Consider the following 228,905-nt stretch of genomic DNA (forward strand, 5'->3'; position numbering starts at 1 on the left):
GAAGCGGTAGAAGGCGATCAGCACACAGGAGTGCAGGGCGGTGAGCTTGGCGGCGTCCACGACGTGGTCGAGCCACTCGCCGGCCGCGCTGCCGCCGCCGCGCAGCCGGGCGAGCTGCCCGTCGGCGGAGTCGAAGGCGAAGCCCACGGCGAGGGCGGCCCACACCGCGATCCCCAGCCCCCACGAGGGGGCGGACAGCGCGACGGCCGCCACGGCGGCGAAGCTGAAGGCGGCACTGACCAGCGTCACCTGGTTCGGGGTGAGCCCCAGCGCGTACGAACCGGCGGCCAGGTACCGCCCGGCCGGCCGGTTGACGAACCGGGAGTAGAGGGACACCCCCTTCGCCGACTTCTGCGCCCCGCGCAGTTCCCGCAGCGCGGTCGTGACTCTGCCCATGCAAGGACCCCCTCCGAGACGATGTCGAACACATCATCGCAGCACGAACGGGAGAGCTGGTTCCGGATGTCGGATACGTCCCGAACCGGCGGCGGGGCCAGGGGCGTCGCTCAGCTCACCACCCTCAGCAGCAGGACCGAGCGCGCCGGTACCGTCAGGGTCCGACCGCCGTGGTGCCGGGTCCGGGGAGGGTCGGACTGGGCCTCCAGGGACGTGTCCAGGACGACCTCGTACACCTCCGCCCAGGGCGCCCCCGGCAAGGCCCATGCCACCGGCCGGTCCCCGGTGTGCAGCAGCGCGAGGAAGCTGTCGTCCGTCACCTGCCGCCCCCGTTCGTCGCGGCCCGGGATGTCCCGCCCCGACAGGTACATCCCCAGCGAGGAGGCCGGCGCGTACCAGTCGCGCTCGGTCATCTCCGCGCCCGCCGGCGTGAACCAGGCCAGGTCCCGCAGCCCGTCGGCACCCTGTGACCGCCCGGAGAAGAACGCCCTCCGCCGCAGCACCGGATGGGCGTGGCGCAGCGCGATCAGCCGGGAGGCCAGGGCGAACAGCGACCGCCAGGCCGGATCCTCCAGCAGCGACCAGTCCACCCAGCCCGTCTCGTTGTCCTGGCAGTACGCGTTGTTGTTGCCGCCCTGGGTCCGGCCGAACTCGTCCCCGGCCACCAGCATCGGCACGCCCGTGGACAGCAGCAGCGTGGTGAGCAGGTTGCGCAGCTGGCGACGGCGCAGCACGCCGATCCGGGGATCGTCGCTCTCGCCCTCCGCCCCGCAGTTCCACGACCGGTTGTCATGGGTGCCGTCCCGGTTCGCCTCCCCGTTCGCCTCGTTGTGCTTGCGCTCGTAACTCACCAGGTCGCGCAGGGTGAAACCGTCGTGCGCGGTCACGAAGTTCACCGAGGCGTACGGCCGCCGCCCGCCCCACGCGTACAGGTCGCTGGAGCCCGACAGCCGGTAGCCGAGATCCCGTACGTCGGGCAGCGCGCCCCGCCAGAAGTCCCGTACGGCGTCGCGGTAACGGTCGTTCCACTCCGTCCACAGCGGCGGGAACGCCCCCACCTGGTAGCCGCCCGAGCCCACGTCCCACGGCTCGGCGATGAGCTTCACCCGCCGCAGCACCGGGTCCTGGGCGATCACCGCGAGGAACGGCGACAGCATGTCCACGTCGTGCATCGACCGGGCCAGCGCCGCCGCCAGGTCGAAGCGGAAGCCGTCCACCCCCATCTCCGTGACCCAGTAGCGCAGCGAGTCGGTGATCAGCCGCAGTACGTGCGGGCGCCCCGCGTGCAGGGTGTTCCCGCAGCCCGTGTAGTCGGAGTACCGCCGCTGGTCGGACTGGAGCCGGTAGTAGCCCCGGTTGTCGATCCCGCGCAGCGACAGCGTGGGACCCAGCTCGCCCGCCTCCGCCGTGTGGTTGTAGACCACGTCGAGGATGACCTCGATCCCGGCCGCGTGCAGGGCGCGGACCATCCGCTTGAACTCCCCGACCTGCTGCCCGGCCGTACCGCTCGCCGAGTACGCCGCGTGCGGGGCGAAGTAGCCGATCGAGTTGTAGCCCCAGTAGTTGCGCAGCCCCCGGCGCAGCAGATGGTCCTCGTGCGCGAACTGGTGCACCGGCAGCAGCTCGACCGCCGTCACGCCCAGCCCCGTCAGGTGCTCGATCGCCGCCGGGTGGGCCAGGCCCGCGTACGTGCCGCGCAGCTCCTCGGGAACACCCGGATGGCGCATCGTGAAGCCGCGCACGTGCAGCTCGTAGATCACCGAATCGGCCCACGGGGTCTTCGGCCGGACGTCGTCCGCCCAGTCGTCGTCGTCGTGGACGACCACGCCCTTCGGGACGAACGGCGCGGAGTCCCGGTCGTCGCGCACGGTGTCCGCGATGTACTGCTGCGGCCAGTCCCGGACGTGCGCGTACACCTCCGGGGGCAGCGTGAAGTCCCCGTCCACGGCCCGCGCGTACGGGTCGAGGAGCAGCTTCGCCGGGTTGTAGCGGGCGCCCGTCCAGGGATCCCAGCGGCCGTGCACCCGGAACCCGTACCGCTGCCCGGGGCGCACGCCCGGCACGAACCCGTGCCAGATCTCGTGCGTGTGCTCCGTCAGGGTGCAGCGGGTCTCGGCGCCGGCCTCGTCGAACAGGCACACCTCCACCGCCTCCGCGCCCTGCGCCCACAGGGCGAAGTTGGTGCCCGCGGTCCCGTCCGGACCGTGATGGAACCGGGCCCCCAGCGGATGCGAGGACCCCGGCCACACCGGCGCTCCCGGGCGCCCGTGTGCCCGTATCACCTGGCCCCTGACCTGGCCGTTCGGCCGCTCCTTCAGTCGCCCTTCGATCTGCGGTACGGGCGCGGCCCGGCCGCTCCGCACCGCTTCCGCGGCATTGCTGACGGCTTCCACCGCCTCCTGCTCGGCTGCGCTCGACACTGCCCGCCTCCACGGCTCCTGGGTACCGGCGGGGGTAGGGGAGAGTGCGGCCCCGGCGTCCCGGCCTGGGCCCGCCCCCGTCTGGTCCTTCACACTGTTCTGCCCGGACAGATCTGCCCGGAACGTGGCCCGCGCCCACGTTTCCCCCGCAGCGCCCGGTCGTTGGAGGGATCGTGACACTTCTGACGAGGCGGGCAGGGGCGGGTCTGGCCGCCGTGGCGGCATGGGCGGGCCTGCTGGGCGGCCTGTCCGGATGCACCCAGGACGGCAAGGCCCCGGTCGAGATCCAGCTGCCCGGCAAGCCCCGCTCGCCGGACGAGGCCATCCGCATCACCCCCGACGACAACGCCAAAGAGGTCCCTGCGGACGGACGGCTGTCGGTCTCCGTGCCGGAGGGCCGCCTGGAGCGGGTCGTCGTCACCAAGGTGGAGGACGCGCAGCGGGAAGAGGTCCCCGGAGCCATCGCCGACGACGGGCTCAGCTGGAGCCCCGACCCCGAGTCGGGACGGCTCGCGCTCGCGGCCAAGTACACCGTGGACGCCGTCGCCCTCGACGGCCACGACCGCCGCCAGGCCCGCCACACCACCTTCACCACCTACGTTCCCGAGGAGCGGTTCATCGGCTACTTCAAGCCCGAGAACCGCTCGACCGTCGGCACCGGGATGATCGTCTCCTTCCGGTTCAGCCAGGCGATCGAGCGCCGCGCCGAAGTGGAACGGGCCATCTCGGTCACCTCCGACCCGGGCGTCCAGGTCGTCGGACACTGGTTCGGACGGGAACGGCTCGACTTCCGGCCCAAGGAGTACTGGAAGCCGGGCACCAAGGTCACCGTGAAGATGGACCTGCGCGACATCGAGGGCGCGCCCGGCGCATACGGCATCCAGGACAAGACCGTCGGCTTCACGGTGGGCCGCTCCCAGATCTCCACCGTGGACGCGGCCGCGCACACCATGGAGGTCCGCCGGGACGGGCAGCTGGTGTCGACCGTGCCGATCAGCGCCGGCGCGCCCAAGACGACCACGTACAACGGCAAGATGGTGGTGATGGAGATGTTCGACGTCACCCGCATGAACGGCCAGACCGTGGGCTTCGGCGGCGAGTACGACATCCCCGACGTCCCGCACGCCATGCGGCTCACCGCTTCCGGAACCTTCCTGCACGGGAACTACTGGTCCAGCCCCGACACCTTCGGCAGCACCAACGTGAGCCACGGCTGCGTGGGTCTGCGCGACGACAAGGGCGGCGGCTCCGACACCCCGGCCGGCTGGTTCTTCGACCGGACCCTCGTCGGGGACGTGGTGCAGGTCGTCAACTCGCAGGACAAGACGGTCGCCCCGGACAACGGACTGGGCGGCTGGAACATGTCCTGGACGGACTGGGTCGCCGGCTCCGCCATCGCCTGAACACCGGCGGCCGTCCCGCCCGGGAGAGTGATCACTGTGATCGAAATGCCGTAGCGCAGAGTGTCCCCGCCGCGTGCCGCCGAAGCCTGCCCCCAGCCTGTCAGGGCACATCAGGGCAGCAGGCAACGGACGGAGCGTCATGTCAGCAAGGAACTGGACCCTCGGGCTCGCGATCGGAGCCGTACTGGCCTCCGCCGCGCCCGCGGCCTTCGCGGAGGGTCCCGGTGGCGACCGCCCGGCGGCGGTCGCCAGAGCCCCGCTCCCCGGCGGGCTGGGGCCCTGCGTCCCGGGACGCTGCCCCGACCCGTTCCCGCCCATCGGCACGGACGGCGTCCCACAGGGGCGGGACAACGGCATCAACATCTTCGCGGGCGGCGACTTCCGGGTCCGCGGCCGGGCCTCCGAGGCCGAGGGCCGGCTCGTCGTCCTCGGCGACTTCGACCAGGACAAGCAGGCGGGCGGGGACAGCCGCTACAACGTCGGCATCGTCGGCGCCGGATCCCGGGTGCCCCCGCCCGCCGGCGCCGACTTCCTCACCACCGGCGGCGCGGTCACCGTCGCGCCGGGCGAACGCCTCCTCGCCGACGGCGGTGCGGTCCGCCACGCGGGCCCCCTCACGGGCACGGTGTCCGGCCGCCTGGTCCCGGACCCGGGCGCCGTCACCCCGTACGCCGGGCTGCGCGACCGGCTCAGTGCCGCCAGCCAGTGCTACGCACGGGTCGACGGGCAGCCGCGCCGGGCCACCGGCACCGCCGTCAACAGCGGCTACGAGACGCTCTTCACCGGCGACGGCACCTCCCCGCTCCAGGTGTTCAACGTCGACGCGGACCTCGTCGGCAACGGGGGCGGCCAGCAGGGCATCCGGTTCACCCGCATCCCGGACACCGCCACCGTGCTGGTGAACGTCCTGGGCGCCACCCGCACGATCAACACCTACAGCGGCGGCATCCAGGACACCGACCCGCTCAACGCCTACCGCGACCGGCTGCTGTGGAACTTCCCGGACGCCACCACCGTGAACCTGACGGGCGGCGGCCAGTTCCAGGGCAGCTTCCTCATGGGGCAGCAGTCCTCGGAGACCACCGTCACCCTGCCCGGCATCAACGGGCGCTTCTTCACCACGGGTTCCGTGACCCACGGCAGCGGCACGACCGGCGGCGGCGGTCAGGAGTTCCACGCCTACCCCTTCAACGGCGACCTGCCCGAGTGCGCCGGCCCGGCCCCGGTGACCGGCGCGGTCTCGGTGCTCAAGCGGGACGCGGACACGGGCGCGGCGCTGCAGGGGGCGCGGTTCGAACTGTGGCGGGAGACGAACGGGAGGGCGGGCCTGCAGGACACCGCTCCGGGCGCCGACACCCTCGTCGCCGAATGCACGACGCCGGCCTCCGGCATCTGCGAGCGGACCGCTGAACCCGGCACGTACTACTGGCGCGAGACCCGTGCACCGCTCGGATACGACCTGGACGACACCGTCCACGAACTGACCCTCACGGCCGGGAACGCAGCGGACGGAGTCCGGTACGAGGCGGACAACCGGCGCACCCCCGAACCGCCGGACGCCGCCCGCGTGGTGCTGCGCAAGACCGACCGGGCCACCGGCCGCCCACTGGCGGGCGCGCGGTTCGAGCTCTGGCGGGAGAGCAACGGTTCCACCGGCCTCCAGACGGACCAGCCCGGCGGCGACACCCGTCTCGACGGGGCCTGCGTGACCGACACCCAGGGCACCTGCACGGTGGAGCTCCCGATCGGGCACACGTACTACTGGCGGGAGACCGCCGCTCCCGTCGGGTACGAGACCCCGGCCGACCCGGTCACCCGGTTCGACCTGGACCGGGGTGACGTGGTGGACGGCATCGCCGTCGACGTCGCGAACGCCCCGGTGAGCGAGGCGTACGAGGGCACGATCCGGGTCGTGAAGCAGGACGCCAGGACCAGGCGGCCGCTGCGCGGAGCGGTCTTCGAGCTGTGGCAGGAGACCAACAACACCCCGGGTCTGCAGACGCGCGGCATCAACGCCGACCGCCGGGCCGCCCCGGGCTGCACCACCGACCGGGCCGGCGTCTGCGACTTCGGCCCGCTCCCCGAGGGCTGGTACTACCTGGTCGAGACGGCGGTCCCCGCGGGCTACGTGCTGCCCGCCGACCGGGTCACCGGCCCGCTGCGCCTCGACATCGGCACCCCGGACCAGCGCATCGTCGTCACGCTGCGGAACAAGCCGGTCGACCACGGCGGCAAGGACGACCACGGCAAGGGCGACCACGGGAAGGACAAGCACCCCAAGCAACCGAAGCACCCGAAGGGCGGCCACGGGAAGGGCAAGCAGCCGAAGCACCCCCAGCACGCCAAGCACCCGAAGCACTCCAAGGGCCCCCGGGCCTGACCCCGCGGCGGCCGCTCCCTCGGGACCGGCCCGATCACCGATCACCTGCGGTTCCCCGGCCACGGGGCGGCCGCCGCGGCACCTCTCCGGGCAGTTGGGACGGAACGGTGACAAGACCGTGGCTCATTGTGATTCCTCCGTGTGATTACCTGTCGGCAAGCGCGCGACTGTCCGCGCGCGGGGGACATGGGGAGAACACGAGTGAACGTGCAGCCGATACGCGGCCGCGCCCGCACCGGCCTGCCGGCCCTGCTGCTGGGGGCGGCCCTGCTGTTCACCACCGCGTGCGGTGGCGGTGGCGGCGGTAACAGCAGCGGCAGCGGTGGCGACAACGCCGGGGGTGGCGGCAAGACCGGTACCGAGGCCTCCAAGGCGGTCGTCAGCATCAAGCCCGACGACGGGGCCAAGGAGGTCGCGACCAGCGGCGTCCTGAAGATATCGAGCACGGGCGGCAAGCTCAGCACGGTGACCGTGGCGGACACCAAGGGCAACGCGGTCGAAGGCAAGATCGCCGCCGACGGCGCGAGCTGGGAGCCGGCCCGTCACCTGGCCTCCGCCACCGAGTACAAGGTGCACGCGGTCGCCAAGGACGAGGCCGGCCGGGAGTCCGCCAAGGACACCACCTTCACCACCCTCACCCCGACCAACACCTTCGTCGGCCACTACACGCCCGAGGACGGCTCCACCGTCGGCGTGGGCATGCCGGTCTCGATCAACTTCACCCGGGGGATCACCAACCTCGAAGCCGTCGAGAAGGCCATCACGGTCACGGCCGAGCCGGCCGTCCAGATCGAGGGCCACTGGTTCGGCAACGACCGCCTCGACTTCCGCCCCGAGAACTACTGGGCCGCGGGCACCAAGGTCACCGTGAAGCTCGCCCTCGACGGCGTCGAAGGCCGCCCCGGCGTCTACGGCAAGCAGACCCGTACGGTCACCTTCACCGTCGGCCGGTCCCAGGTCTCCACGGTCGACGCGGCCGCGCACACGATGCAGGTCGTCCGCGACGGCCAGGTCCTCAAGGACGTCCCGATCACCGCGGGCGCCCCGTCGACCACGACCTACAACGGCCAGATGGTCATCAGCGAGAAGTACAAGGTCACGCGGATGAACGGCGCGACCGTCGGCTTCGGCGGCGAGTACGACATCTCCGACGTCCCGCACGCCATGCGCCTGTCGCAGTCGGGCACCTTCGTGCACGGCAACTACTGGGCCTCCGCGGGCACCTTCGGTTCGACGAACGTCAGCCACGGCTGCGTCGGGCTCAAGGACGTCCGCGGCGCGGGGGACTCCAAGCAGCCCGCGGCCTGGTTCTTCGACGAGTCGCTGATCGGTGACGTGGTCGTCGTGAAGAACTCGAAGGACAAGCAGATCGCCCCGGACAACGGACTCAACGGCTGGAACATGCCGTGGGCGGAGTGGATCAAGTAGTACGCCGCCCGCGCGGTGCGCGTGGCCCGGTGCTGTGACCCACGGCACCGGGCCACCTCACGTTAACCGGCGCTAACCTGACCCGTATGACCATCTCTCTCGAAGTCTCCGAAGGCGTCGGCACCATCCGCCTGGACCGGCCGCCCATGAACGCCCTGGACATCGCCACCCAGGACCGGCTGCGCGAGCTCGCGGTGGAGGCGACCGACCGGGCCGACGTCCGCGCGGTCGTCCTCTACGGCGGCGAGAAGGTGTTCGCGGCGGGCGCGGACATCAAGGAGATGCAGACGATGGACCACGCGGCCATGGTCGCCCGGTCCCGTGCGCTCCAGGACGCCTTCACCGCCGTCGCCCGGATCCCCAAGCCGGTCGTCGCGGCCATCACCGGCTACGCGCTGGGCGGCGGGTGCGAACTCGCACTGTGCGCCGACTACCGGATCGCCGCCGACAACGCCAAGCTCGGCCAGCCCGAGATCCTGCTCGGCCTGATCCCGGGCGCGGGCGGCACCCAGCGGCTGTCCCGGCTGGTCGGACCGTCCAAGGCCAAGGACCTGATCTTCACCGGCCGCATGGTCAAGGCCGACGAGGCGTTGACCCTCGGCCTGGTCGACCGGGTGGTGCCCGCCGCCGAGGTGTACGAGCAGGCGCACACCTGGGCCGCCAAGCTGGCACAGGGTCCGGCGATCGCGCTGCGTGCCGCCAAGGAGTGCGTGGACGCGGGCCTGGAGGCCGACATCGACACGGGTCTCACCATCGAACGCAACTGGTTCGCGGGCCTGTTCGCGACGGAGGACCGTGAGCGCGGGATGCGCAGCTTCGTCGAAGAGGGCCCGGGCAAGGCGAAGTTCGTCTGAGCCGGGACCGCGGCCGCCGACCCCGGTCCTCCCTGTGGGTGGATTAGCCAGGCCTTAAGGCAGCCTTAAGGGGAATGGGTGATCCACTCGCCGTGAGCATTTCCGTGCGCCGTGTCGCCGCAGGTCAAGGCCGACGTGGAGGCCCTCCGGTTGCCTTGCGCATATGACAGGACACCCCCTTGGAGTTGTTGAATCCGGGGGGTGTTTTCCTGTGGAACGGCCCGGGAGCGCGGGTCGGCCGTCCATGATGGGTGCATGGCGGGCCTGGAGGGTGTGGAACAGCCGCGGCAGCGCGGCGGCGCTTCGTCGGTACGGCTCACGGCGGCTGTTGAGGACGAACAAGGCCTCAAAGCGCTGGAGTTGTACGGAAATCCGGCCGAGGCCGAAGTGACGCTGCCGTCCATGCCGGAGTCGGCGAGCATCGCGCGCCGGCTCACCCAGTGCGTGGTGGTCCGCCTCTGGGGCCTTTCGCCGCAGATCGCCGAGCACGCCGTCCTGCTGGTCTCGGAGCTCGTGGGCAACGCGGTCCGGCACACCGGGGCCCGTTCCTTCGGCTTACGCATGCTGCGGCGCCGCGGCTGGATCCGGGTGGAGGTGCGCGACCCCTCGCGCGGACTGCCCTGCCTGATGCCGGTCCACGAGATGGACACCACCGGCCGGGGCCTCTTCCTCGTCGACAAGCTGTCCGACCGCTGGGGCGCGGACCTGCTGCCGCGCGGGAAGACCACCTGGTTCGAGATGCGGGTCGCCGACCGGCAGAACGCCTGAAGCCCCCGTCCGCCGAGTGGGGCGATGTGGGGGCTCCATGGGTGCGCCGAGGATCTGAGGGGGTGTGATCCTCGGCGTGGTGACTTCGCTCGGGTCAATGGGAAGTCGCGGTTCCGACTATGGCAGACGAGGGCCGGAACATCAAAAGTCCCTACTTGGACATAAGTGGGCAAATAGTAAGACTTTCTAGCTAAATCCTAGGTGAGGTGGGCCACTCACCTCGCAATCCATGAATAACTATCGACTGCTCTGTGTAAATCGTTGATCACATAGCGACCCGGCCACCCGGTCGGCCCCTTCTGGCGGCCATCCCGAATTGGGTCAATCGTTATCTTCTGGGTCATCCACCCCTTAAATGGGCAGGTGCTCTCACAACCAGGCCGCCGCGCGGCCCTGCGCACGGCCGCTCTCGGGGCGGCCGGTGCCGTCGCGGCCGGCCTCACCGCCGCCTGCGGACCGGGCCGGCCCGCCGCCGCGTCCTCCGGCCCGCCGCCCGGCCCGGCCCGGCCGGCCCGCCCGGCACAGGCGGCCCCCGCCGCCGCCCCCCGCCGGTTCGCCGGGCAGCCCGTCGAGATCGCCCACGGCCCGCGCGACCGCCCGCGCGTCGCCCTCACCTTCCACGGCAACGGGGACCCCGCCATCGCCCGGGCGGTGCTGGCCGCGGCCGAGAAAGGGGGCGCACGGGTCACCGTCCTCGCGATCGGATCCTGGCTGGACGCGCACCCGGAGCTGGCCCGGCGCGTCCTCGACGGCGGTCACGAACTCGGCAACCACACCCAGCGCCACCTCGCGATCAACGGGATGCCCGAGGCGGAGGCCTACGCCGAGATCACTGGCTGCGCCCAGCGCCTCAAGCGGCTCACCGGCTCCATCGGCACCTGGTTCCGCCCCTCCCAGACGCAGTACGCGACCCCCCTCGTCCAGAAACTGGCCCAGCGGGCGGGCTACCCGCACGTCCTCTCGTACGACGTGGACTCCCTCGACTTCACCTCGCCCGGCGCCGCGGCCGTCATCCGCACCGTCATCGGGACGATCCGGCCCGGATCCGTGGTGAGCCTGCACTTCGGCTACGCGGACACGGTCGACGCGATGCCTCCCCTCCTCGAAGAACTCGCGCGCCGCGAACTGCGCGCGGTGACCACCACGGAGCTGCTCACCCCATGACGACCACCCGCCTTCCCCGCACTGCCGGCGTGCTCCTGGCAGGTATGGTCCTCGCCGCCCTGGCCGGCTGCGGATCAGCCGGCAAGGAACCTGCCGAGGCGCTCGGTACCAAGGGCCCGGCCAAGCCCGTCAAGGCCGCGCCGGCCGCCCCGCCCGGTCTGCCCGGCATGCCGCCGCTCCTCGACCCGAACGACGTCTACGCGGCGGACCGGCCGAACAAGCTCTCCCCCGTGGTCAAGGACTTCCCGTCCCGCGTCTACGTGCCGAACACCAACTCCAACACGGTGTCCGTCATCGACCCGGCCACCTACCGGGTCATCGACACCATCCCGGTCGGGGTCCAGCCCCAGCACGTGGTCCCTTCCTGGGACCTGAAGACCCTGTGGGTCAACAACAACCGCGGTCACACCCTCACCCCGATCAACCCGGCCACCGGCGAGGCCGGAAAGCCCGTGGAGGTGCACGACCCGTACAACCTGTACTTCACGCCGAACGGCAAGTACGCCATCGTCATGGCCTCCATGGACAAGGAGCTGGTCTTCCGCGACCCGCACACCATGGACCGGGTCAAGACGGTGCCCGTGACCTGCTACGGGGTCAACCACGCGGACTTCTCGGCCGACGGCCGCTACTTCATCGTGAGCTGCGAGTTCTCCGGAGAACTCCTCAAGGTCGACACCGAGCGCATGGAGGTCGTCGGCCAGCAGAAGCTGCCGTTCGAGGGCGCGATGCCGCAGGACGTCAAGGTCTCCCCGGACGGCAAGACCTTCTACGTCGCGGACATGATGGCGCACGGCATGTGGGTGCTGAGCGGCGACACCTTCGAGACCCCCAAACTGCTGCCCACCGGGAAGGGCTGCCACGGCCTCTACGTGAGCCGCGACTCCAAGGAGATGTACGTCTCCAACCGGGGTGAGGGCACCATCTCGGTCTTCGACTTCCCCGCGAACAAGCTCACCAAGAAATGGACGCTGCCGGACGGCGGCAGCCCCGACATGGGCGGGGTCTCCGCCGACGGCAAGGTGCTGTGGCTGTCGGGCCGCTACAACTCCGAGGTCTACGCACTCGACACGCAGACCGGCAAGCAGCTCGCCCGGATCCCGGTGGGCGGCGGCCCGCACGGACTCGCCGTGTACCCGCAGCCCGGCCGGTACTCCCTCGGCCACACCGGCATCTTCCGCTAGGCCGGACGCGGCGGTGCCCCGGCAGCCCGCACGGCTGCCGGGACCCGGGGCGGGGGCCGACGGGGGAGGCCGCTACCCTGGGCCGGTCAACACGGCATCAAGAAGGAGTGGACCCAGTGGCGGACATCGAGAGCGCACGGACGACGTTCGGCAAGTTCGACGTGAACGGTGACGGCTTCGTCACGGCCGACGAGTTCAAGGCGGCCATGGCGGCCATGGGCGACCCGTTCGTCACCGGCCCCGTCGCCGACGCCGTGATCGCCGCCAAGGACGCGAACGGCGACGGCCTGCTGAGCTTCGACGAGTTCTGGGCCTCCCTGAACAAGTAGTCCCTCCGCCGCCGCCCCGCCCCGGACCACCGGAGCGGGGCGGCGCCGTGCGTTCCGCTCCGGGCGCCAGGAGCCGGGAACCCGGCGCCGCGCGTCAGGCCTGCGGCCCGGACATGTCCTCCACCTCGCCCAGGGCCTCCTCCAGCCAGTGCAGCCAGAAGGTCTCCAGGGCGATCCCGCCGTGCAGCACGAGCCGCCGCAGCCGGTCCTCCACGGCGTCCCGCTCCGGCGGGAAGTCCTTCTCCTCGATGGCCTCGTACTGTGCGAGCTGGCGCCGGTGCAGCTCCAGATGGCGCCGCAGCTCGGGACCGAGCCCCTGCGGCCCCACGACACCCGCCGCACGGATCCGCAGCAGCAGCGGGTCGCGCACCGGCTTGGGGTCCTGGCTCTCGGCGACCCACCGGGCCAGCTCCGCGCCGCCGGCGGGCAGCACCTCGTACTCCTTCTTCTGCCCGCGCACGGGAACCCCGCTCGGGAGCTCCCGGATCAGCCCGGACTCCTCCAGCCGCCCCAGCTCGCGGTAGATCTGCTGGTGCGTCGCCGACCAGAAGTACCCGATCGACTTGTCGAACCGCCGGGTCAGCTCCAGCCCGGACGAGGGCTTCTCCAGCAGGGCGGTCAGGATGGCGTGCGGCAGGGACATGGCGCCATCCTAGGTTTGCGGCGGCGCCGGCCCCGACGCCGCCTCCGTACGGCCGCCTCGTACGGCCTGCCCCGGACGGGCGAGGCCCGCTGGCGGCGGAGGCCCGCCGTGGCGACGCTGGGGGTGTGGCTGCCGCATACGACTACTCGGACCTGACCGCCCTCTACGTGAACTGCACGCTCAAACGCTCACCCGAGACCAGCAACACCGAGGGCCTGATCGACAAGAGCCGCAGGGTCATGGAGGCGGCCGGCACCCGGACCTCCCTCATCCGCGCCGTCGACCACGACATCGCGACCGGGGTCTGGCCCGACATGACCGAACACGGCTGGGAGAGCGACCAGTGGCCGGTCCTCTACAGCCAGATCATGGACGCCGACATCCTCGTCCTGTGCGGCCCCATCTGGCTCGGCGACAACAGCTCCGTGATGAAGCAGGTCATCGAGCGGCTCTACGCCTGCTCCTCGGTGCTGAACGAGCGCGGCCAGTACGCCTACTACGGGCGGGTCGGCGGCGCACTGATCACCGGCAACGAGGACGGCGTCAAGCACTGCGCCATGAACGTCCTCTACAGCCTCCAGCACCTCGGCTACGCGATTCCGCCGCAGGCCGACGCGGGCTGGATCGGCGAGGCCGGCCCCGGACCCTCCTACCTGGACCCCGGATCGGGCGGCCCCGAGAACGACTTCACCAACCGCAACACCACCTTCATGTCCTGGAACCTCATGCACCTGGCCGCGCTGCTCAAGCGCTCGGGCGGCATTCCGCCGCACGGCAACCAGCGCTCGCAGTGGGACGCGGGATGCCGCTTCGACTTCCCCAACCCGGAGCACCGCTGAGCCCGCGCCCCGTCCGACCCGAGGAGGAGACCGGTGGAGCAACTGCTGAGGGTCCAGAACTTCACCGTCTCGCGCGACGGGTTCGGCGCCGGCGAGGACCAGAGCCTGGAGCGGCCGTTCGGCCACGCCGACCCCGGCGAGATGTTCGCCTGGGCCGGAGCCACCGCGAGCTGGCCCAACCGGACCGACCCGGGAGGCAGCAGGGGGCTCGACGACTACTTCACCCGGGACTTCGCGCACAACATCGGCGCCGAGATCATGGGCCGCAACAAGTTCGGACCCCAGCGCGGGCCCTGGGCCGACCACGACTGGCGCGGCTGGTGGGGCGAGGAGCCCCCGTTCCACACCCCCGTGTTCGTCATGACCCACCACACGCGTCCCTCGTTCACGCTCTCCGACACCACCTTCCACTTCGTCGACGCCGACCCGGCCACGGCCTTGCAGCGGGCGCGGGAAGCCGCGCGGGGCAGGGACGTACGGCTGGGCGGCGGGGCCACCACCATCCGTGAGTTCCTCGACGCCGACCTCGTCGACACCCTGCACGTGGCGGTCTCGCCGGTGGAGCTCGGATCCGGCGTCAGGCTCTGGGAATCCCCCGAGGAGCTGCTCGACCGGTTCCACCTCGACGTCGTGCCCAGTGCGAGCGGTGTGACGCACCACCTGTTCTGGCGCAGATGACGGCGTGGCCCGGGGCGCGTGCGCCCCGGGCCACGTGTCCGGCACCGGTTCAGTGCGCGATGTCCACGACGAACCGCTCCGGTGAGTGCAGCGGGAACGCGCGGTAGTACGGCAGGGTGTCGAAGGCGGCGCCGAAGGTCACGTACCCCTCGTAGTCGCCGGTCAGGGCGATGCCCTTGAGCTTGCCGAGATTCGTCTTCTGCAGCTTGGGGCCCTGGTAGACGTTCTGTCCCGCGTCGTTGTGCGCGGCGGCGGGGTGGAGGCGGATCTCCAGGAAGTACTTCCCGGGCAGCGGTACCGGCTTCCCGGACCCGTCGTACACCAGCTGCGGGACGGGAGTGACGGTGACCGCGGGCGCGGAGCCCTGGAGGTCGACGACGATGCGGTCGTAGGTGGGGTGCCCGGCCCAGCGGGCGTTGACGACGAGCGGGGTCTGGGCCTGGGCCCTGGTGGTGGTGAGGGTGGAGGCCGAGGCAGGGGCGGCGAAGGAGAGGCAGGCGGCGAGCAGGGCGCCGGTCGCCAGGGCCACGGACTGCCGGAGACGGACGTGGATCATGTTGTCCCCTCGATTCTCGAGAGACGGGGACGGGTGGCACAGCTGAGGACGCCGTCTCGGACACCATGGTTCCGCTTCGGCTCCGTTTTCGGTTCCGGTCCCTTTTCCTGTTCGGGTTCAGGTTCCGGTTCCGGACGAGGAGGGGCCCGGCGCACGCGCCGGGCCCCTCTCGTGTCACGCGGTGGGCGTCAGCACTCGATGACGTTGACCGCGAGGCCGCCGCGGGCGGTCTCCTTGTACTTGACCTTCATGTCGGCGCCGGTCTCCTTCATGGTCTTGATGACCTTGTCGAGGGAGACCTTGTGGCTGCCGTCGCCGCGCATCGCCATCCGGGCCGCCGTGACGGCCTTGACCGCCGCCATGCCGTTGCGCTCGATGCAGGGGATCTGCACCAGACCGCCGACCGGGTCGCAGGTCAGGCCGAGGTTGTGCTCCATGCCGATCTCGGCCGCGTTCTCGACCTGCTCCGGGGTGCCGCCGAGGACCTCGGCGAGGGCGCCGGCCGCCATCGAGCAGGCGGAGCCCACCTCGCCCTGGCAGCCGACCTCGGCGCCGGAGATCGAGGCGTTCTCCTTGAACAGCATGCCGATCGCGCCCGCGGCGAGGAGGAAGCGGACCACGCCGTCCTCGTCCGCGCCCGGTACGAAGTTCATGTAGTAGTGGAGCACGGCGGGCAGGACGCCGGCGGCGCCGTTGGTCGGCGCGGTCACCACCCGGCCGCCGGCCGCGTTCTCCTCGTTGACCGCCATCGCGTAGATCGTCGCCCACTCGCTGCGGTGCAGCATCGGGTCGCCCTCGGTACGCAGCTGGCGCGCGGTGGCGGCGGCACGCCGCTTGACGCGCAGACCGCCCGGGAGGATGCCCTCACGGGACATGCCGCGCGAGACGCAGGACTGCATGACGCGCCAGATCTCCAGGAGGCCCTCGCGGATCTCCTCCTCCGTGCGCCAGGCCTTCTCGTTCTCCAGCATCAGCGAGGAGATCGACAGGCCGGTCTCGTTCGCGAGGCGCAGCATCTCGTCGCCGGAGCGGAAGGGGTACTTGAGCACCGTGTCGTCGAGCTTGATCCGGTCCTGGCCGACCGCGTCCTCGTCGACGACGAAGCCGCCGCCGACCGAGTAGTAGGTCTTCTCCAGCAGCGGGGTGCCGGCGGCGTCGTACGCGAAGAGGGTCATGCCGTTCGCGTGGTACGGCAGGGACCGGCGGCGGTGCAGGATCAGCTGGTTCGGCTCGTCGAAGGCGATCTCGTGGACATCGCCTATCTCCGCGCCCAGCAGCCGCAGCCGGCCGCTCTTGCGGATCCGCTCGACCTCGTCGTCGGCGGTCTCGACGTTCACGGTGCGGGGGGAGTGGCCCTCCAGGCCGAGCAGCACCGCCTTGGGGGTGCCGTGACCGTGACCGGTCGCGCCGAGGGATCCGAAGAGCTCGGCCCGGACGGAGGTGGTCTGCGCCAGCACGCCGTCCTTCTTCAGCCGTGTCACGAACATGCGCGCGGCCCGCATCGGACCGACCGTGTGGGAGGAGGAGGGACCGATACCGATGGAGAAGAGGTCGAAGACGGAAATGGCCACGGTGGCGGACTCCCGGGTCATCCCCGCGGTGGCGGGGAACGGACCGTCCAGTCGCTCTCGCAGCGTAGCGAGGCGGCCGACGGAGGGTGCGGACTTTGCAGGGATACCGGGCAAAGATCACCTCGTGGGCGCCCTTGCCCGGTTCATCAGCGTACGTCAGTTCGTGGGGGGCCCGGTTACGCCGGCCTGTACGGCGTCTTGCGCGGCCCGACGTCGAGGACCGTGCCCGGGCCATGGAAAAGGCCCGGCCCTGTGCGAAACAAGGCCGGGCCCGCCCAAGCCGTTGCCCTAGAGCGTCGGGTACAGCGGGAACTTCGCGGCGAGCGCGGAGACGCGGGCCTTCAGGGCCTCGCTGTCGTACGCGGGCTTCAGCGCCTGCGCGATGATCTCGGCGACCTCGGTGAAGGCCTCCGCGTCGAAACCGCGGGTGGCCAGCGCCGGCGTACCGATCCGCAGACCCGAGGTGACCATCGGCGGCCGCGGGTCGTTCGGGATGGCGTTGCGGTTGACCGTGATGCCGACCTCGTGGAGGCGGTCCTCGGCCTGCTGGCCGTCCAGCTCCGAGTTGCGCAGGTCGACCAGGACCAGGTGCACGTCGGTGCCACCGGTGAGGACGTCCACGCCCACGGCCTTGACGTCGTCCTGGACCAGGCGGGCGGCGAGGATCTTCGCACCCTCCAGGGTGCGCTCCTGGCGCTCCTTGAACTCGGGCGAGGCCGCGACCTTGAAGGAGACGGCCTTGGCCGCGATCACGTGCTCCAGCGGGCCGCCCTGCTGACCCGGGAAGACCGCGGAGTTGATCTTCTTGGCCAGTTCCTGCGTCGACAGGATGACACCGCCGCGCGGACCGCCGAGGGTCTTGTGCGTGGTGGTGGTGACGACGTGGGCGTGCGGCACCGGGTTCGGGTGCAGACCCGCGGCGACCAGGCCGGCGAAGTGCGCCATGTCGACCATCAGGTACGCGCCGACCTCGTCCGCGATGCGGCGGAAGGCGGCGAAGTCCAGCTGGCGCGGGTAGGCGGACCAGCCGGCGACGATCAGCTGCGGCTTGGACTCCTTGGCGAGGCGCTCGACCTCGGCCATGTCGACCTCACCGGTCTCGTCGACGTGGTACGGGACCACGTTGTAGAGCTTGCCGGAGAAGTTGATCTTCATGCCGTGGGTCAGGTGACCGCCGTGGGCCAGGTTCAGGCCCATGATCGTGTCGCCCGGCTTCAGCAGCGCGAACATCGCGGCGGCGTTGGCCTGCGCACCGGAGTGCGGCTGGACGTTCGCGGCCTCGGCGCCGAACAGCGCCTTGATCCGGTCGATCGCGATCTGCTCGACGACGTCGACGTGCTCGCAGCCACCGTAGTAGCGGCGGCCCGGGTAGCCCTCGGCGTACTTGTTGGTCAGGACCGAACCCTGGGCCTCCATGACGGCGGCCGGAGCGAAGTTCTCCGACGCGATCATTTCCAGGGTGGACTGCTGGCGCACGAGTTCGGCGTCGACGGCGGCGGCGACGTCCGGGTCGAGCTCGTGGAGGGGCGTGTTCAGCACAGACATCTTGATCCCTGGGGTGTCAGTTGTCGGAGTGGGTGAGCGCCGCGTACTCGCCGGCCGAGAGCACGTCCTTCGGCTCCTCGGAGAGACGCACCTTGAACAGCCAGCCACCCTCGAACGGGGCGGTGTTCACCAGCGCCGGGTCGTCCACGACGTCCTGGTTGGCCTCGACGATCTCGCCGGAGACCGGGGAGTAGAGGTCGGAGACCGACTTGGTCGACTCCAGCTCGCCACAGGTCTCGCCCTCGGTCACGGTGTCGCCGACCGCGGGGAGCTGGGCGTAGACGACGTCACCGAGCGCGTTGGCCGCGAACTCCGTGATGCCGACCGTCGCGACGCCGTCCACGACGTCGGACAGCCACTCGTGCTCCTTGGTGTAACGCAGATTCTCGGGGGTGCTCATGACCTGATTCTCCTGGATGCGGGGGAGTGGATACGAACTGCGGTCTTGGGTACTGAGACGGCGCCGTACGGGTTCCCGGACGGCGGACGCGGTGCGTGGGGCTACTTCTGCCGCTTGTAGAACGGCAGCGCCACGACCTCGTACGGCTCATGCGTACCGCGAATGTCGACGCCGACGCCGGACGTGCCGGGCGCGGCGTGCGCCGCGTCCACGTACGCCATCGCGATCGGCCGGCCGAGCGTCGGGGACGGGGCGCCGGAGGTGACCTCGCCGATGACCTGGCCGTCGGCGACGACCGGGAACCCGGCGCGCGGGACGCGGCGGCCCTCGGCGATCAGACCGACCAGCTTGCGCGGCGGGTTCGTGGCGGCGCGCTCGGCGGCGGCCTCCAGCGCGGCGCGGCCGACGAAGTCGCCCTCCTTCTCGAACTTCACGACCCGGCCCAGGCCCGCGTCGAACGGGGTGAGGGAGGTGGTCAGCTCGTGCCCGTACAGCGGCATGCCCGCTTCCAGGCGCAGGGTGTCGCGGCAGGACAGACCGGCCGGGACCAGGCCGACGCCCTCGCCCGCCTTGGTCAGCGCCTGCCACAGCTCCACGGCGTGCTCGGGGGCGACGAACAGCTCGAAGCCGTCCTCGCCCGTGTAACCGGTGCGCGCGATCAGCGCGGGGACGCCCGCGACGGTGCCCGGCAGGCCCGCGTAGTACTTCAGGCCGTCCAGGTCGGCGTCGGTCAGGGACGCCAGGATGCCGGGGGACTCCGGGCCCTGCACCGCGATCAGCGCGTACGCGTCGCGGTCGTCGCGGACCTCGGTGTCGAAGCCGGCGGCACGCTCGGTCAGCGCGTCCAGGACGACCTGGGCGTTGGAGGCGTTGGCGACGACCATGTACTCGGTCTCGCCGAGGCGGTAGACGATCAGGTCGTCGACGATCCCGCCGTCCTCCTGACAGATGTGCGTGTAGCGGGCGCGGCCCACACCGACCGTGGAGATGTTGCCGACCAGCGCGTAGTCCAGGGCCTTGACGGCCTCCGGGCCGGTCAGCGTGATCTCGCCCATGTGGGACAGGTCGAAGAGACCGGCCTTGGTGCGTACGGCGTTGTGCTCGTCGCGCTCGCTGGCGTACCGCAGCGGCATGTCCCAGCCCGCGAAATCGGTCATGGTCGCACCGAGCGAACGGTGCAGCGCATCGAGGGCGGTCAGGCGGGGGGCAGTGCTCATGGGTGTGGCTCCCGGGTCCCAGGGCATCGACATGACATGACGAGGACGTTCCTCCCCATCTGTCATCGGAACCTGAGAGGTTCGCCGAGAGTTCCGCCGATCAGCAGATCGCCGGGTCTTCTCCTCGACTTGCACCTTGGGTGGAGCTGCGCAGCAGCTCGCTTTTCAGATCTGCCTCATCCACGCGGTACGGGGCCTGAGAGATTCAAGGGAGGTTCTTGCTCCTTCGGCGCCCGTGCACGGCCTTGCGGCGTGCCGGGACTCTCCCGCGCGGATTCAAGCGGCCGGTATGCAGTTGGTCCAGATGGCGCACATCATTGCACGCCATGCCCGAGATCGGGCGGCGGGGTCCGAAAGTTCGTACGGCCCTCCGAAGAGCCCGACCGGAACCGGGGCCGCCGGATTACCGTCTCTTTACACTCAGTGGGCAAGGGTCCCGGTGACCCGATTCGGGGGAGGCGAACACTGTGCGGAGATTCGGAGTGGTGACGACGACGGGAACCGTGGAGGCGGTGCCGGCGCAGCGCGGCGCGCGCGGGCGGGCGGCCGACGCCGGGCTCGGCCTCGTACGCGACCTGCGCGGACCGGCCGTGCGCGCTCCGCACCGGCTCGGCTTCGCCGCCGGGGACATCGTCGTGGTGTCCGGCCTGCCCGGCGGCGGCAAGAGCACCCTGATCAAGCGGGCGGCCGCCGAGGGCGCAGCCGTGGACTCCCAGGACACCCGTGAGCGGTGGGAGCGCCTCATGCCCGCGGCGCTGCCGTACGCGGTGTACCGGCCGCTGGTGCGCGCCGCGCACTACTGGGGGCTGTGGCGGATCCTGCGCTCCGGGGCCTCCGTGGTCGTCCACGACTGCGGTACGCAGGCCTGGGTACGCGGCCTGCTCGCGGCCGCCGCACGCCGCCGGGGCCGGGCCCTGCACCTGCTCCTGCTGGACAGCAGCCCCGAGGAGGCCCTCTCCGGTCAGGCCGCGCGGGGCCGCCGCGTCTCCGCCTACGCCTTCGCCCGCCACCGGGGGGCGGTGGGCCGGCTGCTCCGCGAGGCGGAAGCGGGCCGGCCGCCCGCCGGCTGCGCCTCGGCGACCCTGCTGGACCGTGCTTCCGCCGCGACGGTGACCCGCATCGCCTTCCACTCCTGACCCGCCGGGCGCGGCGCCGCTCCCGGGCCCTTCCCGGCGCCGGGCGAACCCCGGCGCCGCGGCCGCGCCCGGGGCCGGTACCCTGCGGGGCGACACGCGGCGGGATCACGGAGGCACGGGACATGCAGGGCAGCGGCTGGCCGGGGAATGAGCTGGAGCAGGTGCTCGGGGCGGCGCTCGGGCAGCCGGACGCCGGGGGGCGGATCCTGGAGGTCCTCGGGCGCAGCCGGGTATGGGTGCCCCTGCCGGGCGGGGGCGGCCCGACGACGGCCGGCCTCGACCTGCCCACCATGGACATCGGCGGGGCGGCGTACGTCCCCGTCTACAGCTCCGAGGCCCAGTTCCTCGCCTGCGTCGGCCCCGGCATGGACTTCGCCGTGGCCCCCGCCGTCGAGTTCGCCCGCGGCCTGCCCCCGCAGCTCGGCATCGCCCTCAATCCCGAGGGCGCCGTCGGCGTACCGCTCCCGCCGTCCGCCGTCGCGGAGCTCTGCCGCAGCGGCCGGACCGCGCTCGACGGACCGGCCACCGGCGGGCGGGTCCGGCTCTTCGAGCCCGACTGGCAGGAGGATCCGGTGGAATTCCTGGCCGCCGCCACCGAGGAGTTCCGGGCCACCGGGGTGGTCGCCGCCGCGCACCGCTGCCTCGCCAGCGTCGAGGGCGGGGAGCCCCAGCTGTTCGTCGGTGTCCGCCTGGTGGGATGGGACTCCGGCACGCAGAACGCGCCGATGGAGGCCCTCGGACGGGCCCTGACCCGTGTCCCGCCGCCGTGGCCGGTGCAGTTGATCCTCCTGGACGCGGTGCAGGACCCGGTCACGGACTGGATTCGTGAGCGCGTACGCCCCTTCTACCTGCCGTAGGGCCGCTTAAGCTGGTTACATCTCCTGGCCGCACGCGCGATGCCGGTTCGGAGGACACGCGTGGAGCGACGGGCGGACGAAGAGGGGTTCCGGGTGAGTGCGTCAGGCACGGCCGCGGCCGGGCAGGTCGAGCACATGATGCGCCAGGTGACTCCCGGGCGCTATGAGAGTTACGAGTCGCTCCTGCACGCCCTCTCCGAGGGCCGGCTGTGGATGCTGCTCTGGCAGGGGCAGCCGGGCTCCCCGGACGCCCAGTACGGCGGCATGGAGGTCGAGAGCCTCGGCTACGCGCCCTGCGTCACCTCCCCCCAGGAGCTGGCCGCCAGCGGCTGGAACCGGGGCTACGAGGTGGTGACCGGGCGGGACATCGCCCGCGCGCTGTACCCGGACCGCTGGGGCCTGTGGCTCAACCCCCACGCCCAGGGCGGCGGCCTCGGCGTGCCCTGGGCCGACCTGCGCCGGATCGCCACCGGCCTGGACCGGATGCCGGCGGGGCCGCTGCGCCTGTCCGAGCCCGCCATCGAGCTCCCGCAGTTCTACGGTCTGCTGACCCAGCACGCGCACCGCACCCCGGCCGTGCGGTCGCTGCGCCGCGCGTGGGTGCAGCCCGCGCTCGGCTCCCCGTACCTCGCGATCGGGCTCGACCTGTACGACGCCTCCGCGCCCGCGCTGGAATCCGTACGGGAGATGATGCGGCAGTCGGTCGGGGTGGTCCCCGAAGGCGTGCCGGTGTGCACGGTCGCGCTCGGGGACGAGCACGACCCCGTCGCCATGTGGCTGCGCGCGCAGACCCGCCCCTTCTACGACCGCGAAGGCCAGGCGCCGACGTACTGACGCGGCATCCGGATACCGAGACATCCTTCTCGAAGGCCGCACCGATCCCATCGGTGCGGCCTTCGGCATATCCGGTGAATACACCCAAGATCCATGCACGAAAGGGCAGTTGGGTCTGATGTCCGTTCCGTGCAGAACGGGCGGTGTTTCACCGCTCAACAGATCCCGGGGTTCGGATAACGGAAGGTGTAGGCGTAGATCACGGTTGCGCATCACATCACCGGGGGGTCTGGCGGGCGCTCGAGAGGGCGTTGAAGACTCCACCCCACCGAAGGCCGGGCCAACCGGGTCCGCCACAAGGAACAGCTCGTCAGGCTGACTTCGGACTCGCCCTACCACCCAGGCCGACGCAGCCGCCGGCACCGCACCACCAGTGCCACCGAAGTGAACCAAGCCGCTCCGGCGGCGGCCAGGGCCGGCGACCGTCGGCCGAGAGGGGTCCCCACCACGATGACGGCTTCACCCACAGCGCCCAGTGAGCCGGTGCTCACTCAGCCCGACGGGACATCCGGCGGGGCGACGCAGAAGCGGATCGAGGGACGCTCGCTCGGCCGCATCGCGTGGATCAGGCTCAAGCGCGACAAGGTGGCGATGGCCGGCGGCATCGTCGTGCTGCTGCTGGTGGTCCTGGCCGTGCTCTCGCAGCCGATCCAGTGGATGTTCGGGCTGGACCCGGACGCCCTGCACCAGGACCTCATCGACCCCTCCCTGGCCACCCCCGTCGGCTCCTTCGGCGGCATCAGCTGGGACCACCCGCTGGGCGTGGAGCCGAAGTTCGGCCGCGACATCGCCACCCGCATCCTGGAAGGCTCCTGGGTCTCCCTGCTGGTCGCCTTCGGGTCGACCGTGGTCTCGGTGTTCATCGGCTCCGTGCTGGGCGTCATCGCCGGGTACTACGGAGGCTGGGCCGACACGGTGATCAGCCGCATGATGGACACCTTCCTCGCCTTCCCGCTGCTGCTCTTCGCGATCTCCATCTCGGCCGCCCTCCAGGGCGGGGCCTTCGGCCTCGAAGGGCTTCCGCTGCACATCAGCGTGCTGATCTTCGTGATCGGCTTCTTCAGCTGGCCCTACATCGGACGCATCGTGCGCGGCCAGACCCTGTCGCTGCGCGAGCGGGAGTTCGTCGACGCGGCCCGCAGCCTCGGAGCCCGCGGCCCCTTCATCGTCTTCCGCGAGCTGCTGCCGAACCTGATGGCGCCGATCCTCGTCTACTCCACGCTGCTCATCCCGACCAACATCCTCTTCGAAGCCTCCCTGAGCTTCCTCGGCGTGGGTATCCAGCCGCCGCAGGCCTCATGGGGCGGAATGCTCAGCTCCGCCGTGGCCTACTACAAGGTCGACCCGATGTTCATGGTCGTCCCGGGCATGGCGATCTTCGTCACCGTGCTCGCCTTCAACCTCCTCGGCGACGGATTGCGCGACGCCCTGGATCCCAAGAGCTCGCGCTGACCCTCCCGTTCCTCGGGCATCCGGCCGAGGCTCCGCCAGTACCCACCATCACTCCGAATCAGGGGGCATCACTCCGCCATGAGAAGCAGGTCGAGAACAGCCGCGGTGCTCGCCGCCGCCATCACCGTAGCCCTCACCGCCTCCGCGTGCAGTGGTGGTGACAAGACCGGCGGCGACGACAAGTCGGCCGGCGCCAACGCCGCCGTCAAGGCCATGGTCAACGTCTCGGACAAGAAGGGCGGGACGCTCGTCTACGAGGCGTCCGACACCCCCGACTCCTTCGACCCCGGCAACACGTACTACGGCTTCGTCTTCAACTTCAGCCGCCTGTACGCCCGTCCGCTCACCACCTTCGCGCCCGCCCCGGGCGCCGAGGGCAACAAGGTGGTCCCGGACCTCGCCGAGAGCCTCGGCGTGCCGAGCGACGGCGGTGCGACCTGGACGTACAAGCTGCGCAAGGGCGTCAAGTACAGCGACGGCTCCCTGGTCACCTCCAAGGACGTCAAGTACGCCGTCGAGCGCAGCAACTTCGCGCGTGACGTGAACTCCAACGGCCCGAACTACCTCGCGCAGTACCTCAAGAACAACGAGACCCCGTACGAGGGCCCGTACAAGGACAAGTCCGACACCGGGCTGCAGTCCATCGAGACCCCCGACGACCAGACGATCATCTTCAAGCTGAAGCAGCCCTTCGCCGAGTTCGACTACCTGCTGGCGAACCCGCAGTCGGCTCCCGTGCCCAAGGCCAAGGACAACGGCGCGGACTATGTGAAGAACATCGTCTCCTCGGGCTCGTACATGTTCGAGAGCTACGAGCACGACAAGCAGGCCGTCCTGGTCCGCAACCCCAACTGGGACGCCTCCACGGACCCGCTGCGCAAGCAGCTCCCGGAGAAGATCGTCGTCAAGCTGAAGGTCAACCAGGAGACGATCGACTCCAACCTGAAGGCCGGCAACACGCACGTCGACATCGTCGGCAACGGTGTGGCCCAGCAGACCCAGACCGAGCTGCTGACCTCGAAGGACCCCAACACCGACAACGCCGAGGGTGGTCGCCTGGTCTACATGGCGATGAACACCAAGGTGGCCCCCTTCGACAACGTGGAGTGCCGCAAGGCGGTCCAGTACGCGATCGACAAGGTGTCGGTGCAGACCGCCTTCGGCGGCCCCATCCGCGGCGCCATCGCCAGCACCGTCCTGCCGACCGACATCCCCGGTCACATCGACTTCAACACCTACAAGACCCCCGAGGACAAGGGCGACGAGGCCAAGGCCAAGGCCGCGCTGACCGCCTGCGGCCAGCCGAACGGCTTCGAGACCACCATCACCGCGCGCAACGACCGCGCCGGCGAGGTCGACATGGCCACGGCCATCCAGGCGTCCCTGAAGAAGATCGGGATCACGGTCAAGATCCAGCAGTTCCCGGCCGGCAAGTACTTCAGTGACTACGCGGGTGTCCCGCAGTTCACGGAGGACAACAAGATCGGCCTCATGATGATGCAGTGGGGCGCCGACTGGCCGAGCGGCTTCGGCTTCCTCCAGCAGGTCGTCCACGGTGACGCGATCAGCAAGACGGGCAACACCAACCTGTCGCAGCTGAACGACCCCGAGATCAACAAGATGCTGAACGACAACATCGCCAACACCGACTCCGCGGCCCGCGAGAAGGTCTACGGCGAGATCGACAAGAAGGTCATGGACCAGGCCGTCATCGTGCCCCTGACCTACTTCAAGGTCCTGCACTACCGCTCGCCCAAGCTCACCAACGTGGTCTCCAACCCGGCGTGGAGCGGTCAGTACGACTACCTCAACATCGGCCTGAAGTAACCCCGGACGTCAAGTCCTCAGGCAGTTCGACCCTCTCAGCCAGATCTGCCAGAACCGTGGAAGGCAGGTGAAGGCAGCAGTGCGCGCCGGTCCGTCCCGCGCCCCCGACCGGGGTGCGGGGCGGACCGGCGGACGCCGAAGCCGACCCCCGTGTTTGTGTACATCGTCCGGCGGCTGTTCGCCGCGGTGTTCCTGCTGCTCGTAGTCAGCGCGATCACCTTCGCGATCTTCTTCCTGCTGCCCCGGCTGGCCGGCGGCACGGCCGACTCGTTGGCCACGCAGTACGTGGGCAAGAACCCCTCGCCCGAGTCCATCGCCGCGGTCAAGAAGAACCTCGGCTTCGACGAGCCCCTGTACGCCCAGTACTGGGAGTTCCTGCGGGGCATCTTCGCGGGCCGCGAGTTCAACTACGGCCCCGACCCCTCGCAGTGCAGCGCACCCTGCCTCGGCTACTCCTTCAAGGACCACGTCGAGGTCTGGCCCGACATCGTCAACCGGCTGCCCATCACCGCCTCCCTCACCCTGGGAGCGGCCGTCATCTGGCTGATCACCGGTGTCACCACGGGCGTGGTCTCGGCCCTGCGCCCGGGCTCGCTCTTCGACCGGCTCGCGATGGGCGTGGCCCTCGCCGGCGTCTCGCTGCCGATGTTCTTCACCGGCACGCTCTCGCTGGCCGTCTTCGTCTTCAACTGGCCCGTGTTCACCAATGTGTACGTGGACTTCGCCGAGGATCCGGCCGCCTGGTTCCAGGGGCTGGTCCTGCCCTGGAGCACACTGGCCTTCCTCTACTCCGCGCTCTACGCCCGGCTCACCCGGGCCGGAATGCTGGAGACCATGAGCGAGGACTACATCCGCACCGCGCGCGCCAAGGGCCTGCGCGAGCGGGTGGTCGTCACCCGCCACGGTCTGCGCTCCGCGCTGACCCCGATCGTGACCATCTTCGGCATGGACTTCGGGCTGCTCCTCGGCGGCGCCATCGTCACCGAGACGGTCTTCTCGTACCACGGCATCGGTGAGTACGCGTACCACGCCATCGCGGTGAACGACCTGCCGAAGATCCTCGGGGTGACCCTCTTCGCCGGAGCCTTCATCGTGCTGTGCAACCTGGTGGTCGACCTCGTGTACGCCATCATCGACCCGAGGGTGAGGCTGTCGTGACCGATCCGACTCCGAAGGGGAACGAGGCCGCCGCGGCCGCCGCCGACCCGGCCGGGCACACCGCCGCCGGCCCGGCCCTCGTGGTGGAACCGGCGGGCGACCGCCCCTCCGAGGCCTTCCTCGACGTACGGGACCTCAAGGTCCACTTCCCCACCGACGACGGCCTCGTCAAGTCGGTCGACGGGCTCTCCTTCCAGCTGGAGAAGGGCCGGACCCTCGGCATCGTGGGTGAGTCCGGCTCCGGCAAGTCGGTCACCTCGCTGGCCGTCATGGGCCTGCACCGGGTGGGCAACGCCAGCCGCTCCAAAGTCGAGATGTCCGGCGAGATCTGGCTCGGCGGCCGGGAACTGCTCTCCGCCGATCCCGAGGAGGTGCGCCGGCTGCGCGGCCGCGACATGGCGATGATCTTCCAGGACCCGCTGAGCGCGCTGCACCCGTACTACACGATCGGCTCCCAGATCGTGGAGGCGTACCGCGTCCACAACGACGTGGACAAGAAGACGGCGCGCAAGCGGGCCGTCGAGATGCTGGACCGGGTGGGCATCCCCGAGCCGGGCAAGCGCGTCGACGACTACCCGCACCAGTTCTCCGGCGGCATGCGCCAGCGCGCGATGATCGCCATGTCGCTGGTCAACAACCCCGACCTGCTGATCGCGGACGAGCCGACCACGGCGCTGGACGTCACGGTGCAGGCGCAGATCCTGGACCTGATCCGTGATCTGCAGAAGGAGTTCGGCTCCGCCGTCATCATGATCACGCACGACCTCGGCGTCGTCGCGGAGATGGCCGACGAGATCCTCGTGATGTACGGCGGCCGGTGCGTCGAGCGGGGCACCGCCGAGAAGGTCTTCTACGAGCCCCGCCACCCGTACACCTGGGGCCTGCTGGGTTCGATGCCGCGCATCGACCGGGAACAGACCGAGCGCCTCATCCCGGTCAAGGGCTCCCCGCCCAGCCTCATCAACATCCCCGACGGCTGTGCCTTCAACCCGCGCTGCCCGTACGCCGACGTGCCCAAGGGCAACGTGACGCGGACGGTGCGGCCCGAGCTCACCCAGGACGACAGCCGTCACTGGTCCGCCTGCCACATGCCGCAGGAAGAGCGGACCCGGATCTGGACCGAAGAGATTGCGCCGAAGCTGTGACCGAGACGCCTGACACGAAGAAGCCGGAGACGGTGGTCATTCCCGCGCAGGCCACGGAGTCCCCCGAGGCCGAGGTCCTGCTCAAGGTCACCGGCCTGGAGAAGCACTTCCCGATCACCAAGGGGCTGATCCGGCGCCAGGTGGGCGCGGTCAAGGCCGTCGACGGCCTCGACTTCGACGTCCGGCGCGGGGAGACCCTCGGCATCGTCGGGGAGTCCGGCTGCGGGAAGTCGACCATGGGCCGGCTGATCACCCGGCTGCTGGAGCCGACCGGCGGGTCCATCGAGTTCGAGGGCAAGGACATCACGCACCTCGGGGTGTCGGGCATGCGCCCGCTGCGCCGCGACGTGCAGATGATCTTCCAGGACCCGTACGGCTCGCTGAATCCCCGCCACACGGTGGGCACCATCGTCAGCGCGCCGTTCAAGCTCCAGAAGGTCAGCCCGGAGGGCGGGCTCAAGGCGGAGGTCCAGCGGCTGCTCTCGCTCGTGGGCCTCAACCCCGAGCACTACAACCGCTACCCGCACGAGTTCTCCGGCGGCCAGCGCCAGCGCATCGGCATCGCGCGGGCCCTGGCGCTGAAGCCGAAGCTGGTGGTCGCGGACGAGCCCGTCTCGGCGCTGGACGTGTCGATCCAGGCCCAGGTGGTGAACCTGCTGGACGACCTCCAGGACGAGCTCGGCCTCACCTACGTGATCATCGCGCACGACCTGTCGGTCATCCGGCACGTCTCGGACCGCATCGCGGTGATGTACCTCGGCAAGATGGTCGAGCTGGCCGACAACAAGTCGCTGTACGGGGCGCCCATGCACCCGTACACCACCGCCCTGATGTCGGCCGTGCCGGTGCCCGACCCGAGGCGGCGCGGGGCCAAGAGCGGCCGCATCCTGCTCAAGGGCGACGTCCCGTCGCCGATCTCGCCGCCGAGCGGCTGCCGCTTCCACACCCGGTGCTGGAAGGCGACGCAGATCTGCGCGACGCAGGAACCGCCGCTGCTGGCGCTGAAGCCGGGCCACCAGGTGGCCTGCCACCACCCGGAGAACGCCCCCGACCAGGCACCGGGCGACAAGCCCCTGCCGGGCGCGGCGGACGCGGTGGCCAAGGTCACGGAGTAACCGCTGCGGCGGCCACGGCCCTGCCCGGTGATCCGGGCAGGGCCGCACGCGTTCAGCCCCGCCGGCCTTTGAGGCGCCGGGTCCGGGGCGGCGCCCCGGCAGTGGCGCCGCACGGCACCACAGTCCGCTGCCGGCAGCGCGCAGCCTGCGGGCCGCGGCAGGTGCCCCTTCACCCGGCGGGAGCCGAGCGGCACACCCGGTCTCGGCGGAGCCCCGCATTCCGTCGAGCCCGCCGCAGGCGACAATGGCCCGGTGCTCCACGATCTCTTCCCGCCCGGGATCCAGCATGCCCTGGACCTCGCCGGCATCTTCGTCTTCGCCACCGCGGGCGCCCTGCTCGCCGTCCGCAAGAACTTCGACGTCTTCGGCATCGCCGTCCTCGCGCTCGTCACGGCCCTGGGCGGCGGTCTCTTCCGGGACCTCGTCATCGGCGCCGTGCCGCCCGCAGCCTTCGGCGAGCTCAGCTTCTTCGTGACCCCGCTGGTCGCGGCCGCGATCGTCTACTTCCTGCACCCCGAGGTACAGCGGATCAACCGCGCCATCAACGTCTTCGACGCGGCCGGCCTCGGACTGTTCTGCGTGACGGGTACGACCAAGGCCTACGAGTACGGCCTCGGCCTGACCGCTTCCGCGGCGCTCGGCGTGATGACGGCCGTCGGCGGCGGCGTCGTGCGTGACGTCCTGGTCAACGAGGTGCCCTCGCTGCTGCGCGACCGTGAGATGTACGCCGTCCCCGCGCTGGTCGGTGCCTCGATGGTGGCCGTCTTCATCAGCCTGCACGCCCTGAACGGCATCACCACCGGCCTCGCGATCGTCACCACCTTCGTTCTGCGTCTCCTCGCCATGCGCTACCACTGGCGGGCACCGCTGGCCTGGAACAGGCGTTCGTCCGTGGCCGAAGAGCCGTAACCAAAGAAAGCTACCGCTTAGTAGCAAGCCGGTGTACCGTCGTTCGCATGTCACACGCAGCTGCCAAGGCATCCATCGGCGACAGTGAGTTCGACCGCGACACCGCCATCACCGCACGCGCGGGCGAGCCCGGGGTCTACGACGCGGAACTCTCCGCCGGCTGGACGATCATCGCCGCCGTGAACGGCGGCTACCTGCTGGCCCTGGTCGGCCGGGCCCTGTCGGCGGCCCTCCCGCACCCGGACCCGTTCACCGTCTCCGCGCACTACCTGACCTCCTCCGTGCCCGGCCCCGCCGTGATCCGCACCCAGGTCGTCCGCGTCGGGCGCACCCTCTCCACCGGCCAGGCCTCGCTGTTCCAGTACGACGAGAGCGGCGCCGAGATCGAGCGCATCCGCGTCCTCGCCTCCTACGGCGACCTCGCGGCCCTGCCGGACGACGTACGCACCGTCGCCGTGCCGCCCGCCATCCCCGCCTACGAGGACTGCATCGGCCCCGAGGCCGGCCCCGCGCCGATCCCCGGCAGCTCCGCCATCGTGGACCGGCTCCGGCTCCGGCTGGACCCGGCGACCGCCGGATGGGCCGTCGGAGCGCCCTCCGGCAAGGGCGAGATGCGGGCCTGGTTCGAGCTGGCCGACGGCCGCGACGCCGACCCGCTCTCCATGCTCCTGGCCGTCGACGCGCTGCCGCCGACCGCCTTCGACCTGGGCCTGGTGGCCTGGACCCCGACGGTGGAACTCACCACCCACGTCCGCCGCCGCCCGGCCCCCGGCCCGCTCCGGGTCTCCATCACCACCCGCAACCTCGCCGGCGGCTTCCTGGAGGAGGACGCCGAGGTCTGGGACTCCTCGGACCACCTGGTCGCGCAGTCCCGCCAACTGGCCCGCGCCCTGCGCCCGGCCTGACGCCGGCCCGGCCGGCGAGGCACCCCCCGCAGGGCGCCCTGCCGGCCGTCACGGGGCACCGCGGCGCGAGCGGCCACCGGCGGGCTCGTAGAATCGGGGGATCATGGCCTACCTCGACCACGCCGCCACCACCCCGATGCTGCCGGAGGCCGCCGCGGCGATGACCGCGCAGTTCGCCGCCACGGGGAACGCCTCCTCCCTGCACGCCGCGGGCCGCCGGGCCCGCCGTACCGTGGAGGAGGCCCGCGAGGCCTTCGCCGAGGCGGTCGGCGCCCGCCCCAGCGAGGTGGTCTTCACCGCCGGCGGCACGGAGGCCGACAACCTCGCCGTCAAGGGCCTCTACTGGGCCCGGCGCGACGCCGACCCCGCCCGGACCCGGGTCATCGCCAGCCCGGTCGAGCACCACGCCGTGCTCGACGCCGTGCACTGGCTCGCCGAGCACGAGGGCGCGCAGGTCGACTACCTGCCCGTGGACCGCTACGGGCGGGTCCACGCCGACGCCTTCCGCGAAGCCGTCGAGCGCAACCCCGACGACGTGGCCCTGGCCACCGTCATGTGGGCCAACAACGAGATCGGCACCGTCATGCCGGTCCACGAACTGGCCGCCGTCGCCCGCGCGTACGGGATCCCGCTGCACTCCGACGCCGTCCAGGCCCTCGGTCAGCTCGACGTCCACTTCGGTGACAGCGGCCTCGCGGCCATGACCGTCAGCGGCCACAAGGTCGGCGGCCCCTACGGCATCGGCGCACTGCTGCTCGGCCGCGACCAGAGCCCCGTACCCGTCCTGCACGGCGGCGGCCAGGAGCGGCACGTCCGCTCCGGCACCCTCGACGTGCCGGCGATCGCCGCTTTCGCCGTGGCCGCGGTCCTCGCCGTCGAACGGCGTGAGCGGTTCGCCACCGAGATCGGCGCCCTGCGCGACGAGCTGGTCGCCGCCGTCCGGGCGGCCGTGCCCGACGCCGTTCTCGGGGGAGACCCCGACGAGCGGCTCCCCGCCAACGCCCACTTCAGCTTCCCCGGCTGCGAGGGCGACTCGCTGCTGCTCCTGCTGGACGCACAGGGCATCGAATGCTCCACCGGCTCCGCCTGCACCGCCGGCGTGGCCCAGCCCAGCCACGTCCTGCTGGCCGCCGGCACCGACCCGCAGCTGGCCCGCGGCACCCTGCGGTTCTCCCTCGGCCACACCTCCACCAGGGAGGACGTCGCGGCCCTGGCCGCCGCCATCGGCCCGGCGGTCGAGCGCGCCCGCACGGCGGGCCTCAGCTAGGGCCGTCCAGGGCCGCCCGGACCAGGCCGATGTAGCGGTTCCAGTCCCAGTGGCGGCCGGGGTCGGTGTGGTCGGCGCCCGGGACCTCGGAGTGGCCGACGATGTGCTTACGGTCCGCCGGTATGCCGTACCGGCGGCAGACGTCGGCCGCCAGCCGGGCCGAAGCCGCGTACATCGCGTCCGTGAAGTCCTGCGGACGGTCCACGAAACCCACGTGCTCGATGCCCACACTGCGCTCGTTCATCGAGCGGCTGCCCGAGTGGAAGGCCACGTCCAGCTCGCGCACCATCTGCTCGACGTGCCCGTCCCCGCGCACTATGTAGTGCGCCGACGCCTTGTGCCACGGGTTCCTGAAGGCGTCCACCGAGGACGCGAAGCCGCCCTGCGTGACATGCACGACGATCCGGTCCACCCGGTAGTCGGCCGGGCGGTCCGCCTTGCGCCAGTTCGCCGGCGAAGCCGACGTCCAGCTCGCGCCCGCGTGGTCGAGCTCGCCCTCCTTGCGCGGCTTGTCCACACCCGGGATCAGCCACCAGGCACGGCCGATCTCCTCCCGGCCGGCCACCGCGGCCACCGCGAAGACCCCGAGCCCGCCGAAGAGCACGGCCCTGCGGGTCCGCCCCGGCGCCTTCTTCCCCTTGTTCCCCTGCTCGACGATGTGATCCACCCCCCGTACACCGACAACGCGCTGTGACCCCGCCCGGTTCCCCCGTACTCTGGACGGTGCTATGACTGAGAACCTCCCGCGCACCGCCCGTCCCCTTCGCGTCCTGGCCGCCATGTCCGGGGGCGTGGACTCCGCCGTCGCCGCCGCCCGCGCGGTCGAAGCCGGGCACGACGTGACCGGCGTCCACCTCGCGCTCTCCGCGAACCCCCAGTCCTTCCGGACCGGCGCCCGCGGCTGCTGCACCATCGAGGACTCCCGCGACGCCCGCCGGGCCGCGGACGTCATCGGCATCCCGTTCTACGTCTGGGACCTCGCCGAGCGCTTCCGCGAGGACGTCGTCGAGGACTTCATCTCCGAGTACGAGGCCGGGCGCACCCCGAACCCGTGCCTGCGCTGCAACGAGAAGATCAAGTTCGCGGCGCTGCTCGACAAGGCCCTCGCGCTCGGCTTCGACGCCGTCTGCACCGGGCACTACGCGACCGTCGTGCTCAACGGGGACGGCTCCCGCGAGCTGCACCGCGCCTCCGACATGGCCAAGGACCAGTCGTACGTCCTAGGCGTCCTCGACGAGAAGCAGCTCGCCCACGCCCTCTTCCCGCTCGGCGACACCCTCACCACCAAGGAAGAGATCCGCGCCGAGGCCGAGGAGCGGGGGCTGGCCGTCGCGAAGAAGCCCGACAGCCACGACATCTGCTTCATCGCCGACGGCGACACCCAGGGCTTCCTCGCGAACCGCCTCGGCAAGGCCGAGGGCGACATCGTCGACGAGGCGACCGGCGAGAAGGTCGGCACCCACGACGGCGCCTTCGGCTTCACCATCGGCCAGCGCAAGGGCCTGCGCATCGGCCACCCGGCCCCCGACGGCAAGCCGCGCTACGTCCTCGACATCTCCCCGGTGAACAACACCGTCACCGTCGGCCCCGTCGAGGCCCTCGACGTCACCGCCCTCACCGCGATCCGTCCCCGCTGGTGCGGAGCCGTGGCCGCCGCCCCCGGCACCTACACCGCCCAGCTGCGCGCCCACGGCGGCGAGACCGAGGTCTTCGCCGAGGTCGTGGACGGCGAGCTGCGCGTCTCCTTCACCGAGCCGGTCCGGGGCGTGGCCCCCGGCCAGGCGATCGTGCTCTACGACGGCACCCGCGTGGTCGGCTCGGCCACCATCGCCACGACGACGCGGGCCGCCGCCACCGTCTGAGCAGTACCCCGCGAGCACGGCACGACACCGCGGCCCGTCCCCCGGGCGGGCCGCGGTGTCATGCCGTCCGGATCAGACGGCCGGGTACCAGACGGTCCCGCTGCCGCCGTGCCGGGCGAGGGTGCTCGCGATGATCTCGCCCTCCCGGAAGTAGCGCGGGTGCTGCTGGAGGAAGCCGGGGAAGGAGTCCAGGGACGTCGCGTCACAGACCCCGTCGGTCCTGATGCAGTGGCGCTGGACCGGGACACCGGGGAACACCTCCGGCCCGGTGCCGGGGGAGTACGCCACGAACGGGACGAGGACCCCCTGGGGGACCAGGCGCCAGAAACCGGTTCCGGGCTGCATCGGGTCGGAGTAGAGCATGCCGTCGACCCGGTCGCGCGGCACCTCGGTGCCGTTGCCGGCGATCGTCTGGAGCAACAGGTCGGCGACCCAGGCGCCCTGGGAGTAGCCGGCGATCGTGAAGGTCGCGGACGGGTCGGCCCGGTAGGCGTTCTCCAGAGCGGCCCTGGCGTTCCAGTAGCCCTGGTTGACGCTGTCGCCGAAGCTCGGCGCGAAGGGGGCCGGCTGTTCGTTGTGGCTGCCGACGAACGGGCCGCCGCTGGCGACGTAGCAGACCGGAATCGCGATGCCCCCGTCCAGATGCCGGTTCGCGGCGTCGAAGCTCGTGGTGCAGCCGGGGGCGTCCGCGGCCGCCCCCGTACCGCCGATCTGGATGTAGTAGTGGTTCGCCGGAGCGGCGTGCGCGGTGCTCGGCGCGGCCACGGCCCCGGCGAGCAGGAGGACCGTCGACGCGACGACGGACTTGAGGCGGCGGGCGAACCTGCGCGGCTTCCTGGTGGACATACGAGTCGACTCCCCTTGGGTCAAGGCGGGCACCGCGTCGGGTGCGGCGGCCGGCACTCATCGTGGTGTTCGCGCTGGTCGGGGGACCATGCCCGCAACCGGCCATATGTGGCCGGTCGGCGGTACCCCGTGGTTTGACCGGGATCCGGGAGGACATCGGACCCAAGTGGCAGGGTCGTCGTCGAGGGGGAAGGGCGGGCAAGTGGGCAGCCGGTTCGGTGCGTTGCTCCGCGGGTTGCGGCACGAGGCGGGGATGACGCAGGAGCAGTTGGCCGAGCGGTCCCGGCTCGGGGTCCGCACCATCCACCGGCTGGAGACCGGCAAACCCACCGACGCGCGGATGGGAACGGTGAGGCAGGTCGCGCACGCGCTGGCCGACGAGCTGAAGCGCGACCGGGACGCGCTCTGGACGGACCTGCTGGCAGCCCACCGCGGCAACGGAGCCGCCGCCGGGCAGGACCCGCGCGCCGCCGCTCCCGCTCCCGCTCCGGCGCCGCAGCAGAAGGAGACGGCGGAGGAGGAAGCGGCCGAGCTGGCGGCGGCCGAGGGGGCGGCGGCGCTTGAACGGGCGCCCGAACCGGACCGTCCGGACCGTCCGGTGCCGCACCGCACCCTGCCGACGTCCCGGGGCACCCTGGCCGAGGCCGCCGGGTCGCTCGCCCACGACGTCTACGGCCGCTGCATCCGCGAGGAGGAACAGCGCCGCGTCCACGACCCGTTCCCGCTGCCCGTGCGCTGGCGCTCGGCCCCCGCCGACCTGATGGACCACTGGGACAACATCCGCGGCACCCCGCCCGGGGCCGCCCTCGGCCCGCTGTCCCTGGACGGCGGCCTCACGGACATCGCCGACGTCTACCGGCGCGTCCGCTCCGGGCGGCTGGTGGTGCTCGGCCGGGCCGGCTCCGGCAAGACCGTCCTCGTCCTGCGGTTCGTCCTCGACCACCTCGCGGCGCGCTCCGACGCCGAACCCGTGCCCGTGGTCTTCAGCATGGGATCGTGGGACCCGACCGGCACCGCCCTGCGCGACTGGCTGATCGCCCGCCTGCTGCGCGACCACCCGAACCTCGGCGCGCTCGCCCCCGGCGGTTCGACCCTCGCCGCCGCCCTGGTGGACGCCGGATGGATCCTGCCGGTCCTGGACGGATTCGACGAGATGGCCACCGGGCTGCTCGGCGTCGCCCTGCGCGAACTCAACGCGAGCTCCCTGCCGCTGCTGCTGACCAGCCGCACCGAGCAGTTCACCGAGGCCGTCGGGGTGGAGGTGCTCCGCCGGACCGCGGGCATCGAGCTGCTGGACCTGGACGCCGACGACCTGGTCCACTACCTGCCCCGCACCGCTCGCCCGGGCGCGCCGGCCGGCGGGGCGGGCCCGGAGCGCCGCGACGGCCCGGGCGGCCGGGCCGCCACCGGGTGGGACCCCGTCCTGGAGCGGCTGCGCACCGGCCCGGGCGACGGGCCGGGCACCCGGCTCAGGGCCGTGCTGAGCACCCCGCTGATGGTCCTGCTCGCCCGGACCGCCTACAGCGACACCCCGGCCCAGGATCCGGCGGAGCTGCTGGACGAGGCCCGCTTCCCGACCCCCGAGGCCATCGAGGAGCATCTGCTGGCCGGGTTCGTACCGAGCGTCTACCGGTCCCTGCCCGTGGCCGTCCCGGGTGCCCGACGCGGGCGCGGACCGCGTACATGGGACCCGTACCGCGCCCGGCGCTACCTGGGCCACCTCGCCGACCACCTGGACCGGCCCGGGCGCCGCGCGGGCCAGGACCTCGCGTGGTGGCAGCTGCGCGACTCGCTGCCGCCGTCCTCGCGGATCCTGGCCGTCGTCCTCGCCTGCTCCCTGGTCACCGCCGTCGCCGACTGGCTCGTCTTCCCGGCCAAGAACCTGGCCGCGGGCCGCGGCGCCGCGTTCGCCCTGGGTACGGGCCTGCTGGACGCGCTGCTGTTCGGCCCCGCCGTCGGCCTCGCCTTCGGGCTGGTCCACGGGCTCATGGCCGTGCTCGGGATCCGGGCGTTCGAGCCGTCCCGGGTGCGGATGCGGCTGCCCGGCCGCCGCGGACGGGGCGCCGGACCGACCTCCCGCAGGTTCGCCACCCTGGTCCCGGCCGGACTCCTGGGCGGCCTCGTGATGGGCCTCGGGTGCGGGATCGCCTTCACCGTGGGCGCGCGGCTGACCTACGGCGGGGTGCTGCTCAACGCCGCGGTGATCGAGGCGACGGCGGTCAACTGCCTCATGTACGGGCTCACGTTCGCCCTGGCGGGCGGCCTCGTACTCGGGCTGGTGGCCGCCCTGGAGACCCCCATCGACCTCGGCCGTGCCGCCACCCCGACGGACCTGCTGGCCGTCAACCGCAGCATCGTCGTGCGCCAGGCGCTCTTCCTCGCGCCGATGCTGACCCTGGTGATCGCCTTCGGCGGCCGGCTCATGACCGAGCTGCTCCAGGGTGTCGTCGGCCCCCTGACCTGGCCGATGGCCGACGGGCTCGCGCTCGGCGCCGTGGGCGGGGTGGCCGGTGCGCTCTCCTACGCCCTGGCGTTCACCGCCTGGGGCCAGTGGGTGCTCCTGGCCCGGATCTGGCTGCCCCTGACCGGCCGCCTCCCCTGGGCGACGGTCGCCTTCCTGGAGGACGCCTACCGGCGGGGCGTCCTGCGCCAGGTCGGGGCCGTCTACCAGTTCCGCCACGCCCGCCTCCAGCGCCACCTGCGCGGCGGGCGCACCGGCGGAAGGGTCACCCGCCCGGTGCACCCCACGTCGTCCCGGGACGGTGGTTCGCGCCCGTGATCGTCGCCCAGCACAGTCCGCAGGAGATCATGTCGTCGTCCTCGTCGAAGCCGAGGTCCGCGGGCTGACCCGGTACCGACCTGGCCACCGCGAAGTCGATCGGCGTCTCCATGGAGCACCGCTGGTCGGTCTTGGTCGGCCAGAACGCGTCGTCGCCCAGCGGGGTCGGACGCGGGCGGAAACGGCCGCCGGCCCGGACGAGCGCGTCGACCATCTCGTACATGTGTCGCTGCGAATGCTCCATGGCGGGAGTCTGTACCGACGGGCCGGGGCGAGGGCGCGCGGGGTGGCCCGACGGACGCGGACGCCCGCCCCGCCCGCGGTCCCCGGTCGTCGGGCCGGGGCGGCGGGCGGAACGCGGCGGGCACGGCGCCGGGACGGGTCCGCGGCGTCCCGTTCTCAGGCGACCGTCAGGACGATCTTGCCGGTGGTGCGGCCCTGCTCGCCGATCTCGTGGGCCTTCGCGGCCTGCTCCAGCGGCAGCACCGTGTCGACCAGCGGCTTCAGCAGACCCTGCTCGACGAGCGCCGCGATCTCCCGCAGGCCGCCCAGGTCCGGCTCCACCAGGACCCAGGAGGCGTGCACGCCCTGCGGGTCGGCCGGCAGGGAGTCGGGGCCGGGCAGGGTCACGAGGTGGCCGCCGGCCTTGAGGACCTTCAGCGAGCGGAGCGTGTAGTCCCCGCCGATGGCGTCGATCACGACGTCCACGTCGGCGACGGCGTCCTCGAAGTCGGTGGTGCGGTAGTCGATCACCTCGTCGGCGCCGAGCTCGCGCAGCAGCGCGTGCTTGCCCGCGCTCGCCGTGCCGATCACGTACGCGCCGCGCGCCTTGGCGATCTGCACCGCCAGGTGGCCCACCCCGCCGGCCGCCGCGTGCACCAGCACCCGCTGCCCGGCGCCGACCCCGGCCGTGTCCACCAGGGCCTGCCAGGCGGTCAGCGCGGCCAGCGGCAGCGCCGCGGCCCCCACGTGGTCCAGCGCGGCCGGCTTGGGGGCGAAGTGCCGGGCGGGGGCGGTCACGTACTCGGCGTAGCCGCCCGCCTGCCGCGGGAAGTGCGGCATGCCGTACACCTCGTCACCGGGCGAGTGGAGCGTCACGCCGGGGCCGACCGCCTCGACGGTGCCGGAGACGTCCCAGCCGACGATCGGGTGCTCGCCCCAGGCGATGAGCGCACCGCTGTCCCGGGTCTTCCAGTCGACCGGGTTGACGCCGGCCGCGTGGACCCGGACGAGGACCTCGCCCAGTCCGGGCTCGGGCCGGTCGATCTCCCGCTCGACCAGGTTCTCCGGGCCGCCCCACTCGTTCACGACGATCGCGCGCATTTCTGTCCGCCTCATTCCATCCGCAGGTGTCGGGATCCGGGTCGTTTCCCGGCGACGTGTCCCAGATTCGGGCAGGGCACCCCCCGGCGGTGTTGGCCGTTTGGCCACTATGTGACAGGATCTGGCCATGAGCGAGATGTGGCAGGACACCGAACGCACGGCCCGCCCCGGGAGCGGCACGGGCGGACGCCACCTCGTCGCGGTGCTCGCCCTGCCGGGCTTCCCCCCGTTCGAGCTGGGCATTCCCTCCCGGGTCTTCGGCGCCGCGGTGGGCGAGGCCGGCGAGGACCTCTACGAGGTCGTCGTCTGCACCGCCGACGGAGCCCCCGTGCTCAGCGACTCCGGCTTCACCCTCCAGCCCGCCGCCGGCCCCGAGGCCCTCGCCGCAGCCGACACGGTGATCGTCCCGCCCACCCACGCCATGCCGGAGCTGGCCCTCGGCGGGCCGCTGCCGCCCGCGGTCGCCGGGGCCATCGCCCGCATCCGTCCCGGCACCCGCCTCGTGTCGATCTGCACCGGGTCCTACGTGCTCGCCGCCGCCGGCCTGCTCGACGACCGGCCGGCGACCACCCACTGGAACCTCGCCCGGGAGTTCCGCCGCGCCTACCCGAGGGTGCGCATCGACGAGGACGTGCTCTTCGTCGACGACGGCGACGTCCTGACCTCGGCCGGCGTCTCCGCCGGGGTCGACCTGTGCCTGCACATGATCCGCCGCGACCACGGCGTCGCCGTCACCAACCGGGCCGCGCGCATGTGCGTCGTGCCGCCCTGGCGCGACGGCGGCCAGGCCCAGTACATCGACCGCCCCGTTCCCGAGCCGACCGTCGCCACCACCACCGCCACCCGCGCCTGGGCCCTGGAGCGCCTCGCCGAACCGGTCACCCTGGCCGAACTGGCCGCGCACGCCCGGATGAGCCTGCGCACCTTCACCCGCCGGTTCCGCGACGAGGTCGGCATGACGCCGGTCCAGTGGCTCACCGCACAACGCCTCGAACTGGCCCGGCACCTGCTGGAGTCCAGCGATCTCCCGGTCGACCTGGTGGCCCACCGGGCCGGCTTCGGTTCGGCGAACTCCCTGCGCCAGCACATGCGTTCCACGCTCGGTGTCTCCCCGATCGCCTACCGGCGCACCTTCCAGCCCGCACCGGCATGACCTGCGGGGTAATCGCCACCGGGCCCACACCCTGGCAGGATCGGATCAACGGCCCGCACCGGCGGGCCGGTTCACAGGGTTCACAGGGTTCACAGGGGGAGCAGACCATGACCGCGTACGCCATCGCCCACATCCGTCCCGAGACCATGAACGAGGACATCCTCCGGTACATCGAGACGATGCAGTCGACCCTGGACCCCTTCGGCGGGCGCTTCCTCGTCCACGGCACGGAGGTCGAGGTCCTGGAGGGCCCCTTCCCCGGCACGATCGTCATGATCGGTTTCCCGGACATCGAGAGCGCCCGCGCCTGGTACGCCTCCGACGCCTACCAGGCCATCCTCCCGCTGCGCACCGACCACATGGCCGGCGAGGTCGTCCTCGTCGAGGGCGTCCAGGCCGGCTACGACGCCTCGAAGACGGCCGCCGCCCTGCGCGCCCAAGCCGGCCTCTGATGGGCAACCGCGCCACCTTCGTGATCGCGGGCGCCGAGGGGTACGAGTGCCGGGGCTCCTCGTTCGGCGCCGTCGGCCTCGACCTCGACCTGCTCGGCGGCCCGGACGCGGTCCTGCCCTTCGTCCTCGGTCACCGGGTCGAGGAGGGCCCCTGGTACGACGACGACATGTGCGAAGCGGGCGCCCTGATCGACCCCTCCCGCCGACTGCTCCTGGTCTTCGCCCAGGAAGGCCCGTCGGTGGCCATGCGCACCCGCGCCGCCTGGTGGCGGCTGCTCGGGCCCGCCTGGCCCGGATGGGAGCTCCGCTGGATGTACGACGGCCAGAGCGGCCTGCGCACCCACGTCGGCCTGGACCCGGGACACGTACGCGACACCCTGTACCCCGGCCCCGCCCTGGAGGCCGACGACGAGGAGCTGGCCGACCCCGACCCGATGGCCGCCGTCGTCACGGTCGGATCCGGCCGCTGCCACGTCCTCGCCCACATCGACGACCATCCCGTGGCCGAGGGCCCGGCCCTCCTCGACCGGCTCGCGGCCGCCCCCGGCCACGCCGCGTACGCGGGGCGCGCCGAAGCCGGCGTCCACGTCGACCCCGTGGCCCGCACGGTCGGCTGGTGGCTGACCGGGATCGTGCCGCACGCCGGACGCATGGCCGCCCGCTGGCCCGGCTGGACCGTGGAGTTCTGGGCCGACCGCTGGAGCGAGCACGCCCGGCGGGCACCCGGCCTGTTCGTTCCGCCCGCCGCCGACCCGGCGGCCGCGCTGGACGCCGTACGCGACGAGGCGCTGGAGCGCTGGGCCGAGCCGCGCGAGGACCGGCGGGCACAGCTCGCGGCCGCGCACCCGCGCATGGTCATCGGCACCGGCTTCCCGCCCGCCGTCACCGCGCGGAGGGCGGCCCTGGCCCGGGAGGTCGTCCGACGGTCCCGGCGGGCCGCCGCAGCCGGCTGACCTCCCGGCGCGCGGACGGGACGCCCTCACCGGAGCCCGGGCGGGTCGCGGGGCGACGTGCGGGCCCGGATCGAGGCGGCGTACCGGCAGGCTGCCGTCGGCACCTGACCTCGGCCTTCGGCCCCCGCGCCCGCCCGGGGGTGCGAGCATGGGCGGTATGGCTACTCACTTGATCACCGGTGCCGGCTCCGGCATCGGCGCCGCCGTCGCGGCCCGGCTGCACGCCCGCGGCGACGACCTCGTCCTCCTCGCCCGGGACGCCGGCCGGGCCCGCGAGCTCGTCGGCCGCTACCCCGGCGCCACGTCCCTCGTGGGCGACCTCGCCGACCCCGACCGGCTGTCGTGGGCGTTCTCCAAGCAGGCCCTCCCGGAGCGGATCGACTCCCTGCTGCACATCGCCGGGATCGTCGACCTCGGGCCGGTCGGCGAGCTCCGGCCCAAGACCTGGCACCAGCAGCTCAACGTGAACCTGATCGCCCCCGCCGAGGTCACCCGGCTGCTGCTGCCCACCCTGCGCGCCTCCAAGGCCACCGTCGTGTTCGTGAACTCGGGCGCCGGCCTCACCGCCCACCCCGACTGGAGCGCGTACGCCGCCTCCAAGCACGGGCTCAAGGCGCTCGCCGACTCGCTGCGCGGCGAGGAGCGGGCCAACGGCATCCGCGTCACCTCCGTCTACCCGGGCCGCACCGCCAGCCCCATGCAGGCCAAGGTGCACTCGCAGGAGGGCAAGGAGTACGACCCGGCCGCCTGGATCGACCCCGAGTCCGTGGCGACCACGATCGTCATGGCCGTGGACCTGCCACGCGACGCCGAGGTCAACGACCTGAGCGTCCGGCCGGGCCGATGAGCGCCGGCGCCACCGGCGTCGGATCGCTGCCCGGCGGAGACGCCCGCGAGGCCGCGAAGACCGTCACCGGCTCCTTCGAGGAGTTCCCCTACCTCGCCGAGCTGCCCGCCCGCGGACCCGGCGCCGACATGATCGGCCGGTCCCTCGGGCTGCTGGTCGACATGTACGCCCACGTCGAGCCCAGCGGCTGGCGGATCAGCGACCGCCCGGGACGGGACACGAAGCGGGCCCGCTCCTGGCTGGGCGAGGACCTGGACGCGCTGGAGGAGTTCACCCAGGGGTACGCGGGGAAGCTCAAGGTCCAGGCCGTCGGGCCGTGGACGCTGGCCGCCGCGCTGGAACTGCACGGCGGCGAGGCCATGCTCCAGGACGCCGGAGCCTGCCGGGACCTGGCCGGATCGCTCGCCGAGGGCCTGCGCGAGCACCTGGCCGACGTGCGCAAACGCGTTCCGGGGGCGGAGGTCGTGCTGCAGCTCGACGAGCCCTCCCTGACGGCCGTACTGCTCGGCCGGGTCCGCTCGGCGAGCGGCTACCGCACCTACCGCGCCGTCGACCGGCAGGTGGTCGAGGGCGCGCTGCGCGACCTGTTCGCCGTCCACGAAGGGGAGGTCGTGGTGCACTCCTGCGCACCCGAGGTCCCCTTCGGCCTGCTCCGCAGGGCCGGCGCCACGGGGGTGTCGTTCGATTTCTCGCTGCTCACCGAGCGCGAGGACGACGCCATCGGGGAGGCGGTCGAAGGCGGCACGAAACTCTTCGCCGGAGTGGTGCCCGGCACGGACGCCCCGTTGTCGGACCCGGGCGGTAGCGTCATGGGTGTCAGGAAGCTTTGGCGCAGGCTGGGGCTGGCCCCGGGGACTCTGGCGGAGTCCGTCGTGGTCACCCCGTCGTGCGGTCTGGCGGGCGCTTCGCCCGCCTACGCCCGCGCGGTGCAGGCGCATTGCGTCAGGGCGGCGAGGTCGCTCGCCGACAACCCTGAGTGACGGTCGAGGACGGGCCACGGGAGGACACGGCATGGCAGCCGAACAGCAGGACACGGCAGTACCGGCGGCGGTGCGTGAGCAGCACCAGCTGCTGGCCGAGCAGGTCGAGGAGCACCGCTTCCGGTACTACGTGAACGACCAGCCGGTCGTCAGCGACGCCGAGTTCGACCAGCTGCTGCGCTCGCTGGAGGCGCTGGAGGAGCAGTACCCGGAGCTCCGTACGCCCGACTCGCCCACGCAGAAGGTGGCCGGGGCGTACGAGACGGACTTCGCCTCCGTCGAGCACCGGGAGCGGATGCTCTCCCTCGACAACGCCTTCGACGACGAGGAACTGTCCGCCTGGGCCGAGCGGGTGGCGCGGGACGTGAACACCTCGGACTACCACTACCTGTGCGAGCTCAAGGTGGACGGCCTCGCCGTCAACCTCACCTACGAGAACGGCCGTCTCACCCGGGCGGCCACCCGCGGCGACGGCCGCACCGGTGAGGACATCACGCCCAACGTCCGCACCATCGCCGAGATCCCGGACCGGCTGAAGGGCGACCGGATCCCGGCCCTGGTCGAGATCCGCGGCGAGGTCTACTTCCCGATGGAGAAGTTCGAGGAGCTCAACGCCCGGCTGGTGGAGGCGGAGGGCAAGCCCTTCGCCAACCCGCGCAACGCGGCGGCCGGTTCGCTGCGGCAGAAGGACCCCAAGGTCACGGCGAGCCGCCCGCTGCACATGGTCGTGCACGGCATCGGCGCCCGCGAGGGCTTCGAGATCGAGCGCCAGTCGCAGGCGTACGAGCTGCTGCACGAGTGGGGCCTGCCCACCGCGCAGCACAACAAGGTGGTCGCCACGCTCGCCGAGGTCCGTGACTTCATCCGGGACTTCGGCGTGAACCGGCACTCCGTGGAGCACGAGATCGACGGCGTGGTCGTCAAGCTCGACGAGATCGCCCTCCAGGGCCGGCTCGGCTCCACCGCGCGCGCCCCGCGCTGGGCGATCGCCTGGAAGTACGCGCCCGAAGAGGTCAACACCAAGCTGATCGACATCAAGGTCGGCGTCGGCCGCACCGGCCGGGTGACCCCGTACGCGCAGGTGGAGCCGGTGACGGTGGCGGGCTCCGAGGTGGAGTTCGCGACCCTGCACAACCAGGAGGTCGTCAAGGCCAAGGGGGTCCTCATCGGGGACACCGTCGTCCTGCGCAAGGCGGGCGACGTCATCCCCGAGATCCTCGGCCCGGTGGTGGACCTGCGCGACGGCAGCGAGCGGGAGTTCGTGATGCCGGCGCTCTGCCCCGCCTGCGGGGCGGAGCTGCGGCCCATGAAGGAGGGGGACATCGACGTCCGGTGCCCCAATGCCCGCAGCTGTCCGGCGCAGTTGCGCGAGCGGGTCGCCTATCTGGCCGGCCGGCAGTCCCTGGACATCGAGAACTTCGGCATGGTCGCGGCGGCCGCGCTGACCGGCCCGCTGGAGCCGGCCGAGCCGCCGCTGCTGGACGAGGGCGATCTCTTCGGCCTGACCATCGAGCAGCTGCTGCCCATCAAGGCGTACGTCCTCGACCCGGACAGCGGGCTGCCCAAGCGGGACCCGAAGACGGGCGAGGAGAAGATCGTCACGGTCTTCGCCAACCAGAAGGGCGAGCCGAAGAAGAACGCCCTGGCCATGCTGGAGCACATCGCCGCCGCCAAGGAGCGCCCGCTCGCCCGCATCATCAACGGCCTGTCGATCCGTCATGTCGGACCGGTCGCCGCCGAGGCCCTCGCGCGCGAGTTCCGGTCGATCGAGCGCATCGAGCAGGCCACCGAGGAGGAGCTGACCGCCACCGACGGCGTCGGCGCGATCATCGCCGCCTCGCTCAAGGAGTGGTTCGCCGTCGACTGGCACCAGGAGATCCTGCGCAAGTGGCGGGAGGCCGGGGTGCGGATGGAGGAGGAAGGTTCCGCCGAGGAGGAGGGGCCGCGGCCGCTGGAGGGGCTGACCGTCGTCGTCACCGGCACTTTGCAGAGCCACACGCGGGACGGCGCGAAGGAGGCCCTGCAGAGCCGCGGCGCCAAGGTCACCGGCTCCGTCTCGAAGAAGACCTCCTTCGTCGTGGTCGGGGACAACCCCGGCTCGAAGTACGACAAGGCGATGCAGCTGAAACTCGCCGTCCTCGACGACGCCGGGTTCGCCGTGCTGCTGGAGCAGGGTCCGGACGCGGCGCGGGCGGTCGCGCTCCCGGTGGACGGCGAGGGCGGAGCGCAGTAGTGGCGACCGGGCGAATCGCCGAGGGGGAGTAGCGAAGGCGAACGGATGCGTGGCGTGCGGCCGTACGGGCGGGCGCACGCCAGGCGCGGCGAAGGGTGGTAAACGGCCGGTACAAGGCTGGTCGCAGGGCGGTGAGCTGTCGGATCATCGGACGGGTGACAGGGGGGTCCCGGTCCAAACTCACCCGTTCGGCGGATACCGTACTGATGAGGATGGCTGGGTCGCATTCGGGCAACCACTGCCGACCGCTGCCCCTGGGAGCCTCGCGCGTCCTACTGTTGAGGGGTGCGCCTGTCGTGCACGGCCGCAGGATGCGATTCGGCCGTGGTGGCATGACATCGGGGCCATCGCGTGACATCGGCATCGCCGGCTGTGAGAGGTACGGGCATGAAACCCACCGAAAGCGCCGACCCGTCACCTGAATTCGGCGGGGAACTCCCGTCCATGCGGGCGGGCAGGGCGGGCAGGCCCGGGGTCCTGGGTGCCAGGCCTCCGGAGACCCGACCGGTCCACACCGCTGCGGGCGGGCAGGAGCGGCGCGGTGTGCTGCCCTTCCTCGTCGTGGGCCTCGCCGTCACGGTGCTCACCATCGGCATCGTCTCCGCGCTGAGCGGCCGTCATGCCCTGTTCCCCGGCGGGCCGGTCGGCTGGGCGCTGGCCCTCCTCACCGGCATCATCGTCGGCCACCTCGTCGCCCTCGGCCGCGACCGCTGGTGGGGCGGCACCGGATCGGGCGCCGCGCTCACCCTCGGCGTGCTCATCCTCTACGGATGGGTCCCCGCCGGACTGGTCTCGCTGGCCGTGGTCTCCCTGGTCGGGGCCGCGCGCCGGCACCGCTGGCGGCAGGGGCTGCTGCACGGTTCCGTGGACATCCTCGGCATCGGAGCCGGCGCCCTCGTACTCGCCGCGTTCGGCGAGGTGCCCTCCGTCGAGACCCCCTGGCCCCCGACCTCGTGGGGGCTGGAGGCGATCCCCGAGATCGTCCTCGTCGCCGTCGCCTACCTGCTCGCCACCCGGTTCCTGCTCTGGGTCGCGCTGGCCCCGCGCGGTGACGGCCTGCCCACCGTCGCCCGCACCGCCCTGCTCCGGCAGGCCTTAGTCGCGGTGGCACTGCTCGGCATCGCCCCCCTGATCTGCGTCGTCGCCGTCAGCCTGCCGGTGCTGCTGCCGCTGTTCGCCGTACCGCTGATCGCCTTGGACTCCACCCTGTGGATCGCCCGGGCGCGCGCCGAGGAACAGCTGCGGGACCCGCTGACCGGGCTGCCCAACCGGCAGTGGCTGCTGGAGCGGGCGTGGTCCGCCCTGGACGAGGCCGAACGTTCCGGCACGCGGGCCGCCCTCGTGCTCATCGACCTGGACCGCTTCCGGGCGGTCAACGACACCCTGGGACACCTGGCGGGCGACCGGCTGCTGCTCCAGATCGCCGAGCGGCTGCGCCAGGCGCTGCCCGAGGACGCCGAGGCCGCGCGCCTCGGCGGCGACGAGTTCGCGGTCCTGCTCCCCTTCGCGGACTCCACCACCAGCGCCCAGCGCATCGCCCGCAACCTGGTCGCGGAGCTCAGCTCCCCCCTCGACCTGGACGGCCTCACGCTCGTCCTGGAGGCCAGCGCGGGCCTCGCCGTCTTCCCCGACCACGCGCTCGACGCGGAGGGCCTGCTGCGGCGCGCGGACGTGGCGATGTACCAGGCGAAGCGCGACCGGACGGGCGTCGAGGTGTACGAGTCCAAGCGGGACAGCAACACCCCCGACCGCCTGGGCCTGCTCGGCGACCTCCGCAGAGCCCTCGACGCCGGCGAAGTGGAACTCCACTACCAGCCGAAGGTCCGCTTCGACGGCCAGGTCGCCGGGTTGGAAGCCCTGGTGCGCTGGGTGCACCCGGAACGCGGCAGGGTGTCCCCGGACGAGTTCATCGCGATCGCCGAGACCTCCGGGCTGATGCCGCACCTGACGGAGTACGTACTGGAGACGGCCCTCGCCCAGGTGGCGCGGTGGCGGGCCCAGGGCCTCAAGGTCCCGGTGGCGGTCAACGTGTCGCCCCGCGACGTCCACACCCCGGGTTTCGCGGGCGCGGTCGCCGCCCGACTGGCCCGCCACGGGGTCCCGGCGAGCGGGCTGCAGCTGGAGATAACGGAACACGTCCTGCTGGAGGACCCCCAGCGGGCGGCCGACACCATGGCCGGGCTCACCGGCCACGGCGTGAAGATGTCCCTGGACGACTTCGGCACCGGCTACTCCTCGCTCGTCCACCTGCGCCGCCTGCCGGTCAGCGAGCTGAAGATCGACCGCTCGTTCGTCGGCCGGCTGGCGGTCGACACGCAGGACGCGGAGATCGTCCGCTGCACGGTGGACCTCGCGCACTCGCTGGGCCTGCTGGTCGTGGCGGAGGGCGTCGAGGACGACGAGACCTGGGAGCGGCTGCGGGACCTGGGCTGCGACGCCGTCCAGGGCTGGCTCGTCGCCGCCGCCATGCCGCCGCAGGAGGCCACCGCCTGGCTGCTGGCCCGCGGCGAGCGCGGCTGGCGCCGCCCGGCGGACATCACGGCCGAGCTGGCCGCGGCCGAGGCCGACGCGGTCTGACCGGCGCCGGCCGGGTCGGGCGCGGCGCCGCTGCCGGGGCTCCGCCCCAGACCCCGGGCCTCGAACGCCGGCACCACCAGCCCCGCCGGCGTTCGAGGCGCGGGGTTCGGGGCGGAGCCCCGGATCTTCGAGCCCCGCCGGCGTCGGAGGCGCGGGTCCGGGCGGCGCCGACGGCTCCGAGCAGCTGCCCGGGCCAAACCGTTTCGCAGGCCGGCCGCCGCGCCCCATAGGATTGGGTCCGAAACGAAACATCCACCCACCCCCAGAGGATCGCTGCATGCCTGGCATTACGCGCGAGGAGGTCGTCCACCTCGCTCGGCTGGCGCGCCTTGAGCTGTCCAGCAACGAGCTGGATCACTTCGCCGGACAGCTCGGCGACATCATCGGCGCGGTCGCCCGCGTCTCCGAGGTCGCCGACCAAGACGTCCCGCCGACCTCCCACCCGCTGCCGCTGACGAACGTCATGCGCGCGGACGAGGTCCGTCCGTCGCTCACCCCCGAGCAGGCGCTCTCCGGTGCTCCCGCCCAGGAGCAGCAGCGTTTCAAGGTGCCGCAGATCCTGGGGGAGGACTAACAACCATGGTCGACATCATCAAGCTCACGGCCGCCCAGACCGCCGAGAAGATCGCCTCCGGCGAGCTCACGGCCGTCGAGGTGACCGAGGCCCACCTGGCCCGCATCGACGCCACCGACGAGAAGGTCAACGCCTTCCTGCACGTGGACCGCGAGGGTGCGCTCGCCCAGGCCCGCGCCGTCGACGCCAAGCGCGCGGCCGGCGAGAAGCTCGGCCCGCTGGCCGGCGTGCCCCTCGCCCTCAAGGACATCTTCACCACCGTCGGGGTCCCGACCACCGTCGGTTCGAAGATCCTCGAAGGCTGGATCCCGCCCTACGACGCCACCCTGACGCGCAAGCTGAAGGAAGCCGGCGTCGTCATCCTCGGCAAGACCAACATGGACGAGTTCGCCATGGGGTCCTCCACCGAGAACAGCGCCTACGGCCCCACCGGCAACCCCTGGGACCTCACCCGGATCCCCGGCGGCTCCGGCGGCGGCTCCGCGGCGGCCCTCGCCGCCTTCCAGGCCCCGCTCGCGATCGGCACGGACACCGGCGGCTCCATCCGCCAGCCCGCCGCCGTCACCGGCACGGTCGGCGTGAAGCCCACGTACGGCGGTGTCTCCCGCTACGGCATGGTCGCCTTCTCCTCCTCCCTCGACCAGGGCGGGCCCTGCGCCCGTACGGTCCTGGACGCGGCCCTCCTGCACGAGGTCATCGCCGGGCACGACCCGCTCGACTCCACCTCCATCGACGCCCCGGTCCCGCCGGTCGTCGAGGCCGCCCGCAACGGCTCCGTCGCCGGGATGCGCGTCGGTGTGGTCAAGCAGTTCGCCGGCGAGGGCTACCAGGCCGGTGTCGTCCAGCGCTTCAACGAGTCGGTGGAGCTCCTCAAGGAGCTCGGCGCCGAGATCGTCGAGCTGGACTGCCCGTCCTTCGACCTCGCGATGGCCGCGTACTACCTGATCGCGCCGTCCGAGTGCTCCTCCAACCTGGCCCGCTTCGACGCCATGCGCTACGGCCTGCGCGTCGGCGACGACGGCACGAAGTCCGCCGAGGACGTCACCGCCCTGACCCGCGAGGCCGGCTTCGGCGACGAGGTCAAGCGCCGCATCATCCTCGGCACCTACGCGCTCAGCTCCGGCTACTACGACGCGTACTACGGCTCGGCCCAGAAGGTCCGCACGCTCATCACGCAGGACTTCGAGAAGTCCTTCGAGAAGGTCGACGTGATCGTCTCCCCGACGACCCCGACCACCGCCTTCCCCATCGGCGAGCGCACCGACGACCCGCTCGCCATGTACCTCGCGGACCTGTGCACCATCCCGACCAACCTGGCCGGCAACTCCGCCATGTCGCTCCCCTGCGGCCTGGCACCGGAGGACGGTCTCCCGGTCGGGCTCCAGATCATCGCCCCGGCGATGAAGGACGACCGGCTCTACAAGGTCGGTGCCGCCGTGGAGGCGGCCTTCGTCGCGCGCTGGGGTCACCCGCTGCTTGAGGAGGCACCGTCGCTGTGAGCACCAGTGCACTGACCAAGGCCAAGGGCTTCAAGAAGTCCAAGACCGGCACGTACCTGTCGATCGGCACCACCGCCTTCGGCGCCATCAGCGTGATCAAGCAGGTCAAGAAGGCCCGCAGCGAGCACGACGTGCTGAAGCTGGTCGACGCCGCCGTGTCCGCCGCCGCCATCGTCACCGGCCTCGCGATCCTGTACCGCGAGCTGAAGCGCCTGGGCGACGACGACGTCCTGCTGGGCTGAGAGGGAAAGTTTCACCGTGACCACCTTCACCGAACTGCTCTCGTACGAGGACGCTCTCGCCTCGTACGACCCCGTCATGGGCCTTGAGGTCCATGTCGAGCTCGGCACCAAGACCAAGATGTTCTGCGGCTGCTCCACCGAGCTGGGCGCCGAGCCCAACTCGCAGACCTGCCCGACCTGCCTCGGTCTGCCCGGCTCGCTGCCGGTCGTCAACGCCATCGGCGTCGAGTCGGCCATCAAGATCGGTCTCGCGCTGAACTGCGAGATCGCCGAGTGGTGCCGCTTCGCCCGGAAGAACTACTTCTATCCGGACATGCCGAAGAACTTCCAGACCTCCCAGTACGACGAGCCCATCGCCTTCAACGGCTTCCTGGACGTCCAGCTGGAGGACGGCGAGATCTTCCGCGTGGAGATCGAGCGCGCCCACATGGAGGAGGACACCGGCAAGTCGCTGCACGTCGGCGGCGCCACCGGCCGTATCCACGGCGCGTCCCACTCCCTGCTGGACTACAACCGGGCCGGCATCCCGCTCATCGAGATCGTCACCAAGCCCATCGAGGGCGCGGGCGAGCGGGCCCCCGAGGTCGCCAAGGCGTACGTCGCGGAGCTGCGCGAGGTCATCAAGGCGCTCGGCGTCTCCGAGGCCCGCATGGACAAGGGCCAGATGCGCTGCGACGTGAACCTGTCGCTGCGTCCGACCCCGGAGTCCGAGTTCGGCACGCGTTCGGAGACCAAGAACGTCAACTCCCTGCGTTCCGTGGAGCGCGCGGCCCGCTTCGAGATCCAGCGCCACGCGGCGGTGCTCTCGTCGGGCGGCTCGATCGTGCAGGAGACCCGGCACTTCCACGAGGAGGACGGCTCCACCACCGCCGGCCGCATCAAGGACAACGCCGAGGACTACCGGTACTTCCCGGAGCCCGACCTGGTCCCCGTCGCCCCGTCCCGCGAGTGGGTCGAGGAGCTGCGCGGCGGTCTGCCCGAGATGCCGCGCGTGCGCCGCAACCGGCTCCGCGAGGAGTGGGACGTCACCGAGCACGACATGCAGTCGATCCTCAACGCGGGTGCGGTGGACTCCATCGTCGCCACGATCGAGGCCGGTGCCGACTCGACGGCCGCGCGCAAGTGGTGGATGGGCGAGCTGGCCCGCAACGCCAACGAGCAGGGCGTCGTCGTCGACGAGCTGCCGATCACCCCGGCCCAGGTGGCCCGGGTCGCGGCCCTGGTCGCCGACGGTTCGCTCAACGACAAGCTGGCCCGCAAGGTCCTCGAAGGCGTCCTCGCCGGCGAGGGCACCCCGGACGAGGTCGTCGAGAAGCGCGGCCTGAAGGTCGTCTCCGACGAGGGCGCGCTCGGCGCGGCCGTGGACGAGGCCATCGCGGGCAACGCGGCCATCGCGGACAAGATCCGCGGCGGCAAGATCGCCGCGGTGGGCGCCCTGGTCGGAGCGGTCATGAAGACCACCCGTGGCCAGGCCGACGCGGCGCGCGTCAAGGAGCTCATCCTGGAGCGCCTGGGCGTCTCCGAGTAAGCCTCCTTTCGTACGACGGCCCCGCACCGGACTTCCCGGTGCGGGGCCGTCGTCGTTCAGACCGGGTGCGGGGTGACCGCGCACGGCGGGCGCGCGGTCCGCGGCCCCCGTGAGCGGACCGCTCTGGCGTCAGCGCGTCAGCTGCGGCCCGGCGATGACCACCTTGCCGACGTCGCAGCCGGCCTCCACCTTGAGCCGCAGGCGCAGGGCGCCGTTGACCTCCACTCTCTTGGTGATCGGATTGCCCAGCGTGACCAGCTCGGAGAAGGCGGCGGGCTGGCCGTCGAGCGCGATGGTGACCCGGCCCTTCTCATGGCTGGAGCCGTCGTCGATCCCGGCCGTGAAGTCCAGGTACTTCCACTCACGGTTGAGGTCGAACTCCGCGATCGCGTCGCCGTTGCAGCCCAGGTCGGCGATGAACGCGGCGCCGTACTGCTTGGTGTTGATCTTCGCTGCCCCGACGACGAAGTCACCCAGTCCGTCGACGGCGCTCATGACGGTCAGATCGGCGGCGTTGACGCCCGGAGCGACGCCCCCGGGAGGCTTGGAGGCCGTGCCGGTGGGCTGGGTCAGGGGCGCGTCGGCGCCGGTCCCGGACGGGCCGGGGGACGCGGAGGCGGACGGGGTCGGCAGGTCGGGGGCGGCGGAGCTCGCCGCCCCGGCCGGCTTGTCGCTCCCGGCCGCCCGGTCCGGCCCCTGGTCCTTGTCCTTCAGCAGCTGTACGCCGGCCACCGCGAGCGCGGCGAGGACGAGCACCCCGGCCACCGAGCCCACGACCAGGCCGGTCCGCCGCTTCTTCTTCGGGACTACGGGCCCGGGGGCGGGAGCCGGGGCGGGTGCCGGGTTCAGGTTGTACGTCGGCCCGTACCCGGCGGGCACCGCCGACGGCTCCGGCTGCGGGGCGGGAGCGGTGACGGGAGCGGTGGCAGGTCCCGTCGTGGCGGCTTCGAGCGGCTGGACCGGCGGCGCGGCCGGGGCGTACCCGGGCGGCGGCGCCGTCACCGGCGCTCCCGTGGGCGGCGGCGTGACCGGCTGCGGCGGGACCGCCGGCGGCGCGGCGACCTGCGGCGCGGCCACCTGCGGCGCGACCACCGGCGGTGGCGGTGCGGCCGGCCGGGGCGGAGCCTCCTGGGCGGCGCGCTGCGAGGTGGCCGTGGTCGTGGACACCACCGCGTGGCGGATGTCCTTCATCCAGCCGGCCAGGAGCACCGGCCGCTTCCCCGGGTCGGCCGAGCAGATCGCGGTGATGCGCGCCCGCTGCTCGGCGTCCAGCACGGCGATCTGCGGCAGCGCGGCCAGCGCCTGCGCCAGCTGCTCCGGTGTGGCGGGCGGGGACTCCCCGCTGAGCAGGAAGTACGCGATGGCCCCGAAGGCGTACCGGTCCGTGCCCGGGGTCCGCTTGCCGTCGAAGACCTCGGGCGCCGCGTAGCCCGGGGTGAACCAGACCTCGGCCGTCTGGTGGTCGGCGGTCAGCTTGCTGAGGCCGAAGTCCACCAGGGTCGCCTGCCCGTAGGCGTCGACCATCACGTTGCCGGGGGACAGGTCGCCGTGGACGACCTGGCGCCCGGACGGGGTGGCCTTCCCCGAGTGCAGCCAGTCCAGTACGTCGGCCAGCTGCTCCAGCGTGCGCATCACCTCGCGCCGCTCGGCAGCCGTGGCCAGCGTGCGTTCGGCCCGCCAGTCGCGCAGGTCGAGCCCGTCGACGTGGTTCATGACGAGGACGAGCGCCCGTCCGGTCAGGGTCGAGGACTCCCCGGGCCGGTGGATCGGCGGTCCCTCGAAGTGCTCGCGCACGCCCACGACACCGGGTCGGTGGACGAACCGCAGCAGCTCGGCCTGTTCGTTCCACTTCTGGCTGATCCGGTCGAAGACGTCCGGGGTGATGGTCGTCTTGGAGTCGAGCACTTTGACGACCACGGGTTCGGATCCGCCGGCGAGTTCGATCTCGGCGAGATAGAGCACGGCCTCCCCGCCGCGCCCGATCGAGCGGAGCAGGCGGTACCGGTCGGCTGCCGCGTCCGGACCGATGTGCAGGTTCTGACTGGTCAATGTCCCCCACCTCAAGCTGCTTTGAGAGGTCATCAGCTTCCAGCGGGGAGACGGGCGGGGTCAATGGGAATGGGGAATCCCCGTCGGGGTTCACCCTCCCTCCCGCCGGCGGAGAGCACCGGTGCTCCCGGACGTACCACCGGGCGCCCGGCTCCCGGAACCGCCCGAGGGGCGGCTGCCGTTCGCCGGGCGCCCGGTCGAAGAGGCGGTTCCGGTCAGCCCGCCGCCGGTGCGGCCCCCGGAGCGGTGAAGAAGGCCAGCCGGGCCGGCTTGGCCGGGAGGTAGACCTCGGGCAGGTCGATCTCCGGGAGCACGACCTCCGGCCCGAGGACGAAGCCGGTGCGTTCCATGCGGGCGATGGCCTTGGCGTTGCGGGCGTCCGGTTCCACGACGACGCGGCGCGCGGTGCCGTCCGAGAACACGAACCCGATGAAGGCGGTTATCAGGGCGCCGGTGAAGCCGTGTTCGGCCTCGCCCGCGGTCGGGCCGATCAGCAGGTGCACGCCCACGTCCCCGGGCTGGACGTCGTAGCACTCGCTGACCCGGTCCTCGGCGCAGTCGTACGTCTGGAACAGCGCGACCTGATCGCCGTCGCGGCTCACCATGAAGGCGTGGTGGGTGGTGCGGCGGTCGACGTCCTCGTAGATCTCCTGGACCAGTTCGCGGCTGGCCTCGCCCATGCCCCAGAAGCGGGCCCGCTCCTGCGTGACCCAGCTGTGGATCAGCGCGGAGTCGGCCGCCGGGTCGACGGGGGTGATGGTGACGGTGCCGAAGCCCTCGACGACCTGGGTGTGCACGGGCTGTCTGGCGGAGATGGCGGAGGTCATTCCGATTCCTTGGTGAGCTGGGACCAGTCGGTGACGACGGGGACGAGTTCGCATTGTGCCCACAGGGGCAACTGGTCGCGGTGGTGGGGCGAGCCGGTGACGCCGTCCGCGCCCAGCGGGACCGCCCACAGGCTGTCCTCGCGGCGGGCGAGGTCCCAGACGTAACGGGCCGCCGATGCACGGGCGGTGAGGTCGGTGAAGCCGGGAACGGTGGAGGTGGCGTTCACGCAGTCGTGGTCGCCGCCGAGTCCGGGCCACTCCGTGGCCTCCAGGTCGGGCACGGCCTGCCACGGGGTGAGGCGGTGGACCTCCGACCAGGGCGTGTCGGGGGTGCCGGCCGAGGCCGTCTCCTCCAGGGCGGCGCGGACGTGCACCGCCCGGTCGAGGCCGGGGACGAGGGAGGTGGTGAGCAGGCCTTCGAGGGCGTAGCCGATCTTCGGGACCAGGTATAGCCAGGGGTGGAACACGGCCGGGCCGGGGGGCGTCCCCCACAGGCCCTCGAAGACGGGGTCGGCGGCGAAGCGGCGTACGGTCGCGCTGCGGAACGCCGAGAAGACGGTGGCGTCGGTGCTGTCGGCCGCCATGTGCCGGTCCCATGCCAGCAGCCGGGTGCGCAGGGCCTGCGCGGCCGGCGTCAGGTCCTCGAAGCCCGGCAGCAGCGCGAGCAGGGGCGCGGCCGAGGCCAGGTGCGTGTCCCGGTGTACGTCGGCCATCGCCTTCGGGGACCAGTCGGCGGAGCCGCTGAGCAGCTCACGGATGCGGTTGGCGCGGTGCGGGGGCGCGAACTCCACGCCGAGGGGGGAGGCGATCCCGCGCGCGTTGGCCATCACGGCGAAGCCCTGCACCGGTTCCGCGGGGGTCGGGGCCCAGCCCTGCCAGGCGTGCTGCGGGTCCCAGGCGGGCACGGGGCGCAGCCGGTTGGTGCGGTGGCGCAGCGGTACGGCGCCCGCGACGCGGTGCAGCAGGCCGCCCGCGGTGTCGGCGGCGTGGACGACGTTGACCGGCTCGGCCCAGCGGTCGAAGGCGCGGTCGATGTCGGCGACGGTGCGGGCGCGCAGCAGTGCGGGGAGGGCGGCGAAGCCGAGGTCCAGGCGGACCCGCGGCGGGTAGCGCAGGGAGAGGGTCTGGGCGCTGCCGTCGGCGTGCGCCCCGGCGTCGGGGTGGGCACCGGGGTCGCCGTCCGCGTGGACGATCACGGGACCGCGGGGGGTCTCCAGGATCTCCACCTCGACGTCGTCGGCGCCGGACACCGTGATGGTCTCGGTGTGACGGGAGACGGGTTCCCAGGCGCCGTCCGCGCCGAGGGCCTCCACGGCGCCGCCGTCACCGCGGCGCAACTGCTCGACGTACAGGTCCTGGTAGTCGGACATGGCGTTGGTGATCGCCCAGGCGGCGGTTCCGGTGTGTCCGAAGTGGCCGAGGCCGGGGACGCCGGGCACGGCGAGGCCCAGCACGTCGTATTCGGGGCAGGCCAGACGTATCTGCTGGTAGACGCCCGGGTCCTCGATGAAGCGGTGCGGGTCGCCCGCGATGATCGCCGAGCCGGTGGTGGTGCGGTCGCCCGGCACCAGCCAGCCGTTGCTGCCGGCCGTGCCGGGGCCGTCGGTGGCGAAGAGGGTGACCGCGTCGTCGCCGAGGGCGCGGGCCACGCGCTCGCGCCACAGCTTGGTGGCGAAACCGGCGAACAGGATGTGCGTGGCGATCCAGATGGCCAGCGGTACCCACGGTTCCCAGGGGGTGGGGGTCAGGCCCGTGCGCGCGAAGCGTTCGTCACGGGCGGCGCCGGCGGCGAGCCCGTCGTTGACGCCGTCCACGTACGCGCGCACCCAGGCGGCGGTGCCGGGGTCGTCGGCCTCCATGGCCTCGAAGCAGCGGCGGGCCGTGTCGGCCAGCCGGGACTGGCGGGCGAAGCGGTCCCAGGTGACGGCGTCCGCACCGAGGAAGGAGGCGCTGGAGCCCTCGGAGCGGTGCCGTTCGACCTCCAGCTGCCAGGCGCGGTCGAAGGCGGTGACGCGGCCCTGGGCGTGGACGAGCCGGAGTTCGTCGGATGCGCGCAGGTGGGGAATGCCCCACTGGTCGCGGAAGACACCGTAGGATTCCGGGGTCTCCACGGGTGTCTCCGCGGGCGTGCCCAGGGAGGGCTCGTCCCGGTTCGTTCCGGACGGCCGGGCGTCGCCGCCCGCGCTGCTGGCACTGCTCACACTGCTCACACTCTTCCCCGACGTGCGTTTAGGTTAGGCTGACCTAACTATAGGGGTGCCAGGGGAGGGGTTGGACATGGCTGTCGGCAAGGGCTGGGAGGGCGTGGTCCTCAAGCTCATGCGGGGCAAGGACTTCACGTTCACGGTCACGGGAGCGGAAGACCTGACGGAGAACTACCGCCGCGTGAGCTTCACGGACGGCGGGCTGCTCGCGGCCGCCGGTGAGTCGCTGCACCCGACGATGTGGGTACGCGTCTGGTTCCAGGGCGCGGGCAAGCCGCACCAGCGGGCGTACACGCTGGTGGACCCGGATCCGCAAGCGGGCACGTTCAGCTTCGAGTTCGCCCTGCACGACGGGGTCGCCAGCGCCTGGGCGCGCGGTGCCAAGCCGGGTGACACGGTCGAGGCCACCGTCCAGGGCACCGGATTCACGGCCCCCGAGCCGGCTCCGGAACGCCTGCTCGTCATCGGGGACTCCGCGTCCCTCCCGGCGATCAACTCGCTGCTGGACACGTATCCCGAGACCCCGGCGACCATCTGGTTCGAGACGCAGCACGACTCGGACGAGCGGCTGCCGATGCGGGTGGAGCCGGGCCGGCACGACATCCGCCGGGTGCGGCGGGACGGTACGGCCCTGGCCGACCGGGTGCGTGCCGAGCTGCCCGAGCTGGCCGGGAACCCGGAGGCGGCGTACGTCTGGCTCGCCTGCGACACGGTGACGACGCGCGCGCTGACGGCGTACCTGCGCAAGGAACTCGCGCTGCCCAAGCAGCGGGTGAACGCGCTGGGCTACTGGCGGCCGGTGGCCTGAGCGGCCTGAGGCGAGCCGAGATCCGCGACCCGAGACCCGCGACCCTCGACCCGGGGCGGCCGGTTCGCTGCCTGCTGCCTGCTGCTCCCCGGCCGGCCCGTCCGGCACCGGTGGTGCGGACGGGCCGCCGAGGTGGCCGGGCCGCGGAAGTGCTCGGGCCGGCTACTGGGCGGACACCTTGCAGGCGCTCACCGCGGTCCCGTTGGTCACACCGCCCTTGGTCAGCCCGCTCACGCACTGCTCCTGCTCACCGGAGTATCCGGCGGAGCACGCCGAGCGGACGGATTCCGGGGCCTCGCCGCCCCGCAGCTCCCGTTCGACCTGGTTGATGCAGGCCGAGACGTCCGCGTGGGCGGCGGGAGCCGTGAAGGCCGCGCCACCGAGTACGAGGGTCAGGCCGCTGAGGACACCTGCGATACGGGTCGACGTGCGCATGGGACGCACCTGCTCTCCGGGATCATCGCGCGCCCCCGGCACCCGCAGGCGCCGGATCCACGCGGGAAGTGCGCCGAGCGTCCGTGGCCGGACTACGGCCAGCAGGGCCCGGGTCCCCGGCCCGGACCGGCTCGGCAGGGATACCCCTCCTCCGTCCGACGCTAGAGCAGCCCCCTGCCGCACGCACCCGCAGGAACCTTTCCCCCGGTCAGGCGCCGGTGGTGCCGTCGATCCCCTCGCGGAGGAAGTCGGCGTGGCCGTTGTGGCGGGCGTACTCGTGGATGAGGTGGAGCATCACCAGACGCAGCGAGGCCTCCTCCTTCCAGCTCGGCACGTACGCCGTCACGTCCAGGGACTCGGCCGCGGCCTCGATCCGGCGGGCGTGCGCAACCTCCGCCTGCCAGGCGGTGAACGCCTCGGCGCGGCTGGAGCCGGAGGCGTCGTAAGCGGCCTGGAAGTCGTGGGTGTCCGACCACAGGTGCGGAAGGTCCTCGCCGTCGACGACGCGGCGGAACCAGTGCCTCTCGACCTCGGCCATGTGCCGGACCAGCCCCAGCAGGGACAGCGTGGACGGGGGCATCGAGGCGAGGCGCAGCTGCTCGTCGGTGAGGTTCTCGCACTTCCAGGCGAGCGTGGCCCGGTGGTAGTCGAGGAAGGTCCGGAGGGTCTCGCGTTCGTCCCCGGTCAGGGGCGGGCTGATGCGTTCCATGGCAGAGATCCTGCCCCGCAATCCAGGACCGGCACAGACCCGGACCCGCCCCGGTCCTACGCGGCGGTGCCGGTCCACACGTAGGGCACCGTCACCCCCAGGACCCCGAATCCCAGCCGCTCCAGGATCGGCCGGCTGTCGTCCGTCGCGTCCACCTGCAGGTAGGTGACACCGAGCTCCGCCGCCAGGCGGGCGCGGTGGGCGACGAGCAGGCGGTAGATGCCCCGGCCGCGCCATTCGGGGAGCGTGCCGCCGCCCCACAGGCCCGCGAAGGCCAGACCCGGCTGCATCTCCATCCGGGCCGCGCTCACCGGGGTGTCGCCCGCCATCGCGAGGACCGCGGCGATCGTCTCCGGCTCCTCACGCAGCCTGCCGAGCAGCTGCTCCCGGACCCGCGGCCGCTCCGTCCCGAAGGCGCCCGCGTGGACCCGCATCATCAGGTCGACACCGGCCTCGTCCGTCACCACCCGCAAGGTGATCCCCTCCGGGGGCTCCACCGGCAGCTTCGCGAGCTCGGACACCAGGCCCACCATCAGCGTCTCGGGCGGCTCCGGCACGAAGCCCGCCGCCCGCAGCCGGTCCCCGAGGTCGGCGGGCCGGTCGTAGTCGTACAGCTTCCACTCGAACTCCGGACAGCCGCGGCCCGCGAAGAACGCCACCTGCGCCGCGATCTCCGCGTCCGCCGTCCCCTCGTCGAGGTCCGACCAGAGCACGCCGTTCCACCCGAGCGCGGGCGCGACGTGCCGTACGACGGCGCCCGCCCGCTCCACGCCCGCCGACGGGGCGTCCGCCCGGGCGCCCTCACGCACCTCGGCGTCGAAATGGGCGCGCACCTTCATCAGTTCATCAAGAGAGATCGTCATGGCCCCCAGATCACCAGTGCCGGGCGCGCGCCACAACTGCATTAGCCTCACCCCGTGAACCACGACTCCACCATCTACACCGGTAAGGCCACCCCCGACGCGGCCGCGGACCGCGGCTGGCTCCTCGGCCACTTCAAGGACCCCTCCGATCCCCGCCACAGCGAGGACGTGGAGATCAAGTGGGGTGTCCACCCGAAGGGCGACGCACGGGAGCGGTGGGCGACCGCCGAGAAGCGCACCGCACTGCTGGTGCTGATCAGCGGACGCTTCCGGCTGGAGTTCCCCGGGCGCACCGTCGTCCTCGCCGAGCAGGGGGACTACGTGCTCTGGGGGCGCGGTGTCGACCACTCCTGGTACGCGGAGGAGGACGCCGTCGTCCTCACCGTCCGCTGGCCCTCGATCCCGGGCTACCGCGTGGACGAGCCCGAAACCCGGCTGGAGGCCGGGTCTCCCGGCTGCCCCGCGCTGTGACGATGCCCACGAAACGGGCCAACGATCACGAAACGCTGAGATCGTGGAGGGTGTAGACCCTCTGCGCCGAGCCCTCCCGGGGTGATCCCCCAGGCCCCTCGGCCGGGCCTTCACGCGTTCATGCGTTCTTTGCGACGGGCTGCCTCCCGGTAAAGATCCGAACCACCAGGGAGCACGTCCGTTGGCTGTAATCGCACGCTGGTGCATGCGCCACCGCCTCCTCACCGTACTCATCTGGCTGTTCGCGCTCGGCGGGACCGCGGCGGCCGCAGTGACCGCCGGGTCGGCGTTCTCCAACGACTACGAGGTCCCCGGCACCGAGTCCGGCAAGGCGAACGCCCTGCTGCGCGAGGCCTTCCACGGCCAGGGCGGCGACACCGACACCATCGTGTGGCGGGCCCCGGACCGGCAGAGCGTGCGCACCCCGGACATCGAGCAGCGCATGACCCGGGCACTGGAAGCCGTCGCCGGTCTCCCCGGTGTCGGATCGGTCGCCGGGCCCTACGGCCCCGCCCCCGAGAGCGCCGCACGGATCAGCCCCGACGGACGCACGGCGTACGCGGTCGTGACCTTCGACCGGCATGCCGACTCCGTACCCAAGGCCCAGGCCGCAGCGGTCGTCGACGCGGCGAAGAACCCCACCACCGAGGCCGGCGGCCTCCAGGTCGAGCTGGGCGGCCGTGCCATCCAGCTCACCGAGGCCCCCACCGCGCATCTCGCCGAGGTCATCGGCGTCGTCGTCGCGGCCCTGGTCCTCTTCCTCGCCTTCGGCTCGCTCGCCGCGAGCCTGCTGCCCATCGCGACCGCCCTGGTCAGCGTGGGCACCGCCTATTTCGGCATCACCCTGCTCGGGCACGCGATGCCGGTCGCCGACTTCGCCCCGATGCTCGGCACCCTCATCGGCCTCGGCGTGGGCATCGACTACGCGCTGTTCATCGTCACCCGGCACCGCAAGGGCCTGGCGCGGGGCAGCACCGTCGAGGAGGCCGCCGCGAACGCCGTCGCCACCACCGGCCGGGCCGTCGTCTTCGCCGGTGCCACCGTCTGCATCGCCCTGCTCGGCATGCTGGTGCTGCGGCTGAACTTCCTGAACGGCGTCGCGATAGCGGCGTCCGTGACCGTGGTCCTGACGGTCGCCGCCTCGGTCACCCTGCTGCCCGCCCTCCTCTCGTACATAGGCATGCGCGCCCTCTCGCGCCGCGAGCGCCGCAAGCTCGCCGCCGAGGGGCCGCGCCCCGAGCAGACCTCCGGCTTCGCGGCTCGCTGGTCCGGTCTCGTCGAGCGGCACCCCAAGCTGCTGGGTGCCCTCGCCACCGTGGTCATGCTGGTGCTGGCCCTGCCCACCCTCTACCTCCATCTGGGCACGTCCGACCAGGGCAACAACCCGGCCACCTCCACCACCCGGCAGGCATACGACCTGCTGGCGGACGGCTTCGGACCCGGCACCAACGGTCCGCTGACCGTCGTCGCCCGGCTGGACGGCGCCGGCGACCGGCTGGCCGCGGACCAGCTGGCGCAGGCACTGCGCACGACCGAGGGCGTGGCCTCCGCCGGCCCCGCCGTGCTCAACCACAGCGGCGACACCGCCGTCCTGACCGTCATACCGGACTCCGCGCCGCAGTCCCGGGCCACGAGCGACCTCGTCGACCGGCTCCGCCAGGACGTCATCCCGGCCGCCGGGCACGGCAACTCCATGGAGGTCCACGTCGGCGGAGTGACGGCCGCCTACGACGACTTCGCCGAGGTCATCATCGGGAAGCTGCCGCTCTTCGTCGGCGTCGTCATCGCCCTCGGCTGCGCGCTCCTCCTGCTGGCCTTCCGGTCCATCGGCATCCCGCTCAAGGCGGCCGCCATGAACGTCGCCGCCGTCGCCTCCTCCTTCGGCGTCGTGGTCGCGATCTTCCAATGGGGCTGGGGCAGCGAGCTCCTGGGCCTGGGCAGCGCAGGCCCCATCGAACCCTTCCTGCCCGTGATCATGGTGTCCGTCCTCTTCGGGCTGTCGATGGACTACCAGGTCTTCCTCGTCAGCCGGATGTACGAGGAGTGGCTGGAGACCGGCGACAACCGGCGGGCCGTGCGCGTGGGCCTCGCCGAGACCAGCCGGGTCATCAACTCGGCGGCCGTCATCATGATCTCCGTCTTCCTGGCGTTCGTGCTCAGCGGCGACCGGATCATCGCGATGTTCGGTATCGCGCTCGCCGCAGCCGTGGCCCTCGACGCCTTCGTGCTGCGCACGCTCCTCGTCCCGGCCCTGATGCACCTGCTCGGCGGAGCCAACTGGTGGCTGCCCGCCTGGCTCGACCGGCGCCTGCCCCGGATCAGCATCGAGCCGCCCGAACACCGCCCCCATGCGAGACTTCCGGAGCAGCGGCCCGCCGCGGACCTCACCACGAGCGAGGACGGCGCCGAGCCCGCCGCCCTCTCCCGGTGATCCGGCCACCCGCACGCCCCGGAGTTCCCGGCTCACATCGAGCGCGGACGCGAGTTCATCAGCCAGTACGCCGGCTTCCCGGACCGGGCCACTGACCTCGATTCCACCCGGGCACTGCTCGCCAGGTACGCGGTGACGGCCCGGGAGGACGGCGCCCGGTCCTCCGGCATCCGGCTCGACGGCACCCTGGTCCTCCACCGCGGGGTCCGCGAGGACACCCAGATCCGGCCGATCCCCTCCCGCGAGTGGGCCGCGAACCGGTCCGCCTGAGCCCGCTCCGGGCCCTGCCCGGGGCCGCCCGTCCGCGGGTTCCACCGCCGGGGGATCCCACCGCGGCCGGGGCCCGGGGATTCTCAGAGAACTCTCAGACAGGACGCCTACGGTGCCCCGCATGGACACCACGAAGACCCCCGCCCCGAACGCCGCCGAGGCGGACACCACCCCGGCCGACCTCGAAAAGGCCGAGACCCCCCAGGCCGCCGGGGCCGAAGCCGACTCCGCGGTCACCGGCGAGGTCGCCGACACCGACCTGGGCGACGAGGCGTTCGCCGAGGACCCGGCCGAGGACGAGGAGCCGAGCCAGGTCGGATCGGCCGCCTTCGCGATCATCGCCGCGGGTCTCGGTGCCATCGCCCTCAGCGGCAGCTGGGTCGCGGGCATCGTGTCCGAGCGAGCCAGCCTCAACGCCCGGCTGGAGCTGACCCAGGCCGCCGACGCCAACGCGCAGATCGCCGCCCAGTTCGCCGACCCCTGGCACACCACCGCGATGGTGAACGGCATCTTCTCCGCCCTCGCCCTGATCATCGCCATCTTCGTGCTGGCCCTTCCCGCCTTCAGCAGCCCCGAGCGCACCCTCCCCACCTGGGTACGCTCCGTCTCCTGGGCGGGCATCGGACTGGGCGCCCTCGGCGTACTGCTCTTCGTCCTCATGTACTTCGACCTCCTCCTCGCCATTCCCAAGGCGGCCGGAGCGGGCGCCTAGGTACTGCCTTAGGGCTTCACGGACTGGTCCGGGGCTTCTCGGCCCCGGACTAAGGCCCCCTCTCGCCGGCAGATGCGGCATGCGACCGATGTGCCGGTACCCCCTGGGGCGCGAATCTTGGATCACACCGAACGAGGTGCCCGAGCAACGCGACCAGGGAGCAGAGATGTACGAGTACGAGATCGCCACCGCCGTCCACAGCGCCGACCTCATCCGTGAAGCGGCCGAGTACCGCACGGCCCGGGCGGCCGGCAGGGCGCACCGCGCCTCCTTGCCGGACCAGGAAGCCCGGAGGCGGGTGAGAACGCTCCGGAGCCGGTTCACCCGCGCCGCGCATTCCGCGCCGCGCACCGTGTGAACCGACACGTGACGAGAAGCGCACCGCCGTCGAGTGCCGCCCGCCAGGACGTCTGTGCGATGCTCGGCGGCGTGGAGACCAGATCTGTCAGCCCGGTGTTCGTCGGCCGAGCCGATGAACTGGCCGTACTCACCGACGCACTGACCCGGGCAGCCGGTCGGGAACCGCAGGCGATGCTCATCGGGGGAGAGGCCGGAGTCGGCAAGACCCGCCTCACCGAGGAGTTCCTCTGCGAGGCGGACCGCCTCGGCGCAGTCGTCGCCGTCGGAGGCTGCGTGGAGATCGGGGCGGAGGGCCTTCCCTTCGCCCCGTTCTCGACGGCCTTGCGCACCCTGCACCGGCTGCTGCCCGGGGAACTGGCCACCGCCGCCGCCGGCCAGGAGGACGAACTCGCCCGCATCCTCCCCGAACTCGGCGACACCCCGCGCGGCCCGCACGACGAGGAGAGCACCGCACGGCTCTTCGAGCTGACGGCCCGGATGCTGGAACGCCTCGCCGCCGACCGCACCGTCGTCCTCGTCCTGGAGGACCTGCACTGGGCGGACACCTCCACCCGGCACCTGCTCTCCTACCTCTTCCGCACCCTCACCAGCGGCCGGCTCGTCATCGTCGCCACCTACCGCGCCGACGACGTGCACCGGCGTCACCCGCTGCGCCCGCTCCTCGCCGAACTCGACCGGCTCCGCACCGTCCGGCGCATCGAACTCTCCCGCTTCAACCGGGCCGAGGTACGCCGCCAGCTCGCCGGCATCCTCGCCGCGCAGCCCGACGAGGACTTCGTGGACTCCGTCTTCGACCGGTCGGACGGCAACGCCTTCTTCGTCGAGGAACTCGTCGCCTCCAAGGAGAGCGGCTGCCGCACCGGACTCACCGAATCCCTGCGCGACCTGCTCCTCGTCCGTGTCGAGGTGCTGCCCGACGACACCCAGCGGCTGGTGCGCATCGTCGCCGAAGGCGGCTCCACCGTGGAGTACCCGCTGCTGCGCGCCGTCGCCGGCCTCACCGAGGACGAGCTGATCGAGGCGCTGCGGGCCGCGGTCGGGGCCAACATCCTGCTCGCCACCCCCGACGGCGACGGCTACCGTTTCCGGCACTCCCTGGTCCGCGAGGCCGTCAGCGACGACCTGCTGCCCGGGGAGCGGGCCCGCGTCAACCGCCGCTACGCCGAGGCCATGGAGGCCGACGGGTCGCTGGTCCGGGCCGAGGAGCGGGTGATCCGGCTGGCCAGCTACTGGTACCACGCGAACGATCCCGCCAAGGCGCTGCCCGCCGTACTGGCCGCCTCCGTGGCGGCCCGCCGTCGGCACGCCTACTCGGAGCAACTGCGCCTGCTGGAGCGGGCCATGGACCTGTGGGACAGCGCTCCGGAGGACGTCCGCGAGGCGCTCCGGCCGGCGGACTACACCGAGGTGTATCCCCCGTGCGGCTGCGACCCGGCCACCACCGCGCTCCAGCGGCTCGACCTGCTGGCCGAGGCCACCGTGGCCGCGCGCTACGGAGGCGAACGCGACCGCGCCCTGAAGATCACGAAGACGGCGTTGCGCCTGCTGGAGGACGACCGCGACCCGCTGCGGGCCGCCTGGTTCTGGACCGAGCGCTCCCGGCTGGTCGCCGGCCTCGGCCGCGGCGACGGCTGGGAGGAGATCGCCAGGGCGCAGGACCTCGTCCGGGGGCTGCCCCCGTCCCAGGTGCACGCCGAGGTCCTGGTCCGGGCCGCGAGCTGGGGCATGCTCCACAAGCCGGGCCCCGGCAACCTCGCCGCCGCCGAACGGGCCGTCGAGTACGCGCGGATGGTCGGGGCCGAGGAGACCGAGCTGGGTGCCCGGATCACCGTCGGAGCTCTGCTCACCGATTCCGGCGACGCTCCGGGCGGTCTCGCCGAGATGCACGCGGTCCGGGAACGGGCCACGGATCTCGGGCTCACCATGCTGGCAGGACGTGCGCATATCAATCTCACCTCTCAGTTGGAAAGCCTGGGCCGGTCCCGCGAAGCCGTGGAACTGGCCGAACAAGGGGCCGAACTGGTGCGTAAATCCCGGCTGATGGACAGCGAGGCCTGGGTCTGCGGGAACAAGGCCGAGAGCCTCTGCAGCCTCGGCCGCTGGGACGAGGCAGCCGAGGCGGCCCGGCGTACCCTGCTCGTCGGCCAGAGCGCCGCCCCGCGCGGCTCGGCCTCCGCGCGTCTGGCCTACCTGGCCCTGGCGCGCGGCGAGTTGGCGGAGGCGGCCCACCAGCTGGCCGCCGCCCACGCCCACTTCGGCAGCCATGAGACCCAGCCCCAGCCCCAGCACCGGATCCCGCTCTACCGTCTCGCGATCGGCGTGGCCGCGGCGGAGGGCCGGATCGCCGACGTCCGCGCCGAGACGTCCGCCGCCACCGCCTACGGATTCCCGCTCGGGCAGCACCGCTACGCCTGGCCGCTGCTCCTCGCGTCCGCCACCGCGGAGGCGGACGCCCGGGGGCTCCCGGCCGCCGAGGCGGGCCGGGACGCGGCACTGGACGTGCTGCGCACCGCCGCCCGCTCCCTCGCCACCCCGGTTCCGGTGTGGACCGCCTATGCCGACTACGTCCGGGCCGAACTGCTCCGGGCGGAGGCGCGCAGCACCCTCGCCGACTGGACCGCCGTCGAGAAGGCCGTCCGCCCGCTGGAGCGGCCGTACCTGCTGGCCAGGGCCTGTCACCGGCTCGCGGAGGCCCAGCTGGCCGCCGGTGACCGGGAGCCTGCGGCCACCCTGCTCCGCGAGGCCTACGCCACCGCCGAGCGGCTCGGCTCACGCACCCTGCGCGAGGACCTGGCCCTGCTGGCCCAGCGCGCCCGCCTCCCGCTGACCGGCGCCGACAGCTCCGCCGCCGTTCCGGTCCCGGAGGCCGACCCGGTGGAGGCGCTCGGGCTGACCAGCCGGGAACGGGACGTGCTGCGCCTGGTGGCGGCCGGCAGCACCAACCGGAAGATCGCCGAGGAGCTCTTCATCTCGCCGAAGACGGCCAGCGTGCACGTGTCGAACATTCTGGCGAAGCTGGGCGTCGCAGGCCGCGGCGAGGCGGCCGCCCTCGCCCACCGGCTGCGTCTGTTCGCCGTGCCCGCCCCGGTCAGCCCCCGGCCGGAGACTGCCCGGCCGGGCGTATGAGCACCTTGCCGGAGTCGAGGTCTATCGGACCCCGTCCCGGATCGTTGTCGTTGACGTCGGTCCGGGACAGCTCCAGCCGCTTCTTCTCCTCGTCCGTGTGCTTGCGTCCCGGGTTGAACAGCTCCTCGATCATGTTGAACACCGTGCCCACCACACCCTCCGTCCCCCTGGGGGACTTGCTGGTCACCGCACCGTCAGGGTCAGGATCCTGTCGTCGCCCGCTTCCGGGGAGCCGCGCCCGTCCGTCTCGCTCGTGACGAGCAGCATGCGGTCCCCACCGAGGGGCACCACCGTCCGCAGCCGCCCGTACTCTCCCTCCAGGAAGGGCTCGGGCTCCGCCACCAGCTCCGTCCCGGCCAGCGGGATCCGCCACAGCCGTTTGCCCTTCAGCCCGGCCATCCATATCGAGCCCTCGGCCCACGCGATCCCGCTCGGCGAGGCCTCGTCGGTCTTCCACACGGCCACCGGATCCCGGAAGCCCGGCTTTCCCGCCTTCCCCTCGGCCTCGGGCCACCCGTAGTTGGCGCCGGGCTCGATCAGATTCAGCTCGTCCCACGTGTTCTGGCCGAACTCGGCCGCCCACAGCCGTTTGTCCTTGTCCCACGCGAGGCCCTGCACGTTGCGGTGCCCGTAGGAGTAGACGACGGAGTCGGCCTCGGGATTTCCGTGCACCGGATCCCCGTCCGGGGTCATCCGCAGGATCTTGCCGCCCAGCGACTTCTTGTCCTGCGCGAGCCCGGTGTCACCGGTCTCACCCGTTCCCGCGTAGAGCATCTTGTCCGGGCCGAAGGCGATCCGGCCGCCGTTGTGGATCAGGCCCTTGGGAATGCCCCGGAACACCGTGTCCGGTGCGCCCAGTTGCTGCCCGGCGGGTCTCTGCTCGTCGTACCTCAGCCGGGCGATGCGGTTGTCGGACTCGGTGGTGAAGTAGACGTACACCAGCCGGTCCGACGCGAAGGTGGGTGACAGCGCGAGGCCCATGAGCCCGCCCTCCCCGCCCGGAGCCACCCCCGGCACCTTGCCGATCTGGGTCACCGCGCCGGAACCCGTCGCGACCCTGCTGATCGTCCCCTTGTCCCGCGAGGCCACCAGCAGGTCCCCGCCCGGCAGCGGGGCCACGCCCCACGGCGACTCCAGCCCCTTGGCCACCTCGCCGGTCACCGTCACGGCTCCCTTCGCCGGCGGGCCGGTGGCCTCCGGTGACGCGGACGGTCTCCCCGACGGCCCCGGCGACCCGGAGCCCGCCGGGGCCGTGCTCGGCGGCGAGCCACCCGGCCCCGTGCCCGGTGCCCCCTCCGGCGAACACCCCGCCGCCAGCAGAGCTCCGCAGCCGACGAGCGCGAGCGCCGCCAGCACACCCCGGCGCCGGCCGCCCGCTTCCTCGGATCCCGTCTGCCCGGGAGAACTTCCGTATCGCATCGCCCTGCTCCCTTCCGGTCCTCCGATCGTGCCCTTCATCCGTCTCAACAGCTCCGGCACACCGCGAAGTTCCACCACTCGTACACCCGATCGAGTGGTTGTCGGGCCCGCCCCCGGAAGGCCCTGGAACCTCCCGGAGCGAACCGGAGCGCACCGGACCCGACCTGACCTGACCGGACCTGACCGGGCCACTGCCCGGTCAGTCCCAGGCTCCCACTTCGACCGGAAGGGCCGCGATCTCGGCCAGGTCCCCGGCCGAGAGCCGGACCCGCGCCGCCCGCGCGTTCTCCGCCGCCCACGGAGCCCGGTCGGCCCCCGGCACGGGCACCACCTGAGGCCCCTGCGCCAGCACCCACGCCAGGGCCACCTGCGCGACCGTGACCTCCGGGCCGTGCCGCCGTGCCACCCGCCGCAGCCCCGCCAGCAGCACCTGGTTCGACGCCATCGCCTCCGCCGTGAACCGCGGATGCCGGGCCCGTACGTCCTCGGGCTCGAACCCCTCACCCGGTGTGAGCGTCCCCGTGAGGAACCCGCTGCCCAGCGGCATCGCCGCCAGGAACCCCACCCCGCGCGCCGCGCACCACGGCAGCAGCTGCCACGCCGCCTGCGGCGACCACACCGACAGCTCCGCCTGCACCGCGCTCACCGGGAACACCTGCTGCAGACGCTCCAGGTGCCGCAGGGTCGTCCGGTACCCCCGGTCCCCGCTCCGTCCGGCCCCGGGACCGGCCCCGGCGCCCAGCGCGCAGAACCCGAGCGCCCGCACCTTGCCCGCGCCCACGAGCTCGGCCATCGCCCCCCAGGTCTCCTCCACGGGCACCTCCGGATCCACCCGGTGCAGCTGGTAGAGGTCTATGACGTCGGTCCGCAGCCGCCGCAGCGACGCGTCGCAGGCCCGCCGCAGGTAGCCGGGCCGCCCGTCGGCGACCACGTGCTGGTCACCCGCCCGCAGCCCCACCTTGGCCGAGACGAACGCCTCGGACCGCCGCTCCCGCAGCACCCGCCCGAGCAGCAGCTCATTGGTGAACGGCCCGTACACGTCGGCCGTGTCCAGCAGGTTCGACCCCAGGTCCAGCGCCGTGTGCACGGCGGCCAGTGACTCCTGCCCCCGCCGCCGCGAAGGCGCGTACGCCCAGCTCATCGGCATACAGCCGAGGCCGATGGCGCCCACCGTCAGCGCCCCCGCCCCGATCGACCTGCGCTCCACCCCTGCGTCCCCCTCCGGTTCCGGCCATCAAACTAACGGCTTGATCCGGATGCCTTGGCATAGCCTCGTGATCATGACTGCAATGACCCCGGATGTCTGGCTCCCGTTCCCCGCCGCGGAGATCGAGGGCCTCCCCGACTCCTTCACGTACCGCCGATGGGACGGCGAGGACGAGTTCCCGGCCGATCCGGCCGACTGCGTCTTCTACGTGACGCCCTACATGAAGTCCCCCGACGTCACCGTGCGCCCGCTGGCGGCGATGCCCGCGGTCCAGGTCGTCCAGACACTGACCGCCGGCATCGACGACGTACTGGGCCGCCTCGGAGACCTGCCCCCCGGCGTACGGCTGTGCAACGCCGCGGGGGTCCACACGGCGAGCACCGCCGAACTCGCCCTCACCCTGACCCTGGCCTCCCTGCGGGGCATCCCCGGCATGGTCCGTGGCCAGGACCGCGAGGAATGGCGTTCCGGGTTCTACGACGCCCTCGCCGACAAGTCGGTTCTGATCATCGGCTACGGATCGATCGGCTCCGCCATCGAGGACCGGCTCGCGGCCTTCGAATGCGGACCGGTCGCACGGGTGGCGCGTACGGCGCGGACCACCGCACGCGGGCCCGTGCACACCCTGGCCGACCTGCCCGGGCTCCTGCCCCGGGCCGACGTGGTGGTCCTCGTGACGCCGCTGACCGACGCCACCCGGGGCCTGGTCGGGGCCGACTTCCTCGGCCGCATGAAGGACGGGGCCCTGCTGGTGAACGTGTCCCGCGGCCCCGTCGTCGACACCAAGTCCCTGCTGGCGGAGGTGGAGTCGGGCCGCCTGCGCGCGGCGCTCGACGTCACCGACCCGGAACCGCTGCCCGCGGGCCACCCGCTCTGGCATGCTCCGAACGTCCTGATCACCCCTCATGTGGGCGGCAGCAGCTCCGCGTTCGAGCCAAGGGCCAAGCGTCTGCTGGCCCGCCAGCTCACCCGGTTCGCCGCCGGTGAGCCCGTGGAGCACACGGTGCTCACCACCGAGTGACGCGTGATGCACACGCTCCGGAGTCACCCGAATGCGCTGGGTGGGCACAACTCCCGGATCGGTAACGGAGAGTAGAGAGACTATGTCCCTGAGTGACGAAAGTGGTGTATCGTCCGGAAGAAGGGGCTGCGCCACGAACGTCTGGCGCTGGGGAGTGATCGGACACTTTGGGGGGCGACGGGCGATGTACGGCCAATGGACGAAGGATCCGATGCGGCACAGCCGCCGGAGGCGACGCTGCCGAGACTGGGCTGCACCGGAACCAGCCGGCGAGGGGGACCGGTGAGCACCCCGGGGGCGGCGCTCCTGAACCGGCCGTCCGTCTCGGGCGGAGGCAAGGGGCTGGCGATGCAGCTGCTCCTCGCGGTGGTCAGCGGCGGTTACGCCGTCGGCGCCGCCCTCAACTGGGGTTCGGAGGAAGTCGCCGAGATCATGGGCGATTTCGGGCTCAGCGCGGCCGGATTACTCGCCGCGATCTCCTGCTACTCCTACGCGAGGGCGATCGACAGCCGCGAACGCCCCGCCTGGCTCCTCTTCGCCTTCTCCTCCCTCATGGGCGCCGGCGGCAACGCGGTCTGGGGCTGGTACGAGGTGATCCTGGGCGAGGAAGTGCCGAAACCCTCGCTCGCCGACTTCGCCTTCCTCTGCTTCGCCCCGCCCGCCATCGTGGGCCTGCTCGTCCTCGCCAAACGCCCGGTCACCCGCGCCGGCTGGGTGTGCCTGGGACTCGACTCCTGGCTCATCGGCGGCTCCCTGCTCACGCTCTCCTGGAGCCTGGCCCTGGCCCACGCGGCGCGGACCGCCCAGTCCGGTGCCCCCGGCAGCGTCCCGCGCGCCGCGCTCTCCCTCGCCTACCCGCTCCTGGACATCGCGCTCGTCTCGATGGTCCTGGTCCTGCACTTCCGGCGCAGCGAGACCAACCGCTCCGCCGTCAACACCGCCATCGCGGCGCTCGCCCTGACCGTGCTCAGCGACGCCCTGTTCACCTCGCCCCTGCTGAGCGCCGAATACCAGTCCGGCCAGCTGCTCGACGCCGGATGGTTCGCGGGCTCGCTGCTCCTCGCGTACGCACCCTGGGGCGCCCGGCGCCTCCACCCGGGCCCGGAGCCGGCCGGGCGCCCCCGCGCCGACCGGGTGCACAGCCGCCCGATCACCGGCTCGCTGCCCGCCCTCACCCCGTACCTCGCCGCCGCCGTGTGCACCCTCGGCATCCTGTACAACGTCGTGGACGGCCGGAAGGTGGACCGGATGGTCGTCTTCACCGGCTGTACGGTCGTGCTCGCCCTCGTCATCCGGCAGGGCATCATGCTCCTCGACAACATCGCGCTGACCCAGGAACTGGCCCAGAAGGAGAACCACTTCCGCTCCCTGGTCCAGGGCTCCAGCGACGTCATCATGATCGCCGCACCCACCGGCACCCTGCGCTACGTCAGCCCCGCGGCCGCCGGGGTCTACGGCCGTGAGGCGGAGGAGCTGGTCGGCACCGAACTCGCCACGCTGATCCACCCCGACGACCTCGGCCGGGTGGTCCACGAGGTACGCCGCTTCCTCGCCGCACCGCCGACCGAGGAGCCCACCACCCGCATCGAGTGCCGCTTCAAATCGGGCGGCGGCGAGTGGCTCAACGTGGAGTCCACCGTCAACCGCCACCAGGGCGGGCTCATCCTCAACAGCCGGGACGTCACCGAGCGGGTCCGGCTCCAGGCCCAGCTGCAGCACAGCGCCGAGCACGATCCGCTGACCGACCTGCCCAACCGGGCCCTGTTCACCCGGCGCGTGCGGCAGGCGCTGACCGGCCGGCGCGCGGGCGACCACAGCACCGCCGTGCTCTTCATCGACCTCGACGGCTTCAAGGCGGTCAACGACACCATCGGCCACCAGGCCGGCGACGAACTCCTCGTCGAAGCCGCGCGCAGGCTCCAGGACTCGGTCCGGGCCGGGGACACCGCGGCCCGCCTCGGCGGCGACGAGTTCGCCGCGCTGATCCTGGGCGACGGCAGCCGCGACCCCGGCGCCCGCGAGTACCAGGTACGTGAGATCGCCGACCGGCTGCGCACCACCCTCTCCCAGCCGTACCGGATCGGCGGCAGCGAGGTCCGGGTCGCCGCGAGCATCGGAGCGGCCTTCGCCGACCCCGGCATCACCCCTTCGGACCTGATGCGCAACGCGGATCTCGCGATGTACCGGGCCAAGGCCGGCGGCAAGAACCGCGTCGAGATGTACGCCCCCCAGATGCAGGCCGAAGTCGTACGCAAGGCCGAGCTGGCCGGCCGGCTGCGCACGGCACTGCACGAGGGCGAGTTCGCCCTGCTGCACCAGCCCGTGGTCTCGCTGGCCACCGGTGAGGTGTCGGCCGTCGCCGCGCAGGCCCGCTGGCGCTCCGCCCAGGGGATCCTTTTCACCCCGGCGGAGTTCCTGCGGGTCGCCGAGTACAGCGAGGGCGGTGCCGGCGGCTCCGGCGCCGCCGGTCACGACGCCTCCCGCACCGCCGAGCTGAGCCGGTGGCTGCTGGAGGAGGCCGTGGAGCAGGCCGCCGACCGGCACCGGGCCGGGCACGACGTACCCGTGGCCGTACGGATGACCGCCCAGCGGCTCCTGGACCGGTCGATGCCGCTCGCCTCCGTCGAGGCCCTGCTGACCCGGCACGGGCTGCCTTCCGGGGCACTGGTGCTGGAGCTCGCCGTATCCGACCCCAGGGTGCCCTTCGACGACCTGGAGCGCCGCCTGGCCGCCCTGCACCGGCTCGGGGTGGGCATCTCCCTGGACGGCTTCGGCAGCGGCTACGCGGCCATCAGCGCCCTGCGCCGGCTCCCCGTGGACATGCTCAAGCTGGACCGCGGCCTGGTGGAGGGGGTGGTCGAGTCCGCCCGGCTGCACAAGATCACCGCAGGTCTCTTGCGGATCGCAAACGACCTGGGCATGCGGTCGGTGGCGGACGGGGTGGACCTGCCCGAGCAGGTCCTGGCACTGCGCGCGATGGGGTGCACGCACGGCCAGGGAATGGCATTTTCCGGCCCGCTCGACGAGTACAGGCTGCGCCGTGCGCTGGTGCGCGGTACGTTCCCAGTACCGGGCGGAGCGGCCCAACCAGCACTGGCCGGCGGTTCCCCCGGGGGCTCCATGGCCATCCGTAGAGGCTCACATAATGAGACGCCCGTCCCACCTACTTGACATCACCCTCCCGCCAGAGGGAGGGTCAGTGCCATGCGCACCCGAATTCTCGTACTTGGAAAGCGCGTCGGCTGAAGCCGGGACCTGCATGTCCCCGCTCAACACCCCCGACGCGCTCCCCTCGCTTGCCTCCTGGCACGAGGGGTTTTTTGTTGCACTGGCACAGAGTCGAATCCGCGTAAAACCCTCAGCTTCGAGAAGAGAATGCCGATGACCGAGCAGGCCACCGGGGCCCACCATCCGCAGCCGCGGCCCCGTTCCGGCGGACAGCAGTCCGCCGCAGTTGAGCACGTCACGGGTGCGCAGTCCCTCATCCGCTCTCTCGAAGAGGTGGGGTGCGACACCGTCTTCGGTATTCCGGGCGGCGCCATCCTCCCCGCGTACGACCCGATGATGGACTCGAAGAAGGTCCGTCACATCCTGGTCCGCCACGAGCAGGGGGCGGGCCACGCCGCCACCGGCTACGCGCAGGCCACCGGCAAGGTCGGCGTCTGTATGGCCACGTCCGGACCGGGCGCCACCAACCTGGTCACCCCGATCGCCGACGCCCACATGGACTCCGTCCCGCTCGTCGCGATCACCGGCCAGGTCTCCTCCAAGGCGATCGGCACCGACGCCTTCCAGGAGGCGGACATCGTCGGCATCACGATGCCGATCACCAAGCACAACTTCCTGGTCACCAAGGCCGAGGACATCCCGCGCACGATCGCCGAGGCGTTCCACATCGCGGCCACCGGCCGTCCCGGCCCGGTCCTGGTCGACATCGCCAAGGACGCCCTGCAGGCCAAGACCACCTTCTCCTGGCCGCCCGCCCAGGACCTCCCCGGTTACCGGCCGGTCACCAAGCCGCACGCCAAGCAGATCCGCGAGGCCGCCAAGCTCATCTGCCAGGCCAAGCGCCCGGTCCTGTACGTCGGCGGCGGCGTCATGAAGTCCGGCGCGACCGCGGAGCTGAAGGTCCTCGCCGAGCTGACCGGCGTCCCCGTCTGCACCACCCTGATGGCGCTGGGCTCCTTCCCCGACAGCCACCCGCTGCACGTCGGCATGCCGGGCATGCACGGCTCCGTCACCGGCGTCACCGCGCTGCAGAAGTCGGACCTGCTGATCGCCCTCGGCACCCGCTTCGACGACCGCGTCACCGGCAAGCTGGACAGCTTCGCCCCCTTCGCCAAGATCATCCACGCGGACATCGACCCCGCCGAGATCGGCAAGAACCGCGCGGTCGACGTCCCGATCGTCGGAGACGCCCGCGAGGTCATCGCCGACCTGATCCAGGCCGTCCAGGCCGAGCACACCGAGGGCAGCGCCGGCGACTACACCGCCTGGTGGAACGATCTCAGCCGCTGGCGCGACACGTACCCGCTGGGTTACGACCTGCCCGCCGACGGCAGCCTCTCCCCGCAGCAGGTCATCGAGCGGATCGGCGCACTCGCCCCGAAGAGCACGATCTTCGCGGCCGGCGTCGGCCAGCACCAGATGTGGGCCTCCCACTTCGTCAAGTACGAGGAGCCCCGCACCTGGCTGAACTCCGGCGGTGCCGGAACCATGGGCTACGCGGTCCCGGCCGCGATGGGTGCCAAGGTCGGCATGCCCGAGCGCACGGTCTGGGCGATCGACGGCGACGGCTGCTTCCAGATGACCAATCAGGAACTGGTCACCTGCGCCCTGAACAACATCCCGATCAAGGTCGCGATCATCAACAACGGCGCGCTCGGGATGGTCCGCCAGTGGCAGACCCTGTTCTACAACCAGCGGTACTCCAACACCGTTCTGCACGCCGACGAGACCGGGCACGACACGGTCGGCTCCCAACTCGGCGAGTCCCTCGCACCCCGCAAGGGCACCCGTGTCCCGGACTTCGTCAAGCTGTCGGAGGCCATGGGCTGCGTGGCGCTGCGCTGTGAGGACCCGGCCGACCTGGACAAGGTCATCGCCGAGGCCAACGCGATCAACGACCGTACCGTCGTGATCGACTTCATCGTCCACGAGGACGCCATGGTGTGGCCGATGGTCGCCGCCGGCACCTCCAACGACGAGGTCATGGCAGCCCGGGGCGTCCGTCCCGACTTCGGCGACAACGAAGACGACTGAGCCGAGAGAGCCGAGAGAGAGAACGCCCCACATGTCCAAGCACACGCTCTCCGTCCTGGTCGAGAACACGCCCGGCATCCTCGCCCGGATCGCCGCCCTGTTCTCCCGCCGCGGGTTCAACATCGACTCCCTCGCGGTCGGGGTCACCGAGCACCCCGACATCTCCCGCATCACCATCGTCGTCAACGTCGAGGACCTCCCGCTGGAGCAGGTGACCAAGCAGCTGAACAAGCTGGTCAACGTGCTCAAGATCGTCGAGCTGGAGTCCCACAACGCCATCGAGCGCGAGCTCGTCCTGGTGAAGGTCCGCGCCGACAACGAGACCCGCTCGCAGATCGTCGAGATCGTCCAGCTGTTCCGCGCCAAGACGGTCGACGTCTCCCCGGAGGCCGTCACCATCGAGGCCACCGGCGGCTCCGACAAGCTCGGCGCGATGCTCAAGATGCTGGAGCCCTTCGGCATCAAGGAGCTCGTCCAGTCCGGAACGATCGCCATAGGGCGTGGCGGCCGGTCCATCACGGACCGCAGTCTGCGCGCGCTCGACCGCAGCGCCTGACCCGCCCCGGCCCGGAGCGGCGGACACGTCGGCCGGGCAGGACACGCTCTGCTCGCATAGCGAGACCGAGAAACTCAGATTCCGTTCCCCGCCGTACGGTGGGAGCAACACCAGCGCACCAAGGAGATATCCCAGTGGCCGAGCTGTTCTACGAGAACGACGCCGACCTGTCCATCATCCAGGGCCGCAAGGTCGCGGTCATCGGTTACGGCAGCCAGGGCCACGCCCACGCGCTGTCGCTCCGTGACTCCGGCGTCGACGTCGTCGTCGGTCTGAAGGAGGGCTCGAAGTCCAAGGCCAAGGCCGAGGAGCAGGGTCTGAAGGTCGTCCCCGTGGCCGAGGCCGCCGCCTGGGCGAACGTCATCATGATCCTCACCCCGGACCCGCTGCAGGCCGAGATCTACGAGGAGTCCATCAAGGAGCACCTCCAGGAGGGTGACGCGCTCTTCTTCGGCCACGGCTTCAACGTCCGCTACGGCTTCATCAAGCCCCCGGCCAACGTGGACGTCGCCCTCGTCGCGCCCAAGGGCCCGGGCCACCTGGTCCGCCGTCAGTACGAGGAGGGCCGCGGCGTTCCGTGCATCGCCGCCGTCGAGCAGGACTTCACCGGTTCCGCCTTCGCGCTCGCGCTCTCGTACGCGGCCGGCATCGGCGGCACCCGCGCCGGCGTCATCAAGACCACCTTCACCGAGGAGACCGAGACCGACCTGTTCGGTGAGCAGGCCGTTCTCTGCGGTGGCGCCTCCGCTCTGGTCAAGGCCGGTTTCGAGACCCTGACCGAGGCCGGCTACCAGCCGGAGATCGCGTACTTCGAGTGCCTGCACGAGCTGAAGCTCATCGTGGACCTCATGTACGAGGGCGGCCTGGAGAAGATGCGCTGGTCGGTCTCCGAGACCGCCGAGTGGGGCGACTACATCACCGGCCCGCGCGTCATCACCGACGCCACCAAGGCCGAGATGAAGAAGGTCCTCGCGGAGATCCAGAGCGGCGAGTTCGCCAACACGTGGATGGCCGAGTACAAGGCCGGTCTGCCGAAGTACAACGAGTACAAGAAGGCCGACGAGGAGCACCTGCTGGAGACCACCGGCAAGAAGCTGCGCAAGCTGATGAGCTGGGTCGACAGCGACGAGAGCTGATCGTGCGGCGGCGGGGCCGGGACACCTGGAGTCCCGGCCCCGCCGCGCGTCACCGGACGGGGATTCCCCACCGGAATCCGGCCCTCCCGGGCGCGGCTTGTCCACCTCGGCCAACCACGGACGGGTGATCCTTCCGTACAGGCGGAAATCCGGACCGTCAGCGCCACTACACTGCTCAACACATACGCGTCAGGCCCACAGTGTCGTGCGTCTTCCACGCGGCTAGCCCCTCCACCGCCTGCGGCCGTCGGGACGGCCGTCCGCACTGGACTTGTGAGGATGACCCACGTGAGCTCGAAACCTGTCGTACTCATCGCCGAAGAGCTGTCGCCCGCCACCGTCGAGGCGCTCGGCCCGGACTTCGAGATCCGGCACTGCAACGGCGCGGACCGCGCCGAGCTGCTGCCCGCGATCGTCGACGTCGACGCGATCCTCGTCCGCTCCGCCACCAAGGTCGACGCCGAGGCCATTGCCGCGGCCAAGAAGCTGCGGGTCGTCGCGCGCGCCGGTGTCGGTCTGGACAACGTCGACGTCTCCGCCGCCACCAAGGCCGGCGTGATGGTCGTCAACGCGCCGACCTCGAACATCGTGACCGCGGCCGAGCTCGCCTGCGGCCTGCTCGTCGCCACCGCCCGCAACATTCCGCAGGCGAACACCGCCCTGAAGAACGGCGAGTGGAAGCGGAACAAGTACACGGGTGTCGAGCTCAGCGAGAAGACCCTCGGCGTCGTCGGCCTCGGCCGCATCGGCGTGCTCGTCGCCCAGCGCATGTCGGCCTTCGGTATGAAGATCGTCGCGTACGACCCCTACGTCCAGCCCGCGCGCGCCGCCCAGATGGGCGTCAAGATGCTGGCGCTGGACGAGCTCCTGGAGGTCGCCGACTTCATCACCGTGCACCTGCCCAAGACCCCCGAGACCCTCGGTCTCATCGGTGACGAGGCCCTGCACAAGGTGAAGCCGTCGGTCCGTATCGTCAACGCGGCCCGCGGCGGGATCGTCGACGAGGCCGCGCTGTACACGGCCATCAAGGAGGGCCGCGTCGCCGGCGCCGGTCTCGACGTGTACGCGAAGGAGCCCTGCACGGACTCCCCGCTGTTCGAGCTCGACCAGGTCGTCTGCACCCCGCACCTCGGCGCGTCCACGGACGAGGCCCAGGAGAAGGCCGGTGTCTCGGTCGCCAAGTCGGTGCGCCTCGCGCTCGCCGGTGAGCTCGTGCCGGACGCGGTCAACGTCCAGGGCGGTGTCATCGCCGAGGACGTCCGTCCGGGCCTGCCGCTCGCCGAGAAGCTCGGCCGCATCTTCACCGCCCTCGCGGGCGAGGTCGCGGTCCGCCTCGACGTCGAGGTCTGCGGCGAGATCACCCAGCACGACGTCAAGGTGCTGGAACTCTCCGCCCTCAAGGGCGTCTTCGAGGACGTCGTCGACGAGACGGTCTCCTACGTCAACGCCCCGCTGTTCGCGCAGGAGCGCGGCGTCGAGGTCCGGCTGACCACCAGCTCGGAGTCCCCGGACCACCGCAACGTGGTGACCGTGCGCGGCACCCTGTCGGACGGTCAGGAGGTCTCGGTCTCCGGCACGCTCGCGGGCCCGAAGCACCTTCAGAAGATCGTCGGCGTCGGCGAGTACGACGTGGACCTGGCGCTCGCCGACCACATGGTCGTGCTGCGCTACACCGACCGCCCCGGCGTGGTGGGTGCCGTCGGCCGCGTCCTCGGCGAGGGCGGTCTGAACATCGCGGGCATGCAGGTCGCCCGGGCCGAGGAGCACGGTGAGGCGCTCGCCGTCCTCACCGTCGACGCTCCGGTTCCCGGCAACGTCCTGGCGGACATCGCCACCGAGATCGGCGCCGCTTCGGCGCGCACGGTCAGCCTCGCCTGAGCCCGTCCGGGTAGTGGCGTGAACGAAGGGCCCGGGGGAGACCCCCGGGCCCTTTCGCGTCGTGCCGGCCGTGTGCCGCGGCGGGCGGTTCAGTTGTACGTCGCCTCCCGGGCCGGGAGGCCGGGAGCGTCGGCGGGCCGCGCCGCGGGCGGGGCGGGGGTTCCGATCCCGCGCATCAGAGCCGCGGCGGCCACGGCCGCCGCGAGCAGCAGTGCCGTACCGCCCCAGGCCGCGTACTGCATCCCGTGGACGAAGGCCTCCCGGGCCAGGGCCAGCACCTGCTCCCCGGCGGGCCCGCCGATGTGGTGGGCGGTGGCGACGGCCCCGCCCAGCGTCTCCCGCACGGCGGGCTCGGCGCCGGCCAGGTCGTCGCGGTAGACCGCGGTCCCCAGGCTGCCGAGGACCGCCATGCCCAGCGCGCCGCCGAACTCCGTTCCGGTCTCCAGCAGGGAGGCGGCCGAACCGGCCTTCTCGGCCGGGGCCGAGGCCAGCGCCATGTCGGAGACCAGGGACATCACGGAGACGATGCCCGAGGCAAGCAGCCCGGCGCCGGCCAGGATCAGCCACAGCGAGTCCGTGTCCACCAGGCTGATCAGGGCGAAGCCGGCCGCGGCGAGGACGAACCCGCCGGCGATGACGTGGGCCCGGTCCGTCTTCTGGGCCAGCGCGGCGGAGAGGGGGGCCGCGGCGCCGATGAAGACCGAGGGGGCCAGACTCCACAGGGCGGCTTCCAGGGTGCCCATCCCGAGCACCAACTGGAGGTACTGGGTGGTGAAGTAGGCCGATCCCATCATGGCGAAGGCGGCGAGGGTGTTCAGGCCGATGCCCGCCCCGAAACCGCGGCCCCGGAAGAGTGCCCGGCTCACCATGGCGTCGTCACGGGTGCGCTGACGCCGGACGAAGGCGTATCCGAAGGCGAGACCGACGGCGAGGCAGCCCAGGTAGAGGGGTGCGAACCCCTCGGCGGCGATCTCCTTGAGTCCGTAGACGACCGGCAGCACGGCGGCCATGGACAGCGGGACGCTCGCCAGGTCGAAACGGCCGGGGGCGGGGTCCTTGGACTCGGGGACCAGGACCGGGACGAGGACCAGCAGGAGCAGCATCGCGGGCACGTTGATGAGGAAGACGGAGCCCCAGTAGAAGTGGTTCAGCATCACCCCGCTGAGCACCGAGCCGAAGGCGATGCCGCCGGTCATGGCCCCGGACCAGATGGCGATGGCCGTACTGCGCTGCCTGTCGTCCTGGAAGAGGTTCCGGACGAGGGCCAGCGTGGAGGGCATCAGGGTCGCGCCGCCGATGCCGAGCAGGACCCGGGCCGCGATGAGCATCTCCGCGCTGGTGGCGCAGCCGGCGCCCACCGAGGCGAGGCCGAAGGCGGTCGCGCCGATCAGCAGCAGTCTGCGGCGGCCGATCCGGTCGCCGAGCGATCCCATCGTGATCAGCAGGCCGGAGAGGGCGAAGGCGTAGCTGTCGAAGATCCAGAGCTGCTGGGTGGAGCTCGGGTCGAGCTGGTCGGTGATGGACGGGATGGCGAAGTAGAGGACGGACACGTCCATCGAGACCAGGAGCAGCGGCAGCAACAGGACGGTGAAGGCGGTCCATTCGCGGCGGCCGGCGAGTCGCGCTGTGGCGGCTGGGTTCGTCATGAGCAGGAATATACATACGTCTTAAACGCCTGTCTATGACGACTGTCTAGAACTGTTGTCTGGGACGCTTGTCTTGCTACCGTGTGGCCATGGGACATCGCGAAGATCTGCTTGAAGGCGCCAAGAAGTGCCTGGTCGAGAAGGGGTTCGTGCGCACGACCGCGCGCGACATCGTCAGCGCCTCGGGGACCAACCTGGCCTCCATCGGCTACCACTACGGCTCGAAGGACGCCCTCCTCACCCAGGCCTTCATCGGCCTGATGGAGGAGTGGGGCGCGGTGTTCCAGGACGGACTCGACGGCGAGGGCGGATCGCTGGAGCGCTTCCGCGCCCTGTGGGAAGGGGTGTTGGCGCAGCACGAGAAGTCGGGGCCGGTCTGGGCGGCCAGCCTGGAGGTGGCGCTCGGCCGGGACCAGCGGCCGGAGTTGAGGTCCATGCTCGCGGCCTCGCAGGCCGAGGGGCGCCGAGGGCTGATCTCGATGCTCACCGGGACCCCGGAGGACCAGCTCGACGAACGGGACGTGCGCACCCTGGGCGGCTTCTACCAGGCGCTGCTGAACGGCCTGATGATCCAGTGGCTCTTCGACCCGGAGTCGGCCGCGACGGCGGAGGAGTTCACCGAGGGCATGCGCCGGGCCGCCGAGGCGATGACCCGCTCGCGGGAGGGCTGACCGGCTCCGGAGCCGCCGCCATCGGGCGCGTCCCTCACCGCCCCCAACCACCCCTGGACCGGGGGGAAGCGGCCGCCCGCGGCGCCGGGAAGGCTCACGTACGAGACCGCCACGACACCGTTCAGGCCAGGCGGGAGGCCTTGAGGGCCATGTGGAGCAGCAGGCGGTCCTCGCCCTCGTCCAGGTCGAGTCCGGTCAGCTGCTCCACCCGGGCCAGGCGGTAGTAGAGGGTCTGGCGGTGGATGCCCAGGACGGCCGCCGCACGGCCCGCCTGGCCCGCGCAGTCCAGGAAGACCTCGGCGGTGCGGGCGAGTTCGCGGTGGGCCGGCGCCAGCAGGGGGCGCGCCGCGGGGTCGTCCACCGGATCGGCGGCGAGCGTGGCCAGCAGCCGGTACGGGCCGATCCCCGACCACTGGGCGACCGGGCCCAGGCGTGGCTGGGCCGCGGCCGCCCGGGCGGCGGCGACGGCCTGCTCCCAGGCGGCGGGCAGGTCCGCGAGGCCCCGTACGGGGTCGGCGACACCGGCGGTGACCCGGTGCGCGGCGGCCGCGGCAGTACCGGTGGCTCCGCTGCCCCCGCCGCCCGGCCCCGTCGGGCTCGCACCCTGCCTGCCGGCGCCGGTTCCGCCCGGGCCGGTTCCGCCCGGGCTCCTTCCGCCCGTGCTCGATGCGCCCGGGCCCTTCCCGGCTGCTCCCGCCGTCTGCGCCGCGCGCGGCAGCAGCCGGGCCACCGCGGCGAGGGCCGGAGCCAGGGCGTCCGTCGAGCGCAGCCGGAGCAGTACCGCCAGAGCCGGTTCGCCGGGGGACTCCCCACCCGGCCCCGCTGCCGCGCCGGGCCCCGCCGCGCCGCCCGGCTCGCCGCCGCCCCGCCGCGGCACGACGCACACGGCCGCCGCGCCCGGAACCGACGCCGGAGCCTCCCCGGGCCACGGAGTCACGCAGACCGCCGCGTGCAGCCCGTCCCCGTCCGGGCCGAGGGCGGCCCGCAGCGCGGCCACCGCCATGTCCTGCTGCCAGCCGCGGCCGGCCGTGAGCACCGCCAGGAACTCCCGCGACAGGTCGGCCCCGGCCCTGGCCTCCTCGGCGAGCAGCACCCCGATGCGCTGGGCCACCTCCATGGCCGCGTCCAGGGCCGCCGGTTCGGGCCCGGGCTTGCCGGGCTCCTGGTCCAGCAGCCACACGTACCCCTGCACGATGCCCCGGTACCGCACCGGCAGGCAGATCCGCCCCCGGAACACCCCGGCGTCGGGAGCCGCCGGGATCCGGACGGGTCCGGTGGCGCGGGCGATGCCGAAGGCCTCGAACCAGGACCGGACGTCCGCCGTGGACTGCCGCGTCAGGATCGAGCGGGTCCGGACCGGGTCCATCGCGAGGTCGTCCTCGCTGTCGTGGGCGCCGAAGGCGATCAGCCGGAAGTCCCGGTTCTCCAGGGTCGCCGGGGCGCCGAGCAGCGCGGAGATCTCGTCCACCAGGTCCTGGTAATCGCCCTTCACGCGGCCATTCTCCCACTCCGGAGCGGACCCTTCAGACAGATGTATGAGATCCGGGACACGGATGCGTGACAGCTGTCGATGGCAGAGGATCGAGGCGATCCTTAGGTTTCACGGTGGTTTCACTTGCGCTTTTCTTCTGCCACCCGTTGGAGGTGCCCCCGTGCTGGGTCCCGTGATCCTCGCCGCTTCGCGCAGCGACAAGATGCGTCGTATCGTCTCCGCCGCCCCGGTGACCAAGCCGGTGGTGAATCGGTTCATCCCCGGCGAGACCGTCGACCAGGTCATCCCGATCGTCGAGGAGCTCACGGACAAGGGCCTTGAGGTCACCCTCGACGTCGTCGGCGAGGACATCACCGAGGTGGAGCAGTCCTACGCCGCCCGGGACGCCTACCTCCAGCTCATCGAACGCCTCGCGGAGCTCGGACTCGGCGAGAAGGCCGAGATGTCCGTCAAGCTGTCGATGTTCGGGCAGGCCCTGGAGGGCGGCCACGAGCTGGCGCTCGCCAACGTCCGCCCGGTCGTCGAGGCCGCCGCCGCCATCGGCACCACCGTCACGCTCGACGCCGAGGACCACACCACCCTCGACTCGATGTTCGCCATCCACGAGGAGCTGCGCCGGGACTTCCCGCAGACCGGCTGCGTGATCCAGGCGTACCTGTTCCGCACGGAGGCCGACGCCCGCCGCCTGGCCGCCGCCGGCAGCCGCGTCCGCATCGTGAAGGGCGCCTACAAGGAGCCCGCCGAGGTCGCGTACCTGGACAAGGCGGAGATCGACAAGGCGTACGTCCGGATCCTGAAGATCCTCATGGACGGCGAGGGCTACCCGATGATCGGGTCGCACGACCCGCGCCTCATCGCCATCGGCCAGGAGCTGGCCCGCAAGGCCGGGCGCAAGCTGGACGAGTACGAGTTCCAGATGCTGTACGGCATCCGCAGCGAGGAGCACCTGCGGCTCGCCGCCGAGGGCCACCGGATGCGCGTCTACACCGCGTACGGGACGGACTGGTACGGCTACTTCATGCGTCGCCTCGCGGAGAAGCCGGCCAACCTGCTCTTCTTCGTCCGCTCGATGATCACCAAGAACTAGGCACCCCACTAGCTCAAGGAGTTACCAGCCCCATGGATGCTGTGACCCAGGTCCCCGCGCCGGTCAACGAGCCGGTCCACTCGTACGCCCCCGGCACCCCGGAGCGCACGCGGCTCGAAGCGCAGCTCAAGCTGCTGTCCGAGAACCCGATCGAACTTCCGATGACGATCAACGGCGTCAAGCGGATGGGCGGCGGCGAGCGTTTCGACGTGGTCCAGCCGCACGACCACAAGTCGGTGCTCGGCACCTACGCCAACGCCACCGAGGCCGACGCGCAGGAGGCCATCGACGCCGCCCTCGCCGCCGCCCCCGCCTGGCGCTCGATGTCCTTCGACGACCGCGCCGCGATCATCCTGCGCGCCGCCGAGCTGCTGTCCGGTCCGTGGCGCGAGAAGCTCGCCGCCTCCACCATGCTGGGCCAGTCGAAGACCGCGCAGCAGGCCGAGATCGACACCCCGTGCGAGCTCGTCGACTTCTGGCGCTTCAACGTCCACTTCGCCCGCCAGATCCTGGCCGAGCAGCCGGTCGCGAACTCCGCCGGCGTGTGGAACCGCAGCGACCACCGCCCGCTCGAAGGCTTCGTCTACGCGATCACGCCGTTCAACTTCACGGCCATCGCGGGCAACCTGCCGACCGCCCCCGCCCTCATGGGCAACGTGGTCCTGTGGAAGCCCTCCCCGACGCAGACCCACTCCGCGATCCTCCTCATGGAGCTCCTGGAGGAGGCCGGCCTGCCCAAGGGCGTCATCAACCTGGTGACCGGCGACGGCATCGCGGTGTCGGAGGTGGCCCTGAACCACCCCGAGCTGGCCGGCATCCACTTCACCGGCTCGACCAAGACCTTCCAGTACCTGTGGAAGACGGTCGGCAACAACATCGAGAAGTACAAGTCCTACCCGCGCCTGGTCGGCGAGACCGGCGGCAAGGACTTCGTCGTCGCGCACCCGTCCGCGGACCGCGCCGTCCTGAAGACCGCCCTGACCCGCGGCTCCTTCGAGTTCCAGGGCCAGAAGTGCTCGGCGTCCTCGCGCGCCTACGTCCCGGCCTCGATCTGGAACGACGGCTTCAAGGAAGCCTTCGCGGCCGAGGTCGACGGGATCACCATGGGTGACGTCCGCGACCTGACCAACTTCATCGGCGCCGTCATCGACGAGCGTTCCTTCGCGAAGAACAAGGCCGCGATCGACCGCGCCATCGCCGACCCGACCTGCGAGATCATCGCCGGTGGCACCTACGACGACGCGGAGGGCTATTTCGTCCGCCCGACCGTCATCGCGTGCACCGACCCGGAGAACGAGGTCTTCACGACCGAGTACTTCGGCCCGATCCTCGCCGTCCACGTCTACGAGGACGCCGAGTTCGACGCGATGCTGGCCCAGATGGAGTCCGTCTCGGCGTACGCCCTGACCGGCTCGATCATCGCCGCCGACCGCTACGCGGCCGCGGACGCGATGGAGAAGCTCCGCTTCGCGGCGGGCAACTTCTACATCAACGACAAGTCCACCGGCGCCGTCGTCGGCCAGCAGCCCTTCGGTGGTGGCCGCGCCTCGGGTACGAACGACAAGGCGGGCGCCGCGTCGAACCTGATGCGCTGGACCTCCACCCGCTCGATCAAGGAGACGCTGGTCGCGCCGACCGACTACGCGTACCCCCACATGGGCTGATCTCCGCCCCGCTGAACCCCGCCCCCGTTCCGGCACCCCCAAGTCCGGAGCGGGGGCGGTATCCATTTCCCCCTCCGGCAACTCCTGCTAGCCTGAGCCCAGTTGTCGTGTACGGCGACACGCTCCAGTACTCGGGCCCGGTTACCCGAGGGAGCCGAGGGCTCTGACGAGTTCCCGTACGGGGTGGGATTTCTGCCAGGAGATACGAGACCTCTCAGCGTCCGTACCGGGACGACGCCCGGGGAGACGTATGTCCAGGCGCACCGACAACCGCCACCGCGTGGCCACCATCTGCCGTGAGGCCACCGGCCTGCCGCACCGCACCTGCCTCGGCTGGGCCGAAGCCGGCCTCATCACCCGCAGCCGGCCCGTCCCCGAGCCCGGGGGCGAGGCGCAGCGCGCCTTCGAGTCACTCCTGGTGGCCGCGCTCGCCGACGGGCTCCGGGAACACGACCGCCGGGACGGGGCCCTGCTCGGCTTCACCGCCGCCGGCCCGGACGGCGCCGGTCTGGCCCTCACCCTGCATCCGGCGATGGCGGACCGGGTCCTGTCCGAGGTGCTGCCGCGCCTCGACGAGCACTACGGCGGACTGCGCGGGGTGCCGGGGCTGCGCATCGCAGCGACGGGCTGCAACTGGGCCCTGACCCAGCTGCGGGACCGGGCGACGGTGACGCTGGTGCACCCCGACCCGGACTGGCGCCCGAAGCTGCCGGAGCACGGTGACGGACTGACACAGCTGTGGCGGCGCCACCGTCATCGCCTGCACCCCGTCGAGGCGGCGGAGCTGAGGGGGCGCGTCGGCACGGGGGGCGATGCCGGCTCGGTCGCGGCGCAGGACTGGCTGAACAGCAGGATGCTGAGGCGTCCCGGGCTGCTGGGCGCCGCCGGAGCCGTGCACGGACCGGCGAACGTCTACACGCACGGCGGCGGGGACGTGGTCGTCGAGTGGTGCTGCGGCGTGGAACGGGACGAACTGGAGCGGCGGCTGCGCCGCAGCGGTCTGGCCGAGCGGCCCGGCCAGATCGCGGAGAGGCTGCGGGACCAGCCGTGGTTCCCCGGTGAGATCGCACTGGGCGGAGCCTTCGTCACCCTGCGGCGCAGGCCTTGCCACGTTTCGTACGCCACGGCGCGGAGGGCGGACGGATGCTGACCGCGGCGATCGTGACGGCGGCCGTGCTCGGGGTCGCCAAGGTGGCGCGGGACTGGCTGATCCTGCGGCAGGTACGCGCCGCCATGGACGCCGGCACCCCGCAGGACCGGGTACGGATCGGGATGCGGCTCGCCGAGGCCCTCGGGGGCGGGCCGTCCGGGCCCGCCCCCGAGCAGCCCGGCGGCGAGGCCGTCACACCTCCACGATGACCTGGTCCAGGGACTTGCGCCGGAGGTCCGGGACCTCGCAGTCGTCCGCCGGGTAGCCCACCGGGATCACGGCGAAGGCCTTTTCGTTCTCCGGGCGGTCCAGGACGTGGCTGAGGAAACGCATGGGGCTGGGGGTGTGGATGAGCGCCGCGAGGCCGGACAGGTGGAGGGCGGACAGGAGCATGCCGACCGCGATGCCGACCGACTCGTCGACGTAGTAGTGCTTGTGCTTGGTGCCGTCCGGCCCGAGCCAGTAGCGCTGCTGGAAGACCACGATCAGCGCCGGGGCGTCCGTGAGGTGGGTCTTCACGGCGTCCGTGCCGATCGGCCGCAGGGCGGCGAGCCACTCGTCGCCCAGCCGGCCGTCGTAGGACAGCTGCTCCTCCTGCTCGGCCGCGGCGCGGATCTGCCGGCGGACTTCCGGGTTCTTGACCAGGACGAAGGTCCATGGCTGCTGGTGCGCTCCGGAGGGGGCGGTCGCGGCGCAGGCGATGGCGTCCCGGACCACCTGCTCGGGCACCGGGTCGGGGGAGAAGTGGCGCACGGTCCGCCGCTCGTCCATCCGGGCCCGCAACTCGGCGGCGCGCGCGAGCGATTCACCGCGCGCCATCCGCTCGGGCCGGTAGGGGACGGGACGGTACGGCTGGCCGTGGATCGGGGTCCACTGCTGGGTACGGGGCGACATGGGGCGAGTCTGCCGAGGCAATGGTCCAGACCGCTAGAGCGGCTTCGGCCGATGGCGGCCGGTGGACGCCCCCCCGGCGTCCGCAATGCGGTCCTTGGTACGGTCGCGGGACGGGCGACCGGCCCCGGTTCCCCCACCCGGTACACCGACTGGCTGGAGCGGCCATGGACACGCTGACCGCGCACACCTCGCAACTGACCGCCGACGAGCTCCGGGCGATCAGATCCCTCCTCGACGACGCCTTCGCGGGGGACTTCGCCGACGAGGACTTCGAGCACGCGCTCGGCGGGATGCACGTCGTGATCGGCATCGACGGCGGGCTCGTCGCCCACGGCAGCGTCGTGCAGCGGCGGGTCGTGCACCGGGGACGCGCCCTGCGCACCGGATACGTCGAGGCCGTGGCCGTACGGCCCGGTCTGCGGCGCCAGGGCCTCGGCGGCCAGGTGATGGCGCGGCTGGAGGAGGTCGTCGCGGGGGCCTACGAGCTCGGTGCGCTCTCGGCGTCCGAGGAGGGGGCCGGGCTCTACCTCGCCCGCGGCTGGTCGGCGTGGCCGGGCCGGGTGGGGGCGCTCTCGCCGGACGGGCCGGTGCGGCTGCCCGAGGAGGAGGGATCCACCTACGTGTGGACACCGCCCGGCGGAGTCCGCCTGGACCCCGCCGCGCCGCTCGACTTCGACTGGCGCAACGGGGACGTCCTCTAGGGCGTCTCCCGGACCGTGCCGACGCCCGGGCCGTCTCTTCCGGATCTTGTCGGGCCCGCGACGCCCGGCACCGCACCCGGCCGCGTTGTCGGGGCCGCCCGGGTACGTCCGGTACACGGGCGCCCCTGCGCCTTGCCGGCCACGGCACCGGACGCCGCCGGCTCGGCCGACAGGATCCGAAAGGGACGGCCTCAGCCCGAGACGCTCGCCGCGCCCGTCTCGATGTGGCCCGTGTAGCGGCGCGACCAGGTGCCGTCGGAGTCGGCCAGGATCGTGAAGTCGTACCAGCCCTTGCTGTAGGCCACGGCGTTGAAGAAGTCCTCGCGCGAGGAGTTCGCCGGGACCGTGTAGGTCCACGGGCCGTCCGTGCGGTAGGCGTTCGAGCGGATGGTGAAGGTGACGGGGGAGCCGGAGGAGTTCTTCATCCTGAAGTAGACCGCCGGCCTGCCGGTGCCCGGCTCGACCGCGAAGCGGGCCGCCACCTCGATGTCCTTGCCCGGCTTCGACGCGTCGCCGATGAAGCGCCGCAGGAAGCGGTTCGGCCCGTGCATCGAGATGTCGTACTTGCCCGAGCCGTGGCCGAGGCCGATGTGGAAGTAGTCGCTGCCGGTGCCGCCCGGGTCGACGGTGTACTGCCAGGCCGTCGTGTCCCGGTACTGGTGCGGGTGGATCGAGAAGTGCGCCGCCCGCTTCGCCTCGGCGCCCTGGTTGGCCATCGAGAACCAGGCCGTGATCTGGCCGGCCGGCCCGAACTCGAAGCGGTCCAGATTGCCGTTCACCTGGTACGGCAGGGCCCGCGCCGGGCGGGTTCCGGGCTCCTGCACGGGGAGGGCGTTGTCCTGCGGCGCCGGGTTGGGGAGCGGGGCGCAGGTCGCCTGTCCGATCACCTTGGCGGTGGACGGGAGGCCCGCGGGGACCCCGTAGACCGGGTGCGCGAAGTCGAAGACACCGGTCAGGTCGCCGACCACCTTGCGGCGCCAGGCGCTGATGTTCGGGCAGGTGGCGGGGGTGCCGAGGGCGGCCGTCCACTTCTCCATGAACCGCAGCACGGAGGTGTGGTCGAAGACCTCCGAGCTCACCCAGCCGCCGCGGGTCCAGGGGGACATCACGATCATCGGGACGCGGAAGCCGAGGCCGACGGGGAGTCCGTCGATGTACTCGCCGGGGGTGCCGGGCGGGGCGACCGGCGGCGGCACGTGGTCGAAGAACCCGTCGTTCTCGTCGTAGTTGAGGAAGAGGACCGTGGAGTCGAACACCTCGGGGTCGGCGGCCAGGGCGCGGTAGACCAGGTCCACGAAATGGGCGCCGTCGCCGGGCGGGGCGTACGGGTGCTCCGAGAAGGCCTCGCTCGCCACGACCCAGGAGACCTGGGGGAGGGTGCCCGCGAGGACGTCCGCGCGGATGGCGGCCGCGATGTCGTCCGGGGTGGAGCCGGTGACCTTCGGGACCGAGCCCATGCCCCGGTCCCACAGCGGGTCGCCGGGGGCGGCGTCCGTGAACCGCTTGAAGTAGGCGAGCCCGTTGTCCCCGTAGTTGTCCTGGGCGTTCTGGTAGACCTTCCAGCTCATGCCGGCCCGCTGGAGGGCCTCTGCGTACGTCTCCCAGGTCAGCCCGGACTCCTCGCCGCCGTCCTTGCTGGTGGCGTCGATCTTGCCGCTCCACAGGAAGGTGCGGTTGGGGCCGGTCGCGCTGAGGGCGGAGCAGAAGTACGCGTCGCAGACCGTGTAGCTGTCGGCGAGGCCGTAGTGGAAAGGGATGTCCCCCCGGTCCAGGTGGCCGAGGGTACGGGCATTGCCGACGCCGGTGACCCAGTTGTCCATCCGGCCCTTGTTCCAGGCGGCGTGCTGCGAGGTCCAGCTGTGCGGGAGGTCTCCGGTGCACTGGGCCAGGGTCGCGCCGTCCGCGCCGCCCGCCGGCGGGGTGGCCGACAGCTTCCACGGGTACTGGCGTCCGCCCCAGTTGGGCTGGTTGAACATGCCCCAGCCGCCCGGGATGTTGCCGGCGGCGCGGTCGCCGAACCCGCGGACGCCCTTCAGCTTCCCGAAGTAGTGGTCGAAGCTCCGGTTCTCCTGCATCAGGATCACCACGTGCTTCACATCGGTGATGGTGCCGGTCGCGGCGGCCGCGGCCGCCGTCGTCGGTGCGACCGCGGGCAGGGTGGCACCCGCCACCAGCCCGGCGCCGATTCCCACGAAACCTCTGCGGCTGATGGGTGTCACTGGCCTCTCGCCTCCAACTCACGTGCCCCGGCGGCACATCGACGGCAAGAGTGGCGGTGCCCGGATCAAAGGTCTACATCCGTGCGGTAAGAAAACGGTGAACATAAGGGTGGCCGGAATCAGCCCCCGACCCGGACCAGCATCTTGCCCAGGTTGTCCCCGCGGAGCATGCCCAGAAAGGCCTCGACGGTCCGGTCAAAGCCCTGGACAACGGTGGTGTCGGTGCCGATCCGGCCGCTGCGCAGATGGGGGACGAGGAAGCCCTCCAACTCGTCCTGCAGATTGGTGTGATTGCGAACCAATACACCTTCCAGGCGCAGGGACTTGTGTACGACCTCGAAGAGGTTGCGGGGCGCGGCCGGCGAGCGGTCCCCGTTGTACATCGAGATCGCGCCCACCCAGGCGACCCGTCCGTGCTCGCGCAGCGCGTCGATCGCCCCTTCCAGGTGGTCCCCGCCGACGTTGTCCACGTACACGTCGATCCCGTCCGGCGCGGCCTGCGCGAGCTGCTCCCCGACCGGCCCGTCGTGGTAGTCGAAGGCCGCGTCGAAGCCGAGCGTGCCCGTGAGGTGGCGGACCTTGGCCGCCGAGCCCGCGCTGCCGATGATCCGCCGGGCGCCCAGCAGCCGGGCGATGTGGCCGGTGGCCGTGCCGACCCCGCCCGCGGCGGCGGAGACGAAGAGGTCCTCGCCGCTGCGCAGGGCGGCCGTCCGGGTCAGGGCCGCGTACGCGGTCAGGCCGGTGCCGCCCAGGATGGAGAGGTAGGCCTCCAGCGGGACCCCCTCGTGGCCCCGCAGCTTGCGCGTGCCGTCCACGCCGAGGGCGACCAGGGCGTGGGTCCGCCAGCCCGCGCGGTGGAAGACCAGGTCGCCCTCGCGCAGCCCCGGGTCGCGGGAGGCGAGCACCCGGCCCACCGAACGGCCCTCCAGCGGGGTGTTCAGCTCGAAGCCGCCCTCACCGCCGTCCATCATGCCCCGGTGGTACGGGTCCACCGAGAGCAGGAGGTTCTCGACGAGCGCGGTGCCGGGCTCGGGCCGCGGGATCGGGGAGGCGGCGCAGGTGAAGTCCCCGGCGGCGGGAAAGCCGGTGGGGCGGGCGATCTGGTGCACGGCGTAAGCGGTGTTCGTGGTCATGGGCACGACGCTAGAAAGGAATGGCCGGCCGGGGCAGAGGGTTGCGTTCATGGAAGCCACACATCCATGAACACCGCTCATAGAACGAGGTGGAAGCGCCCATGGCGGGAAGCACTGCCGACCTGCTGCCCCAGGAACTGCGGATCCTGGTCGCCGTCGCCGACACGGGTGGCTTCTCCGCCGCGGCGGCCACGCTCGGTCTCACCCAGTCGGCCGTCTCCCACTCGGTGCGCGGCAGCGAGGCCAAGGCCGGCGCGGTGCTCTTCGAACGCGGTCGCACCGGGGCCACCCCCACCCCGGCGGGGGAGCGGGCCGTCGCCCTCGCCCGCCGGATCCTGCGGATGTACGAGGCCCTCGGCGCGGAGGTCCGCGGCGCTGCCCGGGGCACGGTGGAGGGGGTGCTGCGGATCGCCGCGTTCCGTAGCGCGGCCCTGCATCTGCTGCCGCCCGCGCTGGAGCGGCTCACGGCGCGGCACCCGGGCATCCGCCCGGAGGTCCGCGTGGTGCGCGAGATCGGCGCCGGTACGGCCGGGGAGGTGCTGGCGGGCCGCGCCGACCTGGGCATCGCCACGCTGGGCGGCCCGCAGGACGTGGCTCCCGGCCTGCTGACCGGGGTGCTCGCGCAGGAGGCGTACCGCCTGGTGCACCCGGCCGGGCACCCGGATCCCAAGAGCCTGCCGCTGATGGACTGGGACGAGAACTGCGGCTCCTACACCCGCTCGTGGTGGCGGGCCCAGGACTGGATCCCGCGGGCGACGGTCAAGGCGGAGGACGACGCGATGGTGCTGACCATGGTCGGCCGCGGGCTCGGCATGGCGATCATGCCCGAGCTGTCCCTGAAGGAGGCGACCGAGGCGGTGGACATCGCCGATCTGGGCCCCGGGGGGCCGGTGAGGCAGGTGGGATACGTCACTACGGCGGAATCGGCCTCAACTCTCGCCGTACGGGCTCTGATCAGGGAACTTCGCTCAGAAACGGGCTGAAACGGACCCTCTGGGAGGGGCTTTCCGGGGGACTGCGCGTCTCAGATAGTAGGAAGCCCGAGTAATTGCCGAGACATACAACGGGACCTGGCCTAGCTTTGTAGAAGCCGAACGTCTCGCCGATCAGGCGAATGGCGGTCGAGAGCGCGCGCCCCTGGCAGGCAACCCCTGCGGCGCACTGCTCCCCGCCTCTTCCGGCGCCTTGAAGGAACCCCTCATCCGTGGCCCCGCCACGCCGTGATCTCAAGGAGTCGATCACCATGACCACGTCCACCGCCACCCGCCGCGTCCGCCACACCTCCGCATCGGCCGACGACCGCAAGAACGCCGCCGCCGCTCTCCAGCGCGCCCTCGACCGCCGTGACAACGGCGGGTCGACCGGCCACTGACCTGCGCGGCCCGAGACGTTCTGCGTTCCCATAGGTCCACATGGTGGACGCAGAATGTCTGAGGGCTGGGACACGGAGTACGGTTCCGTCATGTCGACCAGCATCAATCTCGCAGTGATCCCCGGTGATGGCATCGGCCAGGAAGTCGTGGCTCAGGGACTCAAGGTCCTTACCGCGGTCCTGCCCCAGGATGTGAAGCTGGAGACCAAGCAGTACGACCTCGGCGCCCAGCGCTGGCACCGCACCGGGGAGACCCTCCCGGAGGCGGAGCTCGAAGCCCTCAAGCACCACGACGCGATCCTGCTCGGCGCCATCGGCGACCCGTCGGTCCCGTCCGGCGTCCTGGAGCGCGGTCTGCTGCTGAAGCTCCGCTTCGCCTTCGACCACTTCATCAACCTGCGCCCGTCGAAGCTGTTCCCGAACACGGCCACCCCGCTCGCCGGCCGCCCGGAGATCGACTTCGTCGTGGTCCGCGAGGGCACCGAGGGTCCGTACACCGGCAACGGCGGCAGCCTGCGCACCGGCACCCCCGCCGAGGTGGCCACCGAGGTCAGCATCAACACCGCGTACGGCGTCGAGCGCGTCGTCCGTGACGCGTACGAGCGGGCGAACGCCCGCCCCCGCAAGAAGCTGACGCTGGTCCACAAGAACAACGTCCTCGTGTACGCGGGCCACATGTGGAAGAACATCTTCGACAAGGTCGGCCAGGAGTACCCCGAGGTCACCACCGACTACCTGCACGTCGACGCCGCGACGATCTTCTTCGTCACGCAGCCCGAGCGCTTCGACGTCATCGTCACGGACAACCTCTTCGGTGACATCCTCACCGACCTGGCCGCCGCCGTGACCGGCGGAATCGGCCTCGCCGCCTCCGGGAACATCAACCCGACCGGCGCCTTCCCGTCCATGTTCGAGCCCGTCCACGGCTCGGCCCCGGACATCGCCGGCACCGGCAAGGCCGACCCGACCGCGACGATCCTCTCCGTCGCCCTCCTGCTGCGCCACCTGGGCTACGAGGCCCAGGCCGCCCGCATCGAGGACGCGGTCTCCGCCGACCTGGCGGAACGCGACGGAACCTTCCGCTCCACCGACGCGATCGGCGACGCCCTCGCCGCCCGCGTAGCCGGCTGACCCGGCAGCTCCACCTCAGGAAGCCGCCGGGGCACAATGGGACCCGGCGGCTTCTCCTGCGCGGCCCCGGGTGCCACCATCTCCCCTGGGCCGCTCCCCGCTTCTCCGAAGCCTTCCCGCGCGCGATAATCGAACGCGAGGCCGCGGAATGCGGGGAAGCTCGGACGTCCTAGTACGCCGTGAGCGCGGTCCGCCATACACAACCGGTGAAGGACAAGCACTCATGACGACGCCCACGATCGAGCTCAAGCCCTCCTCGAACCCGCTGTCCGATGCGGAGCGCGAGGCGATCCTGGCCAGCCCCGGCTTCGGCCGCCACTTCACCGACCACATGGTGACGATCAAGTGGACCGAGGGTCGCGGCTGGCACGATGCCGAGCTGGTCCCGTACGCGCCGCTCGCGATCGACCCGGCGAACATGACGCTGCACTACGCGCAGACGATCTTCGAGGGGCTCAAGGCCTACCGCCAGCCCGACGGCACCGTGGCCACCTTCCGCCCCGAGGCCAACGCCGCGCGCTTCCAGTCCTCCGCGCGCCGCATGGCCATGCCGGAGCTGCCGACCGAGCTCTTCATCGACGCCTGCGACGCGCTGATCAAGCAGGACCGCGCCTGGGTGCCGGACTCCGGCGAGGCCTCCCTCTACCTGCGCCCCTTCATGTTCGCCTCCGAGGTCGGCCTCGGCGTCCGCCCGGCGAACGAGTTCCTCTTCATCGTCATCGCCTCGCCCGCCGGCGCGTACTTCCCCGGTGGCGTCAAGCCCGTCTCCGTCTGGCTCTCCGAGGACTACGTCCGCGCGGTCAAGGGCGGCACCGGAGCGGCCAAGACCGGCGGCAACTACGCCGCTTCGCTCGTCGCGCAGGCCCAGGCGGCCTCGCACGGCTGCGACCAGGTGGTCTGGCTCGACGCCGTCGAGCACCGCTGGATCGAGGAGATGGGCGGGATGAACCTGTACTTCGTGTACGGCGACCGCATCGTCACCCCGGAGCTCACCGGCTCGCTCCTGCCCGGCATCACCCGCGACTCGCTCCTCACCATCGCCCGCGACCTCGGTTACACCGCCGAGGAGGGCCGTCTGACCACCGAGGACTGGCAGCGCGACAACGAGAACGGCACCCTCACCGAGGTGTTCGCCTGCGGCACCGCCGCCGTCATCACCCCGGTCGGCTCGGTCAAGTCCGAGCGCGCCAACTGGACCCAGGGCGACGGCGAGCCGGGCCAGGTCACCATGCGCCTGCGCAAGGCCCTGCTGGAACTCCAGACCGGCCACAGCGCCGACACCCACGGCTGGATGCACCCGCTGGGCTAGACCGCGAAACCGTGAAAGCGCCTCCGACCGGCGAGAACGAGGACCGTCGAGTTCCTCGTTCCCGCCCCGTCCGAGGCGCTTTCGCGGTGAAGGGGCCGGTCGGCGGGGCCGGTCACCCGGCCGCAGACACCGCCCCCGCTCAGATCCCGACCGCGTTGGACGCGGGCAGCCAGATCTGCAGCTGGTAGACGAAGTCGCTCCACAGGCCGGTGACGAGGAGCACTCCCACCGCGATGAGGAATCCTCCACCGATCTTGATCACCAGCGAGTAGTGCTGCTTGACCCATCCGAACGCCTTCATCGACCGGCGGAACGCGACGGCCGCGAGGATGAACGGAACGCCCAGGCCCAGGCAGAAGAAGGCCACGAGGAGCGCGCCCCGGCCCGGGCTCTCCTGCCCCATGGACAGGCTCATCACGGCTCCGAGGGTCGGGCCCATGCAAGGCGACCACCCGAGTCCGAACGTGAAGCCGAGAACCGGTGCGCCGAGCAGTCCGGCACCGGGCTTGCGGTGGATCCGGAAGTCGCGCTGTGTGAAACCGGGGAGGAACCCCATGAAGGCGAGCCCGAACAGGATCGTCAGGCTTCCCAGAACGATGTCGAGCGTGTCCTTGTATTCCGAAAGGGTGCTGCCGAAATAACCGAAGAAGGCGCCCTGGCTGACGAATGGGGCCGAGAAACCGAGTACGAAAAGAAGTGCGCCCAGAAGCATCCGGCCACGCTTTTCCTCCCGCGCCTCGGGGTTCAGCGTGGAGGCGGAGAGGCCCGTGACGTAGCCGAGGTAACCGGGGACGAGCGGCAGCACGCACGGGGAGAAGAACGAGATGAGCCCGGCCAGGAGGGCCACCGGCACGGCGGCGATCAACGTGCCGCTCGTCACCACCGAGGTTGTGGATGCCAGGACCACCAGGGCCTCCTTGATCGCGGCCCGGTCGAGGCACGTACGCGGACGGTAGGGCTCCCCAGTGTGGCACGCAGCGTCCGGGCGGCTGAGGCCAGGGTGCGGGGCCGGGCACCGGAAGACCGGCGACGTCACCTGCGATATGTCTTTGTCGGTGTGCCTTTGGACAAAGGGAATAGGCGAGAGATGCGCAGGCCCGGGGAGTGATTGTTTCCCGGTGACGGCGAACGCATTCGCCGGCGGAAATGCCGCCGATGCCGCGCGGTCGTCCGGGTGACACCGGACGGCCGCGCGGCAGGGCCGGGCCCGCGCGGGTAGCGGGACCTCAGGCGTTCGCAGGCTCCTCGGCGGCGGCGGCCGGGACCGGGGCGGGGGAGCGGCGGGTGGTGAGGGCGGCGTACACGAGCCCGCCCGTCAGGCCGGACAGGACGAAGGAGCAGTCCACGCCGCCGGTGAGGGCGAGCAGCGGGCCCTCGTAGAAGGGGGTGGTCACGGCGAGCAGGCCGATGCCCGCGCCGATCGCCCAGGAGGCCGTGGCCGCGACGTTCCAGCCGGAGCGGTACCAGTAGATCCCGCCCACCGAGCGGCGGTTGAAGACCTGGAGCGCGTCGGCGTCGTAGCGCCCCCGGCAGCGCACGTACCCGATGAGGGTGATCACCGCCCACGGGGTGCCGATCGCGGTCAGCACCAGCACGAACGAGGTCATCGCGGACTGTACGTCCCACTCGAAGGAGCCGATGAACACGAAGGCGGTGGCGACTGCCGCGGCCACCAGCGTGGCCGTGGTCCGGGTGGCCCTGGGCACGATGGCGTCGAGGTCGAGACCCATCGAGTAGAGCATCAGCCCGGCGTTGCCGACGGAGCCGGCCGCGGCCGCGGCGAGCAGCGGGACCAGGTACCAGAAGGGCGAGGCGTCGACCAGCGGCCCGGCGTACTCGGCTCCCGCCCGGGCGGCGAGCGCCGTCCAGGTGCCGAACAGCTGAGGGATCAGCAGCCCGAAGAGCAGCCCGAAGCCGGTGGCCCAGAGCACCTTGCGGGAGCTGTGCCGGCGCGGGGAGATGTAGCGGGTGTAGTCGCCGAGCAGGGTGATGAAGGCGACCGGACCGCTGAGCCCGGCGGCGACGGCGGCGAGGATCCAGGTCGGCCAGAAGGAGCCGAGGAGGTACGCGGTGTCCGGCGGGGCCGCGGTGGTGAAGTCCCCGGCGTAGGCGAAGACACCGACGGCCAGCAGCACCACCATGCCGATGGCCAGGATCTTGCTCATGCGCAGCAGCAGCTTGTAGCCGAAGACGGCCGCGACGACGGTACACGCGGCGAGTACGCCGTACATCAGGCCGCGCGTGGCCCCGGTGTCCGGCAGTCCGGTGAGCCGAGAGAGGACCCCCACCATCACGTCGCCGCCGATCCACAGGGTGAGGGCGGTGTAGCCGAGCGAGAGCAGCAGACCCACCACCGAGCCCACGAGCCGCCCGCGTACGCCGAACTGCGCGCCGCTGGAGGTCGAGAGGTTGGTCGCGGTGCGCAGGGAGACGAGCGCCAGCGGCGCGGTGAAGGCGATACCGACGAGCGTGCCGGTCACGATGGCGGTGACCGAGGGCCACAGGCCCAGTCCGAAGGACGGGGGCAGCCAGCCGAAGACGATCACACCGAGGCAGAGGTTGGAGCCGAGCAGGATCGAGATCAGGTCACGGGGACCACTCGTCCGCTCGTCCTCGGGGATGGTGTCGACTCCGCGCTGTTCGATGGGCATGGGGGACTCCCTTGGCAGGGCGGGGGGTGGTTGCGCATTGTTTGAGCGACACTCAATGTGACTCAAGGCCTGCCCCCAGGTCAATGATTCCCACCATCGAGATGAAGAGTTAGAGTGATGCTCTAACCCATCGACTCAAGAGGTGGTGGATCGGCGTGCGGCTGACTCCTGCGGAGCGCGACCGGCTGCTGCTCCGCAGTACCGCGGAGCCGGCCCGGGCGCGGTGGGCCCGTGGCCTGAAACCGGATGTCCCGCAGGCCACCGCCCTGATCGCGGACACGGTCTGCGAGGCGGCGCGCGACGGCAGGCGGCTCACGGAGGCCATCGAGGAGGCCCGCACCGCGCTGGGCCCGGACGACGTCCTGCCGGGGTTCAACTCCCGGGTGGGCGCGGTCGATGTGGACGCGCGCAGCGGACTGGTCTCCCCCGGCGGGGAACCGCTGCGCTCCGAAGCCGCCGCATCGGTCTCCCCCAACCGCCTGTACTTCCTGTAAGCCAGCACAGCCCCGTAAGGATTCGCCTGCCATGACCAAGCCTGTGAACGACGGCTTCCGGATGCCCGCCGAGTGGACGCCCCACGAGCGCACCTGGATGGCCTGGCCCAGCCCCAACCCGACCTTCACCAACGCGCAGGAGCTCGCCGAGGCCCGCCAGGCCTGGGGCGCCGTCGCCCGCGCCGTCCGCGCGTACGAGCCGGTGACCCTCGTGGTCTCGCCCGGCGACGCGGAGAGCGCCCGCGCCGTCGTCGGCGACGACGTCCAACTGGTCGAGCAGGAGCTCGACGACGCCTGGATGCGCGACATCGGCCCCACCTTCGTCACCAACGACGCGGGCCAGCTGGCCGCCGTCGACTGGACCTTCAACGGCTGGGGCGCCCAGGAGTGGGCCCGCTGGGACCATGACTCCAAGATCGCCCGCCATGTCTCGGACGTGATCGGCACCCGCACCTACAGCACCGAGCTCGTCAACGAGGGCGGGGCCATCCACGTCGACGGCGAGGGCACCGTGCTCCTCACCGACACCGTCCAGCTGGGCGAGGGCCGCAACCCCGGCTGGACCCGGCAGCAGGTGGAGGCCGAGATCCACGCCCACCTCGGCACCACCAAGGCGATCTGGCTGCCGTACGGCCTGGCCGGCGACTACGGCACCTACGGCACCCAGGGCCACGTCGACATCGTCGCCGCCTTCGCCCGCCCCGGCGTCGTCATGGTCCACACCCAGCCCGACCCGGCCCACCCGGACCACGAGCGCTGCAAGACCGTCGCGGCCATCCTGCGCGCGTCCACCGACGCCCGGGGGCGGCAGCTGGAGGTCGTGGAGGTCCCGGCGCCGACCGTGCTGGAGGAGGACGGGGAGTGGGTGGACTACTCGTACATCAATCACTACCTGTGCAACGGCGGTGTCGTGCTGTGCGCGTTCGACGACCCGCGCGACGAGGAGGCCGCCGAGATCTTCCGCGGACTGTTCCCCGAGCGGACCGTGACACTCGTTGACGCACGTACGATTTTCGCCGGGGGTGGCGGTATCCACTGCATCACCCAGCAGCAGCCGAAGGTCTGAGCCGCGACGAGCGGCGGCCGAGCGACGAGGAGTGGCCCATGGTGGCGGGTGGAGTGCCGGTACGCGCGGCGCGGAAGAACGCGCCCCCGCGCGAGGACGTACTCGTCGCCGCCATGGCCACGATCGCCGAGCGCGGCCTGGAAGGCCTGACCATGGCCGGACTGGGCCGCGAGGTCGGCATGAGCAGCGGCCACCTCCTCTACTACTTCCGCAGCAAGGACGAGCTCCTGCTGCAGACCCTGGAGTGGAGCGAGGCGGAACTGGGCGGCGAGCGGCGGGCCCTGCTCGCCCGCCGCGGTCCGGTGAGCGAGCGCCTGCAGGCGTACGTGGACCTGTACGTGCCCACGCGCCCCCGCGACCCGCACTGGACGCTGTGGCTGGAGGTCTGGAACCGCTCCCAGAACGCCGGCCCCCAGGAGCGCGACCGGCAGGCGGCCATCGAGGGGGCCTGGCACCGCGACCTGGTCGCCCTGCTCGCCGAGGGCATCTCGCGCGGGGAGTTCCGCCCGGTGGACGCCGAACGCGTGGCCACCCGCGTCCGGGCCCTGCTCGACGGATTCAGCATCCAGCTGGCGGTCGGTCTGCCCACGCTCGACCGGGCGGCCATCCTGGCCCACGTGAGGGAATTCCTGGTGGAGACCCTCTCCCCGCCCCGCTAGGCCGTCTTGCCCGCATGCTGAGACCCTTGTCCATCCACGGCGAGCGGTGTGGCACACTGCCAGCGTGCCTGCTCAGCTCATGATTATCGCCAGCAGCGCGCCGGTCCCCAGTGGCCGCTGAACCGTGGAAGAACTTCGCGGAAGCGGCCACCGTGCCTCGGACCCGCGCGCAGACCTCTCGCTACCCGCGAGAGGTTTTTTCGTTTCCCGGACCATCCCTGCCGGGACCGGACCGCGCGCGATGATGGGGGCAGTGGATGCCGGGCATATCCGGAACCACTCATCCGACAGGAGTCAGATCAGCATGACGACGACACCAGAGGCGGCAACCGTGCTGTCAGAAGGCCTGGACGACAGCTTCCACGTCTTCGACACCACCCTGCGCGACGGCGCCCAGCGCGAGGGCATCAACCTCACCGTCGCCGACAAGCTGACCATCGCCCGGCATCTGGACGACTTCGGAGTGGGCTTCATCGAGGGCGGCTGGCCCGGAGCCAACCCCCGCGACACCGAGTTCTTCTCCCGCGCCCGTGCGGAGATCACCTTCAGGAACGCCCAGCTGGTCGCCTTCGGCGCGACCCGCCGCGCCGGCGGCTCGGCCGCCCAGGACCCGCAGGTGCGGGCCCTGCTGGAATCCGGCGCCCCGGTCATCACGCTCGTCGCCAAGTCCCACGACCGCCACGTCGAACTCGCCCTGCGCACCACCCTCGACGAGAACCTGGAGATGGTCCGCGACACCGTCTCCCACCTGGTCGCCCAGGGCCGCCGCGTCTTCGTCGACTGCGAGCACTTCTTCGACGGGTACCGGGCCAACCCGGAGTACGCCAAGTCCGTCGTCCGCACCGCCCACGAGGCCGGAGCCGACGTGGTCATCCTCTGCGACACCAACGGCGGCATGCTGCCCGCCCAGGTGACCGCGACCGTCGCCACCGTCCTCGCCGACACCGGCGCCCGCCTCGGCATCCACGCCCAGGACGACACCGGCTGCGCCGTCGCCAACACCCTGGCCGCGGTCGACGCGGGCGCCACCCACGTCCAGTGCACGGCGAACGGGTACGGCGAGCGCGTCGGCAACGCCAACCTGTTCCCCGTCGTCGCCGCCCTGGAGATCAAGTACGGGCGCAAGGTGCTCCCCGACGGGGCGCTCGCCGAGATGACCCGGATCTCGCACGCCATCGCCGAGGTCGTGAACCTCACCCCCTCCACGCACCAGCCCTACGTCGGCGTCTCCGCCTTCGCGCACAAGGCGGGCCTGCACGCCTCGGCCATCAAGGTCGACCCGGACCTCTACCAGCACATCGACCCCGAGCGGGTCGGCAACACCATGCGGATGCTGGTCTCCGACATGGCCGGCCGTGCCTCCATCGAGCTCAAGGGCAAGGAGCTCGGCGTCGAGCTGGGCGGGGACCGCGCGCTGATCTCCCGGGTCGTGGAGCGGGTCAAGGAGCGCGAGCTCAAGGGCTACACCTACGAGGCGGCCGACGCCTCCTTCGAGCTGCTGCTGCGCGCCGAGGCCGAGGGCCGCGCCCGCAAGTACTTCCGCATCGAGTCCTGGCGGGCGATCGTCGAGGACCGTCCCGACGGCACCCACGCCAACGAGGCCACGGTCAAGCTGTGGGCCAAGGGCGAGCGGATCGTCGCCACCGCGGAGGGCAACGGCCCGGTCAACGCGCTGGACCGGGCGCTGCGGGTGGCGCTGGAGCGCTTCTACCCACAGCTCGCCAAGTTCGAGCTCGTCGACTACAAGGTCCGCATCCTGGAGGGCACGCACGGCACGGAGTCCACGACCCGCGTTCTGATCGCCACGACCGACGGTGAGCGCGAGTGGTCCACGGTCGGCGTGGCCCCGAACGTCATCGCGGCCTCCTGGCAGGCCCTGGAGGACGCGTTCACCTACGGCCTGCTGCACGCCGGCGTCGAGCCCGCCGAGTAGCCCGCCGGGCGCGCGTCCGCCGGACCCCACCTCGCCGGGCCGCAGCCCGGCGAGGCCCTTATGTCCAGCTCACACGGGAAAGTACCGGTTCCGGTAGCGTCTTGGATATGAAGACCAGGCTGATGTCCATACGCTTCGGCTCGCTGCTGGCCGGTCTGCTGCTGGGACTGTCGGCGACCGCCCTCGTGGCCGCGCCGCAGGCGTCGGCGGCTACCGGGGTCGCGGCCGTGGGGGAGGCCCTCAAACAGGGCCCGGTCTACGTCGCACCCGGGGCCGAGGGGCAGCTGTCCGCCGTCCAGGCGGACGCGCTCGCGAAGAAGATAGAGGACGCCGGGAAGCCGGTGTTCGTGGCCGTGCTGCCGGCCACCGCCGAGTTCCCCGCGGACAAGGTGCTCGGCGCCGTCCGCGCCGAGACCGGTGTCACCGGGCTCTACGCGATCCGGCTGGGCGACGGCTTCAACGCCGGAGCCGACAGGGCGGTCATGCCGAACAACGCCGTACGCAACCTCACCGAGGCCGTGAAGACCGGCGCACCGGTGAACGCGAACACCCAGCTCAACAACTTCGTGGACCAGGCATTGACCCAGGTCAAGGGCAGCGCCCCGGCCTCCTGGGGCACGACCGGAGCGGACCAGGGCGCCCCGGTCGGCGGACTGGTCGCCCTCGGCGCGGTGGCCGTGGTGGGCGGCGGCGGGGCGTACGCGCTGGTCCGCCGGAACCGGAAGAAGAAGGAAGAGGCCAGGCGTGAGGCCGTCGCCCGGCTGGGCGTGGTCGTCGACGAGGACATCACGGCCTTCGGCGAGGAGCTCGAACGGCTCGACTTCCACCCCGGTGAGCCCAGCGCCGACGACGCCATGCGCCAGGACTACGAGCGGGGGCTCGACTCGTACGAGAAGGCCAAGCAGATCATGGCCACGGTCCAGCGCCCCGACGAGGTCAAGGGCGCCACCCAGGCACTGGAGGACGGGCGCTTCGCGCTGGCCACCCTCGACGCGCGCCGGCAGGGCCGGCCGCTTCCCGAGCGCCGCTCGCCCTGCTTCTTCGACCCGCGCCACGGGCCGAGCACCGAGGACGCCACCTGGGCTCCGGCCGGCGGGACGGCCCGTACCGTGCCCGTCTGCACGGCGGACGCCGTGCGGCTGCGCGACGGCCTGGACCCGGCGGTCCGCACGGTCGACACCGAGCGCGGGCCGCGGCCCTACTACGACGCGGGCCCGGCGTACGGTCCCTGGGCCGGCGGATACTTCGGCGGAGGCATCCTGCCCGGCCTGCTGGTGGGAACGATGCTCGGCTCGATGATGTCCAGCCCCGCCTACGCCTCGGACTTCGGCGGCGGAACGGGCGGCGGCTTCGAGGGCGGGGACGTCTCCGGGGCGGACTTCGACCCGTCCGACTTCGGCGGCGGGGACTTCGGTGGCGGAGGGTTCGACGGGGGCGGCGGTTTCGACGGCGGGGGCGGCTTCTAGGTCCCGTCTCTTTCGGATCGTGCGGGCCCGGCAAGATCCGGAGGGGGCGGCCTGGCCGCCCCCGGTTCCGGGCGTCCGCAGGGGACGGGGGAGCCCGTCCGTCAGGCCTGCTTGATGGCCGAGATGTCGAAGGTCAGCTTCACCTTGTCGCTGACCACGACGCCGCCGGTCTCCAGGGCCGCGTTCCACGTCAGGCCCCAGTCGGAGCGCAGGATGTCGGCGCTGCCCTCGAACCCGACGCGCTGGTTGCCGTAGGGGTCGGTGGCCGAGCCGTTGAACTCCAGGTCGATGGAGAGCGGGCGCGTGACGTCCTTGATGGTCAGCTCACCGGTGATGCGGTAGGTGTCCCCGCCGAGCTGACGCGCCTCGGTGGAGCGGAAGGTCATCAGCGGGTAGGTCTCGGCGTCGAAGAAGTCGCCGCTGCGCAGGTGGCCGTCGCGGTCGGCGATGCCGGTGTCGACGGAGGCGATCTTCACGTCGATGGAGGCGGTGGAGCGGGCCGGGTCGGCGCCGTCCAGGTGCAGGGTTCCCTCGTGCTCGGCGAAGGCCCCGCGGACGTTGGTGACCATGGCGTGGCGGACGGTGAAGCCGATGCTGCTGTGCGCGGCGTCGATGACGTAGTCGCCGGTGAGCGCGGCGAGCGCCGGATCCACTTCCAGGGTGGCGACGGCGGCGCCGTCCTGGGTGTTGACGTTCTGGCTGCGGCGGGTGAAGAGACCCATGACGTGCTCCTTGGTGGTTTCCTGCGCGGTCCGAAGATCTGTTGAACTTTCAACGACTTCAACGGGAACGACGCTAGACCCATTCCGTTCAAATTTCAACATCTAGGGAGGGTGTCAGGTCTTTTTGTGAAGGTCCCACAACGGGTGAGTGCCTCGTCTGGCGGAGTCCGTACATCCACTGGGCGTACTGTGCGGGCCGGACAGCGGAAGTCTTCCGAGACTGTGCGGAATGAACGGAGGTTTTTCGTGGCGATCTTCGTAAGGTCGGTACATGACCGTTGTGGACCAGATCCCGAGCGAGCCGACGGACGCCCGTGGGCGCGTGGCCGAGCTGCATTCCCTGCGCGAGCAGGCGCGGCGTGGACCGAGTGAGCGTGCGACCGAGGCCCAGCACGCGAAGGGCAAGCTGACCGCGCGCGAGCGCATCGCGCTGCTTGTGGACGAGGGTTCCTTCAAGGAGGTCGAGCAGTTGCGCCGGCACCGGGCGACCGGGTTCGGCCTGGAGAGCAAGAAGCCCTACACCGATGGTGTGATCACGGGCTGGGGCACGGTCGAGGGCCGGACGGTCTTCGTCTACGCGCACGACTTCCGGATCTTCGGCGGCGCGCTGGGCGAGGCCCACGCCACGAAGATCCACAAGATCATGGACATGGCGATCGCGGCGGGTGCGCCGCTGGTGTCCCTGAACGACGGTGCCGGTGCCCGTATCCAGGAGGGCGTCTCGGCGCTGGCCGGTTACGGCGGGATCTTCCAGCGCAACACGCGGGCCTCGGGTGTCATCCCGCAGATCTCCGTGATGCTGGGCCCGTGCGCGGGCGGCGCCGCCTACTCCCCGGCCCTCACCGACTTCGTGTTCATGGTCCGGGAGACCTCGCAGATGTTCATCACCGGCCCGGACGTGGTCCGCGCGGTGACCGGTGAGGAGATCACCCAGAACGGGCTCGGCGGCGCGGACGTGCACGCCGAGACCTCCGGTGTCGCGCACTTCGCGTACGACGACGAGGAGACCTGCATCTCCGAGGTCCGCTACCTCATCTCGATGCTCCCCTCCAACAACCGCGAGAACCCGCCCGTCCACGAGAACGGCGACCCGGCCGACCGGCGCAGCGAGGTCCTCCTGGACCTGGTCCCCGCCGACGGCAACCGCCCCTACGACATGCTCAAGGTCATCGAGGAGCTCGTCGACGAGGGCGACGTGCTGGAGGTCCACGAGCGGTGGGCCCGCAACATCATCTGCGCGCTGGCCCGGATGGACGGCCAGGTCGTCGGGATCGTCGCCAACCAGCCCGGCCACCTCGCCGGTGTCCTGGACATCGAGGCCTCCGAGAAGGCCGCACGCTTCGTCCAGATGTGCGACGCGTTCAACATCCCGATCATCACCCTGCTCGACGTCCCCGGCTTCCTGCCCGGCGTCGACCAGGAACACGGCGGCATCATCCGCCACGGCGCGAAACTCCTGTACGCGTACTGCAACGCCACCGTCCCGCGGATCAGCCTGATCCTCCGCAAGGCCTACGGTGGCGCGTACATCGTCATGGACTCCCAGTCCATCGGCGCGGACCTCACCTACGCCTGGCCGACCAACGAGATCGCCGTGATGGGCGCCGAGGGCGCGGCCAACGTCATCTTCCGCAAGCAGATCGCCGACGCCGAGGACCCCGAGGCCATGCGCACGCGGATGGTCAAGGAGTACAAGGCCGAACTGATGCACCCGTACTACGCGGCCGAACGCGGCCTCGTCGACGACGTCATCGACCCCGCCGAAACCCGCGAAGTCCTCGTCAGCGCCCTCGCCATGCTCCGCAACAAGCACGCCGACCTGCCGTCCCGCAAGCACGGCAACCCCCCGCAGTAACCGCGAAGGAGACCTGCCACCACATGACCACCGCCACTGACACCCTGCTGCGCGTCGAAAAGGGCAACGCCGCCCCCGAGGAGCTCGCCGCGATCACCGCGATCCTGCTCGCCCGCGCCGCCGCCACGCCCGAGGAGACCCCGGTGCGCGTGCCCGGCCAGGCCGGCTGGCGCCGCCTGGAGCGCACCCCCGGCTTCCGCGCCCCGCACAGCTGGCAGGGCTGAGGTTCCCGAGCCCCGGAAGGCCCCGCACCCGTCCAGGGTGCGGGGCCTTCCGCGTACCCCGGGGCGGGGGCGCCGGACACGCGAAGCCCCGTAGGCCGCTCCTCTCCGGATCCCGCCATGGCGAAGGCCCCCGCGTCGTGTGACACGGGGGCCTGTCGGGTACGGCAGGCTGCTACCGCAGGCGCGCCATGAGCGCGTGCTCGACGAGCGTGATGAGCGCGCTCTTGGCGTCCGCGCGGTGGCGGGCGTCGGTGGTGATGATCGGGGCGTCCGGGCCGATCTGCAGGGCCTCGCGGACTTCCTCCGGCGTGTAGGGCTGGTGCCCGTCGAAGCCGTTGAGGGCGATGACGAACGGCAGGCCGCTGTTCTCGAAGTAGTCGACGGCGGGGAAGCAGTCGGCGAGACGGCGCGTGTCCACGAGGACGACGGCGCCGATGGCGCCGCGGACCAGGTCGTCCCACATGAACCAGAAGCGGTCCTGGCCCGGGGTACCGAAGAGGTACAGGATCAGGTCCTGGTCGAGCGTGATGCGGCCGAAGTCCATGGCGACCGTGGTGGTCGTCTTGTCACCGGTGTGGGTGAGGTCGTCGATCCCGGCCGAGGCGCTGGTCATCACGGCTTCGGTGCGCAGCGGGTTGATCTCGGAGACCGCGCCCACGAACGTGGTCTTGCCCACGCCGAAGCCGCCCGCCACCACGATCTTCGCGGAGGTGGTGGAGCGGGGAGCCGCTCCGCCGTTAGAGCTTGCGAAGTCCACTGAGCACCCTTTCGAGCAGTGTCACGTCTGGCTGGCCACCGGCAGACTCGTCGCCGCCGGGCTGGTGAATGGCGACAAGGCCCGCCTCCGCCAGGTCGGCGACGAGGATGCGGGCGACACCAAGAGGAATGGAGAGAAGTGCCGAGATCTCCGCTACGGATTTGATCTCCTGGCACAGGCGGCAGATCCGCTGGTGCTCGGGCAACTGCCCTTGCAGACGCGCGGGATCCGCCGTGGTACTGACCAGCGCCTCGATGGCGAGCTGGTAGCGCGGCCGAGTCCGGCCGCCGGTCATCGCGTACGGACGCACCAGCGGGTTGTGGGCCTTCGGAGCGGGCTGTCGCGCGGCGCGCGGCGGCTGCTGCTGAGGCATCTGGGGCTGTCCGTACTGCTGCTGCTGGTAGGGGTTCTGCTCCGGCACGGGCCGGCTCGGCGCGGAGGGAAAGTTGAAGCGGTTCTGGTCGTGCCCACCCTGCGGCTGCTGCGCGCCGCCATAAGGATGTCCTCCGGGTGTTGTCACGTTTCCTCCTCCGACTCCAAGTGCGCAGTACTCCCTGTGGAACCGCGCCACCGCACCCTATGGTGCGATGGCGCGAAACGCACTGCCTGTTTGCTAGTTGAGAAGACTTCCCTGCAGTTCGGCGCGCAGGTCCGGGGTGAGGACACTGCCCGCGCGATCCACCAGAAGAGCCATCTCGTAGCCCACGAGGCCGATGTCGCACTCCGGGTGCGCGAGCACCGCGAGGGACGATCCGTCCGAGACGGACATGAGGAAAAGGAATCCCCGGTCCATCTCGACCACCGTCTGGTTGACGGCGCCACCCTCGAAGATGCGCGAGGCACCGGCGGTCAGCGAGGTCAGTCCGGAGGCCACGGCCGCCAGCTGATCGGCGCGGTCGCGCGGAAACCCGTCGGACATCGCCAGAAGAAGGCCGTCGGCGGAGACCACCACCGTGTGGGACACCCCGGGGGTGTTGTCCACGAAGTTGGTGATCAACCAGTTCAGGTTCTGTGCCGCCTGGCTCATCGGGCTCACACTAACGCTCCTGGTCATAGCTGTTACTTGACTGCTCAGAACCCGCGCTGCGTCCCTGCTGGACACCGCGCCGCAGGTTGCTCAACCTGCCGCGGACGTCCTCCGGTGCGCGGGAGACCTGGGGGCCGCCCTGCGGGGTCGTCTCCGCTGCGCCCTCGACCAGGTTGGCCTTGGGCACGCGCCGAGGGAGACCGGACGGGGTGACCCCGCCCGCCTTCGGCTCACGGAGCTTTCCGGCCTGCTGCCAGCGTTCGTCGTTGCGCGAACGCCAGGCGGTGGTGCCTTCAGTTTCCTCCGGCGCCCGCTCCGTTTCGGCGGGCTGCTGCTGACGCGGCGACCGCTGCTCGAAGAGGGAACCGGTGGACTCCGTTTCCTGCTTTCCGGACGGCCACTGCTGCTGGCTGCCGCGTCGCGGCAGGCCCGCTCCGGTCATCGTGTGACCGGTGTCGGCAGCGGCACCCGGACGGTCGAAGCCTACGCGCTCCGCGGCCGGTTCGGGGACGGCCTGGGATTCCGATTCAGTCCCGTAATCCTGCTGGTAGGCAGCCGGATACGTGTTCTGTTCGGGCCATTCGGCCTGTCCCTGCCGGGCATCGAAGCCATTGTCGTAGCTCTGAGCGGCCGGCTGCGGGTCCGGGTAGCCGTCTTCCGTATAACCGTAGTCCTGCTGCGGGTACGCCTCGTAGCCCTGCTGGGCCTGCTGTGCCTCGTAGGAGGTGTCGTAGGCCTGCCCGGACTGCTGCTCGTAGCCCTGGTACTCCTGGTACCCGTGCTCCGGCTGGGGTTCCGGATACTCCTGGGCGGGGTACTCCTGCTGTTCCTGCGGGTAACCCACCTGGGCCGCCAGTGCGGCCCGGCGCTCCTGCTGGCCCAGGGAGCGGCCCACCGGGTCGGCGGCGAGGCCGTCGGAGCCCTGCTGGTCGTACCGCGAGTCGTCGAAGCCGAGCTCGGCGGCGGTACGCAGCGGGGCGGCCTGCTGGGCCTGCTGCTCCGGGATGATCTGGGAGACCGTGAAGTCGTCGTCCGGGATGCCCTCGCCACCGCCACCGTGGGTGATGGCGTCGGGGAGCATGACCAGCGAGGTGGTACCGGCAGCCTCGCCCGAGGGACGCAGCTGGACGCGGATGCTGTGGCGGTCCGCCAGCCGGCCGACCACGAACAGACCCATGCGCTGCGAGATCGCGGCGTCCACGGTCGGCGGGTTGGCCAGCTTGTGGTTGATGTCCGCGAAGTCCTCGGCGGTGAGGCCGATGCCCTTGTCGTGGATCTCGACCATCACGCGGCCGTCGGGCAGACGCGTGGCGTTGACGCGGACCTTGGTCTGCGGCGACGAGAACGTGGTGGCGTTCTCCAGGAGCTCGGCGAGCAGGTGCACGAGGTCGGTCACGGCCTGGCCGTGGATCTCGGCCTCCGAGACCCCGGAGAGCTCGATGCGCTCGTACTGCTCCACCTCGGAGGAGGCGGCACGCAGCACGTCGACGAGCGGGACCGGCTGGTCCCAGCGGCGGCCCGGCTCCTCGCCCGCGAGGATGAGGAGGTTCTCGCCGTTTCGGCGCATACGGGTGGCCAGGTGGTCCAGGCGGAAGAGGTTCTCCAGCTGGTCCGGGTCGGCCTCGTTGTTCTCCAGGTCGGTGATGAGGGTCAGCTGGCCCTCGATCAGCGACTGGTTGCGCATGGAGAGGTTGGTGAAGATCGCGTTGACGTTCCCTCGCAGGAGCGCCTGCTCGGCCGCGAGCCGTACCGCTTCCCGGTGGACCTGGTCGAAGGCGCGGGCGACCTCGCCGATCTCGTCCTGGGAGTCGATGGGGATCGGCAGGACACGGGTGTCCACCTTGCCGGGATCGGTGCGCGAGAGCTGGTCGACGAGCATCGGCAGGCGCTGCTCGGCGATGTCGAAGGCGGCGGTGCGCAGGCGGGCCATCGCGCGGCCCATCTGGCGGGCCATCATGCCGGCCAGGATGAAGGCGGCGAGCAGGGCCACGACCACGATGGCGCCGTTGACGATCGCGTCGGTACGGGCCTCGTCGGAGACCGCGACGGCGTCCTTGACGGCCTTGTCGAGGAGTTCCTTCTCGACCTCGTCGTAACCGTCGAACTTGGCGGTGGCGGCGGCCTGCCAGTACGCGGGGGTCGCCCCGGTCTCGGCGAGCTTCTTCTTGCTCTCGCTGTTGGCGATCGCCTCGGTCATGCCGAGGAGCGCCGAGTCGTTGATCGTGGGCGGGGGCGTGAAGCGGACACCGGCCTGCTCGGCCTGGTGCTTCGCGTCGGCGATCTTGGCGGCGCCCTCTTCGGACTTCTTCGCCATGACCGCCTTGAGGCGGTTCACGTCGTCCTCGGTGCCCGCCGCGACGTATTCGCCGATGGCGATCTCTTCGAGGTAGGCGTACGACGAGAAGGCCACGAGCTGTGCCTTGCGGGTGTTCTCGTCGGCGCTCGGGCGCACCAGCAGGTGCGTACCGACGGCGCGCTGGAGCGAGTTCGCCGCCTTGGCCAGCTGGATCGCGTAGACCATGCGGCCGTACGAGGTCACGTTGCCGGTGCCGAGACCGAGCTCGTTCGCGAACTGCATGAGGTAGTGCTGGACCAGCACATAGCCCTCTTCGGTCGGGATGGGCCCGGCCGTCCTGGGCAGATCCTTCTTGGGGCTTTCGATCGCCGCCTGGTACGCCTTGTCGCGTACGGCGTCCAGCTTGGGCTCCTCCGCGCGGAAGAGGTCCAGGCGTCGCTCCAGGCCGAGGTTCTTCGGCATGTCCAGAACGGCCTTGTCGAACTTCTCCTTGGCCGCGGTGGTGTCCGCGTAGGCCTTGAGAACCTTCGGGTCCTTCGTCTGGCCGTTCAGGAGGGGCTCGGCGGTCAGGTCACGCTCGTTGAGCAGTGCCTGGCTGTAGCCGGAGGCCGCCTGGACGACCGTGGCTATCTTCTCGGCGTCCTTGGCCTCGTTCCAGGTGTCGATGGAGCCCTTCACCTGGAAGCCGCCCATGACCAGGCCCACGAGGGCCGGCACGAGCAGGATGGCGTTCAGACGGGTCGGCACACGCCAGTTGCGGGGCGAGAACCTGCTGCTGCTCCCGCTGCTCGCGGGCGGGTCCACGGGCACGTCGACGGGCGACGCGGCCGCTCGCGGCGGCGGGGTGAAGTTGCCGCGCGCGGGTTCATCCGCGGGGCTTGCGATGCTTCGCCTCACTCGACCAACAACCTCTCGGCGGTGCTACTAGCTAGTTCGTTGAATTCCAGCACGGTTGACGGCCGTGTTCCAAACAGTTGAAATCGGCCGCACCCAGAAGCTTATGCCCTACATAAACCGGACATAAAGAGCGTCCTGCGGCAAAAATAGGGGCAGTTGTGCGCGCAGTGGCACCAGGCGACCGCACCCCGTTGCCGGATGGCTGCAATTCACTGTCGAAACGTTATGAACGACAGGGGCGGGCCGTGTCGTAAGACACAGCCCGCCCCTCCCGCATGACAACTGAAACCGTGTTACTTCAGACGCGCCATGAGCGCGTGCTCGACGAGCGTGATGAGCGCGCTCTTGGCGTCCGCGCGGTGGCGGGCGTCGGTGGTGATGATCGGAGCGCCGGGGCCGATCTGCAGGGCCTCGCGGACTTCCTCCGGCGTGTAGGGCTGGTGCCCCTCGAAGCCGTTGAGGGCCACGACGAACGGCAGGCCGCTGTTCTCGAAGTAGTCCACCGCCGGGAAGCAGTCGGCGAGACGGCGCGTGTCCACCAGCACGATGGCGCCGATGGCGCCGCGGACCAGGTCGTCCCACATGAACCAGAAGCGGTCCTGGCCCGGGGTACCGAAGAGGTACAGGATCAGGTCCTGGTCGAGCGTGATGCGGCCGAAGTCCATGGCGACCGTGGTGGTCGTCTTGTCACCGGTGTGGGTGAGGTCGTCGATCCCGGCCGAGGCGCTGGTCATCACGGCTTCGGTGCGCAGCGGGTTGATCTCCGACACGGCTCCGACGAACGTGGTCTTGCCCACGCCGAAGCCGCCCGCCACCACGATCTTCGCGGAGGTGGTGGAGCGGGGAGCCGCTCCGCTAGATGTTCCGAAGGCCACTGAGCACCCTTTCGAGCAGCGTTACATCTGGCGTGCCGCCGGCCTCTCCATTGCCCGGCTGGTGGATGGCCACCATGCCGGCCTCGGCCAGGTCGGCGACGAGGATCCGCGCGACACCGAGCGGCATCGACAGCAGTGCGGAGACCTCGGCGACCGACTTGACCTCGCGGCACAGCGTGCAGATGCGCTGGTGCTCGGGGAGCAGGCCGGACAGGTGCATCGGATCGGCGGTGGTGCTGACCAGCGCCTCGATGGCGAGCTGGTAGCGGGGCCGGGTCCGGCCGCCGGTCATCGCGTACGGACGCACCAGCGGCTGATCGCCTTCCGAGTACGAGTCTCCGTACGAATCGGAGTAGGCGGGGGGCGGGGTCATTGATCCTCCGGGCTGGACAGCAGTGGTCAGCGTGCCGTCTTACGGGGCGGCCGGTGGGGGGAACGGGATGACGGCCTGGCGGGGGTACTGGATTCCGGGGCGGGGCCCCGATCTCCCGGCCGGTAGTACCGTCCGGCCGGGAGAGTGGGAAGTCAGCCGAGCAGACTTCCCTGCAGTTCGGCGCGCAGGTCCGGGGTGAGGACACTGCCCGCGCGATCCACCAGAAGAGCCATCTCGTAGCCCACGAGGCCGATGTCGCACTCGGGGTGCGCCAGTACGGCCAGCGAGGATCCGTCCGAGACGGACATGAGGAAGAGGAATCCCCGGTCCATCTCGACCACGGTCTGGTTGACGGCGCCGCCCTCGAAGATACGGGAGGCACCGGCGGTCAGCGAGGTCAGTCCGGAGGCCACGGCCGCCAGCTGATCGGCGCGGTCGCGGGGGAATCCTTCGGACATCGCCAGAAGGAGTCCGTCGGCGGAGACCACCACCGTGTGGGACACCCCGGGGGTGTTGTCCACGAAGTTGGTGATCAACCAGTTCAGGTTCTGTGCCGCCTGGCTCATCGAACTCAACTAACGCTCCTGCTGGTAAGTGGGGTCGATGTGGTAACTGCCGGTCGCCGGTCCGTTGTTGCCGGCCTGACGGCCCTGCTGGATACCGCGTCGGAGGTTGGTCAGACGGCCGCGGACGTCGTCCGGCGCCCGCGAGACCTGCGGACCCGCCTGCGCCTCGGCCTGCTGCTGCGCGGTGCCGGCCACGAGGTTCGCCCGCGGGACCCGGCGGGGCAGCCCCGAGGTCGTGATGCCGCCGGCGGCGGGCTGACGTACGCGCTCCGCCTGCCGCATCAGCTCGTCGTTCGGCGAGGACTTCCAGCTGACCGTCGGCATCGCGCCGGTCGCCGTGGCGGCGGGCTCGGCCGCCTGCTCCTGGCCGCGCTGCGGCAGCGGCTGCTGCTGCGGGGCCGCCGGAGCGGGCTGCTGCGACTGCTGGCCCTGCTGGGGGATCGCCGTGCCCGGTCCCTGCGCGGGGGGCTGCTGCCCCTCCTCGCGGAACCAGTTCGACTCCAGGGTGTCGAAGATCGGGCTGCGGGCCTCGCCGGAGCTCTGGGCCGGGGGCAGTGCCTCCGGCCGGTGGGCCTGCGGCAGCCGCGGGGTCTCGGGGCGCGCGGACGGGGCGGGGGCGTACCCGTTGCCGGCCTGCGGAGCCTGAGCCTGGGGCTGCTGCGGGGCGTAGCCGCCGACACCCGGGCCGCCGGGACGCTGGGGCTGGAAGCCCGGGCGCTCGAACTGGCCGGTGGTGGACGGGTTCACGGTGCCCCGCACGTCCGGACGCTCGAACTGTCCGGTCGTGCTGTTGCCGCCGTCCGCCTGGGGCGCCGGGGCGTTGAAGTCCGGGCGGGCGAACTCGGCCGTCGAGCCGGGGCCCGAGAGCTCGTCGTGACCGCGCGCCTGGTCGCTGCCCCAGCTGGTGGTCTGCGGGCCGGGGAGCTCCGCACGGGGAGCGCCACCGCGCGGCGGCAGCTGCGGCCGGGGGCCCTTCGAAGCCGGTGCCGCGGGCGCGGCCGGCTGCTGGGACTGCTGCTGCTGCTGCGGCTGTTGCGGCTGCTGGGGCCGCTCGAAGCCGTTGCCCTGCGGGTATCCGGTCGGACCGGAAGCCGGACGGGCCTGCGGGCCACCGCCGAACCCGGCGCTGGGGACCGGACCACGGGCCGGCAGCGGCGCACCGGAACCGAAGGCACCCTGGCCCTGGCCCGCGGTGGTCGGACCCTGCTGCGGGCGGCCACCGGGAGCACCGGGACCACCCTGCTGCGGGCGACCGCCCTGCGGACCCTGCGGACGCTGGCCGGCGCCGCCGTCGCGACCCGGCAGAGCGGCCCGCTGGCCACCACCGGCGACCTGACCGCGCTGCGGGCCGGAGCCCACGGACGGACGTGCGGCCGGGCCACCCACGGCACCCTGCGCACCGGGACCACCCGGGGCGCCACCGGGGCCGCCCTGACCACCCTGGCCCGGCATCGGAGCCGGCTTCTTGCCGCCCTGGGCGACGTCCACCGGCAGCATGACGAGGGCCGTCGTACCACCCGAGTCGGAGGGGCGCAGCTGGATACGGATGCCGTGTCGCAGGGACAGGCGGCCGACCACGAACAGACCCATGCGGCGGGAGACCGAGACGTCCACGGTCGGCGGCGACGCGAGCCGCTCGTTGATCGCGGCGAGGTCCTCGGGGGAGAGGCCGATACCCGTGTCGTGGATCTCGACGAGCACACGGCCGTCGGGTAGCGCGTGACCGGTGACCTTGACCTTGGTCTGCGGGGAGGAGAACGACGTGGCGTTCTCCAGCAGCTCGGCGAGGACGTGCACGAGGTCGTTGACCACGCGGCCGGCGACATCGGTGCCGGGCACCGAGGCCAGCTCGACACGCTCGTACTGCTCCACCTCGGAGGCGGCGGCACGGAGCACGTCGACCAGCGGGACGGGGCGGGTCCACCGGCGGCCCGGCTCCTCGCCCGCGAGGACGAGGAGGTTTTCGCCGTTACGGCGCATGCGGGTCGCGAGGTGGTCGAGCTTGAAGAGCGAGGACAGCTGGTCCGGGTCGGCCTCGCGCGACTCCAGCTCGGAGATGAGCGAGAGCTGACGCTGGATGAGGCCCTGCGAGCGGCGCGAGAGGTTGGTGAACATCGCGTTGACGTTGCCTCGCAGGAGGGCCTGCTCGGCGGCGAGTCGGACGGCCTCGCGGTGCACGTCGTCGAATGCCGCGGCCACCTGGCCGATCTCGTCGCGGGTGTGCACACCGACCGACTCCACGGACGTGTCCACGTCCTGCGGGTCGGACTCGGAGAGCTGCTTGACGAGCTCGGGCAGGCGGTCCTGGGCGACGCGCGTCGCCGTGTCCTGCAGACGGCGCAGCGAGCGGATCATCGAGCGGGCCATGACGAAGGCGCCGACGAGGGAGACACCGAGGACGAGGAGGATCAGGGCACCGTTGATGATGGCGTCCTGCTGGGCCTCGTTCTTCAGCTCACGGGCCTTCTGCTCCATCTCTTCGAGCAGGGTCAGCTCGATGACCTTCATGGCCTGGAGCTTGGTGCCGTCGGCGTCGTACCAGTCGAGCCAGGAGCGGTTCTTCTCCCGGAGGAACGCGTCCTGGCTGGCCAGCACACGGCGGGCGTAGCCGTCGGCGGTGGAGATCTCGGAGTTGCTGTCGCCCAGACCCGCGAGGAGCTCCTCGGTCCGGCCCTGGTAGACGAGTCCGAAGGTCGTCTTCGCCTGCTGCTCGCCCTTCTGCGCGGAGAGGGCGTACAGCCGGTCGTTCTCCTTCAGCTCACCCTGGCGCTCATTGGTGTCGGGGAGCGAGGCGGCGATGATCGCGCGCTGGATGGAGGCGTACTCCTTGGCGGCCGAGAACGCCGCCAGGGCGCGGGTACGCTTGATCATCTCCGGGTTGGAGGTGGCCTGCGCCATGTCCTGGGAGAGCGAGAGCAGCGAGACGATGACCGCGTTGTACTCACTGACGGTCTGCTGGGCGCCGTTGACGTACGCCCGGGTGCGGATCGTCTCGATGTTGGTGAGCTGACGGCCGATCTGCAGGACGTTGTTGCGGATCGACCTGAGCGTGTCGTCCTTCGCGCCCGTGCTGTCGACCTTGTCGGTGGCGGCGGCGAAGGCCTTCGCGGCGGTGTCGGTCTGCTGGCGGACGACGTCGACACTGCTGGTCGTCTTGCCCCTGGAGAGGGAGAGCGGACCCGCGGAGAGGTCGCGCTCCTCCTGGAGCATGGCGGCCAGGTTGGTGGCCTGTCGCGTCATCGTCGTCAGCAGCTGCATGTGCTCCAGCTGCGCGATGTCGTTGAGCGAGTCGTTGATACGGAAACCACCGAGTGTGGTGGCGGCGACGACCGGCAGGGTCAGCAGCGACACCAGTCGCGTGCTGATGCGCCAGTTCTGCATGGCGAGACGAGAACCGGGCCCACTGGGGGCCTTCGGTATCGCCGCGTCCTGCTCAGCCGGTCCGGCAGGCGCGGCGGGTCCGGCTTTCGCCTTGACCCTGGCCTTCACGGACTTCCCACGGCCCTTCGCCTTCACCGCGGCGGAGGTGTCGGGGCCTGCGCCTTCGACAGCCGGCCCGCGGTTCTGGGCGTGCTGGGGCGAGGAGCCACGGTCGGTCCCGCCGCGCGGCTCCTGCTCCGCCGCAGCGCTGCCATCCCTCTTGAATCGTCCCTGCACTAGCGTCGCAACCTCTGGACCAGGCGTCCCGCCGGGCGACCGGTGGGACGGTGTCGAGTCGTGGGGCACTTGCCGCCCCATGGTGGTCGTCGGTGACCGGCGCGTCTTCCTCTCTTTGCCACCGCGCTCGGCGCGGTGTCGCGCCACCTGCGCGCCGGCTCATTCCCGCGGCGGTCCCGCGAATTCCAGCACAGTGGAGGATCTCCAACAAGGTGCGAGCGTCGGCCCGGAGAGTCGGTTACGGCTTGTGACAGACGGGCTACACGATGTGCGACTGCATTCGGTAGAAACCGGACTTACGCCAACTAAACAACGCGGCTGTCAAGGTGTCCCAGTCGAGATGATCAGGAGCGGAATGGCGCATTCAGTGGCGCAATGTCCGTTTCAGGGGGTGGAGTTGGCTGTCCAATATGCCGGTAATGCCGGGTCAAGGGTGAGCAAACTCACATAGCCGTGGCCATTACTTCCTGGTTCGCCGGGGGATTCAGATGTTTAGCCTTGCCACTTAAAGGGTTGGCGCCAGGGCTGGTGCGTGCGACAACCGACCCCCCGGATCGAACCAGAGGACCCCGAACTCCGATGAAGACGACGACGATGTTCCGCAACATAGCCAACCCCCGCCGCACGACCCTCGCGCACCTCAAGGACGCCGAGGAACTGCAGGCGGCACCGGCCACCCCGGAGCACGCCGTCGAGCTGCCGACGCAGACCGCGAACCCGCGCCGCACCGTCCTGATGAACGTGCCGGTCGCCGCCGCCGCGGAGTAGCCACCCCGTAAAGGAACGTGAAGCGCCGCTGCCCGCCGCGTTAGCCTGGAGTCCGCAGACTCCAGCCAGCGGAAATACAGAGGGGCAGACGCAACAGGTGCGCATCGCCAGGTTCTCGATCGACGGCAACGTCGCGTTCGGCGCGGTCGAGGGCAGCACCGCCCCCGGCGACGAAGCGACGCTCGTGCTCGACATCATCAAGGGCATCCCGTTCGCGGACTTCGAGCTCTCGGGCACGAAGGTGCCGCTGAGCAAGGTCCGGCTGCTGCCGCCCGTGCTCCCGAACAAGGTCGTGGCCATCGGCCGCAACTACGCGGAGCACGCGGCGGAGCTCGGGAACGAGGTTCCGGACGCGCCGATCACCTTCTTCAAGCCGTCCACCTCGGTGGTCGGCCCCGGTGATCCGATCACGTACCCCTCCTTCTCCCAGGACCTCCACCACGAGGCGGAGCTCGCCGTGGTCATCGGCCGCATGTGCCGCGAGGTCCCCAAGGAACGCGTCAAGGACGTCATCCTCGGCTACACCTGCGCCAACGACGTCACCGCGCGCGACGTCCAGCAGCGGGAGAAGCAGTGGGCCCGGGCCAAGGGCTTCGACAGTGCCTGCCCCCTCGGCCCCTGGATCGAGACCGACCTGGACCCGGGCGACCTGACCATCCAGTGCACGGTCAACGGCGAACAACGCCAGCTCGGCCGCACCAGTGACATGGTCCGCTCCATCGAGGAACTGGTCGTCCACATCTCCGAGGCCATGACGCTGCTGCCCGGGGACGTCATCCTCACGGGGACCCCGGCCGGAGTCGGCCCCCTCAACGTCGGCGACGAGGTCGCCGTCACCATCGAAGGCATCGGCACTCTCACCAACAAGGTGATCAAGCGTGGTTAACGGACCTGTCCGCGTACGTTTCTGTCCCTCCCCGACCGGCAACCCCCACGTGGGCCTGGTCCGGACCGCACTCTTCAACTGGGCGTTCGCCCGCCACCACGGCGGCACGTTCGTCTTCCGGATCGAGGACACCGACGCGGCCCGCGACTCCGAGGAGTCCTACGACCAGCTGCTCGCCTCGCTGCGCTGGCTCGGCTTCACCTGGGACGAGGGCCCCGAGGTCGGCGGCCCGCACGCCCCGTACCGCCAGTCCGAGCGCATGGACATCTACGCGGACGTCGCGAAGAAGCTGCTCGACGGCGGTTACGCGTACCACTGCTACTGCTCCACCGAGGAGCTCGACGCGCGCCGTGCGGCCGCCCGCGCCGCCGGCAAGCCCTCCGGCTACGACGGCCACTGCCGCGAGCTCACCCCCGTGCAGGTGGAGGCGTACCAGGGCGAGCACCGCCCGGCGATCGTCCGCTTCCGGATGCCCGACGAGCCGATCACCTTCACCGACCTCGTCCGCGGCGAGCTGACCTTCACCCCGGAGAACGTGCCGGACTTCGGCATCGTCCGGGCCAACGGCGCCCCGCTCTACACGCTGGTCAACCCGGTCGACGACGCGCTGATGGAGATCACGCACGTCCTGCGCGGCGAGGACCTGCTGTCCTCCACCCCCCGCCAGATCGCCCTCTACGCGGCGCTGATCGAGCTGGGCGTCGCCAAGAGCACCCCCGCCTTCGGCCACCTGCCGTACGTGATGGGCGAGGGCAACAAGAAGCTCTCCAAGCGCGACCCCGAGGCCTCGCTCAACCTGTACCGCGAGCGCGGCTTCCTCCCCGAGGGCCTGCTGAACTACCTCTCGCTCCTCGGCTGGTCCTTCTCCAAGGACCAGGACGTCTTCTCGATCGAGGAGATGGTCCAGAAGTTCGACATCGACGGCGTGAACGCCAACCCGGCCCGCTTCGACCTGAAGAAGGCCGAGTCCATCAACGGCGACCACATCCGCCTGCTGGACCCGAAGGCCTTCGCGGACGCCTGCGCCCCGTGGCTGCAGGCCCCGCACGCCAACTGGGCCCCCGAGGACTTCGACGCCGAGGCCTGGGCACGGATCGCCCCGCACGCCCAGACCCGGGTGACCGTCCTGTCGGACATCACGGCCAACGTCGACTTCCTGTTCCTGAAGGAGCCGGTCGAGGACCAGCAGTCCTGGGACAAGGCGATGAAGGGCGAGCCCGCGGCCCTGCTGACCAGCGCCCGCGCCCACCTGGACACGGCCGACTGGAGCGACCCCGAGTCCCTCAAGCAGGCCGTCCTGACCGCCGGTGAGGCCCACGGCCTCAAGCTCGGCAAGGCCCAGGCCCCGGTCCGCGTGGCCGTGACCGGCCGCACGGTCGGCCTCCCGCTCTTCGAGTCCCTGGAGATCCTGGGCAAGGAGCGCTCGCTGGCCCGCATTGACGCGGCGCTGGCCCGGCTCGCCGCGTAGCTCTCGACGTACGTCCCGCAGGGGGCGGTGACCGCAACGGCCGGTCACCGCCCCCTGCGGCGTTGTCAGAGGGGAACCCTAGGCTCCGGGAGAACGATCACCGCTCGCTCCCGCACCCCGGAGGCCCCCGTGCCCATGACCCCGCCCGACTACGCCTGGCACTTCACCCCGGGCTCCGCCTTCGCCTACGAGGACGGCATCACGGGGACCCTCGCCCCGGTCGTCATCGGCGACGTGACCATGCCCACGGGGCGGGTCGTCGCCTGCGACCCCTTCGTCAGCCTCGGGCAGGACGAGGTCGAGCCGTTCAGCGTCGTGGTGGAACCGGGCCGGTACCGGGCGGAAGCCGCGATCGCCACGCTGGTGCGCCCCGGCGTCCCGCAGGGACCCCGCCCGCACACCCGGGTCGCCGCCGCGCGGCTGGTGATCCGCGACACCCCGACCGCGCACTGGGAGATGGTCGTCGAGGAAGGCCAGGACCCCGCCGCCCTCGGCGAGGACGAGTTCTACGGCTACGGCGTGGATGCCGGCACCGGCTGTTTCTACGACGCTGCCGCCGACGGCTCCTTCCCCGGCACCGAGAACGAGGAGGGCGCGGTGTGGGCCGCCATGGAGGGCGCCGGCGAAGGCCCGGACGTCTTCCTGGCGGAGGGACAGGACGGTCACACCCTCGTGGGCTTCACCTCCGGGTGGGGCGACGGCTGCTACCCGACCTGGATCGGGCGTGACGCCGAGGGCCGGGTCACCTGTTTCGTGACGGACTTCCTGGTCGTACCCACGAGGCTGGTGCCCGCGGCGTAGGCTCGGGCGTATGCCGATCCGCGCCGTGCTGTGGGACATCGACGACACTCTTTTCGACTACACGGGGGCCGATGCCGCCGGGCTGGCGCGACAGGTGGAGGCCACGGGCCTGGCCGACCGGTACGGGACCCCCGCGCAGGCGCTCGCGCGGTGGCGGGAGATCACCGACCGGCACTGGGCGCGCTTCGCGGCCGGTGTGGGCACCTTCCAGGGGCAGCGGCAGGAGCGGGTACGGGAGTTCCTGGAGCAGCCCGGCATGACCGCGGACGAGGCCGACGCCTGGTTCGACCAGTACGTGGAGCACTACAAGTGCGGCTGGGCGCTCTTCCCCGACGTGGTGCCCGCCCTCGACGCCCTGGCGGCCGACTACCGGCACGGGGTGCTCTCCAACTCCTCCCTCGCCAACCAGGATCCGAAGCTGCGCGACCTCGGGCTGCGCGAACGCTTCGAGGTGCTGGTCTGCGCCGTCGAACTCGGGATCAGCAAGCCCGAGGCCGGGGCCTTCCTGGCCGCGTGCGAGGCGCTCGGGCTGCCGCCCGGCGAGGTGGCGTACGTGGGGGACCAGCCGGAGATCGACGCCCGGGGAGCGCGCGACGCAGGCCTGACGGCCGTGTGGATCGACCGGGAGGGCGGCCGGGGCCCCGGACCCGACGGCGCGCACCGCATCGAGGCCCTTGACCAGCTCCCGCAGCTGCTGGCCCTGGATACCCGTTTTGGAGCACGGTCAGGCATCCGGTAATGTTCTTTCTGCGCCGCCGGAGCGGGCCGAAAGGCCGGACGGAGGCGCCACCCGAAGAAAAGACCCCGCAAGGGGTTGACTTTTGGTGGGGTATAGTGTAATTGGCAACACGAGGGTTTCTGGTTCCCTTATTCTAGGTTCGAGTCCTGGTACCCCAGCGCAGTGCAGCAGTAACGCAGTGCTTTGCCCCCGTTGTGTAGCGGCCTAGCACGCCGCCCTCTCAAGGCGGTAGCGCCGGTTCGAATCCGGTCGGGGGTACAGATCCTTCCCGCGAGATTTCCTGGGTCGCACCCGGACGTCTCGAAGCAGGATCGCTAGGGCCCCCGTTGTGTAGCGGCCTAGCACGCCGCCCTCTCAAGGCGGTAGCGCCGGTTCGAATCCGGTCGGGGGTACTGTTGGTCTGGTCTAGACCACTTTGGGCTATAGTGTAATTGGCAACACGAGGGTTTCTGGTTCCCTTATTCTAGGTTCGAGTCCTGGTAGCCCAGCGCAGTAACAGCAGCACCAGCTAGCCCCCGTTGTGTAGCGGCCTAGCACGCCGCCCTCTCAAGGCGGTAGCGCCGGTTCGAATCCGGTCGGGGGTACGCATCGAAGAGGCCCTCCGCGTTCATCGCGGAGGGCCTCTTTCGCGTTCGGTGCCGGTGCACCGATGAGTACGGGCCCGAAGGCGCGTGTCAGGACGTGTGCGGCGTCGTACGCGCCCCCGGGCCCGGAGAGCGGGCGGGGGAAGGGGCCCCTGGGGCCCGGAAGGGGTCAGCCGGAGCGGCGCAGCGCCTCCGTGAGCCGTGCGGCCGCGTCGATGACGGCCTGCGCGTGCATCCGGCCCGGGTGGCGGGTCAGCCGCTCGATCGGCCCGGAGACCGACACGGAGGCCACCACGCGGTTCGACGGCCCGCGCACCGGCGCCGAGACGGAGGCCACGCCGGGCTCCCGCTCGCCGATCGACTGAGCCCAGCCGCGGCGCCGTACGCCCGAGAGCGCCGTCGCCGTGAAGCGCGCGCCCTGGAGGCCGCGGTGGAGCCGCTCGGGCTCCTCCCAGGCCATCAGGATCTGCGCGGCCGAACCGGCCTTCATCGGAAGGGTCGAGCCCACCGGGACGGTGTCCCGCAGACCCGACAGCCGCTCCGCGGCCGCCACGCAGATGCGCATGTCTCCCTGACGGCGGTAGAGCTGCGCGCTCTCTCCCGTCACGTCACGGAGGTGGGTGAGTACCGGTCCCGCCGTGGCCAGCAGACGGTCCTCGCCGGCCGCGGCGGCGAGCTCCGCCAGCCGCGGTCCGAGGATGAACCGGCCCTGCATGTCCCTCGCCACCATCCGGTGGTGTTCCAGTGCCACGGCGAGGCGATGTGCCGTGGGTCGTGCGAGCCCTGTCGCCGCGACCAGCCCGGCGAGGGTGGCCGGACCGGACTCCAGTGCGCTCAATACCAGAGCTGCCTTGTCGAGAACGCCGACGCCGCTAGAGTTGTCCATGAAACGATATTCGCGTCTCACACTGTGAAACGCAAGTTCAATTTTTCCAAGAACCAGCGAGTCTGTATGTGCGGGTCCACGAACCACTGGGTCCGAGCCGTCGTCCGGGACGTGGGGTACGGACGGCACGGCGCACGAGATCTCTATGAAGCGCCGGCACAACCGGCCGGCCGGAGGGAAAGCGATGGGTAGGACACTCGCGGAGAAGGTCTGGGACGACCATGTCGTCCGGCGCGCCGAAGGCGAGCCCGACCTCCTCTTCATCGATCTGCACCTGCTGCACGAGGTGACCAGCCCGCAGGCCTTCGAAGGACTGCGTCAGGCCGGCCGCAAGGTCCGACGCCTCGACCTCACCATCGCGACCGAGGACCACAACACCCCCACCATCGACATCGACAAGCCCATCGCCGACCCGGTCTCCCGGGCCCAGCTGGAGACGCTGCGGGCGAACTGCGCCGAGTTCGGTGTGCGCCTGCACTCGCTGGGCGACGTCGAGCAGGGCGTCGTCCACGTCGTGGGACCGCAGCTGGGTCTGACCCAGCCCGGCACCACCGTGGTCTGCGGCGACTCGCACACCTCCACGCACGGCGCCTTCGGTGCGCTGGCCTTCGGCATCGGCACCAGCCAGGTCGAGCACGTGCTGGCCACCCAGACGCTGCCGCTGGCCCGCCCGAAGACGATGGCGATCACCGTCACCGGCGCCCTGGCCGAGGGCGTCACCGCGAAGGACCTGATCCTGGCGATCATCGCGAGGATCGGCACCGGCGGCGGCCAGGGCTACATCCTGGAGTACCGCGGCGAGGCCATCGAGAAGCTGTCGATGGAAGCCCGCATGACCATCTGCAACATGTCGATCGAGGCCGGTGCCCGCGCGGGCATGATCGCCCCCGACCAGACCACCTTCGACTACCTGCAGGGCCGCGACCACGCCCCCGCGGGCAAGGACTGGGACGCGGCGGTCGAGTACTGGAAGACCCTGCGCACGGACGACGACGCGGTCTTCGACGCCGAGGTCGTCATCGACGGCGCCGCGCTGTCCCCCTTCGTCACCTGGGGCACCAACCCGGGCCAGGGCGCGCCGCTGTCGGCCGCGGTCCCCGACCCGGCTTCGTACGAGGACGCTTCGGAGCGCCTGGCCGCCGAAAAGGCCCTGGAGTACATGGGGTTGACCGCCGGACAGCCGCTGCGGGACATCAAGGTCGACACCGTCTTCGTAGGTTCCTGCACCAACGGCCGCATCGAGGACCTGCGTGCGGTCGCCGGCATCGTGGAGGGCCGCAAAGTCGCCGACGGAGTACGGATGCTGGTCGTCCCGGGCTCGGTCCGGGTCGCCCTGCAGGCCGTGGAAGAGGGCCTGGACAAGGTCTTCAAGGAGGCCGGCGCCGAGTGGCGGCACGCGGGCTGTTCGATGTGCCTGGGCATGAACCCCGACCAACTGGCGCCCGGTGAACGCTCCGCGTCCACCTCCAACCGCAACTTCGAGGGCCGACAGGGCAAGGGCGGGCGCACCCACCTGGTCTCCCCGCAGGTGGCCGCCGCCACCGCGGTGCTGGGCCATCTGGCCTCGCCCGCCGACCTGTCCGCCGCCGACGCGACCGCCGGAGTCTGAACCATGGAAGCCTTCACCACCCACACCGGCCGGGCCGTCCCGCTGCGCCGCAGCAACGTCGACACCGACCAGATCATCCCGGCCCACTGGCTGAAGAAGATCACCCGCGACGGGTTCGAGGACGGGCTCTTCGAGGCCTGGCGCAAGGACCCGGAGTTCGTCACGAACCGCCCGGAGCGCGCCGGCGCGACCGTCCTGGTCGCGGGCCCCGACTTCGGTACGGGTTCCTCGCGCGAGCACGCCGTCTGGGCCCTGCAGAACTTCGGCTTCAAGACGGTCATCTCCTCCCGCTTCGCCGACATCTTCCGCGGGAACTCCCTGAAGAACGGCCTGCTGACCGTCGTCCTGCCGCAGGAGACCGTCGAGCAGCTGTGGAAGCTGACGGAGGCCGACCCGACCGCCGAGATCACGGTCGACCTGGTCGACCGCCAGGTGCGAGCGGAAGGCGTCGTCGCGGAGTTCGAGCTCGACGACAACGCCCGCTGGCGTCTGCTGGAGGGCCTGGACGACATCTCGCTCACCCTTCAGAACGAAGCGGACATCGACGCGTACGAAAGCGCCCGACCCACCTTCAAGCCGCGCACGATTCAGGCCTGATTACAGCCTGATCAGCGCTTATTCACCCTTGGGTGATCACGTCGACAACACCGTGCCCCCCGCCCTCCGGCGGGGGGCACAGTCGTTTGTTGAGGCCCCGTGAGGCGACAACTCGCCCCAGATGGCACAATCTGTGCATGGAACGCGACAGTCAACTCGAGCTCTACGAACTCGTCGCGGACCGGCTGAAAGAAGCACACACACGGGTGCGCTCACTGCAAGTCCCGGAGGGCGTAAGGATGGCGCTGTCCCGGAAGCTGTTGGTCGTCACTGCCGCGGCGAAGCATGATCTCGCCGATGCGGCAAGGCGCCTGGACAGGTTGATGAAGGACCTCGACGAGGGTCGATTCCCTGAAGGCGACTGATGCGAAGGAACTCCGTAACGGCCTCCAGCGTTGCGGCACTAGGGTGATTAGCCCGTTTCGTGTTTGATTTGCGGTATATATCCGCCTAACGTGCGAAATAAGCTTGAACACATTCGTTCTGGCGAAGTCTCCGAAGGGGAAGACGTGAACAAGGCGCAGCTCGTAGAAGCGATTGCCGACAAGCTGGGCGGCCGCCAGCAGGCCGCGGACGCTGTCGACGCGGTACTGGACGCGATCGTCCGCGCTACCGTCGCGGGCGACCGGGTCTCGGTCACGGGCTTCGGCTCGTTCGAGAAGGTCGACCGTCCGGCCCGTTACGCCCGCAACCCGCAGACGGGTGAGCGCGTCCGGGTCAAGAAGACCTCCGTGCCCCGCTTCCGTGCCGGCCAGGGCTTCAAAGACCTGGTCAGCGGCACCAAGAAGCTCCCCAAGGGCGGCGAGGTGTCCGTGAAGAAGGCGCCCAAGGGCAGCCTCACGGGCGGAGCGTCCGCGACGGTGAAGAAGGCCGCCGCGAAGAAGGCCACCACTGCCAAGAAGGCCGCGGCAAAGACCACGGTCGCAAAGAAGGTCGTGGCGAAGAAGGCCACGGCGACCGCCAAGAAGGCGGCGGTGAAGAGCACCGCCACGGCGAAGAAGGCCACCGCGGCCGCCAAGAAGACCACCACCACGGCGAAGAAGGCCACGCCCGCCGCGAAGAAGACCACCGCCGCGGCGAAGAAGACCGCGCCGGCGGCCAAGAAGGTCACCGCAGCGACGAAGGCGCCCGCCAAGAAGACGGCGACGCGCAAGGCCACCGCGAAGAAGACCACCGCCCGCAAGAAGTAGGGGCACGCGTCACACAGGCCGGGCCGGCTTTCCCCGTGTGGGGGAGCCGGCCCGCGGTGCGTTCGGCGCGCCGGCGACGGGTCCCCGGCGCCTTCGGGCGTGCCTTCAGAAGGTCTGCAGCGTCACCAGGGTGATCCGCAGGCTCGCGCCCGCGCCGTCCGTCTCGATCCGGACCCGCTGCCCGGGCCGCAGCAGCCGCAGGCCGCCCGCGTCGAAGGCCGGGGCCTCGAAGGGCACCGGAGTGCCGTCGTCCAGCAGCACGCTGCCGCTGCGGGTCTGGGAGTCGTACGTGTACGCGGTCGCCTGCATACGGGCACTGTATCGGGCGGTGTGGCGCCCCACGCCGAGGGCGAGCGCGGTACGCAGATCCGCCGCCGTGTCCACGTCCCGGCGCACGCTGTCGACGTCCGGCAGGGCGATTTCCACCGCCCCCGAGGCGGAATGCCGGGCCCGTGACGGCCCGCCGAAGGAAGGTGCCAATTCCGCGTCCGGCGCGGCGGAAAGAAGTGTCGTCCCGATTCCGGCCGCATCGGCCAGAAATGCCCGTGGAAATACCGAAGCGTTTTCGAGCACGCGTTGCAATTCCAGGGGCCGCAGTGCCGGAAGATCGGCGTTCAGTGCCGCCAGCGCGGCGCCCGGCCGCCCCGACCGCACCGCCCGCGCCCCGTGGTCCAGGGCCGCGTTGAGCCCGGCCGCCGGGACGTCCGGGACGATCCGCGCCCCCAGCCGCGCCAGTTCCGCACCCGCCGCGGCGTCGTCCGTGACGACCACCACATCCGCGACCGCGGCGCAGGCCAGCGCCCCCGCGACGGTGTCCTGGGCGAAGGCCAGGGCGAGGCCCGGACGGGAGGCGCCCACCGACCGCGCGAGACGGCTCTTCGCCAACGCCAGAGGCTTCAGCGGGACCACCAGACTCCAGACGGCGTTCGTGACGGACCCCTTCCCTCCGGTGCGCTCCGGCACGTCCTTCGGCCATGGTCAGGTCACGGCCGGGTCATGTGTCGGCCCATTGTCGCCTCAGCCCGGGCAACCCGGGAGTCCGGCGGGGTGAGCGGGGCGTACGGTGTTCTCGACAGAGACCGGGCGTGGGGTGACACTTGTCCGGCCGACGAGGTGCCCAAGCCGCGCACCGGTCCTAGAGGAAGGTGTCCGAGTGTCCCGCCGCAGAATCGGCTTCTGGTACCGCCTGGCTGCGGTCATCGCAAAACCGCCGCTGGTAGTGCTCTTCAAGCGGGACTGGCAGGGAATGGAGCACATTCCGGCCGAGGGCGGCTTTATCACCGCCGTCAATCACAACTCGTATCTGGACCCGCTCTCGTACGCGCACTTCCAGTACAACACCGGCCGGGTGCCCCGGTTGCTCGCCAAGGCCGCCCTCTTCAAGGTCCCCGTCGTCGGGGCGATCCTGCGCGGCAGCGGACAGATCCCCGTCTACCGGGAGTCCACCAACGCCCTGGACGCGTTCCGGGCCGCCGTGGACGCCATCGAGCGGGGCGAATGCGTGGCCTTCTACCCGGAGGGCACCCTCACCCGCGACCCCGACATGTGGCCGATGGCCGGCAAGACCGGCGCCGCCCGCGTGGCCCTGATCACCAGGGCGCCCGTCATCCCCGTGGCCCAGTGGGGCGCGAACCTCGCGATGCCGCCCTACGCCAAGGAGAACAAGGTCCGGCTCTTCCCGCGCAAGACCCTCCAGGTGCTCGCCGGACCACCGGTGGAACTCTCCGCCTTCTACGACCGCGAACCCACCCCGGAGGTCCTGCGGGAGGCCACCGAGGTCATCATGGCGGCCATCACCGCGCTGCTGGAGGAGGTGCGCGGCGAGACCGCGCCCGAGCAGCCGTACGACCATCGCAACGCCAGGGCGCAGCAGCGGCGCAAGGCCGCAGGGGAGGGCAACAAGTGACACGTCCCGTGAAGGCGACCGTCTTCGGAACAGGCTCCTGGGGCACGGCCTTCGCCATCGTCCTCGCCGACGCCGGCTGCGAGGTGACGCTGTGGGGCCGCCGCCAGGAGGTGGTCGACGCCATCAACACCGGCCGGACCAACCCGGACTACTTCCCCGGCGTCGAACTCCCCGCGAACCTCCGGGCCACCACCGACCCGGCCGAGGCCGCGGCCGGCGCGGACTTCACCGTCCTCGCCATCCCGTCCCAGACCCTGCGCGAGAACCTCGCCGCGTGGACGCCCCTGCTGGCCCCCGACACGGTGCTCGTCTCCCTGATGAAGGGCATCGAACTCGGCAGCGCCAAGCGGATGAGCGAGGTCATCGAGGAGGTGGCCAAGGTCCCCGCCGAGCGCATCGCCGTGGTCACCGGCCCCAACCTGGCCGCCGAGATCGCCGCCCGCCAGCCCGCCGCCTCCGTCGTCGCCTGTGTGGACGAGAGCGTGGCCCAGCGCCTCCAGGCCGCCTGCCACACGCCGTATTTCCGCCCGTACACGAGCACCGACGTCACCGGCTGCGAGCTCGGCGGCGCCGTCAAGAACGTCATCGGCCTCGCCGTCGGCATCGCGGACGGCATGGGCCTGGGCGACAACACCAAGGGCTCGCTCATCACCCGCGGACTCGCCGAAGCGACCCGCCTCGGCGTGGCGCTGGGCGCCGACCCGCTCACCTTCTCCGGCCTCGCGGGCCTCGGCGACCTGGTCGCCACCTGCTCCTCGCCGCTCTCCCGGAACCACACCTTCGGCACCAACCTCGGCCGCGGGATGACCCTGGAGGAGACCATCGCGGTCACCAGGCAGACCGCCGAAGGGGTCAAGTCCTGCCAGTCGGTGGCGGATCTGGCCCGCCGCCACGGGGTGGACATGCCGATCACCGACACGGTGGTGGACATCGTCCACCACGGCAAGCCGACCCTGGTCGCGCTCAAGGACCTGATGGGCCGCAGCGCCAAACCGGAACGTCGCTGACTCCATTCCGCACGTCTGAGCGGGTACTCTCATGCCGATATGAGCAGCGAGAACCTCCCCCAGACCCCTGAGCAGCAGGGCCGCAAGCCCCGCGTGGCCGTCGTGTTCGGCGGCCGCAGCTCGGAACACGCCATCTCGGTCGTCACGGCGGGCGCCGTGCTGCGCTCCATCGACCGCTCCAAGTACGAGGTGCTGCCCATCGGCATCACCACGGACGGCCGATGGGCGCTGACCGCCGACGAGCCCGAGCGGATGGCCATCGCCGACCGCAAGCTCCCGAGTGTCGAGGAGCTCGCCGACTCCGAGGACGGCGCCGTCGTGCTCTCGGTCGACCCGGCCAGCCGCCAGGTCGTCTACACCGAGCCGGGCGCCGTCCCCAAGGCCCTGGGCGAGGTCGACGTCGTCTTCCCCGTACTGCACGGCCCGTACGGCGAGGACGGCACCCTCCAGGGCCTCCTGGAGCTCTCCGGCATCCCGTACGTCGGTTCCGGTGTCCTCGCCTCGGCCGTCGGCCAGGACAAGGACTACATGAAGCGGGTGTTCACCTCCTTCGGGCTGAGCGTCGGCCCGTACGTGACCATCCGGCCCCGCGAGTGGGAGACCGACCGGGACGCCGCCACGGGCAGGATCCTGGACTTCGCCGCCGAACACGGCTGGCCGCTGTTCATCAAGCCCGCCCGGGCCGGCTCCTCCATCGGCATCACCAAGGTCGACGACGCCTCCGGCCTGGACGCCGCGGTCAAGGAAGCCCGGCGCCACGACCCGAAGATCATCGTGGAGGCGCTGCTGCGCGGCCGCGAGATCGAGTGCGGCGTCCTGGAGTTCGAGGACGGGCCGCGCGCGAGCGTCCCGGCCGAGATCCCGCCGGTGTCCAGCCACGACTTCTACGACTTCGAGGCGAAGTACATCGACTCCGCCTCCGGGATCGTGCCCGCCCCGCTCACCCCGGAGCAGACCGCCGAGGTGCAGCGCCTCGCGATCGAGGCCTTCGAGGCCGCGTCCTGCGAAGGGCTGGTGCGCGCCGACTTCTTCCTCACCGAGGACGGCAGCTTCGTCATCAACGAGATCAACACGATGCCGGGCTTCACCCCGATCTCCATGTACCCGCTGATGTGGCAGAAGACGGGCATCGAGTACCCGGAGCTGGTGGACAGCCTGATCCAGGCGGCCCTGCGCCGCTCCACCGGCCTGCGCTGACAGCCGCCCGGAAAACCGACCGCCCGCCGACCGCCTGCGAAGGCGGTCGGCGGGCGGCGGTCTGCCCGGTGCGCGGAGCCCGCGCCCTCAGTACGAGGAGATGCCCTCGGGCACGGTCGCGGTGATGGCCGTGGACAGCCCGACCAGCATCCCCGCGTCCGTGGCATGCTCCTTGTCGACCTGGACCTCGGTGTAGGCCAGCCGCATCCCGGTGGTGAACCGGAACCCCCCGCCGGAACCCTCGTCGAGCTTCTCCAGCAGCCAGGCCACTCCGTTCACGTGGACGCCCTCCTGCTTGGGATCGAGCATCTTGGGGGGTTTGGGGATACCGCACCGCAGTACGATCGCCGAACCACCCCACGCGGCGGTCAGATCGGACTCCGGTTCGGTCCTGGTCCGCGCCAGGCCTGCCACCGTCTCCGGGAGCTCCTTGTGCAGTGCCGCACAGAGTCCCGCGACGGAGGCGGGCGGCGTGGGCGGAGGGTCCACCCGGGCTTCGGATCCGCCCGGGGAGCACGCCGCGGCGGCCAGGACGGCCATCGAGGCGGGCAGGGCGAACAGGGCGCGGACACGCAGTGGCCGGTGGTGGAGGGACATCACCGGCCAAGAGTAGACGGGGGCTACAGATGGACCACCGGGCAGGTCAAGGTGCGGGTGATCCCCTCCACCTGCTGGACCTTGGCGACGACCATGCGTCCGAGGTCGTCCACGGTGTCGGCCTGGGCGCGCACGATCACGTCGTACGGGCCCGTCACGTCTTCGGCCTGGATCACCCCCGGGATCTGGCCGATGGACTCGGCGACGAACGACGCCTTGCCCACTTCGGTCTGGATAAGGATGTACGCCTGTACCACGGAACCTCCAGGGCGGCCACGAGGATCATTTCCCCTAACCTTCGGGTGGGCCCCACACGATTGAACGGGCCGGGGGAAGAAGGGACGCCACGGTACCGCGTCGCCGTGCGCCACGGGGAGACCCGGGGGCCCGGCGCCACGCACAGCGGGGCGTACGGAGAGCAGAAGTTGACGTATCTGTTGACGGTACCCAGAGCTGAGACGGCTCGCGACCGCAAGCGGACTGGGCAAGAAGGGGCACAGCGATGAAGGGCACTGTCGGCGAGCTGGGGGAGTTCGGGCTGATCAGGGAGCTCACCTCACGGCTCACCACCACCCCGGCGGTCCGGCTCGGACCGGGCGACGACGCCGCGGTGGTGTCCGCCCCCGACCGGCGGGTCGTGGCGAGCACCGACATCCTGCTGGAAGGCCGGCACTTCCGGCGCGACTGGTCCACGGCCTACGACGTCGGCCGCAAGGCCGCCGCGCAGAACCTCGCCGACATCGCCGCCATGGGCGCGGTGCCGACCGCGCTGCTCCTCGGCCTCGTCGTCCCCGCCGAACTCCCGGTCACCTGGCCCACGGAGCTCATGGACGGCATCCGCGACGAGTGCCAGGTCGCCGGCGCGGCCGTGGTCGGCGGCGACGTCGTCCGCGGCGACGTCATCACCGTCGCCATCACCGCCCTCGGCGACCTGCGCAACCACGAACCCGTCCTGCGCTCCGGCGCCCAGCCCGGGGACGTCGTCGCCGTCACCGGCTGGCTCGGCTGGTCCGCGGCCGGCTTCGCCGTGCTCTCGCGCGGCTTCCGCTCCCCGCGGGCCTTCGTCGAGGCACACCGGCGCCCCGAGCCGCCGTACCACGCGGGCCCCGCCGCCGCCGGACTCGGCGCCACCGCGATGACCGACGTCAGCGACGGCCTGATCGCCGACCTCGGGCACATCGCCGACGCCAGCAAGGTACGGATCGACCTGCGCTCGGCAGCCGTCGACATCCCGACCCAGATGCACGACATCGGGCAGGCCGTCGGCGTGGACCCGCTGCAGTGGGTCCTCACCGGCGGAGAGGACCACGCGATCGTGGCGACCTTCCCGCCCGACGTGAAGCTCCCCGCCCGCTGGAAGGTCATCGGCGAGGTGCTCAACCGCTCCGCGCTGCCCCAGGTGACCGTCGACGGCGCGCCCTGGACGAGCACCGGCGGCTGGGACCACTTCGGGGCCGACCCGGCCGCCCAGGACGGCACCCTGTGAGCACCGCCCCGCCGCTGTGCCTGACCGTTGCCGGATCCGACTCCGGCGGCGGCGCGGGCATCCAGGCCGACCTCAAGACCATGCTGGCGCTCGGGGTGCACGGCATGAGCGTGGTGACCGCCGTGACGGCACAGAACTCGCTCGGGGTACGGGGAGTCTGGGAACTGCCCGCCGAGGCCGTCACGGCCCAGTACCGGGCCGTCGTGGACGACATCGGGGTCCAGGCGGTGAAGACCGGGATGCTCTCCTCCGCCGCCCTCGTGGAGACGGTGGCCGCGCTGCTTGCGGACACCCGGGCCCCGGCCGTCGTGGACCCCGTCGGGGTCTCCAAGCACGGGGACGCGCTGCTCGCCGCCTCGGCGCTGGACGCCGTACGCAAGGAGCTGCTGCCGCGGGCCACGGTGGCCACCCCCAACCTGGACGAGGTGACCCAGCTCACTGGGGTCGTGGTGGAGACCGAGGACGACATGCGGCGGGCCGCCGACGCGATCCTCGGCCACGGGCCGCGATGGGCGCTGATCAAGGGCGGACACCTCGCGGCGCACGGCCACGAGGCGGTGGACCTGCTCACCGACGGCACCGAGGAGCGGTGGCTGCGCGCCCGGCGTCACGACAACCGGCACACCCACGGCACCGGCTGCACCCTCGCCAGCGCGATCGCGGCGGGCCTGGCCAGGGGACTGACCGTCCCGGAGGCCGTCACGGCGGCCAAGGAGTACGTCACGGGCGCCCTCGCCGCCGGCTTCGCGCTCGGCGGGGGCATCGGCCCGGTGGATCACGCCTGGCAGTGGCGCTGAACCCGCTGCGGCAGCCCGGCCGGCGATCCTCCAGCCGGGCGCCCGGGCAAGGCAAAAGGCCGGTTCACCAGAGGTGAACCGGCCTTTTTGGCAACCGGAAAGGGCTGCGCTACGACGGGAGGCGTCAGCGCGAGACCTTGCCGGCCTTGATGCACGAGGTGCAGGCGTTGAGGCGCTTCGGCGTCCCATTGACCACGGCACGGACGCGCTGGATGTTCGGGTTCCAGCGACGCGAGGTGCGGCGGTGCGAGTGGGAGATGTTGTTGCCGAAGCTCGGCCCCTTGGCGCAAACGTCGCAGTTGGCAGCCACAGGTCACTCCAAGACTTCAGATGCAATTACAGTGAAACCGGCTCACCGGATTCAGAGGTCTGAAGTGGTTTGCCGGGGGAATGGCCCGACTCTCGCCGGGCAACCGGAGCAGCATACAACGACTGCGTCCGTCCAAGAAAACTACCATGACCGCCGCCGCCCCCGCCCCGCGGTCCCGACGCCCGGGCGGTCCTTCGTTACCCTGCGGTGAACCCTGGCCCGCACAAGGAGGAACGCCCGGTGGCGCACGAGCCTCAGCCGCAGCCCCCCGACGAGCTCGACGCCGAAGCGGTGCGCACCTGGAGCTCGCTGGCCCTGGCCGCACTGGGCCGGGCCCGCGAGGACATCGACGCGATCAACGTCTACCCGGTCGCCGACGCCGACACCGGCACCAACCTCTACCTCACCGCGGAATCGGCCGACCGCTGCCTGGCCGGGGCCTTCCCCGAGGTGACCGACGGCACAGGGCGGACCTCCCTGGCCGAGGCCGTACGGGCCTGGGCGCACGGAGCCCTGGTGGGAGCACGCGGGAACTCCGGAACGATCCTGGCGCAGCTGCTGCGCGGAGTGGCCGACGTACTCGGCGACGAGGGCGCCGAGCGGGCGCGGCAGAGCGGACAGGGCGGCTCGGGCGGGCTGCTGGCGAGCGCGCTCACCCGGGCCGCGGAGGAGGCGTACGAGGCCGTCGCGCACCCGGTGGAGGGCACCATGCTCACCGTCGCCGGCGCCGCCGCCCGGGCCGGCGAGGCGGCCGGAGCCGCCGCCGGGACCGCGGCCGAGGTGGCCCGGGCCGCCTACGACGCGGCCCGCGCCGCCCTCGCCGAGACCCCCGGACAGCTCGCCGCCCTCGGCCGGGCCGGGGTGGTCGACGCCGGGGGCTGCGGACTGGTCGCCGTCTTCGGCGCCCTGTGGCAGACGCTGTCCGGCGAGGAGCCGGCCGCCGAACCGGTACGCGGCCGCGCGGTGCCCGTACCGCAGTCACCGGACCCCTGCGCGCAGGAGGAGGACGGGCCCGCGTACGAGGTGATCTACCTCTTGGAGGCCTCCGAGGCGGCCGTCGGCGAACTGCGCGAACGCCTCGACCGGCTCGGCGACTCACTGGTCGTGGTCGGCGGCGACGGACTGTGGAACGTCCACGTCCACGTCGACGACCCCGGCGCGGCCGTGGAGGCCGGAGTCGTGGCCGGACGGCCCTACCGGATACGGATCACCCACTTCGGGGACGAACGCCGCCGGGGGAGGGGCGAGCGCGCCCAGCGGGCCGTGGTCGCCGTCGTGCCCGGCGAGGGCCTGGCCGGGCTCTGCGGGGAGGCCGGGGCGACCACCGTGCTCGTGCGCCCCGGGGAGACGCCGGCCGCCGCCGAACTGCTGGACGCCGTACGCCGCGCGCACGCCCGCGAGGTGGTGCTGCTGCCGGGCGGCGCCGAACTGCGCGCCGCCGCGGCCGCGGCGGCCGAACAGGCCCGCGCCGAGGGCGTACGGGTGGCCGTCATCCCCACCCGTTCCGCGGTCCAGGGCCTCGCCGCCCTCGCCGTGCACGACCCGGAGGGCACCTTCGACGAGGACGTGGTCGCCATGACGGCGGCGGCCGGCGCCACCCGGTACGGGGAACTGGCCGTCGCCGAACGGCAGTCCTTCACCTCGGCCGGCATCTGCCAGGCCGGCGACGTGCTCGGCCTCATCGACGGGGACGTCGCGGTGATCGGCTCCGGCCTGGCCGAGACCGCCGAGGCCGTCCTGGACCGGATGCTGGGCTCCGGCGGCGAACTCGTCACGCTGGTCCTGGGGCCCGACGTCCCGGACGCCGTCGCCGAGCGCCTGGAGGCCCACGTCCAGGCCGGCCATCTCGCCGTGGACACCGTCACCTACCGCGGCGGCCGGTACTCGGCCCCGCTCCTGGTCGGGGTGGAATAGCGGGCTTGTCGGCGCCATGGTGTGCAATGGAACACGTGCCCGCGCTCGACGAAGACCTCAAGAAGACGCTCGGCCCCGCCACCGCCAAGGTGCTGGCCGAGCAGCTCGGCCTGCACACGGCCCTGGATCTGCTCCACCACTATCCCCGGCGGTACGCCGAGCGCGGTGAGCTGACCTCGCTCGCCGAGCTCGCCGACCAGATCGACGAGCACGTGACCGTCGTCGCGCAGGTCGCCGACGCCCGGATCCTGACCTTCAACGGGGGCCGCGGCAAGCGTCTGGAGGTGACCATCACCGACGGCAGCGGCCGCCTCCAGCTGGTCTTCTTCGGCGCCGGCGTCCACAAGCCGCACAAGGACCTGCTGCCCGGCAGCCGCGCGATGTTCGCCGGCAAGGTCTCCAAGTTCAACCACAGGCTCCAGCTCGCCCACCCGGCCTACGAGCCGCTCGGCGGCGACGCCTCCGACCGCGACGCGGCGACCGCCTTCGCCCACCAGCTCATCCCGATCTACCCGGCCTGCGCGAAGCTGGAGTCCTGGAAGATCGCCAAGTGCCTGGACGCGGTGCTGCCCAGCGCCCAGGAGGCCGTGGACCCGCTGCCGCCCGCCCTGCGCGAGGGCCGCGGCCTGGTCCCGCTCACCGAGGCCCTGCTGAAGATCCACCGCCCGGGCACCAAAGCCGACATCGAGGACGCCCGGCAGCGCCTGAAGTGGGACGAGGCCTTCGTCCTCCAGGTCGCCCTGGCCCGCCGCCGCCACGCGGACGCGCAGCTCCCGGCCGTCCCCCGCCGCCCGCTCCCCGGCGGCCTGCTCGACTCCTTCGACGCGAAACTGCCCTTCACCCTCACCCAGGGCCAGCAGACCGTCTCGAAGGAGATCTTCGACGACCTGGCCACCGAACATCCCATGCACCGCCTCCTCCAGGGCGAGGTCGGCTCGGGCAAGACCCTGGTCGCCCTGCGGGCCATGCTCGCCGTCGTGGACAGCGGCGGGCAGGCGGCCATGCTCGCGCCCACCGAGGTGCTCGCCCAGCAGCACCACCGCTCCGTCACCGAGATGATGGGCGAGCTGGCCGAGGGAGGCATGCTCGGCGGCTCCGACCAGGGCACCAAGGTGGTGCTGCTCACCGGGTCGATGGGGATGCCCGCACGCCGGCAGGCCCTGCTCGACCTCGTCACCGGCGAGGCCGGCATCGTGATCGGCACGCACGCGCTGATCGAGGACAAGGTGCAGTTCCACGACCTCGGCCTGGTCGTCGTGGACGAACAGCACCGCTTCGGGGTGGAGCAGCGCGACGCGCTGCGCTCCAAGGGCAAGCAGCCCCCGCACCTGCTGGTGATGACGGCGACCCCGATCCCGCGCACCGTCGCCATGACCGTCTTCGGCGACCTGGAGACCTCCGTCCTCGACCAGCTGCCGGCCGGGCGCTCCCCGATCGCGACGCATGTGGTGCCCTCGAAGGACAAACCGCACTTCCTCTCCCGCGCCTGGGAACGGGTCCGCGAGGAAGTGGAGAAGGGTCACCAGGCCTACGTGGTGTGTCCGCGCATCGGCGACGGCGAGGACGAGCCCAAGAAGAAGAAGGCGGCCGAGGAGGACGGGGACAGACGGCCCCCGCTGGCGGTCCTGGAGATCGCCGAGCAGCTGACGCGCGGCCCGCTCGCCGGTCTGTCGGTGGAGGTGCTGCACGGCCGGATGGACCCCGCCGACAAGGACGACGTCATGCGGCGCTTCGCCGCGGGCGAGGTGAAGGTGCTCGTCGCCACCACCGTCATCGAGGTCGGGGTGAACGTGCCGAATTCCACCGTCATGGTGATCATGGACGCGGACCGGTTCGGCGTCTCCCAGCTCCACCAGCTGCGCGGCCGCGTCGGCCGCGGCTCCGCACCCGGCCTGTGCCTGCTGGTCAGCGAGATGCACGAGGCCAGCCCCGCCCGGGCCCGCCTCGCCGCCGTCGCCGCCACCCTCGACGGCTTCGAGCTCTCCCGGATCGACCTCGAACAGCGCCGGGAAGGCGACGTCCTCGGCCAGGCCCAGTCCGGAGTCCGCTCCTCGCTGCGCATGCTCGCCGTCATCGAGGACGAGGAGGTCATCGCCCAGGCCCGGGAGGAGGCCACCCGCGTCGTCGCCGAGGACCCCGCGCTGGAACACCTGCCGGGCCTGAAGACCGCGCTGGACGCCCTGCTCGACACCGAACGCGAGCAGTACCTGGAGAAGGGCTGAGCGGTACGACCTATCGTTGGAGTGCCGCGGCAGCGCCGGGGCGCGCCCCTGACGTCGTACCGAAGGACCCCAGATGACCCGCGTGATCGCCGGCAGTGCCCGCGGGCGACGGCTGGCCGTGCCCCCCGGCACCGGCACCCGGCCGACCTCGGACCGGATGCGCGAAGGCCTCTTCTCCACCTGGGAGTCGCTGCACGGCGTGGAAGGGGCCCGGGTGCTCGACCTCTACGGCGGCTCCGGCGCCGTCGGCCTGGAGTCCCTCTCCCGGGGCGCCGCCCACACCCTGCTCGTGGAGGCGGACGCCAAGGCCGCCAAGGCGATCCGGGACAACATCCGCACGCTCGGCCTGCCGGGCGCGGAGTTCCGTGCGGGCAAGGCCGAGCAGATCGTGGCGGCCAGGGCCGCCGGGGACCCGTACGACGTCGTCTTCCTGGATCCGCCGTACGCCGTGGACAGCGCCGACCTGCGGGAGATCCTCCTCACACTCCGGTCCAACGGCTGGATCACGGACGATGCGCTCGTCACCGTGGAGCGCAGCACCCGGAGCGGTGCGTTCCCGTGGCCCGAGGGCTTCGAGCCGCTCCGGTCGCGCAAGTACGGCGAGGGCACCCTTTGGTACGGCCGCGCCGCTTTCACCAGCGAAGACTCATGAACGAGGGAGTTCAGTTGCGCCGCGCCGTCTGTCCGGGGTCCTTCGATCCCATCCACAACGGACACCTCGACATCATCGGACGCGCCTCCAGGCTGTACGACGTCGTCCACGTCGCCGTGATGATCAACAAGTCGAAGCAGGGCCTGTTCACCGTCGAGGAGCGGGTCGAGATGATCCGCGAGGCGACGGCCGACTACGGCAACATCCAGGTCGAGGCCTTCCACGGCCTGCTCGTCGACTACTGCAAGCAGCGGGACATCCCGGCCATCGTCAAGGGCCTGCGCGCGGTCAGCGACTTCGACTACGAGCTTCAGATGGCCCAGATGAACCTGGGCCTGTCGGGGGTCGAGACGCTGTTCGTCCCGACCATCCCCACCTACAGCTTCCTGTCCTCCTCGCTGGTCAAGGAGGTCGCGACGTGGGGCGGCGACGTCGCCCACCTGCTGCCGGAGCACGTCCACGCGGCGCTCCTGGAGCGGCTGCGCAACCGCTGACCGACTGACAGGGCGTCAGGCGGTGTCGGGGTCCCGCCCGGTGGCCTTACAGTCGTCCCGTCCGTCTCAGGAACCGCCCGAGGCCGAGAGAGTGCGAGCCCCCATGGACGTGCAGAAGAAGCTCGACGAGATCGTCGCGGCCGTCGGCGGCGCCCGGTCCATGCCCATGTCGGCCTCCTGCGTGATCAACCGCGCCGAGCTGCTCGAACAGCTCGAAGAGGTGCGCCAGGCACTGCCCGGCTCGCTCGCACAGGCCCAGGAGCTCATCGGCGGCCGCGAGCAGATGGTCGAGGAGGCCCGCCGGGAGGCGGAGCGGATCATCGACGCGGCCCACAACCAGCGCGGTTCGCTGATCTCCGACACCGAGATCGCGCGGCGCTCCCAGGCCGAGGCGGACCGGATCCTGGAGGAGGCCCGCCGGGAGGCCGAGGAGATCCGGGCCGAGGCCGACGACTACGTCGACAGCAAGCTCGCGAACTTCGAGGTCGTCCTGAGCAAGACCATCGGATCGGTGGACCGGGGCCGGGAGAAGCTCCTGGGCCGCGGCCCGGGTCTGGACGAGCACGGCTATCCCGACATGGACGCACCCGAGCGCAGCCACGACCCCGAGACGCAGCGGCAGCAGGCGGACGCCTACGTCGACACCAAGCTGGCGACGTTCGAGGCGGTGCTCTCCAAGACCCTGGAGGCCGTGGGCCGCGGCCGCCAGAAGCTCCTCGGCCGGGTTCCGACGGACGACCTGGGTGTGCACATGGCCGCCCAGGAGGCGGTGGGCGGCCAGCAGTCCCGTTCGGCGAGCGACTCGGACTTCCTGGCGGGCCTGGCGGAGCCGGAGGCGCTGCACGCGCAGGCGCCGGTCCCGGCGCAGGCGGAGCCCGTGTACGACTCCTACGGCTACCAGCAGCCGGCCGCCCGTCAGCAGGACGCGTACCCCGCGGCGGGCACCGGTTCCACCGGAGCCGACTACGCCGCGCCCTATGCGGACCCGTACGCGGGCTACCAGCAGCAGCCGGACCCGTACGCCACCGCGGGCGGAGCCGCCGGAGCGGGCTACGCCGGGCATTACGACGCCCAGCAGCCCGACCCCTACGCCGCGTACCAGCCGCAGGCCCAGCAGCCCTCGCTCGACGAGACCAGCCTCTTCGACACGAGCATGATCAACCTGGATCAGCTGCGCCAGTACGAACAGGGACGCTGAACCCGGATTGGGCTCAGAGCGAAGCGCCGGGTATCCTGGCTCTTCGGTCGCGCGTATGCGCCGCCATCTGTGCTGCCCGTACATGCGGAATAGAGCAGCATTCTTCGATCTTCAGCGATCTGTGAAAGCAGGAACGGCCCTGAACACCCGCCTCGACCACCGCAACCCCCTCGTGTTCGACACGCACGAGCTGGGTCGGCGTCCTGGTGCCATGCAGCGGCTGTCCCGCGAGATCGACGCACCGGCGGACCTCGGTCTCGCCGGCGTGATCGGGGTGCCGGAAGGCGCCCCGGTGAAGCTCAGCCTCCGCCTGGAGTCGGTCATGGAAGGGGTGCTTGTCACAGGCACCGTCCGTGCATCGGCGACGGGGGAGTGCGTAAGGTGTCTGGAGGCCGTCGAGCGTGAGCTCAAGGCGGACTTCCAGGAGATGTTCTCGTACCCTGACGCCGACGACCGGGGCCGCAGCAAAGCGGAGCCGGCCGACGACGCCGAGGACGACGAGGACACGCTCTTCCTCGAGGACGGTTTGTTCGACCTCGAACCCGTGCTGCGTGATGCGGTGGTGCTCGCACTGCCGATGCAGCCGGTGTGCCGGGAGGACTGTCTCGGACTGTGCCCCGATTGCGGGCTCAGCCTGAACGACGACCCGGACCACCACCATGACGCCGTCGACATCCGTTGGGCGGCATTGCAAGGACTCGTCGTGACCGATCAGGACGGCGAGAAGGACAACATGAGCGGCACTGCCTCTGACGGAGTTCAGGGCGCCGCCGAGAAGCAGGAGAAGTAGCCGTGGCTGTTCCGAAGCGGAAGATGTCGCGCAGCAACACGCGCCACCGCCGGTCGCAGTGGAAGGCTGCGGTCCCCACCCTGGTTTCGTGCGAGCGTTGCCAGGAGCCGAAGCTCCAGCACATTGCGTGCCCGAGCTGCGGCACCTACAACAAGCGCCAGGTCCTCGAGGTCTGAGCGGCTGGTGAGAGGCGCAATGTCTGAGCTGTCCAACGCTGAGAAGCAGGCAGACAGTAACAACGCGGCCTCGTCCCACACGCTTCTGGAAGGGCGGCTCGGGTATCAACTCGAGTCCGCCCTTCTGGTGCGTGCGCTGACCCACCGCTCGTACGCGTACGAGAACGGCGGTCTGCCCACCAACGAACGCCTGGAGTTCCTCGGGGACTCCGTGCTGGGCCTGGTGGTCACGGACACGCTGTACACGACCCACCCGGATCTCCCCGAAGGCCAGCTGGCCAAGCTTCGGGCCGCGGTGGTCAACTCGCGCGCACTGGCGGAGGTCGGACGCGGCCTCGAACTCGGCTCCTTCATCCGGCTCGGCCGGGGCGAAGAGGGCACGGGAGGCCGGGACAAGGCCTCCATCCTCGCCGACACCCTGGAAGCGGTGATCGGCGCGGTCTACCTCGATCAGGGCCTCGACGCGGCCTCGGAGCTGGTCCACCGGCTCTTCGACCCGCTCATCGAGAAGTCCTCGAACCTCGGGGCCGGCCTGGACTGGAAGACCAGTCTCCAGGAACTCACGGCGGCCGAAGGCCTTGGCGTGCCCGAGTACCTGGTCTCCGAGACCGGTCCGGACCACGAGAAGACCTTCACTGCTGCCGCTCGCGTCGGTGGTGTCTCGTACGGCACCGGCACCGGCCGCAGCAAGAAGGAAGCGGAACAGCAGGCTGCGGAATCCGCCTGGCGCGGGATCCGTGCCGCCGCGGACGAGCGGACCGCGGCGGCTGCCGCCACCGCCGGGGTTCCGGCTTCGGCCGGGACCGGGAACGGCGCGGTGGCGACGCCCGCCGACCCGGCGCCGGAAGCCTGACCCTTCCTTCGGGATGTACCCGCCCGCCCCTGCGACGCAGGGGCGGGCGGCTGCGTTTCCGGGCGGCCGGTACGCTCGCCGGGAGCGTCAGATCCACTCCCACCGGAGGTGCCCCGTGCCCGAGTTGCCCGAAGTCGAAGTCGTGCGGCGGGGACTGGAGCGCTGGGTGGCCGGACGGACCGTCGAGGCCGTCGAGGTCCTGCATCCGCGGGCCGTCCGGCGCCATCCGGGGGGCGGTGCCGACTTCGCGGCACGGCTGCGCGGGGAGACCGTCGGGGTGCCGCAGCGGCGCGGGAAGTACCTGTGGCTGCCGCTGGAGGGCAGGGACCTGTCCGTGCTGGGGCACCTCGGGATGAGCGGGCAGCTGCTCGTGCAGCCCACGGGCGCCCCCGACGAGAAGCACCTGCGGATCCGCGTGCGCTTCGCCGACGACGCCGGGACGGAGCTGCGCTTCGTGGACCAGCGGACCTTCGGCGGTCTCTCGCTGCACGAGGTCGCCGCCGGCAGCACCGAAGGACTGCCCGACGTGATCGCGCACATCGCGCGCGATCCCCTGGACCCGCTGTTCGACGAGGGCGCCTACCACCTCGCGCTGCGCGCCAAGCGGACCACCGTCAAGCGGGCGCTCCTGGACCAGTCCCTGATCAGCGGGGTCGGCAACATCTACGCGGACGAGGCGCTGTGGCGCGCCAGGCTGCACTACGAGCGCCCCACGGCGGGCCTCACGCGCCCGCGGAGCGCGGAGCTCCTCGGCCATGCCCGGGACGTCATGAACGCCGCCCTCGCGGTCGGCGGCACCAGCTTCGACAGCCTGTACGTCAACGTGAACGGGGAGTCGGGCTACTTCGACCGTGCGCTCGACGCCTACGGCCGCGAGGACGAACCCTGCCGGCGCTGCGGTACGCCGATACGGCGGCGGCCGTGGATGAACCGGTCGAGCTACTTCTGCCCGCGGTGTCAGAGGCCGCCGCGCGTGGCGTCGTAGGACTGCCGGGCACCGAGTACGGTCGGCATGTTCCCCTCCAGGCAGTGGATGAGCGCGAGCAGCCGGTCCGCGACCTCGACGCCGAGCGGGGTCAGTTCGTAGTCGACGCGGGGCGGGTTCGTGGGCTGCGCCTCGCGGTTGACTATGCCGTCGCGCTCCAGCGCGTGCAGGGTCTGCGAGAGCATCTTCTCGCTCACGCCCTCCACCCGGCGGCGCAGCTCGTTGAAGCGGCACGGTCCTTCGCGCAGGGCGCCCACGGTGAGGCTGCCCCAGCGGCCGGTGACGTGTTCGAGGGTTTCCCGGGACGGGCAGGCGCGCGCGAAGACGTCGAACGGTTGTTCCGTTCCGGTGGCGTCGGTACAGGCAGGGGTCTCCATGCGGACCAGCGTACCTCCGGGCAGCGCTAACCCGAGGGTTGCGCTTTCTAAAAGTTAGTGGTTCTCTTTCTCTCGTCGCACCACGCCCCGTGCCGCGACGAGAGTGTTCCCGAGGGAGAGATCAGCCTTGTCCGCAAACACGCACACCCCCGTCGTCTCGATCGCCTACCACTCCGGCTACGGCCACACCGCCGTCGTCGCCGAGGCCGTCCGCAGCGGCGCCGTGGACGCCGGAGCCACCGTGCACCTGATCAAGGTCGACGAGATCGACGACGCGCAGTGGGAGCTGCTCGACGCCTCCGACGCGATCGTCTTCGGCTCCCCGACGTACATGGGCACCGCCTCCGGCGCCTTCCACGTCTTCGCCGAGGCTTCCTCGAAGCGCTGGTTCGGCGACGCCTGGCAGGACAAGGTGGCCGCCGGCTTCACGAACTCCGCGTCCAAGAGCGGCGACAAGCTGCACACCCTGCAGTTCTTCCAGATCCTGGCCGCGCAGCACGGCATGAGCTGGATCAACCTGGGTCTGAAGCCGGGCTGGAACTCCAGCACCGCCTCCGAGAACGACCTCAACCGTCTCGGCTTCTTCGCCGGCGCCGCCGCCCAGTCCAACTCCGACGAGGGTGCGGACGCGGTCCACAAGGCCGACATCGCGACCGCCGAGCACCTCGGCCGCCGTGTCACCGAGCAGACCCGCATCGTCATCGCGGGCCGTGCGGCCCTGGCCGCCGCCGCGGTCTGAGCCCTCACGGGCCCCGTCTCAGAAGCCGAAGTCCTGGGTCCACCAGGGGCCGCCGGCCGCGACGTGGACGCCCACGCCCAGGGTGCGGAACTCGCAGTTCAGGATGTTCGCCTTGTGGTCCGGGCTGTTCATCCAGGCCTTCATCACGGCCTCGGCGTCACCCTGCCCGCGGGCTATGTTCTCGCCGCCGAGGCCCGAGATGCCGGCCTTGGCGGCGCGGTCCCAGGGGCTGTTGCCCTCGGGGTCCTCGTGGCCGAAGAAGCCGCGGGTGGCCATGTCCAGGCTGAAGGCCCCGGCCAGCGTCGCGAGCGGCGGATTGGCCCGGACCGGTCCGCACCCGGCCAGCGCGCGCTCCTGGTTCACGAGGTCGACGACGGCCGCCTCCTCGGCGGAGTGCCCGTCCAGGGGCGGGCGGGGTGCGGGCGTGGCCGACTTCGAGGGTGCCGGGGCCGGAGCCCGGGTCGTGGCGGGGGCCGGGGCGGTCGGCGTGACCGGTGCGGCCGCGGTGGTGCGTGAGGACTCCGGGGTCGGAGCCTCGGTGGACGGCGTCTTCGCGGCCGGGGTCTTGGCGGCCGGGGTCGGCGTGGCCGACGGGGAGGGGGAGGAGCTCGGCGGGGCCGACGCCGAGGGCGAGACGCCGGCGGAGCCGCTCGGGGAGGCGGACGCCGACGGGGAGGCCGGAGCCGGGGCCTTCGGGGACGCGCTGCCCGCCCCGGTGCCCGCGGAGGCGCGGCCGGACAGGTTCGCGAGGCCGTTCTGCTGCTGGAGCGCGGTGCCCGGGCCGGTCGAGGCCCCGGCCCCGGCCTCCGTGGTGGGGGCGTCCGTACCGCTGACGCCCACATAGGGGAAGGAGCCGCCGACCGGCACCATGCCGGTGGTGACGGCCGCGGTGCCGAGGGCGACGGCCACCGAGACGCCCAGCAGGCCGGTGCGCAGGGCGGTGCCGCGCTTGCCGCCGCCGTGCGGCGGGGCGGGGAGTCGGTGACGGCCCATCGGAGCGTGCCTTCCTTGCCGGGTCAAGATCATCCCTTACCCACCCAAATGGGTGAGTTCATTGGTGCGCGACTGTACGCCATGGGGCCTGGGGGCGATGTGTCCCGAAAGTGCCCGCCCGGTTAGCGTTCACGCATGAACGAAGACGTCCGTCTGATCGCCTGGGTGCGCGGTCGTGTGCAGGGAGTGGGCTTCCGCTGGTTCACCAGGGAGAACGCACTGGAGATCGGAGGGGTCGTCGGCTTCGCGCTCAACCTCGACGACGGGCGAGTGCAGGTGGTCGCCGAAGGTCAACGTGAGAATTGCCACCGGCTGCTCGACTGGCTGCGCTCTTCCGACACGCCCGGCCGGGTCGACGGAGTGACAGAGATCTGGGGCACACCGCGCGGTGGCTACGACGGTTTCGGGATGCGGTGACCGATCGACTGATCATGCACTCATCACATCTCCGGTCGTCCGCACCCGGTCGGAACTGCGCCTTCGTCGTCGACGCGTTGCCGACGGGGGCGATCCGTGGAAGGCTCGAAGATGAGGATGATCTCCACAGCCCTTGCGGGGACCGGGGTGCCCGCCGATACGGGGCGTGATCGTGTTGACCGTCAAACTTTTTGGTGAGACGCTGGAAGCCCCGCGCACCTGAGCTGTTTGGCAGTGTTGGCAGTAGCAAGCGCAGTGATTGTCAGTCGCTGCCGGACATCCGCGGGTGCGATTCCCTCACGACCCACACCGCTTCGGTCGGTCACTCAGTGTGGAGGACCATCCATCATGGCAAAGGCGCTTCTCGGTTACGTCGGCGGTTCCGACCCGCGACTCCTCGCCGAGATGCGACGGCTTCAGCAGCGCGTCCAGGACCTTGAGTCCGAGCTCGTACGGATTCAGTCCGAAAATGACGCGCTGAACGCGGCCGCCGCTCAGCACGACGGAGACTCGCTGCTCGGCAGCATCGACATCGACGTACCCCAGGCGGAGCCTGCGCTCACCTGACCCGCGCTTCACTCGTCGCTCGATTCCAGCCCCGCATGATCTGCAAGGGACGCTCCGGCGTCCCTTCTTTCTTTCCTCGCCGTCCTCGCCGGCCCCTCCCCCCGACCGCCGTGCCACGGACCGACCACAGGGCCAGGTGGGGGGCCTGATCCCGTTGGCGTCAGTTGTGCCCAGCACCTTCATGGGTGAAACCGAACGCGAAAGGTAGAGTCCGGCGGCGTGCACCTCAAGTCCCTGACCCTGCGTGGCTTCAAATCCTTCGCGTCCGCCACCACCTTGCGCTTCGAGCCCGGAATCACCTGTGTCGTGGGCCCGAACGGCTCCGGCAAGTCCAACGTGGTGGACGCACTGTCCTGGGTCATGGGCGAACAAGGGGCCAAGTCCCTGCGCGGCGGGAAGATGGAAGACGTCATCTTCGCCGGGACCACCGGGCGGCCGCCACTCGGCCGGGCGGAGGTGTCCCTGACGATCGACAACTCCGACGGCGCGCTCCCCATCGACTACGCCGAAGTCACCATCACCCGGATCATGTTCCGCGGCGGCAGCAGCGAGTACCAGATCAACGGTGACACCTGCCGCCTGCTCGACATCCAGGACCTGCTCTCCGACTCCGGCATCGGCCGCGAGATGCACGTCATCGTGGGGCAGGGCCAGCTGGACTCCGTACTGCACGCCGATCCCATGGGCCGCCGCGCCTTCATCGAGGAGGCGGCCGGCGTGCTCAAGCACCGCAAGCGCAAGGAGAAGGCGCTGCGGAAGCTGGACGCGATGCAGGCCAACCTCGCACGCGTCCAGGACCTCGGGGACGAGCTGCGGCGCCAGCTCAAGCCCCTGGGGCGGCAGGCGGCGGTCGCCCGCCGGGCGGCCGTGATCCAGGCGGACCTGCGCGACGCGCGGCTGCGGCTGCTCGCCGACGACCTGGTCGTCCTGCGGCGCGCCCTCGACGCGGAGATCGCGGACGAGGCGGCGCTCAAGGAGCGCAAGGAGGCCGCCGAGGCCCAGCTCGCGGGCGCCGTGCGGCGCGAGGCGGAGCTGGAGGAGGCGGTACGGGAGCTCACGCCGCGGCTCCAGCGGGCCCAGCAGACCTGGTACGAGCTGTCGCAGCTCGCCGAACGCGTCCGGGGGACCGCCTCCCTGGCGGAGGCCCGGGTCAAGAGCGCCTCGGCTCCGGCCGAGGACGAGCGCAGGGGCCGCGATCCGCAGGAGACGGAGCGGGAGGCCGCGCGGATCCGTGAGCAGGAGGCGGAACTGACGGCGGCTCTGGAGGCGGCCTCGCGGGCACTGGAGGACACGGCCGAGCACCGGGCGGAGCTGGAGCGGGCGCTGGCCGAGGAGGAACGCCGGCTGCGGGACGCCGCGCGGGCCATCGCCGACCGGCGCGAGGGGCTGGCCCGGCTGACCGGGAGGCTCGGCGCGGCCCGTTCCCGCGCGGGGGCGGCGCAGGCCGAGATCGACCGGCTCGTCGCGGCACGGGACGGGGCACAGTCCCGGGCCGCCGCCGCGCAGGAGGAGTACGAGGCGCTGGCGGAGGAGGTCGGCGGCCTCGACGACCCCTCGGCCGGCACGGACCACGAGAGCGCGCGGGAACGGCTGGCGCGGGCGGAGGCGGAACTCTCCGCCGCCCGGGAGGAGCTGTCCGGGGCGGAACGCTCCCGGGCGGCCGTCTCAGCGCGCCGGGACGCACTGGCACTGGGGCTGCGCCGCAAGGACGGTACGGGGGCACTGCTCGCGGCGCGGGAGCGGCTGGCCGGGCTCCTGGGACCGGCGGCGCAGCGGCTGACGGTGGCCCCCGGGTACGAGGCCGCCGTGGCGGCCGCACTGGGCTCGGCCGCGGACGCCCTGGCGGTGGCCTCCCCGGGGGCGGCGGCCGAGGCGATCCGCCACCTCCGTGAGGCGGACGCGGGCCGCGCCACCCTGCTGATCACCCCGACGGCACCCGCCCTCCCGGGCCAGGCCTCGGACCCGGACGGCCCGTACACCCTTCCGGCGCAGCCCCCGGGACCGGCCGCTGCCTCCCCGGAGGGGGACGCGGACGCGGATGTGGCCGCCCCGGCCGGCGTGCCGGGGCAGGGCTCGGGAGCCGGGACCGGGGCCGCCCAGGAGCACGGGGGCCGGACCGGCCGGGGTGAGGTGCTCGCGTCAGCGGCCGAACCGGACGGAGCCCTCCCGGGCCGGGCCGCGCCCGCCGGCGTGCCCGGACAGGACTCCGGGATCGCGCTCGCCGCCGCCGGGGGCCGGCCGGGCAGAGGCCCGGCGTCGGAGCCGGACGCGGATGCCGCGGGACGGGTCGAAGGAGCGGGTGTTCCGGCCGGCGTGCCCGCCCGGCACGCCACGGCCGTGGACGGGGCGGGCCCGCCCCTGCCCGCCGCGGCACTCGTGGCCGGGGACGCCGAGGTGCGGCGGGCCGTGGCGTGGGTGCTGCGGGACCACGTCGTGGTCGGGACCCTGGACGAGGCCGAGGCGCTGGTCGCCGAGCGGCCCGACGCGGTCGCCGTGACCCTCGACGGGGACGTGCTCGGGGCGCACCTCGCGCACGGTGGCTCCGCCGGCGCGCCCAGCCTGATCGAGGTGCAGGCGGCCGTCGACGAGGCCGCCGGCGAGCTGGCCCGGCTGAGCACGCGGTGCGAGGAGCTCGCCGGTGCCCGGGCGGCCGCCCAGGAACGCCACCAGGCCGCGGCCGCCCTGGTCGAGGAGCTCGCCGAGCGGCGCCGCGCCGCGGAACAGGCCCGGGCCGGGGTCGCCCAGCAGCTCGGGCGGCTGGCCGGACAGGCGAAGGGCGCGGCCGGCGAGGCCGAACGCAGCGCCGCCGCCGCGGCCCGGGCCCAGGAGGCCCTGGAGCAGGCGCTGTCCGAGGTGGAGGAGTGCGCGGAGCGCCTCGCGACCGCCGAGGAGATGCCGGTGGACGAGGAGCCGGACGGATCCCGGCGGGACCGGCTCGCGGCCGACGGGGCCAACGCCCGGCAGACCGAGATGGAGGCGCGGCTGCAGTCGAGGACCCTTGAGGAACGGGTCAAGGGGCTGGCCGGCCGGGCGGATTCACTCGATCGCGCGGCCCGCGCGGAGCGTGAGGCCCGGATGCGCGCCGAACGGCGCCGGGCCCGGCTGCGTCACGAGGCGGAGGTGGCCCGGGCGGTGGCCGACGGCTCCCGCCAGCTCCTCGCGCATGTGGAGGTGTCCCTCGGCAGGGCCGACGAGGAGCGGGTGGCCGCCGAACGGGCGAAGGGCCTCGCCGAGCGGGAGCTCGGCGAGGCGCGCGACCGCGGCCGGGAGCTGAAGGGGGAGCTGGACAAGCTCACCGATTCGGTCCACCGCGGCGAGGTGCTCGGGGCCGAGCAGCGGCTGCGCGTCGAGGCGCTGGAGGCCAAGGCGCTGGAGGAGTTCGGCATGGCCGCCGCCGGGCTGGTCGCCGAGTACGGCCCCGACCAGCCGGTGCCCCCGTCCCCGGCCGCCGAGGGCGAGGTGCTGCCGGAGGACCCGCAGGACCCGCGCAACCGTCCCGGCCCCTTCGTCCGGGCGCAGCAGGAGAAGCGGCTGAAGGCGGCCGAACGCGCCTACCAGCAGCTCGGCAAGGTCAACCCGCTCGCACTGGAGGAGTTCGCGGCGCTGGAGGAGCGCCACCAGTTCCTCAGCGAGCAGCTGGAGGATCTCCGCAAGACGAGGGCCGATCTCCTTCAAGTCGTGAAGGAGGTCGACCGGCGGGTCGAGCAGGTCTTCACCGAGGCCTACCGCGATACGGCCCGGGAGTTCGAGGGGGTGTTCTCGCGCCTGTTCCCCGGCGGCGAGGGCCGGCTGATTCTCACCGACCCGGACAACATGCTGACCACCGGCGTCGACGTGGAGGCCCGTCCGCCGGGCAAGAAGGTCAAGCGGCTGTCGCTGCTCTCCGGCGGCGAGCGCTCGCTGACCGCCGTGGCGCTGCTGGTGTCCATCTTCAAGGCGCGCCCCAGCCCGTTCTACGTGATGGACGAGGTCGAGGCCGCGCTCGACGACACCAATCTGCAGCGGCTGATCCGGATCATGGAGGAGCTCCAGGAGAGCTCGCAGCTGATCGTCATCACGCACCAGAAGCGGACGATGGAGGTCGCGGACGCGCTCTACGGCGTCTCGATGCAGGGCGACGGGGTCTCCAAAGTGATCAGCCAGCGCCTCCGGTAGGCCGCATCATTCAGATATTGAAGGCAAAGGGCGCCGACGCGTCGAGCGATGGCTCACTCATCAGGTCTTGACTTCAGAAAGTGAAGTCATAGGCTCTGCTCTGGCGTGTTGACGTTCAGGTGGTGGTGCGCAGTTTGCTGTGCGCCACTAGAGGAACACGCGCAACGACGAATCCCCCACACAGCCCGCCGTCGCCGCCGGGCCCAGGAGCGCACCTTGACCAGCACAGCGAACGCACCCGCGTCAGGCGGTGGAAACCCGGCCCAGCCCGACCACCTCGGTCACGTCATCTTCATCACCGCGGCCGCTGCCATGGGCGGTTTCCTCTTCGGCTACGACAGCTCGGTCATCAACGGCGCGGTCGAGGCCATCCGCGACCGCTTCGACGTCGGCTCGGCGGCGCTCGCCCAGGTGATCGCCGCCGCGCTGATCGGCTGCGCCATCGGTGCCGCCACCGCGGGCCGCCTCGCCGACCGGATCGGCCGAATCCGCTGCATGCAGATCGCCTCGATCCTGTTCACCGCGAGCGCCATCGGCTCGGCCCTGCCGTTCGCCCTCTGGGACCTCGCCATGTGGCGCGTCATCGGCGGCTTCGGCATCGGCATGGCTTCCGTCATCGGCCCCGCCTACATCGCCGAGGTCTCCCCGCCCGCCTACCGGGGCCGGCTGGCCTCCTTCCAGCAGGCGGCCATCGTCATCGGCATCGCCGTGTCGCAGCTGGTCAACTGGGGCATCCTCAACCTCGCCGACGGTGACCAGCGCGGTGAGATCGGCGGACTCGAAGCCTGGCAGTGGATGCTCGGCGTGATGGTCGTCCCGGCCGTGCTCTACGGCCTGCTGTCCTTCGCCATCCCGGAATCCCCGCGCTTCCTCGTCTCGGTCGGCCGCACGGACAAGGCCAAGGAGGTCCTGCGCGAGGTGGAGGGCTCCGGCATCGACGCCGACGCCCGCATCCGCGAGATCGACCACTCGATGCGCTCCGAGGTGAAGTCCACCTTCAAGGACCTGCTCGGCGGCCGCTTCGGCTTCCTGCCCATCGTCTGGATCGGCATCGGCCTCTCGGTCTTCCAGCAGCTGGTCGGCATCAACGTGATCTTCTACTACAGCTCCTCGCTGTGGCAGTCGGTCGGGATCGACGCGAGCTCCTCGTTCCTGTACTCCTTCGAGACCTCGGTCGTGAACATCATCGGTACGGTCATCGCGATGATCTTCGTGGACCGGCTCGGCCGCAAGCCGCTCGCCCTCATCGGTTCCGTGGGCATGGCGCTGTCGCTGGGCACGGCGGCCTGGGCGTTCTCGTACAAGACCGGAACCGGCGACGACATCACGCTGCCGCACGCCCAGGGCATCACCGCCCTGGTCGCGGCGAACCTCTTCGTCCTCTTCTTCGCCCTCTCCTGGGGCGTGGTGGTCTGGGTGCTGCTGGGTGAGATGTTCCCCGGCCGCATCCGCGCCGCCGCCCTCGGCGTGGCCGCCTCGGCCCAGTGGATCGCCAACTGGGTCATCACCGTCACGTTCCCGTCGCTGTCCGACTGGAACCTCTCGGGTGCCTACATGATCTACACGTTCTTCGCCCTGCTCTCGATCCCCTTCATCCTCAAATGGGTGCCGGAGACCAAGGGCAAGGCGCTGGAGGAGATGGGGTAACCACCCCCGCCACCACCCCTTCTCCTCGATACTGCCCCGGCTCAGTCCTTGAGCCGGGGCAGTACCTGTTCGCAGAGCAGGTGCAGGCTGCGCCAGCCCTCGTCCAGCGGCATCCCGCCGCACAGCGGGTGCAGGACCAGGTTCCCCGCCTCGCCCGCGGCCCGGCCGTACGCGACCGCCTCGTCCGGGGTGAGGATCCGGTACACGCCCTCCGCGCGCAGCTCCGCCACCGAGCGCGCGGCCGACCGTACGGCGCTGCGGATGTCCTTGGACTGCCAGGACGCGTACATGCCCGCCTCGTGCAGGAAGTGCTCCCCGTACAGGTCCCAGGCCCGGTCCGGGTCCTCCGCGACGTGCAGCAGCGGGGTCTCGGCCGCCGGCATCATGCAGAAGCCCTCCGTGCCGTACTCCGCCAGCCGCGCGGTGTAGTAGGCCTCCAGCTCCGGCAGGTGCGCGCTCGGGAAGAAGGGGAGCCCCAGCCGGGCGGCCCGGCGGGCCGCGGCCTCGGAGCTGCCGCCGACCAGCAGCAGGGGGTGTGGCCGGGTGAACGGCGTCGGGGTGACCCGGACCGTGCGGCCGCGGAACTCGAAGGGCTCGCCGGTCCACGCCTTCAGCAGGGTCTCCAGCAGCTCGTCCTGCAGCCTGCCGCGCCGGCCCCACTCCACGCCGTGCTGCTCGTACTCCTCGGGCCGGTAGCCGATGCCCGCGACCGTCACCAGCCGGCCACCGCTCAGCAGGTCGAGGACGGCGATGTCCTCGGCGACCTTCAGCGGGTCGTACAGCGGGCCGATGATCGCCGAGACGGTGACGGCGATCCGCCGGGTCGCGCCGAAGACCGCGCCCGCGAAGGCGAACGGGGAGGGCAGCCAGTTGTTGCCGGTGCCGTGGTGCTCCTCGGTCTGGACGGTGTCGATCCCGCGGTCGTCCGCGTACCGGGCCATCTCCAGCGCCGCCTTGTACCGGGCGGAGAGGGACTCGGGGGTGCCGTTCGGGTCGACGAGATTGAACCGGGCCACGGTGATGGGCATGGAGAAGTCCCCCTTCGCCGGAGGTGGGTGGGCAGGCGAAGGGGGACGTTAGCTGACGTGACGTCAGTTGGACAGGGATCCGGCGGGCTCGCGCTCCGGGTCCGCGGCGGCCGGCTCCGCCGGCGACCCCGCCGGCGCCGTCCGCGGCAGCACGGCGTACAGCACGCCCGAGGTGACGATGCCCGCCACCCAGCCCAGGCCGTTGCGGCCGATCCAGGTGCCCGCGAACGGTCCGGCGAACCAGTCGACCTCGGTGAACAGCAGCCCCACCAGCAGGGCGAGGGCCCACGCGGTCATCGCCTGCCAGGCGAAGCCGCCCTTGTACCAGTAGGCGCTGGTCCGCGTGGTGTCCAGCAGCGCGGGGCCGTCGTAGGACGTGCGGCGCAGCATGTCCACGCCGAAGACGCCGATCCAGGCGGAGAAGGCCACGGCCAGCAGCGTCAGGAAGGAGATGAACGAGCCGAAGAAGCTGGTGGCGACCACCATCAGCAGGAAACCGAAGACCAGGCTGATGGCCGCGTTGACGCTGACGGCCGCGGCGCGCGGGACCTTGATCCCGAGGGTCTGCGCGGTGAACCCGGCCGAGTACATCGACATCGAGTTGATCAGCAGCATGCCCACGAGGGCGATGAGCAGGTACGGGACCGCGATCCAGGTCGGGAGCAGCTCGCCGATGAACGACACCGGGTCCTGGGCCGTGGCCAGGTCCGGGGTGCCGACGGCCATGACCGCGCCCATCAGGACCATCGGGAGCACGACCACGCCGGCGCCGCCGATCGTCGCGCCGACCATGGCCTTGGAGGAGGCGGTGCGCGGCAGGTAGCGGGTGAAGTCGGGGCCCGAGGGGACCCAGCTGATCCCGCCGGCCGCGATCGTGCCGATCCCCGCGATCATCATCGCGCTGGAGCCGGCCGGCTTGCCGAAGACGGCGGACCAGTCGGTGGTGAACACCAGGTATCCGAGGACGAGGACGCTGAAGGCGCCGAAGAAGTACGTCGACCACGTGGAGCAGACGCGCAGCGCGTTGATGCCCAGACCCGAGACCACGAAGGTGCAGCCCACGAAGAACAGCAGGGTGACGACGATGAGCGGGGTGCTGCTGCGGACCCCGAACAGCAGGTCGAGCACGGTCAGTACGGCGTAGGCGCCGCTGACCGCGTTGATCGTCTCCCAGCCCCAGCGGGCCACCCAGATCAGGGCACCCGGGAACAGGTTGCCCCGCTGCCCGAACACCGCCCGCGAGAGGGCCATGCCGGGGGCGCCGCCGCGCTTGCCCGCGATGGATATCAGGCCGACGATCCCGTACGAGACGACGGGCGCGGCGACCGCGACGACGAGCACCTGCCAGATGTTGAGCTTGTTGAAGATCACCAGACCCGCGCCCATGGTCAGCAGCAGCACGCTGATGTTGGCGGCGACCCAGGTGGGTACGAGCTCGCGGACCCGGCCGGTGCGCTCGCCGTCCGGGACGGGTTCCAGGCCGCGGGTCTCGATCGCGGTTTCGGCTGCACCGTCGGCGGGCTCGGCAGGCATGCGATGGCTCCGTTGGGGAGGTTATGAGGGGAAGTCGTCCATCATCATGGATTGACCGCTAAAACCACAATCGGAGGCTTACGTCCTGGTCCGCGTGCCCGGGTTCCCGGCTCCCGGGCGGCCGTGGCCGATACTGGTGGGGTTATGGACATCCTCATCCTTGCTGTAGTCATCGCCCTGGTCGCGGTCGGTGTGATCAGCGGGCTCGTGGTCAGCAGCCGCAAGAAGAAGCAGCTGCCGCCGCCGGCACCGCCGAGCACGCCGACCATCACTGCCCCGCCTGCCGAACCGCAGGTGGGGGAGGACGCCGTAGAGACGGCGGAAGAGCCGCGCCGCACGATCGAGGAGGTCGGGCTCCCGGAGGCCGAGGCTCCCGCCCCGGCGCCGGCAGCCGAACCCGTGCCCGCGGCCCCGGCCGCGCCCGAGATCGAGGTTCCCGAACCCACCGCCGGGCGCCTGGTCCGGCTGCGCGCCCGCCTGGCCCGGTCGCAGAACTCCCTCGGCAAGGGGCTGCTCACGCTGCTTTCCAGGGAGCACCTCGACGAGGACACCTGGGAGGAGATCGAGGAGACCCTCCTCGTCGCCGACGTCGGTGTGGTGCCGACCCAGGAGCTCGTGGACCGGCTCCGCGAGCGGGTCAAGGTGCTCGGCACCCGGACCCCGGCGGACCTGCGCGCCCTGCTCAAGGAGGAGCTGCTGACCCTGGTCGGCACCGACTTCGACCGCGCCGTGAAGACGGAGAGCGGCGAGGACACCCCCGGCGTGATCATGGTCGTCGGTGTCAACGGCACCGGCAAGACCACCACGACCGGCAAGCTGGCCCGGGTGCTCGTCGCCGACGGCCGCAGCGTGGTGCTCGGCGCGGCCGACACCTTCCGCGCCGCGGCCGCCGACCAGCTCCAGACCTGGGGCGAGCGCGTCGGCGCCCGTACCGTGCGCGGCCCCGAGGGCGGCGACCCGGCCTCGATCGCCTACGACGCGGTCAAGGAGGGCATCGCCGAGGGCGCCGACGTGGTGCTCATCGACACCGCGGGCCGCCTGCACACCAAGACCGGTCTGATGGACGAGCTGGGCAAGGTCAAGCGCGTCGTGGAGAAGCACGGCCCGCTGGACGAGATCCTGCTGGTCCTGGACGCCACCACCGGGCAGAACGGTCTGACCCAGGCCCGTGTCTTCGCCGAGGTCGTGGACATCACCGGCATCGTGCTGACCAAGCTCGACGGCACCGCCAAGGGCGGCATCGTCGTCGCCGTCCAGCGTGAGCTGGGCGTACCGGTCAAGCTCATCGGCCTCGGTGAGGGGCCGGACGACCTGGCCCCCTTCGAGCCGGAGGCGTTCGTGGACGCCCTGATCGGCGACTGACCGCGGTCCCGCACGGACACCGGTGCCCCCGCGTTCCACCGGAACGCGGGGGCACCGTCATGTGCGGGCCAGGAGCGGCGCTACCGGCGCAGGCGGTGGCAGATGTACGCGAGGGTCCCCAGCAGCAGCCTGGCCTGCGGCGGACCGCCCGCGGAGTCGAGCGTGGGCGGCCGCAGCCAGCCGACGTGGCCGAGCCCGGCGCGGTCGGAGGGCGGGGCCGTCACGAAGGCGCCGTGACCGAGGGCCCGCAGGTCGAGGTCGGCGTCGTCCCAGCCCATCCGGTACAGCAGCTGCGGCAGTTCGGCCGCAGCCCCCGGGGCCACGAAGAACTGGGCCCGGCCGTCGGCGGTGACGACGACCGGCCCGAGCGGCAGGCCCATCCGCTCCAGCCGCACCAGGGCGCGCCGCCCGGCCTCCTCGGAGACCTCGATGACGTCGAAGGCGCGGCCCACGGGGAGCAGTACGGCGGCGCCCGGGTACTCGCTCCAGGCCTCGGTGACCTCGTCCAGGGTGGCACCGGCCGGGACCGTGGGCGCGAAGGCCAGGGGATGCGCCCCGGGTTCGCGGCAGGCCGCGACCCCGCAGGAGCAGTCGCGGGCGGGCGCCGCGGCGCGGGCGCCGGGGACCACGTCCCAGCCCCACAGTCCGGTGTACTCCGCCACCGCCGTGCACTCCGAGGTCCGGCCGCGGCGCCGGGTGCCGGAGCGGAACTCCTTGGTGCTGCGGCTGCCGCCGATCGTGAAGCCCATGCCCATGCCCCCTCCAACGGGTCGGACGTGCCGGTGGTTACGGAGCCGGTGCGACGACCTCGGCGGGACCTCCGCCGGCGGCCCCGCCGCGGGGTGCCCCGCCACGCCGCCCGGCGCACGTCCCGCCGCGCGCGCCCCGAACGCACTCCAGTCCAACCGATCCGCTTTCACCTCGGTGTCAAGTGAATCGCGCCTGGCGGGTGGCTAGTTCATTCGAAGGGGTGGCGAATGGTGGCGTTTCTGGAATCGACCTCGCGGCAGGGGTGATCGTAGGATTACTTTCGGTACACGAAACCGAAGGCGGCCCATCCGTGGGTATGCCGGAGGCAATACGTGAAGGACCTGTGAAGGTCCATGGTGGCGCCCGTCGCCCCGGCCAGGGTTTCGTGTGGAAGATGCTGAGCGGATGGGGGCGTTCCAGTGAGCGGCAACGGCGCAAGCGGAACGATCGAGGATGCTGCTGCGCGCAATGACCAGCTGACCTCGTGGTTCGTCCGCAGCGGCTGGTCCAAGGGCGAACTCGCCCGGCAGGTCAACCGCCGGGCGCGCCAGATGGGTGCCCACCACATCAGCACGGACACCTCCCGGGTGCGCCGCTGGCTCGACGGTGAACAGCCCCGCGAACCCGTCCCGCGCATCCTGTCCGAACTGTTCTCCGAGCGCTTCGGCTCCGTCGTCGCCATCGAGCAGCTCGGCCTGCGCACCGCCCACCAGACCCCCTCCGTCTCCGGGGTCGACCTGCCCTGGGCCGGCCCGCAGACCGTCGAACTGCTCGGCGAGTTCTCCCGCAGCGACCTGATGCTGGCGCGCCGGGGCTTCCTCGGGACCTCGCTCGCCCTCTCCGCCGGCCCCGCCCTCATCGAGCCCATGCAGCGCTGGCTCGTCCCGGTACCGGCCGCCGACCCGGGACCGCGAGGGGCGGGGCCGACGGGGGCCCTCGGCGGCCACCGCCCGCCCCGGCTCTCCGAACCGGAACTCGACCTCCTCGACGCCACGACCGTCATGTTCCGCCAGTGGGACGCCCAGTGCGGCGGCGGACTGCGCCGCAAGGCCGTCGTGGGCCAGCTCCACGAGGTCACCGACCTGCTCCAGGAGAGCCACCCGGCGCCGGTCATGAAGCGGCTCTTCAAGGTCGCCGCCGAACTGGCCGAACTCGCCGGCTGGATGAGCTACGACATCGGCCTCCACCCCACCGCGCAGAAGTACTTCGTGCTGGCGCTGCACGCCGCGAAGGAAGCCGGGGACAAGCCGCTCGGTTCGTACATCCTCTCCAACATGAGCCGTCAGATGATCCACCTGGGCCGCCCCGAGGACGCCCTGGAACTCATCCACCTCGCGCAGTACGGCAGCCGCGACTGCGCCGGCCCGCGCACCCAGGCCATGCTGTATGCGATGGAGGCCCGCGCCTACGCCAACATGGGCCAGCCCAGCCGCTGCAAGCGCGCCGTGCGGATGGCCGAGGACACCTTCTCCGACGTCGGCTTCGGGGGCGAGCCCGAACCCGACTGGATCCGCTTCTTCTCCGAGGCCGAGCTGAACGGCGAGAACTCCCACTCGTACCGGGACCTGGCCTACGTGGCCGGGCGCAGCCCCATGTACGCCTCCCTCGCCGAGCCCGTCATGGAACGGGCCGTCGAGCTCTTCGAGAAGGACGAGGAGCACCAGCGCTCCTACGCCCTCAACCTCATCGGCATGGCCACCGTGCACCTGCTCCAGCGCGAGCCCGAGCAGGCCGTGGCCCTCGTCGACCGTGCCCTGGACGTGGCGGGAAAGGTGCGGTCCGAACGGGTGAACACCCGCCTGCGCAAGACCGTCGACACCGCCGCCCGTGAATACGGCGACGTCGCCGAGGTGGTCCGGCTCACCGACCACCTCGCCTCCCGGCTCCCCGAAGCCGCGGAGGCCGTCTGACGGCCCACGCGGCCGTCCCCGACCCCGGCCGCGGCAGTCACCCCGTGAAGCCCGATCAGGCTCCCCCAGCCAGGACATCCGGGTACTGCCGCGGCCGGTCCCCCCTTTGCGCCTGAAACGGCGCCGCTCTCGCGGAGGGGGTTGCTCGTCGTCGTGGTTGCTCAATTGACGGGTGCCGTGTTCATCGCTGCGTAACAGCACAGACCTCTTCGTCACGGCCGCGAAACATCGGGCGGCGCCGCCGGAAACCGGCCTGCGCGAATCTCGGGGTCATTAACCGGCCAGCCTCCCCAGCCCGGCCGGACACCCCCTTTTACGCCGCTCAGGTTTTCACGATCGCCCGCACGCGAACGTACCGACGACGAGGAGACGCCGATGGCATCAGCCATCACGACCCTCGCGGCAGACGCCCCGACGCTGTCTGCCGCGAACACCGGGTTCATGCTCATCTGCTCCGCCCTGGTCATGCTGATGACCCCGGGACTCGCCTTCTTCTACGGAGGCATGGTCCGCGTCAAGAGCAGCCTCAACATGCTGATGATGAGCTTCATCAGCCTCGGGATCGTCACGATCCTGTGGGTCCTCTACGGCTTCAGCCTCGCCTTCGGCACCGACTCCGGCTCCCTCATCGGCTGGAACTCCGACTACGTCGGCCTCAGCGGCATCGGCATCACCGAGCTGTGGGACGGCTACACCATCCCGGTCTACGTCTTCGCCGTCTTCCAGCTGATGTTCGCCGTCATCACCCCGGCCCTGATCAGCGGTGCGCTGGCCGACCGCGTGAAGTTCGGCGCCTGGGTCCTGTTCACCGCCCTGTGGGTCACCGTCGTCTACTTCCCCGTCGCCCACTGGGTCTGGGGCGCCGGCGGCTGGCTCTTCGAGCTCGGCGTCATCGACTTCGCGGGCGGCACCGCCGTCCACATCAACGCCGGCGCCGCCGCCCTCGGCGTGATCCTGGTCATCGGCAAGCGCGTCGGCTTCAAGAAGGACCCGATGCGCCCGCACAGCCTCCCCCTCGTGATGCTCGGCGCCGGTCTCCTGTGGTTCGGCTGGTTCGGCTTCAACGCGGGCTCCTGGCTCGGCAACGACGACGGCGTCGGCGCGGTCATGTTCGTCAACACCCAGGTCGCCACTGCCGCCGCCATGCTCGCCTGGCTCGCCTACGAGAAGCTGCGCCACGGCTCCTTCACCACCCTGGGCGCCGCCTCCGGCGCGGTCGCCGGCCTGGTCGCCATCACCCCCGCAGGCGGTGCCGTCAGCCCGCTCGGCGCGATCGCCGTCGGCGCCATCGCCGGTCTGCTCTGCGCCATGGCGGTCGGCCTCAAGTACAAGTTCGGCTACGACGACTCCCTCGACGTGATCGGCGTCCACCTCGTCGGCGGTGTGGTCGGCTCCCTGCTCGTCGGCCTCTTCGCCACCGGCGGGGTCCAGTCCGACGTGGCCGGCCTCTTCTACGGCGGTGGTCTGGAACAGCTCGGCAAGCAGGCCATCGGAGTGTTCGCCGTCCTCGCCTACTCTCTGGTGGCATCGGCGCTCCTCGCCTTCCTCCTCGACAAGACGATCGGGATGCGGGTGTCCGAGGACGACGAGGTCGCCGGTATCGACCAGGTCGAGCACGCCGAGACGGCCTACGACTTCAGCGGAGCCGGCGGCGGCGCCGCCTCGCGGAGCACCGCTTCCCCCGCCCCCTCCGTGAGCAAGAAGGTTGACGCATGAAGCTGATCACCGCGATCGTCAAGCCCCACAAGCTGGACGAGATCAAGGAAGCCCTCCAGGCCTTCGGAGTGCAGGGACTCACCGTCACCGAGGCCAGCGGCTACGGCCGCCAGCGCGGCCACACCGAGGTCTACCGCGGTGCCGAGTACCAGGTCGACCTCGTCCCCAAGATCCGCATCGAGGTACTGGTCGACGACTCCGACGCCGAGGAACTGATCCGGGTGATCGTGAGCGCGGCGGCCACCGGGAAGATCGGTGACGGCAAGGTGTGGAGCGTCCCCGTGGACTCGGTCGTACGGGTCCGCACCGGCGAGCGCGGCGCCGACGCGCTCTAGGTGACGGGAGCTGCCGGGTGACGAGCGTCGAAGAGAACACGGACCACACGGCCGACTCGGGACCCGGCGGCTACGCCGAGGCCCGGCTGCGACTCCTCCAGGAGGAGTCGCGGTCCGGGCCTTCGCGCCGTTCCGCCCTGGCCGGGCTGACCGACACATGGCTGAACGCGCTGTTCACCACCGCCGTACGGGAGACGGGTGTCCGCGCTGCCACGCTGGTCGCCGTCGGCGGCTACGGGCGCGCCGAACTCTCCCCGCGCAGCGACCTCGACCTGGTGCTGCTGTACGACGGCAAGGCCGATCCGCGGGCTCTGGGCGCGCTGGCCGACCGGCTCTGGTACCCGGTGTGGGACCTCGGGCTCGCCCTCGACCACTCGGTACGCACCCCCGGCGAGGCCCGCAAGACGGCCGCCGAGGACCTGAAGGCGCACCTCGGCCTGCTGGACGCCCGCACCGTCGCCGGTGACGCCGGACTCCTGGCCGGCCTGCGGACCGCCGTACTTGCCGACTGGCGCAACCAGGCGGCCAGAAGGCTCCCGGAGCTGCACACCCTGTGCCGTGAGCGGGCCGAGCGGGCCGGTGAACTGCGCTTCCTGCTCGAACCCGACCTCAAGGAGGCCCGCGGGGGCCTGCGCGACGCCACCGCCCTGCGGGCGGTCGCCGCGTCCTGGCTGGCCGACGCCCCGCGCGAGGGCCTCAGCCAGGCCCGGCGGCGGCTCCTGGACGCCCGGGACGCCCTGCACCTGGTCACCGGCCGGGCCACCGACCGGCTCTCCCTCCAGGAACAGGACCAGGTCGCGGCCCGGCTCGGACTCCTCGACGCGGACGCGCTGCTGCGCGAGGTCTACGAGGCCGCGCGCGTCGTCGCCTACGCCGGCGACGTGACCTGGCGGGAGGTCGGGCGCGTCCTGCGGGCCCGTGCCGCCCGGCCCAGGCTCCGCGGACTGCTGGGCGGCCGGGGCGACCGGGTGCCGCCGCGGGCGCCCCTGGCCGAAGGCGTGGTGGAGTCCGACGGCGAGGCCGTACTGGCCCTGGCCGCGCGCCCCGACCGTGATCCCGTACTCGCCCTGCGGTTCGCCGCGGCCGCCGCGCAGGCGGGACTGCCGGTCTCCCTGCACGCCGTACGCAGACTCGCGGCGCAGGGCAAGCCGCTCCCGGTGCCCTGGCCGGCCGAGGCCCGTGAACAGCTGCTGACCCTGCTGGGGGCGGGGGAGCCGACGGTGGCCGTGTGGGAGGCCCTGGAGGCCGAGGGCCTGATCACCCGGCTGCTCCCGGACTGGGAGCGGGTGCGCTGCCGCCCCCAGCGCAACCCCGTCCACACCTGGACGGTCGACCGGCACCTGATCGAGACGGCGGTGCGGGCCTCCGCCCTCACCCGCCGGGTGGGCCGCCCCGACCTGCTGCTGATGGCCGCGCTCCTGCACGACATCGGCAAGGGCTGGCCGGGGGACCACTCGGTGGCCGGCGAGACCATCGCCCGGGACGTCGCCGCACGGGTGGGATTCGACGCCCGGGACGTCGCCGTGCTCGGGACGCTCGTACGGCACCACCTGCTGCTGATCGACACCGCGACCCGGCGCGACCTGGACGACCCGGCCACCGTCCGCACGGTCGCCGACGCCGTCGGGTCGGTGGGCACGCTGGAGATACTGCACGCCCTGACCGAGGCGGACGCCCGGGCCACCGGTCCGGCGGCGTGGAGCGCATGGCGGGGATCGCTCGTGGCGGACCTCGTCGCGCGGGTCGCCGCCGTACTGCGCGGCACGGCCCCGGTGGCCGGGGAACCGGAGATCCCGACCACCGAACAGGAACGCCTGGCCGTGGAGGCCCTGCGCACCGGGGAGCCGGTCCTGGCGCTCCAGGCCCGCCAGGAGGACGACGCGGTCGGCGTGGACCTCGTCGTCGCCGTCCCCGACCAGCCGGGGGTCCTCCCGGCGGTGGCCGGGGTCCTGGCCCTGCACCGGCTCACCGTACGGGCGGCCGACCTGCGCTCCATGGAGCTCCCGGACCGCCTCGGCGAGGTCCTGGTACTGCGCTGGCGGGTGGCGGCGGAGTACGGCGCGCTGCCGGAGGCGGCCCGGCTCCGCACCGACCTGGTCCGCGCCCTGGACGGCTCGCTGGACGTCCCGGCCAGGCTGGCCGACCGCGAGGCGGCCTATCCGCGGCGGCGCGGGGTGGTCCCGCCGCCGCCCCGGGTCACGGTGGTCCCGGAGGTGTCCTCGCTGGCCACGGTCCTGGAGGTGCGCGCGCCGGACGCGGTGGGTCTGCTGCACTGCATCGGCCGGGCCCTGGAGTCCCGCGGCGTCCGGGTCCGCAGCGCGCACGTCTCCACCCTGGGCGCGAACGCGGTGGACACGCTGTACGTGACCACCCCCGAGGGCAAACCCCTCGACCCGGCGGAGGCGACGGCCCTGGCCGGCCGGTTGGCTGCCGCCCTGGCGTAGCCGGCAACGACGGCGGGGCCGGCTCTTCCGGCCCCGCCGTCGTTTGAGGCGCGGGGTTGGGGCGGAGCCCCGGGAAACGGTGAAAGGGCGGGGCGGCACTCATGCGCACGTGACCCGGATGCTGTGGGGGTCGTTCTACGCGTCGTGATCCCCATGGTCATGGGGATGATCCACCGGGACAGCAAGTCCTGACGATCGGCAAGGCATGCTCCCCGCCGCTGCGGGGATGTGACCTCGCTTGCCGGACCCGGCAGGCGAGGTTCATTCGTTTGCGGGGCCGGATACTCTGGAGGGCGACCGACCGCCCCCGACCCCAAGGACCAACGAGCGCCGTGTTCGATACTCTTTCCGACCGCCTGGCGAATACTTTCAAGGGCCTCCGTGGCAAGGGGCGCCTCAGCGAGCAGGACATCGACGCAGCGGCCCGGGAAATCCGTATCGCGCTCCTCGAGGCCGACGTCGCCCTGCCCGTCGTCCGCTCGTTCATCGCGAACGTCAAGGAACGGGCCCGGGGCGAGGAGGTCAGCAAGGCGCTGAATCCCTCCCAGCAGGTGCTCAAGATCGTCAACGACGAGCTCGTCACCATCCTCGGCGGCGAGACCCGGCGGCTGCGCTTCGCCAAGACCGCCCCCACCGTGATCATGCTGGCCGGTCTCCAGGGTGCCGGTAAGACCACCCTCGCCGGAAAGCTCGGCCTCTGGCTGAAGGGGCAGGGCCACGCGCCGCTGCTCGTCGCCTGTGACCTCCAGCGCCCCAACGCCGTCAACCAGCTGAGCGTCGTCGCCGAGCGCGCCGGCGTGGCCGTGTACGCGCCCCAGCCCGGCAACGGCGTCGGCGACCCGGTCCAGGTCGCGAAGGACTCCGTCGAGTACGCGCGGACCAAGCAGTACGACATCGTCATCGTCGACACCGCCGGCCGCCTCGGCATCGACGCCGAGCTGATGCAGCAGGCCGCGGACATCCGCGACGCCGTCAGCCCCGACGAGATCCTCTTCGTCGTCGACGCCATGATCGGCCAGGACGCGGTCAACACCGCCGAGGCCTTCCGCGACGGCGTCGGCTTCGACGGCGTCGTGCTCTCCAAGCTCGACGGCGACGCCCGGGGCGGTGCCGCGCTCTCCATCGCGCACGTCACCGGCAAGCAGATCATGTTCGCCTCGAACGGCGAGAAGCTCGACGAGTTCGACGCCTTCCACCCGGACCGCATGGCGGGCCGGATCCTCGACATGGGTGACATGCTCACCCTCATCGAGCAGGCCGAGAAGACCTTCTCGCAGGCCGAGGCCGAGAAGATGGCGGCCAAGCTCGCCAAGGGCCCCAAGGAGTTCACGCTCGACGACTTCCTGGCCCAGATGGAGCAGGTCCGCAAGATGGGCTCCATCTCCAAGCTGCTCGGCATGCTGCCCGGCATGGGGCAGATCAAGGACCAGATCAACAACATCGACGAGCGCGACGTCGACCGCACCGCGGCGATCATCAAGTCGATGACCCCGGCCGAGCGCCAGGACCCGACGATCATCAACGGCTCGCGCCGTGCCCGTATCGCCAAGGGCTCCGGCACCGAGGTCAGCGCGGTCAAGTCGCTGGTCGAGCGGTTCTTCGACGCCCGCAAGATGATGTCCCGCATGGCCCAGGGCGGCGGCATGCCGGGGATGCCCGGCATGCCCGGGATGGGTGGCGGCCCCGGCCGGCAGAAGAAGCAGGTCAAGCAGGCCAAGGGCAAGCGCAAGAGCGGCAACCCGATGAAGCGCAAGGAAGAGGAGGCCGCAGCCGCGGCCCGCCGGGAGCAGGGCCCGCAGGCGATCGAGCCCGCGGCCGCCGGCAACCCCTTCGGCCTTCCGGCGGGTGGCCAGGGCGGCGAGGACTTCGACCTCCCGGACGAGTTCAAGAAGTTCATGAAGTAACACCCGCGCAGGTGGGTGAGGAGGGCCCCGGCCGTGTTCGCACGGCCGGGGCCCTCCCGTCTTCTCCGGGGCGACGGCCCGATCCATCCGACGCGCAGAGCCCCTGCGGACTGTCCGCCGCCCCCACCGCCCTCGACGCCGTCGACCACGAGATGCGGCGCATCGTGGACGGGTGCTACCCGGAGGCCTGCCGTCTGCTGCGCGACCACCGGCCGCGGCCGGACCCCCTGGCCCGGGCCCTCCTCGCCGAGCAGACCCCGGACGAGCCGGCCGCCCACGCCGCCGCGGGCATCACGCGGCTGACGAAGGGGCACGGCGCCGGCTGGGGAGCGGCCGCGTCAGTCCACCCGGGCGATCACGTACCGGAAGATGTTCGGCAGCCACACGGCGCCGTCGGATCGCTCGAACGGGTGAAGCGCCTCGGCCAGCTCCTTCTCCGCCAGCACCGAATCGGCCGGTTCGAAGGGCGCGGCGCACGCCGCTCCCGTGGAGCCGCCCGCGCCGGGGTAGAGCCCGGTCGACAACAGCCCGCGGACCGCGCTGTCCACGTCCGCGTACCCGAACGGGCAGAACACCCGCCCGGAACCGTCGGGCCGGAGCCCGGCCCGCTCCACGAGCGCGTCGAGGTCCCGCGGCGCGGGCCCGCCGCCGAGCACCGAGGGCACCGTGCAGCGCTCCGCGGGGCCCCAGCCGGCCAGCACCACCGCCCCGCCGCGGCGGACCGCGGGCAGGGCCGCGGCCAGCGCCGCCGGGGCCGGGGAGAAGGCCAGCAGAGCGTCGTACGGGCGGGACCGCCCCGCCGGCTCCGGCGGGGCCGCCAGGACCTCCAGCAGCCGCTCACGGGCCAGCGCCCGCCGGGCCGGGTCCGCCTCCACACCCGTGGCCACGGCTCCCCGCCCGGCCGCCAGCAGCAGTGGCAGCCCGGCTCCGCAGTCCAGGCCGAGCAGCCGGTCGCCCGGCCCGACCTCCAGCCGGTCGTAGACCGCCTCGTACAGCGGTACAAGCATCCGTTCCTGGATCTCCGCCCAGTCCCGGGCGACGAGCGTCGCCGTCGGCGTCGGTGTCATCGAAAGAGCGCTCCTGATTCCGTGTCGCCCCCTTGCCCCCGTTGCCAGAGAACTCCCCATTCGCCCGCGCGTCCAGAGGAGCGCGGCACCCGATTCACGCATCGTGTGCCGGGCGCCGTACGATTCGCGGCATGGCAAAGGCACCCGTTCTCACCCCGCAGGCGGAGGATTTCCCCCGCTGGTACCAGGATCTGATCAACAAGGCCGAGCTGGCCGACAACGGTCCGGTCCGAGGCACCATGGTCATCCGACCGTACGGCTACGGCCTGTGGGAGCGGATGCAGCAGGAGATGGACGCGCGGATCAAGGACGCGGGCGCCCAGAACGCCTACTTCCCGCTGTTCATCCCGCAGTCGTACCTGACGAAGGAAGCGGAGCACGTCGAGGGCTTCGCCCCCGAGCTCGCGGTCGTCACGCACGGCGGCGGCAAGGAGCTGGAGGAGCCCGTCGTCGTCCGGCCCACGTCCGAGACGATCATCAACGACTACTTCTCCAAGTGGGTCCAGAGCTACCGCGACCTGCCCCTGCTGATCAACCAGTGGGCCAACGTGGTCCGCTGGGAGATGCGCCCGCGCGTGTTCCTCCGTACGAGCGAGTTCCTCTGGCAGGAGGGCCACACCGCCCACGCCACCTACGAGGACGCCCGCGACTACGCGGCCCGCATCCACACGGACGTCTACGGCGACTTCATGACGAACGTGCTCGGCATCGACGTCGTGCTCGGCCGCAAGACCGCCAAGGAGCGCTTCGCCGGCGCCATCAACACCCTCACCCTCGAAGGCATGATGGGCGACGGCAAGGCCCTGCAGCTGGGCACGAGCCACGAGCTCGGCACCAACTTCGCCAAGGCCTTCAACACCCAGTACCTGTCGAAGGAAGGCAAGCAGGAGCTCGTCTGGCAGACCTCGTGGGGCGTTTCGACCCGCATGGTCGGCGGCCTGATCATGTCCCACGGCGACGACAACGGCCTGCGGGTGCCGCCGCGTCTCGCACACGTCCAGGTCGTCGTCATGGCGATCAAGGGCGACGAGGCCGTCGCGAAGGTCCGCGAGCTCGGCGCGCAGCTGAAGGCGGCCGGCATCCGCGTGCAGGTCGACGACCGCGTGGACACCCCCTTCGGCCGCCGCGCCGTGGACTGGGAGCTCAAGGGCGTACCGGTCCGCATCGAGATCGGTCCCCGCGACCTGGAGGCCGGCACCGCGATGCTGGCCCGCCGGATCCCGGGCGGGAAGACCCCCGTGCAGATCGACGCCCTCGCCGACCTGCTGCCCAAGGTGCTGGACGAGGACCAGGCGCAGCTGCTGCGCGAGTCCCGCGAGCGCCGGCTGGCCCGTACCTCCGACGTCGCGACCATCGGGGAGGCCGCCGAGGCCGCCGTCGCCGGTGGCTGGGCGCGGATCCCGTGGGCGGACCTCGGTCCGGAGGGCGAGGCCAAGCTGGCCGAGCAGGCCGTGTCCGTGCGCTGCCTGATCGCCGAGGACGGGTCGGTCCCGGAGGCGGACGACGCCCCCGGTACGCTCGCGATCGTCGCGCGCTCGTACTGACCGGGCCGACCGGCCCCTGTGCCCCGGCGTGCGGCTCGTGCCGCGCGCCGGGGCCGGTTCGTCTCGGCCGGCCGGGGCGAGTTGGTCGACGTTACGTACCGACTCCTCCTGAGATCGGCGCACCCGTCCTCGTCGGGACGCATGAGACTGAACTGACTGGTACGTGCAAAAAATTTGGAATGGCCCGGAATCGGAACACCCGGGCACCTCGGCTCGTTGTCACGACGTGAGCACGACACCACCTGTTCTCGCCGCAGAGCTGGCGCAGGCGTGGGCCGATATTCAGCGGTACCACCCCGAGCTGCCTGACCTTGCCGCGCCCGAGTCCCTGATCGGTGAGTCCTCGTCCGCCTGCGGCGCCGAGCTCTCCTTCGAGCGACTGCTGCACGAGGCAGTCCACGGCATCGCCGCCGCCCGCGGTGTCCGCGACACCTCGCGTGCCGGCCGCTACCACAACCGCAGATTCCTCGCGATCGCCGAGGAGATGGGGCTGGACCACTCCGAGGAGCCGCACGCGAGCAGCGGCTTCTCCCTGGTCACGCTCAATCCGGAGGCGAAGCGCCGCTACCGTCCCACCATCGAGCGGCTGCAGCGTGCGCTGAAGGCGCACACGGCCGCCACCGCGGCCGACACCAAGCGCAGCTTCCGCGGACCGGCCGCCCGGCACGGTTCCTCCGGCGGCGGCGTGCGCGTGAAGGCCGTCTGCGACTGCGGGCGCAACGTCCGGGTGGTCCCTTCCGTGCTGGCTCAGGCGCCGATCGTGTGCGGTGGCTGCATGAAGCCCTTCCGCATCCCCGACGTGGCCATCGCGGCGGCCTCCTGACCGCCTTCCCGTCGCCGCCGGGGCCACCCCCACGGCGGACCGGGCGCCGGGCCATCGCCCCCACCGGGGCGCCTGCCTCCGGCGCGCACGGCCGGCCCGTACCGCCCCCGTGCGGTCGGCTGGCGCCGGACCTGCCCGCCCGGCTGAGCGCGCCGCAGGCGTATGGCACAATGGCTAGCTGTACTCGACAGTCGCATAGGACCCCTCTCTCCTCCGGCTGACGCGTCCATCGGGCACCCGAGTACCGCAACCCCACGTGGCATCTCATGTGCCCAACCACGTCAAGTTCAGGAGACACCACTCCAGTGGCAGTCAAGATCAAGCTCAAGCGCCTCGGCAAGATTCGCCAGCCGCACTACCGCATCGTCGTCGCCGACGCCCGCACCCGCCGGGACGGTCGCGCGATCGAAGAGATCGGTATCTACCACCCGACCTACAACCCGTCGCGCATCGAGGTCAACGCCGAGCGTGCGCAGTACTGGCTGTCCGTCGGCGCCCAGCCCACCGAGGCTGTGCTCGCCATCCTGAAGCTGACCGGTGACTGGCAGGCCCACAAGGGTCTCCCCGCCCCCGCGCCGCTCCTGCAGCCGGCGACGAAGGAGAGCAAGCGTCGCTCCTTCGACGAGTTCGCCAAGGCCCTTGAGGGCATCGGCGAGGGCAAGGGCGAGGCCATCACGCAGAAGGCGAAGAAGGCCGACAAGAAGGCGGACGAGGCCGAGGCCGCCGCCGAGTCGACCGAGGCCTGAGCATGCTCGAGGAGGCTCTTGAGCACCTCGTAAAGGGCATTGTGGACAACCCCGACGAAGTGCAGGTCGCCTCGCGCAACCTGCGCCGCGGGCAGGTGCTCGAGGTCCGGGTTCACCCCGACGACCTCGGCAAGGTGATCGGCCGCAACGGCCGCACCGCACGTGCTCTGCGTACCGTCGTGGGCGCCATCGGCGGCCGGGGGATCCGCGTCGACCTCGTCGACGTGGACCAGGTCCGCTGAGCAGTTGATTCACCGGCACGGGCCGGGGAGGGCGATGGTTGCCCGCCCCGGCCCGTGTCGTTTCTGCCCTCGGGCAGGAGCGACCAATGATGTGAGCAACCACGCCGCAGTAAGGGAAGAGCACAGTGGAGTTGGTAGTCGCGCGGATCGGCCGCGCCCACGGCATCAAGGGTGAGGTCACCGTCGAGGTGCGCACCGACGAGCCGGAGCTGCGACTGAGCCCCGGTGCCGTGCTCAAGACGGAGCCCGCGACGGCGGGACCGCTGACGATCGAGGCGGGCCGCGTGCACAGCGGGCGGCTGCTGCTGCGCTTCGCGGGCGTCAAGGACCGCACCGGAGCCGAGTCTCTGCGCAACATCCTCCTGATCGCCGAGGTGGATCCCTCCGAGCTGCCGGAGGAGGAGGACGAGTACTACGACCACCAGCTGATGGACCTGGACGTGGTGCTGGAGGACGGCACCGAGATCGGCCGGATCACCGAGATCTCCCACCTGCCCTCGCAGGACCTCTTCATCGTCGAGCGGCCGGACGGCTCCGAGGTGATGATCCCCTTCGTGGAGGAGATCGTCGCCGAGATCGACCTGGAGGAGCAGCGCTGCGTCATCACCCCGCCGCCCGGGCTGATCGACGAGCGCGACGCCGTCGTCGTCTCGACGCGGGACGAGGACGCCGCGCAGTCCGGGGACGACGCCTGATGCGGCTCGACGTCGTCACGATCTTCCCCGAGTACCTGGAGCCGCTGGACGTCTCCCTGGTCGGCAAGGCGCGCGCCCGCGGGCAGCTCGACGTACACGTGCACGACCTGCGGGAGTGGACGTACGACCGGCACAACACCGTGGACGACACCCCGTACGGCGGCGGTCCCGGCATGGTCATGAAGACCGAGCCGTGGGGCGAGGCCCTGGACTCGGCGCTGGCCGACGGCTACGAGGCCGGCGCCCACGGTCCCGTCATGGTCGTCCCCACCCCCAGCGGCCGCCCCTTCACCCAGGAGCTGGCCGTCGAACTCTCCGAGCGGCCCTGGCTGATCTTCACGCCGGCCCGGTACGAGGGCATCGACCGCCGGGTCATGGACGAGTACGCCACGCGGATGCCGGTGTACGAGGTCTCCATCGGCGACTACGTCCTGGCGGGCGGCGAGGCGGCCGTACTGGTGGTCACCGAGGCCGTGGCCCGGCTGCTGCCCGGGGTGCTCGGCAACGCCGAGTCCCACCGCGACGACTCCTTCGCGCCGGGCGAGATGGCGAACCTGCTGGAGGGGCCCGTCTACACCAAGCCCCCGGTGTGGCGCGGCCGGGACATCCCCGAGGTGCTGCTCAGCGGGCACCACGGGAAGATCGCCCGGTGGCGCCGGGACGAGGCCTTCCGCCGTACCGCGCAGAACCGCCCCGACCTGATCGAGCGGTGTGAAGCCGCCGGCTTCGACAAGAAGGACCGGGAGATCCTCTCCGTCCTGGGCTGGCAGCCGTCCGCCGACGGCCGATTTTGGCGCAGGGCGCAGGCCGTGGAAGAATAGGCGGCTGCTGTGTGCTCACGGGCGCCCCTGCCACAGGGGGACCGTCGTCCGCCGGGTCGCACAGCTCCCGAATTCTCTACGGAAACCCGCACTGGCGACCTGTGGCGTCATGCGAAGAAAGCAGACGAAGAACATGTCTCACCTGCTCGACGGCGTCAACGCCGCCACGCTCCGCTCGGACGTCCCGGCCTTCCGCCCGGGTGACACGATCAACGTGCACGTCCGCGTGATCGAGGGCAACCGCTCCCGTATCCAGCAGTTCAAGGGCGTAGTCATCCGCCGCCAGGGTGCCGGTGTCTCCGAGACCTTCACCGTGCGCAAGGTGTCCTTCAGCGTCGGTGTGGAGCGTACCTTCCCGGTCCACTCCCCGATCTTCGAGAAGATCGAGCTCGTCACCCGCGGTGACGTCCGCCGCGCCAAGCTGTACTACCTCCGTGAGCTCCGCGGCAAGGCCGCGAAGATCAAGGAGAAGCGCGACCGCTGAGGTAACTCCCGTTGTCCGGAGGCGGCCGGATAGGCTCGCCCTTGATGGACACCGAAGCACCTCACACGCAGCGCGGCCCCTCCTCCCCCTCCGCGGGGGAGGAGCGGCCGCGTTTTGCGTTCTCCCGGACCGGGCGGCGGACGGCCGGAGGGCGACCCCTCACCTGGCGCCGTGCCGGGGTGCTCGGGGTGATCTGCACCGTCTTCCTGCTGCTGTTCAGCAACTTCGTGGTCCAGCCCTTCCTGATCCCGAGCCGTTCCATGGAGCCGACGCTGGAGGTCGGGGACCGGGTGCTGGTCAACAAGCTGGCGTACCGTTTCGGCGACCAGCCGCGGCGCGGGGACGTGGTGGTCTTCGACGGCACGGGCTCCTTCGTGGGGGAACGCCCCGAAGACAATCCGGTCGGCTCCCTGCTGCACGGAGCGGCTTCGGCGCTCGGGCTGGCCGAGCCGTCCGACACCGACTTCGTGAAGCGGGTCGTGGGGGTCGGTGGTGACGACGTGGTGTGCTGCGACGCCGGCGGGCGGGTCGCCGTCAACGGCGTGCCGCTGGAGGAGCCGTACCTCCACCCCGCAGACGCGCCCTCGGCGGTGCCCTTCCGGATCGTCGTACCACTGGGGACCCTCTGGGTCATGGGTGATCATCGCTCCCAGTCCCGGGACTCCCGGGACCACCTGGGGGAGCCGGGCGGGGGGATGGTGCCGGTGGACAAGGTGATCGGGCGGGCCGACTGGATCGGCTGGCCGCTTTCGCGCTGGACGTCCGTGGGCGGCGGCCATGGGTAGCCGCGGTCGGCCCAAGGGCGGACGGGACTGGGATTTCGAGCCCGAGCCCGAGCCGGAGCCCGTGCCGCCCCCGGTCGTGGCTCTCGGCCGGGTGGAGGGCGGCCGGGCCGAACGGCGCCGGACGGCCCGCAAGGTGCGCCGGCGCCGCCGCACGCGCCGGGCCGGCGAGGTGCCGCTGCTGGTGGTCGTGGCGCTGTGCATCGCCCTGCTCCTCAAGACCTTCCTGGTGCAGGCCTTCTTCATCCCGTCGGGCTCGATGGAGCAGACGATCCGGATCGGCGACCGGGTCCTCGTGGACAAGCTGACGCCGTGGTTCGGCTCCGAGATCGAGCGCGGCGACATCGTCGTGTTCAAGGACCCCGGCGGCTGGCTCAAGGGCGAGGCGGCCCGTCCGCCCGAGGACCCGATCGGGGTCAAGCAGATCAAGCAGGCCCTGACCTTCATCGGCCTGCTGCCCAACGAACAGGATCTGATCAAGCGGGTCATCGGCATCGGCGGGGACACCGTCAAGTGCTGCGACGGCCGCGGCCGGGTCACCGTCAACGGATCGCCCCTCGATGAGCCGTACGTGAACCCGGGCAACACGCCTTCGGACATCCCGTTCGAGGTACAGGTTCCGGAGGGCCGGCTCTTCGTGATGGGTGATCACCGGGCGAACTCGTCCGATTCCCGCTTCCACCTCGACGAGGGCTTCCAGGGCACGATCCCCGAGAGCGGGGTGGTCGGGGAGGCCGTCATGATCGCCTGGCCCCGCGGGCACTGGACCCGGCTGGAGCAGCCGGCCACCTTCCGGATGGTCCCCGATCAGGCACGGCGCGAGGGACGCGGCCGGCGGCGGCGCCGTCGGGGCGCGCCGTTCGCATAGTGTGTCCTCGGTCTCCCGCGCCTTAGGGAACTCCCGCTCGTTAAGGGAGGGGAGGGCCCGTGCCGGATTCGGCGCGGGCGGCAATCGCGAGTGAGGAGTGGATGTGGGGGACGTGGCGGTAGGCGCACGGTCCGGACGCGACGAAGGCGAGGAGCGGCCGGACGACGCCGTCGAGCGCGACACCGAGGCGGACGGCGAGGCCTCGGAGCATGCGCACCGGTCCTTCTGGAAGGAGCTGCCGCTCCTCATCGGTATCGCCCTGCTGCTTGCCCTGCTGATCAAGACGTTCCTGCTCCAGGCGTTCTCGATCCCGTCCGCCTCGATGCAGAACACCCTGCAGATGGGCGACCGGGTGCTGGTGGACAAGCTGACCCCGTGGTTCGGCTCCGAGCCGGAGCGCGGCGAGGTCGTCGTCTTCCACGACCCCGCGGACTGGCTGTCGGGGCAGCCCACTCCCGAGCCGAACGTCTTCCAGCAGGTGCTCAGCAAGATCGGCCTGATGCCGGACGCCTCCGAGAAGGACCTGATCAAGCGGGTCATCGCGATCGGCGGGGACACGGTCGAGTGCAAGAAGGGGGGACCGGTCGTCGTCAACGGCAAGGAGCTGGACGAGCCGTACATCTACCCCGGCAACACCCCGTGCGACGACGCCCCGTTCGGCCCGATCACCGTGCCCAAGGGCAAGATCTGGGTCATGGGCGACCACCGGCAGAACTCCGAGGACTCCCGCTACCACCAGCAGGACTCCACCAAGGGCTTCGTCCCTGTGGACAAGGTCGTCGGCCGGGCCGTGGTCGTCGCGTGGCCGCTCACCCGCTGGTCCACCCTCCCCGTGCCGGACACCTTCGACCAGCCGGGCATCGGCAACCAGGCCGCGGCGACCGCGCTCGGTCTCGGGGCCGCCGGACTGGCCCCGGTCGGGCTCGGCCCGACCGCGCTGGGGCTCGTGGGAGCCGTCCCGCTGGTCATGTGGCGCAGGCAGAAGCTGACCCGCGGCCGTACCGACGGGTAGGGTGCCGCCCAGGTCGACGATCCCGAACGGTGGGGGCGCTGCAGTGGGCGGAACACAGGCAATACGCAGTGGCAAGGATGGCCGCGGCGGTCTCGGCAACGTGCTGTCGGGAATCGCCGTGGCCATCGGCTTTGCGCTCTTCCTCGGCGGCTTCGTGTGGGGGGCGGTGGTCTACCGGCCCTACACGGTCCCCACGGACTCGATGACGCCCACCGTGAGGCCCGGGGACCGGGTGCTGGCGCAGCGCATCGACGGCGCCGACGTGCGCCGCGGGGACGTGGTCATCTTCACCGATTCCCAGTGGAGCGATTCCCCGATGGTCAAGCGGGTCGTCGGCATCGGCGGCGACGTGGTGAAGTGCTGCGGCCCGGCCGGCGAGGTGACGGTCAACGGCACCGCGCTGGACGAGCCCTACGCCGACACCACCGGGCCGGCCACGGACCTGGCCATGCCGCCGGGACAGACCGCGCCCGCGGGAACCCCCTTCGAGGTGGCGGTTCCGGAAGGCAACCTCTTCCTGCTGGGCGACCAGCGGTCCGGCTCGCTGGACTCCCGGGCCCACCTGCAGGAGACCGGGCAGGGGAGCGTGCCGCGGTCCGCGGTCAGCGCCCGCGTCGACGCCCTGGCCTGGCCTTCCGTGTCGATGCTGGAGCGGCCGGCCACGTACGCCGCCCTGCCCGGCGGGATCTCGCGGCCCGGGCCGCTGCGCCTCCAGGTGGTGGCGGTGCTGGCCGGGGCCGCCCTGGTGGTGCTGGGGTCCGCGTACGGGCCGGTCGCACGGCTCCTCACGCGCGGGCGGCGGCGGGAGCGGGCCGGTGCCCGCTGACCCGGCCGCCGGGCACGGCCGCCGGAAGGTGTCGCGGGTGATCCTTCTGGACCCCGCGGACCGGATCCTGCTGCTGCACGGCTTCGAACCGGCCGACCCGTCCGACGACTGGTGGTTCACCCCGGGCGGGGGGCTGGAGGGGACGGAGAGCCGGGAGCAGGCCGCACTGCGCGAGCTGGCGGAGGAGACCGGGATCACCGAGGTGGAGCTGGGTCCGGTCCTGTGGCACCGCTACTGCTCCTTCCCCTTCGACGGGCGGCGCTGGGAGCAGGACGAGTGGTATTTCCTCGCCCGTACCACCCAGACCGAGACCGAGATGGGCGGCCTCACCGAGCTGGAGCGGCGCAGCGTCACCGGAGCCAGGTGGTGGACCTCCGAGGAACTTCTCGCGGCCCATGAGACGGTGTACCCGACCAGACTCGCCGAGCTGCTCCGTACGCTGCTCGACGACGGTCCTCCGGGTGAGCCGGTGGTCCTGGCCCCGGAAATCGTCTAGGGGCGCAGGGGCCTGGCGCACAATAGGGGGACGCACGGCTGAAGGGGAACATGCCATGAGTGCCGAGGACCTCGAAAAGTACGAGACCGAGATGGAGCTGAAGCTCTATCGGGAGTACCGCGACGTCGTCGGGCTGTTCAAGTACGTGATCGAGACGGAACGCCGTTTCTACCTCACGAACGACTACGAGATGCAGGTGCATTCGGTCCAGGGGGAGGTGTTCTTCGAGGTTTCCATGGCCGACGCCTGGGTCTGGGACATGTACAGGCCGGCCCGCTTCGTGAAGCAGGTGCGGGTGCTCACCTTCAAGGACGTGAACATCGAGGAGCTCAACAAGAGCGATCTCGAACTGCCCGGCAGCTGAGGGCCGGCACCGTCCGGGCCGCCTCACCCGCAAGGGTGATGCGGTTGTCCACAAAGACCGGACTGTCCACCAAGATCCACAAGGTGGGCGGAGGTGCGGGACCGTCGGTGCCGGAGGTGGTGCCGGATGAACGCGAAGAGCGTGGCACAGCAGGCATTGGGGCGGTACGGCGAGGAGCTCGCGGCCCGGCGGCTGACCGAGGCCGGGATGACCGTGATCGCACGGAACTGGCGGTGCCGCGGCGGCGAGATCGACATCGTCGCCCAGGACGGGGACGCCCTCGTCATGTGCGAGGTCAAGACCCGTCGGGCCGGCGAGTTCGAGCATCCCATGGCCGCCGTACGGCCCGCCAAGGCAGAACGCTTACGCGCCCTCGCCGGGCGCTGGCTCGCCGACCACGGCGGACCACCCCCGGGCGGGGTGCGCATCGACCTCGTCGGGGTCCTGCTCCCGCGGCGCGGCGCGCCCCTGGTGGAACACGTCAGGGGGGTGGCCTGATGGGGTTCGCGCGGGCCTGCTCGGTGGCCCTGGTCGGCGTCGACGGCGTGGTGGTCGAGGTACAGGCCGACCTGGAGCCCGGCGTGGCCGCCTTCACCCTGGTGGGGCTGCCTGACAAGACCCTGGTCGAGAGCCGGGACCGGGTGCGGGCGGCCGTGGTCAACTCGGGGGCGGCCTGGCCGCAGAAGAAGCTCACGGTCGGGCTGAGCCCGGCCTCCGTACCGAAGTCCGGCGCCGGCTTCGACCTGGCCGTCGCGGCGGCCGTGCTCGGCGCGGCCGAGGTGGTGGATCCGGGCGCGATCGCCGACCTGGTCCTGATCGGGGAACTGGGGCTGGACGGCCGGGTGCGTCCGGTCCGCGGGATCCTGCCGGCGGTCCTCGCCGCGGCCGAGGCGGGCTACCGGCAGGTGGTGGTGCCGCAGCAGTGCGCGGCGGAAGCCGCGCTCGTGCCGGACGTCTCGGTCCTCGGCGTACGGAGCCTGCGCCAGCTCATCGCGGTCCTGACCGGCGGGGAGGTCCCCGGGGAGGAACCCTGCGACCCGCCCGGCAGGCCGGACCCGATGCTGGCCGGACTGCTGGTCCCCGGGGCCGGACTGGGCACGGGCCTCGCCCGGGGCCGGCCCGGCCGGGAGGACGGCGCGGACGTCCCCGACCTCGCGGACGTCGCCGGGCAGCACACGGCCCGCCGCGCCCTGGAGGTGGCGGCCGCCGGCGGACACCACCTCTTCCTCAGCGGGCCGCCCGGAGCGGGCAAGACCATGCTGGCCGAGCGGCTGCCCTGGCTCCTGCCCCCGCTCACCCGACAGGATTCCGTGGAGGTCACGGCCGTCCACTCGGTCGCGGGAATCCTCCCGCCCGGCGAGCCGCTGGTCGCCAGAGCGCCCTACTGCGCGCCGCACCATTCGGCGACCATGCAGTCCCTGGTGGGCGGCGGGACCGGGATCCCCAGGCCCGGGGCGGTCTCCCTGGCCCACCGAGGCGTGCTCTTCCTCGACGAGGCCGCGGAGTTCCACAGCCGGGCACTGGACGCCCTGCGCCAGCCCCTGGAATCGGGGCACGTGGTCATCGCCCGCGCCGCCGGAGTGGTAAGGCTGCCCGCCAGGTTCCTGATGGTCCTCGCCGCCAACCCCTGCCCGTGCGGGCGCCACACCCTGCACGGGGCCGGCTGCGAATGCCCGCCTTCGGTGATCCGGCGTTACCAGGCACGGCTGTCCGGGCCGTTGCTCGACCGGGTGGACCTGAGGGTGGAGGTGGAGCCCGTGACCCGCGGCGACCTCCTGGGCCAGGGCGGCCGCGGGGAGTCCACCGCCGTGGTCGCCGACCGGGTGCGTCAGGCCCGGGACCGTGCCGCGGCCCGGTTCGCCGACACGCCGTGGCGGCTCAACTCCGAAGTGCCCGGGCAGGAACTGCGGACCCGGTGGCAGGCCGCACCCGGCGCGCTGGCCCCCGCCGAGCGCGATCTGGAACGGGGGCTGCTCACCGCGCGCGGTCTGGACCGGGTGCTGCGGGTCGCCTGGACCGTGGCCGACCTGCGCGGGCGGGACCGGCCCGAGGCGCTGGACGTGGCCGTGGCGCTGGAGCTGCGGACCGGGATCGCCCGCGGGGCGATGGCGCTTGTGGGGGCCGGGACATGACCGGCGCCGGGGACGCGGAGCTGCTGGCGCGGGCGGCGCTCACCCGGGTGCTCGAACCGGGTGACGCGCACGGCGGGCGATGGCTGCGGGAGTTCGGCGCGGTGCGGCTGATGCGGCTGCTGACCCAGCCCGGGGCGGAGCCGGACACGCCGTCCGGGGTGGGGCCCGAGCGCCTCGCCGGGTACCGCAGACGGGCTGCGCTGGCCGATCCGGAGCGGGACCTCGCGGATGCCGCCGAGGCGGGGGGCCGGTTCGTCCACCCGGGATCGGCGCAGTGGCCGACCCAGCTCGACGACCTCGGCGACGAGAGGCCCGTCGGACTGTGGCTGCGCGGCCGGCCTAACCTCCGTACCTGGGCGCTGCGTTCGGTCTCCGTGGTCGGGGCCCGGGCCTGCACCCCGTACGGCGCGCACTGCATTTCTCTCGGGTGGAACCGTTCGTGTGGTGGCCTTCGAGCACGTGAGAAGGGTGGTGTCGTCCGCGACAGCTGTCGCGGACGACACCACCCTTCGATTCGGCCGAGGGCCCTAAGACAGGGCCGGGAAGTGCTTGAGGAGGAACTGCGCTGCGGCTGTCACCAGCTGCATGCGGATCCTGGCTTCCTGCGCGTCGGACAGTCCTGGATGCGATCCGTTCAGGTGGGAGATGTCCCAGAGGCCCTGGATCAAGGTGCCGCCATCTTTGCCCGGCAGGGGCTGGCCGAGGACGGCGGGCGGCTGTCCGTTGGGGTCATAAAGGCTCTTGATCGCGACACCGCCTTGGTTGGCCCGCCCCGAGCTGGAGTAGCCGGCGTGGTCCACGGCCAGGTTGACGATCAGGCCTTCCAGTGCCGTCCGGAGCTGGCCGTTCGACGAGGCATGGTCTTGCTCCGAGAAGTGCTTCAACGCCAGCCGGTAGTGGCCCAGCGCCTCGGTGTAGCCGCGGGCCGAGAGCTCATGTTCGAGAGCGGTCATCTCCGGGGGCAGGGGAGCCTCATCGGGGTCGAACGGCAGGAGGCGGGCCTTGTATCGGTAGGAGCCGCTGGAAGCAGGCACGACTTCAACGACGAGCTCGTAGCCGTCACTCCGGAGAGACTCTCGGAGGTCAGCGATCCGATCCGGGTCCTGCCCGTAGGGATTGAACTCCGCGATGCAGCGGGCAAAGTCGAGCAGAGCTTCATGAGCTCCCTTGATCTGCTCGCATACCGACATGTCGTCCAGCGATGCGACTTCGCGTGCATCCAGCAGTGCTCCTCTGAGGAGTTCCTGCCTGTTCAACCGCGAGTCGGTGAGCGACGGAGTCACCAGATTCGCCTCCATCAGCAGATCACGGATGTCCGACGTGGGCCATTCCTTCGCGATCTGGATCATGCGGTTGAGTGTTCGATGCGACAGCGTCTTCATGGGCGTCAGTTTCTGAGTCGGAGGGCCCATCGCGCATGTGGGTTTCTCGACGATCATGCGCGGCGGATGTTGTGGACGGCTCTCCGCCCGAAGGGCGGAGAGCCGTCGGGGCTGGTGCGGTCAGTCGGGATGCGGCCTGTTGATGCGGGCCATGAGCTCGCGGTTTGTCGAGCGGGCGGCGTCGAGGTCTTCGTCGCGTTCGGCGAGCTCGCTGCGGAGGTCGATGATCTGCTCTTCCAGCTCGGTGATCCGGCGGTTGAGGGTGTCGATGTCGGCGGGGGCCCCGAGGCCGGAGGCTTCCCAGGCGGCTTGGCCCAGGGATTCGGAGAGGCGCCGTTCGAGTCGGGTGATGTGGGCGGTGAGCCGGCCGTTGCGGGCGGTGAGGTTCGCGACGTCGGCCAGCAGCGACTGGCGGCTGACCTGCGTCCCGGTGGTCACGCCGGGTGGGGGTGCGGCCGCGCGGGTCAGGACGGCCGCGTGCAGGTCGCCGTGGCGGTGGACGAAGCTGCGATGAACGTGGGCGGCCCGGGCGATCGAGGACACGGTGATCTCGGCGCCGTTGGCTGCGAGCTCGTCGAGGGCCTTGAGGACGCGGGCCCGGCGGCGCTCGGAGTCAGCGGCCCGGGCCCTGGCCAGGTGGTCCGGTGACGTGCTCACGCGTCACGCTCCAGCCGGAGGTCCGGCTCGGCCGGGCGGATGCCGGGCATCCCGAGGGAGACCGTTCGGGTCTTGCGCAGGGTCTTGGTGGCCTCCTTGATCTGCTCGCGTTCGTCGTCGGTGAGTCCTTCGAGGTCGGTCTCAACACAACGAATCAGGGTGCGGATGCGTTTGATCTCCTCCTCGGAGGGGGTCGCCTCGGTGCGGGCCCAGGCATCCAGGTCGGTCGAGGCGGCGAGCCGTTCGCGGTCCCGCAGCAGGGTGTCGAGGTAGGTCCGCAGCTCGGGCAAGTACGACGGGTCGGTGCGGAAGTGGTCGCAGCCAACGCAGCGGAACCGGAACGGGCAGCTGTGGCCGCCGGCCTTGACGTTGCTGGGCTCGACGCAGATGCCGTAGGGGACGGAGACCTGCCCGATCCGCAGCCGGGCGTGTTCGTGCTCCAGGAGCTGGCGAGCCTGGGTCCAGACCCGGTTGCCGTGCCGGTCGAACTGGTGGGAGACGAGCTTGTCGACCGCGGAACGGGTGCGTTTCTCCGTCACCCGGTAGTAGCCCTGGGTGGTCTGCAACGACCGATGGCCCATGAGCTCGCGGAGCACGTCGGGCAGGGTTCCGGCGTCCGCGTGCCGCTGAGCGTAGGAGTGCCGGTAGGAGTAGGGCACAACCTCCAGCCCCGGAAACTCGGTGCCGTCGGCCAGCATCAGCGGCGGCATCGCGTTGACCCAGCGGCGGTGAACGTTGCCGATGTGGTTCGTGCGGAAGGTCTCGGTTCCGTCCGCGTTCTGCCGAGGCCGCGGGAAGAGCGCCAGACGGGTCAGTTCCGTGTCGGGGAAGCGGGCCCGGGTGGCCTTCTTCTGCCTCACGATGATCTCGGCCGTGGAGTCGGGGATCGGCAGGCGGCAGCCGATCCGGTTGTTCTTGAAGTCGGTGTAGACGAGTACGGATTTTCCGTGCTCGTCGGTCTCCAGACAGTCCCAGGCGAGGCAGCCGATCTCGTCCGGCCGGCGGCCGGTGTCGATGAGGATCTCGATCGCGTTGCGGATGTCGTCCCCTCCGTCACGGATCTGGTCGAGGGTCGGCAGCCGTTCGCAGAGCTGGCTCAGAATCTCCTTCGGCAGGGCCCGGCCCGGTCCCTCGTCGGAGGGGATGGGCGGCATGTCGTGCCGTCGCAGCGCGAAGTCGTCGGGCAGCGCGGCCAGGATTTGATCGGTCCGGGTCAAGCCCATGTCCCGGATCTCGCGCAGAAACCTGCTGGTCCAGCGGGCGGCCGTCACGCGTCGGTTGGTGCTGATCTCGCCGGTGTGCTCCAGGTGGGCCATGAATTGCAGGAAGGCCTCGATGTCGCGGCGGCCGAGGGCGGATGCATCCATCCCGGCGTCCTCGCGGCTGCGGACCAGGCTCTGGGAGAGGAACCGCAGGCAGAGGATCATCTCGGAGAGACCGTTGGGGATGTTCTTGCCGTAGCGGCGGGGCATGCTGTCGAGAACCCACGCCTTGCAGGCCCGCCGCATCCACTCCTGGAGAAGCGGGGTGAAGTCCAGCTTGCGGTGCTTGCCCATGCCGAAGGCGCCCATGTTCCAGACGTCCTTGATCTGTTCCAGCTCCGGCGTGGAGGCCCCTGCGGCGATCATCTGCCGCATCGACTTGACCACCCCGCTCAGCCTGGTGTTGGGCTTGATGTCGACGTCGTCGAGCTGACCGGCCCGCTGTTCGCGCGCATGCTGAGCAATGCTCCGCAGCTCCATCGGCGAGGTCTTGGACCCGGCGTCCGTGCGGGCCTGAACCGCGAAGAGGAGTTCGGAGACCACCACCGGCGCCAGGCCGCGAAGGCTGACCGTCGTCGACTCCGCCGCGGCGGGTGTCGTGCGGCACCACCTCTCGAAGTCCGCGGTGAGGTCCTCCCTGTTCCGCCACCTCAGCCAGTGAGCACTGCAAAAGGGGTTCGTTCCGCTGATCCGGTCGCGGTGGCAGGAGTCCGCCGAGCACAGCCCGAAGCCGGTCAGAGGCCGCACTCGCGGATCCGCGTAGAACTCCTCCAGCGGCGGGAAGCCCCGCTTCCGGTACTGCTCTCGGTGCCGGGCGCACATCTGCGTGCGGGACGAGGTCCAGGGCCGTCGGCATCCCGGGAGCGAGCAGTGTCCCGAGGTGCCGCTGATGGTTTTCGGCTCAGTGGCCATGAACTCCGCGAGGGGCTTGCCGCTTTTCTTCCAAGTGCTCCGGCAGGCAGAGCAAAGCATCGATTCCGTCTTGCGGGCGGCCGCCCAGCAACCGGGACGTGTGCAGAGATCCAGACCGAGAAGGGAGTGATCCGGTGAAGGCCGTAACACCTGGGACGCCTCATCCCAGTTCAGCATCTCCAGAAACTGCGGGCGGATCAGCTTCCGCAGCAGTTCGGCGTGGGCGGGCAGCAGGTCCTCGGCCGGCGCCGGCACCAGTTGCAGGGCTGTGGTCATCGGTTCCTCCTGGGAGCGAGAGCACCGACCCGCTCGACCGCAGACCGGAGCCGCTGCGGATCGGGGTGCAGGTAGACCTGCGAGCTGGATGGGCTGGCGTGGCCGAGCAGGTCGGCGATCTCGTCCAGGACGGCCCCCGCGTCGGCGGCGTTGCTGGCGAATGCGTGCCGCAGGGCATGGGGGTGAACGCCCTCGTCCAGGCGGGCGCGGCGCGAGAGCCGGTCGAAGAGGTCGTTCAGAGCGCGGGGCGGCATGGGCGCCCCCAGCGGCGGCCGGAACAGGTTGACCAGCACGAAGTCGCTGTCCCGGGCCTCCTGGCAGGTGGCCCGCTCGGTGACGTACTGGTCGTAAGCCTGGACCAGCAGGAAGTCGACGGGGACGGCTCGTGTGCGCTTCGACTTGGCCCAGGCGCCGTTGTCGTTGTCGCGGCGGACGACGTGCAGGTGGGAGCCGGAGATTCGGCAGCCCAGCACGCCGGCGTCCAGGACGAAGTGGATGTCCTCGCGTCGCAGGCCCACGGCCTCGCTGCGGCGAAGCCCGGCCCTGGCCAGCAGCAGGACGATGAACCGGTCGCGGGCCGAGTGGCAGGCCCGCAGCAGGGCCAGGACCTCCTCGTCACTGGCGCGGCCGACCGGCTCGTCCGGCTCGGAGGCCCGGTGCCGGGCCTTGGCGACGTAGCGCAGGCCGTGGCCTTCGCCGCGGGCCTGGGGCGGAAGGTCACGTTCGTCGGCGATCTCGTAGAGCTGGGAGAGGACGAACGCGGGCACCGTGCCCAGCGTCGTGCCGTGCGCGAGGAACTCGCGGACCCCGGCGAGCACCGTGTTGATCCGGCGGGGCCCGCGGACCGGTTCGCTGCCGGCGCGGGCTACCGCCGCGGTGCCGTCACCGGGCGAGTGCCGCAGCCAGAACATGAAGGTCCCCAGTCGGCCCGCCGCCGTCGTCCAGTCCTGCCGAGTACTTCCGCACCACGTCAGGTAGAGGGCGACAGCCCCGGCGTACGTACGGGTCGTCGACTCCGCCTGATCACGGCCGAACCGCACATGCCGCAAGAACTCGTCCGCCGCTGCCACCGGCGCCAGCCGGTCCTCGTCCAGCACGGTCCAGTACCGCTGACCCGAAGGCATACGTACAGGGAAAGGCCGGAGTCTTCCGAAGATCTGATGAGCCACGAGCCCTCAACGACACCCCCGACGTGCCCGACACGGCGACGTGAACCGTTGCGCACAGAACCCCACCTGTGGGTGACACGACAGTGCACGACGCCTCAACGAACCAGAGAGAACATGGCCCAGACCCTGGCCGCCGGACTCGCCGAGCGGGGCTGGGTCGTGGTGTCCGGGGCCGCGTTCGGCATCGACGGCGCCGCCCACCGGGGGGCCCTGGCCTCGGGCGGCGCGACCGCGGCCGTGCTGGCCTGCGGGGTGGACGTCGCCTACCCCCGCGGACACGCCGGGCTGCTCGGCCGGATCGCCGGACAGGGGCTGATCCTCGGGGAGCTGCCGCCGGGCAGCCACCCCACCCCCAGCCGCTTCGTCCTGCGCAACCGGGTCATCGCCGCCCTCACCCGGGGCACGGTCGTCGTCGAGGCCGCGCACCGCAGCGGCTCCCTGGTCACGGCCCGGCGGGCGCAGCGCCTGGGGAGGTTCACGATGGGGGTTCCCGGGCCCGCCACAAGCGGTCTCTCCGCCGGTGTGCACGAACTGCTGCGGGGCGAGGCCGTGGTCGTCACCGACGCGGCCGAGGTGGTCGAGCTGGTCGGGGCCATGGGCGAGCTGGCTCCCGAGCGGCGGGGCCCGGTGCTCGCCCGGGACCTGCTGGACCCGGACACCGCGCGGGTGCTCGAAGCGCTGCCCGCCGGCCGCCCGGCGGACGTGTCCGCGCTGGCACTTGCCTCCGGCACCGGCGTCGATGAAGTCATCGGCAGACTGTACGAACTTCACTCTCTGGGGTTCGTCGAACGGCAGGGCGACGGCTGGCAGTTGAGCAGACAAACGGCTGGAGGAGGCACACAAACCGGAGCCGACCGGCGAGGCGGTCGTTGACCTGGGGTGTTCCGGTGAAAGAGTGAAAGCGATGAGAGACGCGGTCTTCCCGGTGGCGGTCGCCGGGACCGAGCGCCAGGCGCCGGTCCCGGGGCGCCCGCGCGAGTACGGGCGCCTCCCGGCCCCCGCGCCATCCCGTACTCTTCGCGCACCGCGACAATCTCGTCACGCTACGCTCCCAAGGAATCCGGCTCCGGCAAAGGCGAAGCATGCCCCAGCACACCTCAGGGTCCGACCGCGCTGCGGTGCCCCCCGCTGCCCGCGGCAGCGTGCGGTCCACCGCGCCCTCGTCCCTGGAGGTGCTGTGGCGCTCGTACAAGGAATCGGGTGACGAGCGGCTGCGGGAGCAGCTGATCCTGCACTACTCGCCCCTGGTGAAGTACGTGGCCGGCCGCGTCAGCGTGGGCCTGCCGCCCAACGTGGAACAGGCCGACTTCGTCTCCTCCGGCGTCTTCGGGCTGATCGACGCCATCGAGAAGTTCGACATCGACCGGTCGATCAAGTTCGAGACGTACGCGATCACCAGGATCCGCGGCGCGATGATCGACGAGCTGCGGGCGCTGGACTGGATCCCGCGCTCGGTCCGGCAGAAGGCGCGCGCCGTCGAACGGGCCTACGCCACGCTGGAGGCCCAGCTGCGGCGCACCCCGACGGAGAGCGAGGTCGCCGGCGAGATGGGGATCGGTGTGGAGGATCTCCACACCGTCTTCAGCCAGTTGTCGCTGGCCAACGTGGTCGCCCTGGAAGAGCTGCTGCACGTCGGCGGGGAGGGCGGCGACCGCCTCTCGCTGATGGACACCCTGGAGGACACCGCCGCCGACAACCCGGTGGCGGTGGCCGAGGACCGCGAGCTGCGACGCCTGCTGGCACGGGCCATCAACACGCTGCCCGAGCGGGAGAAGACCGTGGTGACCCTCTACTACTACGAGGGCCTCACCCTGGCCGAGATCGGCAACGTCCTCGGCGTCACCGAGAGCCGGGTCAGCCAGATCCACACCAAGTCCGTCCTGCAGTTGCGCGCGAAGTTGGCAGACGTGGGGAGGTGAGCTTGCGCTACCTCCGTAGAGTGGACACGTGCCCAGGATTCGAGCGGCCTCCGTGGCCGAGCACCGGTCGATGCAGCGCGGCGCCCTCTTGGACGCCGCGCGTTCCCTGCTGTCCGAAGGCGGGACGGAGGCGCTGACCTTCCCCGCCCTCGCGGAGCGCACCGGCCTCGCCCGGTCCTCCGTGTACGAGTACTTCCGCTCCCGCGCCGCCGTGGTCGAAGAACTGTGCGCCGTGGACTTCCCCGTGTGGGCCGCCGAGATCGAAGCCGCGATGGAGCAGGCCCCGTCGCCGGAGGAGAAGATCGAGGCCTACGTGCGCAGCCAGTTGGGGCTGGTGGGCGACCGGCGCCACCGCGCGGTCGTGGCCATCTCGGCCAGCGAGCTCGACGCGGGGGCCCGGGAGAAGATCCGCGCGGCCCACGGCGGTCTCGTGGCGATGATCGTCGAGGCGCTGAGCTCCCTGGGACACGCGGAGCCGCGACTGGCGGCCATGCTGCTCCAGGGCGTCGTGGACGCGGCTGTGCGCAGGATCGAGCTGGGTGCGGCGGAGGATCCCGCCGTCGTGACGGAGGCCGCCGTCGCCATGGCCCTGCGGGGCGTCCGGGGCTAGGCCGTCTCTTTCGGATCCTGTCGGCCGGGCCCGCGGCGTCCCCTGCCGTGCCCGGTCGCCGGCTGCGCTTCTCACTCTCCGGCCGGGCCGGGTTCTGCCAGGTGTCCCGCCGGCAGGAGCCGGGGCGTCGGGCGGGGGAGCAGGGTGAGCGGGTTGAGGTACACCTCGCCCGCGAGGAGACCCCAGTGCAGACAGGACGCCGGGCAGTGCGAGCCGTCCGTCAGGACCGCCACCACCTGGCCCGCCACCACCTGCTCGCCCTCTGCCACCAGGGGCCGGACCGGCTCGTAGGTGGTGCGCAGCCCGTTCGGCAGGGCGAGCGACAGCACGCCGCGCCCGACGACGGGCCCGGCGTGATGGACCCGGCCGGCCGCGACCGCCCGGAGCTCCGCGCCCACCGGCGCGGCCAGGTCAACCCCGCGGTGACCTGCCGCGTAGGGCGTCGGCGGAGGGTCCCACCAGCGGGCCACCGACAGCGGGGCGGGCAGCGGCCGGACCACGGGAAAGGCCGGCTGGGTCAGGGCCAGGAGCAGGCTGAGCAGCAAGGTCGTCATGCACCCAGCGTCCCGTGCAGGCCCGGACCGGTGCCCCGGCCTGTGGACGGCCGGGGCACTGTGGACAACGGCGTCACCCGGCATACCACCGGGTCCCGTACACTTCTTGTGGCGATCCGGGTCACCGGGTCGACTTCGCACGCCCCGGCGCCAGGCTGAAACAGCCAGGTGACAGCGTCTCTCGGTCCCTTCATCGGGGCAGGGCGCGGTGGGGCGTCAGGAACCAAACCGAGAAACCAAGGAGATGGCCATGGCCGTCGTCACGATGCGGGAGCTGCTGGAAAGCGGCGTCCACTTCGGTCACCAGACCCGCCGCTGGAACCCGAAGATGAAGCGCTTCATCTTCACGGAGCGCAACGGCATCTACATCATCGACCTGCTGCAGTCGCTGTCGTACATCGACCGCGCCTACGAGTTCGTGAAGGAGACCGTCGCGCACGGTGGCTCCATCATGTTCGTCGGTACCAAGAAGCAGGCCCAGGAGGCCATCGCCGAGCAGGCGACGCGCGTTGGTATGCCGTACGTCAACCAGCGGTGGCTGGGTGGCATGCTCACCAACTTCTCCACCGTCTACAAGCGCCTCCAGCGTCTGAAGGAGCTTGAGGCGATCGACTTCGAGGACGTCGCCGCCTCGGGTCTCACCAAGAAGGAGCTCCTGGTCCTCTCCCGCGAGAAGACCAAGCTGGAGAAGACCCTCGGTGGTATCCGCGAGATGTCGAAGGTCCCCAGCGCCGTCTGGATCGTCGACACCAAGAAGGAGCACATCGCCGTCGGTGAGGCGCGCAAGCTCCACATCCCGGTCGTCGCGATCCTCGACACCAACTGCGACCCCGACGAGGTCGACTACAAGATCCCGGGCAACGACGACGCGATCCGTTCCGTCACCCTGCTCACCCGCGTGATCGCCGACGCCGTCGCCGAGGGCCTCATCGCCCGCTCCGGCGCTGCGACCGGCGACTCGAAGCCGGGCGAGAAGGCCGCCGCCGAGCCGCTCGCCGAGTGGGAGCGCGACCTGCTCGAGGGCGAGAAGAAGGCCGACGACGCCGAGGCCGCCCCGGCCGAGGCCGCCGCCCCGGCCGCCGAGGCTGCCCCGGCCGCCGACGCCGAGCAGGCCTGACCCACTGAGGGCGCCCGGCGTTCACCCGCCGGGCACTCGCAGTACGGACGATGACGGCGGGGGAGCCGCGCCTCAGGCGTGGCGCCTCCGCCGTTCACCCGTAGATCTACGACTTCGAGAGAGAATCACAGACTCATGGCGAACTACACCGCCGCTGACGTCAAGAAGCTCCGCGAGCTCACCGGCGCCGGCATGCTGGACTGCAAGAACGCGCTCGTGGACGCCGACGGTGACGTCGACAAGGCCCAGGAAGCGCTCCGCATCAAGGGTCAGAAGGGCGTCGCCAAGCGCGAGGGCCGTTCTGCCGAGAACGGTGCGGTCGTCTCCCTCATCGCCGACGACAACACCTCCGGTGTCATCGTCGAGCTGAAGTGCGAGACCGACTTCGTCGCCAAGGGCGAGAAGTTCCTGGCCGTCGCCAACCAGCTGGCCGCCCACGTGGCCGCCACCTCCCCGGCCGACATCGAGGCGCTCCTCGCGTCCGAGATCGAGCCCGGCAAGACCGTCACCGCTTTCGTCGACGAGGCCAACGCCAACCTCGGCGAGAAGATCGTCCTGGACCGCTTCGCGCAGTTCACCGACGGTTACGTGACCGCGTACATGCACCGCACGATGCCCGACCTGCCGTTCCAGATCGGCGTCCTGGTCGAGCTCGACAAGGAGAACGCCGAGGTCGCCCGCGGCGTCGCGCAGCACATCGCCGCGTTCGCCCCGCAGTGGCTGTCCGCCGAGGACGTCCCGGCCGAGAAGGTCGAGTCCGAGCGTCGCATCGCCGAAGAGGTCACCCGCGCGGAGGGCAAGCCCGAGGCTGCCATCGCGAAGATCGTCGAGGGTCGCGTCAACGGCTTCTTCAAGGACGCCACGCTGCTCGGCCAGGCGTACGCCCTGGACAACAAGAAGTCCGTCCAGAAGGTCCTGGACGAGGCCGGTGTCACCCTGAAGCGCTTCACCCGCATCAAGGTCGGCATCTGAGTCCGTCCGTACGCGACGGACACCGGACCCCGGTAGGGTCTGAAGCAGTCGTCCGCGCTTGCGCGAGGCGACCGCAGATCTGACGAGGAGGCCATTGCCGTAGAGGGAACCGCAAGGACCCACCGGCAATGGCCTTCTTCGTATGTGCACGAGGAGATCTCCATGAATCAGGGCGTGGACCCCCACACCGCATCCGACGACAAGAGCGACCAGGACAAGAAGGGCCGCCGCTTCATGCTGAAGCTGTCGGGCGAGGCCTTCTCCGGTGGCGGAGGACTGGGCGTCGACCCCGACGTCGTCCACGCCATCGCGCGTGAGATCGCCGCGGTGGTCCGCGACGGCGCGGAGATCGCCGTCGTGATCGGCGGCGGCAACTTCTTCCGCGGTGCCGAACTCCAGCAGCGCGGCATGGACCGGGCCCGGTCCGACTACATGGGCATGCTGGGTACCGTCATGAACTGCCTCGCGCTCCAGGACTTCCTGGAGAAGGAAGGCATCGACTCCCGCGTGCAGACCGCCATCACCATGGGCCAGGTCGCGGAGCCGTACATCCCGCTGCGTGCCGTGCGGCACCTGGAGAAGGGCCGCGTCGTCATCTTCGGCGCCGGCATGGGCATGCCCTACTTCTCCACCGACACCACGGCCGCCCAGCGCGCCCTGGAGATCGACGCCGAGGCCCTGCTCATGGGCAAGAACGGCGTCGACGGGGTCTACGACTCCGACCCGAAGAAGAACCCGGACGCGGTGAAGTTCGACGCGCTGGAGTACAGCGAGGTCCTCTCCCGCGACCTCAAGGTCGCCGACGCCACCGCGATCACGCTCTGCCGCGACAACAAGCTGCCGATCCTCGTTTTCGAGCTCCTCGCCGAGGGCAATATCGCCCGCGCCGTCAAGGGTGAGAAGATCGGCACGCTCGTGAGCGACCAGGAAACCCGGGCCTGAGCAGTCCGCTGCCGGACCGAGCGAGCCGCAGGGGCGGCTCGCCGGCCCCGCCCGCCCGCCTGAACCATCCATATCTGACATGCAGGAGCACGTGGTGACCGAAGAGATCCTCCTCGAGGCCGAGGAGAAGATGGAAAAGGCCGTCGTCGTCGCCAAGGAAGACTTCGCCGCTATTCGCACCGGCCGTGCGCACCCGGCGATGTTCAACAAGATCGTGGCGGAGTACTACGGCGCCATCACGCCCATCAACCAGCTCGCCTCCTTCTCGGTGCCCGAGCCGCGCATGGCGATCGTGACCCCGTTCGACAAGAGCGCCCTGCGCAACATCGAGCAGGCCATCCGCGACTCCGACCTCGGTGTCAACCCGAGCAACGACGGCAGCATCATCCGGGTGACCTTCCCCGAGCTGACGCAGGACCGCCGCAAGGAGTACATCAAGGTCGCGCGTACCAAGGCCGAGGACTCGAAGATCTCGCTCCGCGCCGTCCGCCGCAAGGCCAAGGACGCCCTCGACAAGCTCGTCAAGGACAAGGAGGCCGGCGAGGACGAGGTGCGCCGCGCCGAGAAGGAGCTCGACGACACCACCGCGAAGTACGTCGCGCAGGTGGACGAGCTCCTGAAGCACAAGGAAGCCGAGCTCCTCGAAGTCTGATGAACGACTCTTCCTGGCAGCCGGAGCCGGTTCCGGCGGGTCCCGCATACGATGCGCAGGTGGGCCCGCACACTCGGCCCATGCCCATCGTGCCCGATGCCGCCGGCCGTGACTTCGACGACCGGGAAGCACGCGATCGGGGGGTCGCCGCCGGCCGCGGCCCCCTCTTCCGCGCCGATACGCCGCCGCAGGAGCCCATGCCCAGCCCCCCGCCTCCGCATGCCCAGCAGCCGCAGGACGCCTCGCCCCCGCCGCCGAAGAAGCGCGCGGGCCGGGATCTGCGGGCCGCCATAGGGGTGGGCGTGGGTCTCGGCGCGGTGATCTTCGCCTCGCTGCTGATCGTCAAGGCCGTCTTCGTCGGCGTCATCGTCGTCGCGGTCGTCGTCGGCCTGTGGGAGCTCACCTCCCGGCTGCAGGAGCAGAAGGGCATCAAGGCCCCGCTGGTCCCGCTCGCGGTCGGCGGCGCCGCCATGGTCATCGCCGGATACGTCCGGGGGGCCGAGGGCGCCTGGGTCGCCATGGCCCTGACCGTGCTGGCGGTCCTGGTGTGGCGGATGACCGAACCGCCCGAGGACTACCTCAAGGACGTCACGGCGGGCGCCTTCGCGGCGTTCTACGTGCCCTTCCTCGCCACCTTCGTCGCGATGCTGCTCACCGCCGACGACGGCGCCGAGCGCGTGATCACCTTCCTGCTCCTGACCGTGGTCAGCGACACCGGGGCCTACGCGGTCGGCTGGCGCTTCGGCAAGACCAAGCTCGCCCCGCGCATCAGCCCCGGAAAGACCCGCGAGGGACTGTTCGGCGCGGTGGCCTTCGCGATGGCGGCCGGCGCACTGTGCATGGAGTTCCTGATCGACGGCGGCTCCTGGTGGCAGGGCCTGCTGCTGGGTCTCGCGGTCGCGGTCAGCGCCACCCTGGGTGACCTGGGCGAGTCGATGATCAAGCGGGACCTGGGCATCAAGGACATGGGCACCCTGCTGCCGGGACACGGGGGCATCATGGACCGCCTCGACTCCCTGCTTCCGACGGCCCCCGTGGTGTGGCTGCTGCTGGCGGCCTTCGTGGGCACCGGCTGACCTGCGAAAAGGCGTCGCTGGACGCCGGGCGGTTACTCTTGGAAGGCGCGCTGCTTCTGCGGCGCGCCTTTCGTCTTACAAGGAGTACCTGCCATGGCCCGCCCCGTTCCGGGAGAGCTCACCTTCGTCGCCCCTCGCGGGGCCAAGAAGCCGCCCCGGCACCTCGCCGACATGACCCCGGCCGAGCGCCGTGAGGCGGTCGCCGCGATCGGTGAGAAGCCGTTCCGGGCCAAGCAGCTCTCCCAGCACTACTTCGCCCGGTACGCGCACGACCCGGCCGAGTGGACCGACATCCCGGCCGGCTCGAGGGAGAAGCTCCAGCAGGAGCTGCTGCCGGACCTGATGAGCGTCATCCGGCACATCTCGTGCGACGACGACACCACCCGCAAGACCCTGTGGAAGCTGCACGACGGCACGCTCGTCGAGTCGGTGCTGATGCGCTACCCCGACCGGGTCACCATGTGCATCTCCTCGCAGGCCGGCTGCGGCATGAACTGTCCGTTCTGCGCCACCGGCCAGGCGGGCCTGGACCGTAACCTCTCCACCGCCGAGATCGTGCACCAGATCGTCGACGGCATGCGCGCGCTGCGCGACGGCGAGGTCCCCGGCGGCCCGGCACGGCTGTCGAACATCGTCTTCATGGGCATGGGCGAGCCGCTCGCCAACTACAACCGCGTGGTCGGCGCGATCCGCCGGCTCACCGACCCCGAGCCCGACGGCCTGGGCCTGTCGCAGCGCGGGATCACCGTCTCCACCGTCGGCCTGGTCCCGGCCATGCTGCGGTTCGCCGACGAGGGCTTCAAGTGCCGTCTGGCCGTCTCGCTGCACGCGCCCGACGACGAGCTGCGCGACACCCTCGTCCCCGTGAACACCCGCTGGAACGTCCGTGAGGTGCTCGGCGCGGCCTGGGAGTACGCCGAGAAGTCCGGCCGCCGGATCTCCATCGAGTACGCGCTGATCCGCGACATCAACGACCAGGCCTGGCGCGGTGACCTCCTGGGCAAGCTGCTCAAGGGCAAGCGTGTGCACGTCAACCTGATCCCGCTCAACCCGACGCCGGGCTCCAAGTGGACCGCCTCGCGGCCCGAGGACGAGAAGGCCTTCGTCGAGGCCATCGCCCGGCACGGCGTGCCGGTGACCGTACGGGACACCCGCGGCCAGGAGATCGACGGCGCCTGCGGCCAGCTGGCCGCCTCGGAGCGCTAGGTTCCGCTTCTGTTCGAGGAGATTCGGCCACGGGGTACCCTGTGGCCGAACCAATTTCATATTCCGACAGGGGAGCGCCACAGCGCTGAGAGTGCGGTATCCGTCATCCGCAGACCCTCTGAACCTCGCCCCGGTCATTCGGGGTAGGAAGTTCGGTCACCACTCTTGCTGTTGCGCCCTGCCCGGCGTCCGCTCTCGCAGAGCGCCGGGCAGGGCCGCGTCTTCTCCTGGACATCCCAGGAGGAATTCACCAATGAGCACCACCAAGAAGCTGGCGGGTGTCGCGCTCGCGGCCGCGCTGGGCGTCACCACGCTCAGCGCCTGCGGTGGCGGCGACGCCAACGACAAGACCGCGGGCGCGAGCGACGCCCCGAAGTCCAAGACCGTCACGCTCGTCTCCCACGACTCCTTCAACGTGACCGAATCGGTCCTCAAGGAGTTCGAGCAGCAGAGCGGCTACACGGTCAAGGTGCTGAAGTCCGGGGACGCGGGCGCGGCGCTGAACCAGGAGATCCTCACCAAGGGCTCCCCGCGCGGCGACGTCTTCTTCGGCGTCGACAACACCCTCCTCTCGCGCGCCCTCGACAACGGCATCTTCACCCCGTACGAGGCCAAGGGCCTGGCCGACGTGAAGCCCGAGTACGTGCTCGACAAGGAGCACCGGGTCACCCCGATCGACTCCGGTGACATCTGCGTCAACTACGACAAGGCGTACTTCGCCGAGAAGAAGATCGCCCCGCCGCAGACGCTGGACGACCTGATCAAGCCCGAGTACAAGAACCTGCTGGTCACCGAGAACGCCGCGACCTCCTCTCCCGGCCTCGGCTTCCTGCTCGCCTCCGTCGGCAAGTACGGCGAGGACGGCTGGAAGGACTACTGGAGCAAGCTCAAGGCCAACGGCGTCGAGGTCGTCGACGGCTGGGAGCAGGCCTACAACGAGCGCTTCTCCGGATCCGCGGGCGGCAAGAAGGCCAAGGGCGACCGCCCGCTGGTCGTCTCCTACGCCTCCAGCCCGCCGGTCGAGGTCCTGTACGGCGAGCCGCAGCCGGCCGAGGCCCCCACGGGCGTCTCCACCGGCACCTGCTTCCGCCAGATCGAGTTCGCGGGTCTGCTCAAGGGCGCCAAGAACGAGGAGGGCGGCAAGGCCCTCGTGGACTTCCTGGTCAGCAAGAAGTTCCAGGAGGACATGCCGCTCCAGATGTTCGTGAACCCCGTGACGAAGGACGCCGCCCTGCCGGAGCTGTTCACCAAGCACGGTGTGGTGGTCGAGAAGCCGGAGAACGTGGCTCCCGAGACCATCGCCAAGAACCGTGAGCAGTGGGTCAAGGCATGGACCGCGCTCGTCGTGAAGTAAGCGGTACCAAGGAGCCGGGCGCGGCGCACGGGGACGCCGCGCCGGGCTCCGGCCCCCGGGAGGGGGCGCGGGCGACCGCCGTGCGGCTCGCCCTGATGGCCGTCCCCCTCCTCTTCTTCGGGCTGTTCTTCGCCTACCCCGTCGCCGCGATCGTCGGGCGCGGCCTGAAGACCGACGACGGATGGCAGTTCGGCCGGTTCGCGGAGGTGCTGGCCCGGCCCGACATCGCCGACGTGCTGTGGTTCACCACCTGGCAGGCCTTCGCTTCCACCCTGCTCACCCTGGTCATCGCCCTCCCCGCCGCGTACGTCTTCGCGCGCTTCGAGTTCCCCGGCAAGCAGCTGCTGCGCGCCGTGGTGACCGTGCCCTTCGTGCTGCCGACCGTGGTGGTCGGCACCGCCTTCCTCGCGCTGCTGGGGCGCGGCGGGCTGCTGGACGAACTGGCGGGCGTGCGGCTCGACACCACCGTCTGGGCGATCCTGCTCGCGCACGTCTTCTTCAACTACGCCGTCGTCGTCCGCACGGTCGGCGGGCTGTGGGCCCAGCTGGACCCGCGCCAGGAGGAGGCCGCCCGGGTGCTGGGCGCCGGACGGTTCACCGCGTGGCGGCGGGTGACGCTGCCCGCGCTCGCCCCGGCGGTGGCCGCCGCCGCGCTGATGGTGTTCCTGTTCACCTTCAGCTCCTTCGGCGTCGTGCTGATCCTCGGCGGACCCTCGTACTCCACCCTGGAGGTGGAGGTCTACCGGCAGACCGCGCAGCTGCTGGACCTGCCGACGGCGGCCGTCCTGACGATGGTGCAGTTCGCCGCGATCGGCGCGATCCTCGCCGTGCACGCCTGGACCGTCCGCAAGCGCGAGACCGCGCTGCGGCTGGTCGATCCGGGCCGCACCACGCACCGGCCGCGCGGCTGGGCGCAGCGCACGCTGCTGGGCGGGGTGCTGCTGACCGTCGTGCTGCTGATCGCGGCGCCGCTGGGCGTGCTGGTCGAGCGGTCCTTCGACACCCCCGGCGGCTACGGCCTCGGCTACTACCGGGCCCTGCAGGACGCGGGCGCCGGTGGCGGGACCTTCCTGGTGGCGCCGCTGGAGGCGATCTGGAACTCCCTGCAGTACGCGCTCGCCGCCACCGCGATCGCCCTGCTCGTCGGGGGGCTCGCGGCCGCGGCGCTCACCCGGCGCGGGGGGCGCTTCGTACGCGGCTTCGACGCGCTGCTGATGCTCCCGCTCGGGGTGTCCGCGGTGACCGTGGGCTTCGGCTTCCTTATCACCCTGGACGAGCCGCCGCTGGACCTGCGGACCTCGTGGATCCTGGTGCCGCTGGCACAGGCCCTGGTGGGCGTGCCCTTCGTCGTACGGACCATGCTGCCGGTCCTGCGCGCGGTGGACGGGCGGCTGCGGGAGGCCGCCGCCGTGCTCGGCGCGTCGCCGCTGCGGGCCTGGCGGGAGGTGGACCTGCCCCTGGTGCGGCGGGCGCTGCTGATCGCGGCCGGGTTCGCCTTCGCCGTGTCGCTGGGGGAGTTCGGCGCGACCGTCTTCATCGCGCGGGCGGACCGGCCGACGCTGCCGGTGGCCGTGGCACGGCTGCTGGGGCGGGCCGGAGAGCTGAACTACGGGCAGGCGATGGCCCTGAGCACGATCCTGATGCTGGTGTGCGCGGTGTCCCTGCTGCTGCTGGAGCGACTGCGGCCCGACAAGACCTCCGGAGAGTTCTGATGACACTGCTTCAGCTGGAAGGGGTGTCGGTCCGCTTCGGTGAGCGCGCGGCCCAGTACGCCCTGGACGACGTGGACCTCGCGGTCGACGAGCACGAGGTCGTATGCGTGCTGGGGCCGAGCGGAAGCGGCAAGTCCACACTGCTGCGGGTCGTTGCCGGACTCCAGCGGGTATCGGCCGGCCAGGTGTTGCTGGGCGGGGCCGACCAGGCCGGCGTACCGGTGCACCGTCGGGGCGTGGGCCTGATGTTCCAGGACCACCAGCTCTTCCCGCACCGCGACGTCGGGTCCAACGTCTCCTTCGGGCTGCGGGTGCGGGGAGCCGGACGGGCCGCGTCGGCGGACCGCGTCGCGCAGCTGCTGGAACTGGTCGGGCTGCCCGGGGCCCAGGGCCGGGCGGTGGCCTCCCTGTCGGGCGGCGAACAGCAGCGGGTCGCGCTGGCCCGGGCGCTCGCACCGTCGCCGCGGCTGCTGATGCTGGACGAACCGCTGGGGCAGCTGGACCGGGGACTGCGGGAGCGGCTCGTGGTGGAGCTGCGCGGGCTGTTCTCCCGGCTGGGCACCACCGTGCTGGCCGTCACGCACGACCAGGGCGAGGCCTTCGCCCTGGCCGACCGGGTGGTGGTGATGCGGGACGGTCGGATCGCGCAGGCCGGGACCCCGCTGGAGGTGTGGCAGAGGCCCGCTTCGGAGTTCGTGGCCCGGTTCCTCGGTTTCGAGAACGTGGTCCCGGCCGTGGTCGCGGACGGGTGGGCCGCCACCGCCTGGGGCAAGGTCCCGGTACCGGCCGGATCCGCCGAGGGGGAGCAGCGGCTGCTGATCCGCCCGGCCGGCGTCGTGCTCTGCTCGGCGGGCCTGCGGTGCGAGGTGGTCTCCCGTACCTTCCGCGGCACGCACGTCGCGCTGCGGCTGCGGCCGGAGGCGGGGCCGGTGCTGGAGGCCGAGTGCGGACTGGCGGGGGCGCCGGCCGTGGGGGACCGGGTCGCGGTGACCTTCACCCCCGCCGAGGTGGTCGTACTGCCCGAAGGAGCCGCGCTTTAGGGCGTGCTCCGAGTCGCGGCCATCGTCGAATCGCCGCGCATTCGGGTGGACGATTAAGTGTGCAAAGCTCGACGCACTCATGGCCTCTATCGCCGACCGTGAGCCACACCGCCGACTCGCGGCCCAACGACCGGAATTCCCGGCCGTGTGTACTAGGATCCGCCGCTAGCATCACTCGATCGACCGCTGCTCCCCCCATCGATAGGAAGCCTGATGATCGGCGTGCTCGTCACTTTCGCGCAGACCGAAAAGTTCGATCGTTCAACTCTCTCGAAGATTGCCGGCGAACTCCGAGGGCCGTTCGAGGGCATGGCCGGCCTTCGCTTCAAGAGCTTCATGGCCGACGAAGAAAGCGGTCAGGCAAGGAATTTCTACGTGTGGGATGACGAGGAGAAAGGCCGCGCATTCTTCACTGATGAGATCGTCGGCAAGGTGACGGAGATCTATGGCGTCGCACCCAAGGTCGAATACTTCGATGTCGTGGGGTTCGTCGACAACTCCGGCATCTGATCCTCAAAGGGGCCGCCGCACAAACCTTTGCCGTCCTGGTCGTTTTGGGTCCACCTGGGCACGCCGTGGAAAATTCTTCGCCCCCTCCGGCAGAACCGGAGGGGGCGAACGGGCATCGAGTGCCCTCCGGGATCAAAGGCATCACCCGGGCCGGATGATGATCGTGACGCGGCGCGCCTAGGGGCGGATGCCGTCGCAGGCGATCTGCAGGTGGCGCGGGCCGCGCAGGACCGAGTTCTGGCGGTACTGCGGCGGGTCCTCCAGCAGCCGCGGGTTCTCCAGCCGGCGGGCCAGCTCGCTCAGCGCCAGCTGGGCCTCCTGCCGGGCCAGCGGTGCCCCGAAGCAGCTGTGGATGCCGCTGCCCAGACCGAGGTGCTGGATGTCCTTGCGGTCCGGGTCGAAGCGGTCCGGGTCCTCGAACCGCTTCGGGTCGCGGTTCCCGGAGGCCAGCATCAGCCACACGGACGCGCCCTTGGGGATCGTGACCCCGGCGACCTCGACGTCGGAGAGGGTGGTGCGCTGGGGCAGCAGCTGCACGGGCGGCTCGTAGCGCAGCAGTTCCTCGACGATCGGGACCGCCAGATCGGGGTCGTGGCGCAGCCGCTCCAGGACCTCCGGGAAGCGCAGCAGCGTCAGCATCCCGTTGGTGATGAGGTTGACCGTGGTCTCGTGGCCCGCGATCAGCAGCAGCGCGGAGGTGCTCAGCGCCTCCATGGTGGTCATCGCGCCGTCCGGGCCGTCGGCCGTCGCCAGCTGGGACAGCATGTCGTCGCCGGGGTTCTTACGGCGTTCCTCGATCAGCCCGGCCAGGTACATGCCCAGCTCCATCCGGGCGTCCATCGAGCCCTGGCCGCGCTGCGTGGGGTCCGCGTCCGGGTCAGGGTCCAGACTGGCGGCCAGGGTCTCCGCCCACACGTGGAAGCGGGGTTCGTCCTCGCGGGGGATGCCGAGCAGCCGGCAGATGACCGTGACCGGGAAGGGGTACGCGAACTGGTCGACCAGGTCGATCCGGTCCAGCTGCCCGGTCTCCCGGATGCCGTCGATGAGCCCGGAGACGAGGCCGCCGAGTTCCTCGCGCATGTCGTGGACCCGGTGGGGGGCGTGCGGCGGCCCGAACGGCCGGTTCGTCATCCGCCGCAGCCGGTCGTGGTCGGGCGGGTCGAGCTTCAGGAACGACGGGGGCAGCGTCGTGCCCTCCTCGTCCGACTGGTCGCCCAGCAGATCGTCCCCGGTCGCCTTCAGGTTCTTGGCGTCCGAGCTGATCCGCGGGTCGTGGAGCAGGCTGTGGATCTCGTAGTACGTGCTGACGACGTACGGGCCGTCCCCGTCGTGGGACACCGGGGTCTTACGGAGCTCCTCGTACAGCGGGTACGGATTCGCGCGGTTCGCGTAGTCGATGATCTCCCGCAGCAGGGCTTGTGACATGACAGGTCCTCGTGATCCTCGGGGAGGGCGCGGTACGGCGTGGCCGGTGGTGCGCGGGGATGGCGGTCATCTTCCGGGGGTGAAGGTCATCTTCCGGTCGGCCGGCGAGTAGCCGCTCAGCGTGATCGTGGGCCCGTGGGTGGGGACCGACGGGTCGGGGAAGTCCGCCGGAAGCGGCTTGGCCCCCTCGGCCCTGCGGTCCACCGTCGAGAACGGCGGCGGGAACGGTGCGGTGGACTCGATCTGCTGCTCGTAGAACGGCAGCCAGCGGCAGTTGTCGAAGGTGACGGCGGCGATCAGCCGGCCCTGGTACCCGTACACGGCCGCGAACCGGCGCTCGGCGAGCGAGCCCTGGGTGATCAGGATCTCCGTCCCCATCGGCGGTACCCCCACCGACTTGATGTTCACGCCGAACTGGGAGGACCAGAACGCCGGAACCCACAGGTGGGGGCGGCGGTCGGCGCTGTTGCTCAGCATGTTGTGCGCGGCCGTGTCGGCCTGGGCGACGGCGTTGCCCCAGTGCTCCAGCGACAGGAACTGGTAGCCGAACAGGGCGTGCGGGGAACGTGCCACGTCACCCGCCACGTAGATGTCGTCGGTGACGATGCCCCGGACGTCGAAGGCGCGGCAGCCCGCGTCGCAGGCGATGCCGCGCGGACCCGCACCCAGCCCGGAGCCGGCGAGCCACTCGGTGTTGCGCTGCGCGCCCAGCGAGACGACGACCACCTCCGCCTCCACGGTGGACCCGTCGGAGAGGTGCGCGGCGCGGACCCGCCCGGAGGGGTCGCCCTCCAGCGAGGTCACCATGACCCCGGTCCGCAGGTCGACGCCGTTCTCGCGGTGCATCTCGGCGGCCACCGCACCGATCACCCCGCCCAGCGCACCGACCAGCGGAGCGTCGCCCCGCTCGGCGACGGTGACGTCCAGGCCGCGCTCGCGGCACGCGGAGGCGATCTCGGACCCGGTGAAGCCGGCCCCGATGACCAGCACCCGGCGGGGACCGGCGGCCAGGGCCCGTTGCAGCCCTTCGCCGTCGTCGCGGGTGCGCAGGACGAAGACGCCCTTGAGGGCGCCTTCCTCCGGGTTGGGCCACGGCCGGGCGCGCACCCCGGTGGCGATCAGCAACCGGTCGTACTCGACCTCGTCGCCGTTGCCGAGCCTGACCCGGCGGGCGGCCATGTCCAGGCCCGTGGCCGGCACCCCGAGGCGCCAGTCGGCGTCGATCGCCCGGCGGCGGGGGAGCGCGGTGTGGTCGGCGACCGCGTTGCCCAGCAGGACCTGCTTGGACAGCGGGGGCCGGTCGTACGGTTCGTACGGCTCGTCGCCGATCATCGTGAGCGAACCGGTGAAACCCTTGTCGCGCATGGTCTCGGCGGCTCGCAGACCGGCCAGGGAGGCGCCGACGACGACGATGCGGCCCTCGCTCTTGAGGCGCTCCAGGGATCCGTCGTGTGTTCCTGCACCGGTCACCGCGCGCCTCCGGGACGAGATCCGGCGCCGGCCACGGCGTCCGGGGCCACCATGTTCGCCATGTCCTCGTCCGTGATCTCCAGGAGGATCGCCTGTACCGGACAGGCGGCCACGGCACGCATGACGTCCTCGCGCTGCGCCGGATCCGCCTCCGGGTTGTAGAGCAGCGACTCGTCGCCGTGCATGGCGAAGACATCGGGAGCGAGGAACGCGCACTGGGCGTATCCCTGACAGCGGTTGAGGTCGACGACAAGCCTCATGACGGTTCTGCCTTTCCTTTGGCCGTCCATCCCCGTCACCCCCCGAACCCCCGGGCCCTCCCCTTCCCACCAGCATGCACGCGGCACCCACAGGCCGCCTGCCGGAGTAGGAACGCCCAGGTCAGGGTGGTTCGGTGGGGGTTGGAGGGTGGTGGGCGGTGCCGCGCCGGACGCGCAGGATGTACAGGCTGAGGATCAGGGCCCAGACCGGGAACACCAGCTCGGACCAGGGCACTCCGGAACCGACCACGAGCAGGACCAGGCCGACGACGGTGCCCAGCAGGGCCAGCGGCTTGGGGAAGACGCCGAGCGTCCGCCCGATGGTCGAGGTCGCGAGGACGAAGACGGCCGCCATCCGCATGGCGTACGTCGCGAGGAGGGTGTAGGCGTAGTGGCGGCCGAAGTCGGAGGGCGTGCCCTCGTTCAGCACGGTGCCCGCCGCCGCGGCGGAGGCGAACAGGGTGGCCACGAAGACGAATCCGCTGCCGAGGAACACGGTGGCGATGAACCGGTCCTCGGCCGCGCCCGTGTGTGCGCGCAGGGCGCCCATGAACCACAGGAAGAAGATGCCCGCGAAGGGCACGATCTCCAGTGCCACTTGGACCGCCCAGCGCTTGTCCTGGTCGACGGGCAGGTCGGCGGCGTTGCCCGACGGGACGGCGATCCGCATCAGGACGATCGCCGCCCCGAGCAGCAGGGCGAAGGCGACTCCGGCCATCCCGGCCGCGCGTGGCGTGTCGAGCCGATCGGTCGTGGGACTCACGAACCCCTCACTCTCTCCCCCGGTCCAGCAAGCGGCAGACACCGCCGCGCCACCACCGGGGGACGGCCGACCGGGTGAGGGGCCCGGCCGGCCGGTGGGTCAGCCGACCGGCTCCGGCACCGGGGCCGCGGCTCCCTCGTCGGCCCCCTCGTGCTTGCCGTACCAGGCGACCGCCACGGCTCCCGCGACGGCCATGACGAAGCCGAGGACCGCGAGCCAGGCGAGGCCCGGGCGGGAGGCGTCACCGAGCCACAGGACGCCGATCGCGCCCGGGAGGACCGTCTCGCCGACGACCAGGGCGGCCGTGGCGCCGTTCACCGAGCCGATCTGGAGGGCGACCGTGTGCAGGTACATGCCGCCGATGCCCGCCACCAGGATGGCGTAGAGGGCCGGATCGGTGAGGAAGGTGCCGAGGTCGAACGGGTCCACGCCGTTCAGGATCCGGACGCCGACGCCGAGCGCGCCGAAGCCGAGCCCCGACAGCAGGCCCGCCAGGATCGCGGCGCCGCCGCCGAGGAGGCGCACGGCCACCGTGCCGCCCACCATCAGCAGCAGGGTGATGCCCAGCAGCCACCAGTGCGTGGACATCGGCGCGTGGTGGCCGCCCTCGTGGCCCGCAGCCGTCGCGAGCAGCACCAGCGCGGTGCACACGACACCGATCGAGGTCCATTCCTTCCGGCTCAGCCGGATACCGAGCATCTTGACGCTCAGTACGGCCGTGATCACCAGGTTGGCGCTGATCACCGTCTGCGAGAGGAAGAGGGGGAGCAGCCGGGCGGCCAGGGCGCCGAGCCCGAAGCCCACGAAGTCGAGGATGGTGCCGACGATGAATTCCCAGGTCATCGCCGCTTTCGCGGTGGACGACAGATTGGGGCCGCCATGGGCGGTCACTCCGGCCGCGGTCGGGGACATGCGTGCGGCACGGCGCGATCCGACGGCTTGCAGCACGGACCCCGTGCCGTAGCAGATGGACGCCGCGACAGCGGTCAGCAGGCCTATGAGCACCAAAGGCTCCGTTCACGTCTGGCAGGTTTTGCGGTACCTCTGCCAGACGTCAGAACGGGCCGGGAAGTTGCTTCCGGAGCTCAGCTCATCGACGCGAGTACGTCCGGGACCTCGTCCACCGCATCGACGAGCGCGATCCGCGACTCCATCGCGCGCCCGCGCGCCAGCGCCCGCAGCAGGGGCCAGGCCGGAAGGTGCTCGGTCCAGTGGGTCCGGCCGACCAGGACCATCGGGGCCGGCTCGCCCCGGGACTCGTAGTAGTTCGGCGTCGCGTTGTCGAAGATCTCCTGCACGGTGCCCGCCGCGCCGGGCAGGAAGACCACGCCCGCGTTGGAGCGGGCCAGCAGCCCGTCCTCGCGGGTGGCGTTCGCGAAGTACTTCGCTATGTGACCCGCGAAGGCGTTCGGAGGCTCGTGTCCGTAGAACCAGGTCGGGATGCCCACCGAGTCCCCGCCGACCGGGAAACGCTCGCGCACGGCGAAGGCCGCGCGCGCCCAGTCGGACACCGACGGAGCGAACGAGGGGGCCTTGGCCAGCAGCTCCAGGGCCTCCGCGAGGGCCTCGTCCGGGGCCGGAGCCACGTAGGCGCCCAGGTTGGCCGCCTCCATCGCGCCGGGGCCGCCACCGGTGGCCACGGTCAGCCCGGACCGGGTCAGCGCCCGGCCCAGCTCCGCGGCGCCGCGGTAGTCCGCCGCGTCGCGGGCCATCGCGTGGCCGCCCATCACACCGACGACCCGGACACCGGCGAGGTGCTCGTCGAGGGCGTCGGAGACGGCGTCGTCGTGCACGGCACGGAGCATCGAGGAGAAGACGTCACCGTCCGCCTTCGTCTCCTGGAACCAGGCGTACGCCTCCGCGTCCGGGGTGCCCTCGTACCCGTCGGCCAGCCCGGCGAAGAGCTCCTCCGGCGTGTAGAGCAGGCCCCGGTACGGGTTGAACGGCAGGTCGGGCACGGGCGGGAAGACCAGCGCGCCGTCGGCGCGGACCTTCGCCGCCGCGTCGGGCTCCATCGGACAGCCCAGGAACACGGCCGCCGAGGTGTCGGCTGCGAGCAGCGCGAAGGTCCGCTCCATCAGGTTGACCGACTGGATCCGGTAGCCGCTGAGCGAGCCGCGTGCCACGACCTGGTCGAATTCGGCGAGCGTCTCGATCTCGATGTCTGGGTTGACCATTCGGCCCACCCTAAGTGCTGCTCGTGTCAGCGGGTCAATGCCAGCGACGTCAGCTGCGCCACACCCCAGCTGAGCGGTACGCACACGGCCAGGAGCGCGGTGGCCCGCAGACTCGCGGCGGTGCGCAGGACGTTGGACGGGGCGCCCAGGTCGAGCAGGGCCGTGCGTCCGGGCAGCCGGCTCCGGCGGGCCTCCACCACGGATGTGAGAAGGGTCGCGGCGGCGCACAGGGTCACCAGGGTGACGGCCGGCCAGGTCAGCGGGCCCAGCGGGACGGGCAGTCCGCCGCGGTCGCGCAGGGCGAACGCGGTCAGGGCGCCCGCGGCCACCGAGCAGAGCACGCCGAGCGGTGGACCGATCCGGGGAGCCTCCTCCTGGAGCGTCCGCCCGGCCAGCAGCCGCAGCGCTCCCGGGCGCACGGCCTGGACCAGGCTCCCGCAGGCGTAGGCGAGCCCCGGTCCGGCCAGGGCGAGCCCGACCGCGGTCAGCGACCAGCCGACGAGCGTTCCGGCGCCGTCCCGGCCCGCGTAGGCCGAGGCCGCGAGGCCGCAAGCGGTCAGCGCGATGCCCCAGGGCAGTCCGGTCTGGGGGGCCCGCGGCGGGTGCGGGCGCAGCGCGAGGGCCGTGGCGGCCGCGGCGGTCACCGGGATCAGGGCCAGCAGGGTCAGGGCGCCCGCCACCGGCAGCGGCAGGTCGGCGTGGAGCAGCCCGGTCCCGGCCCCGTCGAACGGCAGCCCGGCCAGTTCCCCGCGCAGGTGGAGGAAGACGGCCAGGGCCAGGGCGCTGCCGAGGGCGCAGGCGACGGCGGTGGAGATGGCGGCGGCCAGCATGAGCCGGACGGGGCCCAGCCCGACGGCGTCCAGTCCCTCGCGGGGCTGGGTCGCGGGGTCGGCCCGGGCCACGACGACGGCGAAGTGGACGGTGACGGCGAGCGGGATCAGGGCCCACAGCAGGCGAGGGAACGATCCGGCGGGCTGGGCCACGGCACCGGCGAGTACATAGAGGAGGAGGAACCCGGTTCCGGTCGAGGCTGCGGCGACGAGGAGCCGCCGCAGCTGGACGAGCGGCCGGGAACCGCGGGCTAGGCGGAGAGCGAGCACGCGGCCTGGTCCTCCGTGGTGTCGGCGACGGGGGAGGCGGCGGCCGCGGCCCCCGCGAGGCGGCCGTCGAGCAGGGCGATCCGCCGGTCCGCGGCGGCCGCGGTGGCCTCGTCGTGGGTGGCCAGCAGCACGGTGATGCCGTGGGAGCGGGCCGCGGTGGTCAGCGTACGGAGCAGCAGGGCCCGCTCGGTGCGGTGCAGCGGGGCCGTGGGCTCGTCGGCGAAGATCACCGCGGGCTCGTTGACCAGGGCCCGGGCGAGTGCGACCCGCTGGCACTCGGAGCGGGCGAGGGCGCCGGGGCGCTTGCGGGCGGAGCCGGCGATGTCGAGGCGGTCCAGCCATTCGCAGGCGGCCTTGCGGGCGGTGCGGTGGGAGGCTCCGGCGAGCAGCAGGGGCAGGGCCGCGTTCTCCCAGGCCTTGAGCTCGGGCAGCAGCTGGGGCTCGTGGCCGATCCAGCCGAACCGGTCGCGGCGCAGCCGTTCGCGGACGAGCGTGCCCATGGTGTGGACGGGGAGGCTGTTGAACCAGATCTCGCCCTGCTGGGGCCGCAGTTGCCCGGACAGGCAGCGGAGCAGGGTGGTCTTGCCGCTGCCGCGGGGACCGGTCAGGGCGAGGATCTCACCCTGGCGGACTCCGACGGAGATCTCGACGAGGGCGGGGGATCTGTCGTGGGAGTAGTGAAGGGACCGAGCCCACAGGACGTCATTGTCAGGCGGGGCAATGTCGGGTGGAGCCACCATGGCGTACACCTCCGTCCGAGGGAACGAAGCGGAGCCGTTCGAAGTCACTGGCGCCGCACTGAGATGTAAAGAGATGAACCGCTTGGATGGTGACAGCACACGGCCCGGACCCCCGCGTTCTCACTCGAACGGGGGATCCGGGCCGTGTGGTTGGACTACAGCGGCTCGGGCGGTCTAAGGCCCGGTTACAGCTTGGTCCATGCCTCGGTGAGCACCGTGCGCAGGATTCCCTCGATCTCGTCGAAGGTGCCCTGGTCGGCGATCAGCGGCGGCGCGAGCTGGATGACCGGGTCGCCGCGGTCGTCGGCCCGGCAGTACAGGCCGTTCTCGAAGAGGGCCTTGGAGAGGAAGCCGTAGAGCACGCGCTCCGTCTCCTCGTCCGTGAAGGATTCCTTGGTGACCTTGTCCTTGACGAGCTCGATGCCGTAGAAGTACCCGTTGCCGCGTACGTCGCCGACGATCGGCAGGTCGTGCAGCTTCTTCAGCGTCGAGAAGAAGGCGTCCTCGTTGTCCAGCACGTGCTGGTTGAGGCCTTCCTTGTCGAAGATGTCGAGGTTGGCCAGCGCCACCGCGGAGGACACCGGGTGTCCGCCGAAGGTGTAGCCGTGCAGGAAGGTGTTGTCACCCTTGTAGAACGGCTCGGCGATGCGGTCCGAGACGATGCAGGCGCCGATCGGGGAGTAGCCCGAGGTCATGCCCTTCGCGCAGGTGATCATGTCCGGCACGTAGCCGAACTTGTCGCAGGCGAACATCGTGCCGAGGCGGCCGAAGGCGCAGATCGTCTCGTCGGAGACGAGGAGCACGTCGTACTCGTCGCAGATCTCGCGGACCCGCTGGAAGTACCCGGGCGGCGGCGGGAAGCAGCCACCGGCGTTCTGCACCGGCTCCAGGAAGACGGCGGCGACGGTGTCGGCACCCTCGAACAGGATCTCCTGCTCGATCTGGTCGGCGCACCAGCGGCCGAACGCCTCCGGGTCGTCGCCGTAGATCGGGGCGCGGTAGATGTTGGTGTTCGGCACCTTGTGCGCGCCGGGGACCAGCGGCTCGAAGGGGGCCTTGAGGGCCGGCAGGCCCGTGATGGACAGGGCGCCCTGCGGGGTGCCGTGGTAGGCCACCGCACGCGAGATGACCTTGTACTTGGTGTGCTTGCCCTGCAGCTTGTAGAACTGCTTGGCGAGCTTCCAGGCGGTCTCGACGGCCTCGCCGCCACCGGTCGTGAAGAAGACCTTGTTCAGGTCGCCCGGGGCGTAGTCGGCGAGGCGCTCGGCGAGCTCGACGGCCTTGGGGTGGGCGTACGACCAGATGGGGAAGAACGCGAGTTCCTGGGCCTGCTTGTACGCGACCTCGGCCAGTTCCTTGCGGCCGTGACCGGCGTTGACCACGAACAGTCCGGCGAGACCGTCGAGGTAGCGCTTGCCCTTGTCGTCCCAGATATAGGTGCCCTCGCCCCGGACGATGGTGGGGACGGGGGAGTTCTCGTAGGACGACATGCGGGTGAAGTGCATCCACAAGTGGTCGTACGCGGTCTTGGAGAGGTCCTGGCTCACGGTTATCGGGTTCCCCACATGTAGGTCTGCTTCTTCAGCTTCAGGTAAACGAAGCTTTCGGTTGATCGCACGCCGGGGAGCGTGCGGATCTTCTTGTTGATCGTTTCGAGCAGGTGGTCGTCGTCCTCGCAGACGATTTCCACCATCAGGTCGAACGACCCCGCGGTCATGACCACGTACTCGCACTCGGCCATGGCGGTCAGCGCGTCGGCCACCGGGTCGAGGTCGCCCTCGACGTTGATGCCGACCATGGCCTGCCGTCGCAGGCCCACGGTGAGCGGGTCGGTGACGGCGACGATCTGCATGACGCCCTGGTCGAGCAGTTTCTGCACCCGCTGACGCACGGCCGCCTCGGAGAGGCCCACGGCCTTGCCGATCGACGCATAGGGACGGCGACCGTCCTCCTGCAGTTGCTCGATGATCGCCAGGGACACAGCATCGACCGAAGGGGACGGTTGTCTGTTCCTGGAATCTGCGCTTCGACTGACCACGACCTCACTCTGCACGAGGGTCGTCTGTTCCGCAAGGCGTAATCGATGAAATCCGTTGTTTGGCAACTCGGATCTCACTGATTTCGTAGGTGGTGGCGTCCGGGTCTGTCGAAAGCCTCCGCCGAGGGGCTAGGCTTTGGTAAACGTCTCAATCGTTGGACATGTGATCAGGAGTGTGGCTGTAGTGACCACCGAACTGCGTCGTCTGCGCAACTACATCGGCGGGGAGTTCAAGGACGCCGCCGACGGGCGGACCACCGAGGTGGTCAACCCGGCCACCGGCGAGGTGTACGCCACCGCCCCGCTCTCGGGCCAGGCCGATGTGGATGCCGCCATGGCCGCTGCCGCGGCCGCCTTCCCGGGCTGGCGTGACACCACCCCCGCGGAGCGCCAGAAGGCCCTGCTGAAGATCGCGGACGCCTTCGAGGCGCGTGCGGACGAGCTCGTCGCCGCCGAGTCGGAGAACACCGGCAAGCCGCTGGCTCTCACGGCCAGCGAGGAGCTGCCCCCGATGGTGGACCAGATCCGCTTCTTCGCGGGTGCCGCACGGCTCCTGGAGGGCCGTTCGGCCGGCGAGTACATGGAGGGGATGACCTCGATCATCCGCCGTGAGCCGGTCGGTGTCTGTGCCCAGGTCGCGCCGTGGAACTACCCGATGATGATGGCCGTGTGGAAGTTCGCCCCGGCGATCGCGGCGGGCAACACGGTCGTGCTCAAGCCGTCGGACACCACCCCGGCCTCCACCGTCCTGATGGCGGAGATCATCGACTCGGTGCTGCCCAAGGGCGTGTTCAACGTCGTCTGCGGTGACCGTGAGACCGGCAAGGCCATGGTCGAGCACTCCACCCCGGCGATGGCCTCCATCACCGGCTCGGTGCGTGCGGGCATGCAGGTCGCCGAGAGCGCCTCCAAGGACGTCAAGCGCGTCCACCTGGAGCTCGGCGGCAAGGCCCCGGTCGTGGTCTTCGAGGACGCCGACATCGCCAAGGCCGTCGAGGACATCGCGGTCGCCGGCTACTTCAACGCCGGCCAGGACTGCACGGCCGCCACCCGCGTGCTCGTGCACGAGTCGATCCACGACGAGTTCGTGGCCGCGCTCGCCAAGGCCGCCTCCGACACCAAGACCGGCCAGCCGGACGACGAGGACGTGCTGTACGGCCCGCTGAACAACCCGAACCAGCTCAAGCAGGTCGCGGGCTTCATCGAGCGCCTCCCCGCCCACGCCAAGGTCGAGGCGGGTGGCCACCAGGTCGGCGAGAGGGGCTACTTCTACGCCCCGACCGTGGTCTCCGGCCTCAAGCAGGACGACGAGATCATCCAGAACGAGGTCTTCGGCCCCGTCATCACCGTCCAGTCCTTCGCGAGCGAGGGCCAGGCCCTGGAGTACGCGAACGGCGTCGAGTTCGCCCTCGCCTCCTCCGTGTGGACCAAGGACCACGGCCGTGCGATGCGGATGTCCAAGAACCTCGACTTCGGCTGCGTGTGGATCAACACCCACATCCCGCTCGTCGCCGAGATGCCGCACGGCGGCTTCAAGAAGTCCGGCTACGGCAAGGACCTCTCCGCCTACGGCTTCGAGGACTACACGCGCATCAAGCACGTGATGACCTCGCTCGACGGCTGACCGGCCGCATCGATCACAGCACAGCGTTGACGGGGCGGGCAGTAGACAACATGTCTATTGCCCGCCCCCTCGCGTTCGCCGAGGCTGTGCCCATGCCCGAACTCGCCTTCTCCCGCCGTTCCGCGCTGTACGGCCTCGGTGCCGCGGGCCTCACGGCCGCCCTCGCCGGCTGCGGCGTGCCCGCCGCCTACGTCCCGGAGGAAGGGCGCGGGGGACCCGACCGTTCCGAGCGGGACCGCAGTGTCACGTTCTCCAACTGGCCGCTGTACATCGACACCGACGAGGAGGACGAGGAGCGCCGCCCGACGCTGGACGCCTTCTCGGAGCGCACCGGCATCGAGGTCCGGTACACCGAGGAGATCAACGACAACGACGAGTTCTTCGGCAAGGTCAGCCCGGCCCTGATGAACCGCCAGGAGACCGGCCACGACCTGATCGTGGTCAGCGACTGGATGGCCGCCCGCTTCGTCCACCTGGGCTGGGCCCAGAAGCTGGACCGGTCGGCCCAGCCCAACGTGGCCCGGCACCTCGACCCGCAACTGCGTTCCCCCGCCTTCGACGAGGGCCGGCTGCACACCGTCCCCTGGCAGTCGGGGATCACCGGCATCGCCTACAACCGCAAAGCCCTCGGCCGGGAGATCAGGTCGGTCAAGGACCTGTGGCAGCCGGACCTGGCGGGCAAGGTCACCCTCTTCTCCGGGCTCGACGAGTCCTTCGCGCTGCTCATGCAGGGCGACGGCGTGGACGTCACCCGCTGGACCGAGTCCGACTTCCACCGGATGTGCGACCAGGTCGAGAGCATGGTGAAGAAGAAGCACATCCGCCGCTTCACCGGCAACGACTACACCTCCGATCTGAGCAAGGGCGATGTCCTCGCCTGCCAGGCCTACTCCGGTGACGCCATCCAGCTCCAGGCCGACAACCCCGACATCGAGTTCGTCGTCCCGGAAGAAGGGGCCGAACTCTGGGCCGAGAGCCTGCTCGTCCCCAACCTGGCCCGGCACAAGGCCAATGCCGAGGCCCTCATCGACCACTACTACGCGCCCGAGGTGGCCGCCTCGCTCGCCGCCTCCGTCAACTACGTCTGCCCCGTCCCGGCCGCCCGCGAGGTCCTGGCCGCCTCCGGTGACCAGGAGACCGCCGAACTCGCCGAGAACCCCCTGATCTTCCCGGACGACGACATGCGCAAGCGGCTGGTCGTGGCCCGGGACATCTCCTCGGCCGAGCGCCGGTCCCTCGCCAGGCGCTGGAACGCGATCGTCGGCCTCTGACGGGACGGCGGGAGGCGAGTATTGAACACGTTCAGCAAATTGGCTGAACGTGTTCAGAAATGGGCGTAGGCTTCCTTCCATGAGCGAGAGAAGCGCCCTTCAGCGGCGTATCCGTGCCTGGTTGACCCTGTTCCTGATCTGCCTGGTGCTCAGCGGTCTCACGGCCTTCCCCCTGGTCAGTGAGCTTCGTTGGGCCAACGCCCTGGTCGACCACGAGTGGCTGCGACGGGTGGGCGACGGACTGGAGCGGGCCGACGCCGACTACCCCTTCCTCCTCTACGGAACCGACTGGCTCGCCTTCGCCCACCTCGTCATCGCCGTCTTCTTCTACGGGGTCCACCGCGACCCGGTACGCAACATCTGGATCGTCGAAGCCGGCATGATCGCCTGCGCCGGAGTGATACCGCTGGCCCTGATATGCGGCCCGATCCGGGGCATCCCCTTCTGGTGGAGCGTCATCGACATGTCGTTCGGCGTCTTCGGCGTGATCCCCCTGCTGGTCCTCCACCGCATGATCAAGCGCCTTGAGGCCATGCCCGCGTGACGCCGGCGGCCGCCTGCACCAACAGGGTCAGCCCCCGGTCCTGCAGACGGGCATCCGCGGTGCGGACCCGCTCGCCGAAGGCCCGTATCACCGCCCGAGCCCGGCCCGTACGGCCGTCAGCGCGTCCAGCCGGTTCGTGGTGATCGCGTCGACCCCCGCCGCAACGAGGCTCTTCATCGTCCGCCGGGTGTCCGCGGTCCAGGCCGACACCAGCAGCCCTTCCCGGTGGAGCGCGTCCACCAGGTCCCGGCTCACCACTCCGAAGCGGTAGTTGAGCCAGCGCGGTGCCACGGCGTCGATCAGTGTCCGCCGCGGCGGACACAGCGAGGTCCAGGTCAGCGCGATCTCCGCGCCCGGATCGGCGGCGCGGACCGCCAGCATCGTGTTCGGCCCCGCGCAGTAGTACGTCCGCTCGCGCGCCCCGCAGTCGCGGACCTCGCCCACGACGATGCGCACCGCCTCGGGGGTGGCGCCGGGCAGGTCGAGCATCAGCCGGCCCGGCCCGGCGGCCGTCAGGGCGTCGCGCAGCGTCGGAACCCCGCCCAGCGTCAGCGCCTTCAGCTGCGGGGCCGTGACGTCGTCGAGGCGGACATCGTGGCCCCACAGCCGCTGGAGCGTTTCGTCGTGGAGGAGCACCGGCACTCCGTCCCTGGTCAGCCGTACGTCGATCTCGACGGCGTCCGCCCCGCGCGCGAAGGCGGAGCGGATCGAGGCCAGGGTGTTCTCACGGACACGGTAGGGATCGCCGCGGTGGCCGACGGCAGTCAGAGTGCTCATGTGCCCATTGTCGGGCCCGCAGTTGCCGGGGACGCGTCAGCGCGCGAGCCATTCGGCGGTGTAGGCGTCGATCTCCGCGGTCAGCTTCGCCTTGCCGGCCGGGTCCAGGAAGGAGGCCTCGACGGCGTTCTTGGCGAGCTGCGCGAGCCCGCGCTCGTCGAGGTCGAGGAGGCGGGCGGCCACCGCGTACTCGTTGTTGAGGTCGGAGCCGAACATCGGCGGGTCGTCGCTGTTGATGGTGACGAGCACGCCCGCCGCGACCATCTCCTTGACCGGGTGCCGGTCGAGGTCGGTCACCGCGCGGGTCGCGATGTTGGAGGTCGGGCAGACCTCCAGCGCGATGCGGTGCTCGGCGAGGTACGCGAGCAGCTCCGGGTCCTGGGTCGCGCTGGTGCCGTGGCCGATGCGCTCGGCGCCGAGCTCACGGATGGCGTCCCAGATCGTCTCCGGGCCGGTGGTCTCGCCGGCGTGCGGGACGCTGCGCAGACCGGCGGCGCGGGCGGCGTCGAAGTACGGCTTGAACTGCGGGCGCGGGACACCGATCTCGGGACCGCCGAGGCCGAAGGAGACCAGGCCCTCGGGGTGCAGGTCGACGGCGAGCCGGGCGGTCTCGGCGGCGGCCTCCAGGCCGGCCTCGCCGGGAATGTCGAAGCACCAGCGCAGGATGACGCCGAGTTCGGCCTCGGCGGCCCGGCGGGCGTCCTCGATGGCCTCCATGAAGGCCTTCTCGTCGATGCCGCGACGGGTGGAGGAGTACGGGGTGATGGTCAGCTCGGCGTAGCGGATGTTCTGCCGGGCCATGTCGCGGGCGACCTCGAAGGTGAGGGTGCGCACGTCGTCCGGGGTGCGGACCAGGTCGACCACCGACAGGTAGACCTCGATGAAGTGGGCGAAGTCGGTGAAGGTGAAGTAGTCGGCGAGGGCCTCGGGGTCGGTGGGGACCTTCGAGTCGGGGTGCCGGGAGGCGAGCTCGGCCACGATGCGCGGGGATGCCGAGCCGACGTGGTGGACGTGGAGTTCGGCCTTGGGCAGCCCCGCGATGAAGGGGTGCAGGTCGGTCATGGGGGTGCCTCCGGGAGGACGCGGGTGCGGGCAGGACGGGATTCATCGTAGGCACGCCCGTGACTGTCGGTGGCAGCGCTTAGCATGGCTGTACGAGAGGGGGGCGCCGTATGACCGACAGCAGTCCCGAGCCGAGAGACCCGTGGGCGCCGCCGGAGCGGCCGGCGGTCGAGCTGGGCAAGCAGCAGGGGGTGCCGGGCTCGCCGGGCGTGTCGGGCCCGCCGTCCGTACACGACCAGCCGACCCTCGCCGGGATGCCCGGCGACCAGTTCCCCCCGTCCGCACCGGCTCCGGCGCAGACGGCGACGCCGACTCCGCCCCCGATGACCGGCCCGCCCGCGTCCGCGGCGTACGGGTATCCGGCCCAGCCGGGCTACGGATACCCCGGCGACGCCGGATACCCCGCCCAGACCGGCCACCCGGGGTATCCCGGTTACCCGGGCTATCCGGGACACCCGGGCCAGGGCGGATACCCGCTGCCCTACGGGGCGCAGCGCAGCAACGGCTTCGGCATCACCGCGCTCGTCCTCGGGATACTCGCGGTCATCGGCTGCATCACCAGCTTTTTCGCCGTGGTGCTCGGGATAGCCGCGGTCGTCTTCGGCGCCCTGGGCCGGGGCAAGGCCCGCCGCGGCGAGGCCGACAACGGCGGGATGGCGCTCGCCGGCATCATCCTGGGCGCGGTCGGCATCGTGCTGGGCGCCCTGATGATCGCGCTCATGTTCATCGGCTTCATGGACCGGGATGCCGAAGAGGACTCGCACTACGACAGCCCGTACGACAACTCGCAGGTGCGCGAGAAGGTCTGACCCGGCCGCCTCAGGAAGCCCAGGGCCAGTCGGCGTCCCGGCCCGCCTCGATCAGGGACACCATCCGGAAGGCCCCGTCCGTGAGCCCGCCGAAGGCGTGCCGGTTCGCGGAACCGGAGGGCGCGTGCCCCACCCGGTAGCCGGCCAGGTTCCAGGTGTAGACCGGAACCGCGTCCGGCACCTCGGCCGTCGGATCGCCGCCGAGGCGGTACGAGGCGGCCTGCTCGTCGGTGACGATCAGCACCCGGTCGTGGCCGTCGTAGTGCTCCTTCACCGCCTTGGCCGTGTAGGTCCCGCCGAGCTGCCCGAACCGGTCCAGCACCTTCAGCACGGACTCGCCGCGCCGGTACGGGACCGCCTCGCTGGTCGTGCCGAACTGAACCAGGTCGGCCTGCTCGGCCCGCAGCGCCAGCGCCGCTGCGAAAACGGCCGCGGCGTCCGCCCGGTTGAGCTCGGAGCGGTCCGACAGCGGCGACCACATCGACCCGGACCGGTCGACGAGGACCAGGGTCCGGCCCGCCAGCGCCGGTACGTTGGCCAGCGAGTGGCCGAGCGCCTGCTCCAGCGGGTACGACCAGCGCAGCGAGGAGGCGTGCTGATAGGCGGCCAGATAGCGGAAGGGGAACTGCCGGGACCGGGCGACGGCCTCCGGGTCGCAGATCCTCGCCGCGACCTGAGCGGCCACCGTGTCCGAGACCCCGGCCCGGTCGAAGTTCCGCAGGTTGCGCAGCAGCGCCATCGCACCCATGGACGGGATGACCGCCTCCCATGCGTCCGAGTCCATCGGCCCCTGCAGCCAACCGGCCAGCGACTCCCAGGTCATGCCCGCCGCAGCGAGCCGCTCGGCGCCGTCCGGGGCGAGGACCACGGCGCGTCGTTCGGCGACCGGCAGCTCCATCAGAGCCCGGTGGGCGACCAGGGTGCGGTTGCCCGCCGGGACCCGCGCGTCCTGCGGGTTGTGCCTGCGGTCGAGGGCGTGGCGGAACAGCTCGCCCTGCCAGGGCTTGGCCGGGTCGGGCGAGGCGTGCACGAGGTTGAGGACGTCGCCGAAGCGGTAGGCCTTGGAGTCGGTGTCGTACTTCAGGAGCGAGGTGGCGGAGTAGAGCCGGCGTACCGCGTCGGCGATTCCGCGCTTGACGGGCTTGGGCACGTTGCGTCCGTACGTCGCCGTCCAGTAGGCCAGCAACTCACCGGGCTCGTCCGCACGCCGCAGTACGGAGTCGACCACCTGACGGTTCGAAGGCCCTTCGGTGACGCCCGCGTCGAGCCGTGCCTTCACGTACTCGGCGGCGCCGACGAGCGAGGCGGTCCGCATGTTCGCCTCCCCGCGGAGCCAGCCCAGCAGACCGGCGGTCCAGAGGGGATCCCGGGCGGCGAGGGTCCGCACGAGCGCCGCGAACCGGTCGTCACGCTCCTCGCCGCTCTCGTACGCGGTCCGCTGCGTCACGAGGTTGGCGACGGCGAGCAGGAACAGCTCGGAGCGCGGGTCGCGCAGGTGGCCCGGGCCGCCCTGAGCGGTACGGGCGGGGCCGGTGGAGCGCACCGGCGAAACGGGCGAGAGAGGCGCCGACTTGGACGCGCGCAGGTTGAAACGAGCCATGAGAATCCCCCCGAATTCGATGGAAGCGGGGGAGGCGTTGCGTGAGGGATGCCCGAGATCGGGAGTCGGCGGCGGACCATATGCCCGACGAGCTGCCTGACTGCTCCACCGGCCCGTTCCCTCGCGGGTGACGAGCCGGGTGGGATTCGAACCCACGACCTCCGGGTCCCGGAAGTAACCGTCGCCTGCGCACCGGGCGTCCCCCACGCGTGCCTCCCGAGATCAAGGTGGCGGCGGCCTGGGTGTCTTTGCAAAAGAAGGAGCCGCAGCCCGCGCACCGGGAGGTGCGTGACATGGGTGTCCAGAGATCGGAGCCGACGCAACCATGCGGTGCTCTACCAGCTGAGCTACACCGGCCGGAGCCGGCGGCGGGATTCGAACCCGCGGCAGTCGAAGTAGGTCTCGCCTTCGCACCTGGACGCTGATCACGTTAGGCGGCCCGTCCGGGCCGCCGCCACGCATTTACGCCGGACCCGCGCCGTCCGCCTCGCGCAGCCGCTCGCGGGCCTCCATCAGGGCGAAGCCCAGCAGGTTCAGCCCCCGCCAGCGCGCCGGGTCCAGGGCGCGCTCGTCGTCGGCCGCCAGCCCGATGCCCCAGATCCGGTCCATCGGGCTCGCCTCCACCAGCACCCGGCTCCCGGTGCCCAGCAGGTACCCGCGCAGCGCCGGGTCGGAGCCGAACTTGTGCACGCTGCCCTCCACCACCAGGGCGAAGCGCTCCCGCACCCATATCGCGTCGTCGAAGCCGCGCACGAGCCGCCCGACCTTCTTCGCCTCCGCCGGGCTCTTCGCCTCCACGGCGGCCCGCTCCGCTTCGGCGTCGCCGAAGAGCCGGGCCTTGCCGGCCATCATCCAGTGTTCCGCGGTCGCATAACGGACGTCACCGACAGTGAAGGAAGCGGGCCACCACTGGCTCAGGCAGCTCGGACCGAGCCTTCCGTCCGGCTGCGGGCGGTGCCCCCAGAACGGCAGGTACTTCACCCGTTCACCGCGGCTGACCTGCTTGATCAGTTCGTCCATCATCTCCATGCACGCGAGTCTGGCAGTCGCCACTGACACTTCGTACGGGATTTTCGGTGTGCCTCGACACATGGTCGACCGATTCCGTCGCGTAATCAAAAGGCAACAACGGAATCACTTGGCCGAGGGCATCACCTCTGCCAGGATCGGCACTCAATTCGAGCTGTAGCTCGAACTGTAGCTACGGAGAGCGTGAGAGCGTTATGGGCAACCGCTTCCAGGTCAAAGACCGCTTCGCGGACGGCGCGCAGTACATCGACGGGCAACTGAGGTCCGGCACCTCCGGACGGTCACACACGGTGGTCGATCCGGCCACCGGAGACGAGGTCCTCACCTACGAGCTCGCGAGCACCGCGGACGTGGACGAGGCCGTCGCCGCCGCCAAGCGTGCCTTCCCCGGCTGGTCCGGCGCCACCCCCGGCGAGCGTTCGGACGCCCTGCACCGGCTGGCGGCCGTCCTGGCCGAGCAGGCGGAGGACTTCGCGTACGCCGAGTCCCTCCAGTGCGGCAAGCCGATCAAGCTGTCCACGGAGTTCGACGTACCGGGGACCATCGACAACACCGCCTTCTTCGCGGGCGCGGCCCGGCACCTCCAAGGGCAGGCGGCCGCCGAGTACTCGGGCGACCACACCTCGTACGTACGCCGTGAGGCCATCGGGGTCGTCGGCTCGATCGCGCCCTGGAACTACCCGCTCCAGATGGCCGCCTGGAAGATCCTCCCGGCGATCGCCGCGGGCAACACCATCGTCCTCAAGCCCGCCGAGCTCACCCCGCTGACCTCCCTGATGTTCGCGCAGGCGGCCAAGGACGCGGGCCTGCCCGACGGCGTGATCAACATCGTCACCGGCGCCGGCCGCGAAGCCGGAGAGCACCTGGTGGGCCACCCCGACGTGGTGATGACCTCCTTCACCGGTTCGACCGCCGTCGGCAAGCGGGTCGCCGAGATCGCCACCGCCACCGTCAAGCGGCTCCACCTGGAGCTCGGCGGCAAGGCCCCCTTCCTGGTCTTCGACGACGCCGATCTGGAGGCCGCGGCCCACGGCGCCGTCGCCGCCTCCCTCATCAACACCGGCCAGGACTGCACGGCCGCCACCCGCGCCTACGTCCAGCGCCCCCTGCACGACGCCTTCGTCTCCCGGGTGGCCGAGCTGATGGAGGGCGTCCGCCTCGGCGACCCCTTCGCGCCCACGACCGACCTGGGCCCCCTGGTCTCGCACGCCCAGCGCGACCGGGTCGCCGCCTTCGTCGAGCGCGCCCGCGCGTACGCCAGCGTCGTCACCGGCGGCGAGACCCCGGCCGGGGACCTGGCCGGGGGCGCGTACTACCGGCCCACCCTCATCACCGGCGCCGCCCAGGACAGCGAGGTGGTCCAGTCCGAGATCTTCGGCCCGGTCCTCGTCGTCCTGCCCTTCGACACCGACGACGAGGGCCTCGCGCTGGCCAACGACACCCCGTACGGACTCGCGGCCTCCGCCTGGAGCCGTGACCTCTACCGGGCGAACCGGGCCACCCGCGAGATCAAGGCGGGCTGCGTCTGGATCAACGACCACATTCCGATCATCAGCGAGATGCCCCACGGGGGCTACAAGGCCAGCGGCTTCGGAAAGGACATGTCGACCTACTCCTTCGAGGAGTACACGCAGGTCAAGCACGTGATGTACGACAACACGGCGGTAGCCGAGAAGGACTGGCACCGCACGATCTTCGGGGACCGTCCGTAACCATCCGCGGCCGACGCCGCGTGGGCCCACCGCCTGACCAGCGGTACACCTCCCGAAAGGGCACAGCGCATGGAGCAGTTCGAGCCCGACCGCCTCTCGGCGGCGCAACTCGCCGCGATGCGGCGCAGCCTTGACAGCGGGCGCGGCGCCCTCACCCGCCGCTCGCTGCTGCGCGCCTCCGGAGTCGGAGCGCTCACCCTGGGAGGGCTGTCCGCCCTCGCCGGGTGCGGGATCCCGCCCGCCAAACGCGAGGGCGACGCGGCAGTGGCCTCCGACGACCACTCGGACCGGGAGAAGGAGATCAACTTCTCCAACTGGACCGAGTACATGGACACCAGCGAGGACGAGAAGAGCCGTCCCACGCTGGAGGAGTTCACCAAGCGGACCGGCATCAAGGTCAAGTACACCGAGGACATCAACGACAACGTCGAGTTCTTCGGCAAGATCCGCCCCCAGCTCGCGGCCGGCCAGGACACCGGCCGCGACCTGATCGTGGTCACCGACTGGCTCGCCGCCCGCATCATCCGCCTCGGCTGGGCGCAGAAGCTGGACCCCGCGCACCTCCCGCACGCCTACGCCAACCTGATCCCGCAGTTCCGCACCCCCGACTGGGACCCGGGGCGGTCCTACAGCTACCCCTGGACCGGCATCGACACCGTCATCGCCTACAACGAGAAGGCGACCGGCGGCAAGAAGGTCGACTCCGTCACCCAGCTGCTCGACGACCCCTCCCTCAAGGGCCGCGTCGGCTTCCTCACCGAGATGCGCGACAGCGTCGGCATGACCCTGCTCGACCAGGGCAAGGACCCGGCCACCTTCACCACCGCCGACTTCGACGAGGCCATCGGCCGGCTCCAGAAGGGCGTGGACAAGAACCAGATCCGCCGCTTCACCGGCAACGACTACACCTCGGACCTCGACAAGGGCGACATCGCCGCCTGCCTCGCGTGGGCCGGTGACGTCATCCAGCTCCAGGCCGGCAACCCGGACATCAAGTACGCCATCCCCGCCCCCGGCTACATCACCTCCAGCGACAACCTGCTGGTCCCCGCGAAGGCCCGGCACAAGGCCAACGCGGAGAAGCTCATCGACTTCTACTACGAGCCCGAGATCGCCGCACAGCTGGCCGCGTACATCAGCTACGTCTGCCCGGTCGAGGGCGTCAAGGACGAGCTGGCCAAGATCGACCCGGCGCTCGCGGACAACCCCCTGATCGTCCCGGACAAGGCGATGGCCGCCAAGGCCCACGCCTTCCGCTCGCTCACCAGCGAGGAAGAGACGGCGTACGAGGAGAAGTTCGCCAAGCTCATCGGCGCCTGACGCACGCCCCGCGGCGGGCCGGCCCCGCCGCACCGCGGCGCCGGCCGCCGGACCCCTCCGGCGGCGGTCCGGCCCGCTCCGCCCAGCTCCGCCGAGCCTTCGACCCCTTGACCCACCCAACCCCGGGACCATCCATGACTGACAAGACCGCGGGCGGCGACGTCCGCCTCTCCGGGATCAGCAAGCACTACGGGACCTTCACCGCCGTGCACCCGCTGGACCTCACCATCCCCCAGGGCTCCTTCTTCGCGCTGCTCGGCGCCTCCGGCTGCGGGAAGACCACCACCCTGCGCATGATCGCCGGCCTGGAGGAGCCCTCCACCGGCACGGTGCACCTCGGCGACCGGGAAGTCACCGACCTGCAGCCGTACAAGCGCCCGGTCAACACGGTCTTCCAGAGCTACGCGCTCTTCCCGCACCTGAGCATCTTCGAGAACGTCGCCTTCGGGCTGCGCCGCCGCGGCATCAAGTCGGTCAAGAAGCAGGTCGACGACATGCTGGAGCTGGTCCAGCTCGGCCAGTTCGCCCAGCGCAAGCCGCACCAGCTCTCCGGCGGCCAGCAGCAGCGCGTCGCCGTCGCCCGCGCCCTGATCAACCACCCCCAGGTACTCCTCCTCGACGAGCCGCTCGGCGCCCTCGACCTCAAGCTGCGCCGCCAGATGCAGCTGGAGCTCAAGCGGATCCAGACCGAGGTCGGCATCACCTTCGTCCACGTCACGCACGACCAGGAGGAGGCCATGACCATGGCCGACACGGTCGCGGTGATGAACGGCGGCCGCGTCGAGCAGCTGGGCGCCCCCGCCGAGCTGTACGAGAACCCGGGCACCACCTTCGTGGCCAACTTCCTCGGCACCTCGAACCTCATCGAGGCGTCGGTGGACTCCACCGGCTCCGAGGTCGTCGTCTCCGCCTCGGGTACGAAGCTCCGGCTGCCCGCGGCCCGATGTTCGACCACCCCCCGCGCCGGCGGAAAGCTCCTGGTCGGCGTGCGCCCGGAGAAGGTGTCCCTGGTCCCGGCCGAGGAGGAGGACACCATCGCGGCCGGCCGCAACAAGATCACCGGCCGGATAGCCGCCTCCTCCTTCATCGGAGTCTCCACCCAGTTCGTCATAGACAGCCCCGTCTGCCCCGAGCTGGAGGTCTACGTCCAGAACATCGAGCGCGACGGCCGCCTGGTCCCCGGCGCCGAGGTGGTCCTGCACTGGAACCCGGAGCACACCTTCGGCCTCGACGCGGCCCAGGACATCGACGCGGGCATCGAGACGGTGGAGGAGAGCGCATGACGACCACCGCGGCGCCGCCCCAGGCGCCCGCCTCCACCGAACCCCCGGTGCACAGGGCGTCCCTGCGCAAGCGGCTGGTCCCGTACTGGCTGCTGCTCCCCGGCATCCTGTGGCTGCTGGTGTTCTTCGTACTGCCGATGGTCTACCAGGCCTCCACCTCCGTGCAGACCGGCTCCCTCGAAGAGGGCTTCCAGGTCACCTGGCACTTCGGGACCTACTGGGACGCCTTCACCGAGTACTACCCGCAGTTCCTGCGCTCCCTGCTCTACGCGGGCACCGCGACCGCGCTGTGCCTGCTGCTCGGGTACCCGCTGGCCTACCTGATCGCCTTCAAGGCCGGCCGCTGGCGCAACCTGCTCCTCGTCCTGGTCATCGCCCCGTTCTTCACCAGCTTCCTGATCCGCACGCTGGCCTGGAAGACGATCCTGGCCGACGGCGGCCCGGTGGTGGGCGTCCTCAACAGCGTCGGCTTCCTCGACGTCACCAGCTGGCTCGGGATGACCGAGGGGGACCGGGTGCTGGCCACGCCGCTCGCGGTGGTCTGCGGTCTGACGTACAACTTCCTCCCGTTCATGATCCTGCCGCTGTACTCCTCCCTGGAGCGCATCGACACCCGCCTCCACGAGGCGGCCGGGGACCTGTACGCCCGCCCCGCCACCGTCTTCCGGAAGGTGACCTTCCCGCTCTCGATGCCGGGCGTGGTCTCCGGGACCCTGCTCACCTTCATCCCGGCGAGCGGCGACTACGTGAACGCCGAGCTGCTCGGCTCCACGGACACCCGGATGATCGGCAACGTCATCCAGTCGCAGTACCTGCGGATCCTCGACTACCCGACGGCGGCCGCGCTGTCCTTCATTCTCATGGCCATCGTGCTGATCATGGTGACCATCTACATCCGCCGAGCGGGGACGGAGGACCTGGTCTGATGCGCAATCCCCTCACCTGGCTGCGGCGCAACCTGGTCGTCATCGCGGGCCTCGGCACGCTCGCGTACATGATCCTGCCGAACGTCGTCGTCACCGTCTTCTCCTTCAACAACCCCACCGGGCGGTTCAACTACGCCTGGCAGGAGTTCTCCCTCGACGCGTGGAAGGACCCCTGCGGCGTCGCCGACATGTGCGGCTCCCTGTCCCTCTCGCTCCAGATCGCGCTCTGGTCCACCCTGGTCGCGACCGCGCTGGGCACCGCGATCGCCTTCGCGCTCGTGCGCTACCGCTTCCGGGCACGCGGCGCGGTCAACTCGCTGATCTTCCTGCCGATGGCCATGCCCGAGATCGTGATGGCGGCCTCGCTGCTCGCCCTCTTCCTCAACATGGGCATCCAGCTGGGCTTCTGGACGATCCTGATCGCCCACATCATGTTCTGCCTCAGCTTCGTCGTCGCCGCCGTCAAGGCGCGTGTCCTGTCCATGGACCCGCGGCTGGAGGAGGCTGCCCGCGACCTCTACGCCGGCCCGGTGCAGACCTTCGTACGGGTCACGCTGCCGATCGCGGCACCCGGTATCGCGGCGGGCGCGCTGCTCTCCTTCGCGCTCTCCTTCGACGACTTCATCATCACCAACTTCAACTCGGGCAACACCGTCACCTTCCCCATGTTCGTGTGGGGCTCGGCCCAGCGCGGTACGCCCGTGCAGATCAACGTCATCGGTACGGCGATGTTCGTCATCGCGGTGCTGGTGGTCCTCGCCGGCCAGATGGTCGGCAACCGCCGCAAGAAGGCACAACCGAAGTAATTCGGGAAAGCACGTCATCAGTTCCGTAGGGAGTTGGAAGCCATGGCCCCAGTCGCCATGCGTAGTGTTGCTGCATCACTTTCCGAAGCGAAGCCGGTCTCGTACTGGCTGGACGACCCCGGCAAGCCCGCCGCCGAGCCGGCGCTCACCTCCGACGAGCGCTGCGACCTGCTCGTCATCGGTGGCGGCTACAGCGGACTGTGGACCGCCCTGATCGCCAAGGAGCGCGACCCCGGACGGGACGTCGTCCTGATCGAGAGCAAGGAGGCGGGCTGGGCCGCCTCCGGCCGCAACGGCGGATTCTGCGCCGCCTCCCTCACCCACGGCCTCAGCAACGGAATGGCCCGCTGGCCCGGCGAGCTGGCCAAGCTGGAGGAGCTGGGCGCCCGCAACCTCGACGCCATCGAGGAGGCCGTCGCCCGCTACGGCATCGACTGCGACTTCGAGCGGACGGGCGAGATCGACGTCGCCACCGAACCGCACCAGGTCGAGGAGCTGCGCGAACTGCACGAGGACGCGCTGCGCCTGGGCCTGGCCGACGGCTCGGAATGGCTGGACGGCGAGGCGGTGCGCGCCGAGGTCGACTCGCCGACCTTCCTCGCGGGCCTCTGGGACCGCGACGGCGTCGCCATGCTCAACCCGGCGAAGCTGGCCTGGGGCCTCAAGCGGGCCTGCCTGGAGCTCGGGGTGCGGATCTACGAGAACACCCGCGGCCTGAAGCTGGCCCAGGCCGGTGCCGGGATGACCGTGACGACCCCCTACGGCACGATCCTGGCGCGCCGGGTCGCCCTCGGCACCAACATCTTCCCGTCGCTGGTCCGCCGCGTCCGCCCGTTCACCGTCCCGGTCTACGACTACGCGCTGATGAGCGAGCCGCTCGACGAGGCCCAGCTGGCCGCGATCGGCTGGAAGAGGCGGCAGGGGCTCGGCGACAGCGCCAACCAGTTCCACTACTTCCGCATCACCCGCGACAACCGGATCCTGTGGGGCGGCTACGACGCGATCTACCCCTACCGGGGGAAGCTCGACTCCGAATACGACCACCGCCCCGAGACCTACCTCAAGCTCGCGGAGCACTTCTTCACGGCCTTCCCGCAGCTGGAGGGGCTGAAGTTCAGCCACGCGTGGGGCGGCGCGATCGACACCTGCTCGCGCTTCTCCGCCTTCTTCGGCACCGCGTACTCGGGGAAGGTGGCCTACGCGGCCGGCTACACCGGCCTCGGCGTGGGGGCCACCCGCTTCGGGGCGGACGTGATGCTGGACCTGCTGGACGGGCTCTCCACCGAGCGCACGAGGCTGGAGATGGTCAAGTCCAAGCCGATGCCGTTCCCGCCCGAGCCCTTCGCCTGGACCGGGATCGCGCTCACTAAGTGGTCGCTGGCCCGTGCGGACGCCCGGGGCGGACACCGGAACCTGTGGCTGAAGGCGATGGACAAGCTCGGCCTCGGCTTCGACAGCTAGCACCTGCTCGCCCCCGCGACGGCGTGCGGCGGCGGTCACCGTGTGACCCGGTTCACTACCATGGAGTAACGAAACCCGCGTCATACCTGCGCCCGGCCCCGCTCTCTCCAGGTGAGAACCCTCACCTACAGGGAACGGAGGCCGGGCGATGACGATCCCGGGGGCCAAGACGGCGGTGGACTGGCTGGTATCGGTGGCGCCGGATCCGGATGCCTGCCGGTGGGACTGGGAGCGCAACCCCCTCGGGGTGGCCCTGCTGCCCGCCGGCCGGCAGTGGGACGTGCTGATCCTGCCCGGGCAGCTGGGACGGCCCACCTTCGACGTACTGAGCCTGCTGCTCGACCGGCCCGGCCCGGTGCTCGCCGACTTCGGCGACTCCAGGCTGGGCTTCTTCGTGCCCGCGGGCACGGCCTCGCGGTGGCTCGGTACGGGCGTACGGGGTGCCGGGCGCGGGAGCTGGATCGTGGTCCCGTATCCCGGCCGGGCGACGGGCGGGGTGCGCTGGCTGGTGCTCCCGGACGGCGAGGGGACGCTCACCGATCCGGCCGTGCTGGAGCTCGCGATGCACGAGGCGGCCGCGCGCGTGCTGGCGAAGGAGGCCGGAAGCCTTGACAAGGGCATTGGTCTGGACCATCTTGGGCGCCGCTGAACCCTCCATCCCCCCATGTACCGGAGGCAGTTGTGCGCAGAGTCATGTCCGCCCTCACGGCCGCCGCCCTCGCGGTGGCCGGCTTCCTCGCCGCGGGCCCGCCGGCCGCCGCGGCCGACGCCGACCTCGTACGCAACGGCGGCTTCGAGTCCGGCCTCGACGGCTGGAGCTGCTCGGCCGGCAGCGGAGCCGCCGTCACCGCACCCGTCCACGGCGGAAGTTCCGCCCTGAGGGCCACCCCGGCCGGCCAGGACAACGCCCGCTGCTCCCAGACCGTCACCGTCAAGCCCGACTCCGCGTACACGCTCGCCGCCTGGGTGCAGGGCGCGTACGTCTACCTCGGCGCGAGCGGCACCGGCACCACCGACGTGTCGGCCTGGACGCAGACCCCGGGCGCGTGGAAGCAGCTGACCACCACCTTCCGCACCGGCCCGGCCACGACCTCCGTGACGGTCTACACCCACGGCTGGTACGGCCAGGGCGCCCACCTCACCGACGACCTCACCCTGGTCGGCCCGGACCCCGGCGGTCCCGGGCAGCCCCGGCCCCCGGCCGCCCCCACCGGCCTGACCGCCTCAGCCACCTCCTCGACCTCGGTCGCCCTGTCCTGGTCCGCGGTGCCCGGCGCCACCTCGTACACCGTCCACCGGGACGGCGCCGCGCCGCTGTCCGTCACCGCGGCCTCGGCGTCCGTGACCGGCCTCGCCGCGGCGACCACGTACACCTTCCGGGTCAGCGCGGTGAACGCCGCGGGCGAGTCCCCGCAGAGCGCGCCCGCCTCCGCGACCACGCCCGGGGGCGGCGGCGGCGGCGGAGGCGGCCTCCCCGCACACGCGCTCGTCGGCTATCTGCACGCGAGCTTCGCCAACGGCTCCGGATACCTCCGGATGGCCGACGTCCCCGCCTCCTGGGACGTCGTCAACCTCGCCTTCGGCGAACCCACTTCGGTGACCTCGGGCGACATCCGCTTCCGGCTCTGCCCGGTCACGGAATGCCCGAACGCCGAATCCGAGGCCGAGTTCAAGGCGGCCGTCAAGGCCAAGCAGGCGGCCGGCAAGAAGGTGCTCATCTCGATCGGCGGTCAGAACGGCCAGGTCCAGCTCGCCAGCACGGCCGCCCGTGACACCTTCGTCTCCTCCGTCAGCAAGATCATCGACGAGTACGGGCTCGACGGCCTGGACATCGACTTCGAGGGCCACTCCCTGTCCCTGGCCACCGGAGACACCGACTTCCGGGCGCCCACCACCCCGGTGGTCGTCAACCTGATCTCGGCCGTGAAGACCCTGAAGGCCAGGTACGGCCCCGGTTTCGTCCTGACCATGGCCCCGGAGACCTTCTTCGTGCAGCTCGGCTACCAGTACTACGGCTCCGGCCCCTGGGGCGGCCAGGACCCGCGCGCCGGGGCGTACCTCCCGGTCATCCACGCCCTGCGCGACGACCTCACCCTGCTCCACGTCCAGGACTACAACTCGGGCCCGATCATGGGCCTCGACAACCAGTACCACTCCATGGGCGGAGCGGACTTCCACATCGCCATGACCGACATGCTGCTCACCGGCTTCCCGGTCGCCGGGAACGCGGCCCGGGTCTTCCCGGCCCTCCGGCCGGACCAGGTCGCCATCGGCCTGCCGGCGACGGCCAACGCGGGCAACGGCCACACCTCGCCCGCGGAGGTGAACAAGGCGCTGAACTGCCTGACGAGGAAGGCCGACTGCGGGACCTACCAGACCCACGGCACCTGGCCGGGGCTGCGCGGCCTGATGACCTGGTCGATCAACTGGGACCGCTTCGGAGGCTGGGAGTTCAGCCGGAACTTCGACGCCTACTTCGGCGGCTGACCCGGTCGGCCCACCCCACGCCGAGCAGCAGCGGCGTGCACATCAGCAGGCTGGCCAGGACGTCCAGCGGCCAGTGCCACCCGCGCAGGACCAGCCCGACGGCCGTCGCCCCCGTGAGCACCAGGGCGGCGGCCGTCGGCCACGGCCTGCGGCTGTACGGGCGCAGGAGCAGGGCCGCGCCGAGGTACGCGACGGCCGCGGTGGCCGTGTGCCCGGAGGGGAAGTAGCCGGCGGCCCAGGGTTCCAGGGGACCGGGCCGGGCGGTCCACTCCTTGAACGGGATGACCAGGGCCGGTACCAGGGCCATCGCCAGGCCCGCGGCCGCGGCGGCCGCGCGCCGCCCGCGCCGGGCGGCGTAGGCCATGGCCAGGACGAGCACGGGCACGGCGACCGGGACGTTGCCGAGGTCGGAGAGGCGCTCGGTGACCGGGTCCGGGACGGTACGCACCAGGACGCGGCTCAGCGCGTGGTCCGGGGTCAGCAGCGGGCCGGAGACCAGCACCTGCCAGGTGACCAGGGAGAAGAGGAGGCCGCAGACGGCGGCGGTCAGGAGAGGAGTGGCCGGCCGTCCCGGAACAGGGGGGATGGTTCCGGGACGGCCGCCCGGATCGGGTTGCCGGGCGCCCCGGGGGGTTTGGGGCGAACGGCTGTCCGATCGGTGAGGAGTGTGCGCGAACGCATGCCCAGTACGGTGCTGGGGAAGCCCAGTACTGGTGTCGCCCCCGGTTTCCCTGGAGCGGGGTGTCTCACTCATCTGCAGAAACCGTACGGCAGAGGAAGGGGGACCGACAGCAGGATCGCGCTCCCGCCATCGGCCCCCCACAGCTTCTTCACAGCGTCCGCCCGTTACCGCCGGTAGAGGCCGGTCGCAGCGTGCGAACGTTCTAGCCGTTCGCTCAGATGGCCGTGCCGATGGCCGCGAACGCGGCCTCGATGAGGTCCAGGCCCTCGTTCAGCAGGTCCTCACCGATGACGATCGGCGGGAGGAAGCGGAGCACGTTGCCGTAGGTGCCGCAGGTGAGGACGAGCAGGCCCTCGGCGTGGCAGGCCTTGGCGAGCGCGCCGGCCGCCTCCGGGAACGGGGTCTTGGAGACCGGGTCCTTGACGAGCTCGATCGCGATCATGGCGCCGCGGCCGCGGATGTCGCCGATGATGTCGTACTTCTCCTGCATGGCCGTCAGGCGGGCCTTCATGACGGACTCGATCTTCTTCGCCGCGGCGTTGAGGTCGAGCTCCTTCATGGTCTCGATGGAGCCGAGCGCACCGGCGCAGGCCACCGGGTTACCGCCGTAGGTGCCGCCCAGGCCGCCCGCGTGCGCGGCGTCCATGATCTCGGCGCGGCCGGTCACGGCGGCGAGCGGCAGGCCGCCCGCGATGCCCTTGGCGGTGGTGATCAGGTCGGGGACGATGCCCTCGTCCTCGCACGCGAACCACTGGCCGGTGCGGCAGAAGCCGGACTGGATCTCGTCGGCGACGAAGACGATGCCGTTGTCGTTGGCGAACTTCACGATCGCGGGCAGGAAGCCCTTGGCCGGCTCGATGAAGCCGCCCTCGCCGAGGACCGGCTCGATGATGATCGCGGCGACGTTCTCGGCACCGATCTGCTTGGTGATCTGGTCGATCGCCTGGGCGGCGGCCTCGGGGCCGCAGTTCTCGGCACCGGTGGGCCAGCGGTAGCCGTAGGCGACCGGGACGCGGTAGACCTCGGGGGCGAACGGACCGAAGCCCTGCTTGTACGGCATGTTCTTCGCGGTCAGCGCCATGGTCAGGTTCGTACGGCCGTGGTAGCCGTGGTCGAAGACGACGACGGCCTGGCGCTTGGTGTACGAGCGGGCGATCTTGACGGCGTTCTCGACGGCCTCGGCGCCGGAGTTGAACAGGGCCGACTTCTTGGCGTGGGTGCCCGGGGTCAGCTCGGCGAGGGCCTCGCAGACCTCGACGTAGCCCTCGTACGGGGTGACCATGAAACAGGTGTGGGTGAAGTCGGCGAGCTGCGCGGAAGCGCGACGCACGACGGCCTCGGCGGAGGCGCCGACCGAGGTCACGGCG

The 228,905-nt window shown here is 71.3% G+C and carries 205 protein-coding genes, 5 tRNA genes, 3 pseudogenes and 2 riboswitches (2 of these 215 cut by a window edge); of the genes and pseudogenes, 144 read left to right on the forward strand and 69 right to left on the reverse strand.

Annotated elements, in window-relative coordinates:
• Both DEJ51_RS23380 and glgX read right to left on the reverse strand, forming a co-directional pair.
• On the reverse strand, positions 1 to 396 hold the 5' portion of the coding sequence (locus tag DEJ51_RS23380) for a CDP-alcohol phosphatidyltransferase family protein (RefSeq protein WP_150259500.1). Its footprint begins 327 nt before the window's first position; 396 of the gene's 723 nt are visible here — the first part of the coding sequence; its start codon is at positions 394 to 396; the stop codon falls past the left edge of the window.
• A 110-nt stretch (positions 397 to 506) separates the two neighbouring features.
• Positions 507 to 2,816, reverse strand: coding sequence for a glycogen debranching protein GlgX (glgX, locus tag DEJ51_RS23385; protein WP_150259501.1), 2,310 nt, complete (start codon positions 2,814 to 2,816; stop codon positions 507 to 509).
• Positions 2,817 to 2,998: 182 nt separating this feature from the next.
• Between glgX and DEJ51_RS23390 the strand changes: the two genes are divergently transcribed.
• The 8 genes from DEJ51_RS23390 (at position 2,999) to DEJ51_RS23425 (ending at position 12,326) form a co-directional block, all read left to right on the forward strand.
• Positions 2,999 to 4,219 carry an Ig-like domain-containing protein gene (locus tag DEJ51_RS23390; RefSeq protein WP_150262100.1) on the forward strand — a complete coding sequence of 407 codons (1,221 nt, stop codon included), beginning with the start codon at positions 2,999 to 3,001 and terminating at the stop codon, positions 4,217 to 4,219.
• 139 nt (positions 4,220 to 4,358) lie between these two features.
• On the forward strand, positions 4,359 to 6,599 hold the full coding sequence (locus DEJ51_RS23395) for a choice-of-anchor A family protein (protein WP_150259503.1): 2,241 nt from the start codon (positions 4,359 to 4,361) through the stop codon (positions 6,597 to 6,599).
• Between the two features lie 186 nt (positions 6,600 to 6,785).
• Positions 6,786 to 8,027, forward strand: coding sequence for an Ig-like domain-containing protein (locus DEJ51_RS23400; RefSeq protein WP_150259505.1), 1,242 nt, complete (start codon positions 6,786 to 6,788; stop codon positions 8,025 to 8,027).
• A gap of 86 nt (positions 8,028 to 8,113) precedes the next feature.
• A complete protein-coding gene (locus tag DEJ51_RS23405) occupies positions 8,114 to 8,881 on the forward strand; it encodes an enoyl-CoA hydratase/isomerase family protein (protein ID WP_150259507.1) in 768 nt (255 codons plus the stop codon).
• 255 nt (positions 8,882 to 9,136) lie between these two features.
• A complete protein-coding gene (locus tag DEJ51_RS23410) occupies positions 9,137 to 9,649 on the forward strand; it encodes an ATP-binding protein (RefSeq protein ID WP_150259509.1) in 513 nt (170 codons plus the stop codon).
• A 363-nt stretch (positions 9,650 to 10,012) separates the two neighbouring features.
• Positions 10,013 to 10,813, forward strand: coding sequence for a polysaccharide deacetylase family protein (locus DEJ51_RS23415; protein ID WP_190620584.1), 801 nt, complete (start codon positions 10,013 to 10,015; stop codon positions 10,811 to 10,813).
• On the forward strand, positions 10,810 to 11,997 hold the full coding sequence (locus DEJ51_RS23420; protein WP_150259511.1) for a YncE family protein: 1,188 nt from the start codon (positions 10,810 to 10,812) through the stop codon (positions 11,995 to 11,997). The genes DEJ51_RS23415 and DEJ51_RS23420 overlap by 4 nt, the downstream gene beginning before the upstream one ends.
• 116 nt (positions 11,998 to 12,113) lie before the next feature.
• Complete coding sequence (locus DEJ51_RS23425; RefSeq protein ID WP_150259513.1) at positions 12,114 to 12,326, forward strand: EF-hand domain-containing protein; 213 nt, start codon at positions 12,114 to 12,116, stop codon at positions 12,324 to 12,326.
• A gap of 94 nt (positions 12,327 to 12,420) precedes the next feature.
• Here DEJ51_RS23425 and DEJ51_RS23430 read toward each other — a convergent pair whose 3' ends face one another.
• Complete coding sequence (locus tag DEJ51_RS23430; RefSeq protein ID WP_150259515.1) at positions 12,421 to 12,969, reverse strand: PadR family transcriptional regulator; 549 nt, start codon at positions 12,967 to 12,969, stop codon at positions 12,421 to 12,423.
• A gap of 125 nt (positions 12,970 to 13,094) precedes the next feature.
• Here DEJ51_RS23430 and DEJ51_RS23435 point away from each other — a divergent pair, with 125 nt between their 5' ends.
• The gene (locus DEJ51_RS23435; RefSeq protein ID WP_150259517.1) at positions 13,095 to 13,808 is read left to right on the forward strand and encodes a flavodoxin family protein; all 714 of its coding nucleotides are present in this window, start codon (positions 13,095 to 13,097) and stop codon (positions 13,806 to 13,808) included.
• A gap of 33 nt (positions 13,809 to 13,841) precedes the next feature.
• Positions 13,842 to 14,486, forward strand: coding sequence for a dihydrofolate reductase family protein (locus DEJ51_RS23440; RefSeq protein ID WP_150259518.1), 645 nt, complete (start codon positions 13,842 to 13,844; stop codon positions 14,484 to 14,486).
• A 49-nt stretch (positions 14,487 to 14,535) separates the two neighbouring features.
• Here DEJ51_RS23440 and DEJ51_RS23445 read toward each other — a convergent pair whose 3' ends face one another.
• From DEJ51_RS23445 to gcvT, 5 genes are all read right to left on the reverse strand, one after another.
• The gene (locus DEJ51_RS23445) at positions 14,536 to 15,042 is read right to left on the reverse strand and encodes a hypothetical protein (RefSeq protein ID WP_150259520.1); all 507 of its coding nucleotides are present in this window, start codon (positions 15,040 to 15,042) and stop codon (positions 14,536 to 14,538) included.
• A gap of 188 nt (positions 15,043 to 15,230) precedes the next feature.
• Positions 15,231 to 16,613, reverse strand: coding sequence for an L-serine ammonia-lyase (locus DEJ51_RS23450; RefSeq protein WP_150259522.1), 1,383 nt, complete (start codon positions 16,611 to 16,613; stop codon positions 15,231 to 15,233).
• A 288-nt stretch (positions 16,614 to 16,901) separates the two neighbouring features.
• A complete protein-coding gene (gene glyA, locus DEJ51_RS23455; protein ID WP_150259525.1) occupies positions 16,902 to 18,158 on the reverse strand; it encodes a serine hydroxymethyltransferase in 1,257 nt (418 codons plus the stop codon).
• Positions 18,159 to 18,174: 16 nt separating this feature from the next.
• A complete protein-coding gene (gcvH, locus tag DEJ51_RS23460; protein WP_150259526.1) occupies positions 18,175 to 18,558 on the reverse strand; it encodes a glycine cleavage system protein GcvH in 384 nt (127 codons plus the stop codon).
• 101 nt (positions 18,559 to 18,659) lie between these two features.
• Positions 18,660 to 19,775 (reverse strand): glycine cleavage system aminomethyltransferase GcvT, encoded by a 1,116-nt coding sequence (gene gcvT, locus DEJ51_RS23465; protein ID WP_150259528.1) that lies wholly within the window; start codon positions 19,773 to 19,775, stop codon positions 18,660 to 18,662.
• 175 nt (positions 19,776 to 19,950) lie between these two features.
• Positions 19,951 to 20,054: riboswitch (glycine riboswitch) on the reverse strand.
• Positions 20,055 to 20,260: 206 nt separating this feature from the next.
• Here gcvT and DEJ51_RS23470 point away from each other — a divergent pair.
• The 11 genes from DEJ51_RS23470 (at position 20,261) to DEJ51_RS23520 (ending at position 32,380) form a co-directional block, all read left to right on the forward strand.
• Positions 20,261 to 20,911 (forward strand): AAA family ATPase, encoded by a 651-nt coding sequence (locus DEJ51_RS23470; protein ID WP_223835940.1) that lies wholly within the window; start codon positions 20,261 to 20,263, stop codon positions 20,909 to 20,911.
• 122 nt (positions 20,912 to 21,033) lie between these two features.
• Positions 21,034 to 21,768: an enhanced serine sensitivity protein SseB gene (locus DEJ51_RS23475; protein ID WP_150259532.1), complete on the forward strand. Its 735-nt coding sequence runs from the start codon at positions 21,034 to 21,036 to the stop codon at positions 21,766 to 21,768.
• A gap of 93 nt (positions 21,769 to 21,861) precedes the next feature.
• A complete protein-coding gene (locus DEJ51_RS23480) occupies positions 21,862 to 22,602 on the forward strand; it encodes an enhanced serine sensitivity protein SseB C-terminal domain-containing protein (RefSeq protein WP_150259534.1) in 741 nt (246 codons plus the stop codon).
• A 450-nt stretch (positions 22,603 to 23,052) separates the two neighbouring features.
• The gene (locus DEJ51_RS23485) at positions 23,053 to 24,054 is read left to right on the forward strand and encodes an ABC transporter permease (protein ID WP_150259535.1); all 1,002 of its coding nucleotides are present in this window, start codon (positions 23,053 to 23,055) and stop codon (positions 24,052 to 24,054) included.
• A gap of 78 nt (positions 24,055 to 24,132) precedes the next feature.
• Positions 24,133 to 25,881 (forward strand): ABC transporter substrate-binding protein, encoded by a 1,749-nt coding sequence (locus tag DEJ51_RS23490; RefSeq protein WP_150259537.1) that lies wholly within the window; start codon positions 24,133 to 24,135, stop codon positions 25,879 to 25,881.
• Positions 25,882 to 26,031: 150 nt separating this feature from the next.
• A complete protein-coding gene (locus DEJ51_RS23495) occupies positions 26,032 to 27,039 on the forward strand; it encodes an ABC transporter permease (RefSeq protein ID WP_150259539.1) in 1,008 nt (335 codons plus the stop codon).
• 80 nt (positions 27,040 to 27,119) lie between these two features.
• The gene (locus DEJ51_RS23500; RefSeq protein ID WP_150262102.1) at positions 27,120 to 28,184 is read left to right on the forward strand and encodes an ABC transporter ATP-binding protein; all 1,065 of its coding nucleotides are present in this window, start codon (positions 27,120 to 27,122) and stop codon (positions 28,182 to 28,184) included.
• Positions 28,185 to 28,216: 32 nt separating this feature from the next.
• Positions 28,217 to 29,299 (forward strand): ABC transporter ATP-binding protein, encoded by a 1,083-nt coding sequence (locus tag DEJ51_RS23505; RefSeq protein ID WP_352337048.1) that lies wholly within the window; start codon positions 28,217 to 28,219, stop codon positions 29,297 to 29,299.
• 252 nt (positions 29,300 to 29,551) lie between these two features.
• Entirely contained in the window at positions 29,552 to 30,208 is a 657-nt protein-coding gene (locus DEJ51_RS23510; RefSeq protein ID WP_150259543.1) for a trimeric intracellular cation channel family protein, read from the forward strand.
• Between the two features lie 47 nt (positions 30,209 to 30,255).
• Entirely contained in the window at positions 30,256 to 31,113 is an 858-nt protein-coding gene (locus DEJ51_RS23515) for a thioesterase family protein (RefSeq protein ID WP_150259545.1), read from the forward strand.
• A 103-nt stretch (positions 31,114 to 31,216) separates the two neighbouring features.
• On the forward strand, positions 31,217 to 32,380 hold the full coding sequence (locus tag DEJ51_RS23520) for a cysteine desulfurase family protein (protein WP_150259547.1): 1,164 nt from the start codon (positions 31,217 to 31,219) through the stop codon (positions 32,378 to 32,380).
• Here the strand turns inward: DEJ51_RS23520 and DEJ51_RS23525 are convergent.
• Complete coding sequence (locus tag DEJ51_RS23525; RefSeq protein ID WP_223835942.1) at positions 32,373 to 33,047, reverse strand: N-acetylmuramoyl-L-alanine amidase; 675 nt, start codon at positions 33,045 to 33,047, stop codon at positions 32,373 to 32,375. The two genes, DEJ51_RS23520 and DEJ51_RS23525, sit on opposite strands and share 8 nt — an antisense overlap.
• A 61-nt stretch (positions 33,048 to 33,108) precedes the next feature.
• On the opposite strand from DEJ51_RS23525, the gene mnmA reads away from it, so the two are divergent.
• The gene (gene mnmA / locus DEJ51_RS23530; RefSeq protein WP_150259551.1) at positions 33,109 to 34,242 is read left to right on the forward strand and encodes a tRNA 2-thiouridine(34) synthase MnmA; all 1,134 of its coding nucleotides are present in this window, start codon (positions 33,109 to 33,111) and stop codon (positions 34,240 to 34,242) included.
• 72 nt (positions 34,243 to 34,314) lie between these two features.
• On the opposite strand, the gene DEJ51_RS23535 is transcribed toward mnmA, so the two are convergent.
• Positions 34,315 to 35,088, reverse strand: a complete 774-nt coding sequence (locus tag DEJ51_RS23535; protein WP_150259554.1) for a PE-PPE domain-containing protein — start codon at positions 35,086 to 35,088, stop codon at positions 34,315 to 34,317.
• A gap of 202 nt (positions 35,089 to 35,290) precedes the next feature.
• Here DEJ51_RS23535 and DEJ51_RS23540 point away from each other — a divergent pair, with 202 nt between their 5' ends.
• Positions 35,291 to 37,867 (forward strand): helix-turn-helix domain-containing protein, encoded by a 2,577-nt coding sequence (locus DEJ51_RS23540; RefSeq protein WP_150259556.1) that lies wholly within the window; start codon positions 35,291 to 35,293, stop codon positions 37,865 to 37,867.
• Here the strand turns inward: DEJ51_RS23540 and DEJ51_RS23545 are convergent.
• Positions 37,815 to 38,111 (reverse strand): hypothetical protein, encoded by a 297-nt coding sequence (locus DEJ51_RS23545; protein ID WP_150259558.1) that lies wholly within the window; start codon positions 38,109 to 38,111, stop codon positions 37,815 to 37,817. The two genes, DEJ51_RS23540 and DEJ51_RS23545, sit on opposite strands and share 53 nt — an antisense overlap.
• Positions 38,112 to 38,266: 155 nt before the next feature.
• Positions 38,267 to 39,190 carry an NADP-dependent oxidoreductase gene (locus DEJ51_RS23550; RefSeq protein ID WP_150259560.1) on the reverse strand — a complete coding sequence of 308 codons (924 nt, stop codon included), beginning with the start codon at positions 39,188 to 39,190 and terminating at the stop codon, positions 38,267 to 38,269.
• A gap of 136 nt (positions 39,191 to 39,326) precedes the next feature.
• On the opposite strand from DEJ51_RS23550, the gene DEJ51_RS23555 reads away from it, so the two are divergent.
• From DEJ51_RS23555 to gatB, 11 genes are all read left to right on the forward strand, one after another.
• Positions 39,327 to 40,343, forward strand: coding sequence for a GlxA family transcriptional regulator (locus tag DEJ51_RS23555; protein WP_150262103.1), 1,017 nt, complete (start codon positions 39,327 to 39,329; stop codon positions 40,341 to 40,343).
• A gap of 107 nt (positions 40,344 to 40,450) precedes the next feature.
• Positions 40,451 to 40,795 (forward strand): DUF1330 domain-containing protein, encoded by a 345-nt coding sequence (locus tag DEJ51_RS23560; RefSeq protein ID WP_150259562.1) that lies wholly within the window; start codon positions 40,451 to 40,453, stop codon positions 40,793 to 40,795.
• The gene (locus tag DEJ51_RS23565) at positions 40,795 to 41,748 is read left to right on the forward strand and encodes a hypothetical protein (protein WP_150259564.1); all 954 of its coding nucleotides are present in this window, start codon (positions 40,795 to 40,797) and stop codon (positions 41,746 to 41,748) included. The genes DEJ51_RS23560 and DEJ51_RS23565 overlap by 1 nt, the downstream gene beginning before the upstream one ends.
• 157 nt (positions 41,749 to 41,905) lie before the next feature.
• Positions 41,906 to 42,595, forward strand: coding sequence for an SDR family oxidoreductase (locus tag DEJ51_RS23570; RefSeq protein ID WP_190620588.1), 690 nt, complete (start codon positions 41,906 to 41,908; stop codon positions 42,593 to 42,595).
• The gene (locus DEJ51_RS23575) at positions 42,592 to 43,575 is read left to right on the forward strand and encodes a methionine synthase (protein WP_150259567.1); all 984 of its coding nucleotides are present in this window, start codon (positions 42,592 to 42,594) and stop codon (positions 43,573 to 43,575) included. The genes DEJ51_RS23570 and DEJ51_RS23575 overlap by 4 nt, the downstream gene beginning before the upstream one ends.
• A 31-nt stretch (positions 43,576 to 43,606) precedes the next feature.
• Positions 43,607 to 45,808 (forward strand): NAD-dependent DNA ligase LigA, encoded by a 2,202-nt coding sequence (gene ligA, locus DEJ51_RS23580; protein WP_150259569.1) that lies wholly within the window; start codon positions 43,607 to 43,609, stop codon positions 45,806 to 45,808.
• A 387-nt stretch (positions 45,809 to 46,195) separates the two neighbouring features.
• Entirely contained in the window at positions 46,196 to 48,385 is a 2,190-nt protein-coding gene (locus DEJ51_RS23585) for a bifunctional diguanylate cyclase/phosphodiesterase (protein WP_223835943.1), read from the forward strand.
• Between the two features lie 277 nt (positions 48,386 to 48,662).
• Entirely contained in the window at positions 48,663 to 48,959 is a 297-nt protein-coding gene (gene gatC / locus DEJ51_RS23590; RefSeq protein ID WP_030010586.1) for an Asp-tRNA(Asn)/Glu-tRNA(Gln) amidotransferase subunit GatC, read from the forward strand.
• A gap of 5 nt (positions 48,960 to 48,964) precedes the next feature.
• Complete coding sequence (gene gatA / locus DEJ51_RS23595; RefSeq protein ID WP_150259573.1) at positions 48,965 to 50,458, forward strand: Asp-tRNA(Asn)/Glu-tRNA(Gln) amidotransferase subunit GatA; 1,494 nt, start codon at positions 48,965 to 48,967, stop codon at positions 50,456 to 50,458.
• A complete protein-coding gene (locus DEJ51_RS23600; protein WP_030010588.1) occupies positions 50,455 to 50,700 on the forward strand; it encodes a hypothetical protein in 246 nt (81 codons plus the stop codon). The genes gatA and DEJ51_RS23600 overlap by 4 nt, the downstream gene beginning before the upstream one ends.
• Before the next feature lie 16 nt (positions 50,701 to 50,716).
• A complete protein-coding gene (gatB, locus tag DEJ51_RS23605; protein ID WP_150259575.1) occupies positions 50,717 to 52,228 on the forward strand; it encodes an Asp-tRNA(Asn)/Glu-tRNA(Gln) amidotransferase subunit GatB in 1,512 nt (503 codons plus the stop codon).
• A gap of 129 nt (positions 52,229 to 52,357) precedes the next feature.
• Here gatB and DEJ51_RS23610 read toward each other — a convergent pair whose 3' ends face one another.
• The 3 genes from DEJ51_RS23610 to DEJ51_RS23620 form a co-directional block, all read right to left on the reverse strand.
• The gene (locus tag DEJ51_RS23610) at positions 52,358 to 54,277 is read right to left on the reverse strand and encodes a protein kinase domain-containing protein (RefSeq protein WP_223835944.1); all 1,920 of its coding nucleotides are present in this window, start codon (positions 54,275 to 54,277) and stop codon (positions 52,358 to 52,360) included.
• Between the two features lie 215 nt (positions 54,278 to 54,492).
• Positions 54,493 to 55,104, reverse strand: coding sequence for a GNAT family N-acetyltransferase (locus tag DEJ51_RS23615; protein WP_150259579.1), 612 nt, complete (start codon positions 55,102 to 55,104; stop codon positions 54,493 to 54,495).
• Positions 55,101 to 57,215 carry a penicillin acylase family protein gene (locus DEJ51_RS23620; protein WP_223835945.1) on the reverse strand — a complete coding sequence of 705 codons (2,115 nt, stop codon included), beginning with the start codon at positions 57,213 to 57,215 and terminating at the stop codon, positions 55,101 to 55,103. The genes DEJ51_RS23615 and DEJ51_RS23620 overlap by 4 nt, the downstream gene beginning before the upstream one ends.
• Before the next feature lie 166 nt (positions 57,216 to 57,381).
• Between DEJ51_RS23620 and DEJ51_RS23625 the strand changes: the two genes are divergently transcribed.
• Positions 57,382 to 58,116 (forward strand): siderophore-interacting protein, encoded by a 735-nt coding sequence (locus DEJ51_RS23625; RefSeq protein ID WP_150259581.1) that lies wholly within the window; start codon positions 57,382 to 57,384, stop codon positions 58,114 to 58,116.
• A 162-nt stretch (positions 58,117 to 58,278) separates the two neighbouring features.
• On the opposite strand, the gene DEJ51_RS23630 is transcribed toward DEJ51_RS23625, so the two are convergent.
• From DEJ51_RS23630 to DEJ51_RS23640, 3 genes are all read right to left on the reverse strand, one after another.
• Positions 58,279 to 58,551, reverse strand: a complete 273-nt coding sequence (locus DEJ51_RS23630) for a hypothetical protein (RefSeq protein WP_150259583.1) — start codon at positions 58,549 to 58,551, stop codon at positions 58,279 to 58,281.
• A gap of 208 nt (positions 58,552 to 58,759) precedes the next feature.
• Positions 58,760 to 59,260, reverse strand: coding sequence for a DinB family protein (locus DEJ51_RS23635; RefSeq protein WP_150259585.1), 501 nt, complete (start codon positions 59,258 to 59,260; stop codon positions 58,760 to 58,762).
• A gap of 56 nt (positions 59,261 to 59,316) precedes the next feature.
• Entirely contained in the window at positions 59,317 to 60,123 is an 807-nt protein-coding gene (locus tag DEJ51_RS23640) for a GNAT family N-acetyltransferase (protein WP_150259587.1), read from the reverse strand.
• A gap of 54 nt (positions 60,124 to 60,177) precedes the next feature.
• On the opposite strand from DEJ51_RS23640, the gene DEJ51_RS23645 reads away from it, so the two are divergent.
• The 6 genes from DEJ51_RS23645 (at position 60,178) to DEJ51_RS23665 (ending at position 67,493) form a co-directional block, all read left to right on the forward strand.
• Positions 60,178 to 60,594 carry a signal peptidase I gene (locus tag DEJ51_RS23645; RefSeq protein ID WP_190620590.1) on the forward strand — a complete coding sequence of 139 codons (417 nt, stop codon included), beginning with the start codon at positions 60,178 to 60,180 and terminating at the stop codon, positions 60,592 to 60,594.
• A gap of 181 nt (positions 60,595 to 60,775) precedes the next feature.
• A complete protein-coding gene (locus tag DEJ51_RS23650) occupies positions 60,776 to 63,025 on the forward strand; it encodes an MMPL family transporter (protein ID WP_150259589.1) in 2,250 nt (749 codons plus the stop codon).
• 132 nt (positions 63,026 to 63,157) lie between these two features.
• Positions 63,158 to 63,295 carry a hypothetical protein gene (locus DEJ51_RS34640; protein WP_190620592.1) on the forward strand — a complete coding sequence of 46 codons (138 nt, stop codon included), beginning with the start codon at positions 63,158 to 63,160 and terminating at the stop codon, positions 63,293 to 63,295.
• Positions 63,296 to 63,416: 121 nt separating this feature from the next.
• Positions 63,417 to 64,007 carry a hypothetical protein gene (locus DEJ51_RS23655; protein WP_150259591.1) on the forward strand — a complete coding sequence of 197 codons (591 nt, stop codon included), beginning with the start codon at positions 63,417 to 63,419 and terminating at the stop codon, positions 64,005 to 64,007.
• Between the two features lie 136 nt (positions 64,008 to 64,143).
• A complete protein-coding gene (locus DEJ51_RS23660; RefSeq protein ID WP_150259593.1) occupies positions 64,144 to 64,365 on the forward strand; it encodes a hypothetical protein in 222 nt (73 codons plus the stop codon).
• Between the two features lie 59 nt (positions 64,366 to 64,424).
• Positions 64,425 to 67,493: a helix-turn-helix transcriptional regulator gene (locus tag DEJ51_RS23665; protein ID WP_150262106.1), complete on the forward strand. Its 3,069-nt coding sequence runs from the start codon at positions 64,425 to 64,427 to the stop codon at positions 67,491 to 67,493.
• Here the strand turns inward: DEJ51_RS23665 and DEJ51_RS23670 are convergent.
• The 3 genes from DEJ51_RS23670 to DEJ51_RS23680 all read right to left on the reverse strand — a co-directional run bounded on the left by DEJ51_RS23670 (position 67,456) and on the right by DEJ51_RS23680 (position 70,119).
• On the reverse strand, positions 67,456 to 67,635 hold the full coding sequence (locus DEJ51_RS23670; RefSeq protein WP_150262107.1) for a DUF6191 domain-containing protein: 180 nt from the start codon (positions 67,633 to 67,635) through the stop codon (positions 67,456 to 67,458). The genes DEJ51_RS23665 and DEJ51_RS23670 overlap by 38 nt on opposite strands.
• Positions 67,636 to 67,676: 41 nt before the next feature.
• Entirely contained in the window at positions 67,677 to 68,912 is a 1,236-nt protein-coding gene (locus DEJ51_RS23675; protein ID WP_150259595.1) for a PQQ-dependent sugar dehydrogenase, read from the reverse strand.
• A 199-nt stretch (positions 68,913 to 69,111) separates the two neighbouring features.
• On the reverse strand, positions 69,112 to 70,119 hold the full coding sequence (locus DEJ51_RS23680; RefSeq protein ID WP_150259597.1) for an aldo/keto reductase: 1,008 nt from the start codon (positions 70,117 to 70,119) through the stop codon (positions 69,112 to 69,114).
• Positions 70,120 to 70,192: 73 nt separating this feature from the next.
• Here DEJ51_RS23680 and DEJ51_RS23685 point away from each other — a divergent pair, with 73 nt between their 5' ends.
• The 6 genes from DEJ51_RS23685 (at position 70,193) to serA (ending at position 79,972) form a co-directional block, all read left to right on the forward strand.
• Complete coding sequence (locus DEJ51_RS23685; RefSeq protein WP_150259599.1) at positions 70,193 to 71,140, forward strand: 2-hydroxyacid dehydrogenase; 948 nt, start codon at positions 70,193 to 70,195, stop codon at positions 71,138 to 71,140.
• Between the two features lie 282 nt (positions 71,141 to 71,422).
• Positions 71,423 to 74,311, forward strand: coding sequence for a putative bifunctional diguanylate cyclase/phosphodiesterase (locus tag DEJ51_RS23690; RefSeq protein ID WP_411757343.1), 2,889 nt, complete (start codon positions 71,423 to 71,425; stop codon positions 74,309 to 74,311).
• Between the two features lie 204 nt (positions 74,312 to 74,515).
• On the forward strand, positions 74,516 to 76,402 hold the full coding sequence (locus tag DEJ51_RS23695) for an acetolactate synthase large subunit (RefSeq protein ID WP_150259603.1): 1,887 nt from the start codon (positions 74,516 to 74,518) through the stop codon (positions 76,400 to 76,402).
• A gap of 31 nt (positions 76,403 to 76,433) precedes the next feature.
• Positions 76,434 to 76,958 carry an acetolactate synthase small subunit gene (ilvN, locus tag DEJ51_RS23700; RefSeq protein WP_030010002.1) on the forward strand — a complete coding sequence of 175 codons (525 nt, stop codon included), beginning with the start codon at positions 76,434 to 76,436 and terminating at the stop codon, positions 76,956 to 76,958.
• Positions 76,959 to 77,092: 134 nt separating this feature from the next.
• Entirely contained in the window at positions 77,093 to 78,094 is a 1,002-nt protein-coding gene (gene ilvC, locus DEJ51_RS23705) for a ketol-acid reductoisomerase (protein WP_030010003.1), read from the forward strand.
• Positions 78,095 to 78,382: 288 nt separating this feature from the next.
• A complete protein-coding gene (gene serA, locus DEJ51_RS23710; protein WP_150259605.1) occupies positions 78,383 to 79,972 on the forward strand; it encodes a phosphoglycerate dehydrogenase in 1,590 nt (529 codons plus the stop codon).
• An 89-nt stretch (positions 79,973 to 80,061) separates the two neighbouring features.
• Here the strand turns inward: serA and DEJ51_RS23715 are convergent, their stop codons facing one another.
• On the reverse strand, positions 80,062 to 81,618 hold the full coding sequence (locus DEJ51_RS23715; RefSeq protein ID WP_150259608.1) for an MFS transporter: 1,557 nt from the start codon (positions 81,616 to 81,618) through the stop codon (positions 80,062 to 80,064).
• A gap of 89 nt (positions 81,619 to 81,707) precedes the next feature.
• On the opposite strand from DEJ51_RS23715, the gene DEJ51_RS23720 reads away from it, so the two are divergent.
• Positions 81,708 to 82,289, forward strand: coding sequence for a TetR/AcrR family transcriptional regulator (locus tag DEJ51_RS23720; protein WP_150259610.1), 582 nt, complete (start codon positions 81,708 to 81,710; stop codon positions 82,287 to 82,289).
• Between the two features lie 121 nt (positions 82,290 to 82,410).
• Here DEJ51_RS23720 and DEJ51_RS23725 read toward each other — a convergent pair whose 3' ends face one another.
• Entirely contained in the window at positions 82,411 to 83,781 is a 1,371-nt protein-coding gene (locus tag DEJ51_RS23725; RefSeq protein ID WP_150259612.1) for a PucR family transcriptional regulator, read from the reverse strand.
• A 160-nt stretch (positions 83,782 to 83,941) separates the two neighbouring features.
• Between DEJ51_RS23725 and DEJ51_RS23730 the strand changes: the two genes are divergently transcribed.
• The 4 genes from DEJ51_RS23730 (at position 83,942) to DEJ51_RS23745 (ending at position 87,891) form a co-directional block, all read left to right on the forward strand.
• Positions 83,942 to 84,868, forward strand: coding sequence for a proline dehydrogenase family protein (locus DEJ51_RS23730; RefSeq protein WP_150259613.1), 927 nt, complete (start codon positions 83,942 to 83,944; stop codon positions 84,866 to 84,868).
• Between the two features lie 32 nt (positions 84,869 to 84,900).
• On the forward strand, positions 84,901 to 86,532 hold the full coding sequence (gene pruA, locus DEJ51_RS23735; protein ID WP_150259615.1) for an L-glutamate gamma-semialdehyde dehydrogenase: 1,632 nt from the start codon (positions 84,901 to 84,903) through the stop codon (positions 86,530 to 86,532).
• Between the two features lie 250 nt (positions 86,533 to 86,782).
• Positions 86,783 to 87,682, forward strand: coding sequence for a hypothetical protein (locus DEJ51_RS23740; protein WP_150259617.1), 900 nt, complete (start codon positions 86,783 to 86,785; stop codon positions 87,680 to 87,682).
• On the forward strand, positions 87,676 to 87,891 hold the full coding sequence (locus tag DEJ51_RS23745; RefSeq protein WP_150259619.1) for a hypothetical protein: 216 nt from the start codon (positions 87,676 to 87,678) through the stop codon (positions 87,889 to 87,891). Before DEJ51_RS23740 ends, DEJ51_RS23745 begins: the two co-directional genes overlap by 7 nt.
• On the opposite strand, the gene DEJ51_RS23750 is transcribed toward DEJ51_RS23745, so the two are convergent.
• A complete protein-coding gene (locus tag DEJ51_RS23750; RefSeq protein ID WP_150259621.1) occupies positions 87,875 to 88,576 on the reverse strand; it encodes a nitroreductase family protein in 702 nt (233 codons plus the stop codon). The genes DEJ51_RS23745 and DEJ51_RS23750 overlap by 17 nt on opposite strands.
• Positions 88,577 to 88,740: 164 nt before the next feature.
• Between DEJ51_RS23750 and DEJ51_RS23755 the strand changes: the two genes are divergently transcribed.
• Entirely contained in the window at positions 88,741 to 89,277 is a 537-nt protein-coding gene (locus tag DEJ51_RS23755) for a GNAT family N-acetyltransferase (protein ID WP_150259622.1), read from the forward strand.
• A gap of 191 nt (positions 89,278 to 89,468) precedes the next feature.
• Here the strand turns inward: DEJ51_RS23755 and DEJ51_RS23760 are convergent, their stop codons facing one another.
• Complete coding sequence (locus DEJ51_RS23760; protein ID WP_150259624.1) at positions 89,469 to 91,496, reverse strand: phosphocholine-specific phospholipase C; 2,028 nt, start codon at positions 91,494 to 91,496, stop codon at positions 89,469 to 89,471.
• Positions 91,497 to 91,615: 119 nt separating this feature from the next.
• Positions 91,616 to 92,629 (reverse strand): NADP-dependent oxidoreductase, encoded by a 1,014-nt coding sequence (locus DEJ51_RS23765; protein ID WP_150259626.1) that lies wholly within the window; start codon positions 92,627 to 92,629, stop codon positions 91,616 to 91,618.
• Positions 92,630 to 92,730: 101 nt separating this feature from the next.
• Here DEJ51_RS23765 and DEJ51_RS23770 point away from each other — a divergent pair, with 101 nt between their 5' ends.
• The 4 genes from DEJ51_RS23770 (at position 92,731) to DEJ51_RS23780 (ending at position 96,441) form a co-directional block, all read left to right on the forward strand.
• The gene (locus DEJ51_RS23770; protein WP_150259628.1) at positions 92,731 to 93,612 is read left to right on the forward strand and encodes a LysR family transcriptional regulator; all 882 of its coding nucleotides are present in this window, start codon (positions 92,731 to 92,733) and stop codon (positions 93,610 to 93,612) included.
• Between the two features lie 260 nt (positions 93,613 to 93,872).
• Positions 93,873 to 94,001 (forward strand): hypothetical protein, encoded by a 129-nt coding sequence (locus tag DEJ51_RS35600; protein WP_263411712.1) that lies wholly within the window; start codon positions 93,873 to 93,875, stop codon positions 93,999 to 94,001.
• Positions 94,002 to 94,091: 90 nt separating this feature from the next.
• Entirely contained in the window at positions 94,092 to 95,132 is a 1,041-nt protein-coding gene (locus DEJ51_RS23775) for a 3-isopropylmalate dehydrogenase (RefSeq protein WP_150259630.1), read from the forward strand.
• 223 nt (positions 95,133 to 95,355) lie between these two features.
• On the forward strand, positions 95,356 to 96,441 hold the full coding sequence (locus DEJ51_RS23780) for a branched-chain amino acid aminotransferase (RefSeq protein ID WP_150259632.1): 1,086 nt from the start codon (positions 95,356 to 95,358) through the stop codon (positions 96,439 to 96,441).
• Positions 96,442 to 96,580: 139 nt separating this feature from the next.
• On the opposite strand, the gene DEJ51_RS23785 is transcribed toward DEJ51_RS23780, so the two are convergent.
• A complete protein-coding gene (locus tag DEJ51_RS23785; RefSeq protein WP_150262108.1) occupies positions 96,581 to 97,351 on the reverse strand; it encodes a cytochrome c biogenesis CcdA family protein in 771 nt (256 codons plus the stop codon).
• Between the two features lie 316 nt (positions 97,352 to 97,667).
• A complete protein-coding gene (locus DEJ51_RS23790) occupies positions 97,668 to 99,092 on the reverse strand; it encodes a cytosine permease (protein ID WP_150259634.1) in 1,425 nt (474 codons plus the stop codon).
• A gap of 155 nt (positions 99,093 to 99,247) precedes the next feature.
• On the opposite strand from DEJ51_RS23790, the pseudogene DEJ51_RS23795 reads away from it, so the two are divergent.
• The 5 genes and pseudogenes from DEJ51_RS23795 to DEJ51_RS23815 all read left to right on the forward strand — a co-directional run.
• A pseudogene (locus DEJ51_RS23795) lies at positions 99,248 to 99,565 on the forward strand (urease subunit gamma); the annotation flags it as partial.
• Between the two features lie 52 nt (positions 99,566 to 99,617).
• Entirely contained in the window at positions 99,618 to 100,652 is a 1,035-nt protein-coding gene (locus DEJ51_RS23800; protein ID WP_150259636.1) for an agmatine/peptidylarginine deiminase, read from the forward strand.
• 38 nt (positions 100,653 to 100,690) lie between these two features.
• A complete protein-coding gene (locus DEJ51_RS23805; protein WP_150259638.1) occupies positions 100,691 to 101,311 on the forward strand; it encodes a TetR/AcrR family transcriptional regulator in 621 nt (206 codons plus the stop codon).
• A 304-nt stretch (positions 101,312 to 101,615) separates the two neighbouring features.
• Complete coding sequence (gene cimA / locus DEJ51_RS23810; RefSeq protein ID WP_150259640.1) at positions 101,616 to 103,244, forward strand: citramalate synthase; 1,629 nt, start codon at positions 101,616 to 101,618, stop codon at positions 103,242 to 103,244.
• Between the two features lie 107 nt (positions 103,245 to 103,351).
• Entirely contained in the window at positions 103,352 to 104,710 is a 1,359-nt protein-coding gene (locus DEJ51_RS23815) for a hypothetical protein (protein WP_150259642.1), read from the forward strand.
• A 101-nt stretch (positions 104,711 to 104,811) separates the two neighbouring features.
• Here the strand turns inward: DEJ51_RS23815 and DEJ51_RS23820 are convergent, their stop codons facing one another.
• Positions 104,812 to 105,432 carry a YceI family protein gene (locus tag DEJ51_RS23820; protein ID WP_150259644.1) on the reverse strand — a complete coding sequence of 207 codons (621 nt, stop codon included), beginning with the start codon at positions 105,430 to 105,432 and terminating at the stop codon, positions 104,812 to 104,814.
• 271 nt (positions 105,433 to 105,703) lie between these two features.
• Here DEJ51_RS23820 and DEJ51_RS23825 point away from each other — a divergent pair, with 271 nt between their 5' ends.
• Both DEJ51_RS23825 and DEJ51_RS23830 read left to right on the forward strand, forming a co-directional pair.
• Positions 105,704 to 107,287 carry an acyl-CoA carboxylase subunit beta gene (locus tag DEJ51_RS23825; RefSeq protein ID WP_150259646.1) on the forward strand — a complete coding sequence of 528 codons (1,584 nt, stop codon included), beginning with the start codon at positions 105,704 to 105,706 and terminating at the stop codon, positions 107,285 to 107,287.
• A 23-nt stretch (positions 107,288 to 107,310) separates the two neighbouring features.
• Positions 107,311 to 107,511: an acyl-CoA carboxylase subunit epsilon gene (locus DEJ51_RS23830; protein WP_150259648.1), complete on the forward strand. Its 201-nt coding sequence runs from the start codon at positions 107,311 to 107,313 to the stop codon at positions 107,509 to 107,511.
• Positions 107,512 to 107,683: 172 nt separating this feature from the next.
• Here DEJ51_RS23830 and DEJ51_RS23835 read toward each other — a convergent pair whose 3' ends face one another.
• From DEJ51_RS23835 to DEJ51_RS23870, 8 genes are all read right to left on the reverse strand, one after another.
• The gene (locus tag DEJ51_RS23835) at positions 107,684 to 108,268 is read right to left on the reverse strand and encodes a GTP-binding protein (protein ID WP_007266770.1); all 585 of its coding nucleotides are present in this window, start codon (positions 108,266 to 108,268) and stop codon (positions 107,684 to 107,686) included.
• Positions 108,249 to 108,788, reverse strand: a complete 540-nt coding sequence (locus DEJ51_RS23840; RefSeq protein WP_150259650.1) for a DUF742 domain-containing protein — start codon at positions 108,786 to 108,788, stop codon at positions 108,249 to 108,251. The genes DEJ51_RS23835 and DEJ51_RS23840 overlap by 20 nt, the downstream gene beginning before the upstream one ends.
• Positions 108,789 to 108,881: 93 nt before the next feature.
• Positions 108,882 to 109,295, reverse strand: a complete 414-nt coding sequence (locus DEJ51_RS23845; RefSeq protein ID WP_030037347.1) for a roadblock/LC7 domain-containing protein — start codon at positions 109,293 to 109,295, stop codon at positions 108,882 to 108,884.
• Positions 109,296 to 109,305: 10 nt separating this feature from the next.
• Complete coding sequence (locus DEJ51_RS23850) at positions 109,306 to 112,488, reverse strand: nitrate- and nitrite sensing domain-containing protein (protein WP_150259652.1); 3,183 nt, start codon at positions 112,486 to 112,488, stop codon at positions 109,306 to 109,308.
• 293 nt (positions 112,489 to 112,781) lie between these two features.
• Positions 112,782 to 113,363: a GTP-binding protein gene (locus tag DEJ51_RS23855; RefSeq protein WP_046776286.1), complete on the reverse strand. Its 582-nt coding sequence runs from the start codon at positions 113,361 to 113,363 to the stop codon at positions 112,782 to 112,784.
• Complete coding sequence (locus DEJ51_RS23860; protein ID WP_030014827.1) at positions 113,344 to 113,736, reverse strand: DUF742 domain-containing protein; 393 nt, start codon at positions 113,734 to 113,736, stop codon at positions 113,344 to 113,346. The genes DEJ51_RS23855 and DEJ51_RS23860 overlap by 20 nt, the downstream gene beginning before the upstream one ends.
• Positions 113,737 to 113,888: 152 nt before the next feature.
• The gene (locus tag DEJ51_RS23865) at positions 113,889 to 114,302 is read right to left on the reverse strand and encodes a roadblock/LC7 domain-containing protein (protein ID WP_030708442.1); all 414 of its coding nucleotides are present in this window, start codon (positions 114,300 to 114,302) and stop codon (positions 113,889 to 113,891) included.
• A gap of 9 nt (positions 114,303 to 114,311) precedes the next feature.
• A complete protein-coding gene (locus DEJ51_RS23870) occupies positions 114,312 to 117,959 on the reverse strand; it encodes a nitrate- and nitrite sensing domain-containing protein (RefSeq protein WP_150259654.1) in 3,648 nt (1,215 codons plus the stop codon).
• 579 nt (positions 117,960 to 118,538) lie between these two features.
• Here DEJ51_RS23870 and DEJ51_RS23875 point away from each other — a divergent pair.
• From DEJ51_RS23875 to DEJ51_RS23920, 10 genes are all read left to right on the forward strand, one after another.
• Positions 118,539 to 118,727: a hypothetical protein gene (locus DEJ51_RS23875; RefSeq protein WP_150259656.1), complete on the forward strand. Its 189-nt coding sequence runs from the start codon at positions 118,539 to 118,541 to the stop codon at positions 118,725 to 118,727.
• A 97-nt stretch (positions 118,728 to 118,824) separates the two neighbouring features.
• Positions 118,825 to 119,613, forward strand: coding sequence for a fumarylacetoacetate hydrolase family protein (locus DEJ51_RS23880; protein ID WP_150259658.1), 789 nt, complete (start codon positions 118,825 to 118,827; stop codon positions 119,611 to 119,613).
• On the forward strand, positions 119,606 to 121,081 hold the full coding sequence (gltX, locus tag DEJ51_RS23885) for a glutamate--tRNA ligase (protein WP_150259660.1): 1,476 nt from the start codon (positions 119,606 to 119,608) through the stop codon (positions 121,079 to 121,081). The genes DEJ51_RS23880 and gltX overlap by 8 nt, the downstream gene beginning before the upstream one ends.
• Positions 121,082 to 121,210: 129 nt before the next feature.
• The gene (locus tag DEJ51_RS23890) at positions 121,211 to 121,882 is read left to right on the forward strand and encodes a DUF4241 domain-containing protein (RefSeq protein WP_150259662.1); all 672 of its coding nucleotides are present in this window, start codon (positions 121,211 to 121,213) and stop codon (positions 121,880 to 121,882) included.
• 10 nt (positions 121,883 to 121,892) lie between these two features.
• The gene (locus DEJ51_RS23895) at positions 121,893 to 122,621 is read left to right on the forward strand and encodes an HAD family hydrolase (RefSeq protein WP_150259664.1); all 729 of its coding nucleotides are present in this window, start codon (positions 121,893 to 121,895) and stop codon (positions 122,619 to 122,621) included.
• 86 nt (positions 122,622 to 122,707) lie between these two features.
• Positions 122,708 to 122,779, forward strand: a tRNA-Gln gene (locus DEJ51_RS23900).
• Positions 122,780 to 122,806: 27 nt separating this feature from the next.
• Positions 122,807 to 122,879, forward strand: a tRNA-Glu gene (locus tag DEJ51_RS23905).
• A 61-nt stretch (positions 122,880 to 122,940) separates the two neighbouring features.
• A tRNA-Glu gene (locus DEJ51_RS23910) sits at positions 122,941 to 123,013 on the forward strand.
• A 24-nt stretch (positions 123,014 to 123,037) separates the two neighbouring features.
• Positions 123,038 to 123,109 (forward strand) — tRNA-Gln (locus DEJ51_RS23915).
• Positions 123,110 to 123,132: 23 nt separating this feature from the next.
• A tRNA-Glu gene (locus DEJ51_RS23920) sits at positions 123,133 to 123,205 on the forward strand.
• 169 nt (positions 123,206 to 123,374) lie between these two features.
• Here DEJ51_RS23920 and ndgR read toward each other — a convergent pair.
• Positions 123,375 to 124,091 (reverse strand): IclR family transcriptional regulator NdgR, encoded by a 717-nt coding sequence (gene ndgR, locus DEJ51_RS23925; RefSeq protein ID WP_007266782.1) that lies wholly within the window; start codon positions 124,089 to 124,091, stop codon positions 123,375 to 123,377.
• Positions 124,092 to 124,275: 184 nt separating this feature from the next.
• On the opposite strand from ndgR, the gene leuC reads away from it, so the two are divergent.
• From leuC to DEJ51_RS23945, 4 genes are all read left to right on the forward strand, one after another.
• Positions 124,276 to 125,700 (forward strand): 3-isopropylmalate dehydratase large subunit, encoded by a 1,425-nt coding sequence (gene leuC / locus DEJ51_RS23930; RefSeq protein ID WP_150259666.1) that lies wholly within the window; start codon positions 124,276 to 124,278, stop codon positions 125,698 to 125,700.
• 3 nt (positions 125,701 to 125,703) lie between these two features.
• Positions 125,704 to 126,297 (forward strand): 3-isopropylmalate dehydratase small subunit, encoded by a 594-nt coding sequence (gene leuD, locus DEJ51_RS23935; protein WP_150259668.1) that lies wholly within the window; start codon positions 125,704 to 125,706, stop codon positions 126,295 to 126,297.
• Between the two features lie 137 nt (positions 126,298 to 126,434).
• Positions 126,435 to 126,662, forward strand: coding sequence for a hypothetical protein (locus DEJ51_RS23940; protein ID WP_030009267.1), 228 nt, complete (start codon positions 126,435 to 126,437; stop codon positions 126,660 to 126,662).
• A 144-nt stretch (positions 126,663 to 126,806) separates the two neighbouring features.
• On the forward strand, positions 126,807 to 127,487 hold the full coding sequence (locus DEJ51_RS23945; protein ID WP_150259670.1) for an HU family DNA-binding protein: 681 nt from the start codon (positions 126,807 to 126,809) through the stop codon (positions 127,485 to 127,487).
• A gap of 312 nt (positions 127,488 to 127,799) precedes the next feature.
• Here the strand turns inward: DEJ51_RS23945 and cofC are convergent.
• Positions 127,800 to 128,450 (reverse strand): annotated as a pseudogene (gene cofC / locus DEJ51_RS23950) (2-phospho-L-lactate guanylyltransferase); the annotation flags it as partial.
• Positions 128,451 to 128,640: 190 nt separating this feature from the next.
• On the opposite strand from cofC, the gene DEJ51_RS23955 reads away from it, so the two are divergent.
• From DEJ51_RS23955 to DEJ51_RS23965, 3 genes are read left to right on the forward strand one after another with little or no spacing between them, the layout of a single operon-like run.
• Positions 128,641 to 129,393: a lysophospholipid acyltransferase family protein gene (locus DEJ51_RS23955; protein ID WP_150259674.1), complete on the forward strand. Its 753-nt coding sequence runs from the start codon at positions 128,641 to 128,643 to the stop codon at positions 129,391 to 129,393.
• Complete coding sequence (locus DEJ51_RS23960; protein WP_150259676.1) at positions 129,390 to 130,400, forward strand: NAD(P)H-dependent glycerol-3-phosphate dehydrogenase; 1,011 nt, start codon at positions 129,390 to 129,392, stop codon at positions 130,398 to 130,400. The genes DEJ51_RS23955 and DEJ51_RS23960 overlap by 4 nt, the downstream gene beginning before the upstream one ends.
• Before the next feature lie 39 nt (positions 130,401 to 130,439).
• Entirely contained in the window at positions 130,440 to 131,597 is a 1,158-nt protein-coding gene (locus DEJ51_RS23965; RefSeq protein ID WP_150259678.1) for a D-alanine--D-alanine ligase family protein, read from the forward strand.
• Between the two features lie 87 nt (positions 131,598 to 131,684).
• Here DEJ51_RS23965 and DEJ51_RS23970 read toward each other — a convergent pair whose 3' ends face one another.
• Both DEJ51_RS23970 and DEJ51_RS23975 read right to left on the reverse strand, forming a co-directional pair.
• Positions 131,685 to 132,194: a DUF3515 domain-containing protein gene (locus tag DEJ51_RS23970; protein ID WP_150262109.1), complete on the reverse strand. Its 510-nt coding sequence runs from the start codon at positions 132,192 to 132,194 to the stop codon at positions 131,685 to 131,687.
• Positions 132,195 to 132,217: 23 nt separating this feature from the next.
• Positions 132,218 to 132,451, reverse strand: coding sequence for an Lrp/AsnC family transcriptional regulator (locus tag DEJ51_RS23975; protein ID WP_030011290.1), 234 nt, complete (start codon positions 132,449 to 132,451; stop codon positions 132,218 to 132,220).
• 245 nt (positions 132,452 to 132,696) lie between these two features.
• On the opposite strand from DEJ51_RS23975, the gene DEJ51_RS23980 reads away from it, so the two are divergent.
• Positions 132,697 to 133,680, forward strand: coding sequence for a thiamine-phosphate kinase (locus DEJ51_RS23980; RefSeq protein WP_150259680.1), 984 nt, complete (start codon positions 132,697 to 132,699; stop codon positions 133,678 to 133,680).
• Positions 133,677 to 134,477 (forward strand): bifunctional hydroxymethylpyrimidine kinase/phosphomethylpyrimidine kinase, encoded by an 801-nt coding sequence (gene thiD, locus DEJ51_RS23985; RefSeq protein WP_150259682.1) that lies wholly within the window; start codon positions 133,677 to 133,679, stop codon positions 134,475 to 134,477. Before DEJ51_RS23980 ends, thiD begins: the two co-directional genes overlap by 4 nt.
• A gap of 124 nt (positions 134,478 to 134,601) precedes the next feature.
• Here the strand turns inward: thiD and rpmB are convergent, their stop codons facing one another.
• The gene (rpmB, locus tag DEJ51_RS23990; RefSeq protein WP_007266795.1) at positions 134,602 to 134,787 is read right to left on the reverse strand and encodes a 50S ribosomal protein L28; all 186 of its coding nucleotides are present in this window, start codon (positions 134,785 to 134,787) and stop codon (positions 134,602 to 134,604) included.
• A gap of 240 nt (positions 134,788 to 135,027) precedes the next feature.
• Here rpmB and DEJ51_RS23995 point away from each other — a divergent pair, with 240 nt between their 5' ends.
• The 9 genes from DEJ51_RS23995 to mutM all read left to right on the forward strand — a co-directional run bounded on the left by DEJ51_RS23995 (position 135,028) and on the right by mutM (position 144,071).
• The gene (locus DEJ51_RS23995; protein WP_150259684.1) at positions 135,028 to 136,701 is read left to right on the forward strand and encodes a DAK2 domain-containing protein; all 1,674 of its coding nucleotides are present in this window, start codon (positions 135,028 to 135,030) and stop codon (positions 136,699 to 136,701) included.
• A gap of 26 nt (positions 136,702 to 136,727) precedes the next feature.
• Entirely contained in the window at positions 136,728 to 138,923 is a 2,196-nt protein-coding gene (gene recG, locus DEJ51_RS24000; RefSeq protein WP_150259686.1) for an ATP-dependent DNA helicase RecG, read from the forward strand.
• 73 nt (positions 138,924 to 138,996) lie between these two features.
• Complete coding sequence (gene rsmD / locus DEJ51_RS24005; RefSeq protein ID WP_150259688.1) at positions 138,997 to 139,575, forward strand: 16S rRNA (guanine(966)-N(2))-methyltransferase RsmD; 579 nt, start codon at positions 138,997 to 138,999, stop codon at positions 139,573 to 139,575.
• Positions 139,576 to 139,589: 14 nt separating this feature from the next.
• The gene (gene coaD, locus DEJ51_RS24010) at positions 139,590 to 140,069 is read left to right on the forward strand and encodes a pantetheine-phosphate adenylyltransferase (protein ID WP_190621001.1); all 480 of its coding nucleotides are present in this window, start codon (positions 139,590 to 139,592) and stop codon (positions 140,067 to 140,069) included.
• Between the two features lie 103 nt (positions 140,070 to 140,172).
• On the forward strand, positions 140,173 to 141,267 hold the full coding sequence (locus DEJ51_RS24015) for a cell division initiation protein (RefSeq protein WP_150259691.1): 1,095 nt from the start codon (positions 140,173 to 140,175) through the stop codon (positions 141,265 to 141,267).
• An 82-nt stretch (positions 141,268 to 141,349) separates the two neighbouring features.
• Entirely contained in the window at positions 141,350 to 142,057 is a 708-nt protein-coding gene (locus DEJ51_RS24020) for a YceD family protein (RefSeq protein ID WP_150262110.1), read from the forward strand.
• 2 nt (positions 142,058 to 142,059) lie between these two features.
• Positions 142,060 to 142,233 carry a 50S ribosomal protein L32 gene (rpmF, locus tag DEJ51_RS24025; protein ID WP_003965982.1) on the forward strand — a complete coding sequence of 58 codons (174 nt, stop codon included), beginning with the start codon at positions 142,060 to 142,062 and terminating at the stop codon, positions 142,231 to 142,233.
• A 19-nt stretch (positions 142,234 to 142,252) separates the two neighbouring features.
• Positions 142,253 to 143,086, forward strand: a complete 834-nt coding sequence (gene rnc / locus DEJ51_RS24030) for a ribonuclease III (protein ID WP_150259693.1) — start codon at positions 142,253 to 142,255, stop codon at positions 143,084 to 143,086.
• A gap of 115 nt (positions 143,087 to 143,201) precedes the next feature.
• Complete coding sequence (gene mutM, locus DEJ51_RS24035) at positions 143,202 to 144,071, forward strand: bifunctional DNA-formamidopyrimidine glycosylase/DNA-(apurinic or apyrimidinic site) lyase (RefSeq protein WP_150259695.1); 870 nt, start codon at positions 143,202 to 143,204, stop codon at positions 144,069 to 144,071.
• Here the strand turns inward: mutM and DEJ51_RS24040 are convergent.
• A complete protein-coding gene (locus tag DEJ51_RS24040) occupies positions 144,044 to 144,448 on the reverse strand; it encodes a winged helix-turn-helix transcriptional regulator (protein WP_150259697.1) in 405 nt (134 codons plus the stop codon). The two genes, mutM and DEJ51_RS24040, sit on opposite strands and share 28 nt — an antisense overlap.
• A 127-nt stretch (positions 144,449 to 144,575) precedes the next feature.
• Between DEJ51_RS24040 and DEJ51_RS24045 the strand changes: the two genes are divergently transcribed.
• A complete protein-coding gene (locus DEJ51_RS24045; RefSeq protein ID WP_150259699.1) occupies positions 144,576 to 145,187 on the forward strand; it encodes a flavodoxin family protein in 612 nt (203 codons plus the stop codon).
• Positions 145,188 to 145,205: 18 nt separating this feature from the next.
• Here the strand turns inward: DEJ51_RS24045 and DEJ51_RS24050 are convergent, their stop codons facing one another.
• Positions 145,206 to 146,180 (reverse strand): CAP domain-containing protein, encoded by a 975-nt coding sequence (locus DEJ51_RS24050; RefSeq protein ID WP_150259701.1) that lies wholly within the window; start codon positions 146,178 to 146,180, stop codon positions 145,206 to 145,208.
• 135 nt (positions 146,181 to 146,315) lie between these two features.
• Here DEJ51_RS24050 and DEJ51_RS24055 point away from each other — a divergent pair, with 135 nt between their 5' ends.
• The 4 genes from DEJ51_RS24055 (at position 146,316) to DEJ51_RS24070 (ending at position 152,966) form a co-directional block, all read left to right on the forward strand.
• The gene (locus DEJ51_RS24055; protein WP_150259703.1) at positions 146,316 to 146,597 is read left to right on the forward strand and encodes an acylphosphatase; all 282 of its coding nucleotides are present in this window, start codon (positions 146,316 to 146,318) and stop codon (positions 146,595 to 146,597) included.
• 348 nt (positions 146,598 to 146,945) lie between these two features.
• Complete coding sequence (locus DEJ51_RS24060; RefSeq protein ID WP_030012524.1) at positions 146,946 to 147,164, forward strand: hypothetical protein; 219 nt, start codon at positions 146,946 to 146,948, stop codon at positions 147,162 to 147,164.
• A gap of 219 nt (positions 147,165 to 147,383) precedes the next feature.
• Entirely contained in the window at positions 147,384 to 151,319 is a 3,936-nt protein-coding gene (locus tag DEJ51_RS24065) for an AAA family ATPase (RefSeq protein WP_150259704.1), read from the forward strand.
• A gap of 216 nt (positions 151,320 to 151,535) precedes the next feature.
• The gene (locus DEJ51_RS24070; RefSeq protein ID WP_150259706.1) at positions 151,536 to 152,966 is read left to right on the forward strand and encodes a sugar porter family MFS transporter; all 1,431 of its coding nucleotides are present in this window, start codon (positions 151,536 to 151,538) and stop codon (positions 152,964 to 152,966) included.
• A 41-nt stretch (positions 152,967 to 153,007) separates the two neighbouring features.
• Here DEJ51_RS24070 and DEJ51_RS24075 read toward each other — a convergent pair whose 3' ends face one another.
• The gene (locus DEJ51_RS24075; protein WP_150259708.1) at positions 153,008 to 153,994 is read right to left on the reverse strand and encodes an LLM class flavin-dependent oxidoreductase; all 987 of its coding nucleotides are present in this window, start codon (positions 153,992 to 153,994) and stop codon (positions 153,008 to 153,010) included.
• A 63-nt stretch (positions 153,995 to 154,057) separates the two neighbouring features.
• Entirely contained in the window at positions 154,058 to 155,527 is a 1,470-nt protein-coding gene (locus DEJ51_RS24080; protein ID WP_150259710.1) for a purine-cytosine permease family protein, read from the reverse strand.
• 144 nt (positions 155,528 to 155,671) lie between these two features.
• Between DEJ51_RS24080 and ftsY the strand changes: the two genes are divergently transcribed.
• Positions 155,672 to 156,889 (forward strand): signal recognition particle-docking protein FtsY, encoded by a 1,218-nt coding sequence (gene ftsY / locus DEJ51_RS24085; RefSeq protein WP_150259712.1) that lies wholly within the window; start codon positions 155,672 to 155,674, stop codon positions 156,887 to 156,889.
• A gap of 80 nt (positions 156,890 to 156,969) precedes the next feature.
• Here ftsY and DEJ51_RS24090 read toward each other — a convergent pair whose 3' ends face one another.
• Positions 156,970 to 157,638 (reverse strand): bifunctional DNA primase/polymerase, encoded by a 669-nt coding sequence (locus DEJ51_RS24090; protein ID WP_150259714.1) that lies wholly within the window; start codon positions 157,636 to 157,638, stop codon positions 156,970 to 156,972.
• A 420-nt stretch (positions 157,639 to 158,058) separates the two neighbouring features.
• Here DEJ51_RS24090 and DEJ51_RS24095 point away from each other — a divergent pair, with 420 nt between their 5' ends.
• The 5 genes from DEJ51_RS24095 (at position 158,059) to ffh (ending at position 165,948) form a co-directional block, all read left to right on the forward strand.
• On the forward strand, positions 158,059 to 159,549 hold the full coding sequence (locus DEJ51_RS24095) for a hypothetical protein (RefSeq protein WP_190620594.1): 1,491 nt from the start codon (positions 158,059 to 158,061) through the stop codon (positions 159,547 to 159,549).
• Between the two features lie 375 nt (positions 159,550 to 159,924).
• Complete coding sequence (locus DEJ51_RS24100) at positions 159,925 to 161,265, forward strand: ammonium transporter (RefSeq protein ID WP_150259716.1); 1,341 nt, start codon at positions 159,925 to 159,927, stop codon at positions 161,263 to 161,265.
• Positions 161,262 to 161,600, forward strand: a complete 339-nt coding sequence (locus DEJ51_RS24105) for a P-II family nitrogen regulator (protein WP_030009357.1) — start codon at positions 161,262 to 161,264, stop codon at positions 161,598 to 161,600. Before DEJ51_RS24100 ends, DEJ51_RS24105 begins: the two co-directional genes overlap by 4 nt.
• A gap of 17 nt (positions 161,601 to 161,617) precedes the next feature.
• Positions 161,618 to 164,044, forward strand: a complete 2,427-nt coding sequence (locus DEJ51_RS24110; protein ID WP_150259718.1) for a [protein-PII] uridylyltransferase — start codon at positions 161,618 to 161,620, stop codon at positions 164,042 to 164,044.
• 332 nt (positions 164,045 to 164,376) lie between these two features.
• The gene (gene ffh / locus DEJ51_RS24115) at positions 164,377 to 165,948 is read left to right on the forward strand and encodes a signal recognition particle protein (RefSeq protein WP_190620595.1); all 1,572 of its coding nucleotides are present in this window, start codon (positions 164,377 to 164,379) and stop codon (positions 165,946 to 165,948) included.
• A 338-nt stretch (positions 165,949 to 166,286) separates the two neighbouring features.
• On the opposite strand, the gene DEJ51_RS24125 is transcribed toward ffh, so the two are convergent.
• Complete coding sequence (locus tag DEJ51_RS24125; RefSeq protein WP_150259720.1) at positions 166,287 to 167,015, reverse strand: methyltransferase type 11; 729 nt, start codon at positions 167,013 to 167,015, stop codon at positions 166,287 to 166,289.
• Between the two features lie 131 nt (positions 167,016 to 167,146).
• Between DEJ51_RS24125 and proS the strand changes: the two genes are divergently transcribed.
• The 16 genes and pseudogenes from proS to DEJ51_RS24205 all read left to right on the forward strand — a co-directional run.
• Positions 167,147 to 168,559 carry a proline--tRNA ligase gene (gene proS, locus DEJ51_RS24130; protein WP_150259722.1) on the forward strand — a complete coding sequence of 471 codons (1,413 nt, stop codon included), beginning with the start codon at positions 167,147 to 167,149 and terminating at the stop codon, positions 168,557 to 168,559.
• Positions 168,560 to 168,785: 226 nt separating this feature from the next.
• Positions 168,786 to 169,382, forward strand: coding sequence for a hypothetical protein (locus tag DEJ51_RS24135; RefSeq protein ID WP_030012572.1), 597 nt, complete (start codon positions 168,786 to 168,788; stop codon positions 169,380 to 169,382).
• 305 nt (positions 169,383 to 169,687) lie between these two features.
• Positions 169,688 to 170,128 carry a 30S ribosomal protein S16 gene (rpsP, locus tag DEJ51_RS24140; RefSeq protein ID WP_030011890.1) on the forward strand — a complete coding sequence of 147 codons (441 nt, stop codon included), beginning with the start codon at positions 169,688 to 169,690 and terminating at the stop codon, positions 170,126 to 170,128.
• Between the two features lie 2 nt (positions 170,129 to 170,130).
• Complete coding sequence (locus DEJ51_RS24145) at positions 170,131 to 170,370, forward strand: RNA-binding protein (protein ID WP_030011889.1); 240 nt, start codon at positions 170,131 to 170,133, stop codon at positions 170,368 to 170,370.
• 125 nt (positions 170,371 to 170,495) lie between these two features.
• On the forward strand, positions 170,496 to 171,065 hold the full coding sequence (rimM, locus tag DEJ51_RS24150) for a ribosome maturation factor RimM (RefSeq protein WP_150259724.1): 570 nt from the start codon (positions 170,496 to 170,498) through the stop codon (positions 171,063 to 171,065).
• A complete protein-coding gene (gene trmD / locus DEJ51_RS24155) occupies positions 171,065 to 171,886 on the forward strand; it encodes a tRNA (guanosine(37)-N1)-methyltransferase TrmD (RefSeq protein WP_150259726.1) in 822 nt (273 codons plus the stop codon). The genes rimM and trmD overlap by 1 nt, the downstream gene beginning before the upstream one ends.
• A gap of 133 nt (positions 171,887 to 172,019) precedes the next feature.
• On the forward strand, positions 172,020 to 172,370 hold the full coding sequence (gene rplS, locus DEJ51_RS24160) for a 50S ribosomal protein L19 (RefSeq protein ID WP_030011886.1): 351 nt from the start codon (positions 172,020 to 172,022) through the stop codon (positions 172,368 to 172,370).
• Between the two features lie 44 nt (positions 172,371 to 172,414).
• Complete coding sequence (gene lepB / locus DEJ51_RS24165) at positions 172,415 to 173,155, forward strand: signal peptidase I (protein WP_150259728.1); 741 nt, start codon at positions 172,415 to 172,417, stop codon at positions 173,153 to 173,155.
• Entirely contained in the window at positions 173,148 to 174,020 is an 873-nt protein-coding gene (gene lepB, locus DEJ51_RS24170) for a signal peptidase I (RefSeq protein WP_150259730.1), read from the forward strand. The genes lepB (DEJ51_RS24165) and lepB (DEJ51_RS24170) overlap by 8 nt, the downstream gene beginning before the upstream one ends.
• 112 nt (positions 174,021 to 174,132) lie before the next feature.
• Positions 174,133 to 175,032 (forward strand): signal peptidase I, encoded by a 900-nt coding sequence (gene lepB, locus DEJ51_RS24175; protein ID WP_150259732.1) that lies wholly within the window; start codon positions 174,133 to 174,135, stop codon positions 175,030 to 175,032.
• Positions 175,033 to 175,075: 43 nt separating this feature from the next.
• On the forward strand, positions 175,076 to 175,858 hold the full coding sequence (lepB, locus tag DEJ51_RS24180) for a signal peptidase I (RefSeq protein ID WP_150259734.1): 783 nt from the start codon (positions 175,076 to 175,078) through the stop codon (positions 175,856 to 175,858).
• Positions 175,848 to 176,354 (forward strand): NUDIX hydrolase, encoded by a 507-nt coding sequence (locus DEJ51_RS24185; protein WP_150259735.1) that lies wholly within the window; start codon positions 175,848 to 175,850, stop codon positions 176,352 to 176,354. Before lepB (DEJ51_RS24180) ends, DEJ51_RS24185 begins: the two co-directional genes overlap by 11 nt.
• A 55-nt stretch (positions 176,355 to 176,409) precedes the next feature.
• A complete protein-coding gene (locus DEJ51_RS24190; RefSeq protein ID WP_005311352.1) occupies positions 176,410 to 176,718 on the forward strand; it encodes a DUF2469 domain-containing protein in 309 nt (102 codons plus the stop codon).
• A 126-nt stretch (positions 176,719 to 176,844) separates the two neighbouring features.
• Positions 176,845 to 177,216, forward strand: coding sequence for a YraN family protein (locus DEJ51_RS24195; RefSeq protein WP_150259736.1), 372 nt, complete (start codon positions 176,845 to 176,847; stop codon positions 177,214 to 177,216).
• Positions 177,216 to 178,850 (forward strand): YifB family Mg chelatase-like AAA ATPase, encoded by a 1,635-nt coding sequence (locus tag DEJ51_RS24200; protein WP_150259737.1) that lies wholly within the window; start codon positions 177,216 to 177,218, stop codon positions 178,848 to 178,850. Before DEJ51_RS24195 ends, DEJ51_RS24200 begins: the two co-directional genes overlap by 1 nt.
• A pseudogene (locus tag DEJ51_RS24205) lies at positions 178,847 to 179,263 on the forward strand (DNA-protecting protein DprA); the annotation flags it as partial. The gene DEJ51_RS24200 and the pseudogene DEJ51_RS24205, both read left to right, overlap by 4 nt.
• A gap of 114 nt (positions 179,264 to 179,377) precedes the next feature.
• Here DEJ51_RS24205 and DEJ51_RS24210 read toward each other — a convergent pair.
• From DEJ51_RS24210 to DEJ51_RS24225, 4 genes are all read right to left on the reverse strand, one after another.
• Entirely contained in the window at positions 179,378 to 180,232 is an 855-nt protein-coding gene (locus DEJ51_RS24210) for a hypothetical protein (protein ID WP_150259738.1), read from the reverse strand.
• A gap of 120 nt (positions 180,233 to 180,352) precedes the next feature.
• On the reverse strand, positions 180,353 to 180,889 hold the full coding sequence (locus DEJ51_RS24215; RefSeq protein WP_150259739.1) for a hypothetical protein: 537 nt from the start codon (positions 180,887 to 180,889) through the stop codon (positions 180,353 to 180,355).
• Entirely contained in the window at positions 180,886 to 182,898 is a 2,013-nt protein-coding gene (locus tag DEJ51_RS24220) for a tyrosine-type recombinase/integrase (RefSeq protein WP_150259740.1), read from the reverse strand. The genes DEJ51_RS24215 and DEJ51_RS24220 overlap by 4 nt, the downstream gene beginning before the upstream one ends.
• A 437-nt stretch (positions 182,899 to 183,335) precedes the next feature.
• Positions 183,336 to 184,250: a tyrosine-type recombinase/integrase gene (locus DEJ51_RS24225; RefSeq protein ID WP_411757344.1), complete on the reverse strand. Its 915-nt coding sequence runs from the start codon at positions 184,248 to 184,250 to the stop codon at positions 183,336 to 183,338.
• On the opposite strand from DEJ51_RS24225, the gene DEJ51_RS24230 reads away from it, so the two are divergent.
• The 3 genes from DEJ51_RS24230 to DEJ51_RS24240 all read left to right on the forward strand — a co-directional run bounded on the left by DEJ51_RS24230 (position 184,233) and on the right by DEJ51_RS24240 (position 187,037).
• Positions 184,233 to 185,381 (forward strand): DNA-processing protein DprA, encoded by a 1,149-nt coding sequence (locus DEJ51_RS24230; RefSeq protein WP_411757345.1) that lies wholly within the window; start codon positions 184,233 to 184,235, stop codon positions 185,379 to 185,381. The two genes, DEJ51_RS24225 and DEJ51_RS24230, sit on opposite strands and share 18 nt — an antisense overlap.
• Positions 185,382 to 185,590: 209 nt before the next feature.
• A complete protein-coding gene (whiG, locus tag DEJ51_RS24235) occupies positions 185,591 to 186,427 on the forward strand; it encodes an RNA polymerase sigma factor WhiG (protein ID WP_030012408.1) in 837 nt (278 codons plus the stop codon).
• Between the two features lie 52 nt (positions 186,428 to 186,479).
• Complete coding sequence (locus tag DEJ51_RS24240) at positions 186,480 to 187,037, forward strand: TetR/AcrR family transcriptional regulator (protein ID WP_150262113.1); 558 nt, start codon at positions 186,480 to 186,482, stop codon at positions 187,035 to 187,037.
• Between the two features lie 71 nt (positions 187,038 to 187,108).
• Here the strand turns inward: DEJ51_RS24240 and DEJ51_RS24245 are convergent, their stop codons facing one another.
• Positions 187,109 to 187,591 (reverse strand): M23 family metallopeptidase, encoded by a 483-nt coding sequence (locus DEJ51_RS24245; RefSeq protein WP_150259743.1) that lies wholly within the window; start codon positions 187,589 to 187,591, stop codon positions 187,109 to 187,111.
• 250 nt (positions 187,592 to 187,841) lie between these two features.
• Here DEJ51_RS24245 and rpsB point away from each other — a divergent pair, with 250 nt between their 5' ends.
• The 10 genes from rpsB (at position 187,842) to DEJ51_RS24295 (ending at position 198,172) form a co-directional block, all read left to right on the forward strand.
• On the forward strand, positions 187,842 to 188,708 hold the full coding sequence (gene rpsB, locus DEJ51_RS24250) for a 30S ribosomal protein S2 (protein ID WP_150259744.1): 867 nt from the start codon (positions 187,842 to 187,844) through the stop codon (positions 188,706 to 188,708).
• A 135-nt stretch (positions 188,709 to 188,843) separates the two neighbouring features.
• A complete protein-coding gene (gene tsf / locus DEJ51_RS24255) occupies positions 188,844 to 189,680 on the forward strand; it encodes a translation elongation factor Ts (RefSeq protein WP_150259745.1) in 837 nt (278 codons plus the stop codon).
• A 162-nt stretch (positions 189,681 to 189,842) separates the two neighbouring features.
• Complete coding sequence (pyrH, locus tag DEJ51_RS24260) at positions 189,843 to 190,622, forward strand: UMP kinase (protein WP_030016384.1); 780 nt, start codon at positions 189,843 to 189,845, stop codon at positions 190,620 to 190,622.
• Positions 190,623 to 190,716: 94 nt separating this feature from the next.
• The gene (gene frr / locus DEJ51_RS24265; protein ID WP_030016386.1) at positions 190,717 to 191,274 is read left to right on the forward strand and encodes a ribosome recycling factor; all 558 of its coding nucleotides are present in this window, start codon (positions 190,717 to 190,719) and stop codon (positions 191,272 to 191,274) included.
• Positions 191,274 to 192,350, forward strand: coding sequence for a phosphatidate cytidylyltransferase (locus DEJ51_RS24270; protein ID WP_150259746.1), 1,077 nt, complete (start codon positions 191,274 to 191,276; stop codon positions 192,348 to 192,350). Before frr ends, DEJ51_RS24270 begins: the two co-directional genes overlap by 1 nt.
• A gap of 93 nt (positions 192,351 to 192,443) precedes the next feature.
• On the forward strand, positions 192,444 to 193,556 hold the full coding sequence (gene rlmN, locus DEJ51_RS24275; protein WP_150259747.1) for a 23S rRNA (adenine(2503)-C(2))-methyltransferase RlmN: 1,113 nt from the start codon (positions 192,444 to 192,446) through the stop codon (positions 193,554 to 193,556).
• A gap of 58 nt (positions 193,557 to 193,614) precedes the next feature.
• Positions 193,615 to 193,724: riboswitch (TPP riboswitch) on the forward strand.
• Between the two features lie 85 nt (positions 193,725 to 193,809).
• Positions 193,810 to 194,910, forward strand: coding sequence for a thiamine ABC transporter substrate binding subunit (locus DEJ51_RS24280; RefSeq protein WP_150259748.1), 1,101 nt, complete (start codon positions 193,810 to 193,812; stop codon positions 194,908 to 194,910).
• Positions 194,911 to 195,005: 95 nt separating this feature from the next.
• On the forward strand, positions 195,006 to 196,622 hold the full coding sequence (locus DEJ51_RS24285; protein WP_150262114.1) for an ABC transporter permease: 1,617 nt from the start codon (positions 195,006 to 195,008) through the stop codon (positions 196,620 to 196,622).
• Entirely contained in the window at positions 196,622 to 197,662 is a 1,041-nt protein-coding gene (locus DEJ51_RS24290) for an ABC transporter ATP-binding protein (protein ID WP_150259749.1), read from the forward strand. The genes DEJ51_RS24285 and DEJ51_RS24290 overlap by 1 nt, the downstream gene beginning before the upstream one ends.
• A gap of 213 nt (positions 197,663 to 197,875) precedes the next feature.
• Entirely contained in the window at positions 197,876 to 198,172 is a 297-nt protein-coding gene (locus DEJ51_RS24295; RefSeq protein ID WP_150259750.1) for a hypothetical protein, read from the forward strand.
• Between the two features lie 177 nt (positions 198,173 to 198,349).
• On the opposite strand, the gene DEJ51_RS24300 is transcribed toward DEJ51_RS24295, so the two are convergent.
• From DEJ51_RS24300 to DEJ51_RS24345, 10 genes are all read right to left on the reverse strand, one after another.
• Complete coding sequence (locus DEJ51_RS24300; RefSeq protein ID WP_150259751.1) at positions 198,350 to 199,597, reverse strand: cytochrome P450; 1,248 nt, start codon at positions 199,595 to 199,597, stop codon at positions 198,350 to 198,352.
• 66 nt (positions 199,598 to 199,663) lie between these two features.
• Complete coding sequence (locus tag DEJ51_RS24305) at positions 199,664 to 201,067, reverse strand: NAD(P)/FAD-dependent oxidoreductase (protein WP_150259752.1); 1,404 nt, start codon at positions 201,065 to 201,067, stop codon at positions 199,664 to 199,666.
• Positions 201,064 to 201,327, reverse strand: coding sequence for a ferredoxin (locus tag DEJ51_RS24310; RefSeq protein ID WP_150259753.1), 264 nt, complete (start codon positions 201,325 to 201,327; stop codon positions 201,064 to 201,066). The genes DEJ51_RS24305 and DEJ51_RS24310 overlap by 4 nt, the downstream gene beginning before the upstream one ends.
• Before the next feature lie 121 nt (positions 201,328 to 201,448).
• Positions 201,449 to 202,090 (reverse strand): hypothetical protein, encoded by a 642-nt coding sequence (locus DEJ51_RS24315; RefSeq protein ID WP_317852416.1) that lies wholly within the window; start codon positions 202,088 to 202,090, stop codon positions 201,449 to 201,451.
• A gap of 99 nt (positions 202,091 to 202,189) precedes the next feature.
• Positions 202,190 to 203,095, reverse strand: coding sequence for a hypothetical protein (locus DEJ51_RS24320; RefSeq protein ID WP_150259754.1), 906 nt, complete (start codon positions 203,093 to 203,095; stop codon positions 202,190 to 202,192).
• Between the two features lie 80 nt (positions 203,096 to 203,175).
• The gene (locus tag DEJ51_RS24325) at positions 203,176 to 204,267 is read right to left on the reverse strand and encodes an LOG family protein (RefSeq protein ID WP_150259755.1); all 1,092 of its coding nucleotides are present in this window, start codon (positions 204,265 to 204,267) and stop codon (positions 203,176 to 203,178) included.
• 26 nt (positions 204,268 to 204,293) lie between these two features.
• Positions 204,294 to 205,367 (reverse strand): hypothetical protein, encoded by a 1,074-nt coding sequence (locus DEJ51_RS24330; RefSeq protein WP_150259756.1) that lies wholly within the window; start codon positions 205,365 to 205,367, stop codon positions 204,294 to 204,296.
• Entirely contained in the window at positions 205,349 to 206,107 is a 759-nt protein-coding gene (locus DEJ51_RS24335; protein ID WP_150259757.1) for an ABC transporter ATP-binding protein, read from the reverse strand. Before DEJ51_RS24335 ends, DEJ51_RS24330 begins: the two co-directional genes overlap by 19 nt.
• Positions 206,108 to 206,292: 185 nt before the next feature.
• Positions 206,293 to 207,672 (reverse strand): aspartate aminotransferase family protein, encoded by a 1,380-nt coding sequence (locus tag DEJ51_RS24340; RefSeq protein ID WP_190620599.1) that lies wholly within the window; start codon positions 207,670 to 207,672, stop codon positions 206,293 to 206,295.
• Positions 207,657 to 208,160, reverse strand: a complete 504-nt coding sequence (locus DEJ51_RS24345) for an Lrp/AsnC family transcriptional regulator (RefSeq protein ID WP_037686641.1) — start codon at positions 208,158 to 208,160, stop codon at positions 207,657 to 207,659. Before DEJ51_RS24345 ends, DEJ51_RS24340 begins: the two co-directional genes overlap by 16 nt.
• Before the next feature lie 169 nt (positions 208,161 to 208,329).
• Between DEJ51_RS24345 and DEJ51_RS24350 the strand changes: the two genes are divergently transcribed.
• The 3 genes from DEJ51_RS24350 (at position 208,330) to DEJ51_RS24360 (ending at position 211,584) form a co-directional block, all read left to right on the forward strand.
• Positions 208,330 to 209,769: a gamma-aminobutyraldehyde dehydrogenase gene (locus tag DEJ51_RS24350; protein WP_150259759.1), complete on the forward strand. Its 1,440-nt coding sequence runs from the start codon at positions 208,330 to 208,332 to the stop codon at positions 209,767 to 209,769.
• A gap of 92 nt (positions 209,770 to 209,861) precedes the next feature.
• Positions 209,862 to 211,040, forward strand: a complete 1,179-nt coding sequence (locus DEJ51_RS24355) for a spermidine/putrescine ABC transporter substrate-binding protein (RefSeq protein ID WP_150259760.1) — start codon at positions 209,862 to 209,864, stop codon at positions 211,038 to 211,040.
• A gap of 79 nt (positions 211,041 to 211,119) precedes the next feature.
• On the forward strand, positions 211,120 to 211,584 hold the full coding sequence (locus tag DEJ51_RS24360; protein WP_150259761.1) for a hypothetical protein: 465 nt from the start codon (positions 211,120 to 211,122) through the stop codon (positions 211,582 to 211,584).
• 87 nt (positions 211,585 to 211,671) lie between these two features.
• On the opposite strand, the gene DEJ51_RS24365 is transcribed toward DEJ51_RS24360, so the two are convergent.
• Together DEJ51_RS24365 and DEJ51_RS24370 are read right to left on the reverse strand one after the other, a co-directional pair.
• A complete protein-coding gene (locus DEJ51_RS24365; protein WP_150259762.1) occupies positions 211,672 to 212,361 on the reverse strand; it encodes a glycerophosphodiester phosphodiesterase in 690 nt (229 codons plus the stop codon).
• Positions 212,362 to 212,397: 36 nt separating this feature from the next.
• On the reverse strand, positions 212,398 to 213,423 hold the full coding sequence (locus DEJ51_RS24370) for an adenosine deaminase (RefSeq protein ID WP_150259763.1): 1,026 nt from the start codon (positions 213,421 to 213,423) through the stop codon (positions 212,398 to 212,400).
• Between the two features lie 110 nt (positions 213,424 to 213,533).
• Here DEJ51_RS24370 and DEJ51_RS35605 point away from each other — a divergent pair, with 110 nt between their 5' ends.
• A complete protein-coding gene (locus DEJ51_RS35605) occupies positions 213,534 to 214,232 on the forward strand; it encodes a DUF4190 domain-containing protein (protein ID WP_263411713.1) in 699 nt (232 codons plus the stop codon).
• 10 nt (positions 214,233 to 214,242) lie between these two features.
• Here the strand turns inward: DEJ51_RS35605 and DEJ51_RS24380 are convergent, their stop codons facing one another.
• Together DEJ51_RS24380 and DEJ51_RS24385 are read right to left on the reverse strand one after the other, a co-directional pair.
• Positions 214,243 to 215,832, reverse strand: coding sequence for a TROVE domain-containing protein (locus tag DEJ51_RS24380; protein WP_150259764.1), 1,590 nt, complete (start codon positions 215,830 to 215,832; stop codon positions 214,243 to 214,245).
• 462 nt (positions 215,833 to 216,294) lie between these two features.
• Positions 216,295 to 216,861, reverse strand: coding sequence for an NADAR family protein (locus tag DEJ51_RS24385; RefSeq protein WP_150259765.1), 567 nt, complete (start codon positions 216,859 to 216,861; stop codon positions 216,295 to 216,297).
• A 194-nt stretch (positions 216,862 to 217,055) separates the two neighbouring features.
• Here DEJ51_RS24385 and DEJ51_RS24390 point away from each other — a divergent pair, with 194 nt between their 5' ends.
• The 8 genes from DEJ51_RS24390 (at position 217,056) to DEJ51_RS24425 (ending at position 226,856) form a co-directional block, all read left to right on the forward strand.
• A complete protein-coding gene (locus DEJ51_RS24390) occupies positions 217,056 to 218,573 on the forward strand; it encodes a gamma-aminobutyraldehyde dehydrogenase (RefSeq protein ID WP_150259766.1) in 1,518 nt (505 codons plus the stop codon).
• Positions 218,574 to 218,642: 69 nt separating this feature from the next.
• Positions 218,643 to 219,893, forward strand: a complete 1,251-nt coding sequence (locus DEJ51_RS24395; RefSeq protein ID WP_150259767.1) for a spermidine/putrescine ABC transporter substrate-binding protein — start codon at positions 218,643 to 218,645, stop codon at positions 219,891 to 219,893.
• Positions 219,894 to 220,027: 134 nt separating this feature from the next.
• Complete coding sequence (locus DEJ51_RS24400; RefSeq protein ID WP_150259768.1) at positions 220,028 to 221,176, forward strand: ABC transporter ATP-binding protein; 1,149 nt, start codon at positions 220,028 to 220,030, stop codon at positions 221,174 to 221,176.
• Positions 221,173 to 222,102: an ABC transporter permease gene (locus tag DEJ51_RS24405; RefSeq protein WP_150259769.1), complete on the forward strand. Its 930-nt coding sequence runs from the start codon at positions 221,173 to 221,175 to the stop codon at positions 222,100 to 222,102. The genes DEJ51_RS24400 and DEJ51_RS24405 overlap by 4 nt, the downstream gene beginning before the upstream one ends.
• Positions 222,102 to 222,908, forward strand: a complete 807-nt coding sequence (locus tag DEJ51_RS24410; RefSeq protein ID WP_030718627.1) for an ABC transporter permease — start codon at positions 222,102 to 222,104, stop codon at positions 222,906 to 222,908. Before DEJ51_RS24405 ends, DEJ51_RS24410 begins: the two co-directional genes overlap by 1 nt.
• A 42-nt stretch (positions 222,909 to 222,950) precedes the next feature.
• The gene (locus DEJ51_RS24415) at positions 222,951 to 224,369 is read left to right on the forward strand and encodes an NAD(P)/FAD-dependent oxidoreductase (protein ID WP_150259770.1); all 1,419 of its coding nucleotides are present in this window, start codon (positions 222,951 to 222,953) and stop codon (positions 224,367 to 224,369) included.
• Positions 224,370 to 224,517: 148 nt separating this feature from the next.
• Positions 224,518 to 225,018, forward strand: a complete 501-nt coding sequence (locus tag DEJ51_RS24420; protein WP_411757346.1) for a hypothetical protein — start codon at positions 224,518 to 224,520, stop codon at positions 225,016 to 225,018.
• Between the two features lie 44 nt (positions 225,019 to 225,062).
• Positions 225,063 to 226,856, forward strand: a complete 1,794-nt coding sequence (locus tag DEJ51_RS24425; RefSeq protein WP_150262118.1) for a chitinase — start codon at positions 225,063 to 225,065, stop codon at positions 226,854 to 226,856.
• Here the strand turns inward: DEJ51_RS24425 and DEJ51_RS24430 are convergent.
• Both DEJ51_RS24430 and gabT read right to left on the reverse strand, forming a co-directional pair.
• A complete protein-coding gene (locus DEJ51_RS24430; protein WP_317852417.1) occupies positions 226,822 to 227,358 on the reverse strand; it encodes a phosphatase PAP2 family protein in 537 nt (178 codons plus the stop codon). The genes DEJ51_RS24425 and DEJ51_RS24430 overlap by 35 nt on opposite strands.
• A 394-nt stretch (positions 227,359 to 227,752) precedes the next feature.
• A protein-coding gene (gene gabT / locus DEJ51_RS24435) for a 4-aminobutyrate--2-oxoglutarate transaminase (protein ID WP_030012869.1) crosses the window boundary here: on the reverse strand, positions 227,753 to 228,905 show its 3' portion. The gene runs 194 nt beyond the window's last position; 1,153 of the gene's 1,347 nt are visible here — the last part of the coding sequence; its start codon lies off the right edge, out of view — the gene reads right to left on this strand; the stop codon is at positions 227,753 to 227,755.

This window comes from Streptomyces venezuelae, assembly GCF_008642275.1.
Lineage (GTDB): Bacteria > Actinomycetota > Actinomycetes > Streptomycetales > Streptomycetaceae > Streptomyces > Streptomyces venezuelae_E.

Bases quoted from the DNA above. Each gene is read 5' to 3' on its own strand.
- DEJ51_RS23895 (WP_150259664.1), top strand. From the start codon at position 121,893: ATGCCGATCCGCGCCGTGCTGTGGGACATCGACGACACTCTTTTCGAC.
- glyA (WP_150259525.1), bottom strand. From the start codon at position 18,158: ATGTCTGTGCTGAACACGCCCCTCCACGAGCTCGACCCGGACGTCGCC.
- DEJ51_RS23555 (WP_150262103.1), top strand. From the start codon at position 39,327: ATGTGGCAGGACACCGAACGCACGGCCCGCCCCGGGAGCGGCACGGGC.
- ligA (WP_150259569.1), top strand. From the start codon at position 43,607: ATGGCAGCCGAACAGCAGGACACGGCAGTACCGGCGGCGGTGCGTGAG.
- DEJ51_RS23565 (WP_150259564.1), top strand. From the start codon at position 40,795: ATGGGCAACCGCGCCACCTTCGTGATCGCGGGCGCCGAGGGGTACGAG.
- DEJ51_RS23520 (WP_150259547.1), top strand. From the start codon at position 31,217: ATGGCCTACCTCGACCACGCCGCCACCACCCCGATGCTGCCGGAGGCC.
- DEJ51_RS24060 (WP_030012524.1), top strand. From the start codon at position 146,946: ATGGCAAAGGCGCTTCTCGGTTACGTCGGCGGTTCCGACCCGCGACTC.
- DEJ51_RS24020 (WP_150262110.1), top strand. From the start codon at position 141,350: ATGCGGAATAGAGCAGCATTCTTCGATCTTCAGCGATCTGTGAAAGCA.
- DEJ51_RS23695 (WP_150259603.1), top strand. From the start codon at position 74,516: ATGCCGATGACCGAGCAGGCCACCGGGGCCCACCATCCGCAGCCGCGG.
- rplS (WP_030011886.1), top strand. From the start codon at position 172,020: ATGTCTCACCTGCTCGACGGCGTCAACGCCGCCACGCTCCGCTCGGAC.
- DEJ51_RS24210 (WP_150259738.1), bottom strand. From the start codon at position 180,232: ATGAAGACGCTGTCGCATCGAACACTCAACCGCATGATCCAGATCGCG.
- DEJ51_RS23970 (WP_150262109.1), bottom strand. From the start codon at position 132,194: ATGTCCCTCCACCACCGGCCACTGCGTGTCCGCGCCCTGTTCGCCCTG.
- DEJ51_RS24245 (WP_150259743.1), bottom strand. From the start codon at position 187,591: ATGACGACCTTGCTGCTCAGCCTGCTCCTGGCCCTGACCCAGCCGGCC.
- DEJ51_RS23685 (WP_150259599.1), top strand. From the start codon at position 70,193: ATGACTGCAATGACCCCGGATGTCTGGCTCCCGTTCCCCGCCGCGGAG.
- DEJ51_RS24090 (WP_150259714.1), bottom strand. From the start codon at position 157,638: ATGGGCTTCACGATCGGCGGCAGCCGCAGCACCAAGGAGTTCCGCTCC.
- DEJ51_RS23430 (WP_150259515.1), bottom strand. From the start codon at position 12,969: ATGTCCCTGCCGCACGCCATCCTGACCGCCCTGCTGGAGAAGCCCTCG.
- ndgR (WP_007266782.1), bottom strand. From the start codon at position 124,091: ATGGACAACTCTAGCGGCGTCGGCGTTCTCGACAAGGCAGCTCTGGTA.
- DEJ51_RS23560 (WP_150259562.1), top strand. From the start codon at position 40,451: ATGACCGCGTACGCCATCGCCCACATCCGTCCCGAGACCATGAACGAG.
- DEJ51_RS23410 (WP_150259509.1), top strand. From the start codon at position 9,137: ATGGCGGGCCTGGAGGGTGTGGAACAGCCGCGGCAGCGCGGCGGCGCT.
- DEJ51_RS24415 (WP_150259770.1), top strand. From the start codon at position 222,951: ATGGCCCCAGTCGCCATGCGTAGTGTTGCTGCATCACTTTCCGAAGCG.
- lepB (WP_150259728.1), top strand. From the start codon at position 172,415: ATGGACACCGAAGCACCTCACACGCAGCGCGGCCCCTCCTCCCCCTCC.
- DEJ51_RS23980 (WP_150259680.1), top strand. From the start codon at position 132,697: ATGAAGGGCACTGTCGGCGAGCTGGGGGAGTTCGGGCTGATCAGGGAG.
- DEJ51_RS24355 (WP_150259760.1), top strand. From the start codon at position 209,862: ATGCCCGAACTCGCCTTCTCCCGCCGTTCCGCGCTGTACGGCCTCGGT.
- DEJ51_RS23875 (WP_150259656.1), top strand. From the start codon at position 118,539: ATGAAGACGACGACGATGTTCCGCAACATAGCCAACCCCCGCCGCACG.
- DEJ51_RS24100 (WP_150259716.1), top strand. From the start codon at position 159,925: ATGGCATCAGCCATCACGACCCTCGCGGCAGACGCCCCGACGCTGTCT.
- DEJ51_RS23860 (WP_030014827.1), bottom strand. From the start codon at position 113,736: ATGACCCCGCCCCCCGCCTACTCCGATTCGTACGGAGACTCGTACTCG.
- DEJ51_RS23675 (WP_150259595.1), bottom strand. From the start codon at position 68,912: ATGCGATACGGAAGTTCTCCCGGGCAGACGGGATCCGAGGAAGCGGGC.
- DEJ51_RS23825 (WP_150259646.1), top strand. From the start codon at position 105,704: ATGACCGTTGTGGACCAGATCCCGAGCGAGCCGACGGACGCCCGTGGG.
- DEJ51_RS23490 (WP_150259537.1), top strand. From the start codon at position 24,133: ATGAGAAGCAGGTCGAGAACAGCCGCGGTGCTCGCCGCCGCCATCACC.
- DEJ51_RS23395 (WP_150259503.1), top strand. From the start codon at position 4,359: ATGTCAGCAAGGAACTGGACCCTCGGGCTCGCGATCGGAGCCGTACTG.
- DEJ51_RS23780 (WP_150259632.1), top strand. From the start codon at position 95,356: ATGACGACGCCCACGATCGAGCTCAAGCCCTCCTCGAACCCGCTGTCC.
- DEJ51_RS23515 (WP_150259545.1), top strand. From the start codon at position 30,256: ATGTCACACGCAGCTGCCAAGGCATCCATCGGCGACAGTGAGTTCGAC.
- DEJ51_RS23585 (WP_223835943.1), top strand. From the start codon at position 46,196: ATGAAACCCACCGAAAGCGCCGACCCGTCACCTGAATTCGGCGGGGAA.
- rlmN (WP_150259747.1), top strand. From the start codon at position 192,444: ATGGCCCGCCCCGTTCCGGGAGAGCTCACCTTCGTCGCCCCTCGCGGG.
- whiG (WP_030012408.1), top strand. From the start codon at position 185,591: ATGCCCCAGCACACCTCAGGGTCCGACCGCGCTGCGGTGCCCCCCGCT.
- DEJ51_RS24310 (WP_150259753.1), bottom strand. From the start codon at position 201,327: ATGAGGCTTGTCGTCGACCTCAACCGCTGTCAGGGATACGCCCAGTGC.
- DEJ51_RS24285 (WP_150262114.1), top strand. From the start codon at position 195,006: ATGGCCGTCCCCCTCCTCTTCTTCGGGCTGTTCTTCGCCTACCCCGTC.
- DEJ51_RS23865 (WP_030708442.1), bottom strand. From the start codon at position 114,302: ATGAGCCAGGCGGCACAGAACCTGAACTGGTTGATCACCAACTTCGTG.
- DEJ51_RS23845 (WP_030037347.1), bottom strand. From the start codon at position 109,295: ATGAGCCAGGCGGCACAGAACCTGAACTGGTTGATCACCAACTTCGTG.
- DEJ51_RS23640 (WP_150259587.1), bottom strand. From the start codon at position 60,123: ATGACGATCTCTCTTGATGAACTGATGAAGGTGCGCGCCCATTTCGAC.
- DEJ51_RS23965 (WP_150259678.1), top strand. From the start codon at position 130,440: ATGAGCAGCGAGAACCTCCCCCAGACCCCTGAGCAGCAGGGCCGCAAG.
- DEJ51_RS23630 (WP_150259583.1), bottom strand. From the start codon at position 58,551: ATGCGCACGTCGACCCGTATCGCAGGTGTCCTCAGCGGCCTGACCCTC.
- DEJ51_RS23720 (WP_150259610.1), top strand. From the start codon at position 81,708: ATGGGACATCGCGAAGATCTGCTTGAAGGCGCCAAGAAGTGCCTGGTC.
- recG (WP_150259686.1), top strand. From the start codon at position 136,728: ATGGAACACGTGCCCGCGCTCGACGAAGACCTCAAGAAGACGCTCGGC.
- DEJ51_RS24040 (WP_150259697.1), bottom strand. From the start codon at position 144,448: ATGGAGACCCCTGCCTGTACCGACGCCACCGGAACGGAACAACCGTTC.
- DEJ51_RS35605 (WP_263411713.1), top strand. From the start codon at position 213,534: ATGACCGACAGCAGTCCCGAGCCGAGAGACCCGTGGGCGCCGCCGGAG.
- DEJ51_RS24325 (WP_150259755.1), bottom strand. From the start codon at position 204,267: ATGGTCAACCCAGACATCGAGATCGAGACGCTCGCCGAATTCGACCAG.
- DEJ51_RS23635 (WP_150259585.1), bottom strand. From the start codon at position 59,260: ATGGAACGCATCAGCCCGCCCCTGACCGGGGACGAACGCGAGACCCTC.
- DEJ51_RS23715 (WP_150259608.1), bottom strand. From the start codon at position 81,618: ATGACGAACCCAGCCGCCACAGCGCGACTCGCCGGCCGCCGCGAATGG.
- DEJ51_RS24050 (WP_150259701.1), bottom strand. From the start codon at position 146,180: ATGGGCCGTCACCGACTCCCCGCCCCGCCGCACGGCGGCGGCAAGCGC.
- DEJ51_RS23755 (WP_150259622.1), top strand. From the start codon at position 88,741: ATGGACACGCTGACCGCGCACACCTCGCAACTGACCGCCGACGAGCTC.
- rpsB (WP_150259744.1), top strand. From the start codon at position 187,842: ATGGCCGTCGTCACGATGCGGGAGCTGCTGGAAAGCGGCGTCCACTTC.
- DEJ51_RS24105 (WP_030009357.1), top strand. From the start codon at position 161,262: ATGAAGCTGATCACCGCGATCGTCAAGCCCCACAAGCTGGACGAGATC.
- DEJ51_RS23740 (WP_150259617.1), top strand. From the start codon at position 86,783: ATGTCCAGGCGCACCGACAACCGCCACCGCGTGGCCACCATCTGCCGT.
- proS (WP_150259722.1), top strand. From the start codon at position 167,147: ATGGCAAAGGCACCCGTTCTCACCCCGCAGGCGGAGGATTTCCCCCGC.
- DEJ51_RS24425 (WP_150262118.1), top strand. From the start codon at position 225,063: ATGTCCGCCCTCACGGCCGCCGCCCTCGCGGTGGCCGGCTTCCTCGCC.
- DEJ51_RS23625 (WP_150259581.1), top strand. From the start codon at position 57,382: ATGGCTGTCGGCAAGGGCTGGGAGGGCGTGGTCCTCAAGCTCATGCGG.
- DEJ51_RS23665 (WP_150262106.1), top strand. From the start codon at position 64,425: ATGCTCGGCGGCGTGGAGACCAGATCTGTCAGCCCGGTGTTCGTCGGC.
- DEJ51_RS23570 (WP_190620588.1), top strand. From the start codon at position 41,906: ATGGCTACTCACTTGATCACCGGTGCCGGCTCCGGCATCGGCGCCGCC.
- DEJ51_RS23830 (WP_150259648.1), top strand. From the start codon at position 107,311: ATGACCACCGCCACTGACACCCTGCTGCGCGTCGAAAAGGGCAACGCC.
- DEJ51_RS24400 (WP_150259768.1), top strand. From the start codon at position 220,028: ATGACTGACAAGACCGCGGGCGGCGACGTCCGCCTCTCCGGGATCAGC.
- pruA (WP_150259615.1), top strand. From the start codon at position 84,901: ATGGATGCTGTGACCCAGGTCCCCGCGCCGGTCAACGAGCCGGTCCAC.
- gcvT (WP_150259528.1), bottom strand. From the start codon at position 19,775: ATGAGCACTGCCCCCCGCCTGACCGCCCTCGATGCGCTGCACCGTTCG.
- DEJ51_RS24370 (WP_150259763.1), bottom strand. From the start codon at position 213,423: ATGACCGACCTGCACCCCTTCATCGCGGGGCTGCCCAAGGCCGAACTC.
- DEJ51_RS24015 (WP_150259691.1), top strand. From the start codon at position 140,173: ATGGACGTGCAGAAGAAGCTCGACGAGATCGTCGCGGCCGTCGGCGGC.
- DEJ51_RS24295 (WP_150259750.1), top strand. From the start codon at position 197,876: ATGATCGGCGTGCTCGTCACTTTCGCGCAGACCGAAAAGTTCGATCGT.
- DEJ51_RS24290 (WP_150259749.1), top strand. From the start codon at position 196,622: ATGACACTGCTTCAGCTGGAAGGGGTGTCGGTCCGCTTCGGTGAGCGC.
- DEJ51_RS23485 (WP_150259535.1), top strand. From the start codon at position 23,053: ATGACGGCTTCACCCACAGCGCCCAGTGAGCCGGTGCTCACTCAGCCC.
- DEJ51_RS35600 (WP_263411712.1), top strand. From the start codon at position 93,873: ATGACCACGTCCACCGCCACCCGCCGCGTCCGCCACACCTCCGCATCG.
- DEJ51_RS23475 (WP_150259532.1), top strand. From the start codon at position 21,034: ATGCAGGGCAGCGGCTGGCCGGGGAATGAGCTGGAGCAGGTGCTCGGG.
- DEJ51_RS24300 (WP_150259751.1), bottom strand. From the start codon at position 199,597: ATGTCACAAGCCCTGCTGCGGGAGATCATCGACTACGCGAACCGCGCG.
- pyrH (WP_030016384.1), top strand. From the start codon at position 189,843: ATGAATCAGGGCGTGGACCCCCACACCGCATCCGACGACAAGAGCGAC.
- lepB (WP_150259730.1), top strand. From the start codon at position 173,148: ATGGGTAGCCGCGGTCGGCCCAAGGGCGGACGGGACTGGGATTTCGAG.
- rsmD (WP_150259688.1), top strand. From the start codon at position 138,997: ATGACCCGCGTGATCGCCGGCAGTGCCCGCGGGCGACGGCTGGCCGTG.
- DEJ51_RS23445 (WP_150259520.1), bottom strand. From the start codon at position 15,042: ATGATCCACGTCCGTCTCCGGCAGTCCGTGGCCCTGGCGACCGGCGCC.
- DEJ51_RS23815 (WP_150259642.1), top strand. From the start codon at position 103,352: ATGAAGACCAGGCTGATGTCCATACGCTTCGGCTCGCTGCTGGCCGGT.
- rnc (WP_150259693.1), top strand. From the start codon at position 142,253: ATGTCTGAGCTGTCCAACGCTGAGAAGCAGGCAGACAGTAACAACGCG.
- DEJ51_RS23535 (WP_150259554.1), bottom strand. From the start codon at position 35,088: ATGTCCACCAGGAAGCCGCGCAGGTTCGCCCGCCGCCTCAAGTCCGTC.
- DEJ51_RS24270 (WP_150259746.1), top strand. From the start codon at position 191,274: ATGAACGACTCTTCCTGGCAGCCGGAGCCGGTTCCGGCGGGTCCCGCA.
- DEJ51_RS24390 (WP_150259766.1), top strand. From the start codon at position 217,056: ATGGGCAACCGCTTCCAGGTCAAAGACCGCTTCGCGGACGGCGCGCAG.
- trmD (WP_150259726.1), top strand. From the start codon at position 171,065: ATGCGGCTCGACGTCGTCACGATCTTCCCCGAGTACCTGGAGCCGCTG.
- DEJ51_RS24420 (WP_411757346.1), top strand. From the start codon at position 224,518: ATGACGATCCCGGGGGCCAAGACGGCGGTGGACTGGCTGGTATCGGTG.
- DEJ51_RS24125 (WP_150259720.1), bottom strand. From the start codon at position 167,015: ATGACACCGACGCCGACGGCGACGCTCGTCGCCCGGGACTGGGCGGAG.
- cimA (WP_150259640.1), top strand. From the start codon at position 101,616: ATGACGACGACACCAGAGGCGGCAACCGTGCTGTCAGAAGGCCTGGAC.
- DEJ51_RS24145 (WP_030011889.1), top strand. From the start codon at position 170,131: ATGCTCGAGGAGGCTCTTGAGCACCTCGTAAAGGGCATTGTGGACAAC.
- DEJ51_RS23770 (WP_150259628.1), top strand. From the start codon at position 92,731: ATGGCGGGAAGCACTGCCGACCTGCTGCCCCAGGAACTGCGGATCCTG.
- DEJ51_RS24280 (WP_150259748.1), top strand. From the start codon at position 193,810: ATGAGCACCACCAAGAAGCTGGCGGGTGTCGCGCTCGCGGCCGCGCTG.
- DEJ51_RS24395 (WP_150259767.1), top strand. From the start codon at position 218,643: ATGGAGCAGTTCGAGCCCGACCGCCTCTCGGCGGCGCAACTCGCCGCG.
- DEJ51_RS23405 (WP_150259507.1), top strand. From the start codon at position 8,114: ATGACCATCTCTCTCGAAGTCTCCGAAGGCGTCGGCACCATCCGCCTG.
- leuC (WP_150259666.1), top strand. From the start codon at position 124,276: ATGGGTAGGACACTCGCGGAGAAGGTCTGGGACGACCATGTCGTCCGG.
- mnmA (WP_150259551.1), top strand. From the start codon at position 33,109: ATGACTGAGAACCTCCCGCGCACCGCCCGTCCCCTTCGCGTCCTGGCC.
- gatC (WP_030010586.1), top strand. From the start codon at position 48,663: ATGCCTGGCATTACGCGCGAGGAGGTCGTCCACCTCGCTCGGCTGGCG.
- DEJ51_RS23775 (WP_150259630.1), top strand. From the start codon at position 94,092: ATGTCGACCAGCATCAATCTCGCAGTGATCCCCGGTGATGGCATCGGC.
- DEJ51_RS24405 (WP_150259769.1), top strand. From the start codon at position 221,173: ATGACGACCACCGCGGCGCCGCCCCAGGCGCCCGCCTCCACCGAACCC.
- DEJ51_RS23820 (WP_150259644.1), bottom strand. From the start codon at position 105,432: ATGGGTCTCTTCACCCGCCGCAGCCAGAACGTCAACACCCAGGACGGC.
- DEJ51_RS23420 (WP_150259511.1), top strand. From the start codon at position 10,810: ATGACGACCACCCGCCTTCCCCGCACTGCCGGCGTGCTCCTGGCAGGT.
- DEJ51_RS24410 (WP_030718627.1), top strand. From the start codon at position 222,102: ATGCGCAATCCCCTCACCTGGCTGCGGCGCAACCTGGTCGTCATCGCG.
- DEJ51_RS24365 (WP_150259762.1), bottom strand. From the start codon at position 212,361: ATGAGCACTCTGACTGCCGTCGGCCACCGCGGCGATCCCTACCGTGTC.
- DEJ51_RS23655 (WP_150259591.1), top strand. From the start codon at position 63,417: ATGGACACCACGAAGACCCCCGCCCCGAACGCCGCCGAGGCGGACACC.
- DEJ51_RS23790 (WP_150259634.1), bottom strand. From the start codon at position 99,092: ATGCCCATCGAACAGCGCGGAGTCGACACCATCCCCGAGGACGAGCGG.
- DEJ51_RS24225 (WP_411757344.1), bottom strand. From the start codon at position 184,250: ATGTTCTGGCTGCGGCACTCGCCCGGTGACGGCACCGCGGCGGTAGCC.
- DEJ51_RS23805 (WP_150259638.1), top strand. From the start codon at position 100,691: ATGGTGGCGGGTGGAGTGCCGGTACGCGCGGCGCGGAAGAACGCGCCC.
- DEJ51_RS23550 (WP_150259560.1), bottom strand. From the start codon at position 39,190: ATGCGCGCGATCGTCGTGAACGAGTGGGGCGGCCCGGAGAACCTGGTC.
- DEJ51_RS23545 (WP_150259558.1), bottom strand. From the start codon at position 38,111: ATGGAGCATTCGCAGCGACACATGTACGAGATGGTCGACGCGCTCGTC.
- DEJ51_RS24055 (WP_150259703.1), top strand. From the start codon at position 146,316: ATGAACGAAGACGTCCGTCTGATCGCCTGGGTGCGCGGTCGTGTGCAG.
- DEJ51_RS23745 (WP_150259619.1), top strand. From the start codon at position 87,676: ATGCTGACCGCGGCGATCGTGACGGCGGCCGTGCTCGGGGTCGCCAAG.
- DEJ51_RS24380 (WP_150259764.1), bottom strand. From the start codon at position 215,832: ATGGCTCGTTTCAACCTGCGCGCGTCCAAGTCGGCGCCTCTCTCGCCC.
- leuD (WP_150259668.1), top strand. From the start codon at position 125,704: ATGGAAGCCTTCACCACCCACACCGGCCGGGCCGTCCCGCTGCGCCGC.
- DEJ51_RS24080 (WP_150259710.1), bottom strand. From the start codon at position 155,527: ATGCCTGCCGAGCCCGCCGACGGTGCAGCCGAAACCGCGATCGAGACC.
- DEJ51_RS24190 (WP_005311352.1), top strand. From the start codon at position 176,410: ATGAGTGCCGAGGACCTCGAAAAGTACGAGACCGAGATGGAGCTGAAG.
- DEJ51_RS24335 (WP_150259757.1), bottom strand. From the start codon at position 206,107: ATGGTGGCTCCACCCGACATTGCCCCGCCTGACAATGACGTCCTGTGG.
- ftsY (WP_150259712.1), top strand. From the start codon at position 155,672: ATGGACATCCTCATCCTTGCTGTAGTCATCGCCCTGGTCGCGGTCGGT.
- DEJ51_RS24195 (WP_150259736.1), top strand. From the start codon at position 176,845: ATGAACGCGAAGAGCGTGGCACAGCAGGCATTGGGGCGGTACGGCGAG.
- gatA (WP_150259573.1), top strand. From the start codon at position 48,965: ATGGTCGACATCATCAAGCTCACGGCCGCCCAGACCGCCGAGAAGATC.
- ilvN (WP_030010002.1), top strand. From the start codon at position 76,434: ATGTCCAAGCACACGCTCTCCGTCCTGGTCGAGAACACGCCCGGCATC.
- DEJ51_RS23575 (WP_150259567.1), top strand. From the start codon at position 42,592: ATGAGCGCCGGCGCCACCGGCGTCGGATCGCTGCCCGGCGGAGACGCC.
- DEJ51_RS24200 (WP_150259737.1), top strand. From the start codon at position 177,216: ATGGGGTTCGCGCGGGCCTGCTCGGTGGCCCTGGTCGGCGTCGACGGC.
- gcvH (WP_150259526.1), bottom strand. From the start codon at position 18,558: ATGAGCACCCCCGAGAATCTGCGTTACACCAAGGAGCACGAGTGGCTG.
- DEJ51_RS23940 (WP_030009267.1), top strand. From the start codon at position 126,435: ATGGAACGCGACAGTCAACTCGAGCTCTACGAACTCGTCGCGGACCGG.
- DEJ51_RS23765 (WP_150259626.1), bottom strand. From the start codon at position 92,629: ATGACCACGAACACCGCTTACGCCGTGCACCAGATCGCCCGCCCCACC.
- tsf (WP_150259745.1), top strand. From the start codon at position 188,844: ATGGCGAACTACACCGCCGCTGACGTCAAGAAGCTCCGCGAGCTCACC.
- DEJ51_RS24075 (WP_150259708.1), bottom strand. From the start codon at position 153,994: ATGCCCATCACCGTGGCCCGGTTCAATCTCGTCGACCCGAACGGCACC.
- DEJ51_RS23800 (WP_150259636.1), top strand. From the start codon at position 99,618: ATGACCAAGCCTGTGAACGACGGCTTCCGGATGCCCGCCGAGTGGACG.
- DEJ51_RS24360 (WP_150259761.1), top strand. From the start codon at position 211,120: ATGAGCGAGAGAAGCGCCCTTCAGCGGCGTATCCGTGCCTGGTTGACC.
- DEJ51_RS23400 (WP_150259505.1), top strand. From the start codon at position 6,786: ATGGGGAGAACACGAGTGAACGTGCAGCCGATACGCGGCCGCGCCCGC.
- DEJ51_RS23615 (WP_150259579.1), bottom strand. From the start codon at position 55,104: ATGACCTCCGCCATCTCCGCCAGACAGCCCGTGCACACCCAGGTCGTC.
- DEJ51_RS24385 (WP_150259765.1), bottom strand. From the start codon at position 216,861: ATGGAGATGATGGACGAACTGATCAAGCAGGTCAGCCGCGGTGAACGG.
- DEJ51_RS23750 (WP_150259621.1), bottom strand. From the start codon at position 88,576: ATGTCGCCCCGTACCCAGCAGTGGACCCCGATCCACGGCCAGCCGTAC.